Source organism: Pseudomonas sp. 21, from assembly GCF_000955805.1.
GTDB lineage: Bacteria > Pseudomonadota > Gammaproteobacteria > Pseudomonadales > Pseudomonadaceae > Pseudomonas.
In genome coordinates this window covers 159,005-337,886 of sequence record NZ_JYOA01000010.1, presented here as the reverse complement: position 1 = coordinate 337,886, position 178,882 = coordinate 159,005, and the positions used below count along the sequence as shown (strand labels likewise).

The following is a 178,882-nucleotide window of genomic DNA, read 5'->3' as shown; positions in this document are numbered from 1 at the left end:
GCATGGCCCGCTCCTACAGAGAGACACAAAAAAGCCCCGCAATCGCGGGGCTTTTTCAGTTCGACGCCGGGCTCAGTGATACTGCGCCGACAGCTCGTGCACCGCCTCGAAGAAGGCGCCGGCATGGGCCGGATCGACTTCCGGGGTCACGCCATGGCCGAGGTTGAACACGTGGCCATTGCCGTTACCGAAGGCGCCGAGGATGCGCGCGACTTCGGCGCGGATGGCCTCCGGCTTGGCGTAGAGCACCGCCGGGTCCATGTTGCCCTGCAGGGCAACCTTGTCGCCGACGCGGGCGCGGGCGCTGCCGATATCGCAGGTCCAGTCCAGGCCAAGCGCTTCTGCACCGGTATTGGCCATGGACTCCAGCCACAGGCCGCCGCCCTTGGTGAAGAGGATCACCGGCACGCGGCGACCTTCGTGTTCACGGATCAGGCCATCGACGATCTTCTGCATGTAGGCCAGGGAGAATTCCTGGTACGCCGCCGCCGACAGGCTGCCACCCCACGAATCGAAGATCTGCACCGCCTGCGCGCCAGCGAGAATCTGGCCGTTGAGGTAGCTGGTGACCGACTGCGCCAGCTTGTCCAGCAGCGCGTGCATGGCCTGCGGGTTTTCGTAGAGCATCGCCTTGGACTTGCGGAAGTCGCGGCTGGAACCGCCTTCGACCATGTAGGTGGCCAAAGTCCAGGGGCTGCCGGAGAAGCCGATCAGCGGCACGCGGCCGTTCAGCTCGCGGCGGATGGTGCGCACGGCGTCCATCACGTAGCCCAGGTCCTTTTCGGGTTCGGGGATCGGCAGGGCTTCGATGTCGGCCAGGCTGCTCACGACCTTCTTGAAACGCGGGCCTTCGCCGGTCTCGAAGTACAAACCCTGGCCCATGGCGTCGGGGATGGTGAGGATGTCGGAGAAGAGGATCGCCGCGTCCAGCTGCGGGTAGCGGTCCAGCGGCTGCAGGGTCACTTCGCAGGCCATCTGCGGGTTCATGCACAGGCTCATGAAGTCACCGGCCTTGGCGCGGGTGGCGCGGTACTCCGGCAGGTAGCGGCCGGCCTGGCGCATCATCCAGACGGGGGTGACATCGACGGGCTGCTTGAGCAGGGCGCGAAGGAAGCGATCGTTCTTCAGGGCAGTCATAACGGCATCCGGAAAAAAAGTGCGGGCATTTTCGCAAAGCCCAAACGAAAAGGCACGGCGGGTGCCGTGCCTTTTGTCCGTCGCGGCATTCTGCCGCAGCGATATGCGTGCTTTTTGTAGGAGCGAGCTTGCTCGCGAACAAAGCCCGCAGCGGGGCCAGGGTTCGCGAGCAAGAACCAGGTGTCCCCCTCGCTCCTACACGCCCAGTCTCAGACGCCCAGGTAGTCGAGGATACCTTCGGCAGCCGTGCGGCCTTCGAAGATCGCCGTCACCACCAGGTCGGAACCACGGACCATGTCGCCACCGGCGAAGATCTTCGGGTTGCTGGTCTGGTGCTTGAACTGCGAGGCGGCCGGGGCGATGACGCGGCCCTGGCTGTCGATTTCCACCTGGTGCTGGTCGAACCACGGCGCCGGGCTCGGGCGGAAGCCGAAGGCGATCAGCACGGCTTCCGCCGGGATGATTTCCTCGGAACCCGGGATCGGCTCGGGGCTGCGACGGCCACGGGCGTCGGGCTCGCCGAGACGGGTCTCGACCACCTTCACGCCTTCCACCTTGTCCTCGCCGACGATGGCGATGGGCTGGCGGTTGAAGAGGAACTTCACGCCCTCTTCCTTGGCGTTCTTCACCTCTTTGCGCGAGCCGGGCATGTTTTCTTCGTCACGGCGGTAGGCGCAGGTCACGCCTTTCGCGCCCTGGCGGATCGAGGTGCGGTTGCAGTCCATCGCGGTGTCGCCACCGCCCAGTACCACGACGCGCTTGCCCTTCATGTCGACGAAGTCTTCCGGCGACTTCTCGAAGCCCAGGTTGCGGTTCACGTTGGCGATCAGGAAGTCCAGCGCATCGTGCACGCCGGGCAGGTCCTCGCCGGGGAAGCCGCCTTTCATATAGGTGTAGGTGCCCATGCCCATGAACACGGCATCGTACTCATCGAGCAGTTGCTCCATGGTCACGTCCTTGCCGATCTCGGTGTTCAGGCGGAACTCGATGCCCATGCCGGTGAAGACTTCGCGACGGCGCGACAGCACCTGCTTCTCCAGCTTGAACTCGGGGATGCCGAAGGTCAGCAGGCCGCCGATTTCCGGGTTCTTGTCGAACACCACCGGGGCAACGCCGTTGCGCACCAGCACGTCGGCGCAGCCCAGGCCGGCCGGGCCCGCGCCGATCACGGCGACGCGCTTGCCGGTGGGCTTGACCTTGGACATGTCCGGGCGCCAGCCCATGGCGAAGGCGGTATCGGTGATGTACTTCTCCACCGAGCCGATGGTGACCGCGCCGAAACCGTCGTTCAGGGTGCAGGCGCCTTCGCACAGGCGGTCCTGCGGGCACACCCGGCCGCAGACTTCCGGCAGGGTGTTGGTCTGGTGGGACAGTTCCGCGGCGGCGAGGATGTTGCCTTCGGAGACCAGCTTCAACCAGTTGGGGATGAAGTTGTGGACCGGGCACTTCCACTCGCAGTACGGGTTGCCGCAGCCCAGGCAACGGTGGGCCTGGTCAGCCGCCTGCTGCGGCTTGAACAGGTCGTAGATTTCCACGAACTCGCGCTTGCGCTGGCGAAGAAGCTTCTTCTTCGGATCCTTGCGCCCGACTTCGATGAACTGGAAGTCATTGTTAAGACGTTCAGACATTTTCAGACCTCATCAAACTTCAGGCGCTTATTGCGGGTTGGCACGAGTGCTGGAGAGCAGGGAACCGAGGCTGGCGGCCTTCGGTTTCACCAGCCAGAACCGACGCAGGTAGTCGTCGAGGTTCTCCAGCAGATGTGCGCCCCACTCGCTCGCCGTTTCCGCCACGTACTCGACCAGCACCTTGCGCAGGTGGCTGCGCTGGGCTTCCATCGCCTCGCCGCTGATCCGCTGGATTTCCACCAGCTCATGGTTCACGCGGTCGACGAAGGTGTTGTCCAGGTCGAGGACATAGGCGAAGCCGCCGGTCATGCCGGAGCCGAAGTTGTAGCCGGTCTTGCCCAGAACGCAGATGAAACCGCCGGTCATGTATTCGCAGCAGTGGTCACCGGTGCCTTCCACGACGGCATGGGCGCCGGAGTTGCGCACGCCGAAACGCTCGCCCGCGGTACCGGCGGCGTACAGCTTGCCGCCGGTGGCGCCGTACAGGCAGGTGTTGCCGACGATGGCCGACTCCTGCGACTTGAACGGGCTGCCCTTGGGCGGGGTGACGACCAGCTTGCCGCCGGTCATGCCCTTGCCCACGTAGTCGTTGGCGTCGCCTTCCAGGTACAGGTGCAGGCCGCCGGCGTTCCACACGCCGAAGCTCTGGCCCGCAGTGCCCTTGAAGCGGAAGGTGATCGGCGCCTTGGCCATGCCCTGGTTGCCGTGGACCTTGGCGATCTCGCCGGAAATCCGCGCGCCGATGGAACGGTCGCAGTTGCAGATATCCAGTTCGTACTCGCCGCCCTTGGCACCTTCGATGGTGCCGCGGGCCAGGTCGACCATCTTCTCGGCCAGCAGGCCCTGGTCGAACGGCGGGTTCTTCTCGACTTCGCAGAACTGCGGCTTCTCGGCCGGGATCAGGTCGCTGCCCAGCAGCGGCGTGAGGTCGAGGTTGCCCTGCTTGGGCGTCTCGCCCGGCAGGATTTCCAGCAGGTCGGTACGGCCGATCAGTTCTTCCAGGCTGCGCACGCCAAGCTTGGCCAGCCATTCACGGGTCTCGCTGGCAATGAAGGTGAAGAAGTTCACCACCATGTCCACGGTGCCGATGAAGTGGTCCTTGCGCAGCTTGTCGTTCTGGGTGGCAACGCCGGTGGCGCAGTTGTTCAGGTGGCAGATGCGCAGGTACTTGCAGCCCAGGGCGATCATCGGCGCGGTGCCGAAGCCGAAGCTCTCGGCGCCGAGGATGGCGGCCTTGATGACGTCCAGGCCGGTCTTCAGGCCGCCGTCGGTCTGCACACGGACCTTGCCGCGCAGGTCGTTGCCGCGCAGGGTCTGGTGCGCCTCGGCGAGGCCCAGTTCCCACGGGGAACCGGCGTACTTGATGGAGGTGATCGGCGATGCGCCGGTACCGCCGTCGTAGCCGGAAATGGTGATCAGGTCGGCGTAGGCCTTGGCCACGCCGGCGGCGATGGTGCCCACGCCCGGTTCGGAAACCAGCTTCACCGAGACCAGCGCCTGCGGGTTGACCTGCTTGAGGTCGAAGATCAGCTGGGCGAGGTCTTCGATGGAGTAGATGTCGTGGTGCGGCGGCGGCGAGATCAGGGTCACGCCGGGTACGGCATAGCGCAGGCGGGCGATCAGGCCGTTGACCTTGCCGCCCGGCAGCTGGCCGCCCTCGCCGGGCTTGGCGCCCTGGGCCACCTTGATCTGCAGGACTTCGGCATTGACCAGGTATTCCGGAGTCACGCCAAAGCGGCCGGTGGCCACCTGCTTGATCTTCGAGCTTTTCAGCGTGCCGTAGCGCGCCGGGTCTTCACCGCCCTCACCGGAGTTGGAGCGGCCGCCCAGGCGGTTCATTGCCTCGGCCAGTGCTTCGTGGGCCTCCGGCGACAGCGCTCCGAGGGAGATACCGGCGGCGTCGAAGCGCTTGAAGATGGACTCCAGCGGCTCGATCTCGTCAAGGCTCAGCGGCTGCTCGACGGTCTTCACCTTGAGCAGGTCGCGCAGCATCGACACCGGACGGCTATCCACCAGCCCGGTGTACTCCTTGAACTTGGCGTAATCGCCCTGCTGCACGGCGGCCTGCAGGGTGTTCACCACGTCAGGGTTGTAGGCGTGGTACTCGCCGCCGTAGACGAACTTCAGCAGGCCGCCCTGCTGGATCGCCTTGCGGTTGTTCCAGGCTTCGTTGGCCAGCAGCTTCTGCTCGTTCTCGATGTCGAGGAAGCGCGCGCCCTGGATGCGGCTCGGGGTGCCCGGGAAGCACAGGCCGGTGACTTCGTCCGCCAGGCCGATGGCTTCGAACAGCTGGGCGCCACGGTAGGAGGCGATGGTGGAGATGCCCATCTTCGAGAGGATCTTCAGCATCCCCTTGGAGATGCCCTTGCGGTAGTACTTGAAGACCTCGTAGAGGTCGCCCAGCACTTCGCCGGTGCGGATCAGGTCGGCCAGCACCTCGTAGGCGAGGAACGGGTAGACCGCGGACGCGCCGAAGCCCACCAGCACCGCGAAGTGGTGCGGGTCACGGGCGGTGGCGGTTTCCACCAGGATGTTGGAGTCGCAGCGCAGGCCGGTCTGCACCAGGCGGTGGTGCACGGCGCCGACGGCCAGGGCCGCATGCACCGGCAGCTTGCCGGGGGCGATGTGGCGGTCGGACAGCACCAGCAGCACCTTGCCGGCGCGCACGGCTTCCTCGGCCTGGTCGGCGATGTTGCGCACGGCCGCTTCGAGGCCGACGGACTCGTCGTAGTTCAGGTCGATGTGGTGCAGGTCGAAGCCCGGACGCTCCAGGTTCATCAGGGTCCGCCACTTGGCCGGGGAGATCACCGGGGTGGTCAGGATCGCCTGGTTGGCGTGGTGCGGGGACTCTTCGAAGATGTTCTGCTCGATGCCCAGGCAGGTTTCCAGGGACATCACGATCGCTTCGCGCAGCGGGTCGATCGGCGGGTTGGTGACCTGCGCGAAGACCTGGCGGAAGTAGTCGTAGGGCGAACGGATACGCTTGGACAGCACCGCCATCGGGGTGTCGTCGCCCATCGAGCCGACCGCTTCCTGGCCCTGCTCGGCGAGCGGGCGCAGCACCTGGTCACGCTCCTCGAAGGTGACCTGGAACATCTTCATGTATTGCTTGAGCTGGTCGCCGTCGTAGCTGGCAACGCCCTGGTCGTCGTCCAGGGTGGCCTGGATGCGCAGCGCGCTCTGGCGCAGCCACTGCTTGTACGGGTGGCGCGACTTGAGGCGGTTATCGATGTCCTCGGTCTGCAGCAGCTGGCCGGTCTCGGTGTCCACCGCGAGGATCTGGCCCGGGCCGACGCGGCCCTTGGCGATGACGTCCTCGGGCTTGTAGTCCCATACGCCGATTTCCGAGGCGAGGGTGATGTAGCCGTTCTTGGTGGTAACCCAGCGGGACGGGCGCAGGCCGTTGCGGTCGAGCAGGCAGACGGCGTAGCGGCCGTCGGTCAGCACGACGCCGGCGGGGCCGTCCCACGGCTCCATGTGCAGCGAGTTGAATTCGTAGAACGCGCGCAGGTCGGCGTCCATGGTCTCGACGTTCTGCCAGGCCGGCGGAATGATCATGCGCAGGCCACGGAACATGTCCATGCCGCCGGTGACCATCAGCTCGAGCATGTTGTCCATGCTGGAGGAGTCCGAACCCACGCGGTTGACCAGCGGGCCGAGCTCGTCCAGGTCCGGCATCCACTCGTTGGCGAACTTGGCGCGACGGGCCTGGGCCCAGTTGCGGTTGCCGGTGATGGTGTTGATCTCGCCGTTGTGCGCCAGCAGGCGGAACGGTTGGGCCAGCGGCCATTTCGGCAGGGTGTTGGTCGAGAAGCGCTGGTGGAAGACGCAGATGGCAGTCTTCAGGCGCTCGTCGGAGAGGTCCGGATAGAAGGCGGCGAGGTCCGCCGGCATCATCAGGCCCTTATAGATGATGGTCTTGTGCGAGAAGCTGCAGATGTAGTGGTCGGCGTCCTCGGCGTTGGCCACGGAGGAGCGGCGACGGGAGCTGAACAGCTTGACCGCGAATTCCTGGTCGGACAGGCCTTCACCGCCGATGAATACCTGCTCGATCTGCGGCAGGCGCTCCAGCGCCAGGCGACCCAGGACGCTGGTGTCGATCGGCACCTTGCGCCAGCCGACCAGCTTCAGGCCGGCGCGCTCGATCTCGCGGTTCATGTTCGCGCGGGCGGCCTCGGCTTTCACCGGATCCTGGTTGAAGAAGACCATGCCCACGGCGTACTGGCCGGGCAGCTCGGTCGCGAAGGACTCCTTGGCCACGGCGCGCAGGAACTGGTCGGGCTTCTGGATCAGCAGCCCACAGCCGTCCCCGGTTTTCCCGTCCGCGTTGATCCCACCTCGGTGGGTCATGCAGGTCAGTGCTTCGATGGCGGTTTGCAGAAGTTCGTGGCTTGCCTCGCCCGTCATATGGGCAATCAGACCGAATCCGCAGTTATCCTTGAACGTCTCAGGATGGTACAGACCTGCTTTCATAGGGAACTCTCACCGGCAAAACTTTTATAAATTCCAGGGTCTGCTGACGTTTCGCCATCGCCCTGTTTCGCCGTGCAGGCTCGTTTCCCGCGCACCCTAAAGGCTCGGGCCGCATCTATCGTGCAGCGCCGCTTACGCCCCTGGTTCACCTGGAATGACCGTTCCGCGCGAGGTGCCACGTCTTACCCAACGTAGCGGCGGTTCCGGCCCTGGCCATGACGAAACGTCAGCAGACCCTCTTCAAGCACTTCGCCTGTCTACTCGCTCAAGCGGCGAGTTTCCGATAGGCAAAGGGAGGTCATTGTACACACGGGGAAAGCGACGTCACTGAATTTTTTTGACGCACTGCCGACACCCGATGTCGCATTTTTATAAGAATGCAGCAAAAGAAACAACCCAATAAAAAAGCCGAGCCCCAGGAAATGGGGCTCGGCTTTTTCAGTATTGCGACAGTGCGACCTTTCAGCGCGCCCCGGCGATGTCCTGCTGGATGCTGGAGAACGGCCGGGCCCAGGGCTTGGAAGCCTGGATCTTCGCCGGCAGCTTCTTGATCGCGGCCTGGGCGGCATTGCGGTCAGCGAAGTTGCCGTAGGTCACCACATAGAACGGCTTGCCCTGCAGGTTCTTGCGGAAGTAGCGGTAGTCGCCACCGCCCTGCTGGCTGATAAAGGCCTTGGCGCTGGCTTCGGAGCCGGTGCCCAGCACCTGCACGGAGTAGCGCGACCCGGCCTGGGACTGGTACCAGCTGCTGCCGCCGGCGCTGCCGGTGGCTGCGGCAGGCTTGCTGGCTGCGGTCGCTGGCTTGGCGCTGGCAACGGTGGCGGCAGGTTTGGGCGCTGCCGGCTTGGCAGCCTGGACAGGCTTGGCCGGTGCGGTGGCGGCCGGCTTGACCGGCTCCGGACGCGGAGTGGGCGCAGGAGTCGGAGCCGGCTGGATGGCAGCCTGCTGCTGGACGGGAGCCGCCGGCACCGGGTTCAGCGGTTTCGGGCCATTGTTCGCCAGCGGGGTCACCGGCGGCGCGGTGGTGGTCACGGTTGGCGGGATGGCGGCGGAAGGCATGCTGCCTTCGTCGGCATCTTCCTGGCCACCGGCCTGGGCCATGGGTTCGCGGATCACCGGCTGGCTTTCGCCTACCAGCGGCAGCGGCAGCGGCTGGTTGGAGCCAGCGAATTCCACCGACGGGCCATTGCCCTGGGCATCCGGCTGCGGCTGCGCGCTCGACTGCGGAGCAGCACCGCCACCCAGCGGCAGTTGAGACGACGTCTGTGCGGCAGTGTTGCTCGCGGTCTCCGGCTTGGTGGTCTTGCCCTGCATGAACCAGGCGGCGATGACGCCAATGGCAACCACGCCCAAGATGGCCAGATGCTTCTTCGGCAGCTTGAAGCCGGCACCGGCCGCCTTGCGCTCGCCGCTGCGGTCCGCCAGCATCGCTTCGATCATCGCGTCGCGGGCGGTCTGGTTGATGGTGCCCGGCCAGCCGCCGGATTGTTCGTGGATGTCGGCCAGCAGGTCGGCGGAGATCAGCTCGATGCCCTGCCCCGCGCCTTCCAGGCGCTGCGCGAGGTACTCGCGGGTCTCTTCCTCGCTGTAGGGCTGCAGTTCGATGGCGTGGAAGCGCTCCTCGCCTTCGGACAGCACTTCCAGGCGCGACAGCAGCTCGGGCTCGCCGAACAGGAAGACGTGCAGGCGCGCCTCGGAGTTGCCGGCGGCCAGCAGCAGGAGGACTTCCAGGGCGTCGTCGCGCAGTTGCTCGGCGTCATCCACCAGCAGATAAACGTCCTGCCCGGTAATCGCCAGTTGAGCCACCTTGGCGAGGATCGCCTCGATGCTGGTCTGGGTGATGCCCAGGCCTTGCGCGAGCTGGCGCAGCAGAGTGGCTTCATCGGTCACCGAGCGACCGGAAATCACCACGCTGGAGACGGCATCCTTGTTGGTGCTGGCCACCAGGGCCTGGCGCAACAGGGTCTTGCCACTGCCCAGCGGGCCGGTGACAGCCAGCAGCAGCTGGCTGTAACGCGCCAGGTGGTGCAGCTGGCCCAGTACGGGCTTGCGCTGCGCCGGGAAGAACTTGAAGCCCGGAACCCGCGGTGCGAACGGATCGTGGCTGAACTGGTAGTGGGCCAGGAAGGCCTCATCGGCATGCAAGCTGGACATGGGACCTCAGTGTTCTCCTGCCTGACCGACCAGTGCCTGGTAGTCAGCGCGCAGTGTTTCTTCCAGAATCTCACGGGGGAATTCGGCGGTCACGACCGCGCCCCCCAGCCCTTGGAGCAATACCAGACGCAGACGGCCATCGAGCACTTTCTTGTCAACGGCCATGTGCTCGAGAAAATGCTCGGCATTCATTTCCTGCGGCGGCACCACCGGCAACTTCGCCGCGGCGAGCAGGCGGATGCCCCGATCGAGCTCGGCCTTTGTCAGCCATCCCAGCCGATGCGACATCTCAAGTGCCATCACGGTTCCCGCACCCACGGCTTCGCCGTGCAGCCAGACGCCATAACCCATGTGCGTCTCGATGGCATGGCCGAAGGTGTGGCCCAGATTGAGGGTCGCGCGGACGCCGGTTTCCTTCTCGTCGGCGCCGACCACGCGGGCCTTGGCCGCGCAGGAGCGCTCGATGGCTTCGGTCAGCGCCGTCGACTCCAGCGCCAGCAGGTCGTCCATGTGCGCTTCCAGCCAGGAGAGGAAGGGCTCGTCGCAGATGAAGCCGTACTTGATCACTTCCGCCAGGCCTGCCGACAGCTCGCGCGGCGGCAGGGTCTTCAGGGTTGCGGTATCGATGACCACCGCCTGGGGCTGGTAGAACGCCCCGACCATGTTCTTGCCCAGCGGGTGGTTGATGCCGGTCTTGCCGCCCACGGAGGAATCCACCTGGGACAGCAGGGTAGTCGGCACCTGGATGAAATCGACGCCACGCTGGTAGCAGGCCGCGGCGAAACCGGTCATGTCGCCGATGACGCCGCCGCCGAGGGCGATCAGGGTGGTCTTGCGGTCATGGCGCGCGGTCAGCAGGCCATCGAAGATCAGCTGCAGGGTTTCCCACTGCTTGTAGGCCTCGCCGTCGGGGAGCACGACCGTGGTGACCTTGTAGCCGGCCAGGGTCTTCTGCAGTCGATCCAGGTACAGCGGCGCGATGGTTTCGTTGGTGACGATGGCTACCTGGCGGCCGCGAATGTGCGGCTCGAAGTAGCGCAGATCATCCAGCAGCCCTTCGCCGATATAGATCGGGTAGCTGCGATCGGCCAGATCGACGTTGAGTGTGCGCATGAAACCCCCAGGCAAGAAAGGGGACTAGGATACCGCAGATTGCAGCGCCGTTAATGGCGCTCCAGCTCACGCAGGCGCTCGATGATCTCCAGCACGACAAGACGCGGAGGCCGCTCGTCGGTTTCGATGATCACGTCGGCAATTTCGCGATAAAGCGGATCGCGCATCTGCATGAGATCACGAAGGATCTGCTCCGGATTGGGCTTCTGCAGCAACGGGCGATTCTTGTCGCGCGCCGTGCGGGAAATCTGCTGCTCGACCGAAGCGTGCAGGTAGATCACCTTGCCGCCACCCTTGAGGATGTGCCGATTGGCCTCACGCATGACGGCGCCACCGCCCGTGGCGATGACCATGCCCCCTTCATCGCACAGCTCGGCCAGCATCGCCTGCTCACGCTCACGGAAGCCAGCCTCGCCCTCGACATCGAATATCCAGGGGATGTTGGCTCCGCAGCGCTGCTCGATCTCTTTATCCGAATCTTTGAAGACGAGGTGAAGCTCTTTGGCGAGAAGACGCCCGATGGTGCTTTTACCAGCTCCCATCGGGCCTACCAGAATCAAATTGGACACGACATTGATCAACGGCCGATTGCAATGGCCTGATTATTCATGATCCGCGGGGTAAGGAAAACCAGCAGCTCGTTCTTGCTGTCGGTCACATAGTCGTTCTTGAACAGGCGGCCGATCATCGGCACGTCGCCCAGGAACGGCACCTTGGCCGTGGACTTGGTCTGGGTGTTGGAGAACACGCCACCGATCACGATGGTTTCGCCATCGTTGACCAGCACTTTCGCGTTCACCTCGTTCTTCTTGATCGGCGGTACGCCGTTCAGGGCGTTGGCGTAGTCCGGCTCGTCCTTGTTGACCTTCACTTCCATGATGATGCGGTTGTCCGGAGTGATCTGCGGGGTCACCTCCAGGGACAGCGCCGCCTCCTTGAAGGACACCGAGGTCGCGCCGCTGGAGCTGGCTTCCTGGTAGGGAATCTCCGAGCCCTTCAGGATCTTCGCGGTTTCCTTGTCCGAGGTAACGACCTTCGGCTGGGACACCACTTCGCCATTACCGGTTTTCTCCATCGCGTTGAGCTGGAGGTCCAGGATGGTGTTGTTGGTGGTGAAGCCGATGCTGATGCCCGAAGTCGGGGTGGCATTCGAAGTACCGAGGTCAACGAAGGTGTTGCCGGTGCTGTTGGTGCCGCCGGAGACGTCGAAGTTGCCATGACCGGAGAGCGAGCCGCTCCAGTTCACACCCAGTTCCTTGGTGTAGTCGACGTTGGCTTCGACGATACGCGCCTCGATCATCACCTGACGAACCGGAATGTCCAGCTGGGCAACGATGCGGCGCAACTCGTCCAGGCGATCCTGGGTCTGATAGGCAATGATGCTGTTGGTGCGGTCATCCACGGTGATCGAACCGCGGTTGTCGCCCTGTGCAGCCGCCGCAACGCCCGGAGCGCTAGCACCGCTGCCGGTAACGGAGCTGAACAGCTTGGCGATGTCCGCCGCCTTGGCGTAGTTCACCTGAATCAGCTCGCGACGCAGCGGAGCCAGCTCGGAGATCTGCTTCTGCGCTTCCAGTTCCTGGCGCTCGCGAGCCGCGATCTCGTCAGCCGGCGCGACCAGCAGTACGTTGCCGACCTTGCGCTTGTCCAGGCCCTTGGTCTTGAGTACCAGGTCCAGCGCCTGATCCCACGGCACGTTCTGCAGGCGCAGGGTGATGTTGCCCTGTACGGTGTCCGAAGCCACCAGGTTCAGGTCGGTGAAGTCAGCGATCAGCTGCAGCACCGAACGCACATCGATGTCCTGGAAGTTAAGCGACAGTTTTTCACCGGTGTAGGCGAAGGTGTCCTTCTTGCGCTTCTCGGCATCGTCCTGGGTCAGAGGCTTGATGCTGACGGTCATGCGATTGTCGGTCTGGTAGACGAGGTAGTCGTACAGACCGGTCGGCTCGATGGTGATGCTGGCCTTGTCGCCGACTGCGGATGCGTTGACCAGCTGTACCGGGGTAGCGAAGTCCTTCACGTCCAGGCGGACGCGCAGATTGTCCGGCAGTTGGGTACGCGGGAAGTCCAGGCGAATCTTGCCGCCCTGCTCCTGAATGTCCGGACTGACCGTCGGATCGGACAGGTCGATCACGACATTGCCTTCGCCTTGCTCGCCACGCTGGAAGTCGATATTACGAATCGCCTTTCCAGCCGGGACGTACGGTTTGGGCTGAGCGGGCTTGGCCGCTGGAGCTGCTGCCGGCGCCGCGGAGGCGTAGGAGCTGGAAGTCGCTGCGCCCGCACCCACCACGACGTACAGGTTCGAACCTTCCGCACGGGTGCTGTAGGGCACGAGAGTCGCCAGATTGACGATCAGGCGAGTACGGTCCTTCGCCTCGACCACGGTCAGGCTGCGGGCATTGCCCACTCCCAGCTCGCGATTCTTGCTGCCCAGTTTGTTCTGCACACCCGGCAGGTCCAGCGCGATGCGCGCCGGCTGCTCGATGGTGTAGCCACGCGGCGCAGCCACCGGCTCGTCGAAGCCCAGTTTCAGCTCCACGCGATCGCCCGGCAGCGCCGCCACGTCGACACTCTGCAGGTTCGCGGCCAGCAGAGCCGGCGCGAATACGGCCGCGAGCACGGAAATGCCGAGGCGGGAAAGCTTTCTATTCATCGTCTGAATCCGTCGTGCAGACTGCTGTTTGTTATCCATGTTCATCCCCGCCCTTAGGAGCGTTCCTTGAGAGTCAGACTGCGCGGACGCTCCAGCCAGCCACCCTCACCATCAGGAACGATTTCAATCACGTCGATCTTGGCTTCGTTGATCGCAACGATCTTGCCGTCGTTGCGCCCAAGGTAGTCACCCACTCGCACCCGATGCACCCCTCCTGCACCTTTCACGAGGGCAAATACCTGACTGTCCTTGGCCAGGGTGCCGACCATTTCAAAGGTTTCGATGTTGAAGCCTTCAAGGAACTGCTTGACCCGTGTTTCGTCGGGCTTGATGACTCTGTTGCCCTTCTGCTTGATCGCCAGGTCGATCTTCACCGGCGGCTGGAATGGGCTGCGCAGGGACGAAGCGCTATAGGTAAAGGCCTCATAGGTCTGGAACTTGGGCAGCGGCTCGATCGTCCCCTTCGGGCGAGCGCGGACTTCATCCATGTAACCCTGCAGGTCGGCAAAATCACTACCCGAACCACAACCGTTCAAGGTCAGGAGCAGGAAACTGCAAATGATCAGGCGCCCCCTCATTTCTTAGCTCCTGTCTTCGCTCCAGCCGCCGGGGCAGTAGCCTTCACGCCCTTGTCGTTGTACCGGTAGGTTTTCGCCAGGATGCTCATGCGCAGCTTGGAGGTGCTGTCCGAGCTCGCCGGCTTGATGTCGAAGTCATGCAGCGTGACGATCCGCGGCAGGCTGGACACGCCACTGACGAAGGTCGCCAGGTCGTGGTACCCGCCTACGACGCTGATCTGGATCGGCAGCTCGATATAGAACTGCTGAGTCACTTCCGGCAGCAACTTGATCTCTTCGAACTCCAGCCCGCTACCCAGTCCGGTGCGGGTGATGTCTTCCAGCAGACCGGGCACCTCGGTATCACTCGGCAGTTGACGCAGCAAGGCGCCGAAGGATTCTTCCATCTCCTTCATCTGCACCTTGTAGGCTTCCAGGTTCGCCGCCTGGAAGGCCTTGGTCGAGAACTGCTGCTTGAGGGTCTGTTCTTCCTCGCGATTGCGATCGAGCTGCCCCTGCAGGTCCTTCAGATGGAAGTTGTAGCCAAGCGCCAGAACCACGGCCATCAGCAGGATACAGGCGATGACCTTGACTGCCGCCGGCCAGGAACCAAGGTTGTTCAGGTCAAGATCGTTGATATCGACCTTGCGCAAGCTCTCCAGAGAACTGGCCAGACTCATTTCTTGGCTCCTTGCGGGGTACTCTGCTTGTCCTGCTCCTCGCTGCCGGGCTGGGTCTGCTGCACCGTCAACTGGAAGACGTTCGCCTGATCCAGGGCGCCCTGGGTAACGGCCTTCACTTCGGTCAGGTTCGGCGAAGTCAGCCACTCGGACGAATCGAGATTGCGCATGAGATTGGAGACGCGGTTGTTGGACTCGGCCGCGCCGGCAATGGCAATGGACTTCCCGGACATCTTCAATTCAGTGAAGAAGACGCCATCGGGCAAAGTGCGGACCAGTTGGTCGAACACCCGGCCGATGATCGGGCGGTTGCCCTGCAGGTCCTGAATGATCTTCATCCGCTCCAGCAGTTGCTGGCGACGGGTCTTCAGCTCACTGATCTCCTTGATTCGAGCATCCAGCACGGCGATTTCCTTGCGCAGGAAGTCGTTGCGCGCAGCCTGGTTCTCGATGGCAGAGTTGAAGTACTGATCACCCAGGAAAACGATCGCCCCGGAAGCCAGCAGAACGGCACCCAGGATCACCAGAAAGCGCTGTTTGCGCTCCTCGCGCAGCTGCTCCCGCCACGGCAATAGGTTGATGCGTGCCATCAGTCGAAACTCCTCATCGCCAGACCGCAGGCAATCATCAGCGCAGGCGCATCACTGGCCAGCGCACCGGCGTTGACCTTGCCGCTCAGCACCATGTCTGCGAACGGGTTGGCCACCAGGGTCGGAGTGCCGATCTTCTGCTGGATCAGGCGATCCAGGTCAGGGATGGACGCAGTGCCTCCCGCCAGCAGGATGTAGTCCACATCGTTGAACTGGCCGGCCGCGAAGAAGAACTGCAGCGAACGCGACACCTGCTGAACCACGGCGTCCTTGAACGGCTGCAGCACTTCGCTGTCGTAGTCATCCGGAAGACCGCCCTGCTTCTTGGCAAGACCCGCTTCCTCGACCGACAGCCCATAGCGACGCTGGATCTCCTCGGTGAGCTGACGCCCGCCGAATAGCTGCTCACGCGTATAGATGGTGCGGCCGTGGTGCAGGACGCTGAGCGTGGTCATGGTGGCGCCGATATCGACCACCGCAACTGTGAGCTCGTCGGCATTGCCACCCAGCTGGTCTCCCAGCAGACTGAACGCTCGCTCCAGCGCGTAGGCTTCGACATCGACGACCTTGGCCGTCAGGCCCGCGAGCGCCAGCGCGGCTTCACGCACCTCGACGTTCTCCTTCCGGCAAGCGGCGAGAAGAACATCGACGCGATCCGCGTTGCGTGCGGACGTGCCCTGCACCTCGAAGTCGATCGCGACCTCTTCGAGGGGATAGGGGATGTACTGGTCGGCCTCGATCTTGAGCTGATTCTCCAGCTCGTCGTCCGAGAGTCCGCCGTCCATCTCGATGGTTTTGGTGATGACCGCCGAGCCGGCAACCGCGACTGCAGACGTCTTCACTGCGGTCCGCGCCTTGGCGACCACACGTGACAACGCCTGGCCGACACCCTCCAGCTCAGCGATGTTCTTTTCTACCACTGCATTGGGCGGGAGCGGCTCGACAGCGTAGGCCTCTACTTTGTAGCGGCCTCCAGAGCGGCTCAATTCGAGAAGTTTGACCGAAGTCGAACTGATGTCTATCCCCAGCAGCGTGTTCGCTTTCTTATTGAAGAGCCCTAGCACGACTGATTTCCTATCAGCATCCGAGACTTACGGACGATTTATGTTTTTCCACATTAGATACCAGACTTGACAGCTTCGCAAATGGCTCGCCAGCAAAAAAACTGCTTATAATGTGATCAGCTTTTCCCTTTTTACCGCGCCATCCGCTTAACTCTTTCTTTTCCCTGGAAATCCAAGACCTTCCCGATGCGCCTGCTGAAGTTTCTGTGGTGGACCTGCGTCACCATTATTTGTGGAGTGCTGCTCAGTTTCAGCGGCGCCTATCTGTACCTCAGCCCGAACCTCCCGTCCGTGGAGGCCTTGCGCAACGTGCGGTTGCAGATGCCGTTGCGCGTGTACAGTGCTGATAACAAATTGATAGCAGAGTTTGGCGAGATGCGCCGAACGCCGATTCGATTTGCTGAAATCCCCCCGGATTTCACCCACGCACTGTTATCGGCTGAAGATGACAATTTCGCCAACCATTATGGCGTGGACGTCAAAAGCCTGATGCGTGCTGCCGCGCAATTATTGAAGACCGGCCACATCCAGACCGGCGGCAGCACCATCACCATGCAGGTGGCGAAGAACTACTTCCTCACCAACGAGCGAAGTTTCTCCCGCAAGATCAACGAGATCCTGCTCGCCCTGCAGATCGAGCGCTCGCTCACCAAGGACGAGATCCTCGAGCTCTACGTCAACAAGATCTACCTGGGCAACCGCGCCTACGGCGTCGAAGCCGCGGCGCAGGTCTATTACGGCAAGTCCATCAAGGACCTGAGCCTGGCGCAGATGGCGATGATCGCCGGCCTGCCCAAGGCCCCGTCGCGCTACAACCCGCTGGCCAACGCCGCACGCAGCCTAGAACGTCGCAACTGGATTCTCGAGCGCATGCTCAAGCTCGGCTTCATCGACCAGCCACGTTATCAGGCCGCCATCCAGGAGCCGGTTGGTGCGTCCTACCACGTCCAGACTCCGGAGCTGGCAGCCCCGTACATCGCCGAGATGGCCCGCGCCGAACTGGTCGGCCGCTTCGGCGGCGACGCCTACACCGAGGGCTATCGCGTCTACACCACGGTGCGCAGCGACCTGCAGGAAGACGCCAACACCGCCCTGCGCGAAGGCCTGCAGGATTACGACCAGCGGCACGGCTACCGTGGCCCCGAGACGCGCCTCCCCGGCAAGACCCGCGACGCCTGGCGCCAGGCTATCGCGCAGCAGCGCCCGCTGGGCGGCCTGGAACCGGCCATCGTCGTCCAGGTCGAGAAGAGCGGCGCCATGGTCATGACCCGCGACGGCAAGGAAGAAGCCCTGAGCTGGGACGGCATGAAGTGGGCCCGCCCCTACCTGAGCAACAACAGCATGGGCCGCATGCCCAGCCAGCCCAGCGATGTGGTGCAGGCCGGCGACGTGATCCGCGTACAGCGCAAGGACGACGGTTCGCTGCGCCTGACCCAGGTGCCGGCCGCGCAGAGCGCCCTGGTCTCGCTCAACCCTCAGGACGGCGCGATCATGGCGCTGGTGGGCGGCTTCTCCTTCGAACAGAGCAACTACAACCGCGCCACCCAGGCTCGTCGCCAACCTGGCTCCAGCTTCAAGCCGTTCATCTACAGCTGTGCGCTGGACAACGGCTTCACCGCCGCCTCGCTGATCAACGACGCCCCGGTGGTGTTCTACGACGAGTACCTGGACAAGGTCTGGCGTCCGAAGAACGACACCAACACCTTCCTCGGCCCGATCCCGATGCGCGAGGCGCTCTACAAGTCACGCAACATGGTGTCGATCCGCATTCTCCAGGCCCTGGGCGTCGACCGTGCACGCAACTGCATCAGCAAGTTCGGCCTGAACAAGGACGACCTGCCGCCGAACCTGTCCATGGCCCTGGGCACCGCGACCCTGACGCCCATGGAGATCGCCAGTGCCTGGACCGTCTTCGCCAACGGCGGCTTCAAGGTCGTGCCCCACATCGTGCAGCGCATTGAAAGCCGCGACGGACAGGTACTGTACCAGGCCAACCCGCCGAGCATTCCGCAGAACGAGGAACAGGTGCAGACGCAGGCGCAGCCACAACCGGCCGCTACCGACGCCTTCGGCAACGACGATCCGAGCCAGTCGAAGACCACCATCGAGCCAGCGGCCGCCGAGCGCGTCATCGATGCGCGCACCGCGTACATCATGACCAGCATGCTGCAGGACGTGATCAAGCGCGGCACAGGCCGTCGCGCACTGGCACTCAAGCGCGATGATCTGGCGGGCAAGACCGGCACCACCAACGAATCGAAAGACGCCTGGTTCTCCGGCTTCAACGCCGACTACATGACCACCGTCTGGGTCGGTTTTGACCAGCCGGAAAGCCTCGGCCGCGCCGAATACGGTGGCAACGTCGCCCTGCCGATCTGGATGCGTTACATGGGCGCGGCATTGAAGGACAAACCGTCGCACCTGCTGCCCGAGCCACCCGGCCTGGTCAGCCTGCGCATCGACCCGGTCACTGGCCGTGCTGCGCCTCCTGGCACCCCGGGCGCGTACTTCGAACTGTTCAAGAACGAAGACACGCCGCCGTCGATGAACGAACTGGCGCCCGGCAGCGCTCCCGGCAGCGGCATGCCGGCGGACGAAGAAGCGCCGATCGACCTGTTCTGACAGAAAGGCCCCTCCCCGGAGGGGCCTTCTCATTTTCGGGAATCATTCCCGACAAAATCATGGCATTTAGCCAAAGCATTGATTAATCTGGGCTTTGCGGCGGCGAACAACCCCAGGCGACCGACCCCATCCGGCACGTCAGGGGCTTCCCGCAGCAACTTCATCAGGAGTTTCGGATGCCGCGCCCCCTGTTTGGCTGGCTGTTCTGCCTGATCGCCCTTCTGCTCGGCGCGCCCCTGTTGCGCCTGCTCGCACAGCCACGCTCACTCGAGCCGGCGCCTGACCTCGTCTACCTGGACCAGGTGTTCACCGTGCTGATTGCCAGCGCCGGGCTGGCCGGGCTGTTCATCGCCTTCCTGCTGCACCTTGCCGGGCGAGTCCTGGCGGCACTGGTACTGCTCGTGCCGGCCATCATCCTTTGCGCGTGGCACCTGACCCACACCCATCTCGGCCCGGTTTCGCCCACGACGGAACAATACGAGTGGCTGCTGGCGGGCCTGGCGGTCTATGCGTTGACATTGGCGGGCACCCATTGGCTGAACCAGGGCGAACGCGGCCCGCGCAAATCGCTGCGCTACCTGGGCCTCGCCCTGCTGCTGCCGTGGTGCCTGGGGCTGTTCTACCTCGGGCGCCTCTACTACTGAGGCAGGTCGCGCCAGGTCAGGTAGACGCGCAGGTCGAACTCCAGCTGGTGGTAACCGGGCAGCATGTGCTCGCAGAGCTGGTAGAACGCCTTGTTGTGGTCGCGCTCCTTCAGGTGCGCCAGTTCGTGGACGACGATCATCTGCAGGAATTCGGGGGCCGCGTCCTTGAACAGCGAGGCGACGCGAATTTCCTTCTTCGCCTTGAGCTTGCCGCCCTGCACGCGGGAGATCGCCGTGTTCAGGCCCAGCGCGCGCTGCACCACGTCCAGCTTGTTGTCGTAGAGCACCTTGTCCACCGCCGGCGCGGTGCGCATGTACTGCTGCTTGAGGTCCATGGCGTAGCCGTACAGCGCCTTGTCGCTCTGCACGTCATGACGACCGGGATAGCGGCGCTCCAGGTACTCGCCGAGGCGGTCCTGCTCGATGAGCTGGCGCACCTGGTCCTGGAGTTGTGGCGGATAGGCCTGGAGATAGCGAAGCGGCTGCATGGGAAACGACTGGCGGAGGAAACGCCCGCCAGTCTACCGCATTCCCCGGTCAGGCCAGCGCACGGGTGCTGTAGGCCTCGGTGCGATAGGGGAAGGCGACCTCGCTGCGCCCCTTCAGAGCCGGGTGCGTGGCGATCAGTTCGTGAAGCTGCTCGGCGACGCGCCGCTTCTGCTCGTCGGGCAGCGCCGCGATAAAGCTCACCGACAGAGTGCGCGCGACAATCACCTGCTCTGGTGGGCCGATGTGCTGGTAGCTGAATTCGCGCAGGCGCAGGTCCTCGAAACGCGCGCCGGCAAAGGCACGGCGCCATTGCCCCGTGTGAAAGCGTGGCGTGCTGCCTTCGTAGCGCTCGAGAATGCGCGTCACCTGGGCGACCCAGTCGACACGCTCGTCGCGCACATTCCAGACCAGGCCAAGGTGGCCACCCGGCCGCAGCACGCGATGGATTTCCTCCAGCGCCCGCTCGTCGGCAAACCAGTGGAAGGCCTGGGCGCAGGTCAGCGCATCGATGCTTTCCGCCACCAGCGGCATCGCCTGGGCCGTGCCACTGAGCACCTTCACAGCCGGCAGAGCGGCGCTGAGCTGTTCCCGCATGGCCGCCACCGGCTCGATGGCAGTGACCTGCGCACCGGTGCGCAGCAACAGGGAGGTGAACTTCCCGGTGCCCGCGCCGAGATCGACCACTTCCTTGCCGTCGCCCATGCCCAGCTCCTCGCCGAGCCAGCCCAGCAGCTCGTCGGGATAGTCGGGGCGCCCGTGGGCGTATGCCTTCGCTTCACGGGAGAAACCTTCCTGCGCACTGCCATGTACATCCGTCATCGTGCCTCCAGAGCCGGCCCGGCTCGAGCACCAGCGCTCAGCGGAACCGGCAGGCCTTGCCGTCGAGATAGTTACGGTAGCAGCTGAGCAGACGCGATTCCTTGATACGGCAGCGTTTCTGCCGGCATTCGCTGGAGAACTCGAAGCGGCCACCATCCGGATCGGCGAGCTGGATGCGGATGGCCGGCCAGCCTTTCTTCGGCGCTTTCTCCGGCGTGCTGAGTACGCGGTTCTCGTTTTCCACCAGGGCAGCGCCCGCCTCGGCATAGTCGAAGACGAACAGCAGGGTGCGCGAGGTCTTCAGCGTGCACTCCTGGTGAGTCAGGCAGTTCTGTGCGTCCACCGGCAGGTCCACCGGCGGCTTGGGTGGCGGCGCGACAGGCGCGGCCGGACGCAGCGAACAACCGGCGAGAAGCGTCAGCAGCAGGAAGGCAAGCAAGGCACGCAGCATCGGCGATTTCCTTCTGGCGGATACGAAAGAGCCCCGCAGGGCGGGGCTCTTCAGGGACAAAGCCGGAGCGGGATCAGTTGATCTTCGCGGCCAGCTCACCCTTGGCGTAGCGCTGGAACATGCCTTCCAGGGTGATCGGCTTGATCTTCGAGGCATGACCGGCGGTGCCGAAGGCTTCGTAGCGAGCGATGCAGATATCACGCATGGCGACGATGGTCTTGGCGAAGAACTTGCGCGGATCGAATTCGCTCGGCTGCTCGGCCATCATGCGGCGGATGGCACCGGTGGAAGCCAGGCGCAGGTCGGTGTCGATGTTGACCTTGCGCACGCCGTGCTTGATGCCTTCGACGATTTCCTCGACCGGCACGCCGTAGGTTTCCTTGATGTCGCCGCCGAACTCGTTGATCACCTTCAGCCACTCTTGCGGCACCGAGGAGGAGCCGTGCATCACCAGGTGGGTGTTGGGGATACGCTTGTGGATTTCCTTGATGCGCTCAATGGAAAGCACGTCGCCGGTCGGCGGCTTGGTGAACTTGTAGGCGCCGTGGCTGGTGCCGATGGCGATGGCCAGGGCGTCGACCTGGGTCTTCTTGACGAAGTCGGCGGCCTCTTCCGGGTCGGTCAGCAGTTGGCTGTGATCCAGCACGCCTTCGGCACCAACGCCGTCTTCCTCGCCGGCCATGCCGGTTTCCAGGGAGCCCAGGCAGCCCAGCTCACCTTCCACGGACACGCCGCAGGCGTGGGCGAAGGCAACGGTCTGCTGGGTGACGCGGACGTTGTAGTCGTAGTCGGCCGGGGTCTTGCCGTCTTCCTTCAGCGAGCCGTCCATCATGACGGAGGAGAAGCCCAGCTGGATGGAGCGCTGGCAGACGTCGGGGCTGGTGCCGTGGTCCTGGTGCATGCACACCGGGATGTGCGGGAATTCTTCGATGGCCGCGAGGATCAGGTGGCGCAGGAAAGGCGCACCGGCGTATTTGCGGGCGCCGGCGGAGGCCTGCACGATCACCGGGGAGTCGGTCTTGTCGGCCGCTTCCATGATGGCGCGCATCTGCTCCAGGTTGTTGACGTTGAAAGCCGGAACGCCGTAGCCGAACTCGGCGGCGTGGTCCAGCATTTGGCGCATGCTGATGAGTGCCATGGTCTTCGCTTCTCCCAGAAGTCTGGCTCGGTGACACGAGCCCCTTAACTACATGTTTGGAAGCCTGCCGCAGGGGCAGGCCGTGTTCAAGTCTTCCGGCGCGTGCCGGACAATCGGCGCTCAGCGCGCCTTGCAACCACGGCCGATCAGGTCGTTGCTCTCGACCCAGTAGACCAGGCCCTGGTCACCTTTGATGCTCAAGCCGATCAGCCCGTCGCTATAGAAAGCGCCGGAGCCGCCGGGTTCCTCTTCCAGGTGATGAACCACGTCATCCTCACCCAGCTTCAGGTCGACGACCGACTTGCTGGGATCGACGTAGCGCCACCGCACCTCGGCTTCGCTGTCGCAGACCCAATGGTTCCAGCCGCCCTCCGCAGCGGACTTGCCGCCTGTCGAGTGACTGGAACAACCCGCCAGCAGCGCAAGCGCCAGGGCCGGGACGAGATAACGCAGCATCGGGCGACTCTCCTTCGGGCGGACGCGCCGCCGGATATCCAATGCACCAGATTGCCCGTCCCGCCGCAGGAACGCCAGTACCGCCTGCGCCGGGGCGCGGGCGGCACTGTCAGATCGTGATCCCGGCCACCAGGGCTTTGCCTCAGGGGCAATCCACCGGCTTCTGGTCGGGCGTCGGATCGCCGCTGCTCTGGCTCTCCACCCGTTCGCGGTTCTGGTCCGAAGGCACCATGACCGAGGGCGGGCTCATCACTTCACAGGTACTGGGGGCTCCACCGCTTCCGGCACAGCCGACCAGCACGAGGCAAAACGACAGCAAAGGGGTGACAGCTCGCATGACCGTTCTCCTTGGCATCCGTACAAGGCTTGTGACCCGAGGATGCCGCAGAGGTTTGCTTTACTGTCGCCCCGGCAGCGCGCCGGCTCAAGCCGTGGCGCGCTGTTCCAGCACTTCCACGGCCGGCAGGACCTTGCCCTCGACGAACTCGAGGAAGGCGCCACCACCGGTGGAAATGTAGGAGATCTGCTCGCCGATGCCGTACTTGTCGATCGCCGCCAGGGTGTCGCCACCGCCGGCGATGCTGAAGGCGCTGCCTTCGGCGATGGCCTTGGCCAGGGTCTTGGTGCCTTCGCCGAACTGGTCGAACTCGAACACGCCGACCGGACCGTTCCACAGGATGGTCTTGGAGGTCTTCAGCAGCTCGGCGAACTGGGCGGCGGTCTTTGGACCGATGTCCAGGATCATGTCGTCGTCGGCCACGTCAGCGATGTCCTTGACGGTGGCGACGGCGGTCTCGGCGAACTCCTTGGCAACCACGACGTCCACCGGCAGCGGAACGCTGACCTTGGCGGCGATGGCCTTGGCGGTCTCGACCAGGTCGGCCTCGTACAGCGACTTGCCGACCTTGTGGCCCGCCGCGGCGAGGAAGGTGTTGGCGATGCCGCCACCGACGATCAGTTGGTCGCAGATCAGCGCCAGGCTGTTCAGCACGTCGAGCTTGGTGGACACCTTGGAGCCGGCGACGATGGCGGCCATCGGGCGCGCGGGGTTGCCCAGGGCCTTGCCCAGGGCTTCCAGCTCGGCGGCCAGCAGCGGGCCGGCGGCGGCCACCTTGGCGAACTTGGCTACGCCGTGGGTGGAACCCTCGGCGCGGTGGGCGGTGCCGAAGGCGTCCATGACGAACACGTCGCACAGGGCGGCGTACTGCTGGGCCAGCTCGTCGGCGTTCTTCTTCTCGCCCTTGTTGAAGCGCACGTTCTCGAACAGCACGACTTCACCCGGCTTCACTTCGACGCCGCCCAGGTAGTCCTTGACCAGCGGCACAGCGCGGCCCAGGGCCTTGGACAGGTAGTCGGCGACCGGCTGCAGGCTGTTCTCTTCGGAGAATTCGCCTTCGGTCGGGCGGCCCAGGTGCGAGCAGACCATCACCGCCGCGCCCTTCTCCAGAGCCAGCTTGATGGTCGGCAGCGAGGCCAGGATGCGCGCGTCGCTCTTGACCACACCGTCCTTCACCGGAACGTTGAGGTCTTCGCGGATCAGTACGCGCTTACCTTGGAGGTCGAGGTCGGTCATCTTCAACACGGTCATGACAGTCAGTCCTGTAGGGGCTGTTTGATTAACGTTCAGTAGCGGCGACGTGCAGGAAGTGCCCTGCGGTGTCGAGCATGCGGTTGGCGAACCCCCACTCGTTGTCGAACCAGGCCAGCACGTTCACCAGGCGGGGGCCGGAAACGCGGGTCTGGCTGCCATCGACGATGGCCGAGTGCGGGTCATGATTGAAGTCGCAGCTGGCGTGGGGCAGCTCGGTGTACGCCAGCAGGCCTTTCAGCGGGCCTTCGGTGGCGGCCTGGCGCAGCACGCGGTTGATCTCCTCGGCGGACGTATCGCGGGAGACCTGCAGGGTGATGTCCAGGGCCGAGACGTTCACCGTCGGCACCCGAATGGCTTTGGCCTGGATTCGCCCGGCGAGTTCCGGCAGCAGGCGCTCGATGCCGCGCGCCAGCCCCGTGGACACCGGGATCACCGACTGGAAGGCCGAGCGCGTGCGGCGCAGGTCTTCGTGGTGGTAGGCGTCGATCACCGGCTGGTCGTTCATCGCCGAGTGGATGGTGGTGATCGAGACGTACTCGATGCCCACCGCCTCGTTCAGCAACTTGAGCAGCGGCACGCTGCAGTTGGTGGTGCAGGAGGCGTTGGACACCAGTGTTTCGGCGCCGGAGAGACCCTGCTGGTTGATGCCGAAAACCACGGTGGCGTCGATGTCCGCCTCGCTGGCCATCGGCTGGGAGAACAATACGCGCGGCGCGCCGGCCGCGAGGAAGCGCTCGCCATCGGCGCGGGTGTTGTAGACGCCCGAGCATTCCAGCACCAGGTCGACATCCAGGGCGCGCCAGTCGATAGCCTCGGGCTCGGCCTCGCGGAACACCTTCACGCAGTCACCGCCCACATGCAGGCAACCGTCTGCCACGCTCACCTCGCCGGGGAAGCGGCCGTGGGTGGAGTCGAAGCGGGTCAGGTATTCCAGGCTGGCCAGGTCCGCCAGGTCGTTCAGCGCGACGATGGAAAAGCCGGCCTTGGCGCCGCGCTCGTGCAGGGCACGGAACACGCAGCGGCCGATACGGCCGTAGCCGTTGAGGGCAACTCGGTAAGGGCGCTTGGACATTGTTATCCCTTGGTGATCTTCATAGGAGCAAGCTTGCCCGTGAGTCAAGCGAAGCGGTTCGCGAGCAAGCTCGCTCCTACAATGAAGCCTCGATCAGGCTTCGAGCAGCTCGGCGGCGATTTCCAGCACGTTCTCGACGGTGAAGCCGAAGTGCTCGAACAGCGCCGGGGCCGGGGCCGACTCACCGAAGGTGGTCATGCCGATGACGCGGCCTTCCAGGCCGACGTACTTGTACCAGTAGTCGGCGTGGGCAGCTTCGATGGCGATGCGCGCGCCAACCTGTACCGGCAGCACGGCCTGCTTGTAGCCGGCGTCCTGCTGGTCGAAGACGCTGGTGGACGGCATGGAGACCACGCGCACCTTGCGGCCTTCGGCGCTGAGCTTGTCGAACGCCTGCACGGCCAGGCCGACTTCGGAGCCGGTGGCGATCAGGATCAGTTCCGGCTCGCCGTCGCAGTCCTTCAGCACGTAGGCGCCACGGGCCACGTCGGCCAGCTGGGCGGCGTCGCGCGGCTGGTGCGGCAGGTTCTGGCGGCTGAAGATCAGCGCGGACGGGCCGTCGGCGCGCTCGATGGCGTACTTCCAGGCCACCGCGGATTCCACGGCATCGGCCGGGCGCCAGGTGTCCAGGTTCGGGGTCAGGCGCAGGCTGGCCAGCTGCTCGATCGGCTGGTGGGTCGGGCCGTCTTCGCCCAGACCGATGGAGTCGTGGGTGAACACGTACAGCACGCGCTGCTTCATCAGGGCGGACATGCGCACTGCGTTGCGGGCGTATTCCATGAAGATCAGGAAGGTCGCGCCGTAGGGGATGAAGCCGCCGTGCAGGGCCACGCCGTTCATGATGGCGCTCATGCCGAACTCGCGCACGCCGTAGAACAGGTAGTTGCCGTTGGCGTCGTCGGCGCTCACGCCCTTGCAGCCCTTCCACAGGGTCAGGTTGGAGCCGGCGAGGTCGGCGGAGCCGCCCAGCAGTTCCGGCAGCAGCGGGCCGAAGGCGTTCAGGGCGTTCTGGCTGGCCTTGCGGCTGGCGATGGTCTCGCCTTTCAGGGCAACGTCGGCGACGTAGGCGGCGGCCTTCTCGGCGAAGTCGGCCGGAAGTTCACCGGCAACACGGCGTTCGAACTCGGCGGCCAGTTCCGGGTGCGCGGCCTGGTAGGCAGCGAAACGCTTGTTCCATTCGGCTTCGCGGGTGGCGCCGTTATCCTTGGCGCTCCACTCGGCGTAGATGTCTGCCGGAATCTCGAACGGGGCGTGGTTCCAGCCCAGCGCGGCGCGGGTGGCGGCCACTTCGTCGACGCCCAGGGCGGCGCCGTGGCTTTCTTCCTTGCCCTGCTTGTTCGGCGAGCCGAAGCCGATGATGGTCTTGCAGCAGATCAGGGTCGGCGCGTCGCTCTTGCGGGCGGTGTCGATGGCGGTCTTGATCTCGTCGGCGTCATGCCCGTCGACATTGCGGATCACCTGCCAGCCATAGGCTTCGAAGCGCTTGGGGGTGTCGTCGGTGAACCAGCCGTGGACTTCGCCATCGATGGAGATGCCGTTGTCGTCGTAGAAGGCGACCAGCTTGTTCAGGCGCAGGGTGCCGGCCAGCGAGGCGACTTCATGGGAGATGCCCTCCATCATGCAGCCGTCGCCCAGGAAGGCGTAGGTGTAGTGGTCGACGATGCTGTGGCCGTCGCGGTTGAACTGTGCGGCCAGCACCTTCTCGGCCAGCGCCATGCCCACGGCGTTGGCGATGCCCTGGCCCAGCGGGCCGGTGGTGGTCTCGACGCCGGCGGTGTAGCCGTACTCCGGGTGGCCCGGGGTGCGCGAGTGCATCTGGCGGAAGTTCTTCAGGTCATCGACGGTGACGTCGTACCCGGTGAGGTGCAGCAACGAGTAGATCAGCATCGAGCCGTGCCCGTTGGACAGCACGAAGCGGTCACGGTCAGCCCACTGCGGGTTGCTCGGGTTGTGCTTGAGGTAGTCGCGCCAAAGGACTTCGGCGATATCCGCCATGCCCATGGGGGCGCCAGGATGGCCGCTGTTGGCTTTCTGCACGGCATCCATGCTCAGTGCGCGGATGGCGTTGGCTCGCTCACGACGGCTGGGCATCGCTGAATCTCCTGCGGGGCTGCTTCGAAAGATCGAAGGGAATGAAAAAAGGCCGGTATTTTCGCCCAGCCGGGCACCGCGGGGCAATGACAGATCGGCAGATGCCTGACACAGGGCACCGGTTTGACGCCACGAACTGATCAAAAACCACTCATCCGGCAATATCAAAACTTTTTGATACAGCCCTTGCCCACCCCGAATGCCATGACTAGACTGCGCAACCCATGAGTCTGCGCCTGCCCGAAATCCGCCACGACGATTGCGACCAGCTGGCTGCCCTGTGCAAGGCCGGCGGCGACCCGCTGCGGCTGAACGTCCTGCGGGTGCTGGCCAACGATTCGTTCGGCGTACTGGAGCTGGCGCATATCTTCGGCGTGCGCCAGTCGGGCATGAGCCATCACCTGAAGGTGCTGGCCCAGGCCGGCCTGGTCGCCACCCGTCGCGAAGGCAACGCGATCTTCTATCGCCGCGCCCTGCCCCAGGGCGAAAGCCTGGGCGGCACGCTGCACGGGGCGCTGCTCGAAGAAGTGGATGAACTGGCACTGGCCGATGACGTCAGCGCCCGGGTCGATGGCGTACATGCCCAACGTGCCGCCGTGAGCCGCGACTACTTCGCCCGTAGTGCGGAGAAGTTCCAGGCGACCCAGGACCTGATCGCAGGACTGCCGCAATACCGCGAAAGCGTACTGGCGTTGCTCGATGCACTGAGCTTCGCCGCCGGCGCCACGGCGCTGGAAGTCGGCCCCGGCGACGGCGGGTTTCTCCCCGAGCTGGCCCGGCGTTTCGATCAGGTCACGGCGCTGGACAACAGCGAGACGATGCTTGAAATGGCGCGGCAACGTTGCGCCAGCGATGGTTTGAACAACGTCCGGCTGCGGCTGGGCGACGCCCTGCAGGACGTCGACGACGCGGCGGACTGCGTGGTGCTGAACATGGTGCTGCATCACTTCGCCGCACCGGCGGAGGCCGTGAAGCAGCTGGCGCACCTGGTGAAACCCGGTGGCAGCCTGCTGGTGACCGAACTCTGCAGCCACGACCAGAGCTGGGCCCGCGAGGCCTGTGGTGATCTCTGGCTGGGGTTCGAACAGGAAGACCTGGCCCGTTGGGCCGACGCCGCCGGGCTCGCGTCCGGCGAAAGTGTGTACATCGGTTTACGCAATGGCTTTCAGATCCAGGTGCGGCACTTTGCCAAACCGGATTCGCGAAGCGTCCTCACCCACCGGTAAATGATAGGAACCGTTAGATGAGCGAATACTCAGTTTTCACCTCCGAATCCGTCTCCGAAGGCCATCCGGACAAGATCGCGGACCAGATTTCCGACGCGGTCCTCGATGCCATCATCGCCAAGGACAAATACGCCCGCGTGGCCTGCGAAACCCTGGTGAAGACCGGTGTCGCGATCATCGCCGGTGAAGTCACCACCTCCGCTTGGGTCGACCTGGAAGAGCTGGTGCGCAAGGTCATCATCGACATCGGCTACAACAGTTCCGACGTCGGCTTCGACGGCGCCACCTGCGGCGTGCTGAACATCATCGGCAAGCAGTCGGTGGACATCAACCAGGGCGTCGACCGCGCCAAGCCGGAAGACCAGGGCGCTGGCGACCAGGGCCTGATGTTCGGCTATGCCAGCAACGAAACCGACGTGCTGATGCCGGCGCCGATCTGCTTCTCCCACCGTCTGGTGGAGCGCCAGGCCGAGGCCCGCAAGTCCGGCCTGCTGCCGTGGCTGCGTCCGGATGCCAAGTCCCAGGTCACCTGCCACTACGAAGGCGGCAAGGTCGTCGGCATCGACGCCATCGTCCTGTCCACCCAGCACAACCCGGAAGTCAGCTACAAGGACCTGCGCGAAGGCGTGATGGAGCTGATCATCAAGCAGGTGCTGCCGGCCGAGCTGCTGCACAAGGACACCCAGTTCCACATCAACCCGACCGGCAACTTCGTGATTGGCGGCCCGGTGGGCGACTGCGGCCTGACCGGCCGCAAGATCATCGTCGACTCCTACGGCGGCATGGCCCGTCACGGCGGCGGCGCGTTTTCCGGCAAGGACCCGTCCAAGGTCGACCGTTCCGCGGCCTACGCCGGCCGCTACGTGGCCAAGAACATCGTCGCCGCCGGCCTGGCCGAGCGTTGCGAGATCCAGGTGTCCTACGCCATCGGCGTGGCCCAGCCGACCTCCATCTCGATCAACACCTTCGGCACCGGCAAGATCAGCGATGACAAGATCATCCAGCTGGTCCGCGAGCACTTCGACCTGCGTCCGTACGCGATCACCAAGATGCTCGACCTGCTGCACCCGATGTACCAGCCGACCGCGGCCTACGGCCACTTCGGTCGCAACCCGTTCGAAATGACCTACGGTGACGACACCTTCACCGCCTTCACCTGGGAGCGCACCGACAAGGCCGCCGCCCTGCGTGACGCCGCCGGCCTGTAAGACCCGGTAGCAGGAAAAGCCCCGCCTCGGCGGGGCTTTTTCGTTTCCGCACTCCCACAAACCCTCGCGAAGAATCCACACCCATCCCAGCGCCGGGCGCTGCTTCCCAGCCCTAGCCTTGCGGGTTTCCGCCACCCGGACGCTCGCCATGCCTCGCCTTGCCCTCGCCTTCCTGCTGCTCTTGTCCCTCCCCGCCAAGGCTTGTCCCGACGGGTCGGCCGAGCAGGCCTTCCGCCAGATCGACGCGCTCCGCGCACAACTGACGCAGTGGGATGACGCCTACCACCGCGACGGCAATTCCCCGGTCGCCGACGAACTGTACGACCAGGCCCGCGAGCGCCTGCGGCAATGGCAAGCGTGCTTCCCTCAAGCCCTTGTCGCTCCCGAGGATCCGCTGGCCAGCAGCGTCGGGGAGGTTCGCCACCCCTTCGTCCACACCGGCCTCGACAAGCTTCCCGACACCTCGGCCGTGCGCACCTGGCTGGCCAACCGCAGCGATCTCTGGGTGCAACCCAAGGTCGACGGCGTGGCGGTCACGCTGATCTACCGCAACGACCGCTTCACCCAGGCGATCAGCCGTGGCGACGGCACCCGCGGGCAGGACTGGACTGCCAATGCACAGCGGATTGCCGCAATCCCCAAGGAGTTGCCGGGCACGGGCAGCGAATGGGTGCTGCAAGGCGAGTTGTACTGGCGCCTGCCGCAGCATGTGCAAGCGCGAGACGGCGGTGTGGGTGCGCGCGGCAAGGTCGCCGGCCTGATGGCCCGCAAGGAGCTGGAGGACGAGGGCGCGCAGATCGGCCTGTTCGTCTGGGAATTGCCGGACGGCCCGCTGGCGATGCCCGAACGCCTGGAACGCCTGCGCCAGCTGGGATTCGGCGACAGCGCCGCGCTCACCGAAGCGGTTTCTGGCCTGCCCGACATAGAGGCCTGGCGCGAGCGCTGGTATCGCCAGCCGCTGCCTTTCGCCAGTGACGGCATCGTCATCCGCCAGGGCCGTCGGCCGCCGGGCAGGGCCTGGAGCGCACAGCCACCGGGCTGGGCGGTGGCCTGGAAGTACCCGCATCAACAGGCACTGGCCGAGGTGCGGCGCGTGGAGTTCAAGGTCGGCCGCAGCGGACGGGTGACGCCCATACTGCATCTCGCCCCCGTGGAGCTGGATGGGCGGACCATCCAGCGCGTCGGCGCCGGCTCGCTCAAGCGCTGGCGCAGCCTCGACATCCGCCCCGGCGATCAGGTCGCCATCGCCCTGGCCGGGCTGACCATCCCCCGCCTGGACGGCGTGGTCTGGCGCTCTCCGACTCGCCCCGAGATAGCCGCCCCCACCGAAGAGCAGTTCAACGCCCTCTCCTGCTGGCAACCCACCAAGGGTTGCGAGGAACAGTTTCTCGCTCGCCTGCAGTGGCTGAGCGGCAAGAACGGCCTGGGGCTGTCGGGCGTCGGGCCGGGCACCTGGCGGCGTCTGCACGATGCCGGACTGCTGGCGGGACTGCTCGACTGGATGACGCTGACCCCAGAGCAATTGAGCCAGGTGCCCGGCCTGGGCGAGCGCAGCGCCGCCAGCCTGCACCAGCAGTTCCAGTTCGCTCGTCAACGCTCGTTCGCGGTCTGGTTGCGCGCTCTCGGCGCCCCCGCTCCCAACGCCCATCCAGCGGGAAAAGACTGGTCCGCACTGGCCACCCGCAGCGCGGCGCAGTGGCAGGAGCAACCGGGCGTCGGCAAAGTCCGCGCGGCGCAATTGGATGCCTTCTTCAAGGCACCGGAGGTCGTGCAACTGCGCGAGCGGCTGCACGACCTCGGCGTCGCCGGTTTCTGAGCGCCTCAGCGCATCTGGAAGGCTTCCTGGTGGAAGTGGCTGCGCGGCATGCCCTGGCGGCGCAGGTCACGGCGCAGCAGTTCGGCCAGCGCCTGCGGACCGCAGAACCAGACGCTCGGCCAGCCCCCCTGCGCACCGGGTTGCAAGCCCAGGTCAGTCGCCTGCAGGTAGCCCTCGCTTTCGCTGTAATGCACACGCAGATCGATGCGCGGCAGCTTCGCGCACAGCTCACGCAGGCGGCCGGCGTAGATGGCGTCGGACGGTGAACGCACGCAATACAGCAACGTCACTTCCGGGCAGTCCTCCGGCCGCGCCTGTAGCGATTCGAGCCAGGCCAGGAACGGCGTGATGCCGATACCACCTGCGACCCACACCTGCCGCTCGCCCTTGTCGCGGCGGAAATCGAAGCGGCCGTAGGGCCCTTCCACCTTCACCGGATCGCCGACCTTCAGCGCATCCTGAAGGCGCTGTGTGTAGTCCCCGAGCGCCTTGATGCTGAAGCGCACCTCGCCATTGCCCAGGTCGCCGCTGGAAAGGGTGAAGGGATGCTGCCCCTCCAGGCGATCACAGGTGAGGAAGGCGAACTGCCCGGCGCGATGCTGCCAGCGCCCCTGCAGCTTGCAGGTCACTTCCAGCATGCGCTCGCCAGGGCGCTCGAGCGCGACCACGACGCCCTCATGGGTGCGCCGGCGGCCGATCTGCCCGGTAAGCGACCAGAGCGCGCAGAGGCTGCCCACAACGGCGCAGAACGCCACCAGCCAGCCGATCGGCTGCGTCCAGTACCCCGCCGGCGCCAGCACCACACCGTGGAAAGCGAGCACCAGGTAGACCACCGCGAGGGTTTTGTGGACGTAGCGCCAGAGGTGGTACGGGAAGCGCTGCCAGAGGGTGATGACCAGCATCGCCGCAAGCAGCCAGGCCGACCATTCGCCCAGGTCCTTGGCCGAGCCGCGGAACACATCGAGGAAGGTTTCCACCCGCGGCCCCTTGGCCGGCTTGGCGATGAACTCGGCAAGCAGCGGCCCGCCCAGTTCCATCAGGTAGTGCAGCAGGCTCAGCACAATGGCGAGGATGCCCGCCCACTTGTGCGCCCGGTACATGCGATCCAGGCCGTCGAGGGGTTTTTCCAGCCATACCGGGCGTACCGCCAGCAGCATGATCAGCGACATCAGCGCGAAGGCTGCGACACCGCTGAAGAGAATGGCCTGCTTGCGCAGAACCCAGATGTCGAACGTCGCTGGCGGGTCGATGAACAGGGCTAGGCCAAAAGTGGCCGCGACGGCCAGAAGTACGATCCAGATGAGTTTCATGAGTCCTCCTTGGGGCGCCGAAATCGCGGGCCCAAGCGGAAGCTGAAGGGTTCTTCTGAATCATCCCTTAATTTCGGACGGGGCTTTAAGTAGCCCTCTGCGATGCCATGACCCATGTCAAAAGCATTGTCGTTCGTTATGCTCGGAGAGTTCCCACAGACCAGTTAAATGCCATGCGCCTGCGAGTTCTGTCCGACCTCCACCACGAACACTTTCCCAACGGCCGCCGCGAACTGCCGCAGGCCGCCGCGGATGTTGTCGTGCTGGCGGGGGATATCCACGAGCACCTGCAAGGCCTGCACTGGGCGCGCGAGGAATTTCCGGACAGCGAAATCATCTACGTCGCCGGCAATCACGAGTTCTACCACTCCGACCTGCCCGAACTGACCCAGGCCATGCGCAACCTGGCCCGCGTGCTGGATATCCACTTCCTCGAGAAGGATGCGGTGATCCTCGACGGCGTGCGCTTCCTCGGCACCACGCTGTGGACGGACTTCCAGCTCTACGGCGAACGCGCTTGCGAACTGGCCTGCGAGCAGGCGCAGTTGCTGATGCCCGATTTCAGTACGGTGGATTACTTCATCCAACCCTTCACCCCGCAGATGAGTCGCGAACTCTGCGGTGTCAGCTGCGAATGGCTGGCAGCGGAGCTGGATCAACCCTTCGCCGGCCCGACCGTGGTGGTGACGCACCATGCGCCCAGCGACCGTTCGATTCCCTCGCACTACGTCGGCGACGCCCTGTCACCGGCCTTCGCCTCGAACCTGGAAGGCCTGGCCGGGCGCTGCGACCTGTGGATTCACGGGCATGTGCACGAGTGCCTGGACTATCGCATCGGCGCGGCGCGGATCGTCGCCAACCCTGGCGCCTATCCCGGCGAAGACAGCGGTTTCGATCCCTGTCGGGTGATCGAACTCTAGAACGGCGGCCCGACGCGTGGAGGCTCGCCAGGCGACAACTCACTGAAGAAACGCCAGATCTCAGCGGGCCCGTCCAACTGCGGGTCGACCCGGCCGAGCAGGCGCGGCGGCCGGTACAGCGGCTGCGAAACAAGGTGCCCGCCGCCGAACACCGTCACCAGTTCCACGGGCGGCCCGTCGCCGGCAGCCCAGCGCTGACGCTGCGTCCACACCGGGCCAGGCTGGGTCAGCTTGTCTACCTGCGGTTCGCCGCCCTGGCCATTGCGCCGCGCCAGCGCGAGGGCAGAGTCCTCGGCGGACAGCACGTTGCCGCGATCCCCGAAGCCAAACAGCGTGACCCGGCCACCCGCATAGGGATTGATCGGGTCCCGAGTGCCATTCATCAACAGCGCAGCCTTGGGCTGCTCGGCGGGACGGCAGGCATCGTTGTCCGTGCTCGGCAGGCTGGCAGCCACGGCCGCGACACCTTCGACCTTTTCCGGCGCCTCGGCGGCCAGGCGCAACGCCATCTGCCCGCCATTGGAGTAGCCGGTGACGAATACCCGCGCGGGGTCGACGCCGCGCTCACGCTGCAGGCTTTCGATCATCGTCGAGAGGAAGCCGACGTCGTCGATGTTCAGGCGCCGCGCGCTGTAGGAAGCAACCCGCCGACAGTCGTTCCAGTGCCCTTCGAAACCATCGGGATAGAGCACCAGGAAGCCATCGCGATCGGCCAGGGCGTCGAAGCGGTAGCCGCTGTCGCGGCGCATGCGCTCGCCGTTGCTCTGTGAGCTGTGCAAGACCACCAGCAGCGCCGGCCGCTCGGCCAGTTTCTGCGGCACGTAAAGGACATAGCTGCGGCGCCGGTCGCCCTGGCGCACCGAGGCATCCTCGCTGCTGCCGGTCAACACCGGTTGCAGCTTCAGCTCACCGGGCACATACCACCAGCCACCCACCAGCAGCGCCAGCACCAGCAGCGCGATAAGTGCCTGCACGATCCGCATCGCCACCCGCATACCGCCTCTCCTTGCCCGCCTGGCGGGCCTTGCGAGTCCCGGCCTTCTCCTGAGGCAATCGCGCGGGGGCAATTGTCCTGAGGCAGCCCCTCGCTACCCCGTCCATGGCAAACTCTAGCCGTTGACTCCAACGTCATAGTGTTTGGTAACCAAGGACTCCGAAAATGTTCCGAAGCTCTGCCCTGATGGCCGCCGTTCTCGCCCTCGGCTGCGCCAGCCCGCTGCTCGCCGCCGAGGCGTCCGGACAACCGCTGACCGGCTGCGCCGCCAAGCGCGCCGCCATCGAAACCCAGCTCGAACAGGCCAAGGCCCAGGGCAACGGCAACCGCGTCGCCGGCCTGCAGACCGCCCTGGAGAAGGTGAAGACCTATTGCACCGACGCCAGCCTCACGCAGGAGCGCAAGCAGAATGTGCTGGATGCGGAGAAGGAAGTCGCCCAGCGCGAAAAGGACCTGCGCAAGGCGATGAACAAAGGTGACGCCGAGAAGATCGAGAAGCGCAAGGACAAGCTGGCCGAAGCCCGCGCCGAGCTGGAACAGGCCAAGCGCGAGCTGGAGGAGTAATACCGGGGACCGGCCTGCGGCCGGTTCGCGGACAAAGTCCGCTCCTACAGAATCAGGCGCTGCCTTGGTAGGAGCGGGCCACGCCCGCGAAGGCGGGCAAGGTCCGCCACTGCTCCGCGCTTAGAGCGCGCGGAACTTCTTGTGGCAAGCCTCGCAGGCGTCTTCCACCGCGGCGAATTCCTTGCGCACGCCCTCGGGCGTCGGCGTGGCATTGCGGGTGTTTTCGCCCAGCGCGCGGACGGCCTGCTCGAAGGTCTTGGCGTCGGCCTGGAACTCCAGCTGGCGCTGCCAGATTTCCGCCTTGGCGCGGGTGTCGTCGCTTTCCACCTTGTCAGCCGGCGGCTGGGTCGTGGGGAAGTACTGCCAGGGCTTGTCGGCCAGCTCGCCCAGCTTGGTCGAGTTGGCCCGGAACTTGTCCGCGTCGAAGGGAATTCGACCGCGCAGCATGCCGCCCATGTCCTCGCTGGTCTTGAGCATTTCCTTGAACACCGCCTGGCGCTTGTACTCCGGCGAGTTGGGGTCCAGGCGATGGCAGCCGGCGAGCGCCGTGCCGGCGAGCAGCAGAACGAGCAGGGTCTTCAACTTCATGGGGGACTCTTGTAGGACGGCCAGACACGGAAGCGCCGGATTATCCGCCCCGTTCCCCGAATGATCCAGACCGCGTGCCGGTCGCTGCGGCCATCCGCCGCAGCGCCGCGCCATTCGTTCAGCTGCCGTTCAGACAGACTCGGGTCAGGCGGAGACGACGAAGATTGCGATGATCAGCGCCATGCCGAGGAACCACGCCAGCGAGCGCAGCATCGCCAGGTCGGCGATGTAGAAGATCAGGTAGAGCAGGCGGCTGGTGACCCAGGCGATGGCCAGGCGGTCGATGGTGGCGGGCTCGGCGTTGTTCACCAGGTAGGCGATGATCACCGCCGCGGCGAAGGCCGGGGTGACCTCGAAGCTGTTCATCTGGAAAGCGTTGGCGCGCTTGCGGTAGCCCTCCAGGCTGGCGAGGAAGGTGCGCGGGTCGTGGTTCTGCCGGGGACCGAAACCGCCGCCGGTGAACTTGGCGATGCTGGTGCCGACGTAAGGCAGGAAGATCGCGATCAGGACGCACCAGAAGGCAATGGGCATGGCGGGACTCTCGTCGAGGGGAAAGGCCGCAGCTTAGGCCATGGCCGCACGCCGCGTCCTTGACCGGCTTGGCGGTCTCGTCCGTAGCGCGAGCCAATCCTCAGAGCTTCATCACCAGCATGCCCACCAGCACCAGGCTGCACGCCGCCAGGCGCGGCAGGCCGAAGGGTTCCTTGAGGAAGCGCATGCCGAACAGCACCACCAGCAGCACGCTGGTCTCGCGTAGCGCGGCAGCCTCGGCGATGGAGCCCAGTTGCATGGCCCAGAGCACCAGCCCGTAGCTGAGCAGGACGCAGAAGCCGACACTGATACCCAGCTTCCAGTCGTTGATCCAGAACTTGGCAAAGGCGCGGGTGCGCCCGACCAGGGCTACCAGCGGGAACGGCAGGCCGGACAGCAGCGACAGCCACACCAGGTAGTCCAGCGGCTTGGGCCAGAGCTTGAGCGCGTTGCCGTCGGTCCAGGTGTAGCTGCCGATGCACAGGCCCATCAGCAGTACGGTGGGGTAGGCGATCCACGGCAGCTTCGAGCCGCCACCGCCCTTGAGCAGGAACAGCATGCCGACCGGGATCAGCAGGATGCCGAGGATCTGCTTGTCGGTCAGGTGCTCGCCGCCGAAGTAGAGAGTCAGTGCCAGCACCACCAGCGGCGACAGCCCGCGCATCAGCGGGTAGACCAGGCCCAGGTCGCCGACCTTGTAGGCCTGGATCAGCAGCACGCGATAGACCAGTTGCAACGATACGGCGGCCAGCAGCCAGGGCCAGACTTCAGCAGGGGGAATCTCGATCCACGGCAGCAGGAGCAGCGCGGCGGCCAGGCCGACCATGTCCATGCAGGCGACCACCAGCAGGCGATCGTTGCTGAACTTGACGAGGGTGTTCCAGGTGGCGTGCAGCAGGGCGGCCAGCAGCACCAGGGTAGTGGCGAGCACGAAAGCGAACTCCTGGTATAGACCAGGGCAATTCTACCCTGAGCCACCCCATGAGGGGCAAGCGCTGGCTGTTTCGGACATTTCCACCTGCCTCCTCAGCCATAACTGGCCTAGACTGGGCCTTTTCGCCAGCACGAGCCTCTGCCATGCCACGCCTGATCAAGTTCCTGACCGCTTACATCCTCGTCACCCTGCTCTCCGGCTGCGGCTACAACGCCATGCAATCCGGCGACGAAGGGGTGAAGGCCGCCTGGTCGGAAGTGCTCAACCAGTACCAGCGCCGTGCCGACCTGATCCCCAACCTGGTCAGCACCGTGAAGGGCTACGCCGCCCATGAAGCCAGCGTACTGACCCAGGTGACCGAGGCCCGCGCCAAGGTCGGCAGCACTACCCTGAATGCCGACCAGCTCGACGACCCGGAAGCGGTCAAGCGCTTCCAGCAGGCCCAGGGGCAGTTGAGCTCGGCGCTGTCGCGCCTGCTGGTGGTCTCGGAGAACTACCCGCAGCTCAAGGCTGACGGCCTGTTCAAGGACCTGCTGACGCAGCTCGAAGGCACCGAGAACCGCATCACTGTCGCCCGTGGCCGCTATGTGAAGGCCGTGCAGGAGTACAACGTGATGATTCGCCAGTTCCCGCAGGTGATCACCGCGAAGATCTTCGGCTACAAGCCCAAGGCCAACTTCAGCGTCGAGAACGAAGCCGCCATTTCCACCGCGCCGAAAGTGGACTTCGGCAACGCGCCGGCGCAGCCCGCACAATGACCCTGCCGCGCTGGCTGCTGGCCGCCCTGCTGCTGTGCTGGGCGGTCGTGCTGCAGGCGGCGCCGGTCGCCATTCCGCCGCTCAGCGCCCGCGTCACCGATCTCACCCAGACCCTCGATGCCGGGCAGCGCGCGCAGCTGGAAAGCCAGCTCGCCGGCCTGGAGCAACGCAAGGGCGCGCAGATCGCCGTACTGCTGGTCCCCAGCACCGGCGAGGACAGCATCGAGGACTACGCGGTACGCGCCTTCGAGCAATGGAGACTGGGCCGCAAGGGTGTCGATGACGGCGTGCTGCTGGTGGTTGCGAAGAATGATCGCACGCTGCGCATCGAAGTCGGCTACGGGCTGGAAGGCACCATCACCGACGTACAGGCCGGCCGGATCATCCGCGAACAGATCGTGCCCTTGTTTCAGAAAGGCGACTTCGCCGGCGGCATCCAGGCCGGCGTCGACAGCCTGATCGCGCTGATCGAGCCGCCCTCCGCCGCAACCAAGCCGGACGGCAGCGAAGACGAATTGCCACGTACCGGCCCGGCGGAAAACTACAGCGACGCCTACTCGAACCGCAACGCGACGGCCGGCGAGGAAATCCCGCCCACCCGCCTGGCAGCGCTGCTTGGCCTGCTGGTCGGTGTGCCGCTGCTGGGCATGCTGCTGCCGGTGTCCTGGATGCGCCAGCGCAGCATGGGCCGCTACCTGTTGTGCAGCGTGCTGGTGGGCGGCATCGCCGCTGGCGTGCTGCTGGTCAGCGAAGCCAATCCCGCGGCGCTGCAACAGCAGATGATCGGCGCCTTCTCGATCCCGCTGGTGCTGTACATCTTCTTCCTGCCGCCGATGTGGCTGACCATGGGCGTGCTGCAACTGCTCATGACGATCATCAGCTCGATCGGTCGCGGCGGGCGTGGGGGCGGCGGCGGTGGCGGGGGTTTCCGTGGCGGCGGTGGTTCCAGCGGCGGCGGCGGGGCCTCCGGCCGCTGGTAATCCAGAGCACTCAGAGGGCGGCGACGCCCTGCTCTTCCTCGCGGATCGAGCGCAGCACCTGGCGCTGCAGGTCGATGAACTCGGCGCTGGCGGCCATGTCCTCGTGGCGCGGGCGGCCGAGCTTCACGTCGAAGGTGGTCTTGATCCGCCCCGGCCCGAGCCCCATCACCACGATGCGGTCGGACAGGTAGACCGCCTCTTCCACGTCGTGGGTGACGAACATCACCGTCAGCCGGTGGGTTTCCCAGATGCGCGTGAGCAGCTCCTGCATCTGGTGGCGGGTCATGGCGTCCAGCGCGCCGAAGGGCTCGTCCATCAGCAGGATCTTCGGCCGGTATGACAGCGCCCGGGCGATCGCCACGCGCTGTTTCATGCCGCCGGACAACTCGTTCGGGTAGGCCTCGGCGAACTTCGTCAGTTTCACCAGCTCCAGATGTTCGTCGGCGACCTCGCGGCACTGCGCGCGGGACAGGCCGGCGGCCTTGAGGGCGAACTCGACGTTCTGCCGCGCGGTGAGCCAGGGCAGCAGGGTGTAGGACTGGAACACCACGCCACGGTCCAGGCCCGGCCCGGTGATCGGCACGCCGTCGACCTTCACGCTGCCGCTGTCGAACTCTTCCAGGCCGGCAGCGATGGACAGCAGCGTGCTCTTGCCGCAGCCGGAGGTGCCGACGATGGACACGAACTCGTTGTCCGCCAGCATCAAGTCGATGTTGCGCAGCACCTCACGGCGCTCCTTGCCGACCGCGAAACTCTTGTTCAGGCCGGAGATTTCCAAAGTCGCCATCAGTTGCGCCTCCGGTTGTAGCGGAACAGGACCTTCTCGCCGGCGCGCATGGCCTGGTCGGTGATCAGGCCGAGGAAACCGAGCAGCAGGATGTAGCCGATGATGGTGTCGGTCTGGAAGAAGCGCTGGGACACGGTGATGCGGTAGCCCAGGCCGGAGGTCGCGGCCACCAGCTCGGCCAGCACCAGCCAGGTCCAGGCCCAGCCGAGGCTGATCCGCAGGGCGTCCCAGATACCCGGCAATGCGCTGGGCAGGACGATCTTCAGGAGGATGCGGCGATCCGGCATCCCCAGCGTGCGACCGAGGCCGACGAAGTCCGCCGGCACGCGCTTGATCGCGTCCATCACCATCAGCACCTGCTGGAAGAAGGTGCCGATCCAGATGATGAGGAATTTCTGGAAGTCGCTGGTGCCGGCCCAGAGGATGGTCAGCGGGACGAAGGCGACGACCGGCATGTAGCGCACGAAGTCCACCAGCGGCTCGGTGGCGGCTTTCCAGAAGCCGTAGCAGCCGGCGAATACGCCGATCACGATAGACATCGCCGAGGACACCAGGAAGGCCACGGCGATGCGGTACACGCTGACCTTGAGGTCCGACCACAACGTGCCATCGGCGGCCAGCTTGAGCATGCGCGCCCAGACATCGCCGGGCGCCGGCAGGAAGATCTTCGGCACCGCGCCGCTGGCGCCGGCCAGCCACCAGAGCAGCGCCAACAGGACGAACACGGCGCCGCCGATGAGCAGGAAGTGGCGCTGCGCGATCGGCTTGCCGATGGTGAACAGCGGGTTGGATTTGCGGGCTTTCATGTCGGGCTCGTCGAACGGAGAAAGACGCGCGCCGGCTCGGGGCCGGCGCGCGGTGTATCAGGACTTCAAAGAATCAGAGCGCCTCGACGAAACGCGCGTCGATGGCCTGCGCCGGAGTGACCGGCTGCTGCAGGATGCCGGCTTCGCTGGCGGCCTTCTGGATGTGCTCGAACGAGCCCTTCTGGAAGGCGCCCTTCAGTTCGGCCTGGTTCTCCTTCACCGAGTAGAAGTGCACGCCGTCGAATGCGCTGGTCAGTTCGGACTCGTCGGCGCCCACGCCCTTGGCGATGGCGGCACGGCCTTCGGCGCTCTTCTCGTTGTAGTGCTTGAGGCCCGCTTCCCAGCTCTTGATCAGCGCCAGCACCTGGCCGGGACGCTCCTTCAGCACTTCGTCGCGCACCACGAACACGTCGCTGATGATGCCCGGGTCATCCGAGCCCTTGTACAGCAGGTTGACCTTGGGGTTCTGCTGTTTGGCGGCGGACAGGTAAGGCTCGTAGGTCACCGCGGCCGGGACCTGGCCGGCGATCAGCGCGCTGCCGGCGTTGGCGGCGGGCATCGGCACCGGCTGCACGTCGGCGATGGTCAGGCCGGCCTTGCGCAGGGCGCTGTGCAGGAGGATGTCGCTGGTGGTGCCTTCTTCATAGGCGACCTGCTTGCCCTTGAGGTCGGTCAGGGTCTTGATCGACGGATCGACGATCAGCGCGTCGGCGCTGGTGCTCTGGTCCAGCAGCAGGACGATCTTCACCGGCAGGCCGGCAGCGACCATGGCCATGGCGGTGTGGGTGGCGAGGTTCCCGCCGTCGATCTGGCCGCTGGCCAGGGCGGCGTTCATGTCCTTGTCTTCGGTGAAGTTGACCAGCTCGACCTGCTCCAGGCCGTTGGCCTTGAAGGCGCCGGCCTGTTCGGCGACGTACCACTGGCCGTAGCCCAGCCAGGGCTGCATGCCCATCTTGAAGGTGCCGGCCTCGGGCTTGGTGTCGGCCTTGATCGCGGCGGCGTGCGCGGCGCCGGCCAGCAGCAGGCTGGCGCAGGTGGCCACGGCCAATTGGCGCAGCGCGGTGGCGAAGGTGGTGTGCATGGTCTCTCCCCGGTCATTGTTTTGCAGGTGCATTCTTGATGAATGAAGCGCTGCTGGATCGGCGGGGAGCTTGCGTCGGCCCATGCCCGCCGTGGGCGGGCAAAGGCTCACATTCAATCGACGCAAATGCAAAGGTTTTCGCCGCAGTTCGGCTTGGCTCCGGGCACGCTGGCAATCACCTTGGCGAATCAGCCGTCAGGGCTGGGGAATGGCGTCGTCCTTGAACTGGTCCTTGATGTAGAGGATCTCGGTACGACCGTGCGGCGCTGGCTGACCGTCCGGGCCGATGTTGACGAAGACCATCTTGTCGACCGTGAGGATGCTCTTGCGGGTGATCTTGTTGCGCACTTCGCAGGTCAGGGTGATCGAGGTGCGGCCGAACTCGGTGGCGGTGATGCCCAGCTCGATGATGTCGCCCTGGCGCGCGGAACTGACGAAGTTGATCTCCGAGATGAACTTGGTCACCACGCGCTGGTTGCCCAGCTGGATGATGGCGTAGATCGCCGCTTCTTCGTCGATCCACTTCAGGAGACTGCCGCCGAACAGGGTGCCGTTCGGGTTGAGGTCTTCAGGCTTGACCCATTTGCGGGTATGGAAATTCATGGAAGCTCCTTCTTGGGAGGTTGCGCCTCGTGAGCGCGATGACGGGGAAAGCCCCGCCGGCTATGCAAGTCTGGACCCGGCCGGCACCAGGCACCCTGCCATGACTCAGAACCTGTTCAACATCTTGCGAGCTAGAGCAGAACAAGGCGGAAACAGGCTGAAAAAGCGGAGTTTACGTTCTGTAAATGAGCATTTTCATCGGACTCGCGCGCGAGCCTGTTTCCAACGCGGTTATGCCGACGCGCAGCAGATGTTCAGCCGAGCCCGGCTTCGGCGCGGTACCGCGCCGCCTCGCCGACCAGCCAGTCGCGGAAAGCGCCCAGGGTCGCCGACTCCACCTTGCGTTCGGGAATCATCAGGTAATAGGCATTTTCGCTCAAATAGGCATGTTGCATCGGCACGATAAGCCGTCCGTCGGCCAGCTCGTGCTGGATCAGCATCGGCGGGATCAGCGCCACCCCCATGCCGTGCATCGCCGCCTGGGCGAGCATGGAGAACAGTTCGTAGCGGGTGCCGCTCATGTCATGCGCCACGCTCATCCCCAGCGAACCGAACCACTGGCGCCAGGCGTAGGGCCGCGTGGTCTGTTGCATCAGCGGCAGCTCGGCGATCTGCGCGGCGGACAGCTCCCGCCTCCCACCCAATAGCTCGGGACTGCACACCGGCACCGGGTTCTCGTGCATGAGGAAGTTGGCGACCGTGCCGGACCACACGCCATCACCGAAATACAGCGCGGCGTCGAACTCGGTGTCGGCGAAGAGGAACGGCCGGGTGCGGTTGGTCAGGTTCACCGTGACTTCCGGGTGCAGGCGCTTGAAGTCCTTCAGCCGCGGCAGCAGCCATTGCGTTGCAAAGGTCGGCACGACGGCCAGCTCCAGCGTGCCGCCGCCTTGCTGGCCCATCACGGCCAGGGTGTCGCGCTCCACGGCGTCCAGGCGCTGGGCGACGCGGCGGCTGTAATTGAGCCCGGCCTCGGTCAGCTTCACCCCGCGCCGCGAACGGCGAAACAGTTCGACGCCGAGGAACTCCTCCAGCGTGGCGATCTGCCGGCAGATGGCGCTCTGGGTCAGCGACAGTTCGTCGGCAGCCTTGGTGAAGCTCTCGTGGCGGGCGGCGGACTCGAAGGCGACCAGCGCCGCGGTGGTCGGGATCTTGCGTCGCATCGAATGCCTCTTCGGAATATCGTGATGCGCAGAACTCCCCAGGAACGCCTGATATAGAGGCCATTCCGGCAAAAGTCGCATCAACCCTGCGATTACGGAGTGACAAAATAGCACAACAGCATGCGAATTAGTCGGTTGCCCGGCTTCCCGACGGCTGACTAGGATGACCCACACCGAGCCCGCCTAGACTTGTGCGGGTCTTTCACTGTCTGCGTTCGAGGTTCTCCATGGCGACCAAAGCAAGCTTCAACTGGGAAGATCCGCTGCTGCTGGATCAGCAACTCACCGAAGAAGAGCGCATGGTGCGCGACAGCGCCCAGCAGTTCGCCCAGGACAAGCTGGCCCCGCGCGTGCTGGAAGCCTTCCGCCATGAGCAGACCGACCCGGCGATCTTCCGCGAGATGGGCGAAACCGGCCTGCTCGGCGCGACCATTCCCGAACAGTACGGCGGCAGCGGCCTGAACTACGTGTGCTACGGCCTGATCGCCCGCGAAGTCGAGCGCATCGATTCCGGCTACCGCTCGATGATGAGCGTGCAGTCCTCCCTGGTGATGGTGCCGATCAACGAATTCGGCAACGAAGCCACCAAGCAGAAATACCTGCCGAAACTGGCCAGCGGCGAATACATCGGCTGCTTCGGCCTGACCGAGCCGGACCACGGCTCCGACCCGGGCTCGCTGATCACCCGCGCCAAGAAAGTCGACGGCGGCTACCGCCTGACCGGCGCCAAGATGTGGATCACCAACAGCCCGATCGCCGACGTCTTCGTGGTCTGGGCCAAGGACGACGAAGGCCAGATCCGCGGCTTCGTCCTGGAAAAAGGCTGGGAAGGCCTCTCCGCCCCGGCGATCCACGGCAAGGTCGGCCTGCGCGCCTCGATCACCGGCGAGATCGTGATGAACAACGTGTTCTGCCCGGAAGAAAACGCCTTCCCGGACGTACGCGGCCTGCGTGGTCCGTTCACCTGCCTGAACTCCGCCCGCTACGGCATCTCCTGGGGCGCCCTGGGTGCCGCCGAAGCCTGCTGGCACACCGCTCGCCAGTACACCCTGGACCGCAAGCAGTTCGGCCGCCCGCTGGCCGCCAACCAGCTGATCCAGAAGAAACTGGCCGACATGCAGACCGATATCACCCTCGCCCTGCAAGGTTGCCTGCGCCTGGGCCGGATGAAGGACGAAGGCACCGCCGCCGTCGAAATCACCTCGATCATGAAGCGCAACAGCTGCGGCAAGGCCCTGGACATCGCTCGTCTGGCCCGTGACATGCTCGGCGGCAACGGCATCTCCGACGAGTTCGGCGTCGCCCGCCACCTGGTCAACCTGGAAGTGGTGAACACCTACGAAGGTACCCACGACGTCCACGCGCTGATCCTCGGTCGCGCCCAGACCGGCATCCAGGCGTTCTTCTAAGTAGTACCCCGCGCTGGCCCGCCTCATCGGGAGAGCGAGCCAGCGCACGCTTTACCTCTCGCCCGAGAGGCCCCGGGGAGGACCGTGGAGTCCCCGCACTGCGCCCTCCCCGCCCCTATCCAAGCTGCAGGTGATTGCATGTCCGGCGCCCTTTCGCACATCCGTGTCCTCGACCTCTCCCGCGTTCTCGCCGGTCCCTGGGCCGGGCAGATCCTCGCCGACCTCGGCGCGGAAGTGATCAAGATCGAGCGTCCCGGCAGCGGCGACGACACCCGCGCCTGGGGCCCGCCGTTCCTCAAGGACGCCGACGGCCGCGACACCAGTGAAGCGGCGTACTACCTGTCGGCGAACCGCAACAAGAAATCCCTGACCATCGACTTCACCCAGCCCGAAGGCCAGCGCCTGGTGCGCGAACTGGCGGCCAAGGCCGACATCGTGCTGGAGAATTTCAAGGTTGGCGGCCTGAAGGCCTATGGCCTGGACTACGAGTCGCTGAAGGCGCTCAACCCCAAGCTGATCTACTGCTCGATCACCGGCTTCGGCCAGTTCGGCCCCTACGCCAAGCGCGCCGGCTACGACTTCATGATCCAGGGCCTGGGCGGCCTGATGAGCCTGACCGGCCGTTCCGACGCCGAGGAAGGCGCCGGCCCGGTGAAGGTCGGCGTCGCGCTGACCGACATCCTCACCGGCCTCTACTCGTCCACCGCGATCCTCGCCGCCCTCGCCCACCGCGACGTCAGCGGCATCGGCCAGCACATCGACATGGCGCTGCTGGACGTGCAGGTCGCCTGCCTGGCCAACCAGACCCTGAACTACCTGACCACCGGCAACCCGCCGCGCCGCCTGGGCAATGCCCATCCGAACATCGTGCCGTACCAGGACTTCCCCACCGCCGATGGCGACTTCATCCTCACCGTCGGCAACGACGGCCAGTTCCGCAAGTTCGCCGAACTGGCGGGCCACCCGGAGTGGGCCACCGACGAGCGTTTCGCGACGAACAAGGCGCGCGTGGCACACCGCGAAGTGCTGATCCCGCTGATCCGCCAGTCCACCGTGATGCGCACCACCGCCGAGTGGATAGCCGTGCTGGAACAGGCCAGCGTGCCCTGCGGGCCGATCAATGACCTGGCACAGGTGTTCGCCGATCCGCAGGTCATCGCCCGCGGGCTGCGCGTGGACCTGCCGCATCCTCTGGCCGGCACAGTGCCGCAGGTCGCCAGCCCGATCCGCCTGTCCGAGACGCCCGTGGAATACCGCAACGCCCCGCCAACCCTCGGCCAGCACACCCAGGAAATCCTCGAAGGCGTGCTGGGCCTGGACCAGGCCGCCATCGGCAAGCTGCGCGACGACGGCGTGATCTGACGTTCCTCTCCGAACAACGACGTCCCCGTAGGGCGGATAAAGCGTGCCGCTTTATCCGCCCTGCGACTGACAACCGGCACCTGCCCCCGCAGCGGCCCCGATCCCCGAAACGACGCCCGCGCCAGGGTTTTCACGGCCCCTGGCGCGGGCGCGGCGGGGAACCCGGGCGCGATCCAGTGCGCGAACGCGACCAAAAGCCTTTGGCTTGTCATGCGCCATGGCTATAATCCGCAAGCTTCAATAACGGCCGGCGCTGCCCGGTCGTTCCCGCCACCTGTCCGAGGGGCGCTGCAGCAGGTCGATTCGCTTCGGCTTGTCAGGCTCGGACGGGGCGCGTCACGGTCGGCAACCGCCGATCGCCAAACGCATCAACGGCGCCCATTCGCAGACAACGAATGGAGAGTTACGCATGAGCGCTGTCACGCCTGCCGGTTTCACCGACTTCAAAGTCGCCGACATTTCCCTGGCCGCCTGGGGCCGCCGCGAGCTGATCATTGCCGAATCCGAAATGCCGGCACTGATGGGCCTGCGCCGCAAGTACGCCGCCAGCCAGCCGCTGAAAGGCGCGAAGATCCTCGGCTGCATCCACATGACCATCCAGACCGGCGTGCTGATCGAGACCCTCACTGCGCTCGGTGCAGAGGTCCGCTGGTCTTCCTGCAACATCTTCTCCACCCAGGACCAGGCCGCTGCCGCCATCGCCGCCGCCGGTATCCCGGTGTTCGCCTGGAAAGGCGAGACCGAGCAGGAGTACGAGTGGTGCATCGAGCAGACCATCCTCAAGGATGGCCAACCGTGGGACGCCAACATGGTGCTGGACGACGGCGGTGACCTGACCGAAATCCTGCACAAGAAATACCCGCAGATGCTCGAGCGCATCCACGGCGTCACCGAAGAGACCACCACCGGTGTGCACCGCCTGCTCGACATGCTTAAAGCCGGCACCCTGAAAGTCCCGGCGATCAACGTCAACGACGCGGTCACCAAGAGCAAGAACGACAACAAGTACGGCTGCCGTCACAGCCTGAACGACGCCATCAAGCGCGGCACCGACCACCTGCTGTCGGGCAAGCAGGCCCTGGTGATCGGCTACGGCGACGTGGGCAAGGGCTCCGCCCAGTCGCTGCGTCAGGAAGGCATGATCGTGAAGGTCTCCGAGATCGACCCGATCTGCGCCATGCAGGCCTGCATGGACGGCTTCGAGCTGGTCTCCCCGTACAAGAACGGCCTGAACGACGGCACCGAAGCCAGCGTTGACGCCGCCCTGCTGGGCAAGATCGACCTGATCGTCACCACCACCGGCAACGTCAACGTCTGCGACGCCGGCATGCTGAAAGCGCTGAAGAAGCGCGCCGTGGTGTGCAACATCGGCCACTTCGACAACGAGATCGACACCGCCTTCATGCGCAAGACCTGGGCCTGGGAAGAGGTCAAGCCGCAGGTGCACAAGATCCACCGCACCGGCGCCGGCGACTTCGACCCGGCCAATGACGACTACCTGATCCTGCTGGCCGAAGGCCGTCTGGTGAACCTGGGCAACGCCACCGGCCACCCGAGCCGCATCATGGACGGCTCCTTCGCCAACCAGGTGCTGGCGCAGATCTTCCTGTTCGAGCAGAAGTACGCCGACCTCTCCGCCGAGAAGAAAGCCCAGCGCCTGACCGTCGAAGTACTGCCGAAGAAACTGGACGAAGAAGTGGCCCTGGAAATGGTGAAAGGCTTCGGTGGCGTCGTCACCCAGCTGACCCCGAAACAGGCCGAGTACATCGGCGTGACCGTGGAAGGCCCCTTCAAGCCGGACACCTACCGCTACTGATGTGCCAGAGGGCAGACGAGCAATCGTCTGCCCTCTTTGCCATTGGGCGTCACTGGAAACCTTGCATGGACCTGCAGGACAGCTACAACCAGGCCTGGATCTTCGCCGCCGGCGCGCACGCCGGACAGACGCTGACCGCCTCGACGCTGCCCTACGTGGTCCACCTGGCGATGGTGACCAACGAAGTGATGGCGGCCGACCGCGAAGCGCCCATCCAGCGCCTGTCGGAAACCGTCCAGATCGCCCTGCTTCACGATGTGCTCGAAGACACCCCGGTGCCCTTCGAGGAACTGCAGACGCGTTTCGGCGAGTTCGTCGCCGAGGGCGCCCAGTGCCTGAGCAAGATGGTGAATGGCGAGAAGCTGCCATTCGACATCTACCTCGAAAGGCTGGCGACCGGCGCGCCGCAGTATGCGATCGTCAAGCTGTGCGACCGGATCACCAACCTGCAGCCGCCACCCTCGACCTGGGCGCGGAGCAAGATTGCCGAATACCATGCTCAGTCGCAGCGCATCCTGGCCGTCCTCGGCCATGCGCACGAGCCCAGCGCCGAGCGACTGCGCACGAAGATAGACAACTACCGCCGTTACTTCTGAAGTCGACGGCACATGCCGGCAGCCACGCGATGACGCGGCGCCGAAGGAACGACCATGAGTCAGAAAGAACGCCGTTTCAGCTTCGAGTTCTTCCCCGCCAAGACCGAAGCCGGCCATGAAAAACTGCTGGCCACTGCGAGCCAGCTGGCCGCGAAAAAGCCCGACTTCTTCTCCTGCACCTATGGTGCCGGCGGCTCCACTCGCGACCGTACCCTGACCACCGTGCTGCAGCTGGACGGCGATGTGAAGGTGCCGACCGCACCGCACCTGTCCTGCGTCGGCGACACCAAGCCCGAGCTGCGCGCCCTGCTGGCCCACTACAAGGACGCCGGCATCCGTCGCATCGTCGCCCTGCGCGGCGACCTGCCGTCGGGCATGGGCATGGCCAGCGGCGAGCTGCGCTACGCCAACGAACTGGTGGAATTCATCCGCGCCGAAACCGGCGATCACTTCCACATCGAAGTTGCCGCCTATCCGGAAGTTCACCCGCAAGCGCGCAATTTCGAGGATGATCTGGCGAATTTCGTGCGCAAGGTCAAAGCCGGCGCCGACTCTGCCATCACACAATACTTCTTCAACGCCGACAGCTACTTCCATTTTGTCGAGCGTGCAGAGAAACTCGGTGTCAGCATTCCGGTCGTACCGGGTATCATGCCGATCACCAACTACACCAAACTGGCCCGCTTCTCCGACGCCTGTGGCGCGGAAATCCCCCGCTGGATTCGCAAGCAGCTGGAAGCCTACGGCGACGACATCGCCAGCATCCAGGCCTTTGGTGAGCAGGTCATCACCGACATGTGCGAACGCCTCCTCGAGGGCGGCGCACCCGGTCTGCATTTCTACACCCTGAACCAGGCTGAACCCAGCCTGGCGCTCTGGAACAACCTCAAGCTCCCCCGCTGAGGATCATTGCTCCGGGCTTACCGTCCGCGATCCCGGCCAGCGCAACGCCGGCGTATCGTGGACGGGGTGCTTCCAGCCATCGGCTGAGCGCTCGCCCCGAGCCTGAAATCACGCGCCCTCGAGCCGGCAGGTCGCCGGCCTACAGGAACCCCGCATGTCCTTTACTTCCCTCGGTCTCTCCGAGGCCCTGGCAGGCGCCGTTGAAGCCGCCGGCTACGCGCGCCCCACTCCCGTCCAGGAACGCGCCATCCCCGCTGTACTGCAAGGCCGCGACCTCATGGTTGCCGCCCAGACCGGCACCGGCAAGACGGGTGGCTTCGCCCTCCCGGTGCTCGAACGCCTGTTCCCCGAAGGCCACCCGGACCGCGAACACCGCCACGGCCCGCGCCAGGCCCGCGTCCTGGTACTGACCCCGACCCGCGAGCTGGCTGCCCAGGTGCACGACAGCTTCAAGGTCTATGCCCGTGACCTGCCCCTGAAAAGCGCCTGCATCTTCGGCGGCGTCGGCATGAATCCGCAGGTCCAGGCCATGTCCAAGGGCGTCGACGTCCTGGTCGCCTGCCCCGGCCGCCTACTCGACCTGATCGGCCAGGGCAGCGTCGATCTGTCCCGCGTGGAAATCCTCGTCCTCGACGAAGCCGACCGCATGCTCGACATGGGCTTCATCCACGACGTGAAGAAGGTCCTCGCCAAGCTGCCGGCCAAGCGCCAGAACCTGCTGTTCTCGGCGACCTTCTCCAAAGACATCATCGACCTCACCAACAAGCTCCTGCACAACCCGGAGCGTATCGAGGTCACCCCGCCGAACACCACCGTCGAGCGCATCGAACAACGCGTGTTCCGCATTCCGTCGGTACAAAAGCGCGCCCTGCTGGCGCACCTGGTGACCATGGGCGCCTGGGAACAGGTGCTGGTGTTCACCCGCACCAAGCACGGCGCCAACCGCCTCGCCGAATACCTGAGCAAGCACGGCCTGCCGGCCGCCGCGATCCACGGCAACAAGAGCCAGAACGCGCGCACCAAGGCCCTGGCCGACTTCAAGGCCAACGACGTGCGCATCCTGGTCGCCACCGACATCGCCGCCCGCGGCCTGGACATCGACCAACTGCCTCACGTGGTCAACTACGAGCTGCCCAACGTCGAGGAAGACTACGTCCACCGTATCGGTCGTACCGGCCGCGCCGGCCGTACCGGTGAAGCCATCTCGCTGGTGGCACCGGACGAAGACAAGCTGCTCAAGGCCATCGAACGCCTGACCAAGCAGCGCATCCCCGATGGCGACATGCTGGGCTTCGACCCCGACACCGTGCTGCCGGAAGTCCAGCAGCCCGAGCCGAAGGAAGCCTCCCAGCGCCAGCCGCGCAAGGACAAGGCCAAGCGCGGCGAGCGCAAGGACCGCAACAAGGACAAGCCGCAACAGCCACAGGCCGAAGAGCAGCAGAGCGCCGCTGCCAACGCCGAAGGTGAAGCCAGCGACGGCGACAAGCCGGCCGGCAAGCGCCGCCGTCGTGGCGGTCGCGGCAAGAAGAAGGGCGACGGCCAGGGCGGCGACGCTCAGCCGAACGCCAACGCCCAGGCTCGTGAGCCGCGCGAACCGCGCGAGCCCCGTCAACCGCGCCAGCCCCGCCAGCCGCAGGAGCAGCAGGGTCAGGGCCGCCAGCAGCAGGCCAAGCCGGCTCGCGCACCAAAGGCCGAGGCCAACGGTAACCGCGATCCGGAAGAGTTCCTCGACGACGACTTTGACAACTTCGGCAACCGTGCCGACTACGTCAGCCCGTTCCCGGACAAGGACCAGCAACGCGGCCAGCGCCGCCGTGGCGGTCAGGGGCAAGGTCAGGGCCAGGGCCAGGGCCAGAACCAGGGTCAGGGCCAGCAGCGCGCTCGCGGCCAGGGTGGTCAGGGCGGCGGCCAGGGCGGAAGTGGTCAAGGCCGCAGCCAAGGGCAAGGGCAAGGTCAGGGCCGTGCCGCCAAGAAGCCTAACGGCGGCAGTCGCCCCCAGGGCCAAGGCCAGGGTGGCAACGCTCAGGGCAAGGCCGGCCAGCGCAAGCGCGGTGGCAAGGCTCCGGCTTCGCGCATGAACGACGCCCCGCTGCGCGAGCCGAGCGAATACGGCGCCGCCAAGCCGACCCGCCAGCCGGTGGTGATCAACAAGCGCGACCTGGTTCGTACCGACCGCTTCCCGACGCCGGAGCAGCTGGAAGAGCTGGAACCGCGCCGCAAGACCGAGCGTCCCGCACTGCTGACCCGCAACCGCGAGTGATGCTGTAGAAGAAACCGCCCTCCGGGGCGGTTTCTTTTTGTCCGGGATTTGTCGCCGGTGCCCCCGTGACCGCAGGAGCGGACTCCGTCCGCGATAGGTCCGCATCGCGCCGAATGCCATCGCGGACAGAGTCCGCTCCTACCACAGCCATCCCTCGCCCCCGATCAAACACAAAAAAGCCGCCCGAAGGCGGCTCTTTCACGGCGACGAAAACCTCACAGCACCTGCCGCAGGAACGACTGCGCGCGCGCATCCTTGGGCTGGGCGAAGAACTCCGCCGGAGCGGCGTCCTCCAGCAGCTTGCCGTGATCGAAGAACAGCACGCGGTCGGCCACTTCGCGGGCGAAGCCCATTTCGTGAGTCACGCAGACCATGGTCATGCCTTCCACGGCCAGGGTCTTCATCACGTCCAGCACCTCGCCGACCATCTCCGGGTCGAGCGCCGAGGTGGGCTCGTCGAACAGCATCACCTTCGGCTCCATGCACAGCGCACGGGCAATCGCCACGCGCTGCTGCTGGCCGCCGGAAAGGCGCGATGGGTACTCATTGGCCTTCTGGCCGATGCCGACCTTTTCCAGCAGCGCACGGGCCTTGGCTTCGCGCTCGGCCTTGCCGCGCTTGCGCACGACTTTCTGCGCCAGGCACAGGTTCTCCAGCACGGTCATGTGCGGGAACAGGTTGAAGTGCTGGAACACCATGCCGACTTCGCGACGGTAGGCGTTGATGTCGGTCTTGGGGTTGGCGAGGTCGAGGCCGTCGATGCTCACGGAGCCGGAGTCGAACTCCTCCAGGCCGTTCAGGCAGCGCAGGAAGGTAGACTTGCCCGAGCCGGACGGCCCGATCACCACCACGACCTCGCCCTTGGCCACGCCGGTGGTGACGTCATCCACCGCGCGCACGACCTGCCCGCGGGTATCGAAGACCTTGGTCAGGTTACGGACTTCAATCACTTTGGCCGAGCCTCCGCTCCAGGCGCCCCGCCAGATGCGACAGCGGCAGGTTGATCACGAGATAGAGCGCGGCGACGCAGAACCAGATCTCGAAGGTGGAGAACGAGGTGGTGATCGCCTCGCGGCCGCTCTTGGTCAGTTCGGTGATGGCGATCACCGAGACCAGGGAAGTGTCCTTGACCAGGCTGATGAACTGCCCGGCCAGCGGCGGCAGCACGCGCTTGAAGGCCTGCGGCAGGATCACGTGGCGCATCGACTGCGCGGCGTTCAGGCCCAGGGAGCGCGCGGCTTCATCCTGGCCACGGGCGATGGACTGCACGCCGGCACGGACGATCTCGGCCACATAGGCACCGGTGAACAGCGCCAGCGCCGCCACACCGGCGAACTCGCGGGAGAGGTTCAGCACGGTGCCGATGAAGAAGTAGAAGATGAAGATCTGCACCAGCAGCGGCGTACCGCGCACCAGCTCGACGTAGAGCGTCGAGAGGTCGTGCAGGGTCGGGTTCTTCGACAGGCGGCAGAGACCGGTGAACAGGCCGATGAACAGGCCCAGTGCGCCGGAAACGAAGGAGATCCACACCGTGGTCCACAGGCCCCAGGCCAGCGGGCCGGCAGCCCAGTGGCGGGTCGCGCCGACGACATCACCCTCGGCGACATCGTCGTTCTCGGAGAACTGCAGGCTGTCGGCAGCCACGGTCAGCACCTGCTGCTTGCCGTCCTCGTCCACCAGGGTGACGCGGGCGTTACCGCCCTGATCCTCGATCTTCTCTACCCGCGAGACGCTGTCCGCACGCAGGGGTTCTTCGGCCTGGTAGGCGAAGTACTGCGGGACGCGGTTCCAGCGCCACTCGTAGGAAATCAGCGAAGTGGAGTACCAGAGGGCCAGGCCGATCAACAGCAGGATCAGTCCGGTCAGCCCGTGCCAGGGCCAGGTTGCGCGTTTCGTTCTAGTCACGAATCTCTACCGTGAAAATGCGAACGCGCAGGCCCAGGGCCTGCGCGTCGGGTCAACCAGCGTCAGACGTGGATTATTCCATGTCCTTGAGCCAGTCGGTGCTCTTGAACCACTTGTCGTGCAGGCGATCGTAGGTGCCGTCTTCACGAATCTGCTTGAGGAAGTTGTTGATGAAGTTGATCGAGTCGTAGTCGCCCTTCTTCAGGCCGAAGGCCAGCGGCTCGTAGGTGAACGGCTGGTCCAGGTGCACCAGCTTGCCCGCGCCGAACTTGCTCACGCCGACGACGTTGTAGGGCGAGTCGTAGATGAAGGCGTCGGCCTTGCCGTTGACCACGTCCATGACCGCTTCGGGCTCGTTGTCGAAGCCATGGTACTGGGCCTTGGACAGCTGCTTCTTGGCGACGAATTCGCCGGTGGTACCGATCTTGGAGGTGATGCGGTATTTCGCGTCGTTCAGGTCCTTGTAGGACTTGATCTCGCCTTGCAGTTCCTTGCGGATCAGCAGGGTCTGGCCGACCACGATGAAGGGATCGGAGAAGTTCAGGCGCAGGTTGCGTTCCTGGGTCAGGGTCATGCCCGAGCCGATCATGTCGAACTTGTCGGTGAGCAGGGCCGGGATGATGCCGTCATAGGCGGTGGAGACCAGCTCCAGCTTGACGTTCATGGCTTTGGCCATGGCCTTGAGCAGGTCCACTTCGAAACCGACGATCTGGCCACGCTTGTTGGTCATCTCGAACGGCATGTAGGTCGGGTCCATGCCCACGCGCAGGGTGCCGCGCTTGGCCGCTTCATCGATGGCGCCGGCCTGAGCCGCGCCCACGCTGACCAGGGCGCAAACGCCCATCACCAGCGATGCCAGGTACTTTTTCATCCCCATACTCCCAAGCAAGTGAAAGAACTTGTTGTTTTTTCCAGCGATCGAGCCAGGCGCGCCAAGGCATGCCGTGCGCGCAAAAGGTGCGAAGCGTACCCCATGCGGCGGATATCTCAATCTTTTCTGGATAGCTGGCGCAGGGTACCAGCAGCGGTGCGCGGGGAAAACAGGCTAAACCGCCACGTCTCCCCCATCCCGGGCGGGATGGGGGAGACGCAGGCTCAGGATTGCGCGGCGGGCAGCGCCATGGCGCCCTGCTCCGCGACCGGCGCCAGGGGCACCGCCGGGGCATGGGCATCGGCCTGCAGCGATTGCCGCCAGGGACCGATCCACTGTTCCTTGTCGCCCTGCCAGAGCGCCAGGTGCAGGCGCGACAGCGCCACCGGGTCGCTCAGCAGCGCCAGGCGGCGGTTGCCGTCGAGCTGCTCGGGGCCGGCTTCCAGCGCCTTCTCGACCAGCGCGGTGCGGGTCGCTTCGATGGCGGCGGACTGGCCGTGGCGGGCGGTACCCATGGCGCAGGCCAGGGCGTTCAGTACCGGGTCGACGGCGGAACGGACGAAGCCGTCCTTCAGCGCCTGCCAGCGGTTCTGGTAGGTGTACTCGTCGGTGGCACGCAATTCGCGCGGGGTGTCGTATTCCTCGGGAATGAGGAACAGCTTCTCGTCGCGCGAGGCCAGGCCCAGCTTGACCCGGCTGCTGATCACCGAGACCGGGATCGACAGCATCAGCGCGCCGACGATGGGCGACAGCCACCACAGGAAACGCGGGTTCAGCCACGCCACCAGCAACGCCCAGCACAGGCCCAGCAGGGTCTGCAGGCCATGGCGACGAATCGCCTCGCTCCACGGGGTGTCGTCGTCGTCACGCTGCGGCGACTTCCACTGGGCTTCCCAGCCGAGGAACGCAGCCAGCACGAAGCGGGTGTGGAAGAGCATGCGCACCGGCGCGAGCAGCACGGAGAAGAACATCTCCAGCAGCATGCTCAGGGTCACCTTGATCACGCCGCCGTAGCCCCTGGCGCCCTTGGCCCAGATCAGCATGACGCTGAGCAGCTTGGGCAGGAACAGCAGGGTCAGGGTGGTGGAGAACAGGGCGATGGCCTTTTCCGGGTGCCACTGCGGCCAGATCGGGAACAGCTGGCGCGGCTCGAGGAAGTACTGCGGCTCCATCAGCTGGTGCACCGCCAGCAACGCGGTGGACAGCACCAGGAAGAAGAACCACAGCGGCGCCGACAGGTAGGACATCACGCCGGTGAGGAACACCGCGCGGTGCACCGGGTGCATGCCCTTGACCAGGAACAGCCGGAAGTTCATCAGGTTGCCGTGGCACCAGCGGCGGTCGCGCTTGAGCTCGTCCAGCAGGTTGGGCGGCAATTCCTCGTAGCTGCCTTCCAGGTCGTAGGCGATCCACACGCCCCAGCCGGCGCGGCGCATCAGCGCGGCTTCGACGAAGTCGTGGGAGAGGATCGCACCGGCGAAGGAACCCTTGCCCGGCAGCGGCGCCAGGGCGCAGTGCTCGATGAAGGGTTTCACCCGGATGATCGCGTTGTGGCCCCAGTAGTGGGATTCGCCCAGCTGCCAGAAGTGCAGGCCGGCGGTGAACAGCGGGCCGTAGACGCGGGTGGCGAACTGCTGCATGCGCGCATAGAGGGTATCCATGCCCGACGCCTTGGGCGCGGTCTGGATGATGCCAGCCTCCGGGTTGGCCTCCATCAGGCGCACCAGCTTGGTCAGGCAGTCGCCGCTCATCACGCTGTCGGCGTCCATGACGACCATGTACTTGTACTGGCCGCCCCAGCGACGGCAGAAGTCGTCGATGTTGCCGCTCTTGCGCTTCACCCGGCGCCGGCGGCGACGGTAGAAGATGCGACCGAAGCCCAGGGCTTCCTTGCACAGCTCGATCCAGGCCTTTTCTTCGGCCATGGCGATATCGGGCTGGTTGGTGTCGCTGAGTACGAAGAAGTCGAAGCGATCCAGTTCGCCACTGGCCGCCACCGATTCGTAGGTCGCCCGCAGGCCGGCGAAGACACGCGGCACGTCCTCGTTGCAGATCGGCATGACGATGGCGGTGCGCGCATCGGCGGCGATCGGCTCGCTGCCCGCGCTACTGCCGGAGATGCGGTAGCGGTCGCGGCCGGTGAGCAGCTCCCAGAAGCCCATCAGGGCCGTCCAGAATCCCGCCGACACCCAGCAGAAGAGGATGGCGAAGAGCGCCAGCACGCCGAACTGGATGACATACGGCAGCACCTGCTCCAGGGTCTGCAGGAAGGTCTGGCGGTTGATCTCTTCGAGGTCGACGAAGGCCCAGCCCTGATAGGGCAGGATGCCTTTCATGTAGTAGGTGGCGACGCTGGTCTGGCCGAGCATGAGCAGGACCAGGATGAACCGGCGCAGCGAGCCGACCCGCTGCCAGCGCGCCTTGGGCAGGTCGCGGGAGGGCTTGGAGGGGTTGCTGCGTCCGGTCAGGCGGCGCCAGCCGCGCATGATCGGGTTGGTGCGCCAGGGTTCGGGAATCACCTTGGTGCGCTGGATCGGCGGCGCGGCCTTGAGGTAGGTGCGGCCGTTGTCGTCCATGCCCAGCATCTGCGCATCGTCGAGGTCCTGGCCGTAGCCGTGGCGCAGACGCGCACCGACCGAAGCCAGCGCAGCATCCTCACCCTCGACATCGCCAGCGAGCTGCTCGTGCAGCTCGCTGAAGGAACCGGCCCTGGCCAGCCGCTCACGCTCCTGCGCCGAAAGGGGCAGGTGCGCGAGGTAGTCGGCCACCGGCGCGGTGGTAGCGGTGGAATTATTCATCGGCAGGCAGCTGGTAGCTCCAGGTTTCGGAAATGGTCTGGCCGCCGTTTACCAGCGCAGCACGCATTTCCGTCGGCTTCTTCGGATCCTTGACCTTGATCCGCAGGGTCAGACGCCAGCCCTTGGTCACTGCGTTGTAGCGCAGTGCGTTTTCCTTCACCTCGGCATTGTCGTCGGTGCTCACCTGGGTGCTAACCGGGGCATCACCGGCCAGCGCCTTCAGGGTCGGGCCGACGAAATCGACGACCAGCGCGACGCTGCCATCAGGCTGACGGATCAGGTTCTTCTGCTTCACGTCGCCGACCGAGCGCAGGGTCTGCATGACCCAGGCGTTCTTCGCGTCGTGCAGGGCTTCCTCGTCCTTGGTCCAGCGCATGCGGTAGGCGAAGTCCAGCGGCTCGCCGGCTTCCGGGCGCTTCTCGGGGTTCCAGAAGGCGACGATATTGTCGTTGGTCTCATCCGGGGTCGGGATTTCCACCAGCTCGACGGTACCCTTGCCCCAGTCGCCCTGCGGCTCGATCCAGGCGGACGGACGCAGGTCGTAGCGGTCGTCCAGGTCCTCGTAGCGGGAGAACTCGCGGCCACGCTGCAGCAGGCCGAAGCCTTTCGGGTTCTCGACGCTGTAGGCGCTGACGGACAGGTGTTTCGGGTTGTTCAGCGGGCGCCAGATCCACTCGTCGTTGCCGGCATGGATCTGCAGGCCGGTGGAGTCATGCAGCTCCGGACGGAAGTTGTGCTCTTCCGACGGCTGGTTGGAGCCGAACAGGAACATGCTGGTCAGCGGCGCCAGGCCCAGCTTGCTCACCTTGTCGCGCAGGAACACGCGTGCCTTCACGTCGACCACGGTGTCGTTGCCCGGACGGATGGTGAAGCGGTACGCACCGGTCGCGCGGGGCGAGTCCAGCAGCGCGAAGATCACCAGGTGCTTGTCCTTGGGCTTGGGCTTCTCGATCCAGAACTCGCGGAAGCGCGGGAACTCTTCACCCGACGGCAGCGCGGTATCCAGCGCCAGGCCACGGGCGGAGAGGCCCCACCACTGGTCCTTGCCGATGATGCGGAAGTAGCTCGCCCCCAGGAAGGTGGCGATCTCGTCCTGCTTGTCCGGCGAGTTGATCGGGTACAGCAGGCGGAAGCCGGCGTAGCCCAGATCCTTGGTGGCATTGGCGTCGAATTTCAGCGAACCGAAATCGAAACGGGAGGGATCGTACTTGATCTCCTTGACGTCGGTTGCCGTGACTTCGTTGATCTTCACCGGGGTGTCGAAGTGCATGCCCTGGTGATAGAAGCTGATCTTGAAGGGGGTCTTCTCGTCGGCCCAGTAGGCCTTCTCGTTACGGAAGCGAATCTGCTGGTAATCGGCGAACTTCATTTCGCTGAATTCCGATGGCAGGTTGCTCGTCGGTGCGCTGTACTTCTCTGCAGCCAGCGCCTTGGCCTTTTCGCCAACGTCGTCGAGATTGAAGGCCCAGGCATGGGTAGCGCTCAACGCCAACAGGGCGGAGCCGACCAGTCCGCGAAGGATTTGGCGCGAAAGCGGTTGTTGAACGGAACGGAAAATCACGAGTCCCCCTCGTCCGTGAACACAAAACGATTAAAGCCAGCAAAGGCGATGCCAATCTGCTGGCGATTGAATTCCGACCCCAGTGAGCCTGAATGATTCCCCGATTCTTTCCACGGGTACTTCGGGCTCCCGGAGGCGCATTGTTCTAAGTGCATAAGCCCTAACCATCATCCCACGGCGATATGACAAGCTGCCGCGCGTTCAAGCCTCCAGTAGAAAGGTCACCGGACCGTCATTGACCAGGTGGACCTGCATGTTGGCGCCAAAACGGCCAGTGGCGACCAGCGGATGACGCTCTCGCGCCTGTTCCACGAGTAGATCGAACAACGCGGCGCCCCTTGCAGGAGGCGCCGCGCTGGAAAAGCTCGGTCGCAGGCCCTTGCGGGTGTCTGCGGCCAGGGTGAACTGCGAAACCAGCAGCAGGCCGCCACCGACATCGCTCAATGAAAGGTTCATTTTACCTTCATCGTCGCCAAACACTCGATAGTTAAGCAGCTTGTGCAACAAACGGTTGACCGAGTCTTCGTCGTCCTGGGGCTCCACCCCCACCAGGGCCAGCAGCCCATGGTCGATAGCACCGACGATTTCGCCGTCGACCTCGACGCGGGCGCCTCGCACCCGCTGGATCAAACCCTTCATTCAGCCTCCGGCGGCAGGTTCAGCAGGCGGCGGCCGATCTCGTTGGTGGCGCGCACCAGCGCATCGGTGATACCCGGCTCACCGGCCACGTGGCCGGCGTCGCGGACGATCTGCAGCTCGCTGTTGGGCCAGGCCTTGTGCAGCGCCCAGGCGTTGTCGAGCGGGCAGACCACGTCATAGCGGCCGTGGACGATCACTCCCGGCAGGTGGGCAATCTTGTGCATGTCGCGCAGCAGCTGGTCGGGCTCGAGGAAGCCGTTGTTGACGAAGTAGTGGTTCTCGATGCGCGCGATGGACAGCGAGCGGTGCGGGTCGGCGAAGCGCTCGACCACTGCCGGGTTCGGCCGCAGCGTGGCGGTACGCCCTTCCCAGGTGGACCAGGCGCGGGCGGCATGCATCTGGGCGATCTGGTCCGGGCCGGTCAGGCGGCGGTGGAAAGCATGCAGAAGGTCGTCGTGCTCGTCGGCGGGAATCGGCGCCAGGTAGTCTTCCCAGTAATCGGGGAACAGGCGGCTCGCGCCTTCCTGGTAGAACCAGCGGATTTCCTGCGGGCGACAGAGGAAGATGCCGCGCACGATCAGCGCCAGCACGCGCTCGGGATGGGTCTGGGCGTAGGCCAGCGACAGGGTCGAGCCCCAGGAGCCGCCGAACAGCACCCACTTGTCGATGCCCAGGTGCTCGCGGATGCGCTCGATATCCTCCACCAGGTGCCAGGTGGTGTTGTTCTCCAGGCTCGCGTAGGGCGTGGAGCGGCCACAGCCGCGCTGGTCGAAGGTGACGATGCGGTAGATGTTGGGATCGAAGAAGCGCCGCGACATGGCATCGCAACCGGAGCCCGGGCCGCCATGGATGAACAGAACCGGCAGTCCGTCGGGCGTGCCGCTCTCGTCCACATAGAGGACGTGCGGCGCTTCGACGGCCAGTTCATGGCGCGCGTAAGGCTTGATTTCCGGATACAAAGTTTGCATGGCTCGCTCCTGGATCAGTGCGTACGGTCGCTCCGGACCAGTAACCATCCTAGGGCCTGTCGCCACCTAATAGAAAGTCGCGTTGCCGCGGCGCGACTTCCATCGAAAGTCTTCGGCCCCCACGGTGTCGGGCATGATACTCGGGCCAGCGAAAAACCCATAAGGGAGTTAGTGAGCCATGCCACGGAAGTTGTTTCTTTCTCTATTCCTGCTGCTGTTCGCTCTGAGCGGCTGCGGCCGGGACGACCCGCGCGCGCAACTGGACGCCGCCGTCAAGCAATTGCAGGACAACCTCGAAGCCAAGAATAGCGGGGCCGTGCTCGAACAGCTGGCCGGCGATTTCCGCGCCAACGGCGAGTTCGACCGCGAGTGGGCCAGGCGCACCATGACGCTGATGTTCCTGCGCCACCAGCAGGTCAAGGTGATCCTGCTCAGCAGCGAGAGCCGGATCGACCCGACCCACGCCAACCGTGGCCATACCGACGCCCAGGTAGCGCTCACCGGCGCCGAGAACCTCATCCCCGACAGCGCCGGGCATTATTCCGTGAAGCTGGAATGGTGGCGCGACGGCGCGGAATGGAAACTGGCGAGGCTCGACTGGCAATGACTTCCCCCCTGCAACACCGCATCCGCGCCGCCGGCCTGCTGCTGCGCAACGACGAAATCCTGCTGGTGCGCCATGCAGTCGCCGGCGACGAGTACTGGATCCCGCCGGGCGGCGGCTTCGAGTCGGACAAGGACGAGTCCACCCGCGACACCGTGCGCCGCGAATGCCGGGAGGAAACCGGGCTGGCCGTGGAAGTCGGCCCGCTGGTCTACGTACGCGAGTTCGCCGAGCCGCTGGCCGGGCGCTTCCACATGGAGCTGTTCTATCGCGTCGACGCCTGGGATGGCCAGGTCAGCCTGGATAACCTGCGCGGCCTGGGTGGCGACGAGTTCGATATCCGCGAAGTCGCCTGGGTGCCGCGCCAGGAGCTGCCGCACCTGCCCTCCTACTACCCCGCCGAATTGCTCGACGATGTCTGGGAGCGCCTGGCCGAGGCGCAGCCACTGATCCGCCACCTCGGCCTGCAACGCTAGCGGCGTTACTGCACCGGTTCGCTGGTGGGCTTGGCGATGATCGCCTGCAGCTCGGCGGTCATGGGGAATTCCAGGTTGAGGTTCTTCGGCGGGATCGGCTGCTCGAACCAGCGCTGGTAGATGCCCTTGATTTCGCCCGAGGCGTAGAGATCGGCCAGGGTCTGGTTGACCAGCGCGAGGAACTGCGGATCGTCGCGGCGCACCATGCAGGCATAGATCTCCCGCGACTGCGGCTCCCCAACCACCACCCACTGGTGCGGATCGCGGGCCTTGGCTTTCTCGCCGTAAAGCAGCGCGTCATCCATGTAGAAGGCCACCGCGCGGCCGGACTGCAGCATGAGGAAGGCCTCGCCGTGGTCCTTGGCGCTGACCACGTTCATGCCCAGCTTGTGCTCGGCGTTGTAGGCCTTCAGGTAGCGCTCGTTGGTGGTGCCGGCAGTGGTCACCACGTTCTTGCCCTTGAGGTCGTCGAAACCCTGGATGCCGCTGTCCTTGGCGGTCAGCAGTTGCCCCTTCACGTAGATGAAGCCGTAGGAGAAGGCGACCTGCTTCAGGCGCTCGGCGGTGACGCCGGTGGAGCCGCACTCCAGGTCGACCGTGCCGTTCTGCACCAGCGGAATGCGCGTCTGCGAGGTCACCAGGTTGTACTTCACCGCCAGGTCAGGCTTGGCGAGCTTCTGCCGGATGCGCTCGACCACCTTGCCGGCCAGGTCCACCGAGTAGCCCATGGGCTGCCCGCTGTTGTCGCCCAGGTAGGAGAACGGCACCGAGGCGTCGCGATAACCCAGGGTTATCGTGCCGCGCTCGGCGACTTTCTTCAGCGTGCCGTCCAGAGCCTCGTCGGCCTGCGCCAGCGCGCAGACCAGGCTGGACGCCGCCAGCATTCCCAGTGCAAGTCGTTTCATGGGTGCGATCCTTCTTGTTGTTGTGAGTCGGGTTGAGGTTCAGGGCCGCGCGGCAATCACCGTGATTTCCACCAGCACCTGCGGGCGCGCCAGCAGCGCCTGCACCGTGGTGCGCGTCGGTGCGCAGCCTTCCGGCAGCCAGGCGGACCAGACGCCATTCATGGCCTCGAAGTCGGCCGCGATGTCCTTGAGGTAAATGGTCGCGCTAAGGATGTTCGCCTTCCCGGTGCCGGCTTCGGCCAGCAGCGCGTCGATCTTCGCCAGCACTTCGCGGGTCTGGCCCTGGATGTCGGCGGCCTGCCCGGGCACCTGCCCGGAGAGGAACACCAGCGAGCCGAAGACCATAGCGCCGGAAAGGCGGTCATTGGTGGCGATGCGTGTGAGTTGCATGGTGAGTCTCCAAATCCGATTGAATCAGCCGGCCAGTCGCGCGGGCGTCAGGCCGGTCGTGTCGATATCCGGCTGACGCCCGGCGATCTGTGCGGCAATCAGTTGCGCACTGCCACAGGCGAGGGTGAAGCCCAGCGCGCCGTGGCCGAGATTCAGCCAGAGGCCACGCGGCCCGCAGGCCCCCACCAGCGGCACGCCGGTGGGCGTGGCCGGGCGCATGCCGGCCCATTCGATGGCGGCGCCGTAGTCGCAGGCGTCCGGCAGCGTATCCGCCGCCTGCTGCCGGATCAGCGCCAGCCGCTTGGGCTCCAGGCGCGGGTCGAAGCCGACGATGTCGACCATGGCAGCGATGCGCAGACGCTCGCCGATGCGCGCATAGACCACCTTGCGGTCGTAGTCGGTGAGGCTTACTTCCAGCGCGCGGTCCTCGGCGCGGATCGGCGCGGTCAGGCTGTAGCCCTTCAGCGGATAGAGCGGCAGGCGCGGGCCGCCCGGCAGCAGCGCGGCGCTGCGGTAGCCGGCGGCGAGGACCACGTGATCGGCCTCGAAGCTCTGACTGCCCGCCTCTACTCCGGCCACGGCGCCGTTGCGCAGAATCAGCTTCGACGCCGGATGCCCGTAGATGAGGCGGCAACGGCCGGACGCCTGGAGCTGCTCGGCCAGTCGCTGGCAGAACAGGAAGCTGTCGGCGACCTCCTCGTCCGGCGTATGGATGCCACCGACGAAGGGCGCACGCGCCAGCGCCGGGTCCAGCTCGCGGCACTGCTGTGCCGAGAGCACGAATTGCGCGGAAGGATCGGACAGGTTCTGCCGCGCACTGCGGAAGCTGCCTTCATCGCGGAAGGCCACCAGCTTGCCGTTGCGCCGCCAGTCGAAGCCATCCAACCCGTCTTCGCGCCACTGCGCCAGCGTGCTCTGGCTGAACAGCGCAAGGCGCAGCAAATGCCTGGCATTGGCCTGGTTCACCGAGCGCCGGCAGGCCGCGGTAAATTCCAGCAGCCAGCGCCACTGCGCCGGATCCAGGCGCGGGCGCAGGCGCAGCGGCGAGTCGCCGCGCAGCAGCCAGCCCAGTGCCTGCTGCGGCACGCCGGCATCCGCCAGCGGTGCCACGTAGCGGTAGGAGAGCTGGCCGCCGTTGGCGAAGCTGGTTTCCAGCCCGGCCGCATCCCGCGCCTCCAGCACGCTGACGTCGAATCCTTCCTGGACCAGCGCATGGGCCGTGGCCAGTCCGACCACGCCCGCGCCGATGATGCAAACCCGCTGTGCCATTGCCGTCTCACTGCCAACCGATTCCAGCCCTCGACCTTAGGGCGGGGTGACAGGCGGCGAACAATGAATAAACATGGGCACCCCATAAACCAAGGTTATACCTTGGCGAATCCGCTGACGGAGGCAAGCCATGCGCCTGCGCCATATCGAAGTGTTCCAGGCCATCCGCGAGACCGGCTCGGTCAGCGGCGCCGCGCAATTGCTGCATGTTTCCCAGCCAGCGGTGACCAAGGTGCTGCAGCACGCCGAGCAGCAGCTGGGCTTCCCGCTGTTCCTGCGCGTACGCGGCAAACTGCAGGCGACCCCCGAGGCGCTGGAGCTGGAGCGCGAAGTCGCCAAGGTCACGGAAAGCCTGCAGGGCGTGCGCCGCCTGGCACAGAGCCTGCGCGGCCAGCCGGAGAACCGCCTGCGCGTGGGTGCCACGCCGGCGCTGGCCCTGTCGCTGCTACCGCCGGTGATCCGCGAATGGACCGACCGCTATCCGCAGAGCAGCTGCGAACTGGCAACCCAGCATTCCCGCGAGTTGATCCAGAACCTGCTGATGCGCGAGCTCGACCTCGCCCTGACCCTGCAGCAGACCGACCACCCCGGCCTGCGCTCGCAGCCCATCGCCAGCGGCCCGCTGGTGGCCCTGGCGCCACGCGGGCATTGGCCGGAGGATCGACTGGGCAAGGCGCTGACGCTGGGCGAACTGGCCGGCGAGCCGATGATCGGCCTGTCCACCTCCGACCCGCTCTCAGCACGTCTGGAAAGTCACCTGGCCAACGTCGAACCGCCACCGCGCGTGCGCATCGCGGTACAGACCTACGCACTGGCGCGCACGCTGGTGGAAGCCGGCACGGGATTGGCGCTGGTCGACCCCTTCACGGCACTGGGCGCGGTCAAGCAACTCACCGCACTGCGCCCGCTGTCGCCTCCGGTGAAGGTCACGCTCTACGCCCTGACCCGAGCCGATGAGACGCCGCCGCACACCCAGGCATTGTTGCTGGAAATGCTGGTGCGGCATGCCGAAGGGCAACTGGCGCAGCATCGCTTCGAGTAGTTTCCTGAGTGGCGCGAGCGAGCAGACCGGGCGAGGCGGCATCCTTCGTTTACAGTAGCAACCGATCTGCGCCCCTCTCCGCCCTTGGGGCGCCCCAGGACACCGTTGGACAAGAATCGACAAGGAAAGCCATGTCTCGCGAGAAAGCCGACACACTGCACGAACAAGCCATGACCCTGGACGACCAGGGCGATACCGAGGCGGCCCTGGCGCTGTATCTCCAGGTCATCGAGCTCGCGCCGGAGAAATCGGAAACCCATTACAACATCGGCCTGATCTACAAATACCGCGGTGACTGGCCCGCCTCGCAGCGCTACAACCAGCAAGCCGTCGACCTGGCGCCGGACGATGAAGCGGCCAACTGGAACCTCGCCATCGCCGCCACCGCGCTGCGGGACTGGGGCTGCGCACGGGCCGTGTGGAACCGCCGCGGGATCGCCATCGAGCTGGGCGACCAGCCGATCGAGGCCGATTTCGGCATGACCCCGGTACGCCTGAATGCCGACGAGAGCGCCGAAGTCGTATGGGCGCAGCGTATCGACCCGGTACGCGCCAGCCTGCTGAACATCCCCTACCCTGATTCGGGGTTCCGCCATGGCGACATCGTCCTGCATGACGGCGCCGCGGTCGGCTACCGCGAGAACCAGGGCCGTGAATATCCCGTGTTCAATGTGCTGGAGCTGTTCACTGCGTCCCCGCACAGCACCTATGAAATCGACCTCCGGCTCAGTTGCCCGGAGGACCTCGACGACCTGCAGCAACGCCTGGATGAGCTGGACATTGCCAACGAGTCCTGGTCGAAGAACGTGCGCGTGCTCTGCCGCCAGTGTTCGGAAGGCCATCCGCACGAGCACCACGATCACGAACTGGAGGAAGAGGAAAGCTGGCAGCAGGAGCAGCTGCTCGCCGTCGCGACCGCCGACGAAGCCGAACTGCGGGCAGTGCTGGTCGAATGGGCGAACGACCAGCGAGGCGTCGAGCACATCGAATGCACGCTGGAAGGTGTGCAGCCGTGAAGCGCCACCTCGGATGAAAAAACAGCCCCTGCCACAGCGGGGCAGCGCCGCCGGGATGCGTGGTCCGGCGGCGCCGCGCCGACAAGCCCCGGCGCGGCAGGAGGCTGTGTAAAACTCAGCGGCCGTAGCGCTCGCGGCCCCAGGCGATGAAGGTTTCCAGCATGCGCCGGAGCACCTGGGCGGTCGGTGCGGCGAGGTCTTCGCGGTAGGCGAAGGGCGCGTGCTCATCCATGTAGTTGCACTGCGCGAGTTCCAGTTGCACTGCGTGCACGTTGTCCAGCGGCTGGCCGTAGTGGCGGGTGATGTGCCCGCCCTTGAAGCGGCCGTTGAGGATGTGCCGGTAAGCCGGAGCCTCGGCACATACCGCGACCAGCCGCTCGGCCAGCTGCGAGTCACAGCTCGCGCCGCTGTTGGTGCCGATATTGAAGTCGGGCAGCTTGCCGTCGAACAGGTGCGGGATCACCGAGGCGATCGAGTGGGCATCCCACAGCAAGGCGTAGCCGAACTCGGCCTTCAGGCGTGCGAGCTCGTCGGCCAGGGTCTGGTGGTACGGCGTCCAGACTTCCTTGAGGTAACGCGCACGCTCTTGCGTGGAAGGCGCCTGCCCTTCCTTGAACAGCGGGCGGCCATCGAACAGGGTGTCCGGGTAGAGGCCGGTGGTGGCGGTGCTGTACAGCGGCTTGTCGTCGGCCGGGCGGTTGAGGTCGATGACGTAGCGCGAGTAGCCGGCGGCCAGCGTGCTGGCGCCCAGTTCTTCGGCAAAGGCGTAGAGCCGGGGGATGTGCCAGTCGGTGTCGGCCAGCTCGCGGGCCTCGTCCACCAGGCCGGCTTCCACGGCCGGCGTCAGGCGGATACCAGGGTGCGGCATGCTGATCAGCAGCGGCACACGGCCGCGTTTGAATTCGAGAACGTTATCCATGGGTAGCTATCTCCAAGACGGGCGAAGACGAGCCTGTAGGAGCGAGCTTGCTCGCGAACCGGGCTCCGCAGCGGGGCTGTTCGAGAGCAAGCTCGCTCCTACAAAGCCCAGACTCACAATTCTTCGCCGTGACGAATGACGCGCTTGGGCAGGTCGCCGCCGAGCCAGTAGGCCAGTTCGGCGGGGCGCTGGATGTCCCAGGCGATGAAGTCGGCGACCTTGCCCGCTTCCAGGCTGCCGTGGCTGTCGGCCATGCCCAGCGCCTTCGCGGCATTGAGGGTGACGCCGGCCAGCGCTTCTTCCGGGGTCAGGCGGAAGGCGGTGCAGGCCATGTTGAGCATCAGGCGCAGCGACAGCGCCGGCGAGGTGCCGGGGTTGAGGTCGCTGGCGATGGCGATGCTCACGCCGTGCTTGCGCAGGGCATCCATCGGCGGCAGCTGGGTTTCGCGCAGGACGAAGAAGGCACCCGGCAGCAGCACGGCCACGGTGCCGGCCTCAGCCATGGCGATGGCGTCGCTCTCGTCCATGAATTCGAGATGGTCGGCGGACAGCGCGCCGTAACGCGCCGCAAGACTGGAACCATGCAGGGAGGACAGTTGCTCGGCGTGCAGCTTCACCGGCAACCCCAGGCGCTTTGCAGCCTGGAACACCCGCTCGACCTGCTCCGGGGAGAACGCCAGGTGTTCGCAGAAAGCGTCCACCGCGTCCACCAGCCCTTCCTCGGCCAGCGCCGGAAGAATGCGGGTGCAGACCTGATCGATGTACTCGTCGGCGCGCCCGGCATATTCCGGCGGCAGCGCGTGGGCGGACAGGCAAGTGGTGCGTACCGTCACCGGCAGCTCCTGCTCCAGTCGGCGGGCCACGCGCAGCATGCGGCGTTCGCTGTCCAGGTCCAGGCCGTAGCCGGACTTCACTTCCAGCACGGTCACGCCGTCGGCCAGCAGCGGGCGGGCACGCTTGATGGCGCTGGCCAGCAGTTCTTCCTCGCTGGCCTCACGGGTGGCGCGCACGGTGCTGGCGATGCCGCCGCCAGCCGCCGCGATCTCGGCGTAGCTGACGCCGTTCAGGCGCTGCTCGAACTCGCCGCTGCGGTCACCGCCGAACACCAGGTGGGTATGGCAGTCGATGAAGCCGGGCGTGACCCAGGCACCGCCCAGGTCCGTGCTCTGCAGCGGGTGCTCGGGCAATTCGGCGCGCGGGCCGATCCAGGCGATGCGCTCGCCCTCGGTGATGATCGCGGCGTCCTCGATGATCGAGTAGCGCCCGCTCTTCATCGTGGCCGCATGGCAGTGCTGCCAGAGGTGTTTCATTGCAATCTCCCGATACTCGCGCCGATGCTTTGCAGCGCGGCGGGCTCACCCAGCAGTGCGGCGGCGCGGGCGATGTCCGGCGCCAGCCAGCGGTCGCTGTCGTAAGCCGGCACACGCTCGCGCAACAGGCTCCAGGCACAGTCGGTGCCGGCACCGAAGCGCTGCGGCTTGAGGAATTCGAAGGCCTGGGCGGCCAGCAGGTATTCGATGGCGAGGATCTGCGTGACATTGCCGACCACCTTGCCCAGCTTCAGCGCGGCGCTGGTGCCCAGGCTCAGGTGATCCTCCTGAAGACCCGAAGTGACGAAGTTGTCCACCACCGCCGGCTGCGCCAGCTGGCGGTTCTCGCCGGCCAGGGAGGCGGCGACGTACTGCACGATCATCATCCCCGAGTTGACGCCCGGCTGGCTGACCAGGAAGGCCGGCAGGCCACTGACCAGCGGATTGATCAGGCGGTCCAGGCGGCGCTCGGCCACGCCCCCCAGCTCGGCCACGGCGATCGCCAGCAGGTCGGCCGCCATGGCCACGGATTCGCCGTGGGGGTTGGCCTGGGACACCACGCGGTAGTCGTCCGGCGTACCCAGCACCAGCGGGTTGTCGGTGGCGGAATTCAGTTCGGTCTCGATCTGCTTCGCCGCGTGCTCCAGCTGATCACGGCAGGCGCCGTGGATCTGCGGCATGGAGCGGATGCTCAGCGCGTCCTGGGTACGGATACCCTTGCTGGCGGCAATCACTTCACTGCCTTCGAGCAGCGCGCGCAGGTTGGCGCCGACCTTCTGCATGCCCGGGTGCGGCTTGAGCGCGATGATCTCGGCGTCGAAGGCGTCGATCTGCCCGCGCAGGGCTTCGAAGCTCATGGCGCCGATGACGTCGGCCCACTGTGCGAGCCGCGTTGCGTCGTCGAGGGCAAGGCAGCTCAGGCCGGTCATGCACGGCGTGCCGTTGACCAGGCAGAGCCCATCCTTGGCGCCCAGCTGCACCGGCTCCAGGCCTTCGGCGGCCAGCGCCTGGAAGGCCGGAACGACCTCGCCGCGGTAGCTCACTTCGCCGATGCCCAGCAGCGCCACGCCGACGTGGGCCATGTGGGTCAGGTAACCGACCGAACCCTGCGACGGCACGCGCGGGGTGATGCCATGGTTGAGCAGCGCGACCAGCGCTTCCACGACGCGGCGGTGCAGTCCGGACTTGCCGTGGCTGTAGTTGGTGATGGCCGCGCAGATGATTGCGCGGGTCTGCTCGTCCTTCAGCGGCTCGCCGACGCCGCAGGCATGGCTGAGCAGGGTGTTGCGCGACAGCTGCGCCAGTTGCTCGCCCTGCAGCACCACGTTGCACAGCGCACCCAGGCCGGTGCTGATGCCATAGGCGCGCTCTCCCCGGCTGACGATGCGTTCGACGATGCCACGGGCGTTGTCGATGCGCGCCCAGGCGGCGGCCGACAGTTGCAGGCGCGCGCCGTGGCGCGCCACCGCGACCAGGTCCTGCCAGCGCAGCGGGCCGTTGCCGAGGGTGATGGTGGAAGAGGACGACATGCGGAGCTCCTGTAGGCGGGAAAGCCCCCTTCCCCGCCGGTGAATGGCGTTAGATCGCAGCGACGCGGCGCTGGACGAAGCGGTCGACGTACTCGTCGGCGGGCTTGTGCAGGATGTCGGTGGGCGCACCGACCTGGATCAGCTGGCCGTCCTTGAGGATGGCGATGCGGTTGCCGATACGCACGGCTTCATCGAGGTCGTGGGTGATGAAGACGATGGTCTTGTGCAGGGTCTTCTGCAGCTCCAGCAACTGGTCCTGCATGTCCGCGCGGATCAGCGGGTCGAGGGCACTGAAGGCTTCGTCCATGAGGATGATGTCGGTGTCCGCCGCCAGGGCGCGGGCCAGGCCGACGCGCTGGCGCATGCCGCCGGAAAGCTGGTGCGGGTAGGACTTCTCGTAGCCCTTCAGGCCCACGGTGTTGATCCAGTGCAGCGCGCGCTCCTGGCACAGCGCCTTGCTCTCGCCGCGGATCTTCAGGCCGTAGGCGACGTTGTCCAGCACGCTCTTGTGCGGCAGCAGGCCGAAGCTCTGGAACACCATGCTGATCTTGCGCCGGCGGAAGTTTTCCAGCGCCGCGGCGTCGTAGGCGAGGACGTCCTCGCCGTCCACCAGGATCTGCCCGCTGGTGGGGTCGATCAGGCGGTTGAAGTGGCGCACCAGGGTCGACTTGCCGGAACCGGAGAGGCCCATGATGACGAAGATTTCCCCGGCCTCGATGGACAGCGATAGGTCGTTGACGCCGACCACGCAGTCGGTGGCGGCCAGCACCTCGGCCTTGCTCTTGCCCTGGCGGATCATGGCCAGGGCCGCATCGGCCTTGGCGCCGAAGATCTTGTAGACGTTCTTGACCTGGATCTTGCTCATTTGCTGGCCTCATGGTGGCGCGAGCGGCCGTAAGCCTGGGTGATGCGGTCGATGACCACGGCGAGGATGACGATGGCGAGACCCGCCTCCAGCCCCTTGCCGACGTTGAGCGTCTGGATGCCGACCAGCACGTCCTCGCCCAGGCCACGGGCGCCGATCATCGAGGCGATGACCACCATCGACAGGGCCATCATGGTGGTCTGGTTGATGCCGGCCATGATGCTCGGCAGCGCCAGCGGCAGCTGCACGCCGAACAGTTGCTGGCGGCGGTTGGCGCCGAAGGCGGTGATGGCTTCCATCACCTCGCGGTCGACCTGGCGAATGCCCAGGTCGGTGAGTCGGATCAGCGGCGGCGCGGCGTAGATCACCGTGGCGAAGATCGCCGGCACCTTGCCCAGGCCGAACAGCATCAGCACCGGGATCAGGTACACGAAGCTGGGCATGGTCTGCATGATGTCCAGCATGGGCAGCAGCACGGCGCGGAAGCGATCGCTGCGTGCGGCGACGATGCCCAGCGGAATGCCGATCAGCACCGAGATGATGGTCGCGACCATCATCAGCGCGAGGGTCTGCATCAGCTTGTCCCACAGGCCCACAGCGCCCACCAGGAACAGCAGCCCGACGATCACCACGGTGGGCAGGATGCGCCGCGTGGCGTGCCAGGCGATGCCGGCGACGATGGCCAGCATCAGCCACCAGGGCGTCGCGCGCAGCACGCTCTCCAGGTTGACGATGGCCCACAGCAGGGTGTCGGAGATGTGGCGGAACACGTCGCCGTAGTTGGTGACCAGGGCATCGACCCAACCGTTGACCCAGTCGGCGATGGAGAAGGTGAAGCGTTCGGGAAACATGGCACGTACTCGTCAGGAGTGGGCATCACCGGGGAAGCAGCGCCTCCCCGGATTCGGCGGCGTCAGAGCGCAGCCTGGACCTTCTTCGCAGCGTCCTCGCTGACCCAGGTGGTCCACACTTCCGGGTGCTCCTTGAGGAAGGCCTTGGCCAGTTGCTCGGAGGTCAGTTTCTCCTTGGCCATCTTCGCCAGGTTCTGGTTCAACAGGTCGATGGGCAGGTTGACCTTCTCCAGCACGGCCACCAGTTCCGGGGCCTGATCGTGGAAGGCCTTCGACAGGCCGACCTGGATCTTCACGTCCTTGTTAACACCCGGCTCCTCCAGCTTCACCAGGTCGGCCTGGCCCATCAGCGGCGTCGGCGACCAGTAGTAGAAGAGAATAGGCTCCTTGCGCTTGTAGCTCGACAGCACGGCGGCATCCAGGGCCGGGCCGGTGCCGGGGCGGAAGTTGGTGTACTTGTCCTCGAGACCGTACTTCTTCAGCATCTCGGAGTTTTCCAGCTCGCAGGTCCAGCCGGCCGGGCAGTTGTAGAAGCGGCCCTTGCCCGGCTCTTCCGGATCGCGGAAGACTTCGGAGTACTGCGCGAGATCGGTCACGGCCTTCAGGTTCGGTGCCTTGGCTTCGATGTTGCGCGCCTTGTCGCCCTCGATCACGAAGCGCGGCACGTACCAGCCTTCGGTGGCGCCGACGATGGGCGCGCCCACGCCGACCACCTTGTTGGCGGCGGCGGCCTTGTTCCAGGCATCACTGCGGCCGATCCATTCCTCACTGAAGATCTGGATGTCGTTGTTCGCCAGCGCCTGCTCCATGGTGATGGAGTTGCCCGGCAGGCTGTCGGTTTCGCAGCCGTAGCCATTCTTCAGGATGATCTGCATGAGGTCGGTGAGCAGCATGCCGCTCTCCCAGTTCAGACCGGCGAACTTCACCGGCTTGCCACTCTCGCACCAGCCGGCGGCCTGCGCCGATGCCAGGGTGCCGCCCAGCAGACCGGCGGACAGGAACAGGCCCAGCAGCGTCTTCTTGGTGTTGTTCATCTGATGCTCCTAAACGTGAATGAGGTTGGGCAGTGCAAGGGCCGCGCATGCCTGTGGCCGCGCGGCCGGGCCGGTCTGTTCAGGTGCGGGCCGGCAGGATCAGCCGGTCCGGTACTGCCCGCGTGACGCGCCGGGCGACCAGGTAATAGAGAACGGCCGGAACCACGAGGCCGATGATCCAGGAGATATCCACGCCACCCAGGGCATCCACCAGCGGGCCGGTGTAGAACTTGGTGGAGATGAAGGGCAGCTGCACCAGCACGCCGATCACGTAGACGCTGATGCCGGGGATGTTCCAGCGGCCGTAGCGACCATCGGGGTCGGCCAGCGCCGGCACGTCGTAGTGCTCGCGGGTGACACAGTAGTAATCCACCAGGTTGACCGCGCTCCACGGGGTGAAGAAGGCCAGCAGGAAGAGGATGAAGGACTTGAACGCGCCGAGGAACGAATGCTGGCCCAGCAGCGCGATCAGGGTCGCGGCGCCGACGATCAGCAGGACGAACACCAGGCGCTGCACGCGGCTCACCTCCAGGTGGCCGCGGAAGCCGCTGATCACCGTGGCGATGCACATGAAGCTGCCGTAGGAGTTCAGCGTCGAGATGGTGATCTTGCCGAAGGCGATGCTGAAGTACAGCAGCGCGGCGACGGCGCCACTGCCGCTCAGGCCGACGATGTAGGCCACTTCATGGCCGGCGAACTGGCCGTTGGCACCGGCCGCGGCGAACACGCCGAAGATCATCGCCACTTGCGCGCCAATCACCGAACCGGCGCCCACGGCGAGGAAGGTTTTTACCGACGACGTCCTGCTCGGCAGGTAGCGCGAGTAGTCCGCGACATACGGCCCGAAGGCGATCTGCCAGGACGCTGCGAGCGATACCGCGAGCAGGAAGCTGCTCCAGCTGAAGTGGCGAATCTGCAGCAGCGCGCCGACGTCGGTCTGGCTCATCAGGCGGCTGAACAGGTAGACGAAGGCGATCACCCCGATGACGCTGGCGATGCGACCGATGACATGGATCACCCGGTAGCCGAGCACGGTCACCAGCACGATGACGCTGGCGAACATCAGGATGCCGACGCTGTCGCTGACGCCGAACAGCTGGCCCAGCGCCTGGCCGGAAAGCACCGTGCCGGTGGCGGTGAAGCCCAGGTACATCAGGCACACCAGCACGATCGGGATGGCCGCGCCGTAGACACCGAACTGCACGCGGCTGGAAATCATCTGCGGCAGGCCGAGCTTGGGTCCCTGGGCGGCGTGCAGCGCCATTACGCCGCCACCCAGCAACTGGCCGATGAGCAGGCCGATCAGCGACCAGAACACGTCGCCGCCCAGCACCACGGCCAGGGCGCCGGTGACGATGGCGGTGATCTGCAGGTTGGCGCCCAGCCACAGGGTGAACTGGCTGTAGAGCTTGCCGTGGCGCTCGGCCTCGGGGATGTAGTTGATCGAACGCACCTCGATCAGGGGTTTGGAGCTATCACTGGCCTGGGACATCGTTATTGTTCTCCCGACGGGATTCTTGTCTGTCGATGTACTGCTGCTTCACGGACCGGGCCGCCGCACCACGCCGTGCGACGGCCCTCTCCCTGGTCCTTGTTGCATCACTCACGGCTGCCTGGCCGCCGTAGGGCGCACAACGCGCCAGCGTTATTCGCCCTACGCGTGGCTAGCCGATCACTTGCCGGTGATCATCGGCAGGTTCAGGCCCTGCTCCTTGGCGCAATCAATCGCGATCTGATAACCCGCGTCGGCATGGCGCATCACGCCGGTGCCTGGGTCGTTGGTCAGCACGCGGGCGATACGCGCTGCAGCCTCGTCGGTGCCGTCGCAGACGATCACCATGCCCGAGTGCTGGGAGAAGCCCATGCCCACGCCGCCGCCGTGGTGCAGCGAGACCCAGGTGGCGCCGCTGGCGGTGTTCAGCAGGGCGTTGAGCAGCGGCCAGTCGGACACGGCGTCGGAGCCGTCCTGCATGGCTTCGGTCTCGCGGTTCGGGCTGGACACCGAGCCGGAGTCGAGGTGGTCACGGCCGATCACGATCGGCGCTTTCAGCTCGCCGCGACGGACCATTTCGTTGAACGCCAGGCCGAGCTTGGCGCGCTGCCCCAGGCCGACCCAGCAGATACGCGCCGGCAGGCCCTGGAAGCTGATGCGTTCCTTGGCCATGTCCAGCCAGTTGTGCAGGTGGGCGTCGTCCGGGATCAGTTCCTTGACCTTGGCGTCGGTCTTGTAGATGTCCTCGGCATCGCCGGACAGCGCGGCCCAGCGGAACGGACCGACGCCGCGGCAGAACAGCGGACGGATGTAGGCCGGGACGAAGCCGGGGAAGTCGAAGGCGTTCGCAACGCCCTCTTCCTTGGCCATCTGGCGGATGTTGTTGCCATAGTCGAAGGTCGGCACGCCCTGCTTCTGGAACTCCAGCATGGCTTTGACGTGCACGGCCATGGACTGCTTGGCGGCCTTGACCACGGCGGCCGGGTCGGTCTGCGCGCGGTCGCGGTACTGCTCCCAGGTCCAGCCGGCCGGCAGGTAGCCGTTGAGCGGGTCGTGGGCGGAAGTCTGGTCGGTGACCATGTCCGGGCGTACGCCGCGCTTGAGCAGTTCCGGGAGGATTTCTGCGGCGTTGCCCAGCAGGGCGATGGAGATGGCCTTGCCTTCGGCGGTGTACTTCGCGATACGCGCCAGGGCGTCGTCGAGGTCCTTGGCCTGCTCGTCGACGTAGCGGCTGGCCAGGCGGAAGTCGATGCGGCTCTGCTGGCATTCAATGTTCAGCGAGCAGGCGCCGGCCAGGGTCGCGGCCAGCGGCTGGGCACCACCCATGCCGCCGAGGCCGGCGGTAAGCACCCACTTGCCTTTCAGGTTGCCGTCATAGTGCTGGCGGCCAGCTTCGACGAAGGTTTCGTAGGTGCCCTGGACGATGCCCTGGCTACCGATGTAGATCCACGAGCCGGCGGTCATCTGGCCGTACATGGCCAGGCCCTTGGCGTCGAGTTCGTTGAAGTGCTCCCAGTTGGCCCAGTGCGGCACCAGGTTGGAGTTGGCGATCAGCACGCGCGGGGCGTTGGCGTGGGTCTTGAAGACACCGACCGGCTTGCCGGACTGCACCAGCAGGGTCTCGTCCTCATTCAGCTCCTTCAGGGTCTCGACGATCTTGTCGTAGCACTCCCAGTTGCGCGCGGCGCGACCAATGCCACCGTACACCACCAACTCCTTGGGGTTCTCGGCGACTTCCGGGTCGAGGTTGTTCATCAGCATGCGCAGCGGCGCTTCGGTCAGCCAGCTCTTGGCGTTCAGTTGGGTGCCGCGCGGGGCACGGATTTCGACGTCGCGGAATTTGGTCACGGAAGGCTCCTTCGCTTGCTCGGATCGTTAAGCCGGTGGGGGCTCTGGCGGTTCGTTCGACGGTTCCGAGAAGCTCGAAACCATCATGTCTATGCTTGTATGTACAAGTATAAGCAAAGCAAAGGCCAACCTTGGCTGACGCCGTACCTCGGCCGTCAGAAATTGATATCAAGATATTGATTTATAAGAATTAAAAGCGAAACCACGGCAGTCGGAAGCGGATGACGGAAAGGGCCGTCTGACAGACAATCGCACCAGAAGAAGGCTTCCATGCACCGTTTCGTTGCGTTCGGTAACACCGCTCGCTACGAAGGGACACAGGTTGTATAGACAAGCATTTTCCGAGCGGGGGAATGCCAGTCCGCAACGGCGATGTTCGCGAGCAAGCTCGCTCCTACAAAGAGCGCGGTGGTGGCCGGCCTGTAGGAGCGAGCTTGCTAGCGAACCAACGCCACACCCTTACTTCAACGCCGCATCTATTCTTCCCGCCGCCTCCGCCGACACCCACTTCGACCACAGCTCCCGGTGCTCGCGGAGGAACTTCGCCCGCACGTCCGCCACGTCCCGGTGATGCTGGGCCATGTCCGCCAGCAGCGCGTTGAACAGTGGCAACGGCAGCTCGACCTTCTCGAACACCTGCACCAGCTCCGGCGCCTTGTCGTGGAAGTCGCGGGACACGCCGATGCTGATCTTCGCCGGCAGCGAGCGCGATCCCTTGGGGGTGGGATCGTTGGCATCGGTCAGGGTCTTCCACGCCGCCTCGTCGAACGGCGGCTCCTCCAGCTGCACCAGCTTGAAGCGCCCCAGCAGCGGCGTCGGCGCCCAGTAATAGAAGAGCACCGGCCTGCCCTGGGCGATGGCCGAACTGATCGCCGCATCCAGCGCGGGGCCGGCTCCGGTGCGGAAGTTCACATAGCTGTCCGTCAGCCCGTAGGCCTTGAGCTTCTGCGTGTTGACGATCTCGCAGGTCCAGCCGGTGGGGCAGTTGTAGAAGCGGCCCTTTGCCGGCTCCTCGTCATCCTTGAACAGCGCCTTGTACTTCGGCAGATCGCTCACGGACTTCAAGTCAGGCGCGGAGGCCTTGATCCCTCGCTTGGCGTCGCCGTGCACCACGTAATCGGGCACCCACCAGCCTTCGCTGGCGCCCTTCACCGTCTCGCCCACTGAAAAGACCTGGCCGGCCTGTTCGGCCTGCTGCCACACGGTGCTGCGCCCGGCCCATTGCTCGCCGGTGACCTGGATATCGTTCTGCTTCAGCGCGTTCTCCATGGTCACGGTGTTACCCGGCACGGCGTCGGTCTGACAGCCGTAGCCCTTCTCCAGGATGAAGCGCAGCACCTCGGTGGTGAACATCCCGCTTTCCCAGTTCAGCCCGGCGAACACCACGGGCTTCGGGTAGGGGCAGGCGGCGAAGGTCTGCGCGCACAGCCCGAAGGCCAGCAGCAATGCGATCAGGTAGCGGTGAGCGGACATTGGGCGGCCTCCGGCACGTCGATGTCCTTAGGGTTTAGCCGCCGATGCCGGATTTGCCCACGACCATCGGACTGGAAATGCCACCGGCGGTGACATTCACTCCCTTCACGCACCACCGCACGCCACAGTGAAATGCCTAACCACGCGACCCGCGCGCCATGGCACAGCGATTGCTATACCTGTATATACAGGACCGATCCACGGTAACACTTTCACCGAACCCAGGATGCTGACATGTCCGAAACCCTGCTCCTGACGCCCGGCCAGTTCGACCTCGACCAGCTGCGCGCCATCTACCAGCACCAACCCGACCTGCAGCTCGCGGACGAATGCCGCGACGCCATCCTGCGCAGCGCGCAGACAGTCAGCCAGATCATCGCCGACCAGCGCACCGTCTACGGCATCAACACCGGCTTCGGTCTGCTGGCGCGCACCTCCATCGCCGAGGACCAGCTCGCCACCCTGCAGCGCAACCTGATCCTCTCCCACTGCACCGGCACCGGCCCCCTGCTGGACGACGCCAGCGTGGCGCTGATCCTGGCGTTGAAGATCGGCTCGCTGGCGCGCGGCTTCTCCGGCGTCGGCCTGCCGGTCATCGAGACACTGCTCAAGCTGTACAAGGCGCGGGTCTACCCGTGCATCCCGTCGCAGGGTTCGGTGGGCGCCTCCGGCGATCTGGCACCGCTGGCGCACCTGTCTTCGACCCTGCTGGGCGTCGGCCAGGTGCGCCATGAAGGGCGCATCCTCGAAGCCACCGAGGGCCTCGCCATCGCCGGCGCCGAGCCGCTGGTGCTGGGGCCCAAGGAAGGCCTGGCGCTGATCAACGGCACCCAGGTGTCCACCGCGCTGGCCCTGCGCGGGCTGTTCGCGGCGGAGAAACTGTTCATCTCGGCGGTGGTCGCCGGCAGCCTGACGGTGGAGGCGCTGAAGGGCTCGTTCGTGCCCTTCGATGCGCGCATCCAGGAAGTGCGCGGCCAGCCGGGACAGATCGCCGTCGCTGCGCTGTACCGCGAGTTGTTGCATGACAGCCCGATCAACCACTCGCACATCGACTGCAAGCGCGTGCAGGACCCGTACTCGCTGCGCTGCCAACCGCAGGTGATGGGCGCCTGCCTGGATCACCTGCGCTTCGCCGCGGGCGTTTTCCTGCGCGAGGCCAATGCGGTTTCCGACAACCCACTGGTATTCAGCGCTGACGGCGATGTTCTGTCAGGCGGTAACTTCCATGCCGAACCGGTGGCCATGGCCTCCGACGTGCTGGCGCTGGCGATCTCGGAGATCGGCGCGCTGTCCGAGCGGCGCATCGCCCAGCTGGTGGACCCGGCGATGTCCGGCCTGCCGGCCTTCCTGGTCAAGGAAGGCGGGCTGAACTCCGGCTTCATGATCGCCCAGGTCACCTCGGCGGCGCTGGCCTCGGAGAACAAGACCTGGGCGCACCCGGCGTCGGTGGACAGCCTGCCGACCTCGGCGAACCAGGAAGACCACGTGTCCATGGCCACCTTTGCCGCCCGCCGCCTGCAGGACATGGCCGCCAACAGCGCCGGTGTGGTCGCCATCGAACTGCTCGCCGCCGCCCAGGGCGTGGACTTCCACGCGCCGCTGCAAAGCTCGCCGCAACTCCAGGAAGTGCGCACGCTGATCCGCAGCCAGGTGCCGCACTACGAGCAGGATCGCTACTTCGCCCCCGACATCGCCGCGGCGCGGGCGTGGGTGGAGGATGGGGTGATGAGCCGCTGGATCGGTTACGCGCGGTTGTACGTCTGACCGGATGTTCGATGGCGTTTTACGCCATCGCGGGCATGGCCCGCTCCTACACGGAGCGGTGCCATTCACCCTGAAAAAGCGCCACTCCCGCATCTACCTGTAGGAGCGGGCCATGCCCGCGAACAGCGCCTGTAAGGCGCTTCTTCCGGGCCGTGGAATGATTAATGGGTATCGCTTCGCTCCACGCCATCCTACAAAAGACAAGGGCGCCCCGAAGGCGCCCTTTCTGTTCAGCGTGCTTCGAGTTCGATCACGCAGATATCCGCACTGCCCGCCACCTTCAGCCGCCACTCGCGCAGCGCACCATCGCCCTCGGCAATCAGCGTGTCATGCAGGCCCAACAGACCGGCGGCCTCGCCGTTCAGGCTGGCGTGAACCCCCTCGCCCACACTGAACAACAGCACCGTGGAAGCGCTGCTGAAGAAATGCGCCGCGCCGTCCACCTTCAGCCATTGCAAACGCGCCCGGTAGCGAGCGGGCGAATAGATCAGGTTGAAATCGCGGATCGCGCCGCCGAGCAGCGTGCATTCCACCGCGCTGGCGCCATCGAAGGCGAAAGCGTCGAGCGCTTTCAGAGCGCGGGAATCGACACCGTCGACCTTCAGCCGCATGCCCTCGCCTTCCAGCACGCTGATGACGCGCTGGTAGCCGCTGAAGGCGGAGAACGGCCCCGGCGCACCGACGTCGGCGATGGACACGCGCCAACCGAAACCCTCCAGGCCGTCGCCGGCATCGCGGACGATCTCGCGGGTGGTGCCCGCGCCGTTCTTCCAGGGCATCGCCGGGTAATCGGCGGCGCGCAGAATTCGCACTTCACTCATGAACTGAATCGTCCTTCCAGGCGGTAGCGCGAACCCGGATAGAGCAGGCGCGCGCTGGTGACGGTATTGCGTCCCGACCAGGTGCGCCGGCGGATCAGCAGGCACGGCTCGTGGCGGTCGACGGACAGCAGCTTGCATTCCTCGGGGCTGGGCAACACTGCCTCGACCACATGCTCGCCCTCGCTCAGCGGCGCAACCTGGGTGAGGTAGGCAAACGGCGTCTGCCCGGTGAAATCCTGCTTCAGGTAGTCCGGCGCCACGGCCGCGTTGACGTAGCGGTCCTCGATCTGCACCGGGATATCGTTCTCGTAGTGCACGATCACCGAGTGGAAGATGCGCTGGCCCTCGCGCACGTCCAGCGCCAGCGCACGCTCGGCGCTGGCCAGCTCTTCCACGAGACTGATCACCACCAGGTGATGCTTGTGCCCGCGAGCGGTGATTTCCTCGGCGATGTTCTGCACCTGGAACAGCGCGGACTGGCCCTTGGGCTCGGCGACGAAAGTGCCTACGCCCTGCATGCGCACCAGCAGGCCGTCGGCGGTCAGCTCGCGCAGCGCACGGTTGATGGTCATGCGGCTGACGCCCAGCTCGTCAACCAGTTCCGCCTCGGACGGCACACGGTGGTGCGGCGGCCAGGTGCCGGACTGGATCTGCTGGATGATCAGTTGCTTGACGCGGGCATACAACGGCGCGGGAATTTCCCCCATCTGCGCGGCGAGCGACGAACCCTCGGCGGGCGAGGTAGGCGTGGGCGATGCGGGCACGGGAAACTCCTTGTCGTGGCGACGGTGTTCTTTCTTTGGAGGGCGACTGCGGTCTGACTCCGGCATGTACCGGATTCGACCCGTGCATACAAGTCCTCTGACGACCGCCGGGTTGCCTTGCAGTTTACGGTCCCGGCAAACGTCTGTATATGTATATACAAACTCCAAGAAACCCGCGAGGACCTCCCGCATGTCCGTTCTGTTCGCCGAAACCGCCCTGCTGCCCACCGGCTGGGCGCGCAACGTCCGCTTCGAGATCGATGCCGCGGGCCTGTTCACCGCGATCACCCCGGACGCCAGCGCAGAAGGCGCCGAACGGGTTTCCGGGCCGCTGCTGGCGGGCATGCCGAACCTGCATTCGCACGCCTTCCAGCGCGCCATGGCGGGCCTGGCGGAAGTCGCCGGCAACCCCAACGACAGCTTCTGGACCTGGCGCGACCTGATGTATCGCCTGGTCGGCCGCCTGTCGCCCGAGCAGGTCGGCGTCATCGCCCGCCAGCTGTACATCGAGATGCTCAAGGCCGGCTACACCGGCGTCGCCGAATTCCACTACGTGCACCACGACGTCGACGGCCAGCCCTACGCCAACCCGGCGGAACTGGCCCTGCGCGTCAGCCAGGCGGCAGCGGATGCCGGCATCGGCCTGACCCTGCTGCCGGTGCTCTACTCCCACGCCGGCTTCGGCGGCCAGGCACCGAGCGACGGCCAGCGCCGCTTCATCAACAGCACAGACAGCTACCTGATGCTGATCGACGGGCTGCGCACACACCTGGCAGACCAGCCGCAGCAGGGCCTCGGCCTGTGCTTCCACTCCCTGCGCGCGGTGACGCCGCAGCAGATCGCCGAGGTGCTGGGCGCCGATTCCAGCGGTTGCCCGGTGCACATCCACATCGCCGAGCAGCAGAAGGAAGTCGATGACTGCCTGGCCTGGAGTGGCCGGCGTCCGCTGCAGTGGCTGTACGAGAACGTCGCCGTGGACGAGCGCTGGTGCCTGGTCCACGCCACCCATGCCGAAGCCGACGAAGTCACCGCCATGGCCCGCAGCGGCGCGGTGGCTGGCCTGTGCCTGACCACGGAGGCGAACCTGGGTGACGGCATCTTCCCGGCCGTGGATTACCTGGCCCAGCACGGCCGCTTCGGCATCGGCTCGGACAGCCACGTGTCGCTCAGCGTGGTGGAAGAACTGCGCTGGCTGGAATACGGCCAGCGCCTGCGCGACCAGCGTCGCAACCGCCTGTACGGACAAGATCAACCCATGGTCGGCCGCACCCTGTTCGACGCCGCCCTCAGCGGTGGCGCCCAGGCGCTCGGCCAGCCCACCGGTGAGCTGGCGGTCGGCAAGCGCGCCGACCTGCTGGTGCTCGACGGCGGCGACCCTTACCTGCAGACCGCCCGTGGTGACGCGATCCTCAACCGCTGGCTGTTCGCCGGTGGCGATCGCCAGGTGCGCGATGTGATGGTTGCCGGGCAATGGCGCGTGCGCGAAGGCCGGCACGCCCTTGAAGAGCAAAGCGCCCACGAATTCGCCGATGTGCTTCGCAAACTCCTGGATTGAGAGGTCCTTGTTGGATGGGACTAAATCTGTAGGAGCGAGCTTGCTCGCGAACAGCCCCGCTGCGAAGTTGGTTCGCGAGCAAGCTCGCTCCTACGAAGAGCAACAACGCCCCCAAGGGGCGTATTCTCATGGAGCCGCCGAACTCGAATCGGCTGCCCGCCAGATCAGGTCATCCGTCTGGTAGCCCCGCGCGTGGGCCAGTTCCAGCAACTTGTCCCGCGTCGCATCCGGCACCACCGGCTTGCGCGACAGCAGCCAGAGGTATTCGCGATTCGGGTTGCCCACCAGCGCAGTCTGGTAATCGTCATCGACGTAGAGCACCCAATAATCGCCCTTGGCGATACCGGGGAAAATCTTCGAGAAGGTGTTGTCGAATCGTACCCAGAGCTTGTCGGTGCGGCCCGGCACCTGCGCCTCGGCGCGGCCGGTGGCCTGGTCCCAGTCGCCATCCTTCGTCAGGCAGCGGTTGGTGACGGCGATGCTGGAGTCGGGCTGCAACTGGTAATGCGCTTCGGATTGCGTGCACTGGCGCTGGAAGAACATCGGCTTGCGCGCCAGCTCGTACCAGGTGCCCACGTAGCGCTCGAGGTCGACCTGCACGGTCTGTGGCAGCTGCTGGGCGGAGCCCGCGCAGCCACTCAGAACGGCGAGGCAGGCCAGCCAGGTGAGGGATCGAGGGGTGTATCGACGCATTCTCTCCTCCTTGGCCGCCTGCCCTGCCCGGGGGCTTACTTCAGGCCCTGGGCGGAGAACAGCAGCACCTTGTCACCGGCGTACTGGATGCTGATGAAGGCCTTGTCATCGCCCCACGTGCAGCTGGAAACGCCCAGTGCACCGGAGCATTCGGTGGGCTTGCCGAGCAGGCTTTCCACCTCGGCCTTGGTCATGCCGGTTTTGATCTTGGAATAGTTCTCCTGGTTCACTTTGCTGCAAGCGGCCAGGACGACACAGAACGCGACGAGCGCGAGGCGGCGGAAGGACATCGACAACTCCATTGTTTTGGGGGGCAGGCCAACAAGCTTGGCACAGGGCGACCGATTCGGCCGCCGGGTTGGAGTCAGAAACGTGAGCCAGGTTCCGTGAGGAACTGCGCTTCTTCAGCCGTGGAGTCACGGCCGAGGATGGCATTGCGGTGCGGGAAGCGGCCGAAGCGCTCGATCACCACCTGGTGCTTGCGTGCGTAGGCGAGGTAACCGGCGAAAAGCACCTTCTCGCTCTCGCTGGATTCGGCCTGCAACGCTTCGTACAGGCGCACGGCCTCATCCTGGCTGGCCAGGTCTTCGGCGTGCTCCAGCACGATGTAGACGAACACCCGCTCGATGCGCGGCAGCTGGCGGTCGAAACCGGCCTCCAGGCCCTGGCGCACCAGTTGCTGGGCGCGGGCGTCGCCGGCGTAGGCGCGCGGGGAATCGCGAAAGACCATGCGCGGCAACTGGTCCAGCAGCAGGATCAGCGCCAGCCAGCTCTGCGGCTCGCGCTCCCACTCCTGCAGACCGCCGTCCAGGGCCTGGCGCACCAGGCCGCCGAAACGGTTTTCCGAGTCCACGTCCTGGCAGCCACTCTTGCCGAACCACAGCGCGTTGCGCTGGGCGGCGACTTCATTGGCATCCAGCGCAGTGCCGAACCACCAGTCGAGCAGGATCTGCCAGGGCGCGGTGGTCATCAGCCTTCCTGGTGGTAGGCGGTGGCGCGCTCGACTTCTTCCTTCGAGCCCAGGAACACCGCAACACGCTGGTGCAGGCTGTCGGGCTGGATGTCGAGGATGCGCTGGCGGCCGTTGGTCGCGGCGCCGCCGGCCTGCTCGATGATGAACGACATCGGGTTGGCTTCGTACATCAGGCGCAGCTTGCCGGGCTTCTCGGGCTCGCGGGAATCACGCGGGTACATGAACACGCCGCCGCGGGTCAGGATGCGGTGTACGTCGGCCACCATGGAGGCGATCCAGCGCATGTTGTAGTTCTTGCCCAGCGGGCCTTCCTTGCCGGCCAGCAGCTCGTCGACGTAGCGCTTCACCGGGGCTTCCCAGTGGCGCTGGTTGGACATGTTGATGGCGAATTCGGCAGTGCTGGTCGGCACGGTGATGTTGTCGTGGGTCATCACGAAGCTGCCCAGCTCGCGGTCCAGGGTGAAGCCTTTCACGCCGTTGCCCAGGGTCAGGATCAGCATGGTCTGCGGGCCATAGATGGCGTAGCCGGCGGCGACCTGGGTAGTGCCCGGCTGGAGGAAGGCTTCCTCACGCAGGCTGTCGTTCTGGCTCAGGTATTCCTGCGGGCAGCGCAGCACGGAGAAGATGGTGCCGACCGAGACGTTGACGTCGATGTTGGAGGAGCCGTCCAGCGGGTCGAAGACCAGCAGGTAGGCGCCCTTCGGGTACTTGCCCGGAATCTGGTAGGGGTGGTCCATTTCCTCGGAGGCCATGCCGGCCAGGTTGCCGGCCCACTCGTTGGCTTCCAGGAGGATTTCGTTGGAGAGGACGTCGAGCTTCTTCTGCACCTCGCCCTGCACGTTCTCGGTCTCCATGCTGCCCAGCACGCCACCCAGCGCCCCCTTGGAAACGGCGTGGCTGATCTCCTTGCACGCGCGGGCCACCACTTCCACGAGGTGACGCAGGTCGGCCGGGGTGTTGTGACTGCGGGTCTGCTCGATCAGGTAGCGGCTCAGGGTAACGCGGGACATGGAAGACTCCAGGGGAGAAGATGGAAAAAATCAGGGCGCATTCTAGCGTGGAAACGACCGCGATGCCTCCTTGCGCAGAGGCTCGCCGACTGCTTGGAGCCCGCCGCGCACGGGCAGTTCCCCAAAGGCGACCGGCCCCGCGACCTTCGGCCGCGCGGCGAGCGGTCCACTGGAAGGAAAGCGGGGTGACGGCCGCAACCGCCCGTCACCCCGCAACGCTCTCCTCAGGCGGTCAGAAGTCCAGGCTCAGCGCCAGGTTCACGCCCTGGGCCAGGTCGTCGCTGCTGCGGTGCGCGCTGTAGCCACCGCGCAGCGAAAGCTCCGGGGTCAGCTTCTGGGCGAAGCCGATGGTGGCGCGCTGCAGGTGGCTCTGCGGGGTGTAGCCCTGCAGGCTGAAGCCGATGTCCGGCAGGCTGGTGAAGTTCATGCCGACATCCTGGGTGTCGTCGGCATACTCGCGCTCCACGGCGACCTCGCCGAACAGCTGGGTGTCCTGCGACAGGTCCAGCTTGCCCTGCAGACCGACGCCCAGGCGCCGGGAGTAGCGGTTCTGCTCGTCGAAGGCCAGCGCGGTGGAGCGGCCGCTGTCCTCTTCGTAGCTGTCCACTTTCACCCGCGCCCAGTCGGCGCTGACGAAGGGCGACAGGTGCCAGTTCTCGCCGCCCTGGGCGATGTCGTAGCCCAGGCGACCACTGAAGGCCAGCAGGCTGCCGTCGGTATCGGCCTTTTCTTCCACTTCGTGGTTGATGATGGTGAACTTGCGGTTCGCCTCATCGAAGTCGAGCTTGCCGCCGGTCACGGAGGCGTCAGCCCACCAGCGATTCTGCTGGAACTGGACGAACAGGCTGCCCAGGTAGCTGTTGAGCTTGTAGTCGGAGTCGTCGGAGCCCAGCTCCAGCTTCTGTCGGTAGAAGCCCAGCGAGCCGCCGACACGCCAGGCGTCATCGAGGCGGTAGCTGGTGCCCAGGGTCAGGTTGGCGCCGTAGCCGGAGCCGTCGGCCGCGCTGTCCTGGTCGTCGTAGTCCAGGTGCTGCGCTCCGCCAGTGACGAAACCGCGCCACTGGTTCACGCCCTGCCAGTTTTCCCAGTCCGCCAGCCACTGGCTGCGCAACTGGTCCTGGTAGGCGTTGTACGTGCCCAGGGCCATCTCCGGCAGCATGGTCGCTTCCCACGGGGCGGAGAGCACCGAGTAGGCATAGTCGGCGATCAGGCTCTGGCCGGCGATGGTCGGGTGCACGCCGTCGTTGAAAATCAGCTTGGTCGGATCGGGGTTGCTGCCGTGTCGGCCATACACCGCGTTCTCGGGGCAGCTGTTGCCGCTGAAGCAGGTGCCGATGAGGTTCTGGTCGGTGGCCAGGCCATAGGCGCCCGGGTTGGCCAGCACTTCCTTGAACATCGCGGGGATATTCAGCGGGATGACATTGGCGTCGGAGGCAGCCAGCTGGCTGACCAATTCCTCGTTGAAGATGCCCGACAGCTGGGTGCCGAAGGACTCCAGCGCGGTGCCATTGGTGGCAGGGGTCTGGCCGAGGTCCGGCAGCAGCCAGACCATGATGTAGCGCGCCCCGGCGTTGTGCAGCGCATCCACGCTATCCACCAGACGGCCGGCCGCTGCACGGGCCGTCGGGTCGTTGGTGATGCGCAGCTGGAGGAAGTCGTTGCCGCCGCCGGTGAGGTAGTAGAGCGCGTTCGGGTCGGCGCGGTTGTTCACCAGGTAGCCGTCGCGGGTGCGGCTGGTGGAGCCGGAGGTGACCACCGAGCCACCGGCAGCGGTGATCGAATCGTAGATCTGGTCGGTGCGGTAGCCGCCGACTGCCCAGTTGTTGCCGTCCACGGTGCCGGGGACCAGCGAGGTCGAGGGGTTCAGGTCGGTGCCACTGATACCCAGCTTGCCGCCCAGGATCATCGGCGCGGTGGGGCCGAAGATCTCGCCGCTGCCGTCCAGGTAGGTCGGGCCGACGCGGTTGGTGAAGCGGGTGCTGGCGCCGGCGGGGCCGCCGGCATCAGCGAACTGTCCGGAATCGCTCAGGCTGTCGCCGAAGACGACCATGGTGGAATACGGCGAAGGGGCTGCGGAGGCCTGCGTGGCAATGGCCAATGCGCACGCAGCCGCCAGCGGGGTGAGCGCCTTTCTGATCATTCTGCTACTCCATGCTTTGTTGTTATTTGGCAATCAGAACAACCAAGACAGTATCAGAATTTCTACAGGCGACACCCCTATCTTGCGGCGATCCGCGTCGATCAGCTCGCCTGGCGGTTACTCCGCAGCAGGCTCAGCGCCATCAGCGCGAGCAGGCCGACGCCCGCCAGCAGCAACGCCCACAGGCCGTAGCGTTTCCAGTAGGTATCGGCTTTCGCGACATCGGCGGGCAATTGTGTCGCCGGCGCCTGAAGAGTGCCCTTGAGACGCGCCTCGCCCATGCTCGCCAGGCGCTTGGGCTCGTAGCCGGGCACCAGGGTGGTCAGCGGCAGGCTGCCATCGCTGATGGTGCCACTGCCCACCGCCAGTTCGTAGGGCGCGCCGCCGCGGGCGAGGAACACCAGTTCGCTGGCGCGAACACCCACGCTCAAGTGCGCCGTCGAACCGCCGAGACCGCCGCCGCGCGAATCCACCTGCAGTCGCAGCTGGCCCAGGGTGGTGCCGGGCAGTTCCAGTTCTTCCTGGGTGATTTCGCCGCCCTGCCCCGGCAGGCGATACAGCACGCCGCGCGCCAGCGGCGACCACTGCACATTGCCGTCATGGCGGCCGGAGATCACCACCGGCGCCAGGGTGTTGTCCTGCTGCAGGGGAATCCGCACGCGCTCCACCGGCAGCGCCAGCGGCAGGCTCCAGCTGAAGTCGCCCTTGCTGTCAGCCTTGGCCTCCAGCGGCTCGGACCAGAGCATCGGCACCGGGCCGCTACTGCTGCGGCTGCCACTGAGCGTGGCGCCGACCAGTTGCGCGGCCTGCTCCGGCGACTCCCACCACAGGCGCAGGTAGCGTGCCGTCTCGCCGGGCAGCGCGATGTCGTTCTGCTCGATGCGCTGGCCGTTGAAGTCCAGCCGTGCCAGTTGCCCTTCGCCCAGGGAACGCCAGTGCTCCAGGTCGTCGCTGGCCTCGATGCGCAGGCGCTGGAAGCCGTCGCTGTCGGCCGTCCAGTCCAGCTGCAGGCGGTCCAGCGGCAGGTCGCCGGAACCGGTTTCCAGCAGCCAGCCGCGCAGTACCTGGGTCTTGTCCTGCGCGGGCGCATTCGGGGTGATTTCCAGGATGGTGCCGGTGGTGCTGCGGACGATCTTCAGGTTGTCGCCGGCGGTGCTGCCGGAGGCACCGCGCAGCGGGAAGATGCGCGCCTGCACTTCGCTGCGTACCTCCTTTTCGCTAGTTGAGCGGGTGCGCAGGCTGTAGGGCAGTGCCTCGCCTTCGGCGTTGAAGATGCGCACGTCGCGCAGGTCGCCATGGCGGGCGGCGAACAGCACTTCGATGGGCAGTTGCACGCGGTACCAGGGGCCGTTGCCGGACACCTCCAGCGGCACGCGATTGGCGAAGTCCGCCGGAGTGGGCGCGGCACTGGCCTGGTTACCCAGCAGGCATGCACCTGCGAGCAGAACGAGGGCATTGAGCTTCATGCGGAGGGTTGCTCCTGTTGCGGTTGCTCTTCGGGCACCGGCCGGCGCGGCGGCAGCGGCGCGAAGTAGCCGACGATCAGCATCAGCACGCCGACGCCGATGAAGGAAATGATGCGTTCCAGGCTGCCGCCGCTGGCGCGGTCGACGAGGAACAGCTTGATCACCACCACGACCAGCAGCACCGCGCCGACCAGCCAGAAATCGCGGCGGCCGCGCAGGTGCCCGGCGATCATCAGACCCAGGGCGATCAGCGCCCAGACGATGGACAGCCCGGCCTGCACCAGCATGGACTGGCTCAGGGCGTCGAACTCGAACGGCACGCCGCCCCAGTGGTGCGCGGTGCGGCACACGGCCATGGTCAGCAGGGCGAACAGCGAAGCGCCCAGCACCGCCTGCACCGGCAGGCGCAGGGTGGATTCGGCCACGCCCAGTTGCGGCAGGCCCAGGCGCGTCCACTGGAAGATCGCCGCGAGCACGATGAGCATGCCCAGTTCCAGCGGGTTCACCAGCGGCAGGTAGGGCAGCGGGTCGGCCGCGCCATTGCTGAACAGGTTGACCAGCCAGAACCAGCCCAGCAGCGCCAGGGCCACCGGGGCGGCCGCGATGGCGCGGTATTCGCGTTCAAAGGCCGCCACCGGCCACGGCAAGCGCGCGGCCCCGCCCATGAGGATCAGGAACAGGCTCGGCACCAGTGCCCAGCCCAGCCAGCGCCAGGCGTTGTAATGCTCGGCCAGGGCGAAGAACAGGTAGCGCAGCTCCAGCGCCAGCACGCCAAGGATCAGCCAGCAGCCCAGCACATGGGCCGCCTGTGCAGCACGGTGCGGCAGCAAGGCAGCGAGCCGGCGCAGGGTGAAGAAGTGCACCGCGAACACCGCCAGCCAGCCGAGCCAGCCCAGTTCGGCCAGCGGGTGGTATTGCAGGCTCCAGGCACTGGCCAGCGCCACCAGCGACACCGGCACCAGCGCCAGGCACAGCAGCGCCAGCGCGCGCCACTGCTCGCGGCGCGCCAGCAGCGACCACAGGCCGACGCTGATCGCCGCCACCAGCAGCGCCACGTGCTCACGCATCTCGCCAGGCACGAAGCGGGCAATCTCCCATAGCGCGGTCAATGCCCACCAGCCGGCGCCCCAGACCAGCAGCAACTGCGAAAGCTGCTCCAGTCCAAGGCCGCCCAGCGCCAGGTTACGCTCGCGCTCGCTGGCCCGGTGCAGGCGCCAGGCGCCGACCAGTGCGGCCATCGCCAGCACCGCTGGGGTCCAGAAGCCCATGTGCGCCAACGGCTTCAGGCCTTCGCTGGGCAGGTCGCCGAACAGCGCGGCGCCGCCGAAGAGGAAGGCAGCCGCGCCGATCACCTGCAGCACCAGGCCGAAGACGAAGGCCGCGCGCTGCTGCAATTGCAGGCTCAGCCAGAGGATCAGCAGGCCGCTGCCCGCCCACACCGCCGCCGCCGTTTGCCACGGCAGCACGAAGAGTACGGCGAGGTTGATGAAGGCCAGCCCGAGCAGCAGGACCACACTCAGGCCGAGCATCAGTCGGCGGTCGTCACGCACCAGGGAATCGCGCGCGGCGATCAGCATGGCGGCGATCAGCGCCAGGCCGATCAGCGAGGCTGTCACCAGCCCGCGCCAGCCTGAACCGAGCACGCCACTGCCCTCCTGCGCGCCCTGCAGATGCAGGAGGAACACCGCGCCGCCCAGCAACTGCACTGCAAACGCGCAAGCCAGGAAGGTACGCGAACGCAGGCGCAGCGCGGCGAACAGGGTCGCCAGCCCGGCGACAGCCCAGGCCATGGCCGTGCCGTCCGCGCCCAGCAGCAGGGGTGCGATCAGGTATAGGAACGCCAGGCCGAAGGCCGCCAGCACCGGGCGAGCGCTCGGCTCCCAGCTGCGCAGGAGGTGCGGATCGGCGTTTCGCAGGTTCCAGAAGCTGAACAGCAGCGCTCCGCCGAGCATCAGCGCGCCCAATGGTGCGCCTTCGAGCAGCGTCAGCGACTGCGGGTCGGCGCGCAGTTCGCCGAGGAAGGCCAGCGCCGCGCCCACTTGCAGCAGCAAGGCGAAAATCCGCGCCAGCGGCCGCTGCTGGCGCAGGCCGAGCCAGAAGATGCCGGCGCCTTCTACCGCCCAGGCGGCGGAGGTCCAGCGTGCGTCCAGCCCCAGCGGGATCGCCAGGGTGCCGAACACCACGCCCAGCGCCAGGCAGGTTTCCACCAGCAACAGCGCGCGGCCAGCGGTGCGCCCGGCCAGTAGGCGCGCGAGGACCATGTAGAACAAACCCAGCGCCAGCGCGCTGAACGCCGCGCCGAATTCCAGGTGCTGGATGATCCCGTACTGCAGGCCGAAGCCCACCAGCGGCGTGCCGAACAGGACAGTGCCGTCGACGTAGTCGGTCTGCCGCGCCGACCAGCGCAGCAGCGCCTCGCGGGAGTCATCCTCCGGCGCGCCAGCCGCCTCGCGCAGGCGGCGACGGGCGAACAGCAGGCCGATGGCGACGTAGGTGAGGAAGAACAGGATCAGGAACGGTTCGGTCGTTCCGAACAACTCCGGCTTGTACGACCGCAGCCCCCAGGCCAGGCCGATGCCGAAGGTGCCGAAGAAGCCGATAAGGTTGAGCATCCGCCAGGCCTTGAACCAGGCAATGGCGAAGATGCCGGCGTTGAGCAGGGCAAAGTAGCTGAACAGCGCGACATGGCTGCCGCCTCCGGTGGAAGCGAGGATCGGCGCGGCGAAACCACCCAGTGCGGCAGCGGCGGCAAGCCCCAGCGCATCCTGGAGGATGGCCAGGATCGCCGAGAACAGGGTGACCGCCACCAGCAGCACGAACCCGGCCTGCGGGTCGATCAGCACTTCGCCATGGTTCATCGCCGGGTACAGCTTGATGCTGGCGAATACCGTCAGGTAGAGCACGGCGACGCCGGTGCCCTGGAGGACCAGCGCATAGGCCGGACGCCGGTGACGCAGCCACCAGCCGAGTCCAAGCAGCGCCAGCGCGGCAGCGGCGGTGCCGAGGTACGGCCCCTGCGGCGGCAGGGTCATGCCTTCGGTGGCGTAGCGTAGCAGGAAGGCCAGGCCGAGGAACAGCAGCACCACACCGACGCGCAGCACGGTGTTGCCGCCCAGCAGCCAGTCGCGGGCGGCACCGAAGGCGCGGCCGAACAGGGAAGGAACGGGCGGTTGTGGTGGCACCGGCGGGGCGGCAGGAGCCGGCTGCGGCTGAACCGCGGGCGCCTCGACGCGGGCCTGGGTAGCCGGCCTTTCCATCGGCTCGAGCACCAGGTCGGACCACTCGACGGGCGCTTCCACCTGCGCGGCGGCCGCCGGGGCCGACGCCAGCTCGTTGGTGGGCAGCTCGATGTTCCACTCCAGATCGGAGGCAGCGGTTTCGCTGGCGGGAGTTTCGACCTCGGGCTCAGCCGCAACCGGCACAACCGGCAGGTCCGGCGCAACGGACTCGACACTGGCCGGCGGAGGCGTCTGCCCGGCCGCGCCTCGCTCCACCAGCAGCAGCCGCTCATAGAGGGCCTTGGTGCCCTGGTCGAAGCGCTCGCCAAAGGCCTTCAGCTCACCACGAAGGCTGGCGTTCTCCCGCTGCAGGCTGTGCAGCGCGAAGGCCTGCCCCAGCGCGAGGCCCATCACCGCGCCCAATACCGCCCCGGTGATCGACTCGCCCGCAGCGGCGCCGATGACCAGGCCGACCAGCATGAAAATCCATTGCATGCTTTCGAATCCTTGAGGTTCTGTGCGAATCCATCCCGATCCGGACGCGTACGCCCGGAGAGCTGAGTATATCGGCCCGGTTCCCTGGGCCGCGTCCACGATCTCACAGCTTCGAAGGATCAGACGTCAGAAGGTGGTCATTCGGCCACGCTCGGTGAAAAAGTCAGAAATTTCCTAAAGGGTGACACTCAGCTGTAGGAGCGAGCTTGCTCGCGAACCGCCCAGCCTCGGCGTCACCGGGTAACTCGTTCGCGAGCAAGCTCGCTCCTACAAAGAACAACGCTCCAGCGCGGAAGACGGCCAAAAAAAAGCCGGGCAGATGCCCGGCTTTTTTCGTGCGACTGGTCGAGTTAAACCTTGGCGCGCTCGTAGCGCTTGCGGTCGTTCTCGTTCAGCATCTTCTTGCGCAGACGGATCGACTTCGGCGTCACTTCCACCAGCTCGTCATCGGCGATGAATTCCAGCGCCTGCTCCAGGGTGAAGCGGATCGGCGGAACCAGGGCGATGACTTCGTCCTTGCCCGAAGCGCGCATGTTGTCGAGCTTCTTGCCTTTGGTGGGGTTGATCACCAGGTCGTTGTCGCGGCTGTTGATGCCGGCCAGCTGGCCTTCGTAGATCTCGTCGCCTGGGCCGAGGAACAGCTTGCCGCGGCTCTGCAGGGTTTCCAGCGAGTAGGTCAGCGCGGTGCCGGTGGCCATGGAGACCAGTACGCCGTTCTGACGGTTGGTCACTTCGCCGGCCTTGATCGGGCCGTAGTGGCTGAAGGTCGAGGTCAGGATGCCGGTGCCCGAGGTCAGGGTCAGGAAGTTGTTACGGAAGCCGATCAGGCCACGCGCCGGGATGGTGTATTCCAGGCGCACGCGGCCCTTGCCGTCGGGGATCATGTTGGTCAGATCGCCCTTGCGCAGGCCCATCTGCTCCATCACCGAGCCCTGGTGCTGCTCTTCGATGTCGATGGTGACGTTCTCGTAAGGCTCCTGCTTCTCGCCTTCGGCGGTCTCGATGATGACCACTTCCGGACGGCCGACGGCCAGCTCGAAGCCTTCACGGCGCATGGTTTCGATCAGTACCGAGAGGTGCAGTTCGCCACGGCCGGAGACCTTGAACTTCTCCGGGGAGTCGCCTTGCTCGACGCGCAGGGCCACGTTGTGCAGCAGTTCCTTGTCCAGACGGTCCTTGATGTTGCGGCTGGTGACGAACTTGCCTTCTTTACCGGCGAACGGCGAGTCGTTGACCTGGAAGGTCATGCTCACGGTCGGCTGGTCAACGGTCAGCGGCGGGCGCGCTTCGACGTTCTGCGGATCGCACAGGGTGTCGGAGATGAACAGTTCGTCCATGCCCGAGACGCAGACGATGTCACCGGCTTCGGCTTCAGCGACTTCGATGCGCTGCAGGCCCGAGTGACCCATGATCTTCAGGATACGGCCGTTGCGCTTGGTGCCGTCGTCGCTGATGGCCACGACCGGGGTGTTGGTCTTGACCTTGCCGCGGGCGATACGGCCGATGCCGATCACGCCGAGGAAGCTGTTGTAGTCCAGCTGGGAGATCTGCATCTGGAACGGGCCGTCGACGTCGACTTTCGGCGCCGGGACGTGGTCGATGATCGCCTGGAACAGCGCGTCCATGTTGTCGTCCATCTTCTCGTGGTCCATGCCGGCGATGCCGTTCAGGGCACTGGCGTAGACGATCGGGAAGTCCAGCTGCTCGTCGGTGGCGCCGAGGTTGTCGAACAGGTCGAAGATCTGGTCGATGACCCAGTCAGGACGCGCGCCCGGACGGTCGATCTTGTTCACCACGACGATCGGACGCAGGCCGGCCTTGAACGCCTTCTGGGTCACGAAGCGGGTCTGCGGCATGGGGCCGTCCTGGGCGTCGACCACCAGCAGTACGGAGTCGACCATCGACATCACGCGCTCAACCTCGCCACCGAAGTCGGCGTGGCCGGGGGTGTCGACGATGTTGATGCTGTAGTCGTTCCATTTCAGCGCGGTGTTCTTCGCCAGAATGGTAATGCCACGCTCTTTTTCCTGGTCGTTGGAGTCCATCACGCGCTCGTTTTCCGCTTCTTTGCGGTCGAGGGTGCCGGACAGGCGCAGGAGCTTGTCTACGAGGGTGGTCTTGCCATGGTCGACGTGGGCGATGATGGCGATGTTGCGCAGTTTTTCGATCACAGTGTCAGTCTCGATAGTGAATCTTCGGCTGCCGATTTCGGCAGCGGGGGCCGGGCCGTGGCGCGGCGGTGCAAAAGGTCAGGGCGTTAGCCTACGCACCCAATGTGTCGGGAGGTCGGTGGCGGATACTGCCGCCGAACAGTCCGGGCTGGCGGCGTTGATCCGCGCCTTTATTGCGGACGGTAAACACGCACATTGGTGTGCCCTTCGTTGACCAGGTGGTGGGCGTGCAGGCGACTCATCACGCCCTTGTCGCAATACAGGAGGTACTGGCGGTTGGGGTCCAGTTCCTTGAACTTGCTGTTGATCGCGTAGAACGGCATGGCCAGGACTTCGATGCCCTCGATGGCCAGCGGTTCATCTTCCTGGGCATCCGGGTGGCGGATGTCCACCACGATCTGGCCGGCCAGCACTTCGTCGACCATTTCCACCGCCAGGTCCTTGCCCAGTTCGTCGATCACGCGGTCGACGGTCATCTGGGTGGAGCGCTCCAGGGCGCGGTCGAGCACGGCCATGTCGAACTTGGTTTCTTCGTGGTCGACGCGGTGCGGCTTGGCCTGGGTGGTCGGGTTCACCGAGATCACGCCGCAGTATTCGGGCATGTGCTTGGCGAACTCGGCGGTGCCGATCTGCGTCGCGGTGTCGATGATGTCCTGCTTGTGGCTGACGATCAGCGGGCGCAGCACCAGGGTGTCGGTCACCCGGTCGATCACCGAGAGGTTCGGCAGGGTCTGGCTGGACACCTGGGAAATCGCCTCGCCGGTCACCAGCGCGTCGATCTCCAGGCGCTCGGCCACTCGGCTGGCGGCGCGCAGCATCATGCGCTTCAAGGTCACGCCCATGTAGCTGTCGTCGACCTTGGTGAGAATCTCGCCGACCACTTCCTCGAAGGGCACGCTGACGAACAGCACGCGCTGGGAACTGCCGTACTTCTTCCACAGGTAGTGCGCGACTTCCATCACGCCCAGTTCGTGGGCACGGCCACCGAGGTTGAAGAACACGAAGTGGCTGATCATGCCGCGGCGCATCATCTGGTAGGCCGCCACGGTGGAGTCGAAGCCACCGGACATCAACACCAGCACCTGCTCCAGCGCGCCCAGCGGGTAGCCGCCGAGGCCATCGTGCTGGGCATGGATCACGTAGAGGCGGTCGTGACGGATTTCCACGCGCACTTCCACTTCCGGGTTTTTCAGCGAGACGCCCGCCGCACCGCAATGCTGGCGCAGACCACCGCCGACGTAGCGCTCCACATCGATGGAGGTGAAGGGGTGCTTGCCGGCGCGCTTGCAGCGCATGGAGAAGACCTTGCCCGGCAGCTTGTCGCCGAAGTGGGCCTTGCACTTCTCCAGGATGTCGTCGAAGTCGCCCAGCGGGTATTCGTGCACTTCCAGGAAGTGGCCGATGCCCGGCGTGCAGGTCAGGCGCTCGATCATCTCGCGCAAGGCCTTGGGGTCGGTGACCCGGGTCTCGACCTCGAGGTTGTCCCACTCGCCCTCGACCAGCAGCTCGGGGTCGAGATCGCGGAGCACCGTGCGAATGTTCTTCGCCAGCTGGCGGATGAAGCGCTTGCGCACCGGCCGGCTCTTGATGGTGATTTCCTGGAAGACCTTGACGATGAGTTTCATGCGGATCGGGCGATTGCCATGGGACTGAAAAAAAGGGGCGGAATTATATCCGAAATTGCTCAAGACTTGAGCAGAAATCGGAGACTTTCTTTTTGGCGCACCAAAATGGACGCGCGCACCATGATGAAGCACCGAAACAGTGCACAATTATCGTGCATTTACCTGATTCCCTCGCCAAAGCCCCGGAAATCAGGGGCCCTGCCCGATAATGGGCACTGGCACGCAACTTGCTCTCTTGTGAGGCAGGTTGCCCTGGCGGAGTATTCCGGCCGGCATCACCCGATACTGGGGCACGAAAAAGCTCCCAGCTCTAATCCCTCCTGGAGGACAGCATGTCGTACAAGTCGCAACAACTGATCAAAGATCATGACGTGAAGTGGGTTGACCTGCGCTTCACCGATACCAAAGGCAAGCAGCAGCACGTCACCATGCCCGCCCGCGACGCGCTGGACGACGAGTTCTTCGAAGCCGGCAAGATGTTCGATGGCTCCTCCATCGAAGGCTGGAAAGGCATCGAAGCCTCCGACATGATCCTGCTCCCGGACGACAGCACCGCCGTGCTCGACCCGTTCACCGAAGAGCCGACCCTGATCATCGTTTGCGACATCATCGAGCCGAGCACCATGCAAGGCTACGAGCGCGACCCGCGCAACATCGCCAAGCGCGCCGAGGAATACCTGAAGTCCACCGGTATCGGCGACACCGTCTTCGTCGGCCCGGAGCCGGAGTTCTTCATCTTCGACGAAGTGAAGTTCAAGTCCGACATCTCCGGCTCGATGTTCAAGATCTTCTCCGAGCAGGCTTCCTGGAACACCGACGCTGACATCGAGACCGGCAACAAAGGTCACCGTCCGGGCGTCAAGGGCGGCTACTTCCCGGTACCGCCAGTCGACCACGACCACGAAATCCGTACTGCCATGTGCAACGCCATGGAAGAGATGGGCCTGGTCATCGAAGTTCACCACCACGAAGTGGCGACTGCCGGCCAGAACGAAATCGGCGTGAAGTTCAACACCCTGGTTGCCAAGGCTGACGAAGTTCAGACCCTGAAGTACTGCATCCACAACGTTGCCGACGCCTACGGCAAGACCGTGACCTTCATGCCGAAGCCGCTGTACGGCGACAACGGCTCGGGCATGCACGTTCACATGTCCATCTCCAAGGATGGCAAGAACACCTTCGCAGGCGAAGGCTATGCCGGCCTGTCCGATACCGCCCTGTACTTCATCGGCGGCATCATCAAGCACGGCAAGGCCCTGAACGGCTTCACCAACCCGGCCACCAACTCCTACAAGCGCCTGGTTCCGGGCTTCGAAGCCCCGGTCATGCTGGCCTACTCGGCCCGCAACCGTTCCGCCTCGATCCGTATCCCGTACGTTTCCAGCCCGAAAGCCCGCCGTATCGAAGCGCGCTTCCCGGACCCGGCTGCCAACCCCTACCTGTGCTTCGCCGCTCTGCTGATGGCCGGCCTGGACGGCATCCAGAACAAGATTCACCCCGGCGATGCCGCCGACAAGAACCTGTACGACCTGCCGCCGGAAGAGGCGAAGGAAATCCCGCAGGTTTGCGGCAGCCTGAAAGAGGCGCTGGAAGAACTCGACAAGGGCCGTGCGTTCCTGACCAAGGGCGGCGTGTTCACCGACGAGTTCATCGATGCCTACATCGAGCTGAAGTCGGAAGAAGAAATCAAGGTGCGCACCTTCGTGCACCCGCTGGAATACGACCTGTACTACAGCGTCTGATCCACGAATACCTATAAATAGCGACAGCATTAAGGCCTCCTTCGGGAGGCCTTTTTTATGGGCCGGAGAATCCGCTGGCGCCTGCGCCTGCGCCTGCGCCTGTAGGAGCGAGCTTGCTCGCGAATCGCACAGCACCGGAGTCAGCGGATAACTCGTTCGCGAGCAAGCTCGCCCCTGCAACGAAAGGCCGGTTTCAGATCCCGCCGTCCGCCGGCGCGCCCTGCTCCTCGTCGTCCTCGCGGCGCGACTTGCGCATGCGCGAGAGCTGCACGTTCAGGCGTGGCATGGAGAGCTCCAACCCGGCCTTGTCGAGTTTCTGCCGCAGGCGCAGGTTGAACGCCCGCTGTACTTCCCACTGGCGGATCGGCGCCGTCTTGAAACGGAAACGCAGGATCGCCTGGCCAGCGTCGAAGCTCTCGATGCCCTGGATTTCCAGCGGCGACCAGATCGCGCGGTTGATCGTGCGGTCGGTGCGCAGCTCGCCGGAGACTTCCTTGACCAGCGCCAGCGCGTCGTCGATCGGCATGCTGGCCGGCACTGGCCAGCGGAACATAGCGTAGCCGAACTGCCGCGAGTAGTTCTTGATGCTCTTGATCTCGCTGAACGGGATGGTGTGCACCACGCCGTCCAGGTCGCGCAGGCGCACAGTGCGGATGGTCAGGCCTTCCACCGTGCCGAGGTGGCCGCCGACGTCGACGTAGTCGTCGATGGACAGCGAGTCCTCGATGATGATGAACAGGCCGGTGATCAGGTCCGCCACCAGCGATTGCGCACCGAAACCGATGGCCAGGCCGATGACACCGGCACCGGCGAGCAGCGGAGTGACGTTCATGCCCATGTTCGCCAGGGCGACGATCAGGGCGATCACCGCAATGGTTACGAACAGCACGTTGCGGATCAGCGGCAGCATGGTCAGGGCACGGGCGTTGGCGCTCTTCTTGCCGCCCAGGCCGAGGCTGTGCTGCACGGCGGTGTCGGTGAGGATCCAGACCAGCCAGGCGACCAGCAGCGTGGTGCCGAAGCTGAACAGCTTGAGGCTGATCTGCGAGCCGTCGCCCTCGGCGAAGCGGATCAGCGACATGCCCCAGACGCGCAGGCCGATCTCCAGGAAGAACAGCAGGCTGGCGATGTGCAGCAGGGTGTAGCCGAAGCTCTGCAATTGCTCGATGTAGGGCGCATGGCGACGCGCACCGCGCCGGGCGGAGCGCTGGTGGGCGCGACGGATCAGGCCATTGATGGTCATCGCCACCACCGCCACGACGGCGCAGACCAGCGCACGGCGCAGGGCGTAGCTGCTGTCACCGGCCGTGACGATGGTGGCGAACAGCGAGATGCCCACCAGCACCAGCACCGGCAGGAACCAGATCGAACCGACCAGCTCCACCAGGTCGCTCAGGCCCCGGCGCTTGAGCCGGCGTTCCAGCGGCTGGTTGCGGATCAGGTGGGCGATGGGCCGGCGGAACTGCAGGACGAACAGCGCGGTGAGCAGCGCCGCGCAGATATTCGCCACCGAACCGACGAACAGCGAGATGTTCATGCCCAGGCTCTCGATGACGCGCGGGTCGTGCATCACTTCGCCCAGCGCCGCGAGGCTGCCGATCAGCCAGAGCGGGCGGAAGGCGCGGCGGCGCAGGATATCCAGCGCACGCATGCGGTGCGGGCCGCTGAGCAGCGACAGGGAGATCACACAGAGCGCGGAGAACAGCGTGCCGCACACCAGGGTGTAGGCGATCACCATCGCCACCAGCTTGCCCAGGGAGCTGGGCAGCACCACGGACAGGTAGACCGTGATCAGGAAGGCCACCAGCCAGGGGCCGAGCTTGCGCAGGGCGAACAGCAGCAAGTCGCGGGTCTTGGGGTGCTGCGGTAGCTCGCCTTCCAGACCGAAGCGCTTGCGCATGCGCCCTGCAACCCAGCGCAGGCCAAGGGCGACGCAGGCCCAGACGAGGATGACCAGGGCGAAATCGAGGATCATCCCCGGCCACTCCGCCAGCGACGGGGTGCGCGTGTCCAGTTCATAGCCTGCGCCCTGGAATAGTTCTGCCCAGCGCACCATCGGGCTGTTGGCGCCTTCGAACTGCTTCTCCAGGCTGCCCAGGGTATCGCCGATCAGGCCGAGCACGCCGCCCTGCTCCTCCGCACCCTTCTGCGTCGCATCGCGCAGCTGCTTGAGCTTCTTCAGCAGGTCGCCGCGCTGCTGGTCGTTCTCCAGGGTCTTGATCACCTGGTTCAGCGACTGCTCCAGCTGCGCGTCGCTGACCTTGGCCTCGCCACCGCCCGTCACCCCGGCCAGCGGCCCGGGAAGCGCTGCCAGCGCAGGCCCGGCGACGGACAAGCCGAGGCCCAGGCAGCACAACAGCAGCCACTGACGAAGCAGGTAACGGATCGGACTCACAGGCATACCCCACCAACATGGAAAATCACGCTTGCCCGCATCATACAGACGCCGGCGCCAGGCTCGGACCCGTCCCGCGCAGGAAAGGTCCTTCGACGAGCAGCAGCGCACAACGCGCGGCGCCCCGCTGAAAGACAATAGGCAACTTGCCAGCTGCCGTCGGCAGTGCAAGGCTTGGCAAGACCATCCGGAGATTCTTCATGCGCCTGATCCTCACCGCCCTGCTGCTCGCCGCCGCATTGCCTGCCAGTGCGCAGATCTACAAATACACCGACGCCAACGGCAAGACGGTGTTCACCAACCAGCCGCCGACCGATGTCGACGCCAAGCCCGTGGAGCTGCCGCCGACCAACACCGTCGGCCCGCAGGGCCCGGTCGCGGCACCCGCCGACAGCGGCACGGCGAGCCAGGCTGCCACGCCCTACGCCATTCTTGCGCTGAGCAACCTGCCGGACGACGAGTCGCTACGGCAGAACAACGGCACCTTCATCGTCAATGTCGTGGTGCAGCCCGCCCTGGCGGGCGGCCATCTGCTGCAACTGGTGCTCGACGGCCAGCCCTACGGCGCCCCGACCAGCAGCACCAGCATCGGCCTGCAGGAACTTGACCGCGGCGACCACACCCTGGCAGTCCAGGTGCTGCAGGGCAGCCGGGTGATCCAGGCCAGCTCGCCGGTGAGTTTCACCCTGCAACGCATCAGCACCAACAGCCCGCAACGGCCCAAGGTCCAACCCAGGACGGGCGGCTGACGATGCGCTACCTGGTGATGCTCCTGTTGTCGGCGCTGTTCTGCCTGTCGGCCAGCGCCGAGGTCTACACCTACATCGACAAGGAAGGTAATCGCGTCTTCACCGATCAGCCGCCGCGCGGCAACGCGCAGAAGCTGCAACTGGCGCCGATCAATTCCCAGCCAGCCTCGCCCAACGGCGTGCGCATGCCGCCGCCGCTGTACGCGCCGGCCACACCCGAGCTGCCGCCCGGCCCGCCGGCCTACCAGTTGCTACGCATCATCGTGCCGGAGCCCGACGCCACCGTGCGAGCCAATGACGGCGCGCTGATCGTCTCCGCCACCAGCGACCCGGCCCTGCTGCCCGGTCATCTCTACCGCCTGCTGCTGGACGGCAAGCCCGTGGGCGAGCCCGGCCGCAGCCCGGTGTTCCCGCTGAACAACATCGACCGGGGCACCCACCAGCTGTCCGTGGAGATCATCGACACCCTCGGCCGCACCATCGAGCAGACGCCCAGCCAGCCCTTCCACATGTTCCGCGTTTCCGTGGCCGAATCGGCCGATCTGGACACTTCCCACCCGCTCGCCGCCACCGACCGCTGACGCGGCGTGCGGGCAGACACAAACGCACCATATCGGTGCATGTGCCTGCACCACTTTCTATACTCTCCCCATTTCGGGTCACTTCCGCTGACCGGTTCGGTCGCCTGCGCACCGCAAATCAGCGCGATGCCGCGAAATACGCGTCTTTTCAGGGCCTGGTTTGCTTTTTGCATTTTCCCGCACAGTCTTGGGACATCTCTTACGCCATGCCTACAGAAACCCAGCTCCGCCTGTTGCTCGACAACCTCACCACGGCGGTGATCCTGCTCAATGCCGAGCTGCGCCTGGAGTACATGAACCCGGCGGCGGAAATGCTACTGGCGGTCAGTGGACAGCGCAGCCACGGGCAGTTCATCAGCGAGCTGTTCACCGAGTCGCCCGAGGCGCTGCAGTCGCTGCGCCAGGCGGTGGAAGAGGCGCACCCCTTCACCAAGCGCGAGGCCAGCCTGACCTCGCTGACCGGCCAGACCATCACCGTGGACTACGCGGTGACGCCGATCCTCGACCGCCGCGACACCCTGTTGCTGCTGGAAGTCCACCCGCGCGACCGGCTGCTGCGGATCACCAAGGAAGAGGCGCAGCTGTCCAAGCAGGAAACCACCAAGTTGCTGGTGCGCGGCCTGGCCCACGAAATCAAGAACCCGCTGGGCGGTATTCGCGGCGCGGCACAGTTGCTTTCCCGCGAGCTGCCAGAGGAATCGCTCAAGGACTACACCAACGTCATCATCGAAGAAGCCGACCGCCTGCGGAACCTGGTGGACCGCATGCTCGGCTCCAACAAGCTCCCGCAGCTCTCGGTGACCAACGTCCACGAAGTGCTGGAACGCGTCTGCAGCCTGGTGGAGGCCGAGACCCAGGGCACCATCCCGCTGGTGCGCGACTACGACCCGAGTATCCCGGACCTGCTGATCGACCGTGAGCAGATGATCCAGGCCGTGCTCAACATCGTGCGCAACGCCATGCAGGCGATCGCTGCGCAGAACGAACTCAAGCTGGGGCGCATCACCCTGCGCACCCGCACCCTGCGCCAGTTCACCATCGGCCACACGCGCCATCGCCTGGTATGCAAGGTGGAGATCATCGACAACGGCCCGGGCATCCCGACCGAACTGCAGGACACCATCTTCTATCCCATGGTCAGCGGCCGTGCCGACGGCACCGGCCTGGGCCTCGCCATCACCCAGAACATCATCAGCCAGCACCAGGGCTTGATCGAATGCGAGAGCCATCCTGGCCACACCGTATTCAGTCTGTTCCTGCCCCTGGAACAAGGAGTGCATTGACCATGAGCCGATCAGAGACTGTCTGGATCGTCGACGACGACCGCTCCATCCGCTGGGTACTGGAAAAAGCCCTGCAGCAGGAAGGCATGACCACCGTCAGCTTCGACAGCGCCGACAGCGTGATGAGCCGCCTGGGCCGGCAGCAGCCGGACGTGATCATCTCCGACATCCGCATGCCCGGCTCCAGCGGACTGGACCTGCTGGCGCAGATCCGTGAGGTGCACCCGCGCCTGCCGGTGATCATCATGACCGCGCACTCGGACCTGGACAGCGCCGTGGCCTCCTATCAGGGCGGCGCCTTCGAATACCTGCCCAAGCCCTTCGACGTGGACGAGGCCGTCTCCCTGGTCAAGCGCGCCAACCAGCACGCCCAGGAGCAGCAGGGCCTGGAAGCGCCAGCCAACCAGACGCGCACCCCGGAGATCATCGGCGAGGCGCCGGCGATGCAGGAGGTGTTCCGCGCCATCGGCCGCCTCTCGCACTCCAACATCACCGTGCTGATCAACGGCGAGTCCGGCACCGGCAAGGAACTGGTTGCCCACGCCTTGCACCGCCACAGCCCCCGCGCGGCCTCGCCGTTCATCGCGCTGAACATGGCGGCGATCCCGAAAGACCTGATGGAGTCCGAGCTGTTCGGCCATGAGAAAGGCGCCTTCACCGGTGCGGCCAACCAGCGCCGCGGGCGCTTCGAACAGGCCGACGGCGGTTCGCTGTTCCTCGACGAGATCGGCGACATGCCGGCCGACACCCAGACCCGCCTGCTGCGCGTGCTGGCTGACGGCGAGTTCTACCGGGTGGGTGGCCACACCCCGGTGAAAGTGGACGTGCGGATCATCGCCGCCACTCACCAGAACCTGGAAAACCTGGTGCGCGAGGGCAAGTTCCGCGAAGACCTGTTCCACCGCCTGAACGTCATCCGCGTACACATCCCGCGCCTGGCCGACCGCCGCGAGGACATCCCGGCACTGGCCCGGCACTTCCTTTCCCGCGCGGCGCAGGAACTGGCAGTCGAGCCCAAGCTGCTCAAGCCGGAAACCGAGGAATACCTGAAGAACCTTGGCTGGCCAGGCAACGTGCGCCAGCTGGAGAACACCTGCCGCTGGATCACCGTCATGGCTTCCGGCCGCGAGGTGCACATCGACGACCTGCCGCCGGAGCTGATGACCCAGCCGCAGGACAGCGTGCCGGCCGCCAACTGGGAGCAGGCGCTGCGCCATTGGGCCGACCAGGCGCTGGGACGCGGACAGTCGAACCTGCTGGACACCGCCGTGCCGGCATTCGAGCGGATCATGATCGAGACCGCGCTCAAGCACACTGCCGGCCGCCGCCGCGATGCCGCCGTGCTGCTGGGTTGGGGCCGCAATACCCTGACCCGCAAGATCAAGGAACTGGGCATGAAGATCGATGGCCCGGACGACGACGGCGAAGACTGAAATCCTTTCATGACAAAGGGGCCAGAAGGCCCCTTTTTCTTGCGCTGCGGTGCCAAGCCCCATGGCGCGGTGCCGGGCTGACCGATCACGGACGGAGTCCGCTCCTACGCAGTTGGCGAGCGTGTCATCGGCTGCAGGTGCGGGCCATGGCCGCCATCAACACCCAGTAAACCGGGTCACATCCCGGTAGCATTTACCCCCAGAACCTGTGGATAACACTGTGCACGGAACGGGGAAGGAACGTGCTACAGCCCAGAGCATGCGCGGTCTAGGGGTTTGCTCGGTTTCTGTGCAGGAATTTGCGGGTTGCCCACATCGGCTGTGCGCCTGCCTGTGGATAAGCTTGGGGCAAGCCGCTGCGCTTCACGGCCCACGCGGGTTTGCGCGGGCCGTACAAAAAACGCTCAGTCCATGGCGAAGCCGTGCTGACGCCAGGCTTCATAGACGGTCACAGCCACGGTGTTGGACAGGTTCAGGCTGCGGCAGCCAGGACGCATCGGCAAGCGTACACGCTGCTCCGGCGGCAGCGCGTCACGCACCTCTTCCGGCAGGCCACGACTTTCCGGGCCGAACAGGAAGGCGTCGCCACGTTCGTAAGCCACTTCATGGAATGGCTGCGAGCCCTTGGTGGTGAAGGCGAACAGGCGCGGCTGGCCAAGTTGCTCCAGGCACTCTTCCAGGCTCGCGTAACGACGCACGCTGGCGTACTCGTGGTAATCCAGCCCGGCGCGGCGCAGGCGCTTGTCGTCCAGCTCGAAGCCCAGCGGCTCGATCAGGTGCAGGCTTGCGCCCGCGTTGGCGCACAGCCTGATAATGTTGCCGGTGTTGGGGGGGATTTCCGGTTGAAAAAGGATTACGTGGAACATGCAGCGCTCCGAGCCTGAGAACGGCGGGCATTCTACCCCCGCCAAGGAGCAAATGCGGCCCAGGCCATGGCTGAAGGTGCTGGTTTCGCTGTGTGTGCTGGGCCTGCTGCTGGGTCTGATGCTCGGCCGCCTGGTGAATCCGCCGCACGAGGGACCGACACAGATCCTTGCCGTAGAGCCTTCGGCGAATGGACTGGTACTGACCCTGGACGAGCAGCCTGCCGTTCGCGCCGGTCATCTGGAGGGCGCACTGGCGCTGCAGATCGAAGCCGTTGCCACGGCGCAGCAGGGGCAACTGCGGATCGGCGATGCGCCGGTGCGCTGGAAGCTGGAGCCGCAAGGGAAAGGGGTTCTGCTGACGCTGCTGTCGACCCGGCGCCTGCAAGGGACCTGGGACAGCGCCGAGGCCGGGGGGCGCTGGCGCCTGACCATCAGCGCGCGGCCCGAATAAAAGCGGGGTGTTCCCGGCCTGCCTGGTCCGGGGCCCCGAAGCGGGAAGCGAAACCTCCGCCGGGAGGATCGCGGGCATAAAAGAGGGGTTTACCCGGCCTGCCTGTACCAGGACCCCTAACGGGTGCGAGGCTCGCCATGGCGCGCCTGCGGGCATAAAAAGGGGGCTTTCCCGGCCTGCCTGTACCAGGACCCCCGAACCGGCTGCGACGGCCACCGCTTCGGGCGGCACGCTCGCAAGATGTAAAAGAGGGGTTCCCCAGCCTGCCTGTACCGAGGCCCCTGAAATCGCTGTTGTCAGGGGTATTGCAGAGGGCGTGCCAAAACCGGCTCAGGGCTTTGCCGACGAGCTGAGGCGCGACACGAAAAAGCTCTAAAGGCCTTGCTGCATGCGGCTTGCAGCGTTTTTAACCCGATACCTGAAATACGCTGGCAGCGGCGCTCCCCTGGCATTTCCCGGCGGGTCGAATGCCGCCGCACCTGCGCCCTGCTAGTGCGCCTGCACCAAACTTGAACGCACTGCGCAGCAATTCCCTGTAGGAGCGAGCTTGCTCGCGAACAACCGTGGCACCAGCGCCACCGGCAAAAGCGCTTCGCGAGCAAGCTCGCTCCTACAAAAGAGCCCGCACATTTACCCACAACAAACTTGAGCAATTGCTGGAACAGTCTGTGGATAAACAGCTCAACGGCAGGCTGTGCATGGCCTTCGCATGGCTGTTCAAATTTCGTACAAACAAAATCCCAGGCAAAGAAAAAGGCGCCCGAAGGCGCCTTTTTTCCAACCGCTGCGATCACTGAACCGACGGGATCTCGCCGGAAGCCTGCATACGGGCGATTTCCTGCGCGTACAGCGCATCGAAGTTCACCGGGGACAGCATCAGCGCCGGGAACGAACCACGGACAACCAGGCTGTCCAGGGTTTCGCGGGCATACGGGAAGAGGATGTTCGGGCAGAAGGCGCCCAGGGTGTGGCTCATGCTGGACGCGTCCAGACCCTTGATCAGGAAGATGCCAGCCTGCTGCACTTCAACGATGAAAGCGGTTTCCTCGTTGTTCTTCACGGTCACCGAAACGGTCAGGACCACTTCGTAGAAGTCGCCGTCCAGCTGCTTCTGACGGGTGTTGAGGTCCATGGCAATGCTCGGCTGCCACTCCTGACGGAAGATTTCCGGAGCCTTGGGGGCCTCGAAGGAGAGGTCGCGCACGTAGATGCGCTGCAGCGAGAACTGCGGGTTGTTGTCTTGTTCGGCTGCGCCGTTGCTGGCTTGTTCAGTCATTTCGGGACCTTCTTGTGCATCGTTTCAGAATGAGGAATTACGCCGAGAGCAGCGTATCCAGCTTGCCCGCGCGTTCCAGCGCGTAAAGATCGTCGCAGCCGCCGATGTGGGTTCCGTCGATCCAGATCTGCGGCACAGAAGTCCGACCCGCCTTGCTGGCCATCTCGGCGCGCACGCCAGGCTTGCCGTCCACGGAGATTTCCTCGTAGGCGACACCCTTCTTGTCCAGCAGGGCCTTGGCGCGGATGCAATAAGGGCACCACGCACTGGTGTAGATCAAGGTCGACGACATCTCACTTCACCAGGGGCAGGTTGTCGCCACGCCAGCTGCCGATGCCGCCGGAAAGCTTGGCGGCGGTGTAGCCGGCCTTCTGCAGCACGCTGCACCAGGTGCCCGAGTGCTGGCCCATGCCATCGACCACGATGATGGTCTTGGCCTTGTGCTTGTCCAGCTCGCTCAGGCGGGCGTTCAGCTTGTCCGCCGGGATGTTCAGCGCGCCAACGATGTGGCCGGTGGCGAACTCCTTGGTCGGGCGGATATCCAGCACCACGGCCTGCTCGGCGTTGACCATGGCAGTCAGCTCGCGGGTGGACAGCGCGCGGCCGCCCTTGCGCATTTCGTGCAGGGCCAGCAGTACCAGCAGGATGACCAGGGCACCGACCAGCAGGTAGTGGTGGGTGGCGAATTCGATCAGACGAGGAAGAAACGAAGACATGCGCAGGACATCCAGACGTAAAAATGCCGGCCAGTATACACGCGCGTATCTGGCGGCTGAACCCTAGGGATCATGGCGTCTGTCGGCACCAAAAGGTAAAATGTGTGTCCTTTTCTGACCCCTATTCTCGGAAAGAGCCGTAACTATGACTGCAACGCCCAAACCGCTGGTCCTGATCATTCTGGACGGCTTCGGCCATAGCGAGAGCCCCGAATACAACGCCATCTATGCCGCGAAGAAGCCCAACTGGGACCGCCTGCTGGCCAGCCAGCCCAACGGCCTGATCTCGGGCTCGGGCATGGACGTCGGCCTGCCCGACGGCCAGATGGGCAACTCCGAGGTCGGCCACATGAACCTAGGCGCAGGCCGTGTCGTCTACCAGGACTTCACCCGCGTCACCAAGGCGATCCGCGACGGCGAGTTCTTCCAGAACCCCGTACTGACCGGCGCCGTGGACAAGGCAGCGAATGCCGGCAAGGCCGTGCACATCCTCGGCCTGCTCTCCGATGGCGGCGTGCACAGCCACCAGGACCACCTGATCGCCATGGCCGAACTGGCCGCCCAGCGTGGCGCCGAGAACATCTACCTGCACGCCTTCCTCGACGGTCGCGATACGCCGCCCAAGAGCGCCGAGCCCTCGCTGAAGCTGCTCGACGACGCCTTCGCCCGCATCGGCAAGGGCCGCACCGCCAGCATCATCGGCCGCTACTTCGCCATGGACCGCGACAATCGCTGGGACCGCGTCGAAGCCGCCTACAACCTGATCACCGACGGCACCGCCGAATTCACCGCCGAGACCGCCGTGGGCGCGCTGGACGCCGCCTACGAGCGCGGCGAGAGCGACGAATTCGTCAAGGCCACCCGCATCGGCGCACAAGTGCGCGTGGAAGATGGCGACGCCGTGGTCTTCATGAACTTCCGCGCCGACCGTGCCCGCGAGCTGTCGCGCGCCTTCGTCGAGCCGGGCTTCAAGGAGTTCCCGCGCCAGCGCGAACTGCACCTGGCCGAGTACGTGATGCTGACCCAGTACGCGGCGAGCATCCCGGCGCCCAGCGCGTTCAAGCCCGAATCCCTGGACAACGTCCTGGGCGAGTACCTGGCCAAGAACGGCAAGACCCAGCTGCGCATTGCCGAGACCGAGAAATACGCCCACGTGACCTTCTTCTTCTCCGGCGGCCGCGAAGAGCCGTTCGAAGGCGAAGAACGTATCCTCATTCCTTCGCCCAAGGTCGCCACCTATGACCTGCAGCCGGAAATGAGCGCACCGGAAGTCACCGACAGGATCGTCGACGCCATCGAGAACCAGCGTTTCGACGTGATCATCGTCAACTACGCCAACGGCGACATGGTCGGCCACACCGGCGTGTTCGAAGCTGCGGTGAAAGCCGTCGAGTGCCTGGATACCTGCGTCGGTCGGATTGTCGAGGCGCTGGACAAGGTCGACGGCGAAGCCCTGATCACCGCCGACCACGGCAATGTCGAGCAGATGGAAGACGCCATGACCGGCCAGGCGCACACCGCGCACACCTGCGAGCCGGTGCCCTTCGTCTATGTCGGCAAGCGCAAGCTGAGCATCCGCGAGGGCGGCGTACTCGCCGACGTGGCCCCGACCCTGCTGAACCTGATGGGTCTGGAGCAGCCCGAAGAGATGACCGGGAAATCGATCGTCACCCTGCTGTAATGGGTATCGATTTGACGGGAACGTGAGCCGTTTCCCGTCGGTCAGAGCAAACGCCCCACGCCATGCGGCCTGGGGCGTTTTTTTTAATGCCCGCCACGGGCATACTAGGCCGTCCAGACTTCAGGTCCCCGCCGCCCAATGCCTCGCGCCCTCCTCCCGCTGCTGCTGATCTGCCTCCTGAGCCCGCTCGCGGTCGTTGCCGACGAACGCGCCGACGCCCAACGTCAGCTGGAGCAGACGCAGAAAGACATCAACGAGCTGAAGAAGAACCTGAAGAACATCCAGGACGAGAAGTCCGGGGTACAGAAACAGCTCAAGTCCACCGAAACCCAGATGGGTGACCTGGAAAAGCAGATCAAGCAGATCCAGGACGAGATGAAGAAGAACGAGGAAGAGCTGCAGCGCCTCGATTCAGAGAAAAAAAAACTCCAGGGCGCACGCCTTGAGCAGCAACGCCTGATCGCCATCCAGGCCCGCGCCGCCTACCAGAGCGGCCGCCAGGAATACCTCAAGCTGCTGCTGAACCAGGAACACCCCGAGAAGTTCAGCCGCACCCTCACCTACTACGACTACATCAACAAGGCGCGCCTGGAACAGCTCTCGGCGTTCAACGAGACCCTGCGCCAGCTGAGCAACGTCGAGCAGGAAATCACCTCGCAGAAGGACGAGCAGGTCGCCCAGCAGTCGGCCCTGGAGGCCCGGCGCCAGGAACTGGCCGACGCCCGCAAGGCGCGCCAGGAGACCCTGGCCAAGCTCAACAGCGATCTGAAGGACGGCAGCAGCAAGCTCAAGGACCGCGAGCAGAGCCAGGACGACCTCAACAAGGTCCTCAAGACCATCGAGGAAACCCTCGCCCGCCAGGCCCGCGAAGCCGAGGAGGCGCGCCAGCGCGCCCTGGCCGCCGAGCGCGAGCGGGTCAAGCGCGAGCAGGAGCTGGCCGCCCGCGGCGAGAAAGCCGAAACGCCCTCCAAGCGGCCCGACTACAGCGGCCCGCTGGTTTCCAGCGGCACAGGCTTCGGCGGCGCCTTCGCTGCCACCAAGGGCAAGCTGCCCTGGCCGGTGGATGGCCGCGTCCTGGCGCGCTACGGCAGCCCGCGCGGCGACGACCCCCGCGCCACCTGGGATGGCGTGCTGATCGGCGCCAACGCCGGCAGTACCGTGCGGGCCGTGCATGGCGGCCGCGTGGTGTTCGCCGACTGGCTGCGCGGCTCAGGCCTGCTGGTCATTCTCGACCACGGTGGTGGCTACCTCAGCCTTTATGGGCATAATCAAAGTCTTCTGAAGGACGCCGGCGATACCGTCAAAGCGGGCGATCCCATTGCAACCGTGGGAGCCAGCGGGGGTCAGAGTACCCCGGCGGTGTATTTTGCCATTCGCCATCAGGGCCGCCCGGCGGACCCTTCGACCTGGTGTCGCACGCAGGGATAGGCGGCGATCACGCATTAGGAGCCAAACATGTCGCATGCTTTCCGTCTCACTACCCTGGCCCTGGCCTTGCTGCTCGGCGTCGGTGCGGTCCAGGCCGCCGACGCGCCGGCCGCATCTGCTGCGGCCAACGGCAAGGAGGCTCCGCTGCCGCTCGATGAGCTGCGCACCTTTGCCGAGGTCCTGGACCGGGTGAAGGCGGCCTACGTGGAACCGGTGGACGACAAGACGCTGCTGGAGAATGCCATCAAGGGCATGCTCAGCAACCTCGACCCGCACTCGGCGTACCTCGGCCCGGAAGAGTTCGCCGAGCTGCAGGAAAGCACCAGCGGCGAATTCGGCGGCCTGGGCATCGAGGTCGGCAGCGAGGATGGCTTCGTCAAGGTGATCTCGCCGATCGACGACACCCCCGCCGCCAACGCCGGCATCCAGCCGGGCGACCTGATCGTCAAGATCGACGGCAAGCCGACCAAGGGCCAGTCGATGAACGAGGCGGTGGACAGCATGCGCGGCAAGGCCGGCTCGCCCATCACCCTGACCATCGTGCGCGGTGGCGGCAAGCCGTTCGACGTCACCCTCAAGCGCGCCATCATCAAGGTGAAGAGCGTGAAGAGCCAGATGCTCGAACCGGGCTATGGCTACCTGCGCATCACCCAGTTCCAGGTCAACACCGGCGAGGAGACCGTCAAGGCGCTGTCCAAGCTGCGCAACGACAACAAGGGCAAGCTCAAGGGCGTGATCCTGGACCTGCGCAACAACCCCGGCGGCGTGCTGCAGTCGGCGGTGGAAGTGGCCGACGCCTTCCTCACCAAGGGGCTGATCGTCTACACCAAGGGCCGCATCCCCAACTCCGAGCTGCGCTTCTCCGCCGATCCGGCCGACCCGAGCGACGGCGTGCCGCTGGTGGTATTGATCAACGGCGGCAGCGCCTCGGCGGCGGAAATCGTCGCCGGTGCCCTGCAGGACCAGAAGCGCGGCATCCTCATGGGCACCGACAGCTTCGGCAAGGGCTCGGTGCAGACCGTGCTGCCGCTGAACAACGACCGCGCCCTGAAGCTCACCACTGCGCTGTACTACACCCCCAATGGCCGCTCGATCCAGGCCCAGGGCATCACCCCGGACATCGAGGTGGAACGCGCCAAGGTAACCCGCGAGAAGAGCGAGTTCGACGGCTTCAAGGAAGCCGACCTGCAGGGCCACCTGGCCAACGGCAATGGCGGCCAGGATCGCCCGACCGCTTCCGGCAAGCCGCCGGTGGATCGCCCGCAGGATGGCGACTACCAGCTCAGCCAAGCCCTCAGCCTGCTGAAAGGACTCAGCGTCAGCCGCGGCAACAACTAAGCGATGCGCCCGGCCCGGCTGCTGTTCGGCCTGTGCCTGGGCGCGCTGCTGTGCCTGCCGGTGGCCGCCGCGCCCCGGCCGGACGGCAGCAAGCCGCTGGTCAGCATCGTCATCGACGACCTCGGGCAGAACCTGGCGCGCGACCGCCAGGTGCTCGACATCTCCCCCGCCATCGCCCTGGCGATCATCCCGGACACGCCCCACGCCGCCGAACTGGCGCGCGAGGCGCATCGGCGCGGGCGCACCATCATGCTGCACATGCCGATGGACCCCGCCGGCGGCGACTACGCCTGGCGGCCGGAGCTGACCCAGGAAGAACGTGCGCGTCGCCTCGACGCCGCGCTGGCGAAGGTGCCCTACGTGCAAGGCCTGAACAACCACGAAGGCAGCCGCATGACTGCCGACCGCCCGGCCATGGCCTGGCTCGCGGCGGAGCTGCAGCGCCGCCACCTGTTCCTGCTCGACAGCCGTACCAGCGCCGCCACGGTAGCCGCCGCCGAGGCGCAGAAGATCGGCCTCGCCAGCCTGTCGCGGGACGTGTTCCTCGATGACGACCCGAGCGAAGCCGCGGTGATGGAGCAGATGCAGCGCGGCCTGGCACTGGCGCGCAAGCAGGGCACGGTGGTGATGATCGGCCACCCGAAACCGGCGACCCTGGCGGTGCTCAAGCGTGTTTTGCCGACCCTGAAAGCCCAGGGCTTCGAGCTGGTGAAGCCACCGCTGATGATCGCCGAGCGCGGCAACCGCGCCATGGCGGGGCATGGGCGGGATGGGATTTACCGATAGAGGTAGCCAGGATCAGCTTTCTGTAGGAGCGAGCTTGCTCGCGAACAGCGCCCGGCACCGAAATCCGCGGAAGCTGGGTTCGCGAGCAAGCTCGCTCCTACAACGATAAGCCGACCTTACAGGTAGTTATTGGTCGCCTGCTCGATGAAGCCATCGGCGCGCATCTCGTCCAGCGCCTTCTGCAACTTGGTCACCACCTCGTCCGGCGTGTCCTTGTTGATCGCCAGGTACAACTGCGCCTCATTGAAACGCAGCACGGTCTGCAGGCCGGACACGCCCTCCTGCTTGGCCAGATAGCGGCCCACCGGGTCGGTGGTGGCCCAGAGGTCGATTTCGCCGGTGGTCAGCTTCTTCACGTTTTCCTGATCGCGCAGCGCGTTGAGCACCGGGATGCCCTGGCTTTCCAGGTTCTGGCTGACGGCGTCGTTCTTGTAGGCGCCGAGCTTGTACTTGGCGGCGTCCTTGAGGTCCTTCACCTTGATCGAACTGCCCGGCGGCGCCAGCAGCACCCAGTGGGTCTTGGCGATCGGCCCGACCCACTTGAACAGCGGCACGCGCTCGGGCGTGTAGGTGGTGGAGAACAGCCCGTAGTCGGGCTTGTCGAGGGCCAGCTTGTACAGGCGATCCCAGGGGAAACGCAGGCTCAGGCTGTACTGGATGCCAGCGCGCTTGAACATCTCGCGGACGATGTCGGCGCTGATGCCGTCGATACCGTCATCACGGGCGAAGTTCTTGTCGTCCACCGCCATGTTGAAGGGCGGGAAGTTCTCGGTGAGCAGCACCATCTTGTAATCGGCGGGCAACTCGGCGCGGGCCGTGGCGGCCCCCAGCAACAGACCCAGGGTCAGGGTCTTGATCAGGACTTTCAGCATGGTCATACCGCTCGCTTGGTTATCGTTATTGGGCTTGCGGCATCCCTGCAGAGGGGACGGAATACTTCGCTCGTCTGCCTTCCGTGGCAAAACCGGCGCCGAGGGATGTCGGCGCCAAACACGAAGGCCGGCGAGTGGCCGGCCTTCGGGTGTTACAGGTAACTGTTGAGCACGTCGTCGACGAAACCTTCGGCGCGCATCTTGTCCAGCGCCGCCTGCAGCTTCTGCACCACGGCGTCCGGAGTCTCGCGGTTCAGCGCAAGGAACAGTTGGTCGCTGTTGAAGCGCAGCACGGTCTTCAGGCCGGTGACGCCCACCTGCTTGGCCAGGTAGCGGCCCGCCGGGTCGCCACTGGCCCACAGGTCGATCTGGCCGTCGCGCAGCTTGGCGGCGTTCTCCTGGTCACGCAGCGCCAGCACCGGCTCGAAGCCGTGCTCGCTCAGGTACTGGGCCATGGCGTCGCCCTTGTAGGCGCCGACGCGGTATTTCTTCGCTTCGTCCAGATTGTTCAGGCTGATCGGGCTGTCGGCCTTGGCCAGCAGCACCCAGTCGTCCGGGCCGATCGGACCGACCCACTTGAACTGGCTTTCGCGCTCGGGCAGGCGGGCGGTGACGAACACGCCGTAGCCGGGCTTCTCCAGCGCCAGCTTGTAGATGCGGTCCCAGGGGAAGCGCAGGGTCAGGCTGTACTGCACGCCGGCGCGCTTGAACATCTCCTTGACGATATCCACGGCGATGCCGTCGATGCTGTCTTCCTGGGCGAAGTTCTTGCCGTTGATGGCCATGTTGTAAGGGGGGAAGTTCTCGGTGAGCAGCACCACGCTGTAGTCCGAAGAATCCGTTTCAGCCCTTGCCGCGCCGGCCAGAAGCAGGCCGCAGCCTAGCCATGCGAGCAGAATGCGCTTCAGCATCGAGATATTTCCTGCGTATGACATTTCTGAGAAGGCGCAGAGCTTACTCGGAGAATTGACGCCAATAAACCCTATGAATGTGGCAATGGGACATGAAACCGCCAGTACCTTGACCAAAGCCTTCAGCTAGCAAGCTTCGTGCGCAGGAAGGGGATGCGGCCACCGGACGCAGGAGAGAAAGGCTCGCGATAGAGCCATCGGGCCGGGAGAACCCCGGCCCGGAAGGGTTCAGCGCACGACGATGCCGCGGCTGGCCAGGTAGGCCTTGGCCTCCGGCACGCTGTACTCGCCGAAGTGGAAGATGCTCGCCGCGAGCACCGCGTCGGCCTTGCCTTCGATGATGCCGGCGGCCAGGTGTTCCAGGTTGCCGACGCCGCCGGAAGCGATCACCGGAACGCCCACGGCCTCACTGATAGCGCGGGTCACGCCCAGGTCGTAGCCGCTCTTCACGCCGTCCTGGTCCATGCTGGTCAGGAGGATTTCACCGGCGCCCAGGCCTTCCATCTTCTTCGCCCACTCCACTGCATCCAGCCCGGTGGGCTTGCGGCCGCCGTGGGTGAAGATTTCCCAGCGCGGCGCTTCGCCGGGGCCCGACACTTTCTTGGCGTCGATGGCGACCACGATGCACTGCGAGCCGAAGCGCGCGGCGGCCTCGCCGACGAACTCGGGAGTGAACACCGCGGCGGTGTTGATCGAGACCTTGTCCGCACCGGCATTGAGCAGGTTGCGGATGTCCTGCACCGTCCTGACGCCGCCGCCCACGGTCAGCGGGATGAACACCTGGCTGGCCATGCGCTCGACGGTATGCAGGGTGGTGTCGCGGCCATCGACGCTGGCGGTGATGTCGAGGAAGGTGATCTCGTCCGCACCCTGCTCGTCGTAGCGACGGGCGATTTCCACCGGGTCGCCGGCGTCGCGGATGTTCTCGAACTTGACGCCCTTCACCACGCGGCCGTTGTCCACGTCGAGGCAGGGAATGATGCGTTTAGCCAGGGTCATGTCAGTGCTTCCCGTGGTTCAGCTCAGCCCTTGAAGGCGTCGCACAGTGCCTGGGCTTCGGCGACGTCCAGCGTGCCTTCGTAGATCGCGCGGCCGGTGATGGCGCCGACGATGCCCGGCGTGCGGGCGTCCAGCAGTTTCTGGATGTCGCCCAGGTTGTGGATGCCGCCCGAAGCGATCACCGGGATGCGCGTGGCGTTGGCCAGCGCGGCGGTGGCTTCGACGTTGCAACCCTGCATCATGCCGTCCTTCGCGATGTCGGTGTAGACGATCGCCGAGACGCCATCGGCTTCGAAGCGCTTGGCCAGGTCGATCACCTGCACTTCGCTCACTTCCGCCCAGCCGTCGGTGGCGACGAAGCCGTCTTTGGCGTCCAGGCCGACGATGACCTTGCCCGGGAATGCCTTGCACGCTTCGGCGACGAATTCCGGCTGCTTGACCGCCTTGGTGCCGATGATCACGTAGCTGACGCCGGCACGGACGTAGTGCTCGATGGTTTCCAGCGAGCGGATGCCGCCGCCGATCTGGATCGGCAGGTTCGGGTAGCGCTTGGCGATGGCGGTGACCACTTCACCGTTGACCGGCTTGCCTTCGAAGGCGCCGTTCAGGTCCACCAGGTGCAGACGGCGGCAACCGCCCTCCACCCACTTGGCGGCCATGGACACCGGGTCGTCGGAGAAGACCGTGGCGTCTTCCATCAGGCCCTGGCGCAGGCGCACGCAGGCGCCGTCTTTCAGATCGATTGCGGGGATGATCAGCATGGGTTGAACCTGCTCGAATCCAAAGATGAATGGGGGCGGGTCAGCTCTTCTCGAGCGCCCACAAGTCGCTTTCGATGCTCTCGAACCGGTCTTTCAGGTGAGATTGCACGTCGAAGATCGCCTTGTTGTAGAACAGCGGGCCGAACTCGCGCAGGAAGAAGTCCAGCGCCTCCTCGGCCTCGAAGGAACCGACGTCCAGCTCGAAACGGTCTTCGAGGAAACGCTGGATGGCCCGCGCCGCACTCTGGCGCTGGGCGCCATCGAGTTCGAGGATCGCCGGCTTGTCCTTCTGGCGTGCCATGGCTTACCAGCGCCCGTCCCAGGCGGCGAAGTTCTGCAGCAGCTGCAGGCCGTGGGTATGGCTCTTCTCCGGGTGGAACTGCACGGCGAAGCGCGAACCATCTGCCAGCGCGGCGGCGAAATCACGCCCGTAGTGGCCGCGGCCGACCACCTGGCGCGGGTTGCCCGCCTCGATGTAGTAGCTGTGCACGAAGTAGAAGCGCGCGTTGTTCGGGATGTCGTGCCACAGCGGGTGGTCGACGCCCTGCGCCACTTCGTTCCAGCCCATGTGCGGCACCTTCAGGTGCTCGCCGTCCTCGTGCAGGTCCTTGCCGAAGAAGCGCACCTGGCCGGGGAACAGGCCGATACAGTCGACGCCGTCATTCTCCTCACTACGCTCCATCAGCGCCTGCATGCCGACGCAGATGCCGAGGAACGGGCGGTCCTGGCTGACCTCGCGCACCAGGCTGTCGAAGCCCAGTCGCTTGATCTCGGCCATGCAGTCGCGGATCGCGCCGACGCCGGGGAACACCACGCGGTCCGCCTCGCGGATCACATTGGCGTCGCTGGTCACCAGTACGCGACCGGCGCCCACGCGTTCCAGCGCCTTGGACACCGAGTGCAGGTTGCCCATGCCGTAGTCGATGACGGCGACGGTCTGCATTACAGGCACCCTTTGGTGGACGGCATCTGGCCGGCCATGCGCTCGTCCAGCTCGATGGCCATGCGCAGTGCGCGGCCGAAGGCCTTGAACACGGTTTCGATCTGGTGGTGGGTGTTGTGCCCACGCAGATTATCGATGTGCAGGGTGACGTTGGCGTGGTTGACGAAGCCCTGGAAGAACTCCATGAACAGGTCCACGTCGAAGCCACCGACACTGGCGCGGGTGAACGGCACGTGCATCTGCAGGCCGGGGCGACCGGAGAAGTCGATGACCACGCGCGACAGCGCCTCGTCCAGCGGCACGTAGGCATGGCCGTAGCGGCGGATGCCTTTCTTGTCGCCGATGGCCTTGGCGAAGGCCTGGCCGAGGGTGATACCGATGTCTTCGACGGTATGGTGGTCGTCGATATGCAGGTCGCCCTTGCACTCGATGTCCAGGTCGATCAGGCCGTGGCGGGCGATCTGGTCCATCATGTGCTCGAGGAAGGGAACCCCGGTATCGAAGCGGGCCTTGCCCGTTCCATCCAGGTCGATGGAAACCTTGATCTGGGTTTCCAGGGTGTCGCGCGCGACGGATGCCTTGCGTTCGGCCATCACCAGCTCCACAGCTAACACTGCACGTAATTATAAGAAGGGGCGGCATTATAGGCGCGCCGGGCGCTGCGCGGCTATGGGCGGTGGTCGGCGCTGGCCGATAGTCCTACACTGCGCGGCTCGCCTTTCGAGGATTGCCCATGCCCGTCGTCGCCCAGCACCTGACCCAGCCCAGCGAGCAGGACCGCCAGGACCTGCTGAAGATCTACGCCGACGCGCCACAGTGGCTGCTGGCGCCCTTCGCCGACGCCGATGAGCTGGTCACCCGCGGGCTCGCCGAAGGCCGGCTGTTCACCGGGCGCTTCAATGATCGCCTGCTGGGCGCCGCCTGGATCGAGCGCGATGTCGACACCTGGCGGCTGTCTCGCCTGTGCGTGCGCCAGCTCACCCGCAACCGTGGCGTGGCCCGGCGACTGCTGGAGGAGGCACAACGCCTGGCCATCCTGCAGGGCGCTGCGCTGCAGCTGGTCACGGCTTCGGATCAACCGCAAGCCGCTGACTTCGCACGCCACCTCGGACTGACGCTGCAACCGGCCTGAACCGGGAACCGAGCGCAAAGTCCCCGTTCAAACCCCGCAATACCCGCACCTTGCCTTTCGGGCTGGGGTGCCGGTGCGTCATTGGTATACTTTCTCGCCATTCCATTCGCCGCCTGAACAAGGACCCGTCCATGAAAGCGTTCGGCAAAATCATCGGCATCGTTGCCCTGGTCCTGCTGCTGCTCATCGTCGCCGCCGGCTTTGTGCTGACCCATTTCTTCGACCCGAACGACTACAAGGACGAGATCCGCCAGCTCGCCCGGGGCAAGGCCAACCTCGAGCTCAACCTCAAGGGCGACATCGGCTGGAGCCTGTTCCCCTGGCTGGGCCTGGAGCTGCATGACACCAGCGTGGCGAGCCTGCAGACGCCGGACAAGCCGTTCGCTGATGCACAGCTGCTGGCCATGTCCGTGCGCGTGCTGCCGCTGCTGCGCAAAGAAGTGCAGATGAGCGATATCCGCGTCGAAGGCCTGACGCTTTCCCTGAACAAGGACAAGAACGGCGTCGGCAACTGGGAAAGCATCGGCAAGCCCGCCCAGCCGCCCGCCGGCAGCCCGCCCGCCGCACAACCGGCGCCCGCGCCGAGCGAGCCGGCCAAGTCCGCCTCCGGCGAAGGCCACCAGGCGATGAAGCTGGACATCGACAGCCTGAGCGTGAAGAACGCCCGCATCGACTACGCCGACACCCAGAGCGGCAAGAACTACAGCGTCGAAGGCATCGAGCTGACCACCGGCGCGATCCGCGAAGGCAGCAACATCCCGGTCAAGCTCAGCGCCTACCTGGGCACCAACCAGCCAGTGATCCGCGCGCGCACCGAACTGACCGGCAGCCTGCGCTTCGACCGCGCGCTCAAGCGCTACCAGCTGGAAGACGCCAAGCTCTCCGGCGAAGTCTCCGGCGATCCGTTCCAGGGCAAGACCGCCAACTACAGCGCCCAGGGCCAACTGGTACTCGACCAGGCCGCCCAGGTCGCCGAGTGGAACGGCCTGAAGGTCACCGTCAACCAGCTGCGCGCCCTCGGCGAGCTGAAGGCCCGCGAGCTGGATAAAGAGCCCAAGTTCGACGGCGGCCTGTCGCTGGCACCGTTCAACCTGCGCGAATTCCTCGAAGGCATCGGCCAGACCCTGCCGGAAATGGCCGACACCACCACCCTCACCAAGCTGGAGCTGGCCACCCGCGTCAGCGGCACCCGCAACAGCCTGGCCCTCAATGACATCAACCTGAAGCTGGACGACAGCGCCTTCAGCGGCAACCTCGGCATCGCCGACTTCGGCAAGCAGGCAATTCGCGCCCAGCTGTCCGGCGACAAGCTGAACCTCGACCGCTACCTGCCGGCCAAGGTCAAGAAAGCGCAGGACGCCACCAACAGCGCGCGCAAGGCCGAAGTCGACGCCACCGCGCAGAACGCCATCAAGGGCGACACCCCGCTGCCCAACCAGCCGACCCAGCAGGCCTGGAGCGACGCCCCGCTGCTGCCCATCGCCCGCCTGCGCGCGCTGGACCTCGACGCCGGCCTGAACCTCGGCCAGCTGACCCTGGACAAGCTGCCCATCGACAACGCCGTGCTCAAGCTGCGCGGCCAGGGCGGCCTGCTCAACCTCGACGACCTGCGCGGCGAGCTCTACGACGGCAAGTTCAACGCCACCGCCACCCTTGACGTGCGTCAGGACGTGCCGACCCTGCAGGCGAAGAAACACATCGCCGACGTACCGGTGGAACGCCTGCTCGAATCCCAGGGCCAGAAGCCGGCGGTCAAGGGCCTGCTGGACCTGGACGCCGACATCACCACCCAGGGCAACAGTCAAAAGGCCTGGATCGACAACCTCAACGGTACCGCGCACTTCGTCCTGACCCAGGGCGTGCTGCTCAACGCCAACCTCGAACAGCAGCTGTGCCAGGGCATCGCCACGCTCAACCGCAAGTCGCTGACTGGCGAGCATGGCGGCAAGGACACGGCCTTCCGCGAGCTGCAGGGCAACCTGGTGTTCAGGAATGGCGTGGCCAGCAACCCGGACCTCAAGGCCAGCATTCCCGGCCTGACCGTCAAGGCCGATGGCGACCTGGACCTGCGCGTGCTGGGCATGGACTACCGCGTCGGCGTCACCATCGAAGGCGACAAGAGCGACATGCCCGACCCCGCCTGCGAAGTGAACAAGCGCTATGTCGGCATCGAATGGCCACTGCGCTGCCGCGGCCCGCTGGAACTGGGCGCCAAGGCCTGCCGCCTGGACAAGGACGGCATCGGCAAGATCGCCGCACGGTTGGCCGGGGACCGGCTGAACCAGAAACTCGAAGAAAAGCTCGGCGACAAGGTCAGTCCCGAACTCAAAGACGCACTCAAAGGGCTGTTCAAGAAGTGACCCCGCAAAGCTTCAATTCGGCCGTGCTCGACTGGTTCGACACGCACGGCCGCCATGACCTGCCCTGGCAGCAGAACATCACGCCGTACCGGGTGTGGGTCTCGGAAATCATGCTGCAGCAGACCCAGGTCAGCACCGTGATGGGCTACTACGACCGCTTCATGACGGCACTGCCGACGGTGGCGGATCTCGCCAACGCGCCGGAAGACGAGGTGCTGCACCTGTGGACAGGCCTGGGCTACTACACCCGCGCCCGCAACTTGCACAAGACCGCGAAGACGGTGATGGAGCAGCACGGCGGAGAGTTTCCCCGTGTCGTCGAACAGCTCGCCGAGCTGCCCGGCATCGGCCGCTCCACCGCCGGTGCCATCGCCAGCATCTCCATGGGCCTGCGCGCGCCGATCCTCGACGGCAACGTCAAACGAGTGCTAGCGCGCTATATCGCCTGCGATGGCTATCCGGGCGAGCCCAAGGTAGCCAGGCAGCTGTGGGAAGCCGCCGAGCGCTTCACCCCGCAGGAGCGGGTCAATCACTACACCCAGGCGATGATGGACCTGGGCGCCACGCTCTGCACCCGCAGCAAGCCGAGCTGCCTGCTCTGCCCGCTGCGCGAGGGCTGCCGCGCGCACTTCCTCGGCCGCGAGACCGACTTCCCGGTATCCAAGCCGCGCAAGGCGCTGCCGCAGAAGCGCACGCTGATGCCGATCCTGGCCAACCGCGAGGGCGACATCCTGCTCTATCGCCGTCCGTCGACCGGCCTCTGGGGCGGCCTGTGGAGCTTCCCCGAACTGGACGACCTGGCCGCCCTCGACCCGCTGGCCCAGCGCCACGCCCTGCGCCTGGGCGAGCGCCGCGAGCTGCCCGGCCTGACCCATACCTTCAGCCACTTCCAGCTGGCCATCGAGCCCTGGCTGGTGCGCGTCGAGGACGCAGCCCCCGCCGTGGCCGAGGCCGACTGGCTCTGGTATAACCTCGCCACCCCGCCGCGGCTCGGCCTTGCCGCCCCGGTGAAGAAGCTGCTCAAACGAGCCGCCGACGTGTTGAACGCAGGAGAAATGTCATGACCCGACTGGTGATGTGCCGCAAATACAAAGAAGAGCTGCCCGGCCTCGATCGCGCACCCTATCCCGGCGCCAAGGGCCAGGACATCTACGAGCACGTTTCGAAGAAAGCCTGGGAAGAATGGCAGAAGCATCAGACCATGCTGATCAACGAGCGTCGCCTGAACATGATGAACGCCGAGGATCGCAAGTTCCTCAGCACCGAGATGGACAAGTTCCTTTCCGGCGAGGAATACGCGCAGGCCGAGGGCTACGTCCCGCCCAGCGCGTAAGCTCCGGTATTATTTGAAAAATTTTTTCGCGGCACGCTTGACACCCCTTCCGAAAACCCTTTTAATGCGCGCCACGTTGCCCAGGTAGCTCAGTTGGTAGAGCAGGGGATTGAAAATCCCCGTGTCGGCGGTTCGATTCCGTCCCTGGGCACCAAGCCTTCCGAAAAGCCCCTGAAATCGCGAGATTTCAGGGGCTTTTTCATTCCCGTCCGAACAAGTCACTCCCCCGCCCCGGCACGCCCCCGCGATTCGTATCGAATGCTTGCCTAAGTACAGTGTCTACTGGCACATAGCACACCGATCTTTCAGAATCATGACCATCCGGACGATTTCCACACTTTGAGTGGGATACCCTCCGGGAATCGATGTTTCGTAGCGGAGTCACTGTGCGCAAACTCATAAGCTGGTGGAATTCCCGGGGCAACCTGGTTTCTCTGTCTGCCCTTTTCCTGCTGGTGCCGCTGATCGGCCGCTATAGCCTTGGCTGGGGCTCCCCGCTGGGCTACCTGTCGGACCTGGCGCTCGGCACCCTGCTGGTCGTCGCGCTGCACAACCGACGACTGTTCATCGCGATTCCAGTGATGCTGGTCTGGGCGCTGTCGGTGATCGGCACCGCTGAACTGGTCAGCGCCGTGGGCCGCATGCCTGCGCCGGAAGACCTGCACTTCCTCGCCGACCCGACCTTCGTCGCCAACTCCACCGAGGGCGGCGGCCTCAACCACCTGCACCTGGCGATCCTGATCGGCGCCGGCATCCTGCTCTGCGCACTGCTCTGGCGCCGCCGCGAAAAGCCACTGCCGCGCTACGCCTACGCCCTGCCGGCCGCACTGCTGGCCGCCCACGCCGGCGAGCAGTACTTCCAGCCCAGCGATGCGGAGATGTGGAAGCAGTTCAACCTGCCGCACCAACTGGTCTCCCGCGCCGTCACCAGCGGCGAGATGGCCTACCAGGACTGGCGCGACCGCGACCAGCCGGAAGTCCGCCCGGACGTCACCGGCCTGACCCAGCACGATCTCAACGGCACTCCGCTGCTGGCCGGCCGCGGCCAGGCGAAGAACGTGCTGATCATCGCCATGGAAGGGATCCCCGGCGCCTACGTCGCCACCAACCGCGCCGCCCTGAGCAGCAGCTACGAAGAATCGATGATGCCGCGCCTGAGCACCTGGGCCGAGCGCGCCATGACCACCCCGGACTACGTGGTGCACAGCCACCAGACCATCCGCGGCCTCTACGCCATGCTCTGCGGCGACTACAGCAAGCTGGACAACGGCACGCCCAAGGGCGTCGAACTGCTGGGCAACCCGACCCGCGCCGCCGAATGCCTGCCGGCGCAGATGCACCAGGCCGGCTTCAGCACCCACTTCCTGCAAGGCGCCGGGCTGCGCTTCATGGCCAAGGACAAGGTCATGCCGGCCATGGGCTTCGACAAGACCCTGGGCCGCGACTGGTTCAAGAAGAAGCCCTACCTGGAATTCGCCTGGGGCATGGATGACAAGGCCTTCTTCGAAGGGGCGCTGGACTATGTCGGCCAACTGCGCCAGAAGAAGCAGCCGTGGATGCTCACCCTGCTCACCGTCGGCACCCACCAGCCGTACTCGGCCACGCCGGAATACCTGGCCAAGTACCCGACGCCGCGCCAGGCAGCCGTCGCCTACCTGGACGACGCCGTCGACGCCTTCCTCAAGGGCCTGGAAGAGAAAGGCGTGCTCAAGGACACCCTGGTGATCGTCACCTCCGACGAATCCCACGGCATCGACAACGTACGCCTTGCCTCGGCCTGGGGCCTGAACCTGATCCTTGCACCGGAACAGGCCGCGCTGCCGCCGGTGAAGGCCGGCGTCTATGGCCACGTCGATCTGGAATCCTCGGTGCTCGACTATTTCGCCATCAAGGCGCCGCAGGATATCGCCGGGCGCTCGCTGTTCCGTGAATACACCAGCGGCCGCGAGATGGTGTCCTTCACCAACGGCATGCAGCGTTACCACGACGGCAAGGGCAACTTCACCGAGTGCGACTTCCAGCAAGTCTGCCGGCGCTACAAGAGTGACGGTTTCATCGCCGACACCGCCAAGTTCGAAGGCCGCTTCAGCGGTCGCGATGCTCGCCTGATGACCGCCCGCGCGGACATCCTCGACCAGTCGGTGACCAAGGCGCAGTCGGCCCGCGAGTACCAGTTCGCGACCAAGGAGCGCATCCGCCTGAAGCCGCAGATCGACAACGAGTACACCGACAACCTGATCGGCGCGCAGTACCTGGAATTCCCGGCCAACACCCACACCACGGTGAGCCTGAAGATCCGCGCGATCCAGATGGACGCCAATGGGGCGAAAGTGACGCTCAAGACGCGCTCCTTCGAGAAGCCGGTGCCCATCGAGATGCCGGACTTCCCGCTGGTGAAACGCAACCAGCCGCTGGAAGTGACCTTCGGCTTCGACAACGAGGAAGCCCGCAAGGCCTTCTCCTTCCACCTGCTCGCCGAAGGCAAGGGCGTCATCGAGATCACCGATTTCCATGTGCTGACCCAGCCGCGCAAATCGACGATCAACGCCACCGAAGGCGGCGGCACGAGCCTGGCCGACGCGAACAAGCCGCTGACGATTCCGCGCCTGTCCGGGCACCCGAACCTGATGGCCAGCCAGCCGCCGGAATCCCAGGACGACATCACGCCTGCCGAAGCACTCGAAGATCCGAGCCCGCAGCTGCGGCAGATGATGCAGTAATCCCCACCGGCGGCCCCAGGGCCGCCGGACTTTTACTGGCCGGTCTAAACTGGCACTATCCGGCCCCCGCGCCATCAGCCGACGCCCTCATCCGGCGCAGCTAGTTCAGCACAGGCGACAACGCCGAGCGGCAATGCGACAACTTGCCACTACAGCCGACGACCGCGGCAGATGGGCGCTTGGCGCACTCCGGAGTGCGTGTTAGGTTGCCCCTCGCCAGGATGGCCCCGATTCTGCAGTGACCTGCTGCGAAAGCGTCCGAATAACAATAGAGGAGCCCCCAATGGCCACGGCCATACCCGCACTGGAAATCCGTAACCTGCACAAGCGTTACGGTGACCTGGAAGTGCTCAAAGGCATTTCCCTGACCGCCCGCGACGGCGATGTGATTTCCATTCTCGGCTCCTCCGGTTCCGGTAAATCCACGTTCCTGCGCTGCATCAACCTGCTGGAAAACCCCCACCAGGGCCAGATCCTGGTCGCCGGTGAAGAACTCAAGCTGAAGAAAACCAAGGACGGCTCGCTGGTCGCCTCGGACAACAAGCAGATCAACCGTCTGCGCAGCGAACTGGGCTTCGTCTTCCAGAACTTCAACCTCTGGCCGCACATGAGCATCCTCGACAACATCATCGAGGCGCCGCGCCGCGTGCTGGGCAAGACCAAGGCCGAAGCCACCGAGATCGCCGAGGCCCTGCTGGCCAAGGTCGGCATCTCCGACAAGCGCCACAGCTTCCCCGCGCAGCTTTCCGGTGGTCAGCAGCAGCGTGCCGCCATCGCCCGCACCCTGGCGATGCAGCCCAAGGTCATCCTCTTCGACGAGCCGACTTCGGCACTGGACCCGGAAATGGTCCAGGAAGTGCTTAACGTTATCCGCGCGCTCGCCGACGAGGGTCGCACCATGCTGCTGGTGACCCATGAAATGAACTTTGCCCGCCAGGTATCCAGCGAGGTGGTGTTCCTCCACCAGGGCCTGGTAGAAGAGCAGGGACCGCCGCAGCAGGTATTTGACAACCCGCAATCGGCACGCTGTAAACAATTCATGTCCAGCCACCGCTAACGGAGCATCACTGCATGAACAACTATAAGAAGATCGTTCTGGCTATCGCGGCCACCTTCGCACTGGGGAGCCAGGCCATCGCCGCAGACAAACTGCGCATCGGTACCGAAGGCGCCTACCCGCCCTTCAACGGCATCGACGCCAGCGGCCAGGTCGTCGGTTTCGATATCGAGATCGGCAAGGCGCTGTGCGCCAAGATGAAGACCGAGTGCGACGTCGTCACCTCCGACTGGGACGGCATCATCCCGGCCCTGAACGCCAAGAAGTTCGACTTCATCGTCGCGTCCATGTCGATCACCGACGAACGCAAGCAGGCCGTTGATTTCACCAACGCCTACTACACCAACAAGCTGCAGTTCGTGGCGCCGAAGTCGACCGACTTCAAGACCGACAAGGGCTACCTCAAGGGCAAGGTGATCGGTGCGCAGCGCGCGACCATCGCCGGTACCTGGCTTGAGGACAACATGTCCGACACCGTCACCATCAAGCTGTACGACACCCAGGAAAACGCCTACCTCGACCTGTCCTCGGGCCGCCTCGACGGCGTGCTGGCCGACAAGTTCGTGCAGTACGACTGGCTGAAGAGCGACGCCGGCAAGGACTTCGAGTTCAAGGGCGAGCCGGTGTTCGACAACGACAAGATCGGCATCGCCGTGCGCAAGGGCGACCCGCTGCGCGAGAAGCTGAACGCCGCTCTGAAGGAAATCGTCGACGACGGTACCTACAAGAAGATCAACGACAAGTACTTCCCCTTCAGCATCTACTGATGCACGTGCCGCGCCGCCCCTCGCCGGGCGGCGCGCGCCTTCAGGCGTGACTCCCCATGATTTTCGACCTGCACGGCTTTGGCGATCAGTTGATCGCCGGCACCTGGATGACGCTCAAGCTTTCGCTCGCCGCAGTCTGCGTGGGACTGGTCCTCGGCCTGCTCGGCGCCGTCGCCAAGACCTCGAAGAACGGCTTCCTGCGCATGCTCGGCGGCTTCTACACCACCGTGGTGCGCGGCGTACCCGAGACACTCTGGGTACTGATGATCTATTTCGGCACCGTGGCCGGCCTGAACGCCATTGGTGACCTGTTCGGCTACCCCGAATTCGCCCTCTCGCCTTTTGCCGCGGGCACCTGCGCCCTGGGCCTGTGCTTCGGCGCCTATGCCACCGAAGTCTTCCGTGGCGCGCTGCTGGCGATTCCCAAGGGCCACCGCGAGGCCGGCCAGGCGCTGGGCCTCTCCGCCCCGCGCATCTTCTGGCGCATCGTGCTGCCGCAAGTGTGGCGCGTGGCGCTGCCGGGCCTGGGCAATCTCTACCTGATCCTGCTGAAAGACACCGCCCTGGTTTCGCTCATCACGCTTGATGAAATCATGCGCAAGGCCCAGGTCGCCTCCAACGCGACCAAGGAACCCTTCACCTTCTACATGACCGCGGCCTTCATCTACCTGGGCCTGACCGTCTTCATCATGGCCGCCCTGCACTTCCTCGAGCGTCGCGCCGGCCGTGGCTTCGTGAGGAACGAGCTATGACCGATCTCGAGCTGATCCTCAAATGGCTGCCGAAGATGCTCCAGGGCGCCACCCTGACCCTGGAGCTGCTGGCCATCGCCGTGGTCGCCGGCCTGTGCCTCGCCGTACCGCTGGGCATCGCCCGCGCCTCGCGACACTGGTACGTGCGCGCCGTGCCCTACGCCTACATCTTCTTCTTCCGCGGCACACCGCTGCTGCTGCAGCTGTTCATCGTCTATTACGGCTTTGCCCAGTTCGAAAGCGTGCGCAAGGGGCCGCTCTGGCCGTACCTGCGCGATCCTTACTGGTGCGCCTTGCTGACCATGACGCTGCACACCGCGGCCTACATCGCGGAGATCCTGCGCGGCGCCATCCACGCCATCCCGGTGGGTGAGGTGGAGGCCGCCCGCGCACTGGGCATGTCCCGTCGCCAGGCGCTGTTCCACATCATCCTGCCGCGCGCCGCGCGCATCGCCATGCCGGCCTACAGCAACGAGGTGATCCTCATGCTCAAGGCCAGCGCCGTGGTGTACACCGTGACTCTGTTCGACATCATGGGCATGACTCGCACCATCATCGCGCGCACCTACGAGGCCATGCTGTTCTTCTGCCTCGCCGGCCTGTTCTACCTGGTCATCACCCTGCTGCTGACGCGTATCTTCCGCCTGCTGGAACGCTGGCTGAAGGTCGACTCCATGCAGGGCCGCTGACCGGCGCGCCACTCCCCCACGGGGTCGCTATAATGCGCGCCCCGTGGTTTTCCACCGCTTCGCACCATGCTCCCGAACGACACTCCCCTGACCGGCTCCGACCTGCTCCAGCGCTTCCAGGCACTGGATGGCTTCCTGCTGGATCATCAGGCGCTGTGGCGGCCGAAGCCCTTCACTGTGTTGGAGCTGGCCTGGGAGCGCGACCACCCCGAACTGGCCGCCTGGCTGCGCAGCCGCAGCCTCGAAGACGCCGACGCGGTGCACAACGCGCCCGAACAGCTCGACGCCCCCGCCCCCTTCCCTGCTTTGGCCGCCACGGCCGCAAAGCTGTCCGTCGTCGGCGAGCTCCCGGCAACGCCGCTGGGCAAGTTGCCGAACCAACTGACCGTCGACGTTCCCGGCCGCAAGTGGCAACAGATCGAAGCCTTCGCCAGCCGCCTGGAGTTCGCCGAAGCACCGCAGCACTGGCTCGACTGGTGCGCCGGCAAAGGCCATCTCGGCCGTCTGCTGGCGCGCGACGGCAAGCCGCTGCTGAGCCTGGAGTTCGACAATGCCCTGGTGGAAGACGGCCAGCGCCTGAGCGACCGGCTTCAGCTTCACGCCCGGCATCGCCAGCAGGACGTGCTCGCCCCGGACGCCCGCGAGCACCTGCAGGCCGGGCACACCGCCGTCGCCCTGCACGCCTGCGGCGACCTGCACGTACGCCTGCTGCAACTTGCCAGCACCCGGGGCTGCCGCCAGCTGGCCGTGGCGCCCTGCTGCTACAACCGCATCGATAGCGAGCACTACCAGCCGCTCTCGCAGGCCGCGCAAAGCTCCACCCTGCAGCTCTCGCGGGACGACCTGCGCCTGCCGCTCGCCGAAACCGTCACGGCTGGCGCCCGCGTGCGCCGCCAGCGCGACGGATCGATGGCACGGCGACTGGCATTCGACCTGCTGCAACGGGAAGTCCGCAGCAGCAACGACTACTTGTCCACTCCCTCCGTGCCGCCCACCTGGCTGGACAAACCCTTCGCCGACTATTGCCGAGACCTCGCCGCGCTCAGGGGGCTCGACCTGCCCGCTGGCACCAACTGGCAGGAACTGGAAGCAAGGGGCTGGCAGCGCCTGGCACAAGTCCGCAACCTCGAACTGGTACGCGGACTGTTCCGCCGCCCCATGGAACTGTGGCTGCTGCTCGACCGCGCGTTATTCCTCGAGGAACAGGGCTATCGCGCCACCCTGGGTGCCTTCTGCGCCACCCGAATGACCCCGCGCAACCTGCTATTGCTGGCCGAACGCATCTGAGACGGGCGTTCCAGAGCTTCACCCACAGACCCTGTGGATAACTCTGTTCGTAACCCCGGAAAAAACTCCCCTTCCTTACCGCCCAGACCGCCTCGCTGCGATCTGGTCATTTTCTGTACATATAAATTTAATCTTTAAAAAACAGCCAGTTACGACACTTCGTGATTGCTATCACATCTCATATGCAAATTGCGCCCTAAAGCTTTCCCTCTTGTGCATAAAGGCCTTCAGCGGTGTAGGAAATCAGCTATTCCTGTTGCCAATCCTGCCCCAATAGCGCTTCTTCGAACGGATTGTTGCGCAATCGCGACAATCGAATCTTGTCAATCGCTGCCTAGGCAGTATCATTTCGAAATATTTCTCTGCCTAAGCAGCTATCTGTTTTGACATGAATCACTACGACGTCGCGGACTTTCCGTTCAAAGGCTCCATCGGCCAGTTGCTGGGCGCCACCGCCATCCTCAAGGATCGCCTCCTGGACAAGCACCTGGCACACCTGGATATCACCGCCGCGCAGTTCAAGGTGCTGTTCTTCATCGGCAACGACCGCGCCAACACCCCGGCAGAGCTGTGCCGCGAGCTGTCCATCGACAGCGGTTCCATGACCCGCATGCTCGACCGTCTCGCACGCAAGGACCTGCTGCTCCGCGAGCCCTGCCAGCACGACCGCCGCAGCGTGCGCCTGAGCCTGAGCCCCGCCGGACAGGCCGTGAATGACGAGGCCCCACGCATCGCCGCCGCCGCCATGAACGAACTGGTCGGCGGCCTTTCCCGCGACGAACTGCAGACCCTCACCGGCCTGCTCGACAAGATCCTGCGCGCCCACGGCGCCGCGGCCCATTGCGCGGCGCAGGAGAAATGACCATGAACCACCTCCGCATTGCCCTGCTGCCAGCCGCTGTGTTCGCCGCCGTACTGGGACTCTCCGGCTGCGTCAGCTTCTCGGGCCTGGACACCAGCGGCAAGTCCGTCGATCCCGCCAGCCTGAAGGCTGGCGTCAGCCTCGACGGCACCCCGCTGTCTGCCGCCGCGTGGCCCAGCGAACGCTGGTGGACCAGCCTGGGCGACCCGCAGCTGGACAGTCTGATCGGCGAGGCCCTGCGCGGCACGCCCGACCTGGACATCGCCAGCGCCCGCGCCCGCCAGGCCATCGCTGCCGCGCAAGCGCAGGACGCAGCACGCATGCCCAGCGTCAAGGGCACCGCCAGCTATGCCGGCATCCGCGCACCGGAAAGCGTCATCCCTGCCCCCATGGGCGGTCGCTACTCGGCAGTGAAATACCTGTCGCTGAGCTTCAGCTACGACCTCGATCTCTGGGGTGGCCAGCGCGACGCCTGGGAGGCCGCCCTCGGCCAGGCCAACGCCGCCGTAGTCGACCGCCAGGCCGCCTCGATCACGCTCTCCACCAATGTCGCCCGCGCCTACAGCGATCTGGCCCACGCCTTTGTCGCCCGCGACCTGGCCAAAGACGAACTGGATCGCTCGCAGCACCTCTTCCAGCTCAGCCAGAAGCGCATGGACGCAGGCCTCGACAGCAAGGTCCAGCTGCAACAGACGCAGTCCCAGGTTGCCAGCGCCAAGCAGCAACTGGCCGCCGCGGAACAGGATATCGCCAGCGACCGCATCGCCCTGGCCGTCCTGCTCGGCCAAGGTCCGGATCGCGGCCAGGACCTGCAGCGCCCGCAGGTGCTCAAGCCCGGCGCACTGAGCCTGCCGTCGAACCTGCCGGCCGAGCTGCTGGGGCGCCGCCCGGACATCGTCGCCGCCCGCTGGCGGGTCGAAGCCGCATCAAAAAGCATCGATTCGGCGAAGACCGAGTTCTATCCCAACGTGAACCTCGGGGCGATGGTCGGCCTGGCCGCCCTGCACACCAGCGACGTGCTGAAGGCGCCGAGCCGGTTCTTCCAGATCGCCCCGGCCATCTCCCTGCCGATCTTCGACGGCGGACGCCTGCGCGCAAACCTCGCCGGAAAGGACGCCGACTACGACCTGGCCGTCGCCCAGTACAACAAGACCCTGGTCAACGCCCTCGGCGAGGTCACCGACGACCTTGGCAAGCTGCGCTCGCTGGAGCAGCAGATCGACGACCAGCGCGATGCCCGCGACATCGCCAAATCCAACTTCGACCTGGCCATGCGCCGTTACGGCGAAGGCGTTGGCAACTACCTCGACGCCCTCAGCGTGCAGCAGCAGCTGCTCCTCGCCGAACGCCAGCTGGCCAACCTGGATGCCGAGCGGATCGACCTCTCGGTGCAACTGATCCAGGCCCTGGGCGGTGGCTACCAGCCCGACACCACTTCCACTCCCGCCCCGCTCGCCCAGGCGAACGCGGCCGCCGCGCACTGAACGAGGCACCCGACATGAGCACCGCCACCCAAGAAACCCCGAACAGCAATCCCAAGCGCAAGCGCTGGCTGCTGATCCTGCTCGCCGTCGTCATCCTGGCCGGCCTCGCCAGCGTCGCCTGGGAAATCCTCTACGGCCGCTGGCACGAGGACACCGACGATGCCTACGTGAATGGCAACGTCGTGCAGATCACTCCGCAGATCACCGGCACCGTGGTCAGCATCGGCGCCGATGACGGCGACCTGGTACACAAGGGCCAGGTGCTGGTGAAGTTCGACCCCAGCGACGCCGACATCGCCCTGCAGCAGGCCGAAGCCAACCTCGCGCGCACCGTGCGCCAGGTGCGCGGGCTGTTCAGCAACGTCGACGGCTACAAGGCCGACGTGGCTACGAAGAAGGTCGCCCTGACCAAGGCCGAGGCGGACTTCAAGCGCCGCCAGCACCTGGCCAGCGACGGCGCTATCTCCCAGGAGGAACTGGCCCACGCCCGCGACGCCCTGGACACCGCCCGCAGCTCGCTGACCAACTCCGAGCAGCAGCTGGACACCAACCGCGCGCTGGTCGACGACACCGTGATCGCCTCGCACCCGGACGTCAAAGCGGCCGCCGCCAAGCTGCGCCAGGCCTACCTGGATGATGCCCGCGCGGTGATCATCGCGCCGGTCACCGGCTACGTCGCCAAGCGCACCGTGCAGGTCGGCCAGCGCGTGCAGCCGGGCGCCGCGCTGATGGCGGTGATCCCCCTGGACCAGGTATGGATCGACGCCAACTTCAAGGAAACCCAGCTCAAGCACATGCGCATCGGCCAGCCGGTGGAAATTCGCTCTGACCTCTACGGCAGCGAAGTGAAGTACTCCGGCACCGTCGACAGCCTCGGCGTCGGCACCGGCAGCGCCTTCTCCCTGCTGCCGGCGCAGAACGCCACCGGCAACTGGATCAAGATCGTCCAGCGCGTGCCGGTGCGCATCCGCATCAACTCCGAGGAGCTGGCGAAGAATCCGCTGCGTATCGGCCTGTCCATGGACGTCAACGTCAGCCTGCATGACCAGAGCGGACCCGCCCTCGCCCAGCAATCGCCGCACGAGCCGGTGTTCTCCACCGACGTGTACCAGGAGCAACTGGCTTCGGCCGACCAGCTGATCGAGAAGCTGATCCAGGCCAACCTGGCCGACGCCAACCACAGCACTGCCCAGCGCTGATCCGACGACTGTCATGAGCCAGCCCAACAGCAGCAGCTTCAGCCCGCTCAGCCTGGTCATGGCCACCATCGGCCTGTCGCTGGCGACCTTCATGCAGGTGCTCGACACCACCATCGCCAACGTCGCCCTGCCGACCATCTCCGGCAACCTCGGGGTAAGTTCCGAGCAGGGCACCTGGGTCATCACCTCCTTCGCGGTGAGCAACGCCATCGCCCTGCCGCTCACCGGCTGGCTGAGCCGCAAGGTCGGTGAGGTGCGGCTGTTCATTGCCGCCACCCTGCTCTTCGTGGTGGCCTCGTTCCTCTGCGGCGTTGCCCAGCAGATGGGCATGCTGGTGGGCTTCCGGGCCATCCAGGGCTTCGTCGCCGGGCCGCTCTACCCGATCACCCAGACCCTGCTGATCTCCATCTATCCCCCGGCGAAAAGGGGGATGGCACTGGCACTGCTGGCGATGGTGACGGTGGTCGCGCCCATCGCCGGGCCCATCCTCGGCGGCTGGATCACCGACAGCTACAGCTGGCCGTGGATCTTCTTCATCAACGTGCCCATCGGCCTGTTCGCCGCCATGGTCGTCTACCAGCAACTGCGCGCCCGTCCGGTGGTGATCAAGCATGCGCCCATGGACTACATGGGCCTGGCGATGCTGGTGGTCGGCGTCGGCGCCCTGCAGGTCGTTCTCGACAAGGGCAACGACCTGGACTGGTTCGAATCCGGCTTCATCATCGGCGGCACCGTCATCGCGGCGATCGCCCTGGCGGTCTTCGTGATCTGGGAGCTGACCGACAAGCACCCGATCGTCAACCTGCGACTGTTCGTGCACCGCAACTTCACGGTGGGAACCCTGGCGCTGGTCGGCGGCTACGCCGGCTTCTTCGGCATGAACCTGCTGCTGCCGCAGTGGCTGCAGACCCAGATGGGCTACACCGCGACCTGGGCGGGCCTGGCGGCCGCGCCGATCGGCATCCTGCCGGTGTTCCTCTCGCCGCTGGTCGGCCGCTACGCGAACAACTTCGACCTGCGCCTGCTGGCGGGGCTGGCGTTCCTGGCGATGGCAGCGACCTGTTTCATGCGCGCCGACTTCACCACCGAGGTCGACTACCTGCACATCGCACTGGTGCAGATGTTCATGGGACTGGGCGTGGCGTTCTTCTTCATGCCGATCCTGAGCATCCTGCTCTCCGACCTGCCGCCGGACCAGATCGCCGACGGCTCCGGCCTTGCGACCTTCCTGCGGACCCTGGCCGGCAGCTTCGCCGCATCCCTGACCACCTGGATCTGGAACCGCCGGGCAACCATGCACCACGCCTACCTGACGGAAAACCTCAGCCAGTACGACCCGGCCACCCGCGCCACCGTCGAACAGCTCGGCGGCCCCGGCCAGCACAGCGCCGCGCTGCTGGAACGGATGGTGGAAAGCCAGGCGTACATGATCAGCACCATCGACTACTTCACCCTGCTGGGCTGGCTGTTTCTCGCCATGCTGGTGATCATCTGCCTGGCCAAGCCGCCCTTCGGCGCCAAGCCCGGCGCAGCGACTGCCGGCGGACACTGACCAAAGCTGCGGATCATTCTGACAAATCAGTGGTTTACACACCGGGCGCCGTGACTATAATGGCGCCCCTCCTTGCCGGTATAGCTCAGCTGGTAGAGCAACTGACTTGTAATCAGTAGGTCCCGGGTTCGACTCCTGGTGCCGGCACCATCTTCAAAAAAGCCCGCAGTCATGCGGGCTTTTTCATTTCTGCCTACTATTCGCCTACTTCGCCAGGCAACATCAAATCGCCACACCTTAAACGGATTCGGTATTTTCCCTACACTGCTAGGGAACGAGTCGAGTTACTGCAAGTCCAAGCGCGTTTGGTTGTGCCCCTATTCGCGTCTGGACTGATGGCCCTATGAGTGGCACAACTCATTGTGTATCTTCTGCAGCGCCTGACTCCCGGTCGATTCCCGCTCAACACAACGACCGAGATCGGCGATGCTGCTTTAGGACGAATTTCTCAAAGGACACGATCGATGCTGATCCCTGTGATCATCTGTGGCGGCGCTGGCAGCCGGCTTTGGCCGGTATCTCGCGAGGCCCATCCCAAGCCTTTCATGGCACTGCCGGATGGGCAGAATCTGCTGCAGAAGACGCTGCTGCGAGCAACAGCTCTCGACGGGGTGACGGAAGTCATGACCGTCACCAACCGCGAGCTGTTCTTCAAGACCGAAGACGAGTACCGCAAGCTCAAGGCCAACGCAGGCTGCCTCAGCTACGTGCTCGAGCCCTTCGGACGCAACACTGCGGCGGCAGTAGTCTCCGCGGCGCTGCAACTGGAGCAGGCGCATGGTCCGGACGCCGTCATGCTGGTGCTTCCCGCCGACCACCTGATCAAGCGTACCGATGCCTTCGCCGATGCCGTCGCACGCGCCAGCACCCTCGCGTCCCAGGGCTGGCTGGTTACCTTCGGCATCCAGCCGAAGTATCCGGAAACCGGGTTCGGCTACATCGAGTGCGACAGCCATGCCCTGGAAGGCGGACTGCAGGTCAAGCGCTTCGTCGAAAAGCCGACGCAGGAAAAGGCCGAAGAGTACCTGGCGGCAGGCAACTACTTCTGGAACTCGGGCATGTTCTGCTTCCGGGTCGGCACACTGATCACCGAGATGCAGGCCCACGCGCCCGAAATCCATGATTCCGTCGCCCTGGCAATCTCCGGCTCCCGACTGGCGGAAGGGCCCGCCCACCGCTGCCTGACCCTCGATGGCGATCTGTTCGCGAAAGTTCCCGACATTTCGATCGACTACGCCCTGATGGAGCGGTCGGCAAAGGTCGCCACGGTTCCCTGCGATCTGGGCTGGAGCGACATCGGCTCCTGGAATGCCCTGAGTGAGCTAACCAGCGAAGATGCGGACGGCAACCGCTGCGAAGGCGAAGTCCTTGTGCACGGAGCCAACAACAACTACGTGCACAGCCCCGAACGCCTTGCAGCTCTTGTCGGCGTGCAGAACCTGATCGTGGTGGATACTCCCGACGCGCTGCTGATCGCCCACAAGGAACACACCCAGGACGTCAAGCAGATCGTTGCGCAACTGAAGAAGAGAGGCCACAGCGCCCACCTTCTGCATCGCACCGTGCACCGCCCCTGGGGTACTTACACCACGCTCGAGGAAGGCCACCGCTTCAAGATCAAGCGCATCGTGGTCAAACCCGGAGCATCGCTGTCGCTGCAGATGCACCATCACCGCAGCGAGCACTGGATCGTGGTCACCGGCATGGCCAAGGTGGTCAATGGCGAAAGCACCCGGATGCTCAACAGCAATGAATCGACCTTCATCCCCGCCGGGCACAAACATCGCCTGGAAAACCCCGGCGTGATCGATCTCGTGCTGATCGAAGTACAAAGCGGCGACTATCTGGGCGAGGATGACATCGTGCGCTTCCAGGACAATTACGGTCGCGCACCGAACTGAAGCCGTCCTGATACTGTGCCGGAGCCGCAACGGCCCCGGCGCAGCAGCGTCATTTCTTATTCGAGGCTCTTTCTGGAGCGACTATGTTTTCGATGTTCAGAAGTCTCTGGAACTACCGGAACTTCGTATTTTCTTCAATCAAGAACGAATTTGTCGTCAAGTTCTCCCGCAGCAAGCTCGGCAGCCTCTGGATCCTGATTCATCCGCTGGTACAGGTGGCCATCTATGCGCTGGTCTTGTCCAACGTCTTGGCCGCCAAGCTTCCGGGCATCGAAAACCAGTATGCGTACGCGATCTATCTGATGGCCGGCACCCTTGCCTGGAGCCTGTTCACCGAAGTGGTGAATCGCTGCCTCGGGGTATTTCTCGAACATGGGAACCTGCTCAAGAAGATCATGTTTCCACGCATCACATTGCCGGCGATCGTCGCCGGCTCCAGCCTGGTCAACAACCTCATCCTGGCCGCCGCCATCCTGGTAGTGTTCGGCATTCTCGGCCATTCGCTGTCGTGGACAACCCTCTGGCTGCTGCCCCTGACCCTCCTGGTGCTGGCCTTTGCCATGGGGATCGGCCTGGTCATGGGGGTACTCAATGTCTTCATCCGTGACTTCGGGCAGATTGTGCCAATCGTTCTGCAGGTGCTGTTCTGGTTCACCCCGATCGTCTACCCGAGCAATATCCTGCCGCAATGGCTCAAGGGCTACCTGGCCTTCAACCCGCTCTACCCGGTAGTCGACGCCTACCACGAAGTCCTTGTCTATGGACGCACTCCGGCGCTCGACTCACTGCTCGGCATCAGCCTCTCCAGCCTGCTGCTGCTGGGGTTGGGCCTCTTCATGTTCCGGCGCGCCAATGCCGAAATGGTGGACGCGCTATGAAACTACTCAGCGTCAACGATCTGGGCAAAGCCTACCGCTCCTACAGATCCGAGTGGCAGCGGGTCGCCGCCTGGTTCAACCTGCCAAGCCGCCCCGCCGATGAGCACTGGGTACTGAGGCACGTCAGCTTCGACATCAAGCCGGGCGAGGCCATCGGCATCATTGGCCAGAATGGCGCTGGCAAGTCGACCTTGCTGAAGATGCTGACCGGCACCCTCCAACCCACGGAGGGGAGTGTTCAGCGCAATGGCCGGATTGCCGCCATCCTGGAGCTCGGCATGGGCTTCAACCCGGAGTTGACCGGGCGCCAGAACGTCTACCATGCAGCCGGTCTCATGGGATTCAGCATCGAACAGATCGCCGGAGCGATAGACGAAATCGAGGCATTCGCCGAGATTGGCGAATACTTCGATGAAACTGTCCGCACCTATTCCAGCGGCATGCAGATGCGCGTGGCATTCGCCGTAGCAACTGCGTTCCGCCCAGAAATACTGATCGTCGACGAAGCACTCTCGGTAGGGGACAGCTACTTCCAGCACAAGAGCTTCGAGCGCATTCGCGAATTCCAGCGCCTCGGCACCACCTTGCTCATTGTTTCCCATGACCGAGGTTCCATTCAGGCGCTGTGTGATCGCGCCATCCTTCTCGAGAAGGGAACGATCATCAAGGATGGTGCGCCGGAAGAGGTGATGGACTTCTACAACGCCCTGATCGCCGAGAAGGAAAATGCCACGGTCACGGTCACCGAACTCGAGGATGGCAGCCGGCAAACCCGCTCGGGTACCGGGGAGGCGAGTGTCGATGAAATCAGCCTGCGCAATCATGCCGACAAGCCCGTCGAATACGTGACAGTTGGCGAGCCGGTACGGCTGTCGATCTGCACACGTATCAACAAGGATATTCCCGAACTCGTGGTGGGTTACGCCATCAAGGACCGATTGGGACAGACAGTCTTTGGAACCAACACTCACCACTTGGGCTGCGCACTTCACGACCTCAAGGAAGGCGAGTCGATACGTTACGGATTTACCTTCCCGGCGAACCTCGGTGTTGGGTCCTACTCGGTTTCGGTGGCCCTGCACACCATGGATACTCACATCGCCTGCAACTACGAATGGCGCGACCTCGCGCTGGTGTTCAATGTGGTCAACACCTCGAAGAAAGAATTCGTGGGGCTCTCCTGGCTTCCCCTTGATGTCGAGTGCAGCCGATGATTGGAACGTTCTACCGTGAGTTCGAAGATCGCCACCGCGGCTCCCGTGAACTGATCAAGACCCGTCTGAAGGCTTATCTGCCCTTCCTGGAGCCTCTGCAATCGCTGCACCCTGACCTGCCGGCTCTCGATATCGGGTGCGGACGTGGCGAATGGCTGGAATTGCTGCTGGAACTCGGGGCCCAGGCCCAAGGCGTCGATCTCGACGACGGCATGCTGCAGGCGTGCATCAAGCTGGACCTCCCGGCCCGAAAGGGCGATGCGCTGGCCACTCTGCGCGAAATGCCTGACGCCAGCCTGGCGCTGGTTTCCGGCTTTCATATTGCCGAGCACCTGCCTTTCGATCTGCTGCTGCAAGTCACCATCGAAGCACTCCGGGTGCTTCGTCCGGGCGGGCTGCTCATCCTGGAGACCCCCAACGCGGAGAACCTGGCGGTCGGCAGTCACTATTTCTACATGGACCCGACCCACGAACGCCCCATCCCCCATCTTCTGTTGAGCTTCGTCACAGAAAACGGCGGTTTTGCCCGCAGCAAGTTACTGCGCTTACAAGAGCCGGAGCAGTTGCGCGAAGCTGTTCAGGTACGCCTGATCGACGTCATCACCGGCACAAGCCCCGACTACGCTGTCATCGCGCAGAAAAACGCCCCGGAAGAACAGCTGGCGATCTTCCAGCCAGCTTTCGAGCGCGAATACGGACTCTCCCTCGATACCCTTGCGCAACGATACGACGATCGGCTGGCCGGCTCCATGCAGGCCCTGGAACAACGGATTGAAGCTGCCGACGAGCATACCCACCAAATGTATATGAACGCCGAACAAGCCCTCGCGTCATTACGGACTGAACTTCAGCCACTCTTCGATAACGCGGAGCAGAATCGCAGATTGCTGAGCGATATTCCTTCGCTGATGGAAAGCGTCGCGCAGAACCAACAGTTACTGATCGAGCTGCAGCAAGCACGCGAGCAACTCACTGCCGCGCTGACCAATGCTGACCACTGGTACGCCCAGGCACAACTTCATATTGCCCACGGCCGGACGCTGGAAAACAGCCTTTCCTGGAAAATCACCCATCCGCTGCGCGTCAGCAGCCTCGCTCTTCGCAATCCCGTCCGCCAGGCCAAGGCGGTATGCAAGCGAGGGCTGGTATCGTCGATGCGATTCGTGCTGAAACGCCCGGAAACGCGCCAGCGCGTGATGGCCCAATTGCGCAAGCATCCTCGACTCTATGAGCGCCTTCGCCGAATCGCTGGCGCTCACGGACTGGTGGGAAACGCTCCTGTCATCGCACCACAGAAGGCACGGGAAGTTGCCGCTGCGGATCTGAGCAAGATGAGCCCGCGGGCTCGACAGTTTTACCAGGAACTCAAGCAAGCCATTCGGGATAAGAGCAACGATTGATGCGCATCGTAGTCGACATGCAGGGAGCGCAAACGGAAAGTCGCTTCCGCGGTATAGGCCGCTATACCTTGTCCTTCACCCAGGCGCTGGTCCGCAATCGCGGCGACCACGAGATCATCCTGGCGCTGAGCGGGCTCTTTCCGGACACCATTGAGCCTATCCGCGATGCGTTTCATGACCTGCTTCCAGCGGACAACATCCGTGTCTGGAACGCCCCCGGTCCGGTCCAGGAAGTCCACGCCGATAACCAGGACCGCAGAGACGTCGCCGAACTGGTTCGCGAGGCATTTCTGGCGAGCCTGAAGCCGGACGTAATCCACGTCACCAGCCTGTTCGAGGGGTTCACCGACAACGCCGTGGTCAGCATTGGCCGCCTGGACACGATAACGCCGGTTACCGCGACCCTTTACGATCTTATTCCGCTGCTTAATCCGGACCAGTACCTCCGCCCCAACCCTGATTATGGGCGCTACTACGAGCGCAAGATCGGTCATCTGGGACGGGCTGCCGCGTGCCTGGCAATCTCGGAATTCGCCCGCAATGAAGGCCTGCAGAATCTGAGTTTCGCGGACGACGGCATCATCAATATGTCTACCGCCATCGAGGCGGACTTCCACCCGCTGGACATCTCCGAATCGACTGCCAATGCCCTGAAGCAGAAGTTCGGCCTGACGCGACCGTTCCTGCTGTATGCAGGCGGAGCCGACGAGCGAAAGAACCTGCCACGGCTGATCCAGGCCTTTGCTGCCTTGCCGCCACACCTGCGCACAACCCACCAGTTGCTGTTGGCCGGCAAGATCTCCCAGGTTGATCTCGAGCATCTGCATCATCATGCGCGACTGGCCAGCCTGGGCGCGGACGAGCTGATCTTCACGGGTTATGTGAGCAATCAGGAACTGCATCAGCTCTATAACCTCTGCCACCTCTTCGTATTCCCTTCCTGGCACGAGGGCTTTGGACTGCCGGCGCTGGAAGCAATGGCCTGTGGCGCTGCGGTCATTGCCGCCAACACATCGAGCCTTCCAGAAGTCATCGGGCGCGAAGACGCCTTGTTCGACCCACTGGATGTGCATTCCATCGCAGGCAAGATCGCCGAGGTACTGGAGTCGGAAGAGTTTCGAGCGGACCTGCAAGCCTACGGCCAGGAGCAGAGGAAACGCTTCTCCTGGGACAAGACTGCAGGGACCGCCCTGAAAACGTTCGAAAATCTGTATGCAGCCGCCCAGCAGGTCCCGCTCCCGGATCTCGCGCCACAAAAAGTACAGACTCGCCTGCTCGATGCTCTGGGATCGTCGAACTGCGTGGCACGCCTCACCGATCGGGATCAGGCCCTGCTGTGCATGGACGTAGCGCAGAACCACCCTTCTATCAATCGCATTCCACAACTGTTCGTTGATATCTCCGAGTTGGTTCAGCGTGACAGCGGCACGGGCATTCAGCGGGTTACAAGATCCATCCTGCGTGAATTGCTGGTCAATCCACCAGCGGGCTTCGAGGTCCGCGCCGTTCAGTCATCCCACGGCAGCGGTTGCTACCACTATGCCGACGGTTTCGTTCGCCAGCTCATGAACGATGACAACGGAGCCGCGGAGGACTCTGTCATCGAACCTCAGAGCGGTGATCTGTTCCTGGGGCTCGACCTGCAGCCACAAGTTATTCCCGAGTGCAGAGAGTATTACCGGCATCTGCGGAATATCGGCGTACAGGTGCACTTCGTGGTCTACGACTTGTTACCGGTACTCATGCCGCATGCATTCCCCACGGGTGCCAGCGAATCCCACGCTCGCTGGCTCGAGGTCGTGATCGAGAACGATGGTGCGATCTGCATATCAAAAGCGGTAGCCGATGAACTTTCCGACTGGATGTCCTCCCTGCGTTCGCCCGAGCGCAAACCTTTCGCACTGAACTGGTTCCATCTCGGGGCTGATATCGAGAACTCGATACCCACCCGCGGCCTCCCGGCAAATGCGGCGAGCGTACTGAAAAACATGGCGGCACGCCCAAGCTTCCTGATGGTGGGTACGGTAGAGCCACGCAAGGGGTATGGCCAGGCGCTGGCCGCCTTCGAGCAGCTCTGGCGAGAAGGGCAGGATGTCGCGCTGGTAATCGTCGGCAAGCGCGGCTGGGAAGTCGACTCCCTGGCGACAGCTCTCGAGAGGCATCCCGAGCAAGGCAAGCGCCTGTTCTGGTTGAGTGGCGTCAGTGATGAGTATCTTGAGCGGATCTATGCAGAGTCGAAATGCCTCCTGATGGCATCCGAGGGCGAAGGCTTCGGCCTACCCCTGATCGAAGCTGCAAGGCATCATCGCCCTATCGTGGCACGAGACATCCCTGTCTTCCGTGAGGTTGCAGGGGACCATGCGCACTATTTTTCCGGGACTTCCGCCGAACACCTTGCAGGCAGCCTTACCGCCTGGCTCGATCTGAACAAGGATGGCCTCGCACCAAGCTCGGAAGGCATTACACACCTGAACTGGGCACAGAGCGCCGAGCAGTTGCTCGATGCAGTACTGCCACCTGCACCTCGTCGCCCAACAGCAGAGTCAATCTCGACGCCCTCTGGATCAGGCAGACCGCTCGCCTTGGTCCTGGCGCCGTATCCCATCCGCAAGCCTCGCCATGGAGGACAACTGCGGACGGCCGCCATCTGCCAGCGCTTCCGCGAGCATGGCTTCGATGTACGGTCTATCGGCTTCTATCAGTCGGAAGCCTACAGGCACGATGAACTTTCTTCGGGTGACATCGCATTCCCCTCGCAAAGCCCGTATCGCCTTTACAAGGGCCGCAGCATTCCTGAGCTCTCCGACTTCCTGATGGCGTCCTTCGCGACCAAGGATGAACAGGCCTATCGGCATATTGCCGACAGCATCCACTTCCCAGTCGACGCCATAGTCGTTGAACAGCCCTGGTTCTACCCCCTGGCGAAACGACTGCAGGCTGAGGTTGCGTTCTGCAAGCAGGCACTCATCGTGTTCAGCTCGCAGAACATCGAAGCGCCCATGAAGCAGCAGATCCTCGAAGGTGCCGATCGCATCGTGGTGGAAGCCATTCAGGATATTTCGAGCCTGGAGCAAGAAGCGGCACACAATGCCGATCTGAGTGTAGCGGTAACCGACGAGGACGCTGACGTTCTGCGCACCTACGGCGCCGATGCTGTTCTTACAGCACCGAACGGTATCAATCCCTGGTCGGCCGACCCGCAGCTTCTGGAGCACTGGCGCGCCCGCCTGCCGCAGGCGCCGTGGCCGCTCTTCGTCGCCAGCGCTCATCCACCAAACTACACCGGCTTCATCGCCTCAGTCGGCGACGCACTGGCCTGCATTCCTCCCGGGTCGCGACTGGTGATTGCTGGAGGTGTCGGACCACATCTGGAGCGAATACTGCTGGCTTCACCCTGGGGGCAACTGAATGCATCTCGCCTGCAGATCCTCGGGGTACTCGATGATGACGACCTGATTGCTGTCAAGCATCTCGCGCATACCTTCCTGCTTCCCATAGGCGGTGGCGGCGGATCGAACATCAAGACTGCCGAGGCACTCTATTCTGGCAAGCCCGTGATTTGCACGAGTACAGCCCTGCGTGGGTTCGAGCAGTTCCGGGAGCTTCCCGGAATCTCCGTCGCCGACTCACCTCAGGCTTTCCAGGAACTCCTGCGGCACACACTGGCGCAGGACGGCTCCCCGAAGTCCGGACGAGAAGTCGACCGCAGACTTCGTCAGCGACTGACCTGGGCCGCCAGCCTTGCCGCGCTGCCTGAGCGTGTAAAAAACCTGCTGAATGAAAATTGGAAGGCCCAATGAGTATCTGGCTGGATATCACCACAACCCTGGCCTGGGGACGGCCGGCATTGGGCATCGTGCGTGTTGAAGCAGAAACCCTGCGACATTTCCTCAGTCTAGAGGATGATCAGGTGCGACTTTGCCGCTTTGAGCGAGAAAGCAGCACCTACCATGAAGTTTCTCGCGAGGAAGCTCTCGGGGCACTGGCTCGCCTCGATGCGGGCGGCCACGCGAGACCTGCCCAACCGGCAGCCATGCCCAAAGCGGCAGTGCCAGCGTCGGAGCCGCTGGAGGTTCGCCTTGAACGCTGGGGGCGTAATACCATCGCCAGGCTGCCGGGGCGCTACCAGCTAAAAGCCCGCCACTGGGCGCTCCAATGCCGGTCCATTGTCCGCAAGTTCTCCAGCTCGCAACCTCAAGCCACTGGCAACGTCCTGTCCGCTGTCACGGCAGCGGCGCGCGTACATCTCCAGCCAGCCTCACCATTCGACAAGGGCGATACCTACATTTCCCTGGGTATCGACTGGGATCAGAAGGACCTCTCGGTTCTCTACGCGCTCAAGAAGAGCCTTGAACTGAAAGTCATTCTGTTCTGCCACGATATCATTCCCATCCTGATGCCTGAGTACTGCGTACCGGGCGTACCCGAGAAGTTCCCGAGTTACTTTGCTGATGTCGCCTGGTGCGCCGATCTGATCCTGTGCAACTCGGAATGCTCACGAAATGACCTGTTGGACTATCTGCACAGCGTCGGTGCTCCTGTTCCGAAACTGGTCACCGTGCGGCTCGGAGGCGATATTCCGGCCTCTGCAACTCAGCCGCCATCTGCCGAGATTGCGGATTTACTAAACGAGCGCTACATCCTCTTCGTTTCCACGATTGAAGCTCGTAAAAATCACAAGGTCCTCTATAAGGCCTACAAGCGGCTGCTGTCTGCAGGACAAAAGGATCTCCCCAAACTGATCTTCGTAGGAATGCAAGGTTGGGGAGTCGACCAGCTCATTCAGGATCTGGAAGAGCCATCCATCCAATCCCACATACTTCGCCTGCAGAACGTTTCCGATAGCGATCTTGCCCATCTCTACCGGCATTGCCTCTTTACTACCTACCCTTCGTTGTACGAGGGCTGGGGAATTCCTGTCGCAGAGAGCCTGGCCTATGGCCGATTCTGTCTGGCATCCGATGCAGCCTCGATTCCAGAGGTAGGAGGCAACCTGATCGAATACCTTTCACCACAAGACGAAAGTGCCTGGGCAGAGCGGATAGCGTGGTACGTCAAGAACCCGCAAGCAGTTGAAAGTCGTCAGGAAGTCATCCGAAATGACTATCGTCCAGTGCGCTGGAGCGACACGGGGTCAGCCATTTTTCAATCCGCCGTCGCAGCACGAAATGCTGCATCGCAGAGCCCCGCTCATTCGGATTGATGGTATGCCTTGCGAGGCGGCACTACGCCCCTTGCAGGTCAATCCGACTGTACCAGGGACCTTCGCCTCTGCTATCGCGAAACAACTCTGAAAAGCCTCAGTCGGAGCTGCAATCCGTCGCAGCCCGATTGAATCGAGCCTCTCGCAGAGCCGCCCGTCCCTGAACGGCGTGAGCGATTCAGCCCGGTATCGAGACAAGGCATTTAACGTCTCGCAAGCATGCCGGGCTCAAGGTACGAACCACTGCCTCAAAGCCCGTCACGGCTCGCTTTCAGGCGGTTTGACAACATCCAGCGCACCCTCATCGGAAAGTGCTGGAGGAATGGTGTTTCACGTTGGCCACTCCGAAAATTCGGAGCTATGATCGCGCCTCTTGTGTATGGCAGGCTGCTTCCAGGTGCACGCCTCAAGTAAAGGAATAGGATACTGATGAAAGCTATCGTTACCGGGATCACTGGCCAGGATGGGGCCTACCTCGCTCAGCTGCTGCTGGAGAAAGGCTACAAGGTCTACGGGACCTACCGCCGTACCAGCTCGGTCAATTTCTGGCGGATCGAAGAGCTGGGCATTGAAAAGCACCCGAATCTGCACTTGGTCGAATACGACCTGACCGACCTTTCCGCCAGCATCCGCCTGCTGCAGACCACCGAAGCCACCGAGGTCTACAACCTGGCGGCACAGAGCTTCGTGGGTGTGTCCTTCGAGCAGCCGCTGACGACCGCCGAAATCACCGGTCTGGGCGCAGTGAACCTGCTGGAAGCCATTCGCATCGTCAATCCGAAGGTCCGCTTCTACCAGGCGTCCACTTCCGAGATGTTCGGCAAGGTGCAGGCCATTCCGCAGGTCGAGGAAACGCCGTTCTACCCGCGCAGCCCCTACGGCGTAGCAAAGTTGTATGCCCACTGGATGACCATCAACTACCGCGAGTCCTACGACATCTTCGGTAGCAGCGGCATTCTCTTCAATCACGAGTCGCCGCTGCGCGGCCGTGAGTTCGTGACCCGCAAGATCACCGACACCGTCGCCAAGATCAAACTCGGCAAACAGGACCGCCTCGAACTGGGCAACCTCGATGCCAAGCGCGACTGGGGCTTTGCCAAGGAATATGTCGAGGGCATGTGGCGCATGCTGCAGGCTGACAAGCCCGACACCTATGTGCTGGCAACCAACCGCACCGAGACCGTGCGCGACTTCGTGAGCATGGCATTCAAGGCCACCGCCGTTGACCTGGAATGGAAAGGCAGCGCAGAGGCCGAGCAAGGTATCGACGCCGCGACCGGCAAGGTGGTCGTCTCGATCAATCCGAAGTTCTATCGCCCGGCAGAAGTTGAGTTGCTGATCGGCAACCCCGAGAAAGCCAAGCGGGAACTTGGCTGGGAACCTACCACTACCCTGGAACAGCTCTGCCGAATGATGGTCGAAGCGGATCTACGCCGTAACGAACAAGGCTTCTCGTTCTAAGGGGATACGCATGCCAACCGCTCTGGTAACAGGCGCTTCGGGTTTCACCGGAAGCTACATGGTCGACGCGTTGAAGCAACGCGGGTTCTATGTAGTGGGCCTCGGCAGCGAGGCCACCCATGCAGATGAAACCCTGGCATGCGACCTGACTGACATGGCGGCCGTCCGGGCCGCCATTCAGAAGGCTCAGCCCGATTGGGTCATCCACCTGGCCGCACTCGCCTTCGTCGGCCACGAAGATCAGGAAGCATTCTACCGGGTCAACGTCTTCGGCACGCTCAACCTGCTCAGCGCTCTCGCCGAACTGGAGAAATCGCCGCAGCGAGTACTGATCGCCAGCAGCGCCAATGTCTATGGCACACCTGGCATCGAGGTCATCTCCGAAGACATCTGCCCTGCCCCAGTCAATCATTACGCCTGCAGTAAGCTGGCGATGGAGCACATGGTTGCGAACTGGTTCGACCGCCTGCCCATCGTCATAGCGCGCCCGTTCAATTACACCGGGCCGGGCCAGAGCGATCGCTTCCTGATTCCGAAGATCGTCAGCCATTTCGCACAGCAGAAGACCGTCATAGAGCTGGGCAATCTCGATGTAAGCAGGGATTTCTCGGACGTCAGGGATGTCGTGGAAGCCTATCTGCACCTGCTCGACTCCGATGTGCACAGCCGGAAAATCAACGTCTGTTCCGGCAAGGCTGTCGCGCTGCGCGAGGTGCTGACCATGATGGAAGACCTGGCCGGCTACAAGATCACTGTGCAGGTTAATCCTGCCTTCGTTCGAGCCAATGAAATTCCGGTCCTGCGCGGCAGCAACGAGGCCCTGGCACAGGCTACCGGCTTCACCCCCAGACACGACCTGAAGCAGACTCTGGAAGACATGCTGGCGGCGCAACGACAGGCTGCAGGCACCAGCACTTGATGAGGGTTGGGCTGGGCGCGACGCAGTGGGCCAGGGGAACCCTGGCAGGCCATCTGGATGGAATCGGCGTTTACACCAAGGCCCTATGGGAAAGCCTGCATCGCCATGAAGTCCAGCCTGGCTCCGAATTCACCTGCAAGACATACGCTTTCGGCAACCGCATGCCCGACTTGAAATGCGGCCGCCCTGAGATTCTGGCGAAGCATTTCCCTGTTCATGCGTTGTGCTCGACACTCTTTGGCGCTCCCCGTCGACAGTCTGAAGCACTGCGACAGCAGATCGATCTGTTTCATGCAACGGACCACCACATCCCTCGCCTTCGGGGGACGCCGGTCGTGGCCAATGTGATGGATCTGATTCCGTTGCTGCATCCTGAGTGGGTCGCCCCCCGGTTAAGAAGCGCCAAGAACTGGCTTTTCGGTCAAACCGTTCAGGGAAGCGATCACATCATCACGATCTCCGAGTACAGCAAACGAGACCTGATCGAACACCTCGGCGTTGCCGCCGAGCGAATATCGGTCACGCCCCTGGGAGTAGATCCGGTTTACTTCGAGCGAATCGAAGAAGCCGCGCTAATGCAGGTTCTGCAGGAGAATGCCCTGAGGCCTAGCTTCTTCCTCTGCGTCGGTACGCTACAGCCGCGCAAGAACCTCGAGCGGGTCCTGGCCGCCCACCAGAGTCTTCCGGCACATATTCGCAAAGCACACCCGCTGGTTGTCGTGGGACGCGCAGGCTGGAGAGCGGAAACGTTGATCCCGCAATTGCGCGCCCTCGAATCCAGAGGCGAAGGGCGATGGCTCGACTATCTTCCCCGCAATGGCGTGCTCGCATTGCTACAGAGCGCCAGTGCAGTCGTATTCCCCTCGCTCTATGAGGGTTTTGGGCTGCCAGTGATCGAAGCATTCGCAGCTCGCTGCCCCGTGATCACCTCCAACACCACGTCACTTCCAGAGGTGGCCGGAGATGCTGCGCTGCTGGTCGATCCGCTGGACGAATCGGCGATTGCGGCGGCCATGAATGAAGTGCTTGCCGCCCCAGACCAAACAGCTGCACGTGTCCAGCGAGGAATTCTGCGAGCGCGGACATATTCATGGGATGCGTGCTGCGATCATACTCTGGACGTCTATCGCCGCGTCATTCAGCAATACCATTGACAAGTCGGCGCGCCGCCCCGGAAGAAGTCTGCTTCGGTGACCTCAGCGGGGCGGTAGAGCCGGATTCCCATTCCTGAGAGCAACGATGGCGAAAAAGCGAGTCCTGCTGGTCAACAAGTATTACGCCCCATCCACCGGCGGAATCGAAACGGCCGTCAAGCAATATGCCCATTGGTACAGCGAGAGCGATCACGAGATAACCGTGCTGTGCTGTGCCAACGAGCGCATGATCCGCAGCCGGGAGGAACGGGTCGACGGCATTCGGGTGCTGCGCGCCGCATCGCTGGGAAACCTGTTGTCAGTTCCCCTGAGCTTCGCCTTCTTCTGGCACTTCCTGTTGCAGTCGCGCAGGGCCGATATCACCCATATCAACCTGCAGTTCCCCTCCGCCAGCCTGGCAATGTTCCTTGCATGCTGGCTGATCAAGGGCAAGACCGTGGTCAGCTATCACTGCGACGTCTACCGCCAGCGCTATCTCAAACGAATAACCTACCTGTTCGACCGCTTTGCCGTGCGCAATGCCGACCTGGTCATCACCGGCAGCCCGGCATTGCGCCAACATTCCGAGGTGCTACGCGACATTTCCCGGGAGATCTCACCCATTCCCTACACGGTGGACCTGCAGTACGTCGAGCAATGCCTGTCCCGCAGGGCCGAGCATGTCCTGCCCGAGCACTTTGAGCGGGAGGGATACTGCGTTTTCTTCGGCCGGCTGGTGAGCTACAAAGGCACCGAATCGCTGGACAGCGCATTTCGCCAGCTCATGGCCCGTGGAGCGCCCGTCAATCTGGTGGTGTTTGGAATCGGTCCGGAAGAACAGCGGTTCTGGAAGCTTGCCGAGGACTTCCCGGAGCGGATGCACTTCATCAATGACTTCGTCAGCGACGTCGAGAAATACCATCTCATCCGCAATTCGCGGATATTTCTCTTCCCGTCGGTCTATTACTCCGAAGCTTTTGGTATCGCGCAACTGGATGCCATGGCCTGTGCAAAGCCCGTCATCAACTGCTGGCTGCAAACCGGCGTGAACTGGGTTGCACCAAACGCCGAGGCCGCCGTCACGGTAGAGGCCGGCAACCCGGACAAGCTCGCAGAGGCCATCCTCGCCTTGCAGAATGACCCCTTGCAGCTGGCGGCCCTGGGAGAAGGAGCGCTGCAGCGCTGCAAATCGGTTTTCGCCGAGGACAAGGTCCGCGCTCGCTTTATCGAGCTGATCCAGAGGCTATGACGCGGCCAGTACAATCAACGACAAGTGCTTCACCAACTGGCTCGCCGGCCACAGCGAAACTGACTGACCAGTCATCCGCAAACAGGGTTGCCCGCCCGCGACCTAGACACTTATCCTGCGTCATATAAGCGATAAATAACTAATAAGAAGCAGGGGATGCCGCTTTGGAAAGACAGCATTCAGCGCTTGCCGTGTCTTACACAAGCCCCAACCGCCCAGCCAAGGTCGCCATTCTTCTGTCGACCTACAATGGTGCCGCCTACCTTCGCGAGCAGTTGGAGTCCTTGATTGCCCAGACATGCCAGGACTGGGTCATTCATGCCTCGGACGACGGTTCCAGCGATGCCACGCTGGAGATCCTCCACGAATACCAGCACCTCCTGGGGCCGGCTCGCCTGAAAATCCACGCGGGGCCACGCCAGGGATTTGCCGCCAACTTCCTTGCCTCTATCAGACGCGCCCGGGGCCAGGCCGATTATTTCGCGTTCTGCGACCAGGATGATCTCTGGCAGCCTGACAAACTCGAGCGCGGCCTGACATGGGCGGCCTCGCATCCGGCCAGCCTTCCCCTGCTGTACTGCTCCCGTACCCGATTGATCGACGCCAACGGCCTGGGCATCGGTTTCTCGCCGCTGTTCCGTCGCGCTCCCAGCTTCGCCAATGCCCTGGTGCAGAGCATTGCTGGCGGCAACACCATGCTGTTCAACGCCGCCACTGCGCAACTGCTCAGCCTGACGCCCGATCACCTGCCGATCATCTCCCACGACTGGTGGGCGTACATCATCGTGACCGGCTGCGGCGGACGCGTGAATTACGATGCACATCCGGCGATCAACTACCGCCAACACGGCAACAACCTGATAGGCTCGAACTCGAGTGTCAGGGACCGACTCGTTCGTCTCCAACGCATGCTCAAGGGGACGTTCCGACACTGGAACGACGTGAATCTGGAGGCGGTTTCCCATTTCAGGCAGCACCTGACCCACGAAAACCAGCAGATCCTCGAGTTGTTCGGCAGTGCGCGCCGCGCGCCGCTGTATCGCAAGCTGTCGCTGATCAGCCAGTCAGGCGTTTACCGTCAAACGCTTCCCGGCAACCTCGGACTGGTTGCCGCATCGCTTATGCAGAGGCTGTGACCCAATGACGATCCTCGTAACAGGCAGCGCCGGTTTCATCGGCGCCAACTTCGTCCTCGACTGGCTGGCTGGCCACGACGAAACCGTTGTCAGCCTGGACAAGCTGACCTACGCCGGCAACCGCGAAAACCTGGCAAGCCTCGACGGCGATGCCCGACATCATTTCGTCCAGGGCGATATCGGCGATACCCGCCTGGTTTCCCAGCTACTGGAACAACACCAACCGCGCGCCGTGCTGAACTTCGCCGCTGAGTCCCATGTGGACCGCTCGATCCTCGGTCCGGAAGACTTCATCCAGACCAACGTGGTCGGCACCTTCCATCTGCTCGAAGCCGTGCGCGCCTACTGGAACGCCCTCGAAGAACAGCGCAAGGCCGATTTCCGCTTCCTCCATGTGTCCACCGACGAGGTCTACGGCACTCTCGAAGCCAAGGCGCCGGCCTTCACCGAGCAGCACCCCTACCAGCCCAACAGCCCCTACTCCGCCTCCAAGGCGGCATCCGACCACCTGGTGCGCGCCTACCACCACACCTACGGGCTGCCGGTGCTGACCACCAACTGCTCGAACAACTACGGGCCGTACCACTTCCCCGAGAAACTCATCCCCCTGGTAATCCGCAACGCGCTCGCCGGCGAAACGCTGCCCATCTATGGCGACGGCCAGCAGATCCGCGACTGGCTCTACGTCAAGGATCACTGCAGCGCCATCCGCCGCGTGCTGGAAGCCGGCCAGGTGGGCGAGACGTACAACGTCGGCGGCTGGAACGAGAAGGCCAACCTGGAAGTGGTGCACCACATCTGTGACACCCTCGACCAGGCTGCACCGCGCAGCGACGGTCGCAGCTACCGCGAGCAGATCAGCTTCGTGAAGGATCGTCCTGGCCACGACCGCCGTTACGCCATCGATGCCACCCGGCTGGAGCGCGAGCTGGGCTGGAAGCCGGCGGAAACCTTCGAAACCGGCATAGCCAAGACCGTACACTGGTACCTGGACAACCAGGCCTGGGTCGAGAACGTCGCCAGTGGCGCCTACCGGGAGTGGCTGAGCCAGCAGTACGCATGAACGATATCCTGATTCTCGGCGCCAACGGCCAGGTCGGCTGGGAGCTGCAGCGCGCACTGGCGCCGCTCGGTCGCCTGACGGTCTGCGACCGCCAGCGCGGCAACCTGGAAGACCTCGACGGCCTGCGCCAGCTCATCGAGAGCGAGCGGCCTGCCATCATCGTCAACGCCGCCGCCCACACGGCGGTGGACAAGGCGGAAACCGATACCGAGCGAGCACAACGGGTGAATGCCGAAGCCGTCGGCCTGCTGGCCAGCCTGGCCGGCGAGCTGGATGCCTGGCTGGTGCACTATTCGACCGATTACGTGTTCGACGGCCAGGGCGAGCGACCGTTTCGCGAAAATGACCAGCCTGCGCCACTCAACGCCTATGGGCGCACCAAGCTGGCCGGCGAGCAGGCCATCCGCGAGAGCGGCTGCCGCCATCTGATCTTCCGCACCAGCTGGGTCTATGCCGCACGCGGCGCCAACTTCGCCAAGACGATGCTGCGCCTGGCAGCGGACCGAGAAGAACTGCGCGTCATCGCCGACCAGATCGGCGCCCCCACCAGCGCCGAACTGATTGCCGACGTCACCGCCCAGGTACTCGGGCAACTGCGCATTCATCCGCAGCCAGACAGCCTTGGCGGCCTCTACCACCTGGCGGCCGGCGGTGAAACCAGCTGGCATGGCTACGCCCGTTTCGTCATCGCAGAAGCCGCGCGCCTCGGGTTGCCGTTGCGAACCGACGCCGAACGTGTCGTGCCGATCATGACCCACGAATACCCGCTGCCCGCGCCAAGGCCCGCTAATTCCCGGCTCGATACAACCCTGCTCTGCTCGACTTTCGGGCTCCACCTGCCGGACTGGCAGTTCCACGTCCGGCGCATGCTGATCGAGCTGATCGGAGAGAAAGTCGCATGAAGCGCAAAGGCATCATCCTCGCCGGTGGATCAGGCACCCGGCTACACCCGGCCACGCTGTCCGTGTCCAAGCAACTGCTGCCGGTCTACGACAAGCCGATGATCTACTACCCGCTGAGCACGCTGATGCTCGCCGGCATCCGGGAAATCCTGATCATCTCCACCCCCCAGGACACCCCTCGCTTCCAGCAGCTGCTGGGCGACGGCCGGCGCTGGGGGCTGGAGCTCCAGTACGCGGTGCAGGAGTCCCCCGAGGGGCTGGCGCAAGCCTTCCTGATCGGCGAAGAATTCCTCGGCGACAGTCTCAGTGCCCTGGTGCTGGGCGATAACATCTACCACGGCCACGACTTCCAGGAGCTGCTGGTCAGCGCCATGCAGCGCGACACTGGCGCCAGCGTCTTTGCCTACCACGTGCACGATCCGGAGCGCTACGGCGTGGTGGAGTTCGACGCCCAGGGCAAGGCCATCAGCCTGGAAGAAAAGCCGGCCATGGCCAAATCGAACTATGCCGTGACCGGCCTGTACTTCTATGACCAGCACGTCGTCGAGATCGCCAAGAGCATTCGCCCGTCGGCCCGCGGCGAGCTGGAGATCACCGACGTCAACCGCGCCTATCTGGAACAGGGCGAGCTGTCGGTCGAAATCATGGGGCGCGGCTACGCCTGGCTCGACACCGGCACCCACGAATCGCTGCTGGACGCCAGCCAGTTCATCGCGACCCTGGAAAACCGACAGGGGCTCAAGGTCGCCTGCCCCGAAGAAATCGCCTTCCGCCAGGGCTGGATCAGCGCCGAAGAGCTGCAACGCCTGGCCGCCCCGCTTGCCAAGAGCGGATATGGCCTTTACCTCCAACGCCTTCTGACGCAAACGGTCTACTGATGAAAGTCTCTCCGCTGGCGATTCCCGATGTATTGCTGCTGGAGCCACAGGTTTTTGGCGACAGCCGAGGCTTCTTCTTCGAAAGCTTCAATCAACGAAAATTCGAGCAGGCCGTGGGCTATCCGGTCGAGTTCGTCCAGGACAACCATTCCCGCTCGGCCCGCAACGTCCTCCGCGGCCTGCACTACCAGATCCGCCAGGCCCAGGGCAAACTCGTGCGGGTAGTCCACGGCGAAGTATTCGACGTCGCCGTCGACCTGCGCCGCAACTCGCCGACCTTCGGCCGCTGGGTAGGCCAGGTACTGAGCGCTGAGAACAAGCTGCAGATGTGGATCCCCGAGGGATTCGCCCACGGCTTCGTCGTGACCAGCGAGAGCGCCGAGTTCCTCTACAAGACCACCGATTTCTGGGCCCCCGAGCACGAGCGCTGCATCGCCTGGGACGATCCCGAGCTGGCCATTGAATGGCCGATCGAGGCTGCCCCGGAGCTGTCCGGCAAGGACCGCCTGGGCGTCAGTCTGGGAGAGGCCGAGCTCTTCCCGTGATCCACAGGCCGCCCCCGGATGGCGGCCGGTTCGACCATAACGACAAGAAAGACGGAGATTCAGCGTGCAAGAGCGTCAACGGGCCATAGTCGTACTCGGCATGCACCGCAGCGGTACCAGCGCGATTGCCAGAGGCCTCACGACACTGGGTGTGGAACTGGGCGACAACCTGATGCCCGCGGCGCAGAGCAATAACGAGCGCGGCTTCTGGGAAGACCAGGAAATCGTCGATATCAACACCGATATCCTCAAGGAACTCGGGCACACCTGGCACTCGCTCAAGCCGCTGTCGACCGAATGCCTCGCCAGCTTCGACGGCTCCGAACTCCAACAGCGCGCGCTGAACTATCTGCGCGAATTCTTCGGTGACGCCCCGCTGTTCGGCCTCAAGGACCCGCGCATCTCGCTGCTGCTGCCCTTCTGGCTGCGCGTCTTCGAGAAGGCCGGTATCCAGCCTGCCTTCGTGCTGAGCCTGCGCCACCCCCTGAGCGTGGCGCACTCGCTGCACAAGCGGGACGGCTTTACCCAGGCCAAGAGCCTCTACCTCTGGCTCGACTACATGCTCCAGGGACTGCTGCACAGTCGTGGCCAGCGGGTCGCCGTGCTCAGTTACGACCGCCTGATGAGCACGCCGGCCGAGCAGATCCTGCGGCTCGCCGAGCAACTGGGCCTGCCCGCGCCCGCCGAGGGGGAACTGGCCGAATACATCGAAGGATTCCTCAGCAGCGACCTGCAGCACAGCCGGCTTTCCGCCGACGGCCACGAACTGGCCGAACAGGCACCGCGCGAAGTGATCGAGTGCTTCGACCTGCTGCGGCGCCTGGCCGATGACGAACTGGCCCTTGCCGGCGCCGAGGCGCAGCAGTGCATTGAGCACCTGCGCGAACACTGCCAGGCACTGCGTCCGACGCTGGAAGCGCTGCACCAGCAAGACAGCCTGCACAGCGAAGCCCTGCTGGAAGCGCGCGCCACCCTCGACAGCCTGCAATTCGTGATCGCCAAGCAAAACCTGGAGCTGGAGGACGCGCAGCAGCGACTGAACGACATTGCCCGCCTGACAGCCAACCTGGAACACAGCGAGTCGCTGCTGGCCAGCTCTCGGGCATCGCTCGAGGAGATTCACCGCTCGGCATCCTGGACCCTGACCAAGCCCCTGCGCTTCGTTTCGCGGCTGGCCCGGGGCCGGCGCGGCGAAGCGCTGGTCAGCCTGCGCAACTACCTGCATCAGGTCGGCCGCGCCATCTACTGGCGCATTCCCGCCGCCCAGCGCGAGCGACTGCTGCTGACCGCCTACCGCCGCTTCGGTTTCGCCTTCAACGGCCTGGGCCACTACGAACGCTGGAAGCGCCAGCTCGACCAGCAGGCACAACCCCAGGCGCACTGGGCGACCGAACTGACCGACATCTATCAGGTGGAACCCTGCGAAAGCCTCGAAGGCCGCATCGCCATTCACCTGCACATGTACTACAGCGACCTCGCCGAGGAATTCCGCGATTACCTCAGCCACATGCCGTTCCCCTATGACCTGTACGTCTCGGTCAAGGACGAGATCGGCCTGCGGGCCTGCAAGGCCATCTTCGCCAACCAGCCGAACCAGGGCAGCCTGCAGGTCGAGATCGTCCCCAACCGCGGCCGCGACATCGCACCGATGTTCTGCCAGTTCGGTGACGCACTGAAGCAGTACGACTACCTGCTGCACCTGCATAGCAAGAAGTCGCTGTTCAACAACGGCGCCACCGACGGCTGGCGCGAATACCTGTGCCAGAGCCTGGCGGGAAGCGAGCGGCAGATCCGCGCGATCTTCGAACTGCTGTCCTCCGGCAAGGCCGGCATCGTCTACCCGCAGAACTTCGAGCGCCTGCACTACGTCGCCAACACCTGGCTGGCCAACCGCGCCATGGGGCACCAATGGTGCCAGCGCCTGGGCATCACCGAAATCCCGGACGGCTATTTCCACTTCCCCGCCGGCAGCATGTTCTGGGCCTCGCGGCAGGCGCTGGCGCCGCTGTTCGAGGCAGGCATCACGCTGGAGGACTTCGCCGAGGAAGCCGGGCAGACCGATGGCACCTTCGCCCACTGCCTGGAGCGCCTGCTGGTGCTGACCAGCCAGAGCCAGGGCCTTGCGCCTGCCATCCTGCGCTGCCAGCACACCAACTCCTGGTCGGCCTGGCGCTTCGACAGCTATCTGGCGCGCAGCGAGCAGGATCTGCAGCGGCAGATTTCCAACCCCAACATCAAGACGGTCGCCTTCGATATTTTCGACACCCTGCTGCTGCGCCCGCTGCTCGATCCGGAATCGATCAAGCGCTTGACAGCCCAGCGCGTGGACAAGGGCACCGCGGAGAAGTATCTGCGCTACCGTGCCATCGCCGAGGCCCGGGCCCGGGAAAAAGCCGGCCGCGACATCACCACCGCGGAAATCTTTGATGAACTGGGGCGTCTGGCCGGTATCGAGAAGGGCACACTCCTGGCCCTGCGCCAGCGCGAGGAAGAAACCGAGTTCGCCTGCGTCACGCCGCGTCCGGAAAGCATTGCCCTGCTGCGTTATGCCAAGCGCCTGGGCAAGCGCGTGGTGCTGCTCAGCGATATGTTCCTGCCCCAGTCAGTGATTACCGCGATGCTGCAGAAATCCAGCATCCTGCAATGGGACAAGCTCTACATCTCCGGCGAGATCGGCGTTCGCAAAGACACAGGCCAGCTCTATGAACTGGCCCTGCGCGAAGAACAGTTGCAGCCGGAACAAATGCTGATGGTGGGGGACAACGAACGCTCCGACGTGCAGATCCCCGGCGACATGGGGCTGGGCCTGCTGCATGTGCTCAAACCCATCGACCTGGCCCGCGGGCTGCCGCACTGGAACCGTCTGGTGGCGAACGTCCACCGCCACGACGACCTCAGCGCCGAGCTGGCTCTGGGCCTGCTGCTGCGCCGCAACTTTGCCAAGATCGCCTTCGGCACCTTCCGGCCGACGGCCTTCTCCCAGGGTTCGGCCGAGCTGCTGGGCTACAACGTGGTCGGCCCGCTGCTCACCCATTTCGTCACCTGGCTGCGCGAGCGCGCCCAACACGACGGCATCGAGCGCCTGTATTTCCTCTCCCGCGAGGGCAAGCTGCTGAAGACCGCCTTCGACCTCTGGAACGAGCGCGAACCGGGGGCCACGTCCTCGCACTATCTGGTGCTGTCGCGCCGGGCGGTCAGTGTGCCGCGGCTGAAAGACTTCGACGATGTGCTGACCCTCGCCCGGCCCAACTACTTCTCCGGCACCCTGGAGAACCTGCTCGAAGCCCGCTTCGGTGTCACCCTCGCTGACGCCGACCTGCGCGACCTGGAAGCCCGCGGCCTGTGGAAGGCCCGACAACTGCTCGACATCGGCAACAACAATGTCAGCCACATCGAGCCGGTGCTGCGCCACCTGCTGCCGCGCATACTGGCCCAGGCCGAAATCGAGGCCCCGGCATTGCGCCGCTACCTGGAAGACTCGCAACTGACCGCAGGGGGCGCCGTAGCGGTCGTCGACGTCGGCTATTCCGGGACCATCCAGCGCCACCTGAACGCCTGGCTCAAGCACCCGGTCAACGGCTACTACATGGTCACCGACGAACTCGTCGACGCTTTCGCCGGCGAGGCCGGAGTATTTGCCGATGGGTGCTTCTCCGACCGTGTGTCCCGCGCAACCCGCGGCAACTGCAGCCTGTTCGATCAGAACTTCATGCTCGAGCAGTTGCTCAGCGCCGACGATGCCCAGGTCAATCACTATCGACTGGATACCGACGGCACGCCGCTGGCGCAGTATCAGGCGCTGGAGGATGAAGAACTGGCTGCCCGTGAGATCCGCCATCAGATTCAGAGTGGAGCCCTGGCCTACCTCGCCGATGTGCTGGACGTTCGCGCCACACTGCACGCAGACTTCCTGCCTCCGCGCGAACTGGCCAGGGATATCTGGTCCACCTTCAGCGAAAATCCCGACGAAGACGAGCGTCAACTGCTCAAGCGCCTGGTCCTGGACGACCACTATTGTGGTCGCGGCTTGGTCAGCTGAGTGAGCGAACGATAGGAACTGCGCGAACATGAGTACCAATCAGAACATCCGCTGGCACACCGGCCGCCTGAGCATCGAAGAACGCGCCACCCGCATGCGCCAGCAGCCGGCAACACTGTGGCTGACCGGCCTGAGCGGCTCGGGCAAGTCCACCCTGGCCTTTGCCCTGGAATATGCGCTGCATGAACTGGGCTACTCCGCCGTGGTACTCGATGGTGACAACGTCCGCCACGGCCTGTGCAAGGACCTGGGCTTCAGCCACGAGGACCGCACCGAAAACATCCGCCGGGTGGCCGAGGTGGCCAACCTGATGAACGACGCCGGGCTGATCGTCATCACGTCCTTCATCTCACCCTTCCGCCAGGATCGTGAGCAGGCGCGCCAGATCATCGGCGAACAACGCTTCCGCGAAATCCACCTGAGCACCGATCTCGCCGTCTGCGAGGAGCGCGACCCCAAGGGCCTGTACAAGAAGGCGCGCGCGGGAACACTGCCGGACTTCACGGGAATCGGCTCTCCCTACGAGGAACCGCTGGAGCCCTTCGAGCGCATCGACACCGACCGCCTCAGCCTCGAGGAAAGCGTGGGGCGCCTGATGAAACTGCTGCAACTGCAGCCCATCGAGCGCTGATCGGTGTAGCATCGGCGGCGGAAGCAACCGCATGCGATGTACGCCGCCTTGAACCCACACCTGACCCGCTGGCAATCGCTGGCCCTGCTGGCGCTCCTGCTCGCCCCGCTGCTCTGGCCACTGCACTTCTTCGCCGAGCGCTACTACAGCGAACAACTGGCCGAGCAGAACCAGCAGACCCTCGACCTCTACGTCGCCAACCTGCTGGGCACCCTGCGCCGCTACGAGGACCTGCCGCCGATCCTCGGTGAACTGCCGACCCTGCGCGCCGCGCTGCAAGCGCCGGAGAGCCTCACAGCACAGAACGCCGCCAACCTGGAGCTGCAGCGCATCCGCGGGCGTACCGGGGCGGACGTCATTTACCTGATCCAGGCGGACGGCATGACCCACGCTGCCTCCAACTGGGATCAGCCGGACAGCTTCGTCGGCCGCAACTTCGCCTTCCGCCCCTACTACAAGGAAGCGACACAGGGCCGACAGGGCCGTTTCTTCGGCCTGGGCACCACCTCCAAGCGACGCGGCTACTACTTCGCCAGCGACGTGCGTGACGGTGGAAAACTGCTCGGCGTACTGGTGGTAAAGGTCGACCTCGAACACATGGAGCAGCTCTGGGGCAATACGCCTGAGCAGTTGCTGGTGATGGACTCCAATGGCGTCGTCATCCTCTCGTCCAGCAACGCGTGGCGCTTCCACACCGGCAAGGAGCTCTCACCCGCCAAGCAACGCGAGATCGCCGAGAACATTCCCTACCCGGTGCTGCATCCAGCACCGCTGAAGATCGACCAGCGCCGCTGGATCAGCCAGAGCCGTCACCTGCCGGAAACCGGCTGGACGGTCAGCATCTATACCCCCCGCACTCAAGTCGACGCGCCGGTGCGCAGCGTCGTTCTGATCGGCGCAGCCACCCTGGTCGCACTGCTTCTGCTGCTGTCGCTGTTGACCATCAGCCGCCGCCATTACCTCGAGCGCATTGCTCTGGAGGCCCAGGCCAAGCACGAACTGGAACTGCGCGTGCAGGAGCGCACCCAGGAGCTGGAGGGTGCCAACACGCGGCTGCAGGAGGAAGTCAGCAACCGCGAGCAGGCCCAGCGCGAGCTGATGCACGCCCAGGATGAAGTGGTGCAGGCCGGCAAGCTCACCGCCCTGGGCACCATGTCCGCCAGCATCAGCCATGAGCTCAACCAGCCGCTGGCGGCGATCCGCAGCTACGCCGACAACGCCCGCGTGCTGCTCGACCACGAGCGCTACAGCGACGCCCGTGGCAACCTCGAGCAGATCGGTGAACTGACCGGGCGCATGGCCTCCATCATCGGTCACCTCAAGGCCTACGCCCGCGGCGCCCGCCGGGCGCCGGAGAACGTAGCTCTGCAACCAGCGATCAATGACGCCCTGGCCCTGGTCGCCCAGCGCCGCCAGGCGATGAACGTGGAACTGCTGCGCGACTTGCCCGACGCGGCGATCTGGGTGCAGGCCGGCGAGACGCGGCTGCGGCAGATCCTGTCCAACCTGATCTCCAACGCCCTCGACGCCCTGACCGAGAAGGGACTGCCAAGGCGCATCTGGCTGACCACCGAGCAGACGCCCGAGCGCATCATCCTGTCCCTGCGCGACAACGGCCCCGGCTTCTCCGAAGAGGCCCTGGCCCATGCCCGCGAGCCCTTCTTCACCACCAAGACCAGCGCGAAAGGCCTGGGCCTTGGCCTGGCCATCTGCGACACCCTGTTACGCACGCTGGGTGGACATCTTGAATTGGGCAATCACCCCGAGGGCGGCGCTCTCGTACAATTGCACCTGTTGCCGGGCATCCCCGGCGTGACCCTGACGCCGCAGGAGGAAACCCGCGCATGAGCTCGGCCGAGCCGTTCGACTCCACCACCCAGGTGCTGCTGATCGATGACGACCCACACCTGCGCCAGGCGCTCTGCCAGACCCTCGACCTCGCCGGTTTCAAGGTGGTCGCCCTGGGCGATGCGCGGCAGATCGATCCGCAGCAGGCGCGCGACTGGCCGGGAGTGATCGTCAGCGACATTCGCATGCCGGGCATCGACGGCCTCCAATTGCTTGAGCAACTGCACGCGCAGGATTCAGAGTTGCCGGTGATCCTGGTCACCGGCCATGGTGATGTACCGCTGGCGGTGAAAGCCATGCGCTCGGGCGCCTACGACTTCCTCGAAAAACCCTTCCCCAGCGACGCGCTGCTGGACAGCGTACGCCGCGCGCTCGATGTGCGCCGACTGGTGCTGGAGAACCGCAGCCTGCGCCTGGCGCTGACCGAGCAGAAGGAAGTCCGTGGCCGCCTGGTCGGCCAGTCCGCGCCGATGCAGCGTCTACAGCAGCAGGTCGCGTCGCTCGCCGCCATCCAGGCGGACGTGCTGGTCCTGGGCGAAACCGGCTCAGGCAAGGAAGTCGTCGCCCGCGCCCTGCATGACCTGTCGAGCCGCCGCAACGGCCCCTTCGTCGCCATCAACGCCGGCGCGCTGGCCGAGTCGGTGGTGGAGAGCGAGCTGTTCGGCCACGAACAGGGCGCTTTCACCGGTGCGCAGAAGCGCCGCATCGGCAAGTTCGAGTTCGCCAACGGCGGCACGCTGTTCCTCGACGAGATCGAGAGCATGAGCCTGGACGTCCAGGTGAAGCTGCTGCGCCTGTTGCAGGAGCGCACCGTCGAGCGCCTGGGCTCCAACCAGCTCATTCCACTGGATATCCGCATCATCGCGGCGACCAAGGAAGACCTGCGCCTGGCCTCCGATGAAGGCCGCTTCCGCGCCGACCTCTACTACCGCCTGAATGTCGCCAGCCTACGTATTCCACCGTTGCGCGAGAGGGGCGGCGACATCCTGCTGCTGTTCCAGCACTTTGCCGAACGCGGCGCGCAGCGCCATGGCCTGAACGCACGTCCGCTGGACTCGGCCCAGCGGGCGCAACTGCTGGCGCACGGCTGGCCGGGCAATGTCCGCGAGCTGCAGAACGCCGCGGAGCGCTATGCCCTCGGCCTGGACCTGGGGCTGGACGACAGCCACGGGCAGGCCACGGCCGCCACACCCGGAGCCGGGCTGAACGAGCAGGTGGAGTCCTTCGAGCGCTCGCTGATCGCCGCCGAGATGAGCCGCTCGCACAGCTCCCTGCGCAGCCTTGCCGAAGCGCTGGGCGTACCGCGCAAGACCCTGCACGACAAGCTGCGCAAGCACGGCCTGCTGTTCTCCGGCAGTGGCGGAAATTCCGCCGACGATGGCGACATCTGAGCAGAAATCCGCCGATGGCTTCGACTGCGACCAAGGGCGAGCAGCGCTGCTGGGCGCTCTGAAGTAGTCTTCAGCCCTGGCACACACCTTGCTCTGCGACACGGGTGCGATTGCCTTGTGCATCACATCTCGCGACGTGCCCGCCACGTCGCGCCCGCCGGGCCACGAACCCGGCGGTGTCCTTCGGGCTTCTGGCCATCTCGCGCCTTCGATTCGACAGGTGCATCGCCGGGTGCAGTGATCCTGCCCCGGCCAATTTTCCCCTTCCGCATCTTCGTTCAGGATTTTCCTACATAGCGATCCTGGGCCTCTATGCGCCTGCGAATCAAGCGCAACAGCGCGCCCTGCGCGGGCCTGCGAAATCGCCTGCCATTCAGCGGTCATGAAACCGCGCTCAAATCTTCACGAAATCCCCTCTAAATCGGGCGCTAATGCAAAACCTCTCCTATGGTTTATCCGGGGTGGGCAGAGCAGGAAGTACTGCCCGATACATTGGATAGCAAGCTATTGACCTGAATCAGGAGTGCCCCGCCAAGACGGGCGCTAAATAGCCTCACTCTCCAACTTCCTATAGGGAGATTCTTAAATGTCGCAAGAAAGCAGCCAAAAACTAAAGCTAGGCGCTTTGACGGCTCTTGTTGTCGGCTCGATGATTGGCGGGGGCATCTTCTCTCTCCCGCAAAACATGGCCGCCAGCGCTGACGTCGGCGCGATCCTGATCGGTTGGGCCATCACCGCGGTCGGCATGCTGACCCTGGCATTCGTCTTCCAGACCCTGGCCAACCGCAAACCCCAACTCGACGGTGGTGTATACGCCTACGCCAAGGCCGGTTTCGGTGACTACATGGGCTTCTCCTCGGCCTGGGGTTACTGGATCAGCGCCTGGCTCGGCAACGTCGGCTACTTCCTCCTGCTGTTCAGCACCCTGGGCTACTTCTTCCCGATCTTCGGCAAGGGCGACACCGTCTACGCGATAGTCGGGGCGTCGATCCTGCTTTGGGCCCTGCACTTCCTGGTACTGCGCGGAATCAAGGAAGCGGCGTTCATCAACACCATCACCACGGTGGCGAAGATCGTCCCGCTGTTCCTGTTCATCCTGATCTGCCTGTTCGCCTTCAAACTGGACATCTTCACCGCCGACATCTGGGGCAAGAGCAATCCTGACCTGGGCAGCGTGATGAACCAGGTGCGCAACATGATGCTGGTCACCGTCTGGGTGTTCATCGGCATCGAAGGCGCGAGCATCTTCTCCTCCCGTGCGGAAAAACGCTCGGACGTCGGTAAAGCTACCGTGATCGGCTTCATCACCGTCCTGCTGCTGCTGGTACTGGTGAACGTGCTGTCCATGGGCGTGATGACCCAGCCGGAACTGGCCAAGCTGCAGAACCCGTCGATGGCGCTGGTGCTGGAGCACGTGGTCGGTCACTGGGGCGCTGTCCTGATCAGCGTCGGTCTGCTGATCTCCCTGCTGGGTGCCCTGCTCTCCTGGGTACTGCTGTGCGCCGAGATCATGTTCGCCGCCGCCAAGGACCACACCATGCCGGAGTTCCTCCGCAAGGAGAACGCCAACCAGGTGCCGGCCAACGCACTGTGGCTGACCAACATCTGCGTGCAGGTCTTCCTGGTCATCGTGTTCTTCACCTCCGGCAGCGCCGATGGTGGCATGGACCCGTACACCAAGATGCTGCTGCTGGCCACCTCGATGATCCTCATCCCTTACTTCTGGTCCGCGGCCTACGGCCTGCTGCTGGCGGTCAAGGGCGAGACCTACGAGACCGACTCGGCCGACCGCACCAAAGACCTGATCATCGCCGGTATCTCGGTTCTCTACGCGGTGTGGCTGATCTACGCAGGCGGTCTGAAATACCTGCTGCTGTCGGCGCTGCTCTACGCGCCCGGCGTCATCCTCTTCGCCAAAGCGAAACATGAAGTGGGTCAACCCATCTTCACCAATGTCGAGAAGCTCATCTTCGCAGTAGTCGTGATCGGTGCACTGATCGCGGCCTATGGCCTCTACGACGGCTTCCTCACTCTGTAACTCCTGGAGACATCTCATGAGCACGGAAAAAACCAAACTTGGCGTCCATTCTGAAGCTGGCAAACTACGCAAAGTGATGGTCTGCTCGCCCGGACTCGCCCACCAACGCCTGACCCCGAGCAACTGCGACGAGTTGCTGTTCGACGACGTTATCTGGGTGAACCAGGCGAAGCGTGACCACTTCGATTTCGTCACCAAGATGCGCGAGCGTGGCATCGACGTCCTCGAAATGCACAACCTGCTGACCGAGACCGTCCAGAATCCCGAAGCCCTCAAGTGGATCCTCGATCGCAAGATCACCAACGACAGCGTTGGCGTCGGCCTGACCCAGGAACTGCGCGGCTGGCTGGAAAGCCTGGAGCCTCGCAAACTGGCGGAATTCCTTATCGGTGGCGTGGCCTCCGATGACATCCCGGAAAGCGAAGGCGCCAAGGCGCTGAAGATGTACCGCGACTACCTCGGCCACTCCAGCTTCCTGCTGCCGCCGCTGCCCAACACCCAGTTCACCCGTGACACCACCTGCTGGATCTACGGCGGTGTGACCCTGAACCCGATGTACTGGCCGGCGCGACGTCAGGAAACCCTGCTGACCACCGCGATCTACAAGTTCCACCCGGAATTCACCAACGCCGAATTCGAAGTCTGGTACGGCGATCCGGACAAGGACCACGGCATGTCCACCCTCGAAGGCGGCGACGTCATGCCCATCGGCAACGGTGTCGTCCTGATCGGTATGGGTGAGCGCTCTTCCCGCCAGGCCATCGGCCAGGTTGCCCAGGCACTGTTCGCCAAGGGCGCAGCGGAGAAAGTCATCGTTGCCGGCCTGCCCAAGTCCCGCGCCGCGATGCACCTGGACACCGTCTTCACCTTCTGCGACCGCGACCTGGTCACCGTCTTCCCGGAAGTGGTGAAAGAGATCGTTGCCTTCACCCTGCGTCCGGACGAGAAGAGCCCCTACGGCATCAACGTCCAGCGCGAAGACAAGGACTTCATGACCGTCGTCGCCGAGAGCCTGGGCCTGAAAAAACTGCGTGTCGTCGAAACCGGCGGCAACAGCTTCGCCGCCGAACGCGAGCAGTGGGACGACGGCAACAACGTGGTCTGCCTGGAACCGGGCGTGGTGGTTGGTTATGACCGCAACACCTACACCAACACCCTGCTGCGCAAGGCGGGTGTGGAAGTCATCACCATCAGCGCCGGCGAGCTGGGCCGGGGCCGGGGCGGCGGTCACTGCATGACCTGCCCGATCATCCGCGACCCGATCGACTATTGATCGATCGGCCCCCGATAAACGCGACTACCTCAACCAGAGCGCATTGACCTCACGAGGCGGCCCTTGCCAGGGCCGCCTGCCCCGCCAGCCACGAGCTGTACTGACGAGGGCCGAGATTGGATCCCACAAGGAGAAACACCATGGCTTTCAACATGCACAACCGCAACCTGCTCAGCCTGATGCACCACAGCACCCGCGAGTTGCGCTATCTGCTCGACCTGTCCCGCGACCTGAAACGCGCCAAGTACACCGGTACCGAGCAGCAACACCTGAAAGGCAACAACATTGCGCTGATCTTCGAAAAGACCTCGACCCGCACCCGCTGTGCCTTCGAAGTCGCCGCCTATGACCAGGGCGCCAACGTCACCTACATCGACCCGAACTCCTCGCAGATCGGCCACAAGGAATCGATGAAGGACACTGCCCGCGTACTGGGCCGCATGTACGACGCCATCGAATACCGTGGCTTCAAGCAGGAAATCGTCGAAGAACTGGCCAAGTTCGCTGGCGTCCCGGTGTTCAACGGTCTCACCGACGAGTACCACCCGACCCAGATGCTGGCCGACGTGCTGACCATGCGCGAGCACAGCGACAAGCCGCTGCACGACATCAGCTACGCCTACCTGGGCGACGCCCGCAACAACATGGGTAACTCCCTGCTGCTGATCGGCGCCAAGCTCGGCATGGACGTGCGCATCGCAGCTCCCAAGGAGCTCTGGCCGACCGACGAACACGTTGCCGCCTGCAAGAAATTCGCCGAGGAAAGCGGTGCCCGCATCACCATCACCGAAGACCCGAAAGTAGCCGTCAAGGGCGTGGACTTCATCCACACCGATGTCTGGGTATCGATGGGTGAGCCGGTCGAAGCCTGGGGCGAACGCATCAACGAACTGCTGCCCTACCAGGTCAACATGGACATGATGAAGGCCGCCGGCAACCCGCGCGTGAAGTTCATGCACTGCCTGCCCGCCTTCCACAACAGCGAGACCAAGGTCGGCAAGGAAATCGCCGCCAAGTACCCGAACCTGAAGAACGGCATCGAAGTGACCGAAGACGTCTTCGAATCCCCGTACAACATTGCCTTCGAGCAGGCGGAAAACCGCATGCACACCATCAAGGCAATCCTCGTATCGACCCTCGCCGACATGTAATGCCGGGCCGCCCCGGGGCCGCGCTCAAGCGCAGGCCCCGGGCGCGTTTCCACTCTTTCGGAGGTACTGAATATGCGTATCGTCGTCGCATTGGGCGGTAATGCCCTGCTGCGTCGTGGCGAGCCCATGACTGCTGACAATCAACGCTTGAACGTTCGGATCGCCGCCGAACAAATTTCCAAGGTCGCTCCCGGCAACGAGCTGGTGATCGCCCACGGCAACGGCCCGCAGGTCGGCCTCCTGGCCCTGCAGGGCGCCGCCTACGACAAGGTTGCACCCTACCCGCTGGACGTCCTCGGCGCGGAAACCGAAGGCATGATCGGCTACATGATCGAACAGGAAATGGGCAACCTGCTGCCGTTCGAAGTACCGTTCGCCACCATCCTCACCCAGGTCGAAGTCGACGCCAAGGACCCGGCCTTCCAGAACCCGACCAAGCCGATCGGCCCGGTCTATTCGAAGGAAGAAGCCGAAGCCCTGGCCAAGGAGAAAGGCTGGAGCATCGCTCCGGACGGCGACAAGTTCCGCCGCGTGGTCGCCAGCCCCCGTCCGAAGCGCATCTTCGAGATCCGCCCGGTCAAGTGGCTGCTGGAAAAAGGCACCATCGTCATCTGCGCAGGCGGTGGCGGCATCCCGACCATGTACGACGAATCCGGCAAGAAACTTTCCGGCGTCGAAGCGGTGATCGACAAGGACCTCTGCTCCTCGCTGCTGGCCCAGGAACTGTCGGCTGACATCCTGATCATTGCCACCGACGTGGACGCGGCCTACATCGACTGGGGCAAACCGACCCAGAAAGGCATCGCCCAGGCCCACCCGGACGAACTGGAACGCCTCGGCTTCGCCGCCGGCTCCATGGGGCCGAAAGTCATGGCCGCCATCGAGTTCGCCCGCGCTACCGGCAAGGACGCAGTGATCGGCTCGCTGGAGAACATCGTCGCCATCACCGAAGGCAAGTCCGGTACTCGCGTCAGCACCAAGAAAGCTGGCATCGAATACCGCTGAGTTTTGCCGCGGTAAAAAACGGGAGCCCTTCGCGGCTCCCGTTTTCATTCATGAGTCCTGCAGAATTCGCTCGGGAACTCGTCGCCTTCTTCCGACAAATCCTGGCGCGAGCGTGACTCGGCGGTCATCATCCTCGTCAGCTAAAGCATTCCGAATCACTAGAAGCCACGCCTGGCTTTGTGCCACCGGGCTGCCCCTCCATGGGCCACCGTCGTCCGGCGCGCAAGATGCACTTGCTGAAGGAGTTTCCGAGAGATGTCTCGACTACCGGTCATCGTTGGTTTTGGTGGATATAACGCGGCAGGCCGCAGTTCCTTCCACCATGGGTTCCGCCGCACTGTCCTCGAATCCATGGAGTCCGCCGCCCGCCAGGAAACCCTTGCCGGTCTCGCGGTCATGATGAAACTGGTCAAGGTCGTCGACGGCCAGTACCAGGACACCGACGGCAACAGCCTCGACCTCGCTGCCATCGAGCAGCGCTTCGAGCAGCAGATTCGCCAATCCACCCTGATCCGCCGCATCGAGCTGCAATACCTCGACGTCGACGCCGCGCACTGCCACAAGAGCCTGACCGTCAGCGCGGCCGGCGCTCCGGTGACCTTCACCACCCTGCGCAAGCAACTGCCCGAACCGCTGCCAGCCAACTGGTCGGTGGAAGAACTCGAAGGCGGCGAAGTCCGCGTCACCCTGCACGACAGCTGCGAATTCAAGGTCGACAGCTACCGCGCACTGCCGGTGAAGTCCGCCGGCCAGCTGCCCACCGGCTTCGAGCCGAGCGAGCTGTACAACTCGCGCTTCCACCCGCGCGGCCTGCAGATGTCCGTGGTCGCCGCCACCGACGCGGTGCGCTCCACCGGCCTCGACTGGCAAACCATCTGCAACGCCGTACAGCCTGACGAAATTGCCGTGTTCTCCAGCAGCATCATGAGCCAGCTGGACGAGAACGGCTTCGGCGGCCTGCTGCAGTCGCGCCTGCGCGGCCACCGCGTGTCGGCCAAGCAGCTGCCGCTGGGCTTCAACAGCATGCCCACCGACTTCATCAACGCCTACGTACTGGGCAGCGTCGGCATGACCGGCAGCGTCACCGGCGCCTGCGCCACCTTCCTGTACAACCTGCAGAAAGGCATCGACGTCATCACCACCGGCCAGGCCCGCGTGGCCATCGTCGGCAACGCCGAAGCGCCGATCACCTCCGAGATCATCGAAGGCTATGCCGCCATGGGCGCGCTGGCCACCGAGGAAGGCCTGCGCCACATCGAAGGCCGCGACGACGTCGATTTCCGCCGCGCCAGCCGCCCGTTCGGCGACAACTGCGGCTTCTCCCTGGCCGAGTCCGCGCAGTACGTGGTGCTGATGGACGACGCCCTGGCCCTGGAGCTGGGCGCCGACATCCACGGCTCGGTACCGGACGTGTTCATCAACGCCGACGGCTTCAAGAAGTCCATCTCCGCTCCCGGCCCGGGCAACTACCTGACCATGGCCAAGGCCGTGGCCGCTGCCGCGCAGATCGTTGGCGAGAAGAGCGTGCGCCAGCACAGCTTCGTCCACGCCCACGGCTCCAGCACCCCGGCCAACCGCGTCACCGAATCGGAAATCCTCGACCGCGTCGCTACCGCCTTCGGCATCGAGGGCTGGCCGGTCACCGCGGTGAAAGCCTTCGTCGGCCACTCCCTGGCCACCGCCAGCGCCGACCAGCTGATCTCCGCCCTGGGTACCTTCCGCTACGGCGTGATCCCCGGCATCAAGACCGTGGACAAGTTCGCCGACGACGTCTTCAAGGACCACATCGCCCTGTCCAGCAGCGATGTGCGCCGCGACGACCTGGAAGTCTGCTTCATCAACTCCAAGGGCTTCGGCGGCAACAACGCCACCGGCGTGCTGCTGTCCCCGACCGTCACCGAGAAGATGCTGCGCAAGCGCCACGGCGATGCAGCCTTCAACGACTACCAGGCGCGCCGCGAAGCCACCCGCAGCGCCGCCCGGCAGTATGACGAAGCCGCCACCCAGGGCCGCTTCGACATCATCTACAACTTCGGCAACGACATGATCGACGAGCAGGCCATCGAGATCAGCGACCGTGGCATCCAGGTCCCCGGCTTCAGCCAGGCCATTGCCTACAAGAAGGACGCGCGCTTCAGCGACATGCTCGACTGATCGCCGACGATGAACGAAAAAGCCGGGCAGATGCCCGGCTTTTTTGTGCATTTCGATTCACGCGGTGCTTCACGCCATTTGTAGGAGCGAGCTTGCTCGCGAACATATTTCCCGGTGGTTTCGGCGCTGAGCGGTTCGCGAGCAAGCTCGCTCCTACAAGGGAGAAAGAGCCTCCGGCCGCGCAGGAGCGGATTTATCCGCGATGGCCAGCCCACCGGCCCGGGGTCACAGTCAGTACGTCCCCTGCCCCACACCCAACTCGAGAATGCTCGCCTTGAGGTTCTCGAAGTCGTATTCGCTGAGCCCGACGTAATCCAGCACCAGCGCGCGCACGCTTTCCCACTCGTGGTCCTCGTCCTGGTTGCCCAGCACGCGGTAAGAGCCACAGATGTGCTCGGCCATCTTGAGGATCGCCAGCAGGTTCTTCAACTGGGTATCGCGGCAGTTGTCCTCGCTGAAGATCGACAGCGCATTGTGGTGGTTGGCGATGGCCTCGCAGACGTGCTCCGGCAGGCGCCAGGAACGCGCGGTGAAATAGCCGACCACCGCATGGTTGGTGTTCAGCACACGGTTCTCGGTGTCCACCACGCGGCGCTCGTCGCTCGCGCTGGCGTAAGCCTCCTCCAGCACCGCCATGTAGTGCGGGAAGCGCTTGAGCATCAGCGGGATGCCGCAGTTGTGGAACAGCCCCAGCGCGTACGCCTCGTCCACCGACTCGTAGCCGATGCGCTTGGCCAGGGTCAGGCAGCTCATGGCCACGTCCTGCGCGGTGTCCCAGAAGCGGTTGAGGGTAACGATGGTGGCGTCGGTCATCTCGCCCTTGATCGACTGGGCGTTGATCAGGTTGATCACCGAGCGGCTGCCCAACAGGTTCACCGCGCGCTGGATCGAGGTGATGCGGTTGGCCAGGCCGAAGAACGGCGAGTTCACGAGCTTCAGCAGCGCGCCCGACAGCCCCGGGTCCTGGCTGATCAGCTTGGCGATCGCCTTCAGGTCCGGATTGGGCATGAACTGCTCCATCTGCAGGTCAACCATGATCTGCGGCTGCGGCGGCACGCTGATGCCCTGCAGGGCCTGACGTATCTGTTCGGCGGAGAGTTCTTGAGACATGGGGCGCGCTGGGAAAGTTGACGGGGCGCACAGTTTACCCAGAGCCAAGGCTTCTGGAAGTGCTGCTTTTGATTGAACTTTCATCGGCGGCTGTGTCGGAACCTTTACACCCAAGCGGACGAAATGGGAGACAAGCCACATGAGCCAGACACTCAAAGGCAAGACCATCGCCATCCTGGTCACCGACGGTTTCGAGCAGGTGGAGCTGACCGGCCCCCGCGACGCCCTGGAGGAAGCCGGCGCCAAGGTGAAGATCCTTTCCGACAGCAAGGACAAGGTCCGCGGCTGGAACCACGACCAGCCGGCGGACAACTTCAAGGTCGACGGCACCTTCGAAACGGCGCGCATCGACGAGTACGACGCCGTGTTGCTGCCAGGCGGAGTGATCAATGCCGACCAGATCCGCAACCTCCCCAAGGCCCAGGAAATCGTGCAAAAAGCCGCCCAGGCCGACAAACCCATCGCGGTGATCTGCCATGGCGCCTGGCTGCTGGTCTCCGCCGGATTGGTCAAGGGCAAGACCCTGACCAGCTGGAACTCGCTCAAGGACGACATCAACAATGCCGGCGGCCACTGGGTCGACCGCCAGGTGGTCAAGGACGGCCTGCTCATCAGCAGCCGCAAGCCCGACGACATTCCCGCCTTCAACAAGCAGCTGATCGAAACGCTCGCCGCCTGATCCGATCAAAAGCCCGTGCGCCGCGCTCCGGCGGCGCACGCCGCTGCGCTATAATCCCGCTCTTTTGCCGGAGCCTTCCCCATGACCCTGCCCAGCCTGCGTCTGAAAGCCAACGCCGAGCGCCGCCTGCGCGCCGGCCACCTGTGGGTCTACAGCAACGAGGTGGACGTCGCCGCCACCCCGCTGAACGGATTCGGCGCCGGCGAACAGGCCATCCTCGAAATGGCCAACGGCAAGCCGCTGGGCATTGTCGCGATGAGCCCGAACAACCTCATCTGCGCCCGCCTGATCTCCCGCGATACCAAGCACGTTCTCGACAAATCGCTGCTGGTTCACCGCCTGAACGTCGCACTGAGCCTGCGCGACCGCCTGTTCGACAAGCCCTTCTACCGCCTGGTCTACGGCGACTCCGACCTGCTGCCAGGCCTGGTCGTTGACCGTTTTGGCGACGTACTGGTGGTCCAGCTCGCCTCGGCGACCATGGAGAAGCACCGCGACGACGTGCTTGCCGCCCTGCTGCAGGTGCTCAAGCCCAGCGCCGTGCTGTGGAAGAACGACTCCAGCGCCCGTGACGCCGAAGGTCTGGAGCGCTACGTCGAGAACGCCTACGGCGAAGTCCCGGAATGGGTCGGCCTGGAAGAGAACGGCGTGAAGTTCGAAGCCCCGGTGCTGGCCGGCCAGAAGACCGGCTGGTTCTACGACCACCGCATGAACCGCGCCCGCCTGCAGCCCTACGTACAGGGCAAGCGCGTACTGGACCTGTTCAGCTACATCGGCGGCTGGGGCATCCAGGCCGCGGCCTTCGGCGCCAGCGAAGTGATGTGCGTCGATGCCTCCGGCTTCGCCCTCGACGGCGTGGAGCGCAACGCCACGCTGAACGGCCTGGCCGAGAAAGTGGCCTGCGTGGAAGGCGACGTGTTCGATGCCCTGCGCGAGCTGAAGGCCGCCGACGAGCGCTTCGACGTGATCGTTGCCGACCCGCCCGCCTTCATCAAGCGCAAGAAGGACCTGAAGAACGGCGGGGCCGCCTACCGCCGCCTCAACGAACAGGCGATGCGCCTGCTGTCCAAGGACGGCGTGCTGGTCAGCGCTTCCTGCTCCATGCACCTGCCCGAGGACGACCTGCAGAACATCCTGCTGGGCAGCGCCCGCCACCTGGACCGCAACATCCAGCTGCTCGAGCGCGGCGGCCAGGGCCCGGACCACCCGGTGCACCTGGCGATCCCGGAAACCCGCTACATCAAGAGCCTGACCGTCCGCCTGCTGCCCAACGGCTGAGGCTGAGCGGCACGGAAAACGGGGCGCCCCCTGACAGGGAGCGCCCCGTTTTTCATTTCATCGGCGCAGGGCGAATCAGGCGGAACGCTTTATCCGCCGTCTCTGCAGCTGATTCCGCGGATGGCGGATAACGCCTGGGGCGTTATCCGCCCTACGCTCGACGGGGGCCAATCATTTCATCGGCATCAGCGAATCCGCTTCGCTGAGCACCGCCTTGCCGGTCTTGCGCTCGAACAGGCACAGCTCGCGGCCCGGCTTGCCTTTCATGTGCTTCTGCACAGAGGTCCCGCCGATCATCAGCGCCGTGTAGCCCACGCTGTCGTCGAACAGCACGGGCGCACCCAGCACCTTCTTGTTCTGCAGATGACTGAGCGCCAGGCAGGCTTCGCGCTGCTGCTTGTCCTGCGCCTGCCAGGCCGCGTCGGACGAGGCCTGCACACTGCCGGCGAAGACGGCGGCCAGCACGGCGATAGGAATGACTTTCATGGGGTTGCTCCTTCAACGAACGGGATCGAAAAGCGCCAATGGCCATTCAGACCACGCCGGGACGGCGAAAGTCTATGCCTTGTGCCGACCGCCAGCCTTTCCCTGGCGGCAAGGGCCGGCGTAGAATCCGGCTCATTCCTGCCATTTATCCCCCGGCGGGCCTGTGAGCCCCGGCCGAGCAGGCGGTGACCCCGCCAAGCCCCGCGCCGACCTCGCCCATGCAAGGCCATCTGCTGTTTGCATCCGGTGCGTACCGCGCTCACGATACGACTTAGAGTCTGCTCAAGGTCTCGCCGGCCAGCCCTACCCGCTGTACGCCGCCGCACAGAAGACCCGGATCGACTCCCACCGTGACCTGATGCGCAGGAACCTGTCATGCCCGATTACCGCTCGAAAACCTCCACCCACGGCCGCAACATGGCCGGCGCTCGCGCCCTCTGGCGCGCCACCGGGATGAAGGACGAAGACTTCAAGAAGCCGATCATCGCCATCGCCAACTCCTTCACCCAGTTCGTGCCCGGCCACGTGCACCTGAAGGACCTGGGCCAGTTGGTCGCCCGCGAGATCGAAAAACACGGCGGCGTGGCCAAGGAATTCAACACCATCGCCGTGGACGACGGCATCGCCATGGGCCATGACGGCATGCTCTATTCCCTGCCGTCGCGCGAGATCATCGCCGACTCCGTGGAATACATGGTCAACGCCCACTGCGCCGACGCCATCGTCTGCATCTCCAACTGCGACAAGATCACCCCCGGCATGCTGATGGCCGCCCTGCGCCTGAACATCCCGGTGGTGTTCGTCTCCGGCGGCCCGATGGAAGCCGGCAAGACCAAGCTGGCCAGCCACGGCCTGGACCTGGTGGACGCCATGGTGGTCGCCGCCGACGACTCCTGCTCCGACGAAAAAGTCGCCGAGTACGAGCGCAGCGCCTGCCCGACCTGCGGCTCCTGCTCCGGCATGTTCACCGCCAACTCGATGAACTGCCTGACCGAAGCTCTGGGCCTGTCCCTGCCGGGCAACGGTTCGACCCTGGCCACCCACGCCGATCGCGAGCAGCTGTTCCTGCGCGCCGGCCGCCTGGCCGTCGAGCTGTGCCAGCGCTACTACGGCGAAGGCGACGAGTCCGTGCTGCCGCGCAATGTTGCCAGCTTCAAGGCGTTCGAGAACGCCATGACCCTGGACATCGCCATGGGCGGTTCGACCAACACCATCCTGCACCTGCTGGCCGCCGCCCAGGAGGCCGAGATCGCCTTCGACCTGCGCGACATCGATCGCCTGTCGCGCAAGGTGCCGCAGCTGTGCAAGGTCGCGCCGAACATCCAGAAGTACCACATGGAAGACGTGCACCGCGCTGGCGGCATCTTCTCCATCCTCGGTGAACTGGCCCGTGGCGGCCTGCTGCACACCGACGTGCCGACCGTGCACAGCCCGAGCATGGCCGACGCCATCGCCGAGTGGGACATCACCCAGACCCAGGACGAGAAGGTCCACACCTTCTTCAAGGCCGGCCCCGCCGGCATCCCGACCCAGGTCGCCTTCAGCCAGAGCACGCGCTGGGACACCCTGGACGATGATCGCGCCGAAGGCTGCATCCGCAGCGTCCAGCACGCCTATTCCCAGGAAGGCGGCCTGGCCGTGCTGTACGGCAACATCGCCCTCGATGGCTGCGTGGTGAAGACCGCCGGCGTGGACGAATCCATCCACGTGTTCGAAGGCCGCGCGAAGATCTTCGAAAGCCAGGACGGCGCCGTGAAGGGCATCCTCGCCGACGAAGTGAAGCCCGGCGACATCGTGATCATCCGCTACGAAGGCCCGAAAGGCGGCCCGGGCATGCAGGAAATGCTGTACCCGACCAGCTACCTGAAGTCCAAGGGCCTGGGCAAGGATTGCGCCCTGCTCACCGACGGTCGCTTCTCCGGCGGCACCTCGGGCCTGTCCATCGGCCACGCCTCGCCGGAAGCCGCCGCGGGCGGCGCCATCGGCCTGGTGCAGGACGGCGACAAGGTGCTGATCGACATCCCCAACCGCAGCATCAACCTGCTGGTGAGCGATGAAGAACTGGCTACCCGCCGCGCCGAGCAGGACAAGAAGGGCTGGAAGCCGGCTCAACCCCGCGCGCGCAAGGTGAGCACCGCGCTGAAGGCCTACGCCCTGCTGGCCACCAGCGCCGACAAGGGCGCGGTACGCGACAAGGCACTGCTGGACGGTTGAGTCTGGTGGTGAGATGAAAAAGCCCGGCAAATGCCGGGCTTTTTTAATCCGCCGAGTGCGTCACGACTTGGGCGCCACAACGCAGCCATTCATTCCAGGCTTGATGCCGCGATCGGCGTCGCAGATGGTGCCCTCGATCTTCCAGCTGATGTTTCCCTTATCGGTAGAGGGCGTCATTTTCATGTCCAGTTGGGTGCCATTCGTTGCGGTCGCGCTGGTTGTCACGGAAATAACACCGGCTTTCACGCTGTAAGCGGAGACGTTGTCCGTCGCTACGACTGCCGGGATGCCGAATTCACCGCTGTTGCAGTCCTTCGGTCCACCGCTCTCCGCAATGCAGACACCCACCGATGTCTTTGCCCCGGAAAGCTCCGTCATGGCTGCCGCCGCCCTTGAGCGCGACGAATAATCCGAATACAGCGGCAGGGAAACCGAAGCCAGAATCCCGATGATTGCCACCACGATCATCAGCTCGATCAGGGTAAAGCCCTGTTGTTTGCGCATCGTCGTACCCTTCTGGATTGAGCCGGAAGCCTGGATGGCTCCGGATGCATTCCAGTGAAGCCACGCCGGCAGGCCGGAACATTCAGATGCGTCCGCGCAGCCTGTTGAAAATTCGGCACTTTTTTCCAGGGCGAAAGCCTCCGGGGTGCCGTTGCACGGAGGCGCCGTAGGAACCCGGCCTTCCCCATTCATCCCGACTTGCCTCATGGCACTGTGCGATCCCGCCTCGGGCCAGTAAAATCGCGCTCTTTTTTCCCGGACCGCCGCCCATGAGCTCCCTCGAGAACCCGTCCGCCGCCAAGGATCAGCCCGACCTGGTCTACGGCCTGGAAGACCGCCCCGCCCTGCCCATTGCCCTGCTCGCGGCGCTGCAGCACCTGCTGGCGATCATCGTGCCGATCGTCACCCCCGGCCTGCTGATCTGCCAGGCGCTGGGCGTATCGCCGCGCGACACCAACCTGATCGTGTCGATGTCGCTGGTGATCTCCGGCATCGCCACCTTCGTCCAGTGCAAGCGCTTCGGTCCGTTCGGCGCGGGGCTCTTGATCGTCCAGGGCACCAGCTTCAACTTCGTCGGCCCGCTGATCGCTGGCGGCGCGCTGATGGTGAAGAACGGCACCCCGGTGGAAGCCGTGATGGCTGCAATCTTCGGCGTGGTCATGGCCGGTTCCTTCGTCGAGATGGGCGTGTCGCGCATCCTGCCCTTCGTGAAGCGCCTGATCACCCCGCTGGTCACCGGCATCGTGGTGCTGATGATCGGCCTGACCCTGATCAAGGTCGGCCTGATCAGCATGGGCGGCGGCTTCTCCGCCATGGCCAATGGCACCTTCGCCAACGGCGAGAACCTGATGCTGTCGGGCCTGGTGCTGGCGATCATCGTCATCCTCAACCGCATCCCGGTGGTGTGGATGCGCAGCGGCGCCATCGTCATCGCCCTGGCCGTGGGCTACGCGCTGGCCGGCTACCTGGGGCGCCTGGACTTCACCGGCATGCACGAGGCGCCGGCCTTCCAGGTCCCGGTGCCGCTGCACTTCGGCCTGGGCTTCTCCTGGAGCCTGTTCATCCCGATGCTGGTGATCTACCTGGTGACCTCGCTGGAAGCCATCGGCGACGTCACCGCCACCAGCAAGATCTCCAAGCAGCCGGTGGAAGGCCCGCTGTGGATGCAACGGATCAAGGGCGGCGTGCTGGTGAACGGTGCCAACTCGCTGCTGGCCGGCCTGTTCAACACCTTCCCCAGCTCGGTGTTCGCGCAGAACAACGGCGTGATCCAGCTGACCGGCGTCGCCAGCCGCCACGTCGGCCTGTGGATCGCCGCGATGCTGATCATGCTGGGCCTGTTCCCCAGCGTCGCCGGGGTGATCCAGGCCGTTCCTGAACCGGTACTCGGCGGCGCGGTGATGGTGATGTTCGGTGCGGTCGCCGCTTCGGGCATCAACATCCTCGCCGGCACCCACCTGGACCGTCGCGCGCTGCTGATCATCGCCGTCAGCCTGGCGCTGGGCCTGGGCATCTCCCAGGTGCCGGAGTTCCTCGCGCACATGCCCCACGCGATCCGCAACGTGCTGGAATCCGGCGTCGCCACCGGCGGCATCTGCGCGCTGCTGCTGAACTGGTTCCTGCCCGAATCCGACGCCGCCAAGGCCTCGCACAACGGCTGATCCGCCACGACGCCACCCTCGGGTGGCGTCGTCGTTTATGCTCCCTGGCATGACCACTTCCCTGCGCATCGGCGTCATCGCCGACACCCATGGCCTGTTACGCCCCGAAGCGCTGGCGGCGCTGCAAGGCTGCGAGCGCATCCTGCACCTGGGCGACATCGGCCCCGCCTCGCTGCTGGATCAGCTCCGCGAACTCGCCCCGCTGGACGTGGTGCGCGGCAACAACGACAGCGATGACTGGGCTGACGCACTGCCCGAGACCTTGCTGCTGGAGTTGGGTGGGCTGCGGCTCTACCTGATCCACGATCTCAAGCAACTGGCCATCGATCCGCTGGCCGCAGGCATCGACGTGGTGCTGGCGGGGCATTCGCACAAGCCGCTGAACGAGATGCGCAACGGGGTGCTGTACCTGAATCCGGGCAGCGCGGGGCCGCGGCGGTTCAAGCTGCCGATTGCGCTGGCGATTCTGCAGATCGTCGACGGGCAACCCAGGGTGGAGATGGTTTCGCTCGTCTGAGAGCGTTCGCGAGCAAGCTCGCTTCGAACGGAGCAATGTCGTGGGGCGGATAATCTGCTCCAGGTTATCCGCCCCACGGACTGGTCTAACGCTGACCTTGTAGGAGCGCGCCATGC

The 178,882-nt window shown here is 64.8% G+C and carries 148 protein-coding genes, 2 tRNA genes, 1 pseudogene and 1 riboswitch; of the genes and pseudogenes, 76 read left to right on the top strand and 75 right to left on the bottom strand.

Annotated features, from left to right (window positions below; all coding sequences use genetic code 11):
* Window positions 1–72: 72 nt before the first annotated feature.
* The 11 genes from hemE to UB43_RS23400 form a co-directional block, all read right to left on the bottom strand.
* Window positions 73–1,137 (bottom strand): uroporphyrinogen decarboxylase, encoded by a 1,065-nt coding sequence (hemE, locus tag UB43_RS23450; RefSeq protein ID WP_045215984.1) that lies wholly within the window; start codon window positions 1,135–1,137, stop codon window positions 73–75.
* Window positions 1,138–1,346: 209 nt separating this feature from the next.
* Entirely contained in the window at window positions 1,347–2,765 is a 1,419-nt protein-coding gene (locus tag UB43_RS23445; protein ID WP_045215981.1) for an FAD-dependent oxidoreductase, read from the bottom strand.
* A gap of 27 nt (window positions 2,766–2,792) precedes the next feature.
* Window positions 2,793–7,238: a glutamate synthase large subunit gene (gene gltB, locus UB43_RS23440; RefSeq protein WP_045215979.1), complete on the bottom strand. Its 4,446-nt coding sequence runs from the start codon at window positions 7,236–7,238 to the stop codon at window positions 2,793–2,795.
* Between the two features lie 462 nt (window positions 7,239–7,700).
* Window positions 7,701–9,392 carry an AAA family ATPase gene (locus UB43_RS23435; protein ID WP_045215977.1) on the bottom strand — a complete coding sequence of 564 codons (1,692 nt, stop codon included), beginning with the start codon at window positions 9,390–9,392 and terminating at the stop codon, window positions 7,701–7,703.
* A 6-nt stretch (window positions 9,393–9,398) separates the two neighbouring features.
* The gene (gene aroB / locus UB43_RS23430; protein ID WP_045215975.1) at window positions 9,399–10,505 is read right to left on the bottom strand and encodes a 3-dehydroquinate synthase; all 1,107 of its coding nucleotides are present in this window, start codon (window positions 10,503–10,505) and stop codon (window positions 9,399–9,401) included.
* A 50-nt stretch (window positions 10,506–10,555) separates the two neighbouring features.
* Entirely contained in the window at window positions 10,556–11,074 is a 519-nt protein-coding gene (aroK, locus tag UB43_RS23425) for a shikimate kinase AroK (protein ID WP_082085908.1), read from the bottom strand.
* Window positions 11,075–11,082: 8 nt separating this feature from the next.
* The gene (gene pilQ, locus UB43_RS23420) at window positions 11,083–13,161 is read right to left on the bottom strand and encodes a type IV pilus secretin PilQ (RefSeq protein WP_045215970.1); all 2,079 of its coding nucleotides are present in this window, start codon (window positions 13,159–13,161) and stop codon (window positions 11,083–11,085) included.
* Between the two features lie 53 nt (window positions 13,162–13,214).
* Complete coding sequence (pilP, locus tag UB43_RS23415) at window positions 13,215–13,739, bottom strand: type 4a pilus biogenesis lipoprotein PilP (RefSeq protein ID WP_045215968.1); 525 nt, start codon at window positions 13,737–13,739, stop codon at window positions 13,215–13,217.
* Entirely contained in the window at window positions 13,736–14,398 is a 663-nt protein-coding gene (gene pilO, locus UB43_RS23410; protein WP_045215965.1) for a type 4a pilus biogenesis protein PilO, read from the bottom strand. The genes pilP and pilO overlap by 4 nt, the downstream gene beginning before the upstream one ends.
* Entirely contained in the window at window positions 14,395–14,988 is a 594-nt protein-coding gene (gene pilN, locus UB43_RS23405; RefSeq protein ID WP_045215962.1) for a type 4a pilus biogenesis protein PilN, read from the bottom strand. Before pilN ends, pilO begins: the two co-directional genes overlap by 4 nt.
* On the bottom strand, window positions 14,988–16,052 hold the full coding sequence (locus UB43_RS23400) for a pilus assembly protein PilM (protein WP_017520515.1): 1,065 nt from the start codon (window positions 16,050–16,052) through the stop codon (window positions 14,988–14,990). Before UB43_RS23400 ends, pilN begins: the two co-directional genes overlap by 1 nt.
* Before the next feature lie 186 nt (window positions 16,053–16,238).
* On the opposite strand from UB43_RS23400, the gene UB43_RS23395 reads away from it, so the two are divergent.
* Both UB43_RS23395 and UB43_RS23390 read left to right on the top strand, forming a co-directional pair.
* Entirely contained in the window at window positions 16,239–18,674 is a 2,436-nt protein-coding gene (locus UB43_RS23395) for a penicillin-binding protein 1A (RefSeq protein WP_045215959.1), read from the top strand.
* 176 nt (window positions 18,675–18,850) lie between these two features.
* On the top strand, window positions 18,851–19,318 hold the full coding sequence (locus UB43_RS23390) for a hypothetical protein (RefSeq protein WP_045215955.1): 468 nt from the start codon (window positions 18,851–18,853) through the stop codon (window positions 19,316–19,318).
* Here the strand turns inward: UB43_RS23390 and UB43_RS23385 are convergent.
* The 9 genes from UB43_RS23385 to tkt all read right to left on the bottom strand — a co-directional run bounded on the left by UB43_RS23385 (window position 19,312) and on the right by tkt (window position 27,425).
* Window positions 19,312–19,806 carry a YgjP-like metallopeptidase domain-containing protein gene (locus UB43_RS23385; protein ID WP_045215953.1) on the bottom strand — a complete coding sequence of 165 codons (495 nt, stop codon included), beginning with the start codon at window positions 19,804–19,806 and terminating at the stop codon, window positions 19,312–19,314. The two genes, UB43_RS23390 and UB43_RS23385, sit on opposite strands and share 7 nt — an antisense overlap.
* A 49-nt stretch (window positions 19,807–19,855) precedes the next feature.
* A complete protein-coding gene (locus tag UB43_RS23380; protein ID WP_045215950.1) occupies window positions 19,856–20,626 on the bottom strand; it encodes a class I SAM-dependent methyltransferase in 771 nt (256 codons plus the stop codon).
* Window positions 20,627–20,663: 37 nt separating this feature from the next.
* On the bottom strand, window positions 20,664–21,077 hold the full coding sequence (locus UB43_RS23375) for a hypothetical protein (RefSeq protein WP_045215948.1): 414 nt from the start codon (window positions 21,075–21,077) through the stop codon (window positions 20,664–20,666).
* A 73-nt stretch (window positions 21,078–21,150) separates the two neighbouring features.
* On the bottom strand, window positions 21,151–22,215 hold the full coding sequence (fba, locus tag UB43_RS23370) for a class II fructose-bisphosphate aldolase (protein ID WP_045215945.1): 1,065 nt from the start codon (window positions 22,213–22,215) through the stop codon (window positions 21,151–21,153).
* Between the two features lie 120 nt (window positions 22,216–22,335).
* Window positions 22,336–22,671: an MliC family protein gene (locus UB43_RS23365; RefSeq protein WP_045215943.1), complete on the bottom strand. Its 336-nt coding sequence runs from the start codon at window positions 22,669–22,671 to the stop codon at window positions 22,336–22,338.
* 142 nt (window positions 22,672–22,813) lie between these two features.
* Complete coding sequence (locus UB43_RS23360; protein ID WP_045215941.1) at window positions 22,814–23,008, bottom strand: hypothetical protein; 195 nt, start codon at window positions 23,006–23,008, stop codon at window positions 22,814–22,816.
* A gap of 87 nt (window positions 23,009–23,095) precedes the next feature.
* On the bottom strand, window positions 23,096–24,259 hold the full coding sequence (locus tag UB43_RS23355) for a phosphoglycerate kinase (protein ID WP_045215939.1): 1,164 nt from the start codon (window positions 24,257–24,259) through the stop codon (window positions 23,096–23,098).
* Between the two features lie 28 nt (window positions 24,260–24,287).
* The gene (gene epd / locus UB43_RS23350) at window positions 24,288–25,334 is read right to left on the bottom strand and encodes an erythrose-4-phosphate dehydrogenase (protein WP_045215936.1); all 1,047 of its coding nucleotides are present in this window, start codon (window positions 25,332–25,334) and stop codon (window positions 24,288–24,290) included.
* 93 nt (window positions 25,335–25,427) lie between these two features.
* The gene (tkt, locus tag UB43_RS23345; protein ID WP_045215934.1) at window positions 25,428–27,425 is read right to left on the bottom strand and encodes a transketolase; all 1,998 of its coding nucleotides are present in this window, start codon (window positions 27,423–27,425) and stop codon (window positions 25,428–25,430) included.
* A 224-nt stretch (window positions 27,426–27,649) separates the two neighbouring features.
* Here tkt and UB43_RS23340 point away from each other — a divergent pair, with 224 nt between their 5' ends.
* The 3 genes from UB43_RS23340 (at window position 27,650) to ligB (ending at window position 31,675) form a co-directional block, all read left to right on the top strand.
* The gene (locus UB43_RS23340; RefSeq protein ID WP_045215932.1) at window positions 27,650–28,651 is read left to right on the top strand and encodes a metalloregulator ArsR/SmtB family transcription factor; all 1,002 of its coding nucleotides are present in this window, start codon (window positions 27,650–27,652) and stop codon (window positions 28,649–28,651) included.
* 17 nt (window positions 28,652–28,668) lie between these two features.
* Window positions 28,669–29,859: a methionine adenosyltransferase gene (gene metK, locus UB43_RS23335; RefSeq protein WP_045215929.1), complete on the top strand. Its 1,191-nt coding sequence runs from the start codon at window positions 28,669–28,671 to the stop codon at window positions 29,857–29,859.
* A 148-nt stretch (window positions 29,860–30,007) separates the two neighbouring features.
* Window positions 30,008–31,675 (top strand): NAD-dependent DNA ligase LigB, encoded by a 1,668-nt coding sequence (ligB, locus tag UB43_RS23330; RefSeq protein WP_045215925.1) that lies wholly within the window; start codon window positions 30,008–30,010, stop codon window positions 31,673–31,675.
* 5 nt (window positions 31,676–31,680) lie between these two features.
* Here the strand turns inward: ligB and UB43_RS23325 are convergent, their stop codons facing one another.
* Window positions 31,681–32,985 (bottom strand): ferric reductase-like transmembrane domain-containing protein, encoded by a 1,305-nt coding sequence (locus UB43_RS23325; RefSeq protein ID WP_045215922.1) that lies wholly within the window; start codon window positions 32,983–32,985, stop codon window positions 31,681–31,683.
* Window positions 32,986–33,158: 173 nt separating this feature from the next.
* Here UB43_RS23325 and UB43_RS23320 point away from each other — a divergent pair, with 173 nt between their 5' ends.
* On the top strand, window positions 33,159–33,905 hold the full coding sequence (locus UB43_RS23320; RefSeq protein ID WP_045215920.1) for a metallophosphoesterase family protein: 747 nt from the start codon (window positions 33,159–33,161) through the stop codon (window positions 33,903–33,905).
* On the opposite strand, the gene UB43_RS23315 is transcribed toward UB43_RS23320, so the two are convergent.
* The gene (locus tag UB43_RS23315; protein WP_045215918.1) at window positions 33,902–34,900 is read right to left on the bottom strand and encodes a PHB depolymerase family esterase; all 999 of its coding nucleotides are present in this window, start codon (window positions 34,898–34,900) and stop codon (window positions 33,902–33,904) included. The genes UB43_RS23320 and UB43_RS23315 overlap by 4 nt on opposite strands.
* 164 nt (window positions 34,901–35,064) lie before the next feature.
* Between UB43_RS23315 and UB43_RS23310 the strand changes: the two genes are divergently transcribed.
* A complete protein-coding gene (locus UB43_RS23310; RefSeq protein ID WP_045215916.1) occupies window positions 35,065–35,463 on the top strand; it encodes a DUF1090 domain-containing protein in 399 nt (132 codons plus the stop codon).
* A gap of 120 nt (window positions 35,464–35,583) precedes the next feature.
* Here the strand turns inward: UB43_RS23310 and UB43_RS23305 are convergent, their stop codons facing one another.
* From UB43_RS23305 to UB43_RS23295, 3 genes are all read right to left on the bottom strand, one after another.
* Window positions 35,584–36,051, bottom strand: coding sequence for a cytochrome c (locus tag UB43_RS23305; protein ID WP_045215913.1), 468 nt, complete (start codon window positions 36,049–36,051; stop codon window positions 35,584–35,586).
* A 144-nt stretch (window positions 36,052–36,195) separates the two neighbouring features.
* A complete protein-coding gene (locus UB43_RS23300) occupies window positions 36,196–36,582 on the bottom strand; it encodes an MAPEG family protein (RefSeq protein WP_045215911.1) in 387 nt (128 codons plus the stop codon).
* Window positions 36,583–36,682: 100 nt separating this feature from the next.
* A complete protein-coding gene (locus UB43_RS23295; protein ID WP_045215909.1) occupies window positions 36,683–37,513 on the bottom strand; it encodes an EamA family transporter in 831 nt (276 codons plus the stop codon).
* A 146-nt stretch (window positions 37,514–37,659) separates the two neighbouring features.
* Here UB43_RS23295 and UB43_RS23290 point away from each other — a divergent pair, with 146 nt between their 5' ends.
* A complete protein-coding gene (locus UB43_RS23290; protein ID WP_037011389.1) occupies window positions 37,660–38,274 on the top strand; it encodes a LemA family protein in 615 nt (204 codons plus the stop codon).
* Window positions 38,271–39,254, top strand: coding sequence for a YgcG family protein (locus tag UB43_RS23285; protein ID WP_045215905.1), 984 nt, complete (start codon window positions 38,271–38,273; stop codon window positions 39,252–39,254). Before UB43_RS23290 ends, UB43_RS23285 begins: the two co-directional genes overlap by 4 nt.
* Window positions 39,255–39,264: 10 nt before the next feature.
* Here UB43_RS23285 and UB43_RS23280 read toward each other — a convergent pair whose 3' ends face one another.
* The 5 genes from UB43_RS23280 to gcvA all read right to left on the bottom strand — a co-directional run bounded on the left by UB43_RS23280 (window position 39,265) and on the right by gcvA (window position 43,694).
* Complete coding sequence (locus UB43_RS23280; RefSeq protein WP_045215903.1) at window positions 39,265–40,041, bottom strand: ABC transporter ATP-binding protein; 777 nt, start codon at window positions 40,039–40,041, stop codon at window positions 39,265–39,267.
* Window positions 40,041–40,847 (bottom strand): ABC transporter permease, encoded by an 807-nt coding sequence (locus tag UB43_RS23275; protein ID WP_045215900.1) that lies wholly within the window; start codon window positions 40,845–40,847, stop codon window positions 40,041–40,043. The genes UB43_RS23280 and UB43_RS23275 overlap by 1 nt, the downstream gene beginning before the upstream one ends.
* 73 nt (window positions 40,848–40,920) lie before the next feature.
* Window positions 40,921–41,928, bottom strand: a complete 1,008-nt coding sequence (locus tag UB43_RS23270; protein ID WP_045215898.1) for an ABC transporter substrate-binding protein — start codon at window positions 41,926–41,928, stop codon at window positions 40,921–40,923.
* Window positions 41,929–42,123: 195 nt separating this feature from the next.
* Window positions 42,124–42,531 carry an acyl-CoA thioesterase gene (locus UB43_RS23265; protein ID WP_045215897.1) on the bottom strand — a complete coding sequence of 136 codons (408 nt, stop codon included), beginning with the start codon at window positions 42,529–42,531 and terminating at the stop codon, window positions 42,124–42,126.
* Between the two features lie 254 nt (window positions 42,532–42,785).
* Window positions 42,786–43,694 (bottom strand): LysR family transcriptional regulator, encoded by a 909-nt coding sequence (gene gcvA / locus UB43_RS23260; protein WP_045215896.1) that lies wholly within the window; start codon window positions 43,692–43,694, stop codon window positions 42,786–42,788.
* A gap of 227 nt (window positions 43,695–43,921) precedes the next feature.
* Here gcvA and UB43_RS23255 point away from each other — a divergent pair, with 227 nt between their 5' ends.
* From UB43_RS23255 to UB43_RS23230, 6 genes are all read left to right on the top strand, one after another.
* A complete protein-coding gene (locus UB43_RS23255) occupies window positions 43,922–45,103 on the top strand; it encodes an acyl-CoA dehydrogenase (RefSeq protein ID WP_045215893.1) in 1,182 nt (393 codons plus the stop codon).
* A gap of 138 nt (window positions 45,104–45,241) precedes the next feature.
* Window positions 45,242–46,465, top strand: coding sequence for a CaiB/BaiF CoA-transferase family protein (locus UB43_RS23250; protein ID WP_045215890.1), 1,224 nt, complete (start codon window positions 45,242–45,244; stop codon window positions 46,463–46,465).
* Between the two features lie 274 nt (window positions 46,466–46,739).
* A riboswitch (S-adenosyl-L-homocysteine riboswitch) is annotated at window positions 46,740–46,852 on the top strand.
* 22 nt (window positions 46,853–46,874) lie between these two features.
* The gene (gene ahcY / locus UB43_RS23245; protein ID WP_045215888.1) at window positions 46,875–48,281 is read left to right on the top strand and encodes an adenosylhomocysteinase; all 1,407 of its coding nucleotides are present in this window, start codon (window positions 46,875–46,877) and stop codon (window positions 48,279–48,281) included.
* 65 nt (window positions 48,282–48,346) lie between these two features.
* Window positions 48,347–48,877 (top strand): HD domain-containing protein, encoded by a 531-nt coding sequence (locus UB43_RS23240; RefSeq protein WP_045215885.1) that lies wholly within the window; start codon window positions 48,347–48,349, stop codon window positions 48,875–48,877.
* Between the two features lie 54 nt (window positions 48,878–48,931).
* Window positions 48,932–49,780, top strand: a complete 849-nt coding sequence (gene metF / locus UB43_RS23235) for a methylenetetrahydrofolate reductase [NAD(P)H] (protein WP_045215883.1) — start codon at window positions 48,932–48,934, stop codon at window positions 49,778–49,780.
* Window positions 49,781–49,934: 154 nt separating this feature from the next.
* On the top strand, window positions 49,935–52,040 hold the full coding sequence (locus tag UB43_RS23230; protein ID WP_045215881.1) for a DEAD/DEAH box helicase: 2,106 nt from the start codon (window positions 49,935–49,937) through the stop codon (window positions 52,038–52,040).
* A 215-nt stretch (window positions 52,041–52,255) separates the two neighbouring features.
* Here UB43_RS23230 and UB43_RS23225 read toward each other — a convergent pair whose 3' ends face one another.
* The 7 genes from UB43_RS23225 to pip all read right to left on the bottom strand — a co-directional run bounded on the left by UB43_RS23225 (window position 52,256) and on the right by pip (window position 60,782).
* Window positions 52,256–52,990, bottom strand: coding sequence for an amino acid ABC transporter ATP-binding protein (locus tag UB43_RS23225; RefSeq protein WP_045215878.1), 735 nt, complete (start codon window positions 52,988–52,990; stop codon window positions 52,256–52,258).
* On the bottom strand, window positions 52,983–53,945 hold the full coding sequence (locus UB43_RS23220; RefSeq protein ID WP_045215875.1) for an amino acid ABC transporter permease: 963 nt from the start codon (window positions 53,943–53,945) through the stop codon (window positions 52,983–52,985). The genes UB43_RS23225 and UB43_RS23220 overlap by 8 nt, the downstream gene beginning before the upstream one ends.
* Before the next feature lie 73 nt (window positions 53,946–54,018).
* Window positions 54,019–54,816, bottom strand: a complete 798-nt coding sequence (locus tag UB43_RS23215) for a transporter substrate-binding domain-containing protein (RefSeq protein WP_045215873.1) — start codon at window positions 54,814–54,816, stop codon at window positions 54,019–54,021.
* A 224-nt stretch (window positions 54,817–55,040) separates the two neighbouring features.
* Window positions 55,041–57,614, bottom strand: coding sequence for a glucans biosynthesis glucosyltransferase MdoH (gene mdoH, locus UB43_RS23210; RefSeq protein WP_045215871.1), 2,574 nt, complete (start codon window positions 57,612–57,614; stop codon window positions 55,041–55,043).
* Window positions 57,607–59,175 (bottom strand): glucan biosynthesis protein G, encoded by a 1,569-nt coding sequence (locus tag UB43_RS23205; RefSeq protein WP_082085893.1) that lies wholly within the window; start codon window positions 59,173–59,175, stop codon window positions 57,607–57,609. The genes mdoH and UB43_RS23205 overlap by 8 nt, the downstream gene beginning before the upstream one ends.
* Window positions 59,176–59,376: 201 nt before the next feature.
* Window positions 59,377–59,814, bottom strand: coding sequence for a D-aminoacyl-tRNA deacylase (dtd, locus tag UB43_RS23200; protein ID WP_024764182.1), 438 nt, complete (start codon window positions 59,812–59,814; stop codon window positions 59,377–59,379).
* Window positions 59,811–60,782 (bottom strand): prolyl aminopeptidase, encoded by a 972-nt coding sequence (pip, locus tag UB43_RS23195; RefSeq protein WP_045215867.1) that lies wholly within the window; start codon window positions 60,780–60,782, stop codon window positions 59,811–59,813. The genes dtd and pip overlap by 4 nt, the downstream gene beginning before the upstream one ends.
* A 178-nt stretch (window positions 60,783–60,960) precedes the next feature.
* On the opposite strand from pip, the gene UB43_RS23190 reads away from it, so the two are divergent.
* Both UB43_RS23190 and UB43_RS23185 read left to right on the top strand, forming a co-directional pair.
* Window positions 60,961–61,389 (top strand): hypothetical protein, encoded by a 429-nt coding sequence (locus UB43_RS23190; protein ID WP_045215864.1) that lies wholly within the window; start codon window positions 60,961–60,963, stop codon window positions 61,387–61,389.
* A complete protein-coding gene (locus UB43_RS23185; protein ID WP_052969597.1) occupies window positions 61,386–61,862 on the top strand; it encodes an NUDIX domain-containing protein in 477 nt (158 codons plus the stop codon). Before UB43_RS23190 ends, UB43_RS23185 begins: the two co-directional genes overlap by 4 nt.
* A gap of 5 nt (window positions 61,863–61,867) precedes the next feature.
* On the opposite strand, the gene UB43_RS23180 is transcribed toward UB43_RS23185, so the two are convergent.
* Genes UB43_RS23180 through UB43_RS23170 form a run of 3 tightly spaced genes read right to left on the bottom strand, consistent with a single transcriptional unit; the run spans window position 61,868 to window position 64,426 of the window.
* Window positions 61,868–62,767, bottom strand: a complete 900-nt coding sequence (locus UB43_RS23180; protein ID WP_045215862.1) for a transporter substrate-binding domain-containing protein — start codon at window positions 62,765–62,767, stop codon at window positions 61,868–61,870.
* A 39-nt stretch (window positions 62,768–62,806) separates the two neighbouring features.
* The gene (locus UB43_RS23175) at window positions 62,807–63,157 is read right to left on the bottom strand and encodes a RidA family protein (protein WP_045215859.1); all 351 of its coding nucleotides are present in this window, start codon (window positions 63,155–63,157) and stop codon (window positions 62,807–62,809) included.
* 24 nt (window positions 63,158–63,181) lie between these two features.
* On the bottom strand, window positions 63,182–64,426 hold the full coding sequence (locus UB43_RS23170; protein WP_045215856.1) for a D-amino acid dehydrogenase: 1,245 nt from the start codon (window positions 64,424–64,426) through the stop codon (window positions 63,182–63,184).
* 63 nt (window positions 64,427–64,489) lie between these two features.
* On the opposite strand from UB43_RS23170, the pseudogene UB43_RS23165 reads away from it, so the two are divergent.
* A pseudogene (locus UB43_RS23165) lies at window positions 64,490–65,468 on the top strand (LysR family transcriptional regulator).
* Between the two features lie 131 nt (window positions 65,469–65,599).
* Window positions 65,600–66,484 carry a tetratricopeptide repeat protein gene (locus UB43_RS23160; protein WP_045215851.1) on the top strand — a complete coding sequence of 295 codons (885 nt, stop codon included), beginning with the start codon at window positions 65,600–65,602 and terminating at the stop codon, window positions 66,482–66,484.
* 115 nt (window positions 66,485–66,599) lie between these two features.
* Here the strand turns inward: UB43_RS23160 and hutG are convergent, their stop codons facing one another.
* The 9 genes from hutG to UB43_RS23115 form a co-directional block, all read right to left on the bottom strand.
* Window positions 66,600–67,403: an N-formylglutamate deformylase gene (gene hutG / locus UB43_RS23155; protein ID WP_045215848.1), complete on the bottom strand. Its 804-nt coding sequence runs from the start codon at window positions 67,401–67,403 to the stop codon at window positions 66,600–66,602.
* A 113-nt stretch (window positions 67,404–67,516) separates the two neighbouring features.
* The gene (gene hutI, locus UB43_RS23150) at window positions 67,517–68,713 is read right to left on the bottom strand and encodes an imidazolonepropionase (protein ID WP_045215847.1); all 1,197 of its coding nucleotides are present in this window, start codon (window positions 68,711–68,713) and stop codon (window positions 67,517–67,519) included.
* Entirely contained in the window at window positions 68,710–70,242 is a 1,533-nt protein-coding gene (hutH, locus tag UB43_RS23145; protein ID WP_045215845.1) for a histidine ammonia-lyase, read from the bottom strand. The genes hutI and hutH (UB43_RS23145) overlap by 4 nt, the downstream gene beginning before the upstream one ends.
* Window positions 70,243–70,291: 49 nt before the next feature.
* Entirely contained in the window at window positions 70,292–71,107 is an 816-nt protein-coding gene (locus UB43_RS23140; protein WP_052969596.1) for a glycine betaine/L-proline ABC transporter ATP-binding protein, read from the bottom strand.
* Window positions 71,104–71,958, bottom strand: a complete 855-nt coding sequence (locus UB43_RS23135) for a proline/glycine betaine ABC transporter permease (RefSeq protein ID WP_045215843.1) — start codon at window positions 71,956–71,958, stop codon at window positions 71,104–71,106. Before UB43_RS23135 ends, UB43_RS23140 begins: the two co-directional genes overlap by 4 nt.
* Before the next feature lie 62 nt (window positions 71,959–72,020).
* Window positions 72,021–72,992, bottom strand: a complete 972-nt coding sequence (locus tag UB43_RS23130; RefSeq protein ID WP_045215841.1) for an ABC transporter substrate-binding protein — start codon at window positions 72,990–72,992, stop codon at window positions 72,021–72,023.
* 79 nt (window positions 72,993–73,071) lie between these two features.
* Window positions 73,072–74,484 carry a cytosine permease gene (locus UB43_RS23125; protein WP_045215839.1) on the bottom strand — a complete coding sequence of 471 codons (1,413 nt, stop codon included), beginning with the start codon at window positions 74,482–74,484 and terminating at the stop codon, window positions 73,072–73,074.
* 180 nt (window positions 74,485–74,664) lie between these two features.
* A complete protein-coding gene (hutU, locus tag UB43_RS23120) occupies window positions 74,665–76,332 on the bottom strand; it encodes a urocanate hydratase (RefSeq protein WP_045215837.1) in 1,668 nt (555 codons plus the stop codon).
* Between the two features lie 459 nt (window positions 76,333–76,791).
* Window positions 76,792–77,805 carry an ABC transporter substrate-binding protein gene (locus UB43_RS23115; protein ID WP_045215834.1) on the bottom strand — a complete coding sequence of 338 codons (1,014 nt, stop codon included), beginning with the start codon at window positions 77,803–77,805 and terminating at the stop codon, window positions 76,792–76,794.
* Between the two features lie 234 nt (window positions 77,806–78,039).
* Here UB43_RS23115 and hutH (UB43_RS23110) point away from each other — a divergent pair, with 234 nt between their 5' ends.
* Window positions 78,040–79,569 carry a histidine ammonia-lyase gene (gene hutH, locus UB43_RS23110; RefSeq protein ID WP_045215831.1) on the top strand — a complete coding sequence of 510 codons (1,530 nt, stop codon included), beginning with the start codon at window positions 78,040–78,042 and terminating at the stop codon, window positions 79,567–79,569.
* A gap of 230 nt (window positions 79,570–79,799) precedes the next feature.
* Here the strand turns inward: hutH (UB43_RS23110) and UB43_RS23105 are convergent, their stop codons facing one another.
* A complete protein-coding gene (locus UB43_RS23105) occupies window positions 79,800–80,390 on the bottom strand; it encodes a HutD family protein (RefSeq protein WP_045215828.1) in 591 nt (196 codons plus the stop codon).
* A complete protein-coding gene (gene hutC / locus UB43_RS23100) occupies window positions 80,387–81,097 on the bottom strand; it encodes a histidine utilization repressor (protein ID WP_045216884.1) in 711 nt (236 codons plus the stop codon). Before hutC ends, UB43_RS23105 begins: the two co-directional genes overlap by 4 nt.
* Window positions 81,098–81,344: 247 nt before the next feature.
* Between hutC and UB43_RS23095 the strand changes: the two genes are divergently transcribed.
* Window positions 81,345–82,709, top strand: coding sequence for a formimidoylglutamate deiminase (locus tag UB43_RS23095; protein WP_045215826.1), 1,365 nt, complete (start codon window positions 81,345–81,347; stop codon window positions 82,707–82,709).
* Between the two features lie 126 nt (window positions 82,710–82,835).
* Here the strand turns inward: UB43_RS23095 and UB43_RS23090 are convergent, their stop codons facing one another.
* The 9 genes from UB43_RS23090 to thiI form a co-directional block, all read right to left on the bottom strand.
* Window positions 82,836–83,402 (bottom strand): lipocalin family protein, encoded by a 567-nt coding sequence (locus UB43_RS23090; protein ID WP_045215824.1) that lies wholly within the window; start codon window positions 83,400–83,402, stop codon window positions 82,836–82,838.
* A 35-nt stretch (window positions 83,403–83,437) separates the two neighbouring features.
* Window positions 83,438–83,692, bottom strand: coding sequence for an outer membrane protein assembly factor BamE (gene bamE / locus UB43_RS23085; RefSeq protein ID WP_045215822.1), 255 nt, complete (start codon window positions 83,690–83,692; stop codon window positions 83,438–83,440).
* A gap of 74 nt (window positions 83,693–83,766) precedes the next feature.
* On the bottom strand, window positions 83,767–84,372 hold the full coding sequence (locus UB43_RS23080) for a DUF924 family protein (protein WP_045215819.1): 606 nt from the start codon (window positions 84,370–84,372) through the stop codon (window positions 83,767–83,769).
* Window positions 84,372–85,385 carry a class 1 fructose-bisphosphatase gene (locus tag UB43_RS23075; protein ID WP_045215817.1) on the bottom strand — a complete coding sequence of 338 codons (1,014 nt, stop codon included), beginning with the start codon at window positions 85,383–85,385 and terminating at the stop codon, window positions 84,372–84,374. Before UB43_RS23075 ends, UB43_RS23080 begins: the two co-directional genes overlap by 1 nt.
* A gap of 232 nt (window positions 85,386–85,617) precedes the next feature.
* Window positions 85,618–87,525, bottom strand: coding sequence for an esterase EstP (estP, locus tag UB43_RS23070; RefSeq protein ID WP_045215815.1), 1,908 nt, complete (start codon window positions 87,523–87,525; stop codon window positions 85,618–85,620).
* A 101-nt stretch (window positions 87,526–87,626) separates the two neighbouring features.
* Entirely contained in the window at window positions 87,627–88,991 is a 1,365-nt protein-coding gene (locus UB43_RS23065) for a DUF3999 domain-containing protein (RefSeq protein ID WP_045215813.1), read from the bottom strand.
* A complete protein-coding gene (locus tag UB43_RS23060; RefSeq protein ID WP_045215811.1) occupies window positions 88,988–92,704 on the bottom strand; it encodes a DUF2339 domain-containing protein in 3,717 nt (1,238 codons plus the stop codon). The genes UB43_RS23065 and UB43_RS23060 overlap by 4 nt, the downstream gene beginning before the upstream one ends.
* 350 nt (window positions 92,705–93,054) lie before the next feature.
* Window positions 93,055–94,875: a translational GTPase TypA gene (typA, locus tag UB43_RS23055; protein ID WP_045215809.1), complete on the bottom strand. Its 1,821-nt coding sequence runs from the start codon at window positions 94,873–94,875 to the stop codon at window positions 93,055–93,057.
* 170 nt (window positions 94,876–95,045) lie between these two features.
* Complete coding sequence (thiI, locus tag UB43_RS23050) at window positions 95,046–96,500, bottom strand: tRNA uracil 4-sulfurtransferase ThiI (RefSeq protein WP_045215807.1); 1,455 nt, start codon at window positions 96,498–96,500, stop codon at window positions 95,046–95,048.
* A gap of 332 nt (window positions 96,501–96,832) precedes the next feature.
* On the opposite strand from thiI, the gene glnA reads away from it, so the two are divergent.
* Entirely contained in the window at window positions 96,833–98,242 is a 1,410-nt protein-coding gene (glnA, locus tag UB43_RS23045; RefSeq protein WP_045215805.1) for a glutamate--ammonia ligase, read from the top strand.
* Window positions 98,243–98,435: 193 nt separating this feature from the next.
* Here the strand turns inward: glnA and UB43_RS23040 are convergent, their stop codons facing one another.
* Window positions 98,436–100,643 (bottom strand): mechanosensitive ion channel family protein, encoded by a 2,208-nt coding sequence (locus UB43_RS23040; RefSeq protein WP_045215802.1) that lies wholly within the window; start codon window positions 100,641–100,643, stop codon window positions 98,436–98,438.
* Window positions 100,644–100,837: 194 nt separating this feature from the next.
* Here UB43_RS23040 and UB43_RS23035 point away from each other — a divergent pair, with 194 nt between their 5' ends.
* The 4 genes from UB43_RS23035 (at window position 100,838) to ntrC (ending at window position 104,683) form a co-directional block, all read left to right on the top strand.
* Entirely contained in the window at window positions 100,838–101,386 is a 549-nt protein-coding gene (locus UB43_RS23035; protein WP_045215800.1) for a DUF4124 domain-containing protein, read from the top strand.
* 11 nt (window positions 101,387–101,397) lie between these two features.
* Entirely contained in the window at window positions 101,398–101,967 is a 570-nt protein-coding gene (locus tag UB43_RS23030) for a DUF4124 domain-containing protein (RefSeq protein ID WP_256205347.1), read from the top strand.
* A 206-nt stretch (window positions 101,968–102,173) separates the two neighbouring features.
* Window positions 102,174–103,250 carry a nitrogen regulation protein NR(II) gene (gene glnL / locus UB43_RS23025; RefSeq protein WP_045215796.1) on the top strand — a complete coding sequence of 359 codons (1,077 nt, stop codon included), beginning with the start codon at window positions 102,174–102,176 and terminating at the stop codon, window positions 103,248–103,250.
* A gap of 2 nt (window positions 103,251–103,252) precedes the next feature.
* Window positions 103,253–104,683: a two-component system response regulator NtrC gene (ntrC, locus tag UB43_RS23020; protein WP_045215795.1), complete on the top strand. Its 1,431-nt coding sequence runs from the start codon at window positions 103,253–103,255 to the stop codon at window positions 104,681–104,683.
* 404 nt (window positions 104,684–105,087) lie between these two features.
* Here ntrC and trmL read toward each other — a convergent pair whose 3' ends face one another.
* Window positions 105,088–105,549, bottom strand: coding sequence for a tRNA (uridine(34)/cytosine(34)/5-carboxymethylaminomethyluridine(34)-2'-O)-methyltransferase TrmL (gene trmL / locus UB43_RS23015; protein ID WP_045215793.1), 462 nt, complete (start codon window positions 105,547–105,549; stop codon window positions 105,088–105,090).
* Here trmL and UB43_RS23010 point away from each other — a divergent pair.
* Window positions 105,548–106,000 (top strand): hypothetical protein, encoded by a 453-nt coding sequence (locus UB43_RS23010; RefSeq protein WP_045215792.1) that lies wholly within the window; start codon window positions 105,548–105,550, stop codon window positions 105,998–106,000. The two genes, trmL and UB43_RS23010, sit on opposite strands and share 2 nt — an antisense overlap.
* Window positions 106,001–106,790: 790 nt before the next feature.
* Here UB43_RS23010 and secB read toward each other — a convergent pair.
* From secB to UB43_RS22995, 3 genes are read right to left on the bottom strand one after another with little or no spacing between them, the layout of a single operon-like run.
* Window positions 106,791–107,276, bottom strand: coding sequence for a protein-export chaperone SecB (gene secB, locus UB43_RS23005; RefSeq protein WP_045215791.1), 486 nt, complete (start codon window positions 107,274–107,276; stop codon window positions 106,791–106,793).
* A gap of 37 nt (window positions 107,277–107,313) precedes the next feature.
* The gene (gene grxC, locus UB43_RS23000; protein WP_045215790.1) at window positions 107,314–107,568 is read right to left on the bottom strand and encodes a glutaredoxin 3; all 255 of its coding nucleotides are present in this window, start codon (window positions 107,566–107,568) and stop codon (window positions 107,314–107,316) included.
* A gap of 1 nt (window position 107,569) precedes the next feature.
* Complete coding sequence (locus UB43_RS22995; protein WP_045215789.1) at window positions 107,570–107,992, bottom strand: rhodanese-like domain-containing protein; 423 nt, start codon at window positions 107,990–107,992, stop codon at window positions 107,570–107,572.
* A gap of 145 nt (window positions 107,993–108,137) precedes the next feature.
* Here UB43_RS22995 and gpmI point away from each other — a divergent pair, with 145 nt between their 5' ends.
* The 4 genes from gpmI (at window position 108,138) to UB43_RS22975 (ending at window position 113,225) form a co-directional block, all read left to right on the top strand.
* Window positions 108,138–109,673, top strand: a complete 1,536-nt coding sequence (gpmI, locus tag UB43_RS22990; RefSeq protein WP_045215788.1) for a 2,3-bisphosphoglycerate-independent phosphoglycerate mutase — start codon at window positions 108,138–108,140, stop codon at window positions 109,671–109,673.
* Window positions 109,674–109,811: 138 nt separating this feature from the next.
* A complete protein-coding gene (locus UB43_RS22985) occupies window positions 109,812–111,101 on the top strand; it encodes a murein hydrolase activator EnvC (protein ID WP_045215786.1) in 1,290 nt (429 codons plus the stop codon).
* 27 nt (window positions 111,102–111,128) lie between these two features.
* Window positions 111,129–112,439: a S41 family peptidase gene (locus UB43_RS22980; RefSeq protein WP_045215784.1), complete on the top strand. Its 1,311-nt coding sequence runs from the start codon at window positions 111,129–111,131 to the stop codon at window positions 112,437–112,439.
* Window positions 112,440–112,442: 3 nt separating this feature from the next.
* Window positions 112,443–113,225, top strand: a complete 783-nt coding sequence (locus tag UB43_RS22975) for a divergent polysaccharide deacetylase family protein (protein WP_082085892.1) — start codon at window positions 112,443–112,445, stop codon at window positions 113,223–113,225.
* A gap of 116 nt (window positions 113,226–113,341) precedes the next feature.
* On the opposite strand, the gene UB43_RS22970 is transcribed toward UB43_RS22975, so the two are convergent.
* The 7 genes from UB43_RS22970 to hisB form a co-directional block, all read right to left on the bottom strand.
* A complete protein-coding gene (locus tag UB43_RS22970; protein ID WP_045216880.1) occupies window positions 113,342–114,097 on the bottom strand; it encodes an ABC transporter substrate-binding protein in 756 nt (251 codons plus the stop codon).
* Window positions 114,098–114,249: 152 nt separating this feature from the next.
* Complete coding sequence (locus tag UB43_RS22965; protein WP_141678568.1) at window positions 114,250–115,005, bottom strand: ABC transporter substrate-binding protein; 756 nt, start codon at window positions 115,003–115,005, stop codon at window positions 114,250–114,252.
* 231 nt (window positions 115,006–115,236) lie between these two features.
* Window positions 115,237–116,007, bottom strand: coding sequence for an imidazole glycerol phosphate synthase subunit HisF (gene hisF / locus UB43_RS22960; protein ID WP_045215782.1), 771 nt, complete (start codon window positions 116,005–116,007; stop codon window positions 115,237–115,239).
* Window positions 116,008–116,030: 23 nt separating this feature from the next.
* Window positions 116,031–116,768 carry a 1-(5-phosphoribosyl)-5-[(5-phosphoribosylamino)methylideneamino]imidazole-4-carboxamide isomerase gene (hisA, locus tag UB43_RS22955; RefSeq protein WP_045215780.1) on the bottom strand — a complete coding sequence of 246 codons (738 nt, stop codon included), beginning with the start codon at window positions 116,766–116,768 and terminating at the stop codon, window positions 116,031–116,033.
* A 40-nt stretch (window positions 116,769–116,808) separates the two neighbouring features.
* On the bottom strand, window positions 116,809–117,069 hold the full coding sequence (locus UB43_RS22950) for a DUF2164 domain-containing protein (protein WP_045215778.1): 261 nt from the start codon (window positions 117,067–117,069) through the stop codon (window positions 116,809–116,811).
* 3 nt (window positions 117,070–117,072) lie between these two features.
* Window positions 117,073–117,711, bottom strand: a complete 639-nt coding sequence (gene hisH / locus UB43_RS22945; protein WP_024762242.1) for an imidazole glycerol phosphate synthase subunit HisH — start codon at window positions 117,709–117,711, stop codon at window positions 117,073–117,075.
* The gene (hisB, locus tag UB43_RS22940; protein WP_015479330.1) at window positions 117,711–118,304 is read right to left on the bottom strand and encodes an imidazoleglycerol-phosphate dehydratase HisB; all 594 of its coding nucleotides are present in this window, start codon (window positions 118,302–118,304) and stop codon (window positions 117,711–117,713) included. The genes hisH and hisB overlap by 1 nt, the downstream gene beginning before the upstream one ends.
* Window positions 118,305–118,444: 140 nt before the next feature.
* Between hisB and UB43_RS22935 the strand changes: the two genes are divergently transcribed.
* From UB43_RS22935 to UB43_RS22740, 40 genes are all read left to right on the top strand, one after another.
* On the top strand, window positions 118,445–118,843 hold the full coding sequence (locus UB43_RS22935; RefSeq protein WP_045215774.1) for an acetyl-CoA sensor PanZ family protein: 399 nt from the start codon (window positions 118,445–118,447) through the stop codon (window positions 118,841–118,843).
* A gap of 131 nt (window positions 118,844–118,974) precedes the next feature.
* On the top strand, window positions 118,975–121,203 hold the full coding sequence (locus UB43_RS22930; protein ID WP_045215772.1) for an AsmA family protein: 2,229 nt from the start codon (window positions 118,975–118,977) through the stop codon (window positions 121,201–121,203).
* On the top strand, window positions 121,200–122,267 hold the full coding sequence (gene mutY, locus UB43_RS22925; protein ID WP_045215770.1) for an A/G-specific adenine glycosylase: 1,068 nt from the start codon (window positions 121,200–121,202) through the stop codon (window positions 122,265–122,267). Before UB43_RS22930 ends, mutY begins: the two co-directional genes overlap by 4 nt.
* A complete protein-coding gene (locus tag UB43_RS22920; protein WP_037012291.1) occupies window positions 122,264–122,536 on the top strand; it encodes an oxidative damage protection protein in 273 nt (90 codons plus the stop codon). Before mutY ends, UB43_RS22920 begins: the two co-directional genes overlap by 4 nt.
* A 78-nt stretch (window positions 122,537–122,614) precedes the next feature.
* Window positions 122,615–122,690, top strand: a tRNA-Phe gene (locus UB43_RS22915).
* Window positions 122,691–122,922: 232 nt separating this feature from the next.
* Window positions 122,923–125,256 carry an LTA synthase family protein gene (locus tag UB43_RS22910; protein WP_045215767.1) on the top strand — a complete coding sequence of 778 codons (2,334 nt, stop codon included), beginning with the start codon at window positions 122,923–122,925 and terminating at the stop codon, window positions 125,254–125,256.
* A 283-nt stretch (window positions 125,257–125,539) separates the two neighbouring features.
* Window positions 125,540–126,313 (top strand): ABC transporter ATP-binding protein, encoded by a 774-nt coding sequence (locus UB43_RS22905; RefSeq protein ID WP_045215765.1) that lies wholly within the window; start codon window positions 125,540–125,542, stop codon window positions 126,311–126,313.
* Window positions 126,314–126,327: 14 nt separating this feature from the next.
* A complete protein-coding gene (locus UB43_RS22900; protein ID WP_045215763.1) occupies window positions 126,328–127,080 on the top strand; it encodes an ABC transporter substrate-binding protein in 753 nt (250 codons plus the stop codon).
* Between the two features lie 56 nt (window positions 127,081–127,136).
* Window positions 127,137–127,832 carry an ABC transporter permease gene (locus UB43_RS22895; protein WP_045215761.1) on the top strand — a complete coding sequence of 232 codons (696 nt, stop codon included), beginning with the start codon at window positions 127,137–127,139 and terminating at the stop codon, window positions 127,830–127,832.
* Window positions 127,829–128,521 carry an ABC transporter permease gene (locus UB43_RS22890; protein ID WP_045215759.1) on the top strand — a complete coding sequence of 231 codons (693 nt, stop codon included), beginning with the start codon at window positions 127,829–127,831 and terminating at the stop codon, window positions 128,519–128,521. Before UB43_RS22895 ends, UB43_RS22890 begins: the two co-directional genes overlap by 4 nt.
* A 66-nt stretch (window positions 128,522–128,587) precedes the next feature.
* Window positions 128,588–129,808 (top strand): methyltransferase, encoded by a 1,221-nt coding sequence (locus tag UB43_RS22885; RefSeq protein ID WP_045215757.1) that lies wholly within the window; start codon window positions 128,588–128,590, stop codon window positions 129,806–129,808.
* Between the two features lie 388 nt (window positions 129,809–130,196).
* Entirely contained in the window at window positions 130,197–130,670 is a 474-nt protein-coding gene (locus tag UB43_RS22880; RefSeq protein WP_045215754.1) for a MarR family winged helix-turn-helix transcriptional regulator, read from the top strand.
* Entirely contained in the window at window positions 130,667–132,154 is a 1,488-nt protein-coding gene (locus UB43_RS22875) for an efflux transporter outer membrane subunit (RefSeq protein WP_045215752.1), read from the top strand. Before UB43_RS22880 ends, UB43_RS22875 begins: the two co-directional genes overlap by 4 nt.
* A 14-nt stretch (window positions 132,155–132,168) precedes the next feature.
* A complete protein-coding gene (locus UB43_RS22870; protein WP_045215749.1) occupies window positions 132,169–133,353 on the top strand; it encodes an efflux RND transporter periplasmic adaptor subunit in 1,185 nt (394 codons plus the stop codon).
* Window positions 133,354–133,366: 13 nt separating this feature from the next.
* Entirely contained in the window at window positions 133,367–134,905 is a 1,539-nt protein-coding gene (locus UB43_RS22865; protein WP_045215747.1) for a DHA2 family efflux MFS transporter permease subunit, read from the top strand.
* Window positions 134,906–134,979: 74 nt separating this feature from the next.
* Window positions 134,980–135,055: transfer RNA gene (locus tag UB43_RS22860), tRNA-Thr, on the top strand.
* 314 nt (window positions 135,056–135,369) lie between these two features.
* Window positions 135,370–136,806 carry a mannose-1-phosphate guanylyltransferase/mannose-6-phosphate isomerase gene (locus UB43_RS22855; protein WP_045215744.1) on the top strand — a complete coding sequence of 479 codons (1,437 nt, stop codon included), beginning with the start codon at window positions 135,370–135,372 and terminating at the stop codon, window positions 136,804–136,806.
* 83 nt (window positions 136,807–136,889) lie between these two features.
* Entirely contained in the window at window positions 136,890–137,684 is a 795-nt protein-coding gene (locus UB43_RS22850) for an ABC transporter permease (RefSeq protein WP_045215741.1), read from the top strand.
* Window positions 137,681–138,898, top strand: a complete 1,218-nt coding sequence (locus tag UB43_RS22845; RefSeq protein ID WP_045215739.1) for an ABC transporter ATP-binding protein — start codon at window positions 137,681–137,683, stop codon at window positions 138,896–138,898. Before UB43_RS22850 ends, UB43_RS22845 begins: the two co-directional genes overlap by 4 nt.
* Window positions 138,895–140,298 carry a bifunctional 2-polyprenyl-6-hydroxyphenol methylase/3-demethylubiquinol 3-O-methyltransferase UbiG gene (locus UB43_RS22840; RefSeq protein WP_045215736.1) on the top strand — a complete coding sequence of 468 codons (1,404 nt, stop codon included), beginning with the start codon at window positions 138,895–138,897 and terminating at the stop codon, window positions 140,296–140,298. Before UB43_RS22845 ends, UB43_RS22840 begins: the two co-directional genes overlap by 4 nt.
* Window positions 140,298–144,098 (top strand): glycosyltransferase, encoded by a 3,801-nt coding sequence (locus UB43_RS22835; protein ID WP_052969595.1) that lies wholly within the window; start codon window positions 140,298–140,300, stop codon window positions 144,096–144,098. Before UB43_RS22840 ends, UB43_RS22835 begins: the two co-directional genes overlap by 1 nt.
* Complete coding sequence (locus UB43_RS29255) at window positions 144,095–145,501, top strand: glycosyltransferase family 1 protein (RefSeq protein ID WP_082085891.1); 1,407 nt, start codon at window positions 144,095–144,097, stop codon at window positions 145,499–145,501. Before UB43_RS22835 ends, UB43_RS29255 begins: the two co-directional genes overlap by 4 nt.
* A gap of 429 nt (window positions 145,502–145,930) precedes the next feature.
* Window positions 145,931–146,962 carry a GDP-mannose 4,6-dehydratase gene (gene gmd / locus UB43_RS22825; protein WP_045215733.1) on the top strand — a complete coding sequence of 344 codons (1,032 nt, stop codon included), beginning with the start codon at window positions 145,931–145,933 and terminating at the stop codon, window positions 146,960–146,962.
* A 10-nt stretch (window positions 146,963–146,972) separates the two neighbouring features.
* The gene (locus UB43_RS22820; RefSeq protein ID WP_045215730.1) at window positions 146,973–147,881 is read left to right on the top strand and encodes a GDP-mannose 4,6-dehydratase; all 909 of its coding nucleotides are present in this window, start codon (window positions 146,973–146,975) and stop codon (window positions 147,879–147,881) included.
* Window positions 147,881–149,035, top strand: a complete 1,155-nt coding sequence (locus UB43_RS22815; RefSeq protein WP_045215728.1) for a glycosyltransferase family 1 protein — start codon at window positions 147,881–147,883, stop codon at window positions 149,033–149,035. The genes UB43_RS22820 and UB43_RS22815 overlap by 1 nt, the downstream gene beginning before the upstream one ends.
* An 85-nt stretch (window positions 149,036–149,120) precedes the next feature.
* Window positions 149,121–150,263, top strand: coding sequence for a glycosyltransferase (locus UB43_RS28880; protein ID WP_052969594.1), 1,143 nt, complete (start codon window positions 149,121–149,123; stop codon window positions 150,261–150,263).
* 164 nt (window positions 150,264–150,427) lie between these two features.
* A complete protein-coding gene (locus tag UB43_RS22805) occupies window positions 150,428–151,399 on the top strand; it encodes a glycosyltransferase family 2 protein (RefSeq protein ID WP_156160480.1) in 972 nt (323 codons plus the stop codon).
* 4 nt (window positions 151,400–151,403) lie between these two features.
* Window positions 151,404–152,462, top strand: a complete 1,059-nt coding sequence (gene rfbB, locus UB43_RS22800) for a dTDP-glucose 4,6-dehydratase (RefSeq protein ID WP_045215726.1) — start codon at window positions 151,404–151,406, stop codon at window positions 152,460–152,462.
* Window positions 152,459–153,364 carry a dTDP-4-dehydrorhamnose reductase gene (rfbD, locus tag UB43_RS22795; protein WP_045215724.1) on the top strand — a complete coding sequence of 302 codons (906 nt, stop codon included), beginning with the start codon at window positions 152,459–152,461 and terminating at the stop codon, window positions 153,362–153,364. The genes rfbB and rfbD overlap by 4 nt, the downstream gene beginning before the upstream one ends.
* Window positions 153,361–154,242, top strand: a complete 882-nt coding sequence (rfbA, locus tag UB43_RS22790) for a glucose-1-phosphate thymidylyltransferase RfbA (RefSeq protein ID WP_045215722.1) — start codon at window positions 153,361–153,363, stop codon at window positions 154,240–154,242. The genes rfbD and rfbA overlap by 4 nt, the downstream gene beginning before the upstream one ends.
* Window positions 154,242–154,787 (top strand): dTDP-4-dehydrorhamnose 3,5-epimerase, encoded by a 546-nt coding sequence (rfbC, locus tag UB43_RS22785; protein WP_045215720.1) that lies wholly within the window; start codon window positions 154,242–154,244, stop codon window positions 154,785–154,787. Before rfbA ends, rfbC begins: the two co-directional genes overlap by 1 nt.
* Window positions 154,788–154,851: 64 nt before the next feature.
* Entirely contained in the window at window positions 154,852–158,826 is a 3,975-nt protein-coding gene (locus UB43_RS22780; protein WP_156160479.1) for a rhamnan synthesis F family protein, read from the top strand.
* Between the two features lie 28 nt (window positions 158,827–158,854).
* On the top strand, window positions 158,855–159,457 hold the full coding sequence (gene cysC, locus UB43_RS22775; RefSeq protein ID WP_045215716.1) for an adenylyl-sulfate kinase: 603 nt from the start codon (window positions 158,855–158,857) through the stop codon (window positions 159,455–159,457).
* Between the two features lie 36 nt (window positions 159,458–159,493).
* Entirely contained in the window at window positions 159,494–161,305 is a 1,812-nt protein-coding gene (locus UB43_RS22770) for a sensor histidine kinase (protein WP_045215714.1), read from the top strand.
* Complete coding sequence (gene dctD, locus UB43_RS22765) at window positions 161,302–162,696, top strand: two-component system response regulator DctD (protein WP_045215712.1); 1,395 nt, start codon at window positions 161,302–161,304, stop codon at window positions 162,694–162,696. The genes UB43_RS22770 and dctD overlap by 4 nt, the downstream gene beginning before the upstream one ends.
* 586 nt (window positions 162,697–163,282) lie before the next feature.
* Entirely contained in the window at window positions 163,283–164,734 is a 1,452-nt protein-coding gene (arcD, locus tag UB43_RS22760) for an arginine-ornithine antiporter (RefSeq protein WP_082085890.1), read from the top strand.
* 16 nt (window positions 164,735–164,750) lie between these two features.
* Window positions 164,751–166,007: an arginine deiminase gene (arcA, locus tag UB43_RS22755; protein WP_045215707.1), complete on the top strand. Its 1,257-nt coding sequence runs from the start codon at window positions 164,751–164,753 to the stop codon at window positions 166,005–166,007.
* A gap of 140 nt (window positions 166,008–166,147) precedes the next feature.
* Window positions 166,148–167,158 carry an ornithine carbamoyltransferase gene (locus UB43_RS22750; RefSeq protein ID WP_045215705.1) on the top strand — a complete coding sequence of 337 codons (1,011 nt, stop codon included), beginning with the start codon at window positions 166,148–166,150 and terminating at the stop codon, window positions 167,156–167,158.
* 72 nt (window positions 167,159–167,230) lie between these two features.
* Window positions 167,231–168,163, top strand: coding sequence for a carbamate kinase (arcC, locus tag UB43_RS22745; RefSeq protein WP_045215703.1), 933 nt, complete (start codon window positions 167,231–167,233; stop codon window positions 168,161–168,163).
* 255 nt (window positions 168,164–168,418) lie between these two features.
* Window positions 168,419–170,317, top strand: a complete 1,899-nt coding sequence (locus tag UB43_RS22740; RefSeq protein WP_045215701.1) for a beta-ketoacyl synthase — start codon at window positions 168,419–168,421, stop codon at window positions 170,315–170,317.
* A gap of 231 nt (window positions 170,318–170,548) precedes the next feature.
* Here UB43_RS22740 and UB43_RS22735 read toward each other — a convergent pair whose 3' ends face one another.
* Complete coding sequence (locus UB43_RS22735; RefSeq protein ID WP_138214273.1) at window positions 170,549–171,373, bottom strand: HDOD domain-containing protein; 825 nt, start codon at window positions 171,371–171,373, stop codon at window positions 170,549–170,551.
* A 193-nt stretch (window positions 171,374–171,566) separates the two neighbouring features.
* Between UB43_RS22735 and UB43_RS22730 the strand changes: the two genes are divergently transcribed.
* Window positions 171,567–172,106: a type 1 glutamine amidotransferase domain-containing protein gene (locus UB43_RS22730; protein ID WP_045215695.1), complete on the top strand. Its 540-nt coding sequence runs from the start codon at window positions 171,567–171,569 to the stop codon at window positions 172,104–172,106.
* An 81-nt stretch (window positions 172,107–172,187) separates the two neighbouring features.
* Window positions 172,188–173,384 (top strand): class I SAM-dependent rRNA methyltransferase, encoded by a 1,197-nt coding sequence (locus UB43_RS22725; protein WP_045215694.1) that lies wholly within the window; start codon window positions 172,188–172,190, stop codon window positions 173,382–173,384.
* Window positions 173,385–173,555: 171 nt separating this feature from the next.
* Here the strand turns inward: UB43_RS22725 and UB43_RS22720 are convergent, their stop codons facing one another.
* Window positions 173,556–173,870, bottom strand: a complete 315-nt coding sequence (locus UB43_RS22720; RefSeq protein ID WP_045215692.1) for a hypothetical protein — start codon at window positions 173,868–173,870, stop codon at window positions 173,556–173,558.
* A gap of 375 nt (window positions 173,871–174,245) precedes the next feature.
* Here UB43_RS22720 and ilvD point away from each other — a divergent pair, with 375 nt between their 5' ends.
* Entirely contained in the window at window positions 174,246–176,084 is a 1,839-nt protein-coding gene (gene ilvD, locus UB43_RS22715) for a dihydroxy-acid dehydratase (RefSeq protein ID WP_045215689.1), read from the top strand.
* A 60-nt stretch (window positions 176,085–176,144) separates the two neighbouring features.
* On the opposite strand, the gene UB43_RS22710 is transcribed toward ilvD, so the two are convergent.
* On the bottom strand, window positions 176,145–176,588 hold the full coding sequence (locus UB43_RS22710; RefSeq protein ID WP_045215687.1) for a prepilin-type N-terminal cleavage/methylation domain-containing protein: 444 nt from the start codon (window positions 176,586–176,588) through the stop codon (window positions 176,145–176,147).
* Window positions 176,589–176,857: 269 nt separating this feature from the next.
* On the opposite strand from UB43_RS22710, the gene UB43_RS22705 reads away from it, so the two are divergent.
* Complete coding sequence (locus tag UB43_RS22705) at window positions 176,858–178,249, top strand: nucleobase:cation symporter-2 family protein (protein ID WP_045215684.1); 1,392 nt, start codon at window positions 176,858–176,860, stop codon at window positions 178,247–178,249.
* 61 nt (window positions 178,250–178,310) lie between these two features.
* The gene (locus UB43_RS22700; protein WP_045216870.1) at window positions 178,311–178,766 is read left to right on the top strand and encodes a metallophosphoesterase family protein; all 456 of its coding nucleotides are present in this window, start codon (window positions 178,311–178,313) and stop codon (window positions 178,764–178,766) included.
* The last annotated feature ends 116 nt before the right edge of the window (window positions 178,767–178,882 follow it).

Bases quoted from the DNA above. Each gene is read 5' to 3' on its own strand.
- hemE (WP_045215984.1), bottom strand. From the start codon at position 1,137: ATGACTGCCCTGAAGAACGATCGCTTCCTTCGCGCCCTGCTCAAGCAG.
- UB43_RS23445 (WP_045215981.1), bottom strand. From the start codon at position 2,765: ATGTCTGAACGTCTTAACAATGACTTCCAGTTCATCGAAGTCGGGCGC.
- gltB (WP_045215979.1), bottom strand. From the start codon at position 7,238: ATGAAAGCAGGTCTGTACCATCCTGAGACGTTCAAGGATAACTGCGGA.
- UB43_RS23435 (WP_045215977.1), bottom strand. From the start codon at position 9,392: ATGTCCAGCTTGCATGCCGATGAGGCCTTCCTGGCCCACTACCAGTTC.
- aroB (WP_045215975.1), bottom strand. From the start codon at position 10,505: ATGCGCACACTCAACGTCGATCTGGCCGATCGCAGCTACCCGATCTAT.
- pilQ (WP_045215970.1), bottom strand. From the start codon at position 13,161: ATGAATAGAAAGCTTTCCCGCCTCGGCATTTCCGTGCTCGCGGCCGTA.
- pilP (WP_045215968.1), bottom strand. From the start codon at position 13,739: ATGAGGGGGCGCCTGATCATTTGCAGTTTCCTGCTCCTGACCTTGAAC.
- pilO (WP_045215965.1), bottom strand. From the start codon at position 14,398: ATGAGTCTGGCCAGTTCTCTGGAGAGCTTGCGCAAGGTCGATATCAAC.
- pilN (WP_045215962.1), bottom strand. From the start codon at position 14,988: ATGGCACGCATCAACCTATTGCCGTGGCGGGAGCAGCTGCGCGAGGAG.
- UB43_RS23395 (WP_045215959.1), top strand. From the start codon at position 16,239: ATGCGCCTGCTGAAGTTTCTGTGGTGGACCTGCGTCACCATTATTTGT.
- UB43_RS23390 (WP_045215955.1), top strand. From the start codon at position 18,851: ATGCCGCGCCCCCTGTTTGGCTGGCTGTTCTGCCTGATCGCCCTTCTG.
- UB43_RS23385 (WP_045215953.1), bottom strand. From the start codon at position 19,806: ATGCAGCCGCTTCGCTATCTCCAGGCCTATCCGCCACAACTCCAGGAC.
- UB43_RS23380 (WP_045215950.1), bottom strand. From the start codon at position 20,626: ATGACGGATGTACATGGCAGTGCGCAGGAAGGTTTCTCCCGTGAAGCG.
- UB43_RS23375 (WP_045215948.1), bottom strand. From the start codon at position 21,077: ATGCTGCGTGCCTTGCTTGCCTTCCTGCTGCTGACGCTTCTCGCCGGT.
- fba (WP_045215945.1), bottom strand. From the start codon at position 22,215: ATGGCACTCATCAGCATGCGCCAAATGCTGGACCACGCCGCCGAGTTC.
- UB43_RS23365 (WP_045215943.1), bottom strand. From the start codon at position 22,671: ATGCTGCGTTATCTCGTCCCGGCCCTGGCGCTTGCGCTGCTGGCGGGT.
- UB43_RS23360 (WP_045215941.1), bottom strand. From the start codon at position 23,008: ATGCGAGCTGTCACCCCTTTGCTGTCGTTTTGCCTCGTGCTGGTCGGC.
- UB43_RS23355 (WP_045215939.1), bottom strand. From the start codon at position 24,259: ATGACCGTGTTGAAGATGACCGACCTCGACCTCCAAGGTAAGCGCGTA.
- epd (WP_045215936.1), bottom strand. From the start codon at position 25,334: ATGTCCAAGCGCCCTTACCGAGTTGCCCTCAACGGCTACGGCCGTATC.
- tkt (WP_045215934.1), bottom strand. From the start codon at position 27,425: ATGCCCAGCCGTCGTGAGCGAGCCAACGCCATCCGCGCACTGAGCATG.
- UB43_RS23340 (WP_045215932.1), top strand. From the start codon at position 27,650: ATGAGTCTGCGCCTGCCCGAAATCCGCCACGACGATTGCGACCAGCTG.
- metK (WP_045215929.1), top strand. From the start codon at position 28,669: ATGAGCGAATACTCAGTTTTCACCTCCGAATCCGTCTCCGAAGGCCAT.
- ligB (WP_045215925.1), top strand. From the start codon at position 30,008: ATGCCTCGCCTTGCCCTCGCCTTCCTGCTGCTCTTGTCCCTCCCCGCC.
- UB43_RS23325 (WP_045215922.1), bottom strand. From the start codon at position 32,985: ATGAAACTCATCTGGATCGTACTTCTGGCCGTCGCGGCCACTTTTGGC.
- UB43_RS23320 (WP_045215920.1), top strand. From the start codon at position 33,159: ATGCGCCTGCGAGTTCTGTCCGACCTCCACCACGAACACTTTCCCAAC.
- UB43_RS23315 (WP_045215918.1), bottom strand. From the start codon at position 34,900: ATGCGGGTGGCGATGCGGATCGTGCAGGCACTTATCGCGCTGCTGGTG.
- UB43_RS23310 (WP_045215916.1), top strand. From the start codon at position 35,065: ATGTTCCGAAGCTCTGCCCTGATGGCCGCCGTTCTCGCCCTCGGCTGC.
- UB43_RS23305 (WP_045215913.1), bottom strand. From the start codon at position 36,051: ATGAAGTTGAAGACCCTGCTCGTTCTGCTGCTCGCCGGCACGGCGCTC.
- UB43_RS23300 (WP_045215911.1), bottom strand. From the start codon at position 36,582: ATGCCCATTGCCTTCTGGTGCGTCCTGATCGCGATCTTCCTGCCTTAC.
- UB43_RS23290 (WP_037011389.1), top strand. From the start codon at position 37,660: ATGCCACGCCTGATCAAGTTCCTGACCGCTTACATCCTCGTCACCCTG.
- UB43_RS23285 (WP_045215905.1), top strand. From the start codon at position 38,271: ATGACCCTGCCGCGCTGGCTGCTGGCCGCCCTGCTGCTGTGCTGGGCG.
- UB43_RS23280 (WP_045215903.1), bottom strand. From the start codon at position 40,041: ATGGCGACTTTGGAAATCTCCGGCCTGAACAAGAGTTTCGCGGTCGGC.
- UB43_RS23275 (WP_045215900.1), bottom strand. From the start codon at position 40,847: ATGAAAGCCCGCAAATCCAACCCGCTGTTCACCATCGGCAAGCCGATC.
- UB43_RS23270 (WP_045215898.1), bottom strand. From the start codon at position 41,928: ATGCACACCACCTTCGCCACCGCGCTGCGCCAATTGGCCGTGGCCACC.
- UB43_RS23265 (WP_045215897.1), bottom strand. From the start codon at position 42,531: ATGAATTTCCATACCCGCAAATGGGTCAAGCCTGAAGACCTCAACCCG.
- gcvA (WP_045215896.1), bottom strand. From the start codon at position 43,694: ATGCGACGCAAGATCCCGACCACCGCGGCGCTGGTCGCCTTCGAGTCC.
- UB43_RS23255 (WP_045215893.1), top strand. From the start codon at position 43,922: ATGGCGACCAAAGCAAGCTTCAACTGGGAAGATCCGCTGCTGCTGGAT.
- UB43_RS23250 (WP_045215890.1), top strand. From the start codon at position 45,242: ATGTCCGGCGCCCTTTCGCACATCCGTGTCCTCGACCTCTCCCGCGTT.
- ahcY (WP_045215888.1), top strand. From the start codon at position 46,875: ATGAGCGCTGTCACGCCTGCCGGTTTCACCGACTTCAAAGTCGCCGAC.
- UB43_RS23240 (WP_045215885.1), top strand. From the start codon at position 48,347: ATGGACCTGCAGGACAGCTACAACCAGGCCTGGATCTTCGCCGCCGGC.
- metF (WP_045215883.1), top strand. From the start codon at position 48,932: ATGAGTCAGAAAGAACGCCGTTTCAGCTTCGAGTTCTTCCCCGCCAAG.
- UB43_RS23230 (WP_045215881.1), top strand. From the start codon at position 49,935: ATGTCCTTTACTTCCCTCGGTCTCTCCGAGGCCCTGGCAGGCGCCGTT.
- UB43_RS23215 (WP_045215873.1), bottom strand. From the start codon at position 54,816: ATGAAAAAGTACCTGGCATCGCTGGTGATGGGCGTTTGCGCCCTGGTC.
- mdoH (WP_045215871.1), bottom strand. From the start codon at position 57,614: ATGAATAATTCCACCGCTACCACCGCGCCGGTGGCCGACTACCTCGCG.
- dtd (WP_024764182.1), bottom strand. From the start codon at position 59,814: ATGAAGGGTTTGATCCAGCGGGTGCGAGGCGCCCGCGTCGAGGTCGAC.
- pip (WP_045215867.1), bottom strand. From the start codon at position 60,782: ATGCAAACTTTGTATCCGGAAATCAAGCCTTACGCGCGCCATGAACTG.
- UB43_RS23190 (WP_045215864.1), top strand. From the start codon at position 60,961: ATGCCACGGAAGTTGTTTCTTTCTCTATTCCTGCTGCTGTTCGCTCTG.
- UB43_RS23185 (WP_052969597.1), top strand. From the start codon at position 61,386: ATGACTTCCCCCCTGCAACACCGCATCCGCGCCGCCGGCCTGCTGCTG.
- UB43_RS23180 (WP_045215862.1), bottom strand. From the start codon at position 62,767: ATGAAACGACTTGCACTGGGAATGCTGGCGGCGTCCAGCCTGGTCTGC.
- UB43_RS23175 (WP_045215859.1), bottom strand. From the start codon at position 63,157: ATGCAACTCACACGCATCGCCACCAATGACCGCCTTTCCGGCGCTATG.
- UB43_RS23170 (WP_045215856.1), bottom strand. From the start codon at position 64,426: ATGGCACAGCGGGTTTGCATCATCGGCGCGGGCGTGGTCGGACTGGCC.
- UB43_RS23160 (WP_045215851.1), top strand. From the start codon at position 65,600: ATGTCTCGCGAGAAAGCCGACACACTGCACGAACAAGCCATGACCCTG.
- hutG (WP_045215848.1), bottom strand. From the start codon at position 67,403: ATGGATAACGTTCTCGAATTCAAACGCGGCCGTGTGCCGCTGCTGATC.
- hutI (WP_045215847.1), bottom strand. From the start codon at position 68,713: ATGAAACACCTCTGGCAGCACTGCCATGCGGCCACGATGAAGAGCGGG.
- hutH (WP_045215845.1), bottom strand. From the start codon at position 70,242: ATGTCGTCCTCTTCCACCATCACCCTCGGCAACGGCCCGCTGCGCTGG.
- UB43_RS23140 (WP_052969596.1), bottom strand. From the start codon at position 71,107: ATGAGCAAGATCCAGGTCAAGAACGTCTACAAGATCTTCGGCGCCAAG.
- UB43_RS23135 (WP_045215843.1), bottom strand. From the start codon at position 71,958: ATGTTTCCCGAACGCTTCACCTTCTCCATCGCCGACTGGGTCAACGGT.
- UB43_RS23130 (WP_045215841.1), bottom strand. From the start codon at position 72,992: ATGAACAACACCAAGAAGACGCTGCTGGGCCTGTTCCTGTCCGCCGGT.
- UB43_RS23125 (WP_045215839.1), bottom strand. From the start codon at position 74,484: ATGTCCCAGGCCAGTGATAGCTCCAAACCCCTGATCGAGGTGCGTTCG.
- UB43_RS23115 (WP_045215834.1), bottom strand. From the start codon at position 77,805: ATGTCCGCTCACCGCTACCTGATCGCATTGCTGCTGGCCTTCGGGCTG.
- hutH (WP_045215831.1), top strand. From the start codon at position 78,040: ATGTCCGAAACCCTGCTCCTGACGCCCGGCCAGTTCGACCTCGACCAG.
- UB43_RS23105 (WP_045215828.1), bottom strand. From the start codon at position 80,390: ATGAGTGAAGTGCGAATTCTGCGCGCCGCCGATTACCCGGCGATGCCC.
- hutC (WP_045216884.1), bottom strand. From the start codon at position 81,097: ATGGGGGAAATTCCCGCGCCGTTGTATGCCCGCGTCAAGCAACTGATC.
- UB43_RS23095 (WP_045215826.1), top strand. From the start codon at position 81,345: ATGTCCGTTCTGTTCGCCGAAACCGCCCTGCTGCCCACCGGCTGGGCG.
- UB43_RS23090 (WP_045215824.1), bottom strand. From the start codon at position 83,402: ATGCGTCGATACACCCCTCGATCCCTCACCTGGCTGGCCTGCCTCGCC.
- bamE (WP_045215822.1), bottom strand. From the start codon at position 83,692: ATGTCCTTCCGCCGCCTCGCGCTCGTCGCGTTCTGTGTCGTCCTGGCC.
- UB43_RS23080 (WP_045215819.1), bottom strand. From the start codon at position 84,372: ATGACCACCGCGCCCTGGCAGATCCTGCTCGACTGGTGGTTCGGCACT.
- UB43_RS23075 (WP_045215817.1), bottom strand. From the start codon at position 85,385: ATGTCCCGCGTTACCCTGAGCCGCTACCTGATCGAGCAGACCCGCAGT.
- estP (WP_045215815.1), bottom strand. From the start codon at position 87,525: ATGATCAGAAAGGCGCTCACCCCGCTGGCGGCTGCGTGCGCATTGGCC.
- UB43_RS23065 (WP_045215813.1), bottom strand. From the start codon at position 88,991: ATGAAGCTCAATGCCCTCGTTCTGCTCGCAGGTGCATGCCTGCTGGGT.
- UB43_RS23060 (WP_045215811.1), bottom strand. From the start codon at position 92,704: ATGCAATGGATTTTCATGCTGGTCGGCCTGGTCATCGGCGCCGCTGCG.
- thiI (WP_045215807.1), bottom strand. From the start codon at position 96,500: ATGAAACTCATCGTCAAGGTCTTCCAGGAAATCACCATCAAGAGCCGG.
- glnA (WP_045215805.1), top strand. From the start codon at position 96,833: ATGTCGTACAAGTCGCAACAACTGATCAAAGATCATGACGTGAAGTGG.
- UB43_RS23040 (WP_045215802.1), bottom strand. From the start codon at position 100,643: ATGCCTGTGAGTCCGATCCGTTACCTGCTTCGTCAGTGGCTGCTGTTG.
- UB43_RS23035 (WP_045215800.1), top strand. From the start codon at position 100,838: ATGCGCCTGATCCTCACCGCCCTGCTGCTCGCCGCCGCATTGCCTGCC.
- glnL (WP_045215796.1), top strand. From the start codon at position 102,174: ATGCCTACAGAAACCCAGCTCCGCCTGTTGCTCGACAACCTCACCACG.
- ntrC (WP_045215795.1), top strand. From the start codon at position 103,253: ATGAGCCGATCAGAGACTGTCTGGATCGTCGACGACGACCGCTCCATC.
- UB43_RS23010 (WP_045215792.1), top strand. From the start codon at position 105,548: ATGCAGCGCTCCGAGCCTGAGAACGGCGGGCATTCTACCCCCGCCAAG.
- trmL (WP_045215793.1), bottom strand. From the start codon at position 105,549: ATGTTCCACGTAATCCTTTTTCAACCGGAAATCCCCCCCAACACCGGC.
- secB (WP_045215791.1), bottom strand. From the start codon at position 107,276: ATGACTGAACAAGCCAGCAACGGCGCAGCCGAACAAGACAACAACCCG.
- grxC (WP_045215790.1), bottom strand. From the start codon at position 107,568: ATGTCGTCGACCTTGATCTACACCAGTGCGTGGTGCCCTTATTGCATC.
- UB43_RS22995 (WP_045215789.1), bottom strand. From the start codon at position 107,992: ATGTCTTCGTTTCTTCCTCGTCTGATCGAATTCGCCACCCACCACTAC.
- gpmI (WP_045215788.1), top strand. From the start codon at position 108,138: ATGACTGCAACGCCCAAACCGCTGGTCCTGATCATTCTGGACGGCTTC.
- UB43_RS22985 (WP_045215786.1), top strand. From the start codon at position 109,812: ATGCCTCGCGCCCTCCTCCCGCTGCTGCTGATCTGCCTCCTGAGCCCG.
- UB43_RS22980 (WP_045215784.1), top strand. From the start codon at position 111,129: ATGTCGCATGCTTTCCGTCTCACTACCCTGGCCCTGGCCTTGCTGCTC.
- UB43_RS22975 (WP_082085892.1), top strand. From the start codon at position 112,443: ATGCGCCCGGCCCGGCTGCTGTTCGGCCTGTGCCTGGGCGCGCTGCTG.
- UB43_RS22970 (WP_045216880.1), bottom strand. From the start codon at position 114,097: ATGCTGAAAGTCCTGATCAAGACCCTGACCCTGGGTCTGTTGCTGGGG.
- hisF (WP_045215782.1), bottom strand. From the start codon at position 116,007: ATGACCCTGGCTAAACGCATCATTCCCTGCCTCGACGTGGACAACGGC.
- hisA (WP_045215780.1), bottom strand. From the start codon at position 116,768: ATGCTGATCATCCCCGCAATCGATCTGAAAGACGGCGCCTGCGTGCGC.
- UB43_RS22950 (WP_045215778.1), bottom strand. From the start codon at position 117,069: ATGGCACGCCAGAAGGACAAGCCGGCGATCCTCGAACTCGATGGCGCC.
- hisH (WP_024762242.1), bottom strand. From the start codon at position 117,711: ATGCAGACCGTCGCCGTCATCGACTACGGCATGGGCAACCTGCACTCG.
- hisB (WP_015479330.1), bottom strand. From the start codon at position 118,304: ATGGCCGAACGCAAGGCATCCGTCGCGCGCGACACCCTGGAAACCCAG.
- UB43_RS22935 (WP_045215774.1), top strand. From the start codon at position 118,445: ATGCCCGTCGTCGCCCAGCACCTGACCCAGCCCAGCGAGCAGGACCGC.
- UB43_RS22930 (WP_045215772.1), top strand. From the start codon at position 118,975: ATGAAAGCGTTCGGCAAAATCATCGGCATCGTTGCCCTGGTCCTGCTG.
- UB43_RS22920 (WP_037012291.1), top strand. From the start codon at position 122,264: ATGACCCGACTGGTGATGTGCCGCAAATACAAAGAAGAGCTGCCCGGC.
- UB43_RS22905 (WP_045215765.1), top strand. From the start codon at position 125,540: ATGGCCACGGCCATACCCGCACTGGAAATCCGTAACCTGCACAAGCGT.
- UB43_RS22900 (WP_045215763.1), top strand. From the start codon at position 126,328: ATGAACAACTATAAGAAGATCGTTCTGGCTATCGCGGCCACCTTCGCA.
- UB43_RS22895 (WP_045215761.1), top strand. From the start codon at position 127,137: ATGATTTTCGACCTGCACGGCTTTGGCGATCAGTTGATCGCCGGCACC.
- UB43_RS22890 (WP_045215759.1), top strand. From the start codon at position 127,829: ATGACCGATCTCGAGCTGATCCTCAAATGGCTGCCGAAGATGCTCCAG.
- UB43_RS22885 (WP_045215757.1), top strand. From the start codon at position 128,588: ATGCTCCCGAACGACACTCCCCTGACCGGCTCCGACCTGCTCCAGCGC.
- UB43_RS22880 (WP_045215754.1), top strand. From the start codon at position 130,197: ATGAATCACTACGACGTCGCGGACTTTCCGTTCAAAGGCTCCATCGGC.
- UB43_RS22875 (WP_045215752.1), top strand. From the start codon at position 130,667: ATGACCATGAACCACCTCCGCATTGCCCTGCTGCCAGCCGCTGTGTTC.
- UB43_RS22870 (WP_045215749.1), top strand. From the start codon at position 132,169: ATGAGCACCGCCACCCAAGAAACCCCGAACAGCAATCCCAAGCGCAAG.
- UB43_RS22865 (WP_045215747.1), top strand. From the start codon at position 133,367: ATGAGCCAGCCCAACAGCAGCAGCTTCAGCCCGCTCAGCCTGGTCATG.
- UB43_RS22855 (WP_045215744.1), top strand. From the start codon at position 135,370: ATGCTGATCCCTGTGATCATCTGTGGCGGCGCTGGCAGCCGGCTTTGG.
- UB43_RS22850 (WP_045215741.1), top strand. From the start codon at position 136,890: ATGTTTTCGATGTTCAGAAGTCTCTGGAACTACCGGAACTTCGTATTT.
- UB43_RS22845 (WP_045215739.1), top strand. From the start codon at position 137,681: ATGAAACTACTCAGCGTCAACGATCTGGGCAAAGCCTACCGCTCCTAC.
- UB43_RS22840 (WP_045215736.1), top strand. From the start codon at position 138,895: ATGATTGGAACGTTCTACCGTGAGTTCGAAGATCGCCACCGCGGCTCC.
- UB43_RS22835 (WP_052969595.1), top strand. From the start codon at position 140,298: ATGCGCATCGTAGTCGACATGCAGGGAGCGCAAACGGAAAGTCGCTTC.
- UB43_RS29255 (WP_082085891.1), top strand. From the start codon at position 144,095: ATGAGTATCTGGCTGGATATCACCACAACCCTGGCCTGGGGACGGCCG.
- gmd (WP_045215733.1), top strand. From the start codon at position 145,931: ATGAAAGCTATCGTTACCGGGATCACTGGCCAGGATGGGGCCTACCTC.
- UB43_RS22820 (WP_045215730.1), top strand. From the start codon at position 146,973: ATGCCAACCGCTCTGGTAACAGGCGCTTCGGGTTTCACCGGAAGCTAC.
- UB43_RS22815 (WP_045215728.1), top strand. From the start codon at position 147,881: ATGAGGGTTGGGCTGGGCGCGACGCAGTGGGCCAGGGGAACCCTGGCA.
- UB43_RS28880 (WP_052969594.1), top strand. From the start codon at position 149,121: ATGGCGAAAAAGCGAGTCCTGCTGGTCAACAAGTATTACGCCCCATCC.
- rfbB (WP_045215726.1), top strand. From the start codon at position 151,404: ATGACGATCCTCGTAACAGGCAGCGCCGGTTTCATCGGCGCCAACTTC.
- rfbD (WP_045215724.1), top strand. From the start codon at position 152,459: ATGAACGATATCCTGATTCTCGGCGCCAACGGCCAGGTCGGCTGGGAG.
- rfbA (WP_045215722.1), top strand. From the start codon at position 153,361: ATGAAGCGCAAAGGCATCATCCTCGCCGGTGGATCAGGCACCCGGCTA.
- rfbC (WP_045215720.1), top strand. From the start codon at position 154,242: ATGAAAGTCTCTCCGCTGGCGATTCCCGATGTATTGCTGCTGGAGCCA.
- cysC (WP_045215716.1), top strand. From the start codon at position 158,855: ATGAGTACCAATCAGAACATCCGCTGGCACACCGGCCGCCTGAGCATC.
- UB43_RS22770 (WP_045215714.1), top strand. From the start codon at position 159,494: ATGTACGCCGCCTTGAACCCACACCTGACCCGCTGGCAATCGCTGGCC.
- dctD (WP_045215712.1), top strand. From the start codon at position 161,302: ATGAGCTCGGCCGAGCCGTTCGACTCCACCACCCAGGTGCTGCTGATC.
- arcD (WP_082085890.1), top strand. From the start codon at position 163,283: ATGTCGCAAGAAAGCAGCCAAAAACTAAAGCTAGGCGCTTTGACGGCT.
- arcA (WP_045215707.1), top strand. From the start codon at position 164,751: ATGAGCACGGAAAAAACCAAACTTGGCGTCCATTCTGAAGCTGGCAAA.
- UB43_RS22750 (WP_045215705.1), top strand. From the start codon at position 166,148: ATGGCTTTCAACATGCACAACCGCAACCTGCTCAGCCTGATGCACCAC.
- arcC (WP_045215703.1), top strand. From the start codon at position 167,231: ATGCGTATCGTCGTCGCATTGGGCGGTAATGCCCTGCTGCGTCGTGGC.
- UB43_RS22740 (WP_045215701.1), top strand. From the start codon at position 168,419: ATGTCTCGACTACCGGTCATCGTTGGTTTTGGTGGATATAACGCGGCA.
- UB43_RS22730 (WP_045215695.1), top strand. From the start codon at position 171,567: ATGAGCCAGACACTCAAAGGCAAGACCATCGCCATCCTGGTCACCGAC.
- UB43_RS22725 (WP_045215694.1), top strand. From the start codon at position 172,188: ATGACCCTGCCCAGCCTGCGTCTGAAAGCCAACGCCGAGCGCCGCCTG.
- UB43_RS22720 (WP_045215692.1), bottom strand. From the start codon at position 173,870: ATGAAAGTCATTCCTATCGCCGTGCTGGCCGCCGTCTTCGCCGGCAGT.
- ilvD (WP_045215689.1), top strand. From the start codon at position 174,246: ATGCCCGATTACCGCTCGAAAACCTCCACCCACGGCCGCAACATGGCC.
- UB43_RS22710 (WP_045215687.1), bottom strand. From the start codon at position 176,588: ATGCGCAAACAACAGGGCTTTACCCTGATCGAGCTGATGATCGTGGTG.
- UB43_RS22705 (WP_045215684.1), top strand. From the start codon at position 176,858: ATGAGCTCCCTCGAGAACCCGTCCGCCGCCAAGGATCAGCCCGACCTG.